At 51.0% G+C, this 230686-nt stretch carries 188 protein-coding genes and 1 other RNA gene (2 of these 189 cut by a window edge); 71 read left to right on the forward strand and 118 right to left on the reverse strand.

What is annotated here, in order from left to right; all coding sequences use genetic code 11:
- The 4 genes from ACO0LI_RS00990 to ACO0LI_RS01005 form a co-directional block, all read right to left on the reverse strand.
- On the reverse strand, positions 1–286 hold the 5' end (the start) of the coding sequence (locus tag ACO0LI_RS00990) for a chemotaxis protein CheW (protein WP_422949518.1). The gene continues 299 nt to the left of window position 1, outside the view; only the first 286 of its 585 coding nucleotides appear in the window; the start codon lies at positions 284–286; its stop codon lies beyond the left edge, outside the window.
- Positions 287–351: 65 nt separating this feature from the next.
- Positions 352–717, reverse strand: a complete 366-nt coding sequence (locus ACO0LI_RS00995; protein ID WP_162039914.1) for a response regulator transcription factor — start codon at positions 715–717, stop codon at positions 352–354.
- 39 nt (positions 718–756) lie between these two features.
- A complete protein-coding gene (locus tag ACO0LI_RS01000) occupies positions 757–1149 on the reverse strand; it encodes a response regulator (protein WP_110255216.1) in 393 nt (130 codons plus the stop codon).
- A 116-nt stretch (positions 1150–1265) separates the two neighbouring features.
- Complete coding sequence (locus ACO0LI_RS01005) at positions 1266–1418, reverse strand: rubredoxin (protein ID WP_110255217.1); 153 nt, start codon at positions 1416–1418, stop codon at positions 1266–1268.
- Positions 1419–1586: 168 nt separating this feature from the next.
- Between ACO0LI_RS01005 and thiD the strand changes: the two genes are divergently transcribed.
- Positions 1587–2426: a bifunctional hydroxymethylpyrimidine kinase/phosphomethylpyrimidine kinase gene (gene thiD, locus ACO0LI_RS01010; protein WP_423030180.1), complete on the forward strand. Its 840-nt coding sequence runs from the start codon at positions 1587–1589 to the stop codon at positions 2424–2426.
- A 136-nt stretch (positions 2427–2562) separates the two neighbouring features.
- On the forward strand, positions 2563–3843 hold the full coding sequence (gene hemL, locus ACO0LI_RS01015; RefSeq protein WP_423030182.1) for a glutamate-1-semialdehyde 2,1-aminomutase: 1281 nt from the start codon (positions 2563–2565) through the stop codon (positions 3841–3843).
- A gap of 211 nt (positions 3844–4054) precedes the next feature.
- Here hemL and ACO0LI_RS01020 read toward each other — a convergent pair whose 3' ends face one another.
- Entirely contained in the window at positions 4055–5332 is a 1278-nt protein-coding gene (locus ACO0LI_RS01020; RefSeq protein WP_422949521.1) for an amidohydrolase family protein, read from the reverse strand.
- A gap of 124 nt (positions 5333–5456) precedes the next feature.
- On the opposite strand from ACO0LI_RS01020, the gene ACO0LI_RS01025 reads away from it, so the two are divergent.
- On the forward strand, positions 5457–6467 hold the full coding sequence (locus ACO0LI_RS01025) for a LacI family DNA-binding transcriptional regulator (protein ID WP_422949522.1): 1011 nt from the start codon (positions 5457–5459) through the stop codon (positions 6465–6467).
- A gap of 158 nt (positions 6468–6625) precedes the next feature.
- Here ACO0LI_RS01025 and ACO0LI_RS01030 read toward each other — a convergent pair whose 3' ends face one another.
- Entirely contained in the window at positions 6626–7150 is a 525-nt protein-coding gene (locus tag ACO0LI_RS01030; RefSeq protein ID WP_422949523.1) for a YggT family protein, read from the reverse strand.
- A gap of 309 nt (positions 7151–7459) precedes the next feature.
- On the opposite strand from ACO0LI_RS01030, the gene ACO0LI_RS01035 reads away from it, so the two are divergent.
- Positions 7460–8275: a hypothetical protein gene (locus tag ACO0LI_RS01035; RefSeq protein WP_423030184.1), complete on the forward strand. Its 816-nt coding sequence runs from the start codon at positions 7460–7462 to the stop codon at positions 8273–8275.
- A gap of 533 nt (positions 8276–8808) precedes the next feature.
- On the opposite strand, the gene ACO0LI_RS01040 is transcribed toward ACO0LI_RS01035, so the two are convergent.
- Both ACO0LI_RS01040 and ACO0LI_RS01045 read right to left on the reverse strand, forming a co-directional pair.
- Entirely contained in the window at positions 8809–9978 is a 1170-nt protein-coding gene (locus ACO0LI_RS01040) for a ribonucleotide-diphosphate reductase subunit beta (RefSeq protein WP_422949525.1), read from the reverse strand.
- Positions 9979–10069: 91 nt separating this feature from the next.
- Positions 10070–12925 carry a ribonucleoside-diphosphate reductase subunit alpha gene (locus ACO0LI_RS01045; protein WP_422949684.1) on the reverse strand — a complete coding sequence of 952 codons (2856 nt, stop codon included), beginning with the start codon at positions 12923–12925 and terminating at the stop codon, positions 10070–10072.
- A gap of 166 nt (positions 12926–13091) precedes the next feature.
- Between ACO0LI_RS01045 and ACO0LI_RS01050 the strand changes: the two genes are divergently transcribed.
- Complete coding sequence (locus ACO0LI_RS01050) at positions 13092–13304, forward strand: hypothetical protein (RefSeq protein ID WP_422949526.1); 213 nt, start codon at positions 13092–13094, stop codon at positions 13302–13304.
- Between the two features lie 303 nt (positions 13305–13607).
- Here the strand turns inward: ACO0LI_RS01050 and ACO0LI_RS01055 are convergent, their stop codons facing one another.
- The 11 genes from ACO0LI_RS01055 to ACO0LI_RS01105 all read right to left on the reverse strand — a co-directional run bounded on the left by ACO0LI_RS01055 (position 13608) and on the right by ACO0LI_RS01105 (position 25780).
- Entirely contained in the window at positions 13608–15062 is a 1455-nt protein-coding gene (locus ACO0LI_RS01055; protein WP_423030186.1) for a sigma-54-dependent transcriptional regulator, read from the reverse strand.
- On the reverse strand, positions 15059–16849 hold the full coding sequence (locus tag ACO0LI_RS01060) for a sensor histidine kinase (protein ID WP_423030188.1): 1791 nt from the start codon (positions 16847–16849) through the stop codon (positions 15059–15061). Before ACO0LI_RS01060 ends, ACO0LI_RS01055 begins: the two co-directional genes overlap by 4 nt.
- Positions 16846–17097, reverse strand: a complete 252-nt coding sequence (locus tag ACO0LI_RS01065) for a PP0621 family protein (protein ID WP_423030190.1) — start codon at positions 17095–17097, stop codon at positions 16846–16848. The genes ACO0LI_RS01060 and ACO0LI_RS01065 overlap by 4 nt, the downstream gene beginning before the upstream one ends.
- The gene (locus ACO0LI_RS01070; RefSeq protein ID WP_423030192.1) at positions 17094–17903 is read right to left on the reverse strand and encodes a cytochrome C assembly family protein; all 810 of its coding nucleotides are present in this window, start codon (positions 17901–17903) and stop codon (positions 17094–17096) included. Before ACO0LI_RS01070 ends, ACO0LI_RS01065 begins: the two co-directional genes overlap by 4 nt.
- Before the next feature lie 69 nt (positions 17904–17972).
- Entirely contained in the window at positions 17973–19331 is a 1359-nt protein-coding gene (locus tag ACO0LI_RS01075) for a sigma-54-dependent transcriptional regulator (protein WP_423030194.1), read from the reverse strand.
- A 45-nt stretch (positions 19332–19376) separates the two neighbouring features.
- Positions 19377–21218: a sensor histidine kinase gene (locus ACO0LI_RS01080; protein ID WP_423030196.1), complete on the reverse strand. Its 1842-nt coding sequence runs from the start codon at positions 21216–21218 to the stop codon at positions 19377–19379.
- Positions 21219–21224: 6 nt separating this feature from the next.
- Positions 21225–21683, reverse strand: a complete 459-nt coding sequence (locus ACO0LI_RS01085) for a cache domain-containing protein (RefSeq protein WP_423030198.1) — start codon at positions 21681–21683, stop codon at positions 21225–21227.
- Positions 21684–21768: 85 nt separating this feature from the next.
- Entirely contained in the window at positions 21769–22566 is a 798-nt protein-coding gene (locus tag ACO0LI_RS01090; RefSeq protein ID WP_423030200.1) for an ABC transporter ATP-binding protein, read from the reverse strand.
- Position 22567: 1 nt separating this feature from the next.
- Entirely contained in the window at positions 22568–23386 is an 819-nt protein-coding gene (locus ACO0LI_RS01095; RefSeq protein WP_422949534.1) for an ABC transporter permease, read from the reverse strand.
- Positions 23387–23477: 91 nt separating this feature from the next.
- Positions 23478–24449, reverse strand: coding sequence for an ABC transporter substrate-binding protein (locus ACO0LI_RS01100; RefSeq protein ID WP_422949535.1), 972 nt, complete (start codon positions 24447–24449; stop codon positions 23478–23480).
- 182 nt (positions 24450–24631) lie between these two features.
- Entirely contained in the window at positions 24632–25780 is a 1149-nt protein-coding gene (locus ACO0LI_RS01105) for an ABC transporter substrate-binding protein (protein ID WP_423030202.1), read from the reverse strand.
- A gap of 423 nt (positions 25781–26203) precedes the next feature.
- Here ACO0LI_RS01105 and ffh point away from each other — a divergent pair, with 423 nt between their 5' ends.
- From ffh to ACO0LI_RS01120, 3 genes are all read left to right on the forward strand, one after another.
- Positions 26204–27571, forward strand: a complete 1368-nt coding sequence (ffh, locus tag ACO0LI_RS01110) for a signal recognition particle protein (protein WP_162057706.1) — start codon at positions 26204–26206, stop codon at positions 27569–27571.
- Between the two features lie 258 nt (positions 27572–27829).
- A complete protein-coding gene (locus ACO0LI_RS01115) occupies positions 27830–28249 on the forward strand; it encodes an SWIB/MDM2 domain-containing protein (protein WP_422949537.1) in 420 nt (139 codons plus the stop codon).
- 390 nt (positions 28250–28639) lie between these two features.
- Positions 28640–29431 (forward strand): PDZ domain-containing protein, encoded by a 792-nt coding sequence (locus ACO0LI_RS01120; RefSeq protein WP_423030204.1) that lies wholly within the window; start codon positions 28640–28642, stop codon positions 29429–29431.
- A gap of 114 nt (positions 29432–29545) precedes the next feature.
- Here the strand turns inward: ACO0LI_RS01120 and ACO0LI_RS01125 are convergent, their stop codons facing one another.
- From ACO0LI_RS01125 to ACO0LI_RS01140, 4 genes are all read right to left on the reverse strand, one after another.
- Positions 29546–30085 carry a hypothetical protein gene (locus tag ACO0LI_RS01125; protein WP_423030206.1) on the reverse strand — a complete coding sequence of 180 codons (540 nt, stop codon included), beginning with the start codon at positions 30083–30085 and terminating at the stop codon, positions 29546–29548.
- A gap of 144 nt (positions 30086–30229) precedes the next feature.
- Entirely contained in the window at positions 30230–30934 is a 705-nt protein-coding gene (locus ACO0LI_RS01130; RefSeq protein WP_423030208.1) for a hypothetical protein, read from the reverse strand.
- Positions 30935–31086: 152 nt separating this feature from the next.
- Positions 31087–31767 (reverse strand): lytic transglycosylase domain-containing protein, encoded by a 681-nt coding sequence (locus ACO0LI_RS01135; protein ID WP_423030210.1) that lies wholly within the window; start codon positions 31765–31767, stop codon positions 31087–31089.
- Between the two features lie 53 nt (positions 31768–31820).
- Positions 31821–33581, reverse strand: a complete 1761-nt coding sequence (locus ACO0LI_RS01140; RefSeq protein ID WP_423030212.1) for a proline--tRNA ligase — start codon at positions 33579–33581, stop codon at positions 31821–31823.
- A 224-nt stretch (positions 33582–33805) separates the two neighbouring features.
- On the opposite strand from ACO0LI_RS01140, the gene ACO0LI_RS01145 reads away from it, so the two are divergent.
- Both ACO0LI_RS01145 and ACO0LI_RS01150 read left to right on the forward strand, forming a co-directional pair.
- On the forward strand, positions 33806–34405 hold the full coding sequence (locus ACO0LI_RS01145; RefSeq protein WP_423030214.1) for an RNA pyrophosphohydrolase: 600 nt from the start codon (positions 33806–33808) through the stop codon (positions 34403–34405).
- Positions 34406–34408: 3 nt separating this feature from the next.
- Entirely contained in the window at positions 34409–34924 is a 516-nt protein-coding gene (locus tag ACO0LI_RS01150; RefSeq protein ID WP_423030216.1) for a CNP1-like family protein, read from the forward strand.
- Between the two features lie 91 nt (positions 34925–35015).
- Here the strand turns inward: ACO0LI_RS01150 and proB are convergent, their stop codons facing one another.
- From proB to rplU, 4 genes are all read right to left on the reverse strand, one after another.
- Positions 35016–36134 carry a glutamate 5-kinase gene (proB, locus tag ACO0LI_RS01155; RefSeq protein WP_422949545.1) on the reverse strand — a complete coding sequence of 373 codons (1119 nt, stop codon included), beginning with the start codon at positions 36132–36134 and terminating at the stop codon, positions 35016–35018.
- Positions 36135–36442: 308 nt separating this feature from the next.
- Positions 36443–37555 carry a GTPase ObgE gene (gene obgE, locus ACO0LI_RS01160; RefSeq protein WP_110255241.1) on the reverse strand — a complete coding sequence of 371 codons (1113 nt, stop codon included), beginning with the start codon at positions 37553–37555 and terminating at the stop codon, positions 36443–36445.
- Between the two features lie 410 nt (positions 37556–37965).
- Positions 37966–38232 (reverse strand): 50S ribosomal protein L27, encoded by a 267-nt coding sequence (gene rpmA, locus ACO0LI_RS01165; protein WP_422949546.1) that lies wholly within the window; start codon positions 38230–38232, stop codon positions 37966–37968.
- Positions 38233–38274: 42 nt separating this feature from the next.
- Entirely contained in the window at positions 38275–38586 is a 312-nt protein-coding gene (rplU, locus tag ACO0LI_RS01170; protein WP_110255243.1) for a 50S ribosomal protein L21, read from the reverse strand.
- A gap of 315 nt (positions 38587–38901) precedes the next feature.
- Here rplU and ispB point away from each other — a divergent pair, with 315 nt between their 5' ends.
- The 7 genes from ispB (at position 38902) to ACO0LI_RS01205 (ending at position 45753) form a co-directional block, all read left to right on the forward strand.
- Positions 38902–39831 carry an octaprenyl diphosphate synthase gene (gene ispB / locus ACO0LI_RS01175; RefSeq protein ID WP_423030488.1) on the forward strand — a complete coding sequence of 310 codons (930 nt, stop codon included), beginning with the start codon at positions 38902–38904 and terminating at the stop codon, positions 39829–39831.
- A 324-nt stretch (positions 39832–40155) separates the two neighbouring features.
- Positions 40156–41886, forward strand: a complete 1731-nt coding sequence (pilB, locus tag ACO0LI_RS01180; RefSeq protein WP_422949547.1) for a type IV-A pilus assembly ATPase PilB — start codon at positions 40156–40158, stop codon at positions 41884–41886.
- 15 nt (positions 41887–41901) lie between these two features.
- Positions 41902–43137 (forward strand): type II secretion system F family protein, encoded by a 1236-nt coding sequence (locus ACO0LI_RS01185; RefSeq protein WP_422949548.1) that lies wholly within the window; start codon positions 41902–41904, stop codon positions 43135–43137.
- Between the two features lie 35 nt (positions 43138–43172).
- Positions 43173–43997 carry a prepilin peptidase gene (locus ACO0LI_RS01190; RefSeq protein ID WP_423030218.1) on the forward strand — a complete coding sequence of 275 codons (825 nt, stop codon included), beginning with the start codon at positions 43173–43175 and terminating at the stop codon, positions 43995–43997.
- A 17-nt stretch (positions 43998–44014) separates the two neighbouring features.
- On the forward strand, positions 44015–44641 hold the full coding sequence (gene coaE / locus ACO0LI_RS01195) for a dephospho-CoA kinase (RefSeq protein WP_422949550.1): 627 nt from the start codon (positions 44015–44017) through the stop codon (positions 44639–44641).
- 174 nt (positions 44642–44815) lie between these two features.
- Positions 44816–45571 carry a cell division protein ZapD gene (gene zapD / locus ACO0LI_RS01200; RefSeq protein WP_423030220.1) on the forward strand — a complete coding sequence of 252 codons (756 nt, stop codon included), beginning with the start codon at positions 44816–44818 and terminating at the stop codon, positions 45569–45571.
- 2 nt (positions 45572–45573) lie between these two features.
- Positions 45574–45753 (forward strand): DNA gyrase inhibitor YacG, encoded by a 180-nt coding sequence (locus ACO0LI_RS01205; RefSeq protein ID WP_423030222.1) that lies wholly within the window; start codon positions 45574–45576, stop codon positions 45751–45753.
- A 63-nt stretch (positions 45754–45816) separates the two neighbouring features.
- On the opposite strand, the gene ACO0LI_RS01210 is transcribed toward ACO0LI_RS01205, so the two are convergent.
- The 4 genes from ACO0LI_RS01210 to alr all read right to left on the reverse strand — a co-directional run bounded on the left by ACO0LI_RS01210 (position 45817) and on the right by alr (position 50431).
- Positions 45817–47373, reverse strand: a complete 1557-nt coding sequence (locus tag ACO0LI_RS01210) for a sigma-54-dependent transcriptional regulator (RefSeq protein ID WP_422949552.1) — start codon at positions 47371–47373, stop codon at positions 45817–45819.
- 29 nt (positions 47374–47402) lie between these two features.
- Positions 47403–47966, reverse strand: coding sequence for a hypothetical protein (locus ACO0LI_RS01215; RefSeq protein ID WP_422949553.1), 564 nt, complete (start codon positions 47964–47966; stop codon positions 47403–47405).
- Positions 47963–49255 (reverse strand): D-amino acid dehydrogenase, encoded by a 1293-nt coding sequence (locus ACO0LI_RS01220; RefSeq protein ID WP_423030224.1) that lies wholly within the window; start codon positions 49253–49255, stop codon positions 47963–47965. The genes ACO0LI_RS01215 and ACO0LI_RS01220 overlap by 4 nt, the downstream gene beginning before the upstream one ends.
- A 72-nt stretch (positions 49256–49327) precedes the next feature.
- Positions 49328–50431 carry an alanine racemase gene (gene alr, locus ACO0LI_RS01225; protein ID WP_423030226.1) on the reverse strand — a complete coding sequence of 368 codons (1104 nt, stop codon included), beginning with the start codon at positions 50429–50431 and terminating at the stop codon, positions 49328–49330.
- 462 nt (positions 50432–50893) lie between these two features.
- Between alr and ACO0LI_RS01230 the strand changes: the two genes are divergently transcribed.
- From ACO0LI_RS01230 to ACO0LI_RS01245, 4 genes are read left to right on the forward strand one after another with little or no spacing between them, the layout of a single operon-like run.
- Entirely contained in the window at positions 50894–52000 is a 1107-nt protein-coding gene (locus ACO0LI_RS01230) for a hypothetical protein (protein ID WP_422949556.1), read from the forward strand.
- Between the two features lie 40 nt (positions 52001–52040).
- Complete coding sequence (locus ACO0LI_RS01235; RefSeq protein ID WP_422949557.1) at positions 52041–53249, forward strand: toxic anion resistance protein; 1209 nt, start codon at positions 52041–52043, stop codon at positions 53247–53249.
- 9 nt (positions 53250–53258) lie between these two features.
- A complete protein-coding gene (locus ACO0LI_RS01240; RefSeq protein ID WP_423030228.1) occupies positions 53259–54860 on the forward strand; it encodes a substrate-binding domain-containing protein in 1602 nt (533 codons plus the stop codon).
- Entirely contained in the window at positions 54860–55486 is a 627-nt protein-coding gene (locus ACO0LI_RS01245) for a hypothetical protein (protein ID WP_422949559.1), read from the forward strand. Before ACO0LI_RS01240 ends, ACO0LI_RS01245 begins: the two co-directional genes overlap by 1 nt.
- 51 nt (positions 55487–55537) lie before the next feature.
- Here the strand turns inward: ACO0LI_RS01245 and ACO0LI_RS01250 are convergent, their stop codons facing one another.
- The 6 genes from ACO0LI_RS01250 to ACO0LI_RS01275 form a co-directional block, all read right to left on the reverse strand.
- Entirely contained in the window at positions 55538–55954 is a 417-nt protein-coding gene (locus ACO0LI_RS01250) for an NUDIX domain-containing protein (RefSeq protein ID WP_423030230.1), read from the reverse strand.
- Position 55955: 1 nt separating this feature from the next.
- Positions 55956–56825 carry an ATP-binding protein gene (locus ACO0LI_RS01255; RefSeq protein ID WP_423030232.1) on the reverse strand — a complete coding sequence of 290 codons (870 nt, stop codon included), beginning with the start codon at positions 56823–56825 and terminating at the stop codon, positions 55956–55958.
- 12 nt (positions 56826–56837) lie between these two features.
- Positions 56838–58076 carry a bifunctional glutamate N-acetyltransferase/amino-acid acetyltransferase ArgJ gene (gene argJ / locus ACO0LI_RS01260; RefSeq protein ID WP_423030234.1) on the reverse strand — a complete coding sequence of 413 codons (1239 nt, stop codon included), beginning with the start codon at positions 58074–58076 and terminating at the stop codon, positions 56838–56840.
- Positions 58077–58178: 102 nt separating this feature from the next.
- Positions 58179–59360: an acyl-CoA dehydrogenase family protein gene (locus ACO0LI_RS01265; RefSeq protein WP_423030236.1), complete on the reverse strand. Its 1182-nt coding sequence runs from the start codon at positions 59358–59360 to the stop codon at positions 58179–58181.
- A 197-nt stretch (positions 59361–59557) separates the two neighbouring features.
- The gene (gene secA, locus ACO0LI_RS01270) at positions 59558–62317 is read right to left on the reverse strand and encodes a preprotein translocase subunit SecA (protein WP_422949565.1); all 2760 of its coding nucleotides are present in this window, start codon (positions 62315–62317) and stop codon (positions 59558–59560) included.
- 232 nt (positions 62318–62549) lie between these two features.
- The gene (locus ACO0LI_RS01275) at positions 62550–63503 is read right to left on the reverse strand and encodes a M23 family metallopeptidase (RefSeq protein ID WP_423030238.1); all 954 of its coding nucleotides are present in this window, start codon (positions 63501–63503) and stop codon (positions 62550–62552) included.
- 82 nt (positions 63504–63585) lie between these two features.
- Between ACO0LI_RS01275 and ACO0LI_RS01280 the strand changes: the two genes are divergently transcribed.
- Positions 63586–64089 (forward strand): DciA family protein, encoded by a 504-nt coding sequence (locus tag ACO0LI_RS01280; protein WP_423030240.1) that lies wholly within the window; start codon positions 63586–63588, stop codon positions 64087–64089.
- Between the two features lie 36 nt (positions 64090–64125).
- Here ACO0LI_RS01280 and lpxC read toward each other — a convergent pair whose 3' ends face one another.
- A complete protein-coding gene (gene lpxC / locus ACO0LI_RS01285) occupies positions 64126–65061 on the reverse strand; it encodes a UDP-3-O-acyl-N-acetylglucosamine deacetylase (RefSeq protein ID WP_422949568.1) in 936 nt (311 codons plus the stop codon).
- 71 nt (positions 65062–65132) lie between these two features.
- Between lpxC and ACO0LI_RS01290 the strand changes: the two genes are divergently transcribed.
- On the forward strand, positions 65133–65624 hold the full coding sequence (locus tag ACO0LI_RS01290; protein WP_423030242.1) for a GNAT family N-acetyltransferase: 492 nt from the start codon (positions 65133–65135) through the stop codon (positions 65622–65624).
- Between the two features lie 84 nt (positions 65625–65708).
- Here the strand turns inward: ACO0LI_RS01290 and ACO0LI_RS01295 are convergent, their stop codons facing one another.
- The 18 genes from ACO0LI_RS01295 to rnpB form a co-directional block, all read right to left on the reverse strand.
- Positions 65709–66215 (reverse strand): peroxiredoxin, encoded by a 507-nt coding sequence (locus ACO0LI_RS01295; RefSeq protein WP_110255260.1) that lies wholly within the window; start codon positions 66213–66215, stop codon positions 65709–65711.
- 554 nt (positions 66216–66769) lie between these two features.
- Entirely contained in the window at positions 66770–67969 is a 1200-nt protein-coding gene (gene ftsZ, locus ACO0LI_RS01300) for a cell division protein FtsZ (RefSeq protein WP_422949570.1), read from the reverse strand.
- 124 nt (positions 67970–68093) lie between these two features.
- Complete coding sequence (gene ftsA, locus ACO0LI_RS01305; RefSeq protein WP_110255262.1) at positions 68094–69326, reverse strand: cell division protein FtsA; 1233 nt, start codon at positions 69324–69326, stop codon at positions 68094–68096.
- A complete protein-coding gene (locus tag ACO0LI_RS01310; protein WP_422949571.1) occupies positions 69323–70114 on the reverse strand; it encodes a cell division protein FtsQ/DivIB in 792 nt (263 codons plus the stop codon). Before ACO0LI_RS01310 ends, ftsA begins: the two co-directional genes overlap by 4 nt.
- Positions 70115–70130: 16 nt before the next feature.
- Positions 70131–71093, reverse strand: a complete 963-nt coding sequence (locus ACO0LI_RS01315; protein WP_423030244.1) for a D-alanine--D-alanine ligase — start codon at positions 71091–71093, stop codon at positions 70131–70133.
- Positions 71094–71120: 27 nt separating this feature from the next.
- Positions 71121–72506 carry a UDP-N-acetylmuramate--L-alanine ligase gene (murC, locus tag ACO0LI_RS01320; RefSeq protein WP_423030246.1) on the reverse strand — a complete coding sequence of 462 codons (1386 nt, stop codon included), beginning with the start codon at positions 72504–72506 and terminating at the stop codon, positions 71121–71123.
- Positions 72503–73594: an undecaprenyldiphospho-muramoylpentapeptide beta-N-acetylglucosaminyltransferase gene (gene murG, locus ACO0LI_RS01325; protein WP_423030248.1), complete on the reverse strand. Its 1092-nt coding sequence runs from the start codon at positions 73592–73594 to the stop codon at positions 72503–72505. Before murG ends, murC begins: the two co-directional genes overlap by 4 nt.
- On the reverse strand, positions 73591–74724 hold the full coding sequence (gene ftsW / locus ACO0LI_RS01330) for a putative lipid II flippase FtsW (protein ID WP_422949686.1): 1134 nt from the start codon (positions 74722–74724) through the stop codon (positions 73591–73593). Before ftsW ends, murG begins: the two co-directional genes overlap by 4 nt.
- 83 nt (positions 74725–74807) lie before the next feature.
- Complete coding sequence (gene murD / locus ACO0LI_RS01335; RefSeq protein WP_423030250.1) at positions 74808–76313, reverse strand: UDP-N-acetylmuramoyl-L-alanine--D-glutamate ligase; 1506 nt, start codon at positions 76311–76313, stop codon at positions 74808–74810.
- A gap of 32 nt (positions 76314–76345) precedes the next feature.
- Positions 76346–77515, reverse strand: coding sequence for a phospho-N-acetylmuramoyl-pentapeptide-transferase (gene mraY, locus ACO0LI_RS01340; RefSeq protein WP_422949576.1), 1170 nt, complete (start codon positions 77513–77515; stop codon positions 76346–76348).
- A gap of 1 nt (position 77516) precedes the next feature.
- Positions 77517–78935 (reverse strand): UDP-N-acetylmuramoyl-tripeptide--D-alanyl-D-alanine ligase, encoded by a 1419-nt coding sequence (locus ACO0LI_RS01345; RefSeq protein ID WP_423030252.1) that lies wholly within the window; start codon positions 78933–78935, stop codon positions 77517–77519.
- Positions 78935–80461: a UDP-N-acetylmuramoyl-L-alanyl-D-glutamate--2,6-diaminopimelate ligase gene (locus tag ACO0LI_RS01350; RefSeq protein WP_423030254.1), complete on the reverse strand. Its 1527-nt coding sequence runs from the start codon at positions 80459–80461 to the stop codon at positions 78935–78937. Before ACO0LI_RS01350 ends, ACO0LI_RS01345 begins: the two co-directional genes overlap by 1 nt.
- A 17-nt stretch (positions 80462–80478) precedes the next feature.
- The gene (locus ACO0LI_RS01355) at positions 80479–82242 is read right to left on the reverse strand and encodes a peptidoglycan D,D-transpeptidase FtsI family protein (RefSeq protein WP_423030256.1); all 1764 of its coding nucleotides are present in this window, start codon (positions 82240–82242) and stop codon (positions 80479–80481) included.
- Entirely contained in the window at positions 82239–82514 is a 276-nt protein-coding gene (ftsL, locus tag ACO0LI_RS01360) for a cell division protein FtsL (RefSeq protein ID WP_422949580.1), read from the reverse strand. Before ftsL ends, ACO0LI_RS01355 begins: the two co-directional genes overlap by 4 nt.
- On the reverse strand, positions 82511–83470 hold the full coding sequence (gene rsmH / locus ACO0LI_RS01365; RefSeq protein ID WP_423030258.1) for a 16S rRNA (cytosine(1402)-N(4))-methyltransferase RsmH: 960 nt from the start codon (positions 83468–83470) through the stop codon (positions 82511–82513). The genes ftsL and rsmH overlap by 4 nt, the downstream gene beginning before the upstream one ends.
- 9 nt (positions 83471–83479) lie before the next feature.
- Complete coding sequence (gene mraZ / locus ACO0LI_RS01370; RefSeq protein ID WP_162039857.1) at positions 83480–83908, reverse strand: division/cell wall cluster transcriptional repressor MraZ; 429 nt, start codon at positions 83906–83908, stop codon at positions 83480–83482.
- Between the two features lie 537 nt (positions 83909–84445).
- Positions 84446–87613: a bifunctional diguanylate cyclase/phosphodiesterase gene (locus tag ACO0LI_RS01375; RefSeq protein WP_423030261.1), complete on the reverse strand. Its 3168-nt coding sequence runs from the start codon at positions 87611–87613 to the stop codon at positions 84446–84448.
- A 199-nt stretch (positions 87614–87812) separates the two neighbouring features.
- An RNA gene (gene rnpB, locus ACO0LI_RS01380) (RNase P RNA component class A) lies at positions 87813–88163 on the reverse strand.
- Positions 88164–88287: 124 nt separating this feature from the next.
- Here rnpB and ACO0LI_RS01385 point away from each other — a divergent pair.
- Entirely contained in the window at positions 88288–89985 is a 1698-nt protein-coding gene (locus tag ACO0LI_RS01385) for a thiamine pyrophosphate-binding protein (RefSeq protein WP_423030263.1), read from the forward strand.
- A 65-nt stretch (positions 89986–90050) separates the two neighbouring features.
- On the opposite strand, the gene ACO0LI_RS01390 is transcribed toward ACO0LI_RS01385, so the two are convergent.
- The 8 genes from ACO0LI_RS01390 to ACO0LI_RS01425 form a co-directional block, all read right to left on the reverse strand.
- Positions 90051–91178 (reverse strand): DUF1624 domain-containing protein, encoded by a 1128-nt coding sequence (locus ACO0LI_RS01390; RefSeq protein WP_423030265.1) that lies wholly within the window; start codon positions 91176–91178, stop codon positions 90051–90053.
- A 163-nt stretch (positions 91179–91341) separates the two neighbouring features.
- The gene (locus ACO0LI_RS01395; RefSeq protein WP_423008898.1) at positions 91342–91509 is read right to left on the reverse strand and encodes a hypothetical protein; all 168 of its coding nucleotides are present in this window, start codon (positions 91507–91509) and stop codon (positions 91342–91344) included.
- A 3-nt stretch (positions 91510–91512) separates the two neighbouring features.
- Entirely contained in the window at positions 91513–92721 is a 1209-nt protein-coding gene (locus tag ACO0LI_RS01400; protein WP_423030267.1) for an RtcB family protein, read from the reverse strand.
- A 747-nt stretch (positions 92722–93468) separates the two neighbouring features.
- Positions 93469–93921 (reverse strand): DIP1984 family protein, encoded by a 453-nt coding sequence (locus tag ACO0LI_RS01405; protein ID WP_422949587.1) that lies wholly within the window; start codon positions 93919–93921, stop codon positions 93469–93471.
- A 14-nt stretch (positions 93922–93935) separates the two neighbouring features.
- Positions 93936–94967: an RNA 3'-terminal phosphate cyclase gene (gene rtcA / locus ACO0LI_RS01410; protein ID WP_423030269.1), complete on the reverse strand. Its 1032-nt coding sequence runs from the start codon at positions 94965–94967 to the stop codon at positions 93936–93938.
- 185 nt (positions 94968–95152) lie between these two features.
- Positions 95153–96388, reverse strand: coding sequence for an RtcB family protein (locus tag ACO0LI_RS01415; RefSeq protein WP_423030271.1), 1236 nt, complete (start codon positions 96386–96388; stop codon positions 95153–95155).
- A 563-nt stretch (positions 96389–96951) separates the two neighbouring features.
- Entirely contained in the window at positions 96952–97326 is a 375-nt protein-coding gene (locus tag ACO0LI_RS01420) for a zinc-ribbon domain containing protein (protein WP_423030272.1), read from the reverse strand.
- A 685-nt stretch (positions 97327–98011) separates the two neighbouring features.
- Positions 98012–99592, reverse strand: coding sequence for a vWA domain-containing protein (locus ACO0LI_RS01425; RefSeq protein ID WP_423030274.1), 1581 nt, complete (start codon positions 99590–99592; stop codon positions 98012–98014).
- Between the two features lie 442 nt (positions 99593–100034).
- Between ACO0LI_RS01425 and rtcR the strand changes: the two genes are divergently transcribed.
- The gene (gene rtcR, locus ACO0LI_RS01430; RefSeq protein ID WP_422949592.1) at positions 100035–101645 is read left to right on the forward strand and encodes an RNA repair transcriptional activator RtcR; all 1611 of its coding nucleotides are present in this window, start codon (positions 100035–100037) and stop codon (positions 101643–101645) included.
- 12 nt (positions 101646–101657) lie between these two features.
- Here the strand turns inward: rtcR and ACO0LI_RS01435 are convergent, their stop codons facing one another.
- On the reverse strand, positions 101658–102578 hold the full coding sequence (locus ACO0LI_RS01435) for a GNAT family N-acetyltransferase (protein WP_422949593.1): 921 nt from the start codon (positions 102576–102578) through the stop codon (positions 101658–101660).
- 300 nt (positions 102579–102878) lie between these two features.
- Here ACO0LI_RS01435 and ACO0LI_RS01440 point away from each other — a divergent pair, with 300 nt between their 5' ends.
- From ACO0LI_RS01440 to ACO0LI_RS01450, 3 genes are all read left to right on the forward strand, one after another.
- Positions 102879–103679, forward strand: a complete 801-nt coding sequence (locus ACO0LI_RS01440) for a DNA/RNA non-specific endonuclease (protein WP_423030276.1) — start codon at positions 102879–102881, stop codon at positions 103677–103679.
- A 174-nt stretch (positions 103680–103853) separates the two neighbouring features.
- Entirely contained in the window at positions 103854–105101 is a 1248-nt protein-coding gene (locus ACO0LI_RS01445; protein WP_423030278.1) for a Yip1 family protein, read from the forward strand.
- 430 nt (positions 105102–105531) lie between these two features.
- Complete coding sequence (locus ACO0LI_RS01450) at positions 105532–106566, forward strand: OmpA family protein (protein ID WP_423030280.1); 1035 nt, start codon at positions 105532–105534, stop codon at positions 106564–106566.
- A gap of 164 nt (positions 106567–106730) precedes the next feature.
- Here the strand turns inward: ACO0LI_RS01450 and ACO0LI_RS01455 are convergent, their stop codons facing one another.
- Together ACO0LI_RS01455 and ACO0LI_RS01460 are read right to left on the reverse strand one after the other, a co-directional pair.
- A complete protein-coding gene (locus ACO0LI_RS01455) occupies positions 106731–107042 on the reverse strand; it encodes a BON domain-containing protein (RefSeq protein WP_422949597.1) in 312 nt (103 codons plus the stop codon).
- An 84-nt stretch (positions 107043–107126) separates the two neighbouring features.
- Positions 107127–107669: a hypothetical protein gene (locus ACO0LI_RS01460; protein ID WP_422949598.1), complete on the reverse strand. Its 543-nt coding sequence runs from the start codon at positions 107667–107669 to the stop codon at positions 107127–107129.
- Positions 107670–108008: 339 nt separating this feature from the next.
- Here ACO0LI_RS01460 and ACO0LI_RS01465 point away from each other — a divergent pair, with 339 nt between their 5' ends.
- The 4 genes from ACO0LI_RS01465 (at position 108009) to cls (ending at position 110591) form a co-directional block, all read left to right on the forward strand.
- Positions 108009–108368 carry a hypothetical protein gene (locus tag ACO0LI_RS01465; RefSeq protein WP_423030282.1) on the forward strand — a complete coding sequence of 120 codons (360 nt, stop codon included), beginning with the start codon at positions 108009–108011 and terminating at the stop codon, positions 108366–108368.
- A 104-nt stretch (positions 108369–108472) separates the two neighbouring features.
- The gene (locus ACO0LI_RS01470; protein ID WP_422949600.1) at positions 108473–108625 is read left to right on the forward strand and encodes a DUF3309 family protein; all 153 of its coding nucleotides are present in this window, start codon (positions 108473–108475) and stop codon (positions 108623–108625) included.
- 58 nt (positions 108626–108683) lie between these two features.
- Positions 108684–109010, forward strand: coding sequence for a hypothetical protein (locus tag ACO0LI_RS01475; RefSeq protein WP_422949601.1), 327 nt, complete (start codon positions 108684–108686; stop codon positions 109008–109010).
- Positions 109011–109172: 162 nt separating this feature from the next.
- Positions 109173–110591 (forward strand): cardiolipin synthase, encoded by a 1419-nt coding sequence (gene cls / locus ACO0LI_RS01480; RefSeq protein ID WP_422949602.1) that lies wholly within the window; start codon positions 109173–109175, stop codon positions 110589–110591.
- 161 nt (positions 110592–110752) lie between these two features.
- Here cls and ACO0LI_RS01485 read toward each other — a convergent pair whose 3' ends face one another.
- The 4 genes from ACO0LI_RS01485 to ACO0LI_RS01500 all read right to left on the reverse strand — a co-directional run bounded on the left by ACO0LI_RS01485 (position 110753) and on the right by ACO0LI_RS01500 (position 113115).
- Entirely contained in the window at positions 110753–110944 is a 192-nt protein-coding gene (locus ACO0LI_RS01485; protein ID WP_422949603.1) for a hypothetical protein, read from the reverse strand.
- 92 nt (positions 110945–111036) lie between these two features.
- Positions 111037–111627, reverse strand: a complete 591-nt coding sequence (locus ACO0LI_RS01490) for a BON domain-containing protein (protein WP_422949604.1) — start codon at positions 111625–111627, stop codon at positions 111037–111039.
- Positions 111628–111672: 45 nt separating this feature from the next.
- A complete protein-coding gene (locus ACO0LI_RS01495; RefSeq protein ID WP_423030284.1) occupies positions 111673–112605 on the reverse strand; it encodes an OmpA family protein in 933 nt (310 codons plus the stop codon).
- 123 nt (positions 112606–112728) lie between these two features.
- A complete protein-coding gene (locus ACO0LI_RS01500) occupies positions 112729–113115 on the reverse strand; it encodes a DUF4398 domain-containing protein (RefSeq protein WP_422949606.1) in 387 nt (128 codons plus the stop codon).
- A 407-nt stretch (positions 113116–113522) separates the two neighbouring features.
- Between ACO0LI_RS01500 and ACO0LI_RS01505 the strand changes: the two genes are divergently transcribed.
- Positions 113523–122309 (forward strand): GH36-type glycosyl hydrolase domain-containing protein, encoded by an 8787-nt coding sequence (locus tag ACO0LI_RS01505; RefSeq protein ID WP_423030286.1) that lies wholly within the window; start codon positions 113523–113525, stop codon positions 122307–122309.
- A 472-nt stretch (positions 122310–122781) separates the two neighbouring features.
- On the opposite strand, the gene ACO0LI_RS01510 is transcribed toward ACO0LI_RS01505, so the two are convergent.
- Complete coding sequence (locus ACO0LI_RS01510) at positions 122782–123585, reverse strand: beta/gamma crystallin-related protein (RefSeq protein ID WP_423030288.1); 804 nt, start codon at positions 123583–123585, stop codon at positions 122782–122784.
- 352 nt (positions 123586–123937) lie between these two features.
- Between ACO0LI_RS01510 and ACO0LI_RS01515 the strand changes: the two genes are divergently transcribed.
- On the forward strand, positions 123938–124279 hold the full coding sequence (locus ACO0LI_RS01515; protein WP_422949609.1) for a four-helix bundle copper-binding protein: 342 nt from the start codon (positions 123938–123940) through the stop codon (positions 124277–124279).
- Positions 124280–124559: 280 nt separating this feature from the next.
- Positions 124560–126131, forward strand: a complete 1572-nt coding sequence (locus tag ACO0LI_RS01520) for an oleate hydratase (RefSeq protein ID WP_423030290.1) — start codon at positions 124560–124562, stop codon at positions 126129–126131.
- A gap of 78 nt (positions 126132–126209) precedes the next feature.
- Here ACO0LI_RS01520 and ACO0LI_RS01525 read toward each other — a convergent pair whose 3' ends face one another.
- A complete protein-coding gene (locus ACO0LI_RS01525) occupies positions 126210–126578 on the reverse strand; it encodes a hypothetical protein (protein ID WP_423030292.1) in 369 nt (122 codons plus the stop codon).
- A gap of 497 nt (positions 126579–127075) precedes the next feature.
- On the opposite strand from ACO0LI_RS01525, the gene ACO0LI_RS01530 reads away from it, so the two are divergent.
- From ACO0LI_RS01530 to ACO0LI_RS01545, 4 genes are read left to right on the forward strand one after another with little or no spacing between them, the layout of a single operon-like run.
- Positions 127076–128422: an MdtA/MuxA family multidrug efflux RND transporter periplasmic adaptor subunit gene (locus ACO0LI_RS01530; protein WP_423030294.1), complete on the forward strand. Its 1347-nt coding sequence runs from the start codon at positions 127076–127078 to the stop codon at positions 128420–128422.
- A gap of 33 nt (positions 128423–128455) precedes the next feature.
- Positions 128456–131560 carry an MdtB/MuxB family multidrug efflux RND transporter permease subunit gene (locus ACO0LI_RS01535; protein WP_423030490.1) on the forward strand — a complete coding sequence of 1035 codons (3105 nt, stop codon included), beginning with the start codon at positions 128456–128458 and terminating at the stop codon, positions 131558–131560.
- Positions 131561–131564: 4 nt separating this feature from the next.
- Positions 131565–134678, forward strand: a complete 3114-nt coding sequence (locus ACO0LI_RS01540) for a multidrug efflux RND transporter permease subunit (protein ID WP_423030296.1) — start codon at positions 131565–131567, stop codon at positions 134676–134678.
- A gap of 8 nt (positions 134679–134686) precedes the next feature.
- A complete protein-coding gene (locus tag ACO0LI_RS01545) occupies positions 134687–136147 on the forward strand; it encodes an efflux transporter outer membrane subunit (protein ID WP_423030298.1) in 1461 nt (486 codons plus the stop codon).
- Positions 136148–136151: 4 nt separating this feature from the next.
- On the opposite strand, the gene ACO0LI_RS01550 is transcribed toward ACO0LI_RS01545, so the two are convergent.
- Positions 136152–137042, reverse strand: coding sequence for a dienelactone hydrolase family protein (locus tag ACO0LI_RS01550; protein ID WP_423030300.1), 891 nt, complete (start codon positions 137040–137042; stop codon positions 136152–136154).
- 481 nt (positions 137043–137523) lie between these two features.
- Here ACO0LI_RS01550 and ACO0LI_RS01555 point away from each other — a divergent pair, with 481 nt between their 5' ends.
- Positions 137524–138336, forward strand: coding sequence for a phosphate/phosphite/phosphonate ABC transporter substrate-binding protein (locus tag ACO0LI_RS01555; protein ID WP_423030302.1), 813 nt, complete (start codon positions 137524–137526; stop codon positions 138334–138336).
- Positions 138337–138406: 70 nt separating this feature from the next.
- On the opposite strand, the gene ACO0LI_RS01560 is transcribed toward ACO0LI_RS01555, so the two are convergent.
- The 3 genes from ACO0LI_RS01560 to ACO0LI_RS01570 form a co-directional block, all read right to left on the reverse strand.
- A complete protein-coding gene (locus ACO0LI_RS01560) occupies positions 138407–139933 on the reverse strand; it encodes an acyl--CoA ligase (RefSeq protein WP_423030304.1) in 1527 nt (508 codons plus the stop codon).
- Between the two features lie 94 nt (positions 139934–140027).
- Positions 140028–141026, reverse strand: a complete 999-nt coding sequence (locus tag ACO0LI_RS01565; protein ID WP_422949619.1) for a 2-dehydropantoate 2-reductase — start codon at positions 141024–141026, stop codon at positions 140028–140030.
- Entirely contained in the window at positions 141023–141811 is a 789-nt protein-coding gene (locus tag ACO0LI_RS01570; protein ID WP_422949620.1) for a fumarylacetoacetate hydrolase family protein, read from the reverse strand. The genes ACO0LI_RS01565 and ACO0LI_RS01570 overlap by 4 nt, the downstream gene beginning before the upstream one ends.
- Positions 141812–142038: 227 nt before the next feature.
- On the opposite strand from ACO0LI_RS01570, the gene oxlT reads away from it, so the two are divergent.
- A complete protein-coding gene (gene oxlT / locus ACO0LI_RS01575) occupies positions 142039–143319 on the forward strand; it encodes an oxalate/formate MFS antiporter (RefSeq protein WP_422949621.1) in 1281 nt (426 codons plus the stop codon).
- Between the two features lie 209 nt (positions 143320–143528).
- Complete coding sequence (locus ACO0LI_RS01580) at positions 143529–144338, forward strand: DUF72 domain-containing protein (RefSeq protein ID WP_423030306.1); 810 nt, start codon at positions 143529–143531, stop codon at positions 144336–144338.
- A 43-nt stretch (positions 144339–144381) separates the two neighbouring features.
- Here ACO0LI_RS01580 and ACO0LI_RS01585 read toward each other — a convergent pair whose 3' ends face one another.
- From ACO0LI_RS01585 to ACO0LI_RS01595, 3 genes are all read right to left on the reverse strand, one after another.
- Positions 144382–148191, reverse strand: coding sequence for an ATP-binding protein (locus tag ACO0LI_RS01585; protein ID WP_423030308.1), 3810 nt, complete (start codon positions 148189–148191; stop codon positions 144382–144384).
- 145 nt (positions 148192–148336) lie between these two features.
- Positions 148337–149290, reverse strand: a complete 954-nt coding sequence (locus ACO0LI_RS01590) for a sulfonate ABC transporter substrate-binding protein (protein ID WP_423030310.1) — start codon at positions 149288–149290, stop codon at positions 148337–148339.
- Between the two features lie 52 nt (positions 149291–149342).
- On the reverse strand, positions 149343–150386 hold the full coding sequence (locus tag ACO0LI_RS01595; RefSeq protein ID WP_423030312.1) for a LacI family DNA-binding transcriptional regulator: 1044 nt from the start codon (positions 150384–150386) through the stop codon (positions 149343–149345).
- A 209-nt stretch (positions 150387–150595) separates the two neighbouring features.
- Here ACO0LI_RS01595 and ACO0LI_RS01600 point away from each other — a divergent pair, with 209 nt between their 5' ends.
- From ACO0LI_RS01600 to ACO0LI_RS01610, 3 genes are read left to right on the forward strand one after another with little or no spacing between them, the layout of a single operon-like run.
- Complete coding sequence (locus tag ACO0LI_RS01600; RefSeq protein ID WP_423030314.1) at positions 150596–152851, forward strand: TonB-dependent receptor; 2256 nt, start codon at positions 150596–150598, stop codon at positions 152849–152851.
- A gap of 4 nt (positions 152852–152855) precedes the next feature.
- Positions 152856–154148 (forward strand): LLM class flavin-dependent oxidoreductase, encoded by a 1293-nt coding sequence (locus ACO0LI_RS01605; RefSeq protein WP_423030316.1) that lies wholly within the window; start codon positions 152856–152858, stop codon positions 154146–154148.
- Between the two features lie 41 nt (positions 154149–154189).
- Positions 154190–155524, forward strand: coding sequence for an alpha/beta hydrolase family protein (locus ACO0LI_RS01610; protein ID WP_423030318.1), 1335 nt, complete (start codon positions 154190–154192; stop codon positions 155522–155524).
- A 54-nt stretch (positions 155525–155578) separates the two neighbouring features.
- Here ACO0LI_RS01610 and ACO0LI_RS01615 read toward each other — a convergent pair whose 3' ends face one another.
- Positions 155579–156616 carry a zinc-dependent alcohol dehydrogenase family protein gene (locus ACO0LI_RS01615; protein ID WP_423030320.1) on the reverse strand — a complete coding sequence of 346 codons (1038 nt, stop codon included), beginning with the start codon at positions 156614–156616 and terminating at the stop codon, positions 155579–155581.
- 443 nt (positions 156617–157059) lie between these two features.
- Between ACO0LI_RS01615 and ACO0LI_RS01620 the strand changes: the two genes are divergently transcribed.
- On the forward strand, positions 157060–158007 hold the full coding sequence (locus ACO0LI_RS01620; protein WP_423030322.1) for a CHAD domain-containing protein: 948 nt from the start codon (positions 157060–157062) through the stop codon (positions 158005–158007).
- A gap of 66 nt (positions 158008–158073) precedes the next feature.
- Here the strand turns inward: ACO0LI_RS01620 and ACO0LI_RS01625 are convergent, their stop codons facing one another.
- The 10 genes from ACO0LI_RS01625 to ACO0LI_RS01670 form a co-directional block, all read right to left on the reverse strand.
- Positions 158074–158868, reverse strand: a complete 795-nt coding sequence (locus ACO0LI_RS01625; protein ID WP_423030324.1) for a substrate-binding periplasmic protein — start codon at positions 158866–158868, stop codon at positions 158074–158076.
- A gap of 107 nt (positions 158869–158975) precedes the next feature.
- Positions 158976–160364: a diguanylate cyclase domain-containing protein gene (locus ACO0LI_RS01630; protein ID WP_422949632.1), complete on the reverse strand. Its 1389-nt coding sequence runs from the start codon at positions 160362–160364 to the stop codon at positions 158976–158978.
- 70 nt (positions 160365–160434) lie between these two features.
- Complete coding sequence (locus ACO0LI_RS01635; RefSeq protein WP_423030326.1) at positions 160435–161586, reverse strand: sensor histidine kinase; 1152 nt, start codon at positions 161584–161586, stop codon at positions 160435–160437.
- A 283-nt stretch (positions 161587–161869) separates the two neighbouring features.
- Positions 161870–162646, reverse strand: a complete 777-nt coding sequence (locus tag ACO0LI_RS01640) for an enoyl-CoA hydratase (protein ID WP_423030328.1) — start codon at positions 162644–162646, stop codon at positions 161870–161872.
- Between the two features lie 29 nt (positions 162647–162675).
- A complete protein-coding gene (locus ACO0LI_RS01645) occupies positions 162676–163548 on the reverse strand; it encodes an alpha/beta fold hydrolase (RefSeq protein WP_422949635.1) in 873 nt (290 codons plus the stop codon).
- An 83-nt stretch (positions 163549–163631) separates the two neighbouring features.
- Positions 163632–164828, reverse strand: a complete 1197-nt coding sequence (locus ACO0LI_RS01650) for an acetyl-CoA C-acyltransferase (RefSeq protein ID WP_422979244.1) — start codon at positions 164826–164828, stop codon at positions 163632–163634.
- Positions 164829–165008: 180 nt separating this feature from the next.
- Entirely contained in the window at positions 165009–167408 is a 2400-nt protein-coding gene (locus ACO0LI_RS01655; RefSeq protein ID WP_423030330.1) for a 3-hydroxyacyl-CoA dehydrogenase/enoyl-CoA hydratase family protein, read from the reverse strand.
- Positions 167409–167465: 57 nt separating this feature from the next.
- A complete protein-coding gene (locus tag ACO0LI_RS01660; RefSeq protein WP_423030332.1) occupies positions 167466–169256 on the reverse strand; it encodes an acyl-CoA dehydrogenase C-terminal domain-containing protein in 1791 nt (596 codons plus the stop codon).
- Positions 169257–169322: 66 nt separating this feature from the next.
- Positions 169323–169925, reverse strand: coding sequence for a TetR/AcrR family transcriptional regulator (locus tag ACO0LI_RS01665; RefSeq protein ID WP_110255560.1), 603 nt, complete (start codon positions 169923–169925; stop codon positions 169323–169325).
- Between the two features lie 339 nt (positions 169926–170264).
- Complete coding sequence (locus tag ACO0LI_RS01670; protein ID WP_423030334.1) at positions 170265–170648, reverse strand: RNA-binding S4 domain-containing protein; 384 nt, start codon at positions 170646–170648, stop codon at positions 170265–170267.
- Between the two features lie 274 nt (positions 170649–170922).
- On the opposite strand from ACO0LI_RS01670, the gene ACO0LI_RS01675 reads away from it, so the two are divergent.
- The 4 genes from ACO0LI_RS01675 to ACO0LI_RS01690 all read left to right on the forward strand — a co-directional run bounded on the left by ACO0LI_RS01675 (position 170923) and on the right by ACO0LI_RS01690 (position 173683).
- The gene (locus ACO0LI_RS01675; RefSeq protein WP_423030336.1) at positions 170923–171561 is read left to right on the forward strand and encodes a TetR/AcrR family transcriptional regulator; all 639 of its coding nucleotides are present in this window, start codon (positions 170923–170925) and stop codon (positions 171559–171561) included.
- A 50-nt stretch (positions 171562–171611) separates the two neighbouring features.
- Positions 171612–172052: an AAA family ATPase gene (locus tag ACO0LI_RS01680; RefSeq protein WP_423030338.1), complete on the forward strand. Its 441-nt coding sequence runs from the start codon at positions 171612–171614 to the stop codon at positions 172050–172052.
- The gene (locus ACO0LI_RS01685; RefSeq protein WP_423030340.1) at positions 172049–172816 is read left to right on the forward strand and encodes a tRNA(His) guanylyltransferase Thg1 family protein; all 768 of its coding nucleotides are present in this window, start codon (positions 172049–172051) and stop codon (positions 172814–172816) included. Before ACO0LI_RS01680 ends, ACO0LI_RS01685 begins: the two co-directional genes overlap by 4 nt.
- Positions 172817–172951: 135 nt before the next feature.
- Complete coding sequence (locus tag ACO0LI_RS01690; protein WP_423030342.1) at positions 172952–173683, forward strand: hypothetical protein; 732 nt, start codon at positions 172952–172954, stop codon at positions 173681–173683.
- A gap of 54 nt (positions 173684–173737) precedes the next feature.
- On the opposite strand, the gene ACO0LI_RS01695 is transcribed toward ACO0LI_RS01690, so the two are convergent.
- The 13 genes from ACO0LI_RS01695 to ACO0LI_RS01755 form a co-directional block, all read right to left on the reverse strand.
- Positions 173738–175108 (reverse strand): hypothetical protein, encoded by a 1371-nt coding sequence (locus ACO0LI_RS01695; RefSeq protein WP_423030344.1) that lies wholly within the window; start codon positions 175106–175108, stop codon positions 173738–173740.
- Positions 175105–176814, reverse strand: a complete 1710-nt coding sequence (locus tag ACO0LI_RS01700; protein WP_422949644.1) for an Hsp70 family protein — start codon at positions 176812–176814, stop codon at positions 175105–175107. The genes ACO0LI_RS01695 and ACO0LI_RS01700 overlap by 4 nt, the downstream gene beginning before the upstream one ends.
- A 46-nt stretch (positions 176815–176860) precedes the next feature.
- Entirely contained in the window at positions 176861–178546 is a 1686-nt protein-coding gene (locus ACO0LI_RS01705) for a hypothetical protein (protein ID WP_423030346.1), read from the reverse strand.
- Between the two features lie 297 nt (positions 178547–178843).
- Positions 178844–179500: a DUF429 domain-containing protein gene (locus ACO0LI_RS01710; RefSeq protein ID WP_423030348.1), complete on the reverse strand. Its 657-nt coding sequence runs from the start codon at positions 179498–179500 to the stop codon at positions 178844–178846.
- Positions 179501–179645: 145 nt separating this feature from the next.
- Positions 179646–180809 carry a phospholipase D-like domain-containing protein gene (locus tag ACO0LI_RS01715; RefSeq protein WP_423030350.1) on the reverse strand — a complete coding sequence of 388 codons (1164 nt, stop codon included), beginning with the start codon at positions 180807–180809 and terminating at the stop codon, positions 179646–179648.
- Complete coding sequence (locus ACO0LI_RS01720; RefSeq protein WP_423030351.1) at positions 180806–181621, reverse strand: endonuclease/exonuclease/phosphatase family protein; 816 nt, start codon at positions 181619–181621, stop codon at positions 180806–180808. The genes ACO0LI_RS01715 and ACO0LI_RS01720 overlap by 4 nt, the downstream gene beginning before the upstream one ends.
- A 19-nt stretch (positions 181622–181640) precedes the next feature.
- Complete coding sequence (gene nudB, locus ACO0LI_RS01725; RefSeq protein WP_422949649.1) at positions 181641–182090, reverse strand: dihydroneopterin triphosphate diphosphatase; 450 nt, start codon at positions 182088–182090, stop codon at positions 181641–181643.
- A 196-nt stretch (positions 182091–182286) separates the two neighbouring features.
- Positions 182287–182766: a cache domain-containing protein gene (locus tag ACO0LI_RS01730; RefSeq protein WP_422949650.1), complete on the reverse strand. Its 480-nt coding sequence runs from the start codon at positions 182764–182766 to the stop codon at positions 182287–182289.
- A gap of 288 nt (positions 182767–183054) precedes the next feature.
- Complete coding sequence (locus ACO0LI_RS01735; protein ID WP_423030492.1) at positions 183055–183849, reverse strand: CsgG/HfaB family protein; 795 nt, start codon at positions 183847–183849, stop codon at positions 183055–183057.
- 54 nt (positions 183850–183903) lie between these two features.
- Positions 183904–185706: an aspartate--tRNA ligase gene (gene aspS / locus ACO0LI_RS01740; RefSeq protein ID WP_423030353.1), complete on the reverse strand. Its 1803-nt coding sequence runs from the start codon at positions 185704–185706 to the stop codon at positions 183904–183906.
- Between the two features lie 61 nt (positions 185707–185767).
- Positions 185768–186370: a DUF502 domain-containing protein gene (locus ACO0LI_RS01745; RefSeq protein WP_422949652.1), complete on the reverse strand. Its 603-nt coding sequence runs from the start codon at positions 186368–186370 to the stop codon at positions 185768–185770.
- A 53-nt stretch (positions 186371–186423) separates the two neighbouring features.
- Positions 186424–186747 carry an FmdB family zinc ribbon protein gene (locus tag ACO0LI_RS01750; RefSeq protein ID WP_423030355.1) on the reverse strand — a complete coding sequence of 108 codons (324 nt, stop codon included), beginning with the start codon at positions 186745–186747 and terminating at the stop codon, positions 186424–186426.
- Positions 186748–186839: 92 nt separating this feature from the next.
- Positions 186840–188264 carry a sodium:solute symporter family protein gene (locus ACO0LI_RS01755; protein WP_423030357.1) on the reverse strand — a complete coding sequence of 475 codons (1425 nt, stop codon included), beginning with the start codon at positions 188262–188264 and terminating at the stop codon, positions 186840–186842.
- A 440-nt stretch (positions 188265–188704) separates the two neighbouring features.
- On the opposite strand from ACO0LI_RS01755, the gene ACO0LI_RS01760 reads away from it, so the two are divergent.
- Positions 188705–189385, forward strand: a complete 681-nt coding sequence (locus ACO0LI_RS01760) for a Bax inhibitor-1/YccA family protein (protein ID WP_423030359.1) — start codon at positions 188705–188707, stop codon at positions 189383–189385.
- Between the two features lie 113 nt (positions 189386–189498).
- On the opposite strand, the gene ACO0LI_RS01765 is transcribed toward ACO0LI_RS01760, so the two are convergent.
- Positions 189499–190503 (reverse strand): M20/M25/M40 family metallo-hydrolase, encoded by a 1005-nt coding sequence (locus ACO0LI_RS01765; RefSeq protein WP_423030361.1) that lies wholly within the window; start codon positions 190501–190503, stop codon positions 189499–189501.
- Positions 190504–190799: 296 nt separating this feature from the next.
- Between ACO0LI_RS01765 and ACO0LI_RS01770 the strand changes: the two genes are divergently transcribed.
- From ACO0LI_RS01770 to ACO0LI_RS01790, 5 genes are all read left to right on the forward strand, one after another.
- The gene (locus ACO0LI_RS01770) at positions 190800–191915 is read left to right on the forward strand and encodes a GNAT family N-acetyltransferase (protein WP_423030363.1); all 1116 of its coding nucleotides are present in this window, start codon (positions 190800–190802) and stop codon (positions 191913–191915) included.
- Positions 191916–192005: 90 nt separating this feature from the next.
- Positions 192006–193253, forward strand: a complete 1248-nt coding sequence (locus ACO0LI_RS01775; RefSeq protein WP_423030365.1) for an exonuclease SbcCD subunit D C-terminal domain-containing protein — start codon at positions 192006–192008, stop codon at positions 193251–193253.
- Positions 193250–197059: an AAA family ATPase gene (locus tag ACO0LI_RS01780; RefSeq protein ID WP_423030367.1), complete on the forward strand. Its 3810-nt coding sequence runs from the start codon at positions 193250–193252 to the stop codon at positions 197057–197059. Before ACO0LI_RS01775 ends, ACO0LI_RS01780 begins: the two co-directional genes overlap by 4 nt.
- 200 nt (positions 197060–197259) lie before the next feature.
- Positions 197260–198765: a PPC domain-containing protein gene (locus ACO0LI_RS01785; protein ID WP_423030369.1), complete on the forward strand. Its 1506-nt coding sequence runs from the start codon at positions 197260–197262 to the stop codon at positions 198763–198765.
- 144 nt (positions 198766–198909) lie between these two features.
- Positions 198910–199218, forward strand: a complete 309-nt coding sequence (locus ACO0LI_RS01790; protein WP_423030371.1) for a single-stranded DNA-binding protein — start codon at positions 198910–198912, stop codon at positions 199216–199218.
- Between the two features lie 108 nt (positions 199219–199326).
- On the opposite strand, the gene ACO0LI_RS01795 is transcribed toward ACO0LI_RS01790, so the two are convergent.
- The gene (locus ACO0LI_RS01795) at positions 199327–199917 is read right to left on the reverse strand and encodes a DUF938 domain-containing protein (protein WP_423030373.1); all 591 of its coding nucleotides are present in this window, start codon (positions 199915–199917) and stop codon (positions 199327–199329) included.
- Positions 199918–200277: 360 nt separating this feature from the next.
- Between ACO0LI_RS01795 and ACO0LI_RS01800 the strand changes: the two genes are divergently transcribed.
- The 3 genes from ACO0LI_RS01800 (at position 200278) to ACO0LI_RS01810 (ending at position 204433) form a co-directional block, all read left to right on the forward strand.
- Positions 200278–201033, forward strand: a complete 756-nt coding sequence (locus ACO0LI_RS01800) for a substrate-binding periplasmic protein (RefSeq protein WP_423030375.1) — start codon at positions 200278–200280, stop codon at positions 201031–201033.
- Positions 201034–201307: 274 nt separating this feature from the next.
- Entirely contained in the window at positions 201308–202882 is a 1575-nt protein-coding gene (locus ACO0LI_RS01805; RefSeq protein WP_423030377.1) for a DUF4139 domain-containing protein, read from the forward strand.
- Between the two features lie 429 nt (positions 202883–203311).
- Positions 203312–204433: a hypothetical protein gene (locus ACO0LI_RS01810; RefSeq protein WP_423030379.1), complete on the forward strand. Its 1122-nt coding sequence runs from the start codon at positions 203312–203314 to the stop codon at positions 204431–204433.
- 97 nt (positions 204434–204530) lie between these two features.
- Here the strand turns inward: ACO0LI_RS01810 and ACO0LI_RS01815 are convergent, their stop codons facing one another.
- Positions 204531–205154, reverse strand: a complete 624-nt coding sequence (locus ACO0LI_RS01815; RefSeq protein ID WP_423030381.1) for a LysE family translocator — start codon at positions 205152–205154, stop codon at positions 204531–204533.
- Between the two features lie 131 nt (positions 205155–205285).
- On the opposite strand from ACO0LI_RS01815, the gene ACO0LI_RS01820 reads away from it, so the two are divergent.
- The gene (locus ACO0LI_RS01820) at positions 205286–205735 is read left to right on the forward strand and encodes an Lrp/AsnC family transcriptional regulator (RefSeq protein ID WP_423030383.1); all 450 of its coding nucleotides are present in this window, start codon (positions 205286–205288) and stop codon (positions 205733–205735) included.
- 572 nt (positions 205736–206307) lie between these two features.
- On the forward strand, positions 206308–207003 hold the full coding sequence (locus tag ACO0LI_RS01825) for a flavin reductase family protein (protein WP_423030385.1): 696 nt from the start codon (positions 206308–206310) through the stop codon (positions 207001–207003).
- On the opposite strand, the gene ACO0LI_RS01830 is transcribed toward ACO0LI_RS01825, so the two are convergent.
- A complete protein-coding gene (locus ACO0LI_RS01830; RefSeq protein ID WP_423030387.1) occupies positions 207000–208217 on the reverse strand; it encodes a hypothetical protein in 1218 nt (405 codons plus the stop codon). The two genes, ACO0LI_RS01825 and ACO0LI_RS01830, sit on opposite strands and share 4 nt — an antisense overlap.
- A 317-nt stretch (positions 208218–208534) precedes the next feature.
- On the opposite strand from ACO0LI_RS01830, the gene ACO0LI_RS01835 reads away from it, so the two are divergent.
- Positions 208535–210523 (forward strand): OPT family oligopeptide transporter, encoded by a 1989-nt coding sequence (locus tag ACO0LI_RS01835; RefSeq protein WP_423030389.1) that lies wholly within the window; start codon positions 208535–208537, stop codon positions 210521–210523.
- Between the two features lie 165 nt (positions 210524–210688).
- Here ACO0LI_RS01835 and ACO0LI_RS01840 read toward each other — a convergent pair whose 3' ends face one another.
- A complete protein-coding gene (locus ACO0LI_RS01840) occupies positions 210689–211336 on the reverse strand; it encodes a TetR/AcrR family transcriptional regulator (RefSeq protein WP_423030391.1) in 648 nt (215 codons plus the stop codon).
- A 99-nt stretch (positions 211337–211435) separates the two neighbouring features.
- On the opposite strand from ACO0LI_RS01840, the gene ACO0LI_RS01845 reads away from it, so the two are divergent.
- From ACO0LI_RS01845 to ACO0LI_RS01860, 4 genes are all read left to right on the forward strand, one after another.
- A complete protein-coding gene (locus ACO0LI_RS01845) occupies positions 211436–212416 on the forward strand; it encodes an alpha/beta fold hydrolase (protein ID WP_423030393.1) in 981 nt (326 codons plus the stop codon).
- 143 nt (positions 212417–212559) lie between these two features.
- Entirely contained in the window at positions 212560–214923 is a 2364-nt protein-coding gene (locus ACO0LI_RS01850) for a DUF6600 domain-containing protein (RefSeq protein WP_423030395.1), read from the forward strand.
- Between the two features lie 327 nt (positions 214924–215250).
- Positions 215251–216642: an MBL fold metallo-hydrolase gene (locus ACO0LI_RS01855; RefSeq protein ID WP_423030397.1), complete on the forward strand. Its 1392-nt coding sequence runs from the start codon at positions 215251–215253 to the stop codon at positions 216640–216642.
- A 194-nt stretch (positions 216643–216836) separates the two neighbouring features.
- The gene (locus ACO0LI_RS01860; protein WP_422949675.1) at positions 216837–217658 is read left to right on the forward strand and encodes a substrate-binding periplasmic protein; all 822 of its coding nucleotides are present in this window, start codon (positions 216837–216839) and stop codon (positions 217656–217658) included.
- 81 nt (positions 217659–217739) lie between these two features.
- On the opposite strand, the gene ACO0LI_RS01865 is transcribed toward ACO0LI_RS01860, so the two are convergent.
- The 4 genes from ACO0LI_RS01865 to ACO0LI_RS01880 all read right to left on the reverse strand — a co-directional run bounded on the left by ACO0LI_RS01865 (position 217740) and on the right by ACO0LI_RS01880 (position 220639).
- Complete coding sequence (locus tag ACO0LI_RS01865) at positions 217740–218357, reverse strand: hypothetical protein (RefSeq protein ID WP_423030399.1); 618 nt, start codon at positions 218355–218357, stop codon at positions 217740–217742.
- A gap of 212 nt (positions 218358–218569) precedes the next feature.
- Complete coding sequence (locus ACO0LI_RS01870; RefSeq protein WP_423030401.1) at positions 218570–219184, reverse strand: DUF4337 domain-containing protein; 615 nt, start codon at positions 219182–219184, stop codon at positions 218570–218572.
- Positions 219185–219305: 121 nt separating this feature from the next.
- Positions 219306–220280, reverse strand: coding sequence for a hypothetical protein (locus ACO0LI_RS01875; protein ID WP_423030403.1), 975 nt, complete (start codon positions 220278–220280; stop codon positions 219306–219308).
- Positions 220277–220639 (reverse strand): PadR family transcriptional regulator, encoded by a 363-nt coding sequence (locus ACO0LI_RS01880; protein ID WP_423030405.1) that lies wholly within the window; start codon positions 220637–220639, stop codon positions 220277–220279. Before ACO0LI_RS01880 ends, ACO0LI_RS01875 begins: the two co-directional genes overlap by 4 nt.
- 196 nt (positions 220640–220835) lie before the next feature.
- Here ACO0LI_RS01880 and ACO0LI_RS01885 point away from each other — a divergent pair, with 196 nt between their 5' ends.
- From ACO0LI_RS01885 to ACO0LI_RS01905, 5 genes are all read left to right on the forward strand, one after another.
- On the forward strand, positions 220836–222089 hold the full coding sequence (locus ACO0LI_RS01885) for a sensor histidine kinase (RefSeq protein WP_423030407.1): 1254 nt from the start codon (positions 220836–220838) through the stop codon (positions 222087–222089).
- Positions 222082–222852 (forward strand): LytR/AlgR family response regulator transcription factor, encoded by a 771-nt coding sequence (locus tag ACO0LI_RS01890; RefSeq protein WP_423030409.1) that lies wholly within the window; start codon positions 222082–222084, stop codon positions 222850–222852. The genes ACO0LI_RS01885 and ACO0LI_RS01890 overlap by 8 nt, the downstream gene beginning before the upstream one ends.
- Positions 222853–222854: 2 nt before the next feature.
- Positions 222855–224261: a DUF4407 domain-containing protein gene (locus tag ACO0LI_RS01895; RefSeq protein WP_423030411.1), complete on the forward strand. Its 1407-nt coding sequence runs from the start codon at positions 222855–222857 to the stop codon at positions 224259–224261.
- Positions 224262–224311: 50 nt separating this feature from the next.
- The gene (locus tag ACO0LI_RS01900) at positions 224312–225355 is read left to right on the forward strand and encodes a hypothetical protein (protein ID WP_423030413.1); all 1044 of its coding nucleotides are present in this window, start codon (positions 224312–224314) and stop codon (positions 225353–225355) included.
- A 219-nt stretch (positions 225356–225574) separates the two neighbouring features.
- Positions 225575–225898 (forward strand): hypothetical protein, encoded by a 324-nt coding sequence (locus tag ACO0LI_RS01905; protein ID WP_423030415.1) that lies wholly within the window; start codon positions 225575–225577, stop codon positions 225896–225898.
- 127 nt (positions 225899–226025) lie between these two features.
- On the opposite strand, the gene pcp is transcribed toward ACO0LI_RS01905, so the two are convergent.
- The 5 genes from pcp to ACO0LI_RS01930 all read right to left on the reverse strand — a co-directional run.
- Positions 226026–226679 carry a pyroglutamyl-peptidase I gene (gene pcp, locus ACO0LI_RS01910; protein WP_423030417.1) on the reverse strand — a complete coding sequence of 218 codons (654 nt, stop codon included), beginning with the start codon at positions 226677–226679 and terminating at the stop codon, positions 226026–226028.
- A 17-nt stretch (positions 226680–226696) separates the two neighbouring features.
- The gene (locus tag ACO0LI_RS01915) at positions 226697–227683 is read right to left on the reverse strand and encodes a DUF979 domain-containing protein (protein ID WP_423030419.1); all 987 of its coding nucleotides are present in this window, start codon (positions 227681–227683) and stop codon (positions 226697–226699) included.
- Entirely contained in the window at positions 227680–228423 is a 744-nt protein-coding gene (locus tag ACO0LI_RS01920; RefSeq protein WP_423030421.1) for a DUF969 domain-containing protein, read from the reverse strand. The genes ACO0LI_RS01915 and ACO0LI_RS01920 overlap by 4 nt, the downstream gene beginning before the upstream one ends.
- Before the next feature lie 217 nt (positions 228424–228640).
- Positions 228641–229990: a CDP-diacylglycerol--serine O-phosphatidyltransferase gene (pssA, locus tag ACO0LI_RS01925; RefSeq protein WP_423030423.1), complete on the reverse strand. Its 1350-nt coding sequence runs from the start codon at positions 229988–229990 to the stop codon at positions 228641–228643.
- A 103-nt stretch (positions 229991–230093) separates the two neighbouring features.
- Positions 230094–230686, reverse strand: partial view of a patatin-like phospholipase family protein gene (locus tag ACO0LI_RS01930; protein ID WP_423030425.1) — the 3' portion only. 430 nt of this gene lie beyond the right edge of the window; 593 of the gene's 1023 nt are visible here — the last part of the coding sequence; its start codon lies beyond the right edge, outside the window; it ends in the stop codon at positions 230094–230096.

Here is a 230686-nt window from a genome sequence, read left to right on the forward strand (position 1 = left end):
TACCACGGATATTGGATAGCCCTATATACCAGTCGCGTGTCAAAGGCACCCGCGTCAGAGTGCCAGCAGTGACGATCTCTCCGGATTCTCGCAAATCCAGGAGATAACGTCGCTGTCCTATCATAATGCCCAGCTGGCTGAGTTTCGTATAGCCGCCACGCTGGGCAGCTTGCATGCGTTCAACCAGCTGCGCCTGAAATTCACGCAAACGGGTACGTCGCACGCCCTTTTCAGGTTTGACAACGTCCAGATTTGCTGCAGCAGTTTCACGCACAGTCTGATTCATGAGGCAATCCGAAGATATCTTATTGTTGATGCAAGAATTAATACTTTAATACTTGTCTATGCGGATTAACCGAGGGCTGAAATTTTCGCCAGCAATTCTGCCGGGTCGATAGGCTTCACCAGGTAATCACGGGCACCTTGACGCAAGCCCCAGATACGGTCAGTTTCCTGATTTTTGCTGGTGCAAATAATCACAGGAACATCTTGCGTATCAGGATCCTTGGCGATCGCACGGGTAATCTGGAAACCATTTTGCCCAGGCATGACCACGTCCATCAAGATCAGCTGTGGTTTGTCTGCCTTGATTTTTGTCAGAGCCTCTTCGCCGTTTTCAGCTGTTGATACTGAAAAACCATTTTTCACCAATACATCGGTCAGGAAATAGCGTTCTGTTGGAGAATCGTCTACTACCAGAATTTTTTGAATGGCCATCTTGTTTTACCTCACATTAACTAACTTAACTATATAAATCTATGTCGCTGAAGTGTAATTCTTTACCGTTTTCAGCAGACTGTCCTTTGTAAAAGGCTTGGTCAGATACTCATCAGAGCCGACCATTGCGCCACGGGCACGGTCAAATAAACCGTCCTTAGAAGACAACATGATTACCGGTGTATCCCGGAATTTCGCGCTTTTTTTAATCAAAGCGCAAGTTTGATATCCATCCAGCCTGGGCATGAGGATATCGCAAAAAATCAGGTCTGGATGAGAATCGTTAATCTTGGCGAGTGCATCAAAGCCATCTTCTGCCAACACTATTTTGTATCCGGCCTGACCAAGGAAAATCTCGGCCGAACGGCGTATGGTGCTGCTATCGTCAATCACCATGATTTTCAAGTTCTCGTTGCCTGTCAACGTTGACATAAAATCATCTCTTCCCGGCAGTATTAAGGTTACATATCACTGTAACAAAAAATCGCACATTTGCGCTTTTTTTCCTTGAATAAACATATTAAGCAACATCAAAATCGATAAATCGATCAGATTGCCACCATTTCGAAGTCTTCTTTACGTGCGCCGCACTCGGGACAGGTCCAATTCATGGGTACGTCTTCCCATTTGGTACCAGCCGGAATTCCGTCTTCAGGGGAGCCTTGCTCTTCATCATATACCCAACCGCAAATCAAGCACATCCACGCCTTGAAAACTACCTTTTCCGTTACCGTATCAGTCACGACTAAAACCCTTCAATCAAGTAAAATATTGAAACTGCTGCAAATATTCTGTTTGCAATGTGTTACTAATGGCATTTGCGCGAGTAAATAAGTCCTCACGAAGTCAGCTATATTAATCTACCCAACGTGCAAAACCAAATTTCTCCACTAATACTTAGCTTTGGCGCCTCAGATCCTGTTGCCGCCACCGGTATCCATGCTGATTTAGCATCGTTTGCAGCCATGGGCTGTCATGGACTGCCAATCATCACCGCCATTTTAACTGGTGATACGTCGCAAATCGATGATTTACATCCACTTGATGGAGATTTAGTCGATGAACAGGCACGTACCGTGCTCGAAGACATGCCCGTACTGGCTTTTAAAGTCGGTCAGGCAGGCAGCGTCGAGAATGTCACTGTCATCGCCGAGATCGTTTCTGACTATCCTGAACTGCCGCTGGTACTCGACCCCTTCAATGCTGCCCTGACAGAACAAGGGCCGGAAGCAGAAGACCTGGTATTGGCAATCCGTGAATTATTAATTCCACAAGCCAGCCTACTGATGATCTCTGCCGTGGAGTTATCGCGCCTGGCAGAAACCTGGAAAGAAAACACCGAGGCCGAGGCCGACACTGAGGCAGAAACCGAAGACCTGGCAGCCGACACCATGACGCTGATCGAATCCGGCTGCGAGTATATATTAGTCACGGGCACAGCGGGTGAAACTGGTGAGGTGGTTAACACTTTATATAATGAATCCGGCGTTGTCAGGCGTGACACCTGGCAGCGCTTGCCGGGCTCACATGCAGGCGCAGGTTCTACCTTGTCTGCCGCGATTGCCGCCCTGTTGGCGAATGGACTGGAAATACCCGAGGCCGTACTGGAAGCCCAGGAATTTACTCATGCCGCGTTAAGTCACGCGCAAAGACTGGGCATGGGCAGGTTGATACCAGACCGTTATTTCTGGGCCAGGGAAGCCAGTTGATCTTCAGTTGGTGATCTTCAGCCAGCAATCATCAACCAATATTCGTCAGCCAATACTGCACCCACTAATATATACATCTATATACGTCTTTATTTACAGACATCCTCTTTGCATCATTACTTATTGAAGCTCCATCATGACCGATAAAAACGACATCCTGTTTGCCCGCGCCCAAAAGACCACGCCTGGTGGCGTGAATTCCCCCGTACGTGCCTTTCGCTCTGTCGGCGGCACGCCACGTTTTATCACGCGCGCAGCCGGCCCTTATTTTTGGGATGCAGAAGACAAGCGTTATATTGATTACATAGGCTCATGGGGCCCGGCCATCGTTGGCCATGCCCACCCTGAAGTCATCAGTGCAGTACAGGAAGCTGCCGCCCGCGGCCTGAGCTTTGGTGCGCCGACTGAAGGTGAAATCGAGATGGCAGAAGAAATCTGCAAACTCGTGCCCAGCATAGAACAAGTACGCCTGGTGTCCAGCGGCACCGAAGCCACCATGAGTGCCCTGCGCCTGGCACGTGGCGCCACCAAGCGCGACAAGATCATCAAATTTGAAGGCTGCTACCACGGCCATGCTGATTCTTTGCTGGTCAAGGCTGGCAGTGGCTTGCTGACATTTGGCAATCCAACATCTGCCGGTGTGCCGGAAGACTTCAGCAAACACACGCTGGTGCTTGACTATAATAACTGCGAACAACTGGAAGAAGTTTTTAAGTCCATCGGTGAGCAGATCGCCTGCGTGATCGTTGAACCAGTTGCTGGCAACATGAACCTGATACGCGCCACGCAAGAATTCATCGAGACCATGCGCAAGCTGTGTACTGCACACGGCAGCGTTTTGATTTTTGATGAAGTGATGTGCGGCTTCCGTGTAGGTCTGCATGGTGCGCAGGCATTGTATGGTGTGCAGGCTGACCTGACTTGCCTGGGCAAGGTCATCGGTGGTGGTTTGCCGGTCGCTGCCTTTGGTGGCCGTGCTGAGTTGATGGGTCACATGGCACCTTTGGGCGGCGTCTATCAGGCTGGCACTTTGTCAGGCAACCCGGTTGCAGTGGCGGCGGGCATGACTACCCTGAAAATTATCCAGCAGGCAGGCTTTTATGAAAACCTGACAGCGCAAACCCGCAAGCTGGTGGATGGCCTGAGTGTTGCTGCCAAGGCTGCTGGCGTCACCTTTTGCGCAGATGCCGTCGGTGGCATGTTTGGCCTGTATTTTGCCAATGAAGTACCGGGTTCTTATGCCGCCATGATGGCCAGCAACAAGGAAAGATTCAACCGCTTCTTCCACCTGATGCTGGACCAGGGCGTCTATCTGGCACCATCCGCATTTGAGGCTGGCTTCGTTTCTGCGCAACATGATGATGCTGTCATTGCCGATACGATTGCTGCGGCTGAAAAGGCTTTTGCACAACTCTGATCCCGGGATCATCTGCAACTATAAGGAGGCTTGCTAACGCAAGTCTCGCTTGGTAGGGTGCGCCATGCGCACCATTTTTTTGGCCTACGCATACGTTTCTGTGCGTGAAGTCCGACAAGAAAGACGGTGCGCACGGCGCACCCTACCCGCATTTTGCTTCAATGTGATCTGTGATATCAGTGCTTGCCTATATTGATTGCGCAACAGCCTTTCAATTTTTTGACCTAAAATCTATCTGTCCTGGCCGTCCTGGCAAATTCAAATTCGCATGCGGCACCGGCGTCTGGCTGATAACTTTGCCGCGGCGCAGCACATGGGTGCGGGTGGCGCGCAAGCGTATTGCTTCTACCGGGTCGCTGGCATCGAGTATTACCAGATCGGCATTGCAGCCGACTTCCAGACCATATCCTTCCAGGCCCAATATGCGTGCAGGTGCGGCCGTCACTGCCTGGAAGCACTGACGCATCGCATCCTGCCCTGTCATCTGCGCCACATGCAGACCCATTTGCGCGACTTCGAGCATATCGCCAGAACCCAGGCTATACCAGGGGTCCATCACGCAGTCGTGGCCGAAGGCGACTTCTATGCCTGCAGCCAGCATCTCGGGCACGCGGGTCATGCCACGGCGCTTGGGATAAGTATCGTGGCGACCTTGCAAGGTGATATTAATCAGGGGATTGGCGATGGCAGCCACGCCGGCTTCGCGTATCAATGGTAATAATTTACTGACATAGTAATTGTCCATCGAATGCATGGAGGTCAGATGAGAACCGGCCACCCTGCCCTGCATGCCCAGCCTGTGGGTGTGATAAGCCAGGGTTTCTATATGACGCGACAAGGGATCATCCGATTCATCGCAGTGCATATCAACCCGCAGGCCTTTGTCGGCGGCGAATTCACACAGCAGCCGTACCGACTCTGCACCGTCAGCCATGGTGCGTTCAAAATGTGGGATGCCACCGACCACATCGACACCCATGGCGATGGAACGCTTGAGATTATCCATGGCGGTGGCGCTACGCAAGATACCGTCTTGCGGAAAGGCCACCAGTTGCAAATCCAGATAAGGGGCAACGCGACGTTTCACTTCCAGCAAGGCTTCGACTGCCAGCAAACGGTCATCGCAGATATCAACATGCGAACGCACTGCCAGCAAACCCCGCCCCACCGCCCAGTCGCAATAACGCATGGCCCGCTCGACCAGCGCTTCTTGTGTCAGCATGGGCTTCAATTCACCCCACAAGGCTATACCTTCGAGTAGAGTGCCGGACTGGTTAACCCGTGGCAAACCGTAGCTGAGCACCGCGTCCATGTGGAAGTGCGCATCGACGAATGGCGGTGTCACCAGATTGCCATTGGCGTTGATTTCTTCAGCCGCGCTGACAGGCAAAGCCACATCAATCGCGATGATGCGGCCACCCTGGATAGCGATATCGATACCCTTGCGACCATCTGGCAAACTGGCATTGCGTATGACAAGATCGTTCATCAGAAATCTCTCTCTATTATTAGTACATCGATTAGCAAATAGATTAGTACATAGTTATTACAGAAAATATGCGCCACGAGCCTCATCCTGCGTCATAATCTTGGCACAGAAAGGCAGGAATCTTATGGCAACAATGAAGCAAGTCGCAGAGAAAGCCCGGGTTTCAACGACCACGGTTTCTCACGTCATCAATAATACCCGTGTCGTCAGTGAAGATGCACGTGAACGTGTGCTGGCCGTGATACAGGAATTGCGCTATATCCCCAGCGCGGTTGCCCGCAGCCTCAAGAACGACCGCACCCACACTCTGGGTATGATGATACCGAATAATTCAAATCCCTATTTTGCCGAAATCATACAGGGGATAGAAGACGCTTCATTCAAGCTGGGCTATAACATTATCCTGTGCAACTCCTACGATGATCCAAAGAAGCAGGCGGCCTATATCCGCGTGCTGATGGAAAAACGCATTGATGGTCTGATCCTGGTGTCCTCCGGTTCAGATGAAGAGCTGACGCAATTGCTGGCCGACGAAGGCATACCCAAGGTGCTGGTAGATCGCGAAGTGTCGGGCGTGGTAGCTGACTTTATCGAAGCTGACCATGAACAGGGTGGCTATGAAGCAACCCGTTATCTGATAGGACTTGGTCACAAGCGTATTGCCTGCGTTGCCGGACCTGACATCTTGCTACCCAGTGGTGACCGCGTCACTGGTTACCGCCGTGCCTTGCAAGAAGCAGGGCTGGAATTCAATAGCGCATATTTGCTACATGCAGACTTTACCAGCCAAGGTGGCTTTAACGCTTTCCAGCAATTGCTGGCGCTGCCACAGCGGCCCACAGCAATTTTTGCGAGTAATGACTTGATGGCGATAGGTGGCATCAGGGCAGCCAATGAGGCTGGCATCAAGATACCGGAAGCCTTGTCCGTCATCGGTTACGATGATATTGCCCTGGCCTCGTTCAGCACCCCGCCATTGACGACGATAGCCCAGCCCAAACAGGCCATAGGTAATCTGACGGCACAGATACTGGTCAACCGCATTGTTGATCCTGAGGCGCCGTTGAGGCGGGAAATGCTGAAGTCGCAACTGGTGATACGGCAATCAACTGCCAACGTATCCAGCGCTGAATGAGTATCTAAATAAGTATCCCAATAAGTATCTAAATAAGTGTCTGAAATCAGGCGTCTAAATAAGGTGCCTGAAATCAAGGTTCAGAAACCAGGTTTTTGGAACTTGGTTACTGGCAGCTGTTTTTTAGAACTTCATCCTTGGAATTTATTTTTCCAGGCTTAAGAGATAGAGTTAATCAAGACCTGCAACAAGATCAAAATAATCATCGGGGAAAAATCCAGGCCGCCGATGGCGGGGATGAGTTTCCTCACTGGCTTCAGAAAGGGCTCGTTCAAAGCCCGTACAAAAGGCGCGAAAGGCGCGCTTGGGTTGACCCAGCTAAACAATACCTCCAGCAGCAGCAAGGCCATGATCTCGTAAATGATCCATTGCGCCATCATGATGCCTGCCATGATGAAAACCTGCTCAACCATGAATACAGGTAGCACCAGCCAGACGATAAAACCCGCTGTCGCCAGGGCAACCAGCAAGGCACCTATCAGTGTCGCCCAGTCATAGCCAGCAAAACCGGGAATAACACGGCGGATAGGATGTACCAGCCAGTCAGTCAATTTAAAAATGGCTTGCGCCATTGATGCTGGCGGCCGTATGCGTTGTGCCTGCATCCAGAAACGCAGTAACAAAAAGCCGGCAAATACCCCCGTGACGGCTTTGATGACATAAATTAAATTATTCAGTAACACGGCACACCCTTAAAAAAAACCCACTGCATGACGAATCAGACAGTGGGTATTGTGCCTGAATAAAACCAGGCCACCAAGCATATCAAAGATTATGCTGGGCGATTACCAGTTGGGAAAGGCCATGCTGCATTTGGACTTACAACTGTTTTTGCATCAGGTGTCGCTGGTTTTGCTGGAGCGGCCTTTTTAGCGGCTGGCTTAGCCGCCGCTTTTTTTGCTGCTGGCTTCGCTGCTGCTGGTTTAGCTGCTGCTGGCTTAGCTGCTTTGGCTGGCTTGGCAGCAGCTTTTGCTGCTGGTTTAGCCGCTGCCTTGGCTGGCTTAGCTGCTGCCTTGGTAGCTTTAGCTGCTGGCTTGGCTGCTGCCTTAGTCGCTTTAGCTGCTGGCTTAGCTGCTGCCTTAGTCGCTTTTGCTGCTGGCTTAGCTGCTGCCTTAGTCGCTTTTGCTGCTGGCTTAGCTGCTGCTTTTTTCGCTGCTGGTTTAGCCGCTGCCTTAGTTGCTTTAGCTGCTGGCTTAGTGGCTTTTGCTGCTGGCTTAGCTGCTGCTTTTTTCGCTGCTGGTTTAGCCGCTGCCTTAGTCGCTTTAGCTGCTGGCTTAGCTGCTGCTTTAGTAGCTTTAGCTGCTGGCTTAGCTGCTGCTTTAGTAGCTTTAGCTGCTGGCTTGGCTGCTGCCTTAGTCGCTTTAGCTGCTGGCTTGGCTGCTGCCTTAGTAGCTTTAGCTGCTGGCTTGGCTGCTGCCTTAGTCGCTTTAGCTGCTGGCTTGGCTGCTGCCTTAGTCGCTTTAGCTGCTGGCTTGGCTGCTGCCTTAGTCGCTTTAGCTGCTGGCTTGGCTGCTGCCTTAGTCGCTTTAGCTGCTGGCTTAGCTGCTGCTTTAGTAGCTTTAGCTGCTGGTTTGGCTGCTGCTTTTTTAGCTGCTGCTGGTTTAGCTGCGGCCTTGGCTGCCGGTTTTGCTGCAGCTTTAGCTGCTGGCTTGGCGGCTACTTTTTTTGCAGCTGGTTTTGCTGTTTTAGCTGCGGCTTTTTTTGCAGCAGGCTTCTTTGCTGCTGCTGGTTCGTCCGGGGACGGTTGTGGTGCTGTTGCCATTTTGTTTCTCCTTCGATTGAGATGGAAAAAATCAGATAAAAATTAAATCCGCTCGATCCATTCAAGCGGATTATTCATCGGCACAAACATGATCGCTGTTTGCGCTAATGAATTCTGCACCGGCCGAACTGCTCCATCCCCTCTATTGATGGGGCGCTTCAGCCATCCTGGTTTGCTTAATGCTGCTTAATGCCGGCTCCTCGCCTGGCGGCAAACCCAAAAACGCCTGCATTAATTGCAGACGCCGGTATTCTTTTGCGAAATACAAAAACCAATAGCCACAATACCCAGTGTAGCCAGGTATTGCGGCACTAACAGTTCAAAACAATGTTGTCTATGACTGTCCATTCAGTTTGGTGAGGCCTCTCGCGTTTTACATCTTGTGCAAATCATGAGCAATCCCGGGGGATACTGACAGCTTGCGGCGTTTCCTGATTTGATGAATTCTTGTGGCTGCCTTTTCTATCTGGGGTCATGCATACCCAAATTCAACATCACATTCAAAACTTCAATCAACCTGCTCGCACTACTTGATCAGAAATCCCTGATCCGGATTTTGGCGTTCGCTGTTGTCAGCGCTTATTCCCAGTTGAGGGCTCCGCCAGTTTGATACTCAATTACACGTGTCTCAAAAAAGTTGCGCTCTTTTTTCAGGTCTATCATTTCACTCATCCAAGGGAAAGGATTTTCTTCCTGAGGGAACAGCGTTTCAAGACCGATTTGTTGTGCGCGGCGATTTGCGATGAAGCGTAAATAACCTTTAAACATAGGCGCATTCAAACCGAGCACTCCACGCGGCATTGTATCCTCTGCGTAACGATATTCCAACTCCACAGCACGCAAAAACAACGATTTAATTTCATCGCGAAATGCTGGCGTCCACAAATGTGGATTTTCCATCTTAATTGTATTGATTAAATCGATCCCGAAATTGCAATGCATCGATTCATCACGCAAGATGTATTGATATTGTTCAGCCGCGCCCATCATTTTATTTTGACGGCCAAGCGCCAGAATTTGTGTGAAGCCGACATAGAAAAACAGGCCTTCCATCAGGCAGGCAAATACGATCAGGGACTTCAGCAAAGTCTGATCTGCCTCAGTCGTGCCAGTCTTGAATGCAGGATCGGTCAACACGTCAATGAAAGGAATCAGGAACTGATCTTTGTCGCGGATAGAATCAACTTCATTGTAGGCATTGAAGATTTCTGCTTCGTCCAGACCCAGCGATTCAACGATGTATTGATAAGCGTGTGTATGGATAGCTTCTTCAAATGCCTGGCGCAACAAGTACTGGCGGCATTCTGGTGCCGTGATATGGCGGTAGGTGCCGAGTACTATATTGTTGGCAGCCAGAGAATCGGCGGTCACAAAGAAACCAAGATTACGTTTTACTAAACGGCGCTCATCTTCTGTCAGACCATTTGGGTCTTTCCAGAGTTCAATATCACGTTGCATATTGATCTCTTGTGGCATCCAGTGATTGGCGCAACCTGCCAGATATTTATCCCACGCCCATTTGTATTTGAAGGGAACCAGTTGATTGACGTCGGTAGTACCGTTGATGATGCGCTTGTCGGCAGCGTTCACGCGGCGGGCCACATCTTCTGCGGCGACCGGCACTGGCTTGCTGACCAGCGCAGGATTGAGGGCAACATCCTGAGTCTGCAGGCGAGGCTGCAAATCCTGGCCAGTGACCTGACGTGGTGCCGGAGCTGCCGGCTTGACTTCATCATCCCAAGATAACATTATTTATTTCCTTACTTTTGTAACAGCTTATTCTTCAGAGGGAAGAAGCAGCGCTTCTTCCCTCAGTTTTTTGACACTTACTTTTCGACACTTATTGGCAGGCTTCGCATTCTTCGAAACCGGCATCACCAGGACGCAACATGCAGGCCGGGCCATCAGTTTCCTGAGCAGCTGCGCTGATGCCGGCAGGTGCTGCGCCATAAGTACCACCATTACCATCGACACCTACCGCATTCAATGCACCGGTTTTGCTGGTGGATTTTTCAGTGTGCGTTGCACCTATGGTACGCAGGTAGTAAGTAGTTTTCAAACCACGCAACCAGGCCAGCTTGTAAGTCTCGTCCAGTTTCTTGCCGGATGCGCCTGCCATATAGATGTTCAGGGACTGCGCCTGATCTATCCATTTTTGACGACGCGCAGCTGCCTCAACCAGCCAGGATGGGCTGATTTCAAATGCTGTTGCATACAGGGCACGCAGATCTTCCGGGATGCGGTCGATACGGGCCAGGCTGCCGTCAAAGTATTTCAGGTCAGAGATCATGACTTCGTCCCACATGCCGCGCTCTTTCAGATCGCGCACCAGGTGTTCATTGATCTCGGTAAATTCACCGGACAGATTCGACTTCACATACAGGTTCTGGTAAGTCGGTTCTATACAAGCGGCCACACCAATAATGTTAGAAATTGTTGCAGTCGGCGCAATCGCCACGCAATTCGAATTGCGCATGCCAAATTTCTTGATGCGGTCACGCAGTGGGTACCAGTCCATGGTTTCCGAGAAGTCGGCTTCCAGATAACCGCCGCGTTCTTCGGCCAGCATCTTCAGGGAATCTTGCGGCAGGATGCCACGGTCCCACAAAGAGCCAGGGTAAGAACTGTAACGGCCGCGTTCTTCAGCCAGTTCTGTCGATGCCCAATAAGCGTAATAGCAGACGGCTTCCATGGAAGTATCAGCGAACTGTACGGCATCCATCGATGCATAAGGGATGCGCATCATGTGCAGGCAATCCTGGAAACCCATGATGCCCATACCGACAGGACGGTGACGCAGATTGGAATCGCGCGCCTTCTTCACTGCATAGTAGTTGATGTCGATGACGTTATCCAGCATACGCATCGCTGTACGCACAGTTTTTTGTAATTTAATGTGATCCAGCTTGCCGTCTTTCATGTGGGCAGGCATGTTGACCGAACCCAGATTACATACCGCGATCTCACTGTCATTGGTGTTCAGGGTGATTTCTGTACACAAATTGGAGCTGTGGACCACGCCTACGTGCTGTTGTGGCGAACGGATATTGCAAGGATCTTTGAAAGTGATCCATGGATGACCAGTTTCAAACAGCATGGACAACATCTTGCGCCACAAGTCCAGCGCCGGTATTTTTTTGGACAGAGTCAGTTCGCCCTTGGCTGCTTTTGCTTCATAAGCGACATAAGCCGTCTCGAAAGCCTTACCAAATTTGTCATGCAGGTCAGGCACATCAGATGGGGAGAACAAAGTCCAGTCGCCTTTTTCCATGACGCGCTTCATGAACAGGTCAGGAATCCAGTTCGAGGTATTCATGTCATGCGTACGGCGGCGGTCATCGCCGGTGTTTTTGCGCAGGTCGAGGAATTCTTCGATATCCATGTGCCATGTTTCCAGGTAGGCGCACACCGCGCCTTTGCGTTTACCACCCTGGTTAACAGCGACTGCCGTGTCGTTGACGACTTTGAGGAAAGGCACAACCCCCTGGGATTTGCCATTGGTGCCTTTAATATGCGCGCCGAGCGAGCGTACTGGTGTCCAGTCATTACCCAGGCCGCCGGCATATTTTGCCAGCAGAGCGTTTTCCTTGATGGCTTCGTAGATACCATCAAGATCGTCGGCAACCGTGGTCAGGTAGCAGGAAGACAGTTGTGAACGTTGTGTACCAGAATTGAACAGGGTAGGTGTCGAGCTCATGAAGTCAAAGCTGGACAGCAGATTGTAAAATTCTATGGCGCGGGTTTCGCGGTCGATTTCATTCAGGGACAAGCCCATCGCTACACGCATGTAGAAAGCCTGAGGCATTTCTATGCGGGTACCGCGTACGTGCAGGAAGTAGCGGTCATACAAAGTTTGCAGACCGATATAACCAAATTGCAGATCACGGTCAGCAACCAGTGCATTTGCCAGTTTCTTCAAATCAAACTGACCCAGTTTGGCATCCAGCAAATCGGCTTCGATACCCTTCTTGATAAATCTAGGGAAATAATCAAGGTATTCTGCTGCGGCATCCTGTTGTGCCACTTCTTTGCCAAACACTTCTTTACGGACTGTATGCAAAAGCAAACGTGCAGTGACCTGGCTATAAGCCGGTTCTTTTTCCATCAGCGCGCGGGCAGCCAGGATGGCGGATTTGTACAGCTCTTCTACCGGTACGCCGTCGTACAGGTTTTTCAAAGTCTCGGCCAGAATCGCATCCGGGTCAGCCAGCTTGTCGAGGCCCAGGCAGGCAGCAGCGATCATCTTGCGCACTTCTGCGACGTCCAGCGGACGGGACTGACCATCAACGATGACGTGCAATTGCGGCACGGCAGCTTCGACATGACCAGGCGCATCATTGACGCGACGGCGTTCTTCCATGCGTTTGGCACGATACAACACATAAGAGCGGGCAACGTCATGCTCGCCTGAGCGCATTAGCGCCAGTTCAACCTGGTCTTGCACATCTTCTATATGGAAAGTACCACCGGCAGGCTGACGGCGCAGCAAGGCTGCGACTACGCTGGCTGTCAGTTGCTCTACCAGTTCACGTACCCGGGCAGATTCTGCACCATGCCCACCATTCACAGCCAGAAACGCCTTGGTCATGGCGATGGCGATTTTGGATGGTTCGAAACCAACCACAGAACCGTTACGGCGAATGATGCGGTATTCGCTGTAACTGCTGTGATTGTTAGTGGCAGGTGTTGCTGCCATATTCAAAACCGATCCAAGTTCTGGCTTGGACGTAGTAGATGTTTCAATAGAAGAGTGCATTGATCCTCCGGATGCGGTGTTATTTTTTGCCAGCAAAGTTGAAGTGCGACGACTTTGCCGGACATGGGGTTAAACAGTGAAGCGACTAGGCGGTTAAGCAAGTAAGGTGCAGCAAGGCATACAGCCGGATGCGGCGAAATTCGCCAAATCCGGTTTATTTTGTTTACATCAGACACAAATTCAATTGCAAAACATGAGGGAAATTGAAGCAAGGCAAGAAAACAAACAAATCCTGAAAACCACTACATCTAGTGCGCTAATTTTTATTTGCCCTAATTCTAGTGCCGCCTCAGGCGATATGCAACCGCTTTTTATTTAATTAATTGAATTATTTTTTCTGTAAATATGTGTACGAGGTGTTGACTTTCGCAAAGCACAGAAATGCGTCAGTGCCGCCGAGAGCGGGCACTAACATTTAATTTCATGCTAGTAGCGGAGCCTGGTATTACCTGGCAAATGATTCCCAAAATGGGTGTGGCAATGGAATCAAGAAAGTGAGACTGATGGTGGTCTTGCAGCTATCACACTACAAGCAGGCAACTGGCCGGATGCATGCGGCCAGAATCGCCATCATCAACAGATGCAACGAAAAAGACACAACTAAAAGAGACAACTAAATAATTTACTCCTGGATCTTCAGTTTTTGTATCTGGTAACGCAGTTGACGAAAACTGACGCCCAGCAATTCTGCCGCCTGGGTGCGGTTGTTGCGGGTCTGCTGCAGGGCACGGCGTATCATTTCGCGCTCTACGCTTTCAAGATAGTCAGGCAGCGAGCAAGGCAAGCCCGGGGCGGTGAATACATCCTGCACGATAACAGGGGGGGCATCCACAACAGTCTGGCCTTGACTACTGATAACGGCGGTTGGTACCGGTTGCACTACCGGCAGCTCAGGCGACTTCCTGGTTCCGCGCAAGGCCAGGTCGCTGACCTCTATGCAGCCATCATTGGCAAAGGCAACTGCGCGCTCCAGTATGTTTTCCAGCTCACGCACATTGCCGGGAAAGTCGTAACTGATCAAGGCATCAATTGCCTCTACTGACATATCAACATCATTGCCAGTCAGTTTCTTGAGGATATTGCGCGACAGCTCGACAATATCTTCCAATCTTTCGCGCAGCGGTGGCAAGTGCAATTCAATGACATTCAGGCGGTAATACAAGTCTTGCCGGAAGCGCCCTTCTTCTACACAGATTGCCAGGTTCTGATGGGTCGCACTGATAATGCGCACATCGACTGCCTCTTCCACCGTGGCACCAACCTTGCGCACCCGTCGTTCCTGTATGGCACGCAGTAACTTGACTTGCATGGGCAAAGGCAGGTCGGCCACTTCATCAAGCATCAGCGTGCCGCCGTTGGCAGCCTGGAAAAAGCCTTCCCTGTCATCAGCCGCGCCGGTAAATGCACCTTTTCTGTAACCAAAGAATTCAGCTTCCATCAAGGTCTCGGGAATTGCCCCGCAATTGACGGCGATAAAAGGCTTGTCGGCCCTGGCACTGCTGGTATGTATTTCGCGCGCCGCCAGTTCCTTGCCGCTACCCGATTCGCCGGTAATAATAACCGGTGCCATGCTGCGTGCCAGACGGCTGATCTGCGCCCTGACCTCTTGCATGCCTTGTGACTGGCCTATCATGAAAGAACTAGCGGGGACGTTCAGTTTTTCCGGAGTCGCCAGTTGTACTTTTTGAACTTCATTGGTTTGCAGGGCCGACCTGACCAGTTTGCGTAACTGGTCAAGCGCCACCGGCTTGGAGACATAGTCGAAAGCACCGGCCTTCAAGGCAACTACGGCATTGTCGGCGCTACCAAAAGCGGTGATCACGGCGATAGGCGTATTTTTATATAGTGCACTGACTTCCTGAACCAGCTCCATACCCGAGCCGTCAGGCAGACGCATATCAGTCAGTACCAGCGCATAACTGCGCTTGCTCAGATGGGCGCGGGCCAGTGCCAGGGTTTCTGCGCTATCGACATCCAGCCCCATTTTGATGAGGGTAATCTCCAGCAGTTCGCGCAGATGCGCCTCATCATCCACTACCAGGATGCGGGGACAGGCCGCAGCTTCTATCATACTCATGCACTATATCCAGAGAAATTAATTACAAAACGCCCGCTGGGCTCGGTCTTGCCTTCTTCGGTTTCTTCAACCCTGTATTCATAATCGAGCAAGGCATGGTTATTCAAACACAACTCCCTTGCCATATACAAGCCCAGGCCAGTGCCCATACGTGAAGTAGTGTAAAACGGCTCAAACAAATGCGACCTGACTTCATACGGAATCGCTGGTCCATCATCTTGTATATGCAACTCTTGCCGCCCACTACTATTAATATAGGCAAACAGTTTGATACTGGCTTTTTGCCCACTGGCATAGCGTATGGCATTCGACAAAAGATTCAACACCACTTCGCGCAAATGACTGGGATCAAAGTTGACGAGGAAGTTTTCATTTTTCAATACTGCAATAAAATCAGTGGGCAAGTTACGTGTTTCTATAAAATCCCTGACCATTTCTTCTATCTGGTCCATCACCAGATACGGTTCCACATCCGATTGTGCCTTACGTGAGAGCTTCAGGATATCTTCTATGAGCTGGTTCAGGCGTGCCACATTGTCATCAACAATCTTCAACAAGCGTTGTGCCTGTTTATTTTCATGGCCAGGTTGACTCATGTCCTCATTCAATAAGGAGGCAGCATAAGAAATTGACGACAGCGGATTACGCACTTCGTGGGCAATGCTGGCCGTCAGGCGGCCCATGGATGCCAGTTTGAGTTGCTGCGCCTGGTTTTCTATATCCGACACATCTTGCATGAAGACGATGGTGTAGCTGCCATTGCGTTCTTTCAAGCCACCCGCATTGACACCCTTGATAGAAACAAAACGCAATTTCAAGTGCGTGATGAAATGCGGGCGTTCACGTTCATTACGTTCTCTGGTGGCAGTGTCGGCTGCCATTTCACCCAATTCAGGCTTGGGATCGTCGAGATAACAGCGTATCGACACGAAGGAAATTTCTTCTTCCTTGCGGCGGTCAGGCAAACTGGGACGCGCCTGCATATTGCTCAATACTTCAACAATCGGGCGCAAAGCAGCTATGCTCCCCAATTCTGTGCCTATCATTTCTTTGCTGAGATTGCCTCCCAGCATGCGCGCCGCTGCGGGATTGATTTCAAACATGCAACCATTCTGGTCCAGCACCAGGATGCCATCGCCCATGTCAGCAATCACCAGTTGATTGATGGCCTGTTGTATGGCGAGTGCGTTACCACGCTGTACTGCCAACTGTTCCTGATTAATCAGATTATGTGCCAGCCGGTTGACGACAGACACCACCGCAAAATAGGCCGCGCCATACAAACCTGATTGTGAAAAAGGAGCCCCATCTATCTGTTGCAGATAATGATAAACACTCTCTCCCAATAAAAACAGGACGACGATGGACGTAAAAAAGAAAGACCAGAGCAGCGGGCTCAGTATCGCTGCACCTGCCAGCGGGAACAAAAATAAAATACCCAGGCCGCTCTTGCTACCACCACTCGCCAGATACATGGTGGAGATGATGATGATGTCCAGCAGTATCTGCGTCGTCAGTTGCCACATGAAACGGCGAGAGTAAAGTTGCTTGAGCACCACAAAGCCAATAGCTACCGACAAATAAGCCAGGCCAATATCACGTCCAAACAAATGCTCACTGGTCCAGATGTCTTTACCACTGCGCAAGCTCAGCAAGATCAGCAAGCTCGCCGCCACCACGATACGCGAGGCATTCAGCGTTTGCAGTGAGCGCCAGAATGAGTGTGACGGTTCAGACACTTCCTGGTAGGTTTCAGACATGGGTGTCCTGTCGGCTGGCAGGCTCATGCAAGGTCAGCATGTTCTTGACTGCAGTAAACCTGACCGGCGCGCTGCACTGCCTCTGATGCGGGCAAATAAATCTGGCAATGTGCGCAGCAGACCATGTTTTCAGCAGATGCGACATTCTGTGAACCGGCATTTTCCGGGTCCAGGGGGCGCTCTGGATTGCCAGACCTGGTAACCGGAGGCTGCGCTTTCTTCTTCAAAGCCAGGATAACCAGGATCACCAAGCCCAGCCAGAACAGTAACCTCATGACAGGCTCCTGTGCAGCAAGACTTCCAGCACAAAACGGCTGCCTACATAAGCCAGCAACAAGGTAACGAATCCGGAAAGAGTGAAACTCAATACTGTTTTACCGCGCCAGCCACGCCAGTAACGCCCGGTCAGCAAAATCGCGAACAGTAACCATGACAGCAGTGACAGCAAGGTTTTGTGATCCCATTTAAAAGCAACACCCAGCACCTGCTCTGAAAATATCACGCCCGACAAGACTGTCAGTGTCAATAAAACAAAACCAAACAGGACAAAACGGAACAGAATTTTTTCCATGGTCAGCAAGGCAGGCAGCCTGTCTATCAGGGTATTGAGCCACTCCACCTTTTTTACCCTGCGCAATTGATGTAGATGCTTGTCTTGCACTGTCATGACGACAGCATGAAAAGCCGCGATCGTCAGCGTGCTATAGGCCAGCATGGCAACCACCACATGCCAGGGGAACATGGCAGTCTTGCCAGCCAGGGCAATCAGACTGCCTGGGAAAAAACTGGGCAAGACTGCCATCATGGCGGCATTAGGCATCAGTAACAGACGCAGGCCATCGAGGGAAGAGTTGCGGTTTTCCAGCCAGCAGACAAACACAGATACCCACAGAGCTGCAGATAACATCACAGCAAAGCCCGCCCTGAGTGCATGATCAGGAAAAATTGTCAGCCACAAAGCCATGCCATGTGTCAGCCAAGCCAGGGCACTGACGGCATTTGACAGCGTCAGCCAGCGTCCTGGCAAGACTATGCTCAATATATATAAAGCAGCGGCAAGGAATGATAGATAGATTTGCATGGGACAAGTTTACACCATGTCGCATGAAAAGTCGGATTATGCATGTTCAGCAGTTTCCACAAGTGCGCCCTAACCTGCCAGCGGATTGATTGATGACAAGGTTTTTTGATATTTTTTCATCTTGTCGTACAGGGTTTTCTTGGGTATGCCCAGCGCTTCGGCAGCGGCTGCCACATTATTGGCGCTCTTTTCCAGTGCAGCCTGTATCAGGCTGGCTTCATACACATCCAGCTTTTCAGGCAGGCTGTAAGCAGCCGTCGTCTGGACTTGTCCGGTGTGCGGAGCGGGTAGATCCGCAAATTCAGCCACTCCAAGTACCAGTTGATCAGCGAAATTGCGCAACTCACGTACATTGCCCTGCCAGTCAGCCTGCATCCATTGCTGCATGTGAATCGAAGATAACAGCGGCGCTTGTTTTTGATAACGCAACGCTGCCCGCTGTACAAAGTACGATAACAGCAAAGGAATATCTTCGCGCCTTTCATTCAGCCTGGGCAAATGCATGGTGACGACGCTGAGGCGGTAGTACAAGTCTTCGCGGAATTGTCCTTGTGCGCTGAGCTTGAGCAAATCCATTTTGGTGGCGGCTATGATGCGGCAATCCAATGCGATCAATTGATTGCCGCCCAGTCTTTCGAGACTGCGTTCTTGCAAAACCCTGAGCAATTTGATTTGCAGGTTCAGCGGCATACTTTCAATTTCATCAAGAAATACCGTACCACCTTGCGCGTACTCCAGTTTGCCTATACGTCGTTTTTGGGCACTGGTGAAGGCACCGGCTTCATGTCCAAAGATCTCGCTCTCGAAAACTGACTCTGGCAAGGCACCACAATTGATGGCAACAAACTCGCCTTTACAGCCACTGGCCAGATGCAATTGCCGCGCCACCACTTCCTTGCCGGAACCGGTGGCACCGTTGATCAATACATCAACCTGTGTCGGGCCTATGCTTTGTATGAATTTCCTGACTTTTTCTATTTGCGGGCTTTGGCCTATCAGGTCTGGTGTGTCCGCATGATTGAGCCAGGATAATTTGAGCTTGCGGTTTTCCATGACCAGTCGCCGCTTTTCCTGGGCGCGCAGGCAGGCATCGAGCAGGCGTTCAGCTGCAAAAGGCTTTTCCAGAAAATCATAAGCACCATGGCGCATGGATTCTACCGCCATGCTGACATCGCCATGACCAGTAATGATAATGACAGGCAGCTCAGCATCAATGCCACGCACTTTTTCCAGCACGTCGAGGCCAGACTTGCCGGGCAAGCGCACATCGGTGACGATAATGCCGGCATAGCCTTCCTTGATATAAGCATCTGCCAGTTCTGCACTGGCACAGGCCTGCACTTCAAAACCACCAAGCTCCAGCGTCTGGGTCGTTGCCAGGCGCACTGCCTGCTCATCCTCTATTAATATAGCGAGCATTTGAGTCATACTGTTTCCTTAACTATATATACAGTCATGCGCGATCAATCTGTACTAACTTGTACTCGCCTGATCAGCCAGCGGGATGCAGACTGTAAATTCAGCGCCACCTTCCGGGCGGTTATCTGCCACCAGGCTGCCATTCATGGCCTGCACGATGGAAGAAGAAATCGCCAGCCCCAGCCCCAGTCCCTGGCCAATTTCCTTTGTCGTAAAAAATGGCTCAAACAAATGGCCGGCCACATGTTCGGGTATGCCAGTACCTGTGTCGGCGATCGTGGTTCTTGCCATGCCCTGCCATTTACTTAGTCTGACATCGACTTCCCTGACCGGGTTGTTTTCTACCGCATCCAGAGCATTGCGTATCAGGTTGATCAAGACCTGTTCTATCCTGACGGTGTCACCAAGCACCTTGGCGGGTTCTTCAATATGTACGCTTAGTTTGACGCCACGCCTGTCAGTTTCGCTGCGCAACAAGCTGACCGCAGACTGGATTGCAGTCTGCACATTGACCTCGGCAATCGCGTTCGGGCTCTTCCTGGCAAAACCCTTGAGCTGGGCAATGATGCTGCCCATGCGTTCGCTGGCATGGCTGATATGCTCCAGATTGGCCAAAGCCTGCTCAGCCTTGCCGCGGTTCATGAAGGTAATGGCGTTATCGGCAAAGGCGCGTATTGCGGTCAGTGGCTGGTTCAATTCATGGGTGATGCCGGTAGCCATCTGGCCCAGCATGGCCAGTTTGCCAGCCTGCACCATTTCATTCTGGGTAGAGCGCAGCAGGTTTTCAGTCTGCTTGAGTGTCAGGTAACGGCTTTCAAGTTCGGCATTCGCCTGCGTCAATTGCCGGGTGCGTTCAGCGATATGCAGCTCCAGTTCATCTGCTGCTTTCTTCAAGGCACGCTGCGCCAGGCGGCCTTCTTCCAGCCTGCGGCGGCGCTGGTCAAACACGGCAGCAAAAGCCAGCGCTATACCGAGTATCAAAGCCACTACCAGCGCAGATTGCAAACCCGCGCGCGTGACTTTGCCTTGCTCCGGGAATAACATTAACTGCCAGTTCAAACGCCCTATCGGTCTTTGCAGATACTCGTCATAACCTTTCTTGTCTTTCAGCGGTAATTGGGCAATGGCTTCTATATGCTTGCCACCGTATTGCAAAGTGGCTTTCAAATCCTGCTGCACAGCGGGAGACAGGTTTTGCAGGCTGTGGTATTTCCAGGAAGCGCGATTACTTAAAAACACGACGCCATGCCTGTCGCTGAGTGCGATGGGTTCTTCACTACTACCCCAGGCTTGCTCAAATTCGTTGAGGATAATCTTGACGGCGATCACGCCTATCGGTGCCTGGCTGCCACGTTTGTTGCCACGTTTGCTGCCGGGTGGATAGACTGGCTGGGAAATAAAATAACCGGGAATATTGGTGGTATTGCCTATCGCATAAAAATGGCCAGGCTTGACCTGCTTCAAGGCTTCAGAAAAATACGGCCTGAAAGCAAAGTTCTGGCCCAGATAGGTTTGTGCAGTATTCCAGTTACTGGCGGCGATAGTATTACCCTGCACATCCATGAGGTAGATGGCGGCAACTTTGGCTTGCTCTGCCAGTTCTTGTAAACTCAGGTTCAGGGCCTGCGTCAGCTTGCCATCTTCCTTGTGCAACAAAGCCTCTGCCGTCATGGGCAGATAAGAAATCGCAAAAGGCAGAGTTTCGTAGCGCTCAAGTACAGACTCAATATCCAGCGCAATGATCTGCAACTGCCTGTCACCGGCCTGACGGCTATTGTCCCTGGCAATGCTGGCCGCCACAAAATAACTGGCGACCACCAGCGCAATACTTACCGCCGCCACACAAATAAAGATCAGGCGCCGCCTATGGGCACTGTCAGTACGCGGCGCCGTCACAAGCTCTTACTTATAAATACCGCAGTTGATAACAATGTCTTCATACTTTTCAAAGTACATGGATTTTTGCTCTATCTGTTTCGAGACAGGGTTGACGAACTTATAGTCTTGCCAGCCCTTACCCTTGGCCTTGGCGAGCTCCATACGTTCACGCACAAACAGCTTGCCATCGGCATCTTTTAAATCCATCAAGTCCTTGCCCTGCATTTTGGCATTTGCACCATGGGCCAGATTCTTGCCATTCATATCATTGATGGTGACATACAGGTCGCGGTCACGGAAAGGCCCCTGCAAATTATTGACGTCAGCAAAAGTCTTGTCCCTGCCGTTCGCCTTGATACTGGCAATCACTTTTTGCACCATGGCGACTGCCTCAGGAGCCGTGCCATGGGCATTTTGCGCATGACTGGACGCGCCCAACAAGAAAACCAATCCCGCTACTACCATTCGTACGAATTTCAGCATGATGTCTCTCCTTATGTTTTTATGGGCGCGCCCGCGTTTCTACTTCTAACTTCTTACTCCTTACTTCCTGCCTCCAGCTTGCTGCTTAATCTACTGCCGCCATCTTCAATTCATCATTGTGATGTCTTTGCTGCTCTTCCATGACCAACTGACCAAGTTCACGCTTCAAGGCATTGAAGCCAGGATCAGAAGGATCACGCGAACGTGGCAGTTCAACGATCAGGTCTTTTTTCACCGTACCTGGCCGGTAAGTCATGACAACGATACGGTCAGCCAGGTAAATTGCCTCTTCTATACTATGGGTCACGAAGATGATGGTTTTCTTCAGTTCTGACCAGATGCGCAGCAATTCATCCTGCAAGTTGCGGCGTGTCAAAGCATCCAGCGCACCGAAAGGTTCATCCATTAACATGATAGGCGAATCCAGCGCCAATACACGGGCAATTGCAACGCGCTGACGCATACCGCCAGACAAATCCTTGGGAAAGCGCGCTTTAAAGTCACTCAGACCCAGCATGCCAAGCAGGCTGGCGACACGCTGCTGTATCTCAGCCTTGGCCATACCCTTGATTTCCAGACCAAAGGCGATGTTCTGCTCTACAGTCATCCAGGGGAACAATGCATATTCCTGGAACACCATGCCACGGTCAGGACCAGGCGCTTTGACAACGGTATTATTGGCGGTAATCGTGCCTGAAGTTGGCAGTGCAAACCCGGCAACGGCATTAAGCAAAGTTGATTTACCGCAACCAGAAGGACCGAGCAGACAGACGAACTCTCCTTCAGATATCTCCAGATTAATATCACGCAAAGCCACGACTTCTTTGTCAGCCGTTTTGAAGATTTTATTTACGCCTTCAATTTTGATATGAGTCAGGTTCATTTCAGTTCTCCAATCCACGGTGCCAGCGCAGCAAATAGTTATTCAATTTATTCATCGCCAGATCAATTGCCAGACCCAGCAAACCTATGCTGATCATGCCTGCAATAATCTTGTCAGACCAAAAATACTCACGCGCCTCAAGTATGCGGAAACCCAGACCATTATTCACAGCAATCATTTCCGAAACGATGACCACGATAAAAGCTGTACCTATACCGATACGTACACCAGACAAGATATAAGGTACAGCTGCTGGCAACATGACGCGTACAAACATGGTGGTCTGGCTGGCACCCAGATTTCGTGCTGCCCTGATATAGATGCCATCAACATGGCGGACACCGGCGATGGTGTTCATCAATACCGGGAAAAATGCGCCGATCGCGATCAGGAAGATGGCTGGTGGATTACCCAGACCAAACCACAGTATCGACAACGGGATATAGGCAATCGGTGGTATTGGGCGCAAAACCTGAATCAGGGGATTCATCCATGCATACATCCTTTGGCTGGAACCCATCGCCAGGCCTAGCGGCAATGCCAGACCTGCACCAACCACAAAGCCAACCAGCACACGGTACATACTGCCCATGGTGTCGCGTATCAACTCACCCGAAAAAGCCCAGGCCAGCCAGCTCGTTGTTGCCGCATCTCTGGCTTCATAAGGAGATGCATACTCTATCCATTTTTTTACTACCGCCATCGGCGTAGGCAAGACCTGGGCATTGACCCAGCCCATGCTGGTCACTACATGCCAGATCGCAATCAGAATAACGGGCACAATCAGCCCCGCGCCAATTTCACGCCATTTGAATTTCATGATTTTTCCTTCAAGGATTGTGGAGCAGGGTGAGCTGACTGCTCAAGAGAACGTGCTCACCCTTTGCTCAAACTAAAGACATACTTGATGCCTATTTTATGTTCAGGCTCTTCTTAGCTTGTTCCAGAAGATCGGTTTTTACCCAATCCTTGGCGACTGGCGGTTTGGCCATTTTGCCCACGCCATATTTTTGCATCAGATCAGTGGTGATCTGTATGTGCTCTGCCGTCACATCATAAGAGTAAGGTGAGTTCTCTATGGCATTGACAAAATCTTCATGGCTGACCTGGCCCTTGAACATGTTTTCACGCACATATTTTTCAGCCAGTTCCTTATTGTCGATAAAGGTCTTGGTCGCTTCAACAAAGCAGCGCATGAATTTTTCTGCAACCGGGCGACGTTCTTTATAAAACTTCTCGGTCATAACCATGGTACGGACTGGTTCGCCTATCGGGGTATCGTAAGGCTTGATGATTTCATTGCCAAAGCCTTTGTTGATAGCCTGGGAAGAATAAGGTTCAGACTGCATGATAGCGTCGATATTCTTACCCAACAGAGCCTGGTTCAGGTCAGGGAAACCGAGGTAAATGATTTGTACATCCTTACCTGGCTGATCAGAATACGTCAGGCCATTTTGTGCCAGTTCGGCTGCCAGCAAGATGTCCTGGATACCGCCACGGGTGACGCCAACTTTCTTGCCTTTTAAATCCTTGACAGTCTTCATGCCCAGGTCTGCACGTCCAACCAGACGGGCACCACCCTTGGCGAAACCTGCCACCAGATAGATAGGTGTACCACTGGCACGGGCAGAAATCACTGCTTCTGAAGATACTGCACCGACATCCAGTTCGCCTGCAATGACGGCCTGCATGGCATCCAGGCCTTTGGCGAATACGCGCTCTTCTACCTTGATACCGCATTTGGGAGCGATTTCCTTGATATAGGAAACTGCGCCGTAATGAGCGAATTTCAGGTTACCCAGCCTGACAACCTCCTGAGCCTGGGCAGCACTGGCAAACAATCCGGAAGTAATAAGGCTGGCAAGCAAAATCTTTTTGAACATCTTTGTCTCCTGGGTTTGATTTGATTTTTCCTACGCGTACTGATTAGCAGATATTGTGCCAGCACGAGAATTTTAGTAAACAACTGATTTCATTCAAGTTTTCATATGAGTTTATGCAAACGCGATGCGAAAACCCGGATTATCACTGCTACGCATTCCGTGTTTTCGCACTGAGGCATACATTAGCGCAAGAACTTGCCATCCCGCCCTATCATCGTCAGATCAACAAACTCACTGCCGCTGTGGTCGTGGTCACTATAAGTGACTGTGACACCACCCAGATCAACCTTGTGCATGGATTCCAGCGCGCGTATCAGACCTTCCCGCGTCAGGCCCTTGCCTGCCCGCTTTAAACCTTCTACCAGTAACTTTGCAGAGACGAAGCCTTCCATCGCCGCATAAGATGGCGGCACGCCATTGTCCTTGGCGATGGTCTTGAATTCTTGCCCGAGAGTAGAAGATACCAGATGTGGAGCAGGCATAATCTGTGACACCATCACGCCAGTTGCTACCGGCCCGAGGGAATCAATGAAGGACTGTGAAGCATTATTCGACAAGGTCATGATCTGGACGGTGCTGCCTTTGGCACGCAAACCACGGATCAGTTCTGCCACGGTGGTGGCAGAACCAACGATGATGAGCGCCTTGGCTGGAGATTTGACGACCTCATCTACCGCCTTGGGCACGTCAGGTTTTGCCCTGTCATACTTGCTGACCAGAGAAGGCTTGAGTTTAAAGCTGTCCATCGCAGTGGTAAAACCGATCAGGCCGTCGCCACCAAAAGTATCATCGACATGCAGGATGGCGATATCTTTGAGGCCTATCGTAGAAAACTGCTCAACAGCCTTTTTCACCTCATCCTGATACCTGGCCCTGACATTGAATACATAGCGGTTAACCGGGTTATGAAACACTGCCGCACCAGTACTCGGTGCCACCAGCGGCACCTTGCTGGACGCCAGCACAGGCAGGATAGCCTGGGTATGCGGCGTGCCGCGCGACTGGAACAAGGCAAAGACATGGTCTTTTTTGATCAGTGTCTCGGCATTGGCAGCGGCAATCACGGGATCAAACTTGTCATCGACGATGTGCAGCTCTATCTTGCGGCCATGCACGCCGCCATTCTTGTTGATCTGGTTGAAATAAGCGGCAGCGCCTGCATTCATTTCTTTGACCGGCCCGGCAATCTGCCCGGTCAGGCCTACGGTCTGTCCTATCAATATGCTACTGTCAGTGACACCTTCCTCTGCCAGGCTGTAGCCAGACGTAGCAATCAGGGTGCACAGGGTAAGTATGCGTGGCAGGCGCCAGGCAAGATGAAGTCGTCTCATGATTGTCTCCAGATTATTGAGCGTCTATTTTTGAACTGGCGACAAAACCTGGCTGACATTGCAGAATGTGCAGCCATCTTGATTTTGTAACAAGCTCTGGGATAGCGCTCTTATTAGCAGACTTCATACCAAGCACGAATGAAAGCCCGCACCCCGCTTTTAACTGATTTTTTGAGTAAAATATATCAGTAGTATCCCTCATGCGTCTGAAAATCCGCACAGACATTTGAAATAATTCTGGATTTTCAGAATTTTGACCACATCTACTCTATACATCAGCTTGAAACAGGCGAAATGCCAGACTCTGTCACGGCTTCAGGTAAAATGCCTGCTGTTGTTGCCACTGAACTGCTGCTACCGCCTGTTGCAGGCAGCAGTGAGCACCGCCCTATTGAAATTTTCTTAATATCCCCCTAAGCCAACATGCTCGATAATCTAACCCAGCGCCTAGCCAAAGTCGTCAAGACCATGCGCGGCGAAGCCCGTCTGACCGAATCCAATACCGCCGACATGTTGCGTGAAGTGCGCATGGCCTTGCTGGAGGCAGACGTTGCCCTGCCCGCAGTACGTGAACTGATCGCCCGCGTCAAAGAAAAAGCCATGGGTGAAGAAGTCATTTCTTCCCTGACACCGGGTCAGGCTCTGGTTGGCGTGGTACAAAAAGAACTGGCCGCCCTGATGGGTGCCGACCTGGGTGAAGAAGCATCTCAACTGAGTTTTAACTGCCAGCCACCGGCAATCATCCTGATGGCAGGTTTGCAGGGTGCGGGTAAAACCACGACGGTCGGTAAGCTGGCCAAATATCTGAAAGAGCAAAAAAAGAAAAAGGTATTAACCGTTTCTGCCGACGTGTACCGTCCTGCCGCGATAGGCCAGTTGCAGACGGTGACAGCGCAGGTTGGCGCAGACTTTTTCCCATCCCTGCCGACGGACAAGCCAGTGGATATCGCCCTGGCTGCACTGGATTACGCCAAGAAGCATTATCACGATGTGCTGATCATCGATACTGCAGGTCGCCTGGGTATAGATGAAGCGATGATGCAAGAGATTGCTGCCGTCCACGCTGCCGTCAAACCGATAGAAACCCTGTTCGTGGTCGATGCCATGCTGGGTCAGGATGCCGTTAATACTGCCAAGGCCTTTAATGATGCCCTGCCTTTGACAGGTGTGGTACTGACCAAACTTGATGGCGACGCACGTGGCGGTGCTGCGCTGTCAGTACGTCATATCACAGGTAAACCGATCAAGTTTGTTGGTGTTGCTGAAAAACTCGATGGCCTGGAATCTTTCGATGCCACCCGCATGGCCAATCGTATCCTGGGCATGGGTGACATCCTGGCGCTGGTGGAATCTGCCCAAAAAGGTATGGACGTGGCAGCCGCACAGGATCTGGCGCACAAGATCAAGGATGGCGGCAAGTTCGACATGAACGACTTCAAGATGCAGATTTCGCAGATGAAGAACATGGGCGGCCTGGCCAACCTGATGGACAAGTTGCCAGCGCAAATGCAACAGGCAGCCAGCGGCGCGAATATGGATCAGGCGGAAAAGCAGGTACGCCGCATGGAAGGCATGATCAATTCCATGACACCGCAAGAAAGATCCAAGCCGGAATTGATCAAGGCTTCGCGCAAGCGTCGTATCGCCGCAGGTGCCGGTGTACAGATACAGGAAGTCAACCGCATGCTGGCCCAGTTTGAACAAATGCAGTCTATGATGAAGAAATTACGTGGTGGCGGCATGATGAAGATGTTGCGTGGCATGAAGGGAATGATGCCCGGAAAACGCTGAATTTTCTCAGTATTTCTGTTCATATTTCCCTCTATGAAAAAATGCCGGATAGCAGCCAAAATGGCGCTAATCCGGCATTTTTTTATGCGTAAATCCAACGACAGGCAAATTCCTGCACTTTTTCACTAAAAACCCGCAAAAAACACTTGCATCCCTGTAAAAACCGCACCACTATTAGCGATGCGTGAAGTGACGCAATGCAGGAGCTTTTCAAAACGATCAAAGCTCCGTCCACGAAATTTGTGAAGGAGGCTATTTATGGCAACAGCACCAAAAAAACCAGCAGCAAAACCGGCAGCCAAACCAGCGGCTAAACCAGCAGCCAAACCGGCAGCAAAGGCAGCAGCTCCAAAGGCAGCAGCAGCGAAACCTGCAGCAAAAGCAGCAGCTCCTAAAAAAGCCGCAGCCGCAAAGCCAGCAGCAGCACGCAAGCCAAATGCAGCGTTCATGAAACCTATGACGATCTCCCCAGTTCTGGCAGCAGTCATCGGTGCAGCAGCAATTCCTCGTACTGAAGTCACTAAAAAAGTATGGGAATACATCAAGAAACACAAACTGCAAGATGAAGCAAACAAACGCAACATCAACGCGGATGACAAGTTGAAAGCCGTTTTCGATGGCAAAAAACAAGTGTCCATGTTTGAAATGACTAAACTCATTTCCGGCCATCTGTCCTGATTTTCAGGAACAGGTTTCCGCAGTTGCTTTGGGAAACTTAAAGGGAAGCAGTTAGTCCCATCCCAAACAAAAATGCCCGCATAGCGCGGGCATTTTTGTTTTTGCAGATTCCTGGTGCGCACCTAGAATGAAAAATCCGTGGCATCTACATGCTATCCTTGACTGATCCTTGAAGTCTCACCTCTACATATCCATTGATGCCATATGGTCAGCGTAAAGATTAATTGATAAAATCTTTTACTCTGCGGTGCTTCTTGCGAACAAAAAAAGATAAACGCCCCCAGTCTGAAACACCAGACAAGCTCCTGGGCTGGTCTTACAGGCTGTTGTGCTCATTACCCGGCTCGCATGTTGTAGCGACAGATGTCCTCAATAATAATGGAGCTCCTTATGCAATGTCGCATCCTCATTCTCACCCTTGCTGTTATCCTGTCCGGCTGTGTCAGCGGTCACCAGAAATTCTATAAACCTTATGTAGACGCGAAAACACTGCCGGATGTACAAACCCTGGCACCAAATGATACGCCCAAAATTTTTGCATCAGACGATTTGGCAAGAGACGTAAGAATAGCCCGCTCAAAAGGCTATATCGTGGTTGGTGAGTCCTCTTTCAACGGACAAAAGGAATCTGAGCGCGGCATGATTCAACAAGCGCAAGAAAACGGCGCGATCATGGTGCTGTTCTCGTCCAAATTTGCTGGTACAAGAACGATTACGACCCCGCTTTTCTTGCCCAATAACAAAACCACCTATTCATCAGGTACGGTCAATGGCACCGGGGGCAGTGCCAATTACTCGGGTACCAGCACTACTTATGGCACGACTGTCGTCCCTTTGACGACGGAACAGCAACGCTATAACCAGGCCGCCGTTTATTTCGTCAAATCGACAAGAAAACCGCGTGTGGGCGTAGTCGCACTGGACTTGACACCTGAGCTCAGAAAAAACCTGGAGCGCAACACAGGGGCTATCGTTGACATCGTGCGGGAAGAATCGCCGGCTTTTATAGCGAATGTTTTACCTGGCGATGTCATCATCGAAATCAATGGCGCCACGGTCATCAACAGCAAACATGCCTATGAACTTTTGCAGGCAGCTTCCCCACCTCAGGGCAAGTTCACGCTGAAAATCATACGCAATGGAACTGAGCGTCTCATCGACATCAATTTGGTTCCAGCCTAGGCTCTTGCGGATACACGTCACAAATTGACTGCATACCTCAGATGTGCACGGACATCTGAGGTAATGTCATCTCACCAGGAATAGGAAACTATTCCCCACTACTCAACCCCTAGTTTACAAATTACCACAGGTCACAGGTATAGTAGCCAGCTCATTGCCAATAATCTCACCGGGTTTGCGGTGCAAAATGCAATAAGTCCCAAATGGCGTGATCACTTTTGAGACTGGCCGCCCATCACCAAGTATATGCACTTCGTGCTTATAGCTTTCACGCATGACGGTGGAAGATGACTGAACTGCGGCACCAAATTTTTCCATCGCCGCAGGCGCTGATTTGGCGCTGACCTGGTCACGGTATTGAAAATCTTTTTTGAGACCGTTGATAATCTCCCGCGTATCACGGTTAAGCGACTTGCCAACAACAGACCTGTCAGCTTCAAGACTTGCAGGCTCTTTTTCGACTGGCGGCATCGACAGCGGCTGGTCGCTGGCAGATTTTCCCTGATCATAGATAGTAGAACTTTGCCGTAGAGCTGGCATAGCCCTGCTGGGGCGGGATGACTCTGTTCCATCCTGCCTGGCTGGTGACGTATCGGGCAGTTTCACTTGCTCAGGCTGCTTCAAAAAAATCAGGCTGCCGCTATTTACTGGCATTAGCTCATCTTTATGCAGTGCGTTCAACTGCGGCCACAACAGATACAAGCCAGCGTGCAGCACAATTATGCCAAGCAGTATCTGCCACTCATTGCGTTGAACAGACGAATGATAAGGGACTGTCAGCATGAACCGGGCCTCTTCTCAGTAACTACCGCAACTGACAGTCCGTATGCCGGGTGACCTGGTGAAGTCTGCTCCCGGTTTTGCACCGATCACACAATACGTGCCGCCTGGTGTCGTCACTTTGGTCATGGCGGTGCCATCTGACATGATGATGTTCTGATAGCTGGTACCACGCGGACGCGCAGCGGCGGCGACATTAATACCAAATTGCACCATCGATGACTTTTCTGGCTTGATATCGGTCAGGATGCGGTTTGGCATTTCGCGCTCTACCTGTTTGATGACTTTGCTGATGTCGCGCTGGATCACGACAGGACTGTCACCACTTAATATCGGTGTGCTGGTTTCTGTATTCGCTGCAGGGACAGGTGCAACAGTGATACCCGTACCTGCATCATTGTTAACCGGCGTAACGGGGCTGGTTGACACCACCGGAGTGCGGTGTTTATTTGGAGCCTGCAATTGGCTGGGTGATATCGCTGGTTTGATCACAGGCACAGTCTGTTCTGGCTTGCGCTGTGCGGGTGCTTCCAGCATGCGCACTACAAAAGCCAGCGGCGTGCTGACTTCATTTTTATGCCTGACGATGCTGGGCCACAACAGGATTAACAAGAGATGAACCGACAATACAGCAAGCAGCAATTGCCAGCGAGAACGCAATAATTTGCGCCAGTCTGTACTGCCAAATTCTTCATGATAATCATGATAAAAGAGTGCCTGCATGTCGGGCCTTGGTGTAATCCTGAATATGACCGGGCATTCTGGAATGCCCGGTCATACTTGACCCGTCATTTATGCAAAGGACTATTTTACAAGACCAGAGGTAGCGCTAATTGCTACCTGAATAGCGAAGCTGATTTTACTCAGCAAATAAATCAGCTGGTGAATTCCCAGTTTTTCCAGTTGGATAGCACGGCCTTGGGATACTCAGGACGGCCACGGCTGCCGTTGTAGCGACCTAATGCCAGATAAAGATCACCTTTTTCCATATCGATGTACAGGCGCAAAATCGAACAGCCGTAACGCAGATTGGTTTGCATCTGGAACAGCTTTTTCGCATCGCCATCGCCAATCACGCGCGACCAGAAAGGCATGACCTGCATATAGCCACGCGCACCAACGACCGAAGTCGCGTACTTGCGAAAGGCGGATTCTACCTGTATCAACCCCATGACCATGGCGACATCCAGGCCAGCGCGCTTGGATTCATACCAGATGGCATCCAGCAATTCCTTGCGGGTCTGCAAATCGGGGATGCGGCGCTTCAGGCGGGTAGCCATCTCCCCCTGCCAGTTGAGGTATTTGATACGTTCGTCAATATTGGCAAACGTGGGCTTAGGTGGCGTGGAGTCAGACACAGCTTTGGCCAGAGCAAGACGCACAGAGTCTGCCATGGCTTCTTCTTTTTGATTACCGGCTTGCGCCGGTAACACAGAAAAAGCCAACAGGCAGATTGCCGTCTTAAGGATGGATTTTCTCCATCCTTCGCAAATAACCCGTGTGATAAGCCGTGTGACTTGCATGGCTTGCAGATCAAACTTGCTGCTACCGCTCACTCTTCCTTTGCACCAGACGCAAAAGCGCAAGAAAAAATACTTCATCCTGCGGCTTATTTATCTGCCATTTTGGCCTGAATGAAGGCCAGCATCTCGGCCACAGGCACATTGCTGGCTTCAGTATCGCGACGGCCCAGATATTCAAGTTTGCCTTCTTTGAGACCACGGTCACCGATGACAACACGGTGCGGTACGCCTATCAGTTCCCAGTCAGCAAACATGGCACCAGGGCGCTCGCCACGGTCATCCAGTATGACGTCGATGCCAGCTGCCAGCAAAGCCTCATACAGCGATTCAGCCTCAGCCTTGACGGCTTCACTGCGGTCCATGCCCATAGGGCAGATGACGACTTCAAACGGTGCAATCGCCGTTGGCCAGATGATGCCCTTGTCATCAAAATTCTGTTCTATCGCTGCACCCAGGATGCGGGTAACGCCTATGCCGTAACAACCCATTTGCAGCAATTGTGGCTTGCCATTCACATCAAGAAAGCTGGCTTTCATATCGTCGGAATAGCGGGTGCCAAGCTGGAATACGTGGCCTACTTCGATACCGCGCTGTATGGCGAGTACACCTTTGCCATCTGGTGAAGGATCACCAGCGACAACATTGCGCAAATCAGCAACTGCTGGCTCAGGCAAATCACGGCCCCAGTTGGCACCGGTGAAATGGAAGTCAGCTTCATTCGCGCCACAAACAAAGTCAGCCATGTTGGCGACGGTTCTGTCAGCGACGATATTGACTGGTTTTTTTGTACCTATAGGACCGAGGTAGCCTGGCTTGGTGCCGAAATATTCGACAATTTCAGCCTCAGTCGCAAAACGGTAATTCGCCATGCCGGCTATCTTGCCTGCCTTGACTTCATTGAGTTCATGATCGCCGCGCAACAGCAACAGCCAGATTTGTGCTGGTTTGCCACTGTCTTTTTCAGCATCAACTTCAGCATCAACTTCAGCATCAACTGCCAGCACGATGGACTTGACCGTAGCTTCCAGCGGAATATTGAGCAATTGCGCGACATCTTCACACTTGGCTTTACCAGGCGTGGCCGTCTTGGTCAGCGCACTAGCAGCGGCTGGGCGGCTGGTTTGCGTAGGCAAGGCCTCTGCCGCTTCCATATTGGCGGCGTAGTCAGAGGTAGGGCAATACACCAACGCGTCTTCACCAGTGTCGGCAATGACGTGGAATTCATGAGAGCCAGAGCCACCAATCGCACCGTTATCAGCAGCTACCGCGCGGAATTCCAGGCCAAAGCGCTGGAAAATACGGGTGTAGGCGTCGTACATGATTTCATAAGACTTTTGCATGCCTTCGACATCGCGGTCAAAGGAATAGGCATCTTTCATGGTGAATTCACGACCACGCATGAGGCCAAAACGTGGGCGGCGCTCGTCACGGAACTTGGTCTGGATGTGATAAAAGTTCACAGGCAGTTGGCGGTAAGAGCGGATTTCTGTGCGTATGACGTCCGTGATCGCTTCTTCAGAAGTCGGCTGGATGATGTAATCACGGCCATGGCGGTCTTTGACGCGCATGAGTTCTGGCCCCATCTTGTCCCAGCGGCCAGTTTCTTGCCAAAGTTCTGCAGGTTGCACGACCGGCATCAGCATCTCGATCGCACCGGCGCGATTCATTTCTTCACGAACAATATTCTCTACTTTGCGAATGATGCGCAAGCCCATGGGCATGTAGTTATAGATGCCGGAACCGAGGCGTTTAATCATGCCCGCACGCATCATCAGTTTATGGCTGACGATCTCGGCATCGGCAGGAGCTTCTTTCAGTGTGGAAATAAAAAATCGTGTAGCACGCATGACAGTGATTCTTTTTAAATGGAGGGTTATAATCAACTCAATTTTAAAGGATTAGCTGGCTAATGCGCCCACTCTTTGCACATTTGATGAAGGAAACTGCGATTTGTTCGCCTCCCAGGGGGCTGTCCGTCGAAAAACACGGTATTTTGCGACGAAACAAACGCTCTCTACGCTATCTATTGCAGGAGCAAGCCGTTTAGCCACAGAAAGTTTTGAGGTTGAACATGCTGGATCGTGAAGGCTTTCGCCCTAACGTTGGCATAATTTTGCTAAACGCCAACAATGAAGTCTGGTGGGGAAAACGGGTGCGCGAGCATTCCTGGCAATTCCCCCAGGGTGGTATTAAATATGGCGAGTCCCCGGAACAGGCAATGTACCGGGAACTCGAAGAAGAAACCGGCTTGCTGCCTGAGCACGTCAAAGTCATAGGGCGTACCCGTGACTGGCTACGCTATGAAGTGCCGGATCATTTTATCAAGCGTGAAATCCGCGGGCATTATCGCGGGCAAAAACAGATCTGGTTTTTGTTGCGTATGATAGGCCGTGATTGCGATGTCAATCTGCGGGCCAGCACCCATCCTGAATTTGATGCATGGCGCTGGCATGACTATTGGGTGCCACTGGATGTGGTGATTGAATTCAAGCGCGGCGTGTATCAACTGGCCCTGCAGGAATTGTCACGCTATGTGCACCGTACCGACCACCCCAATTCCAACCGCAACCGTTATTTGCGCAATCAGCAACAGTCGCAACAGTCACAACCAATGCAGCAGGCGCAAAAAAATCAGGATTGCAAGAAAACCGAGCCGGAAGAGTCTAAATAATTTATGTTGAATAAAAAACTACGCTATCTCCCCCATCTCGCCATCATCGCTCTGGCTTTGCTGCCTGTCAGCCAGGCTTTTGCTGCAGATGAAGAGGAAGAAGACAAGGAATGGCGCGAAGTCGCGCTGCAATTGCCAGAAGCACCGAAGGCTGAAAACCTCTTGAATTTCTACAAGAGCCCGAGCCAGTCTTTCGCGATTGATACCAAATCACTGACCGTCGCAGCAGATGGCACCATACGCTACAGCCTGGTTGCCACCAGTTCTGGCGGCGCAAAAAACATCAGTTATGAAGGCCTGCGTTGCCAGACGTATGAAGTCAAGCTGTATGCGTTTGGCCGCCCTGATGGCACATGGTCACGTTCCCGCCGCAATCAATGGGACACCATCACGAACACTGGTGCCAACAAACAGCACGCCACTTTGTTCTCAGAATATTTTTGCGAAGGTAAAACTATCGCAGGTAAAGCCAGTGTCTTGCTGGACAAGCTGCGTGGCAAGAGAACCTCGTATTACTAATAGCAAGAGATAAGCAAGGTGTACAAATGACATGGGCGCTGGATCAATTCAGATTCAGCGCCCATTTTTTATGCTCGGCGTTATATTCAATTTACAACAAAACCAGGTTGTCACGGTGTATCAGTTCGGACTCCTCGACAAAACCAAGTATGGATGCAATTTCAGAAGAAGCATGGCGTTTGATGCGGCGTGCATCCGCGCTTGAATAATTAATCAAACCCCTGGCCACTGAGGTACCCGCTTCATCGCAAAGAGTAACTACAGCACCACGACTGAATTCACCGCGCACATCCAGCACCCCTATCGGCAACAAGGACTTGCCTTCACGCGTCAGTTTTTGCACTGCACCGGCATCCAGTACGACCTGGCCCAGAGTCTGTAAATGATCCATCATCCATTGTTTGCGCGCTGCCACTGGTGCCATTTGCGAAATCAGTTGTGTACCTATGGCTTCACCTTGTGCCAGGCGCAGCAAGACATTGTCTTCGCGCCCCCAGGCGATGACCGTATGTGCACCAGAACGTGCGCCGCGCTTTGCTGCCAGTATCTTGGTCAGCATGCCACCACTACCCAGACTGGAACCGGCACCGCCCGCCATGGCTTCCAGCGCCAGGTCACCTGCCCTGGCTTCATGGACGAAGGTGGCATCCGGGTCTTTGCGCGGGTCAGCGGTATATAGGCCTTTCTGGTCAGTCAGGATGATCAGGGCATCAGCTTCAATCAAATTGGCAACCAGCGCACCCAGGGTGTCATTGTCACCAAACTTGATTTCATCCGTGACCACCGTGTCATTTTCATTGATGATGGGGACGATACCCAGACGCAGCAAGGTGAACAGGGTGGAACGCGCATTCAGGTAGCGTTCACGATCTGCCAGGTCGGCATGCGTCAATAAGATTTGTGCGGTACCTAGCTGGTGTTCACGAAAACTGCTTTCGTAAATTTGCGCCAGGCCCATCTGGCCTACCGCAGCACAAGCCTGCAATTCATGGATGGCGGTTGGCCGCTTTTCAAAACCCAGGCGTTGCCGGCCTTCGGCAATGGCACCGGAACTGACCAGCACCACTTCCTTGCCCATGGCACGCAGGCCTGCAATCTGGGCAGCCCACCTGGCGATGGCTTGCTTGTCCAGCCCCTTGCCATCATTGGTGACCAGAGAGGAACCTACTTTAATGATCAGGCGCTTTGCTTGTTGAATGACAGATTGCATAAATGAGTACGGATATAATTTGGCGAGGTTGCCGCATGAAAGTGGCAAACAAATCAAAATTATACTTTATATGGATACTGTCGTTGCAATCTAAATTTAATTCATATTTAAAAGCTATATTCTACTTTTTATGAGATTTTCATTATTAAAAAGAAATTATTTTAATATCAAATAATTATTCATATTCCATCCGCCAAGGGATGTAGCGCTTGATTAGCAGTTGAGTAGCAATTGAGTAGCCATTGAGGATCAATTAATGAGTAATTGATGGCAGATGTAAAAAAACCTGGCTTTCACCAGGTTTTCTTTTAGTCTTCTATTACTTTAAAACGCGGATCATCCGGATCAATGGACAAGATACCCTGCGCTTCTTCTTTCATCGTGGTTTCTTGCGAACGCTGTTCATGCGTACGCTTTTCTTCCAGATATTTATAGATCTCGGTCACCAGCTCTTCACAACCTTCGCGATTCAGGGCGGAGATTTCAAAGACCGGGCCTTTCCAGGCAAAGCGCTTGATAAAGTCTTTGACCTTTTTCTTGCGCTCATCTTCAGTCAGCACGTCGAGCTTATTGAGTACCAGCCAGCGTGGTTTCTCATACAGGCTTTCGTCGTATTTACGCAATTCCTTGATCAGGGCCTTGGCTTCTTTGACAGGATCGACGGCTTCATCAAACGGTGCCAGATCAACAATGTGCAAGAGCAAGCCTGTGCGTTGCAAATGCTTAAGGAACTGTATGCCCAGACCTGCACCATCAGCAGCGCCTTCAATCAGGCCAGGAATGTCGGCGATGACGAAGCTTTTTTCATGGCTGACGCGGACCATACCCAGATTAGGATGCAGGGTCGTGAAAGGATAATCAGCAATTTTTGGGCGTGCGTTCGATACCGCAGTAATGAAAGTCGATTTACCGGCATTTGGCAAACCCAACAGACCTACGTCAGCCAGTACTTTCAATTCAAGGCGCAATTCACGGCGTTCACCTTCTTTACCATCAGAGCGCTGACGCGGTGCACGGTTGGTGGAAGTTTTAAAGTGGATATTACCCCAGCCGCCCTCACCGCCTTTAACGAGTTCAACTTCCTGACCATGTTCAGTCAGATCAGCGATGACTTCATCGGTATTTCTGTCGCAAATTTGCGTGCCAACCGGCATGCGCAGACGGATATCGTCAGCGCCTTTGCCATAACAGTCTGCACCACGGCCATTTTCACCATCTTTGGCTTTATGCAATTTGGAATAGCGATAATCAACCAGGGTGTTGATATTACGGTCAGCTACAGCCCAGATGCTGCCGCCACGACCACCATCACCGCCGTCAGGGCCGCCAAATGGACGGAATTTTTCACGGCAAAAGGATGCCACACCATTGCCACCATCGCCGGCGATTACTTCGATACGGGCTTCATCAATAAATTTCATTTTTACCACCTAAAAAAGCTTGTATAAATTTTTGTAACCTGATGGAACAATAAATTTATACAGGATTTCTTCAAATTAAAAGGGCTAACATCAAACTGCCTGTGCAGGGTGGTGTACTTAGAACCTGTTTTCGATCTTACTGCGCGAGCGTGATCGGGGCTCATGTGCTGCTCAAAATGCTCATGTACTTAAGTACACTCCGCTTTTTGCGCTGCGCTTTATGTTACTCTGACTCCCGCTGACGCTCGCTCGCTACAGATCGCAAACAGGTTTTTACGGAGAGGTGAGCTTGCGGTAAAGGATTGCCGCAATGAGCTGGACCGGAGACTGATCCAACTAAAAAGGCCCTACCGATGGCAGAGCCTTTTTATCATACTGGCTTGCGCCCTGCTTTGAATTACTTCAAAGCATTACGCTGCTGCGTCTGCAACAACAATTGCGAACTGGTGACGTGCTGCACCTTTGATAGCGAATTGTACTTTGCCGTTAACCAGAGCGAACAAAGTGTGATCTTTGCCCATACCAACGTTTTCACCAGCGTGTACGCGTGTGCCGCGTTGACGAATGATGATGCCGCCAGCATTGATGGTTTGGCCGCCGTAAACTTTAACGCCAAGGCGTTTTGATTCTGAGTCACGACCGTTGCGCGTGGTGCCGCCGCCTTTTTTGTGTGCCATTTTTAATTAGCTCCTTATACAGATTGATTGCTGATCTACAGATTAGCCGTTGATAGAAACGATTTGCAATTCAGTGTAGTTTTGGCGATGGCCTTGACGTTTCTGATAGTGCTTACGACGACGCATTTTGAAAATGCGCACTTTGTCGTGACGACCGTGATCTATAACCTTAGCCAGCACCGTAGCACCTGCGACCAATGGAGCACCAAATTTAATGGTCTCGCCAGCGCCCAATGCGAGCACTTGATCAATGGTGATTTCGGAGCCAATGTCTGCAGGTATCTGTTCTACTTTAAGTTTTTCACCAGCGACAACTTTATATTGTTTGCCACCGGTTTTTATGACCGCGTACATGTGAAACCTCATCAAATAAAAATTAAGAATTTTCTCCCCCGCCAGACAAAAATGCATCCGGGAAGTCGGGAAAACCCCAAATTGTACATAATCCTGCTCAACGCGTCAAAGACTATTTGCATATTTTTTTCAGCACACCTATAGCAAACAGGCAATTGAATGGTGCTACCTGAGTGAAGTGCAAGAGAACTGGTGCAATTCAAGCAAATACCAGCACTGCATCGTATAATCGCGGTCATCCCGGATTCTTATGCAGGTTCTCCCTTGTCTGCCACAAATAACCAAAACCCCATCACTGAACTGATCGCCGTCGATATGGACGAAGTGAATCAGGCAATTCGCAACAAATTGCATTCTGAAGTTGCCCTGGTCAACCAGATCGCCGAATACATCATCAGCGCTGGTGGCAAACGCATACGCCCAGTACTGGTCTTGCTGGTAGCGAATGCCTTTCAATATAAAGGCAAGCATCATCATGAACTTGCCGCTATTGTTGAATTCATACACACAGCCACGCTGTTGCATGATGACGTGGTGGATGAGTCTTCCATGCGCCGTGGCCGCAAGACCGCCAATGCCCTGTTTGGCAATGCTGCCTCGGTATTGGTAGGTGACTTTTTGTATTCACGTGCCTTCCAGATGATGGTATCCATCAACAGCATGCAAATCATGCAAATATTGGCGGATGCGACGAATGTCATTGCTGAAGGCGAGGTTTTACAGTTATTGAATATGCATGACCCTGACGTGACTGAAGAACGCTACCTGCAGGTGATACGCTCAAAAACTGCCAAACTGTTTGAGGCAGCAGCAGAAATCGGTGCCCTCATTGCGGGTGCCAATCAAACGGAAATCGAAGCCGCAGGCGAATATGGCCGGTCTTTGGGAACCGCCTTCCAACTAATTGATGACGTTCTTGATTATTCTGGCAATGCAGAGGATATAGGCAAAAACGTCGGTGACGACTTGCGCGAAGGCAAACCCACTCTGCCCCTGATCTATCTGATGAAAAACGGCACATCAGAAGAGCGCGAACTGGTACGCGCTTGCATAGAAAATGGTGACGAATCCAAATTTGATGCGATACTGGCTGCTATTACGCAATCAGGTGCTCTCGCATATACGCAAAATGAAGCTGTAAAAGCTGCTGAGCGTGCCGCAAAAGCCATTTCGACCTGGCCAGACAATCAGTATAAACAGGCCATGATCAAGCTTTGCGCCTTCGCCGTCGGAAGGAATCATTAAATCGACAAATTCGTGGATTTAACAGATTGTTACAAAATTAAGCAGGATTGCATCCCTGCTTAAAATCCATGCGGCACTGCGGAAACAAAAGACTGGTAAATTCAGCGTGGCAATTTACCAGAAAACATTCTATACAGAGTAAAGAAGCTGTAGATCTTTGCCGTCATTAGCAAATAGATTTAAAACTCGATGCAGTTGTAACAGTGCTGCATTTTTTGCCCATTCCCCGGCCTGTACGCTGGGGAACGACTTTACAAATAACAGGCTTAGTTGCATTATCCTAAGGCAACTGATTGTATTGGCAAATTTTACTCAAAAGATCCTATGTCCGCAGTCTTACCAAATTCAGCATCCCAGATGCCAAGCTCTGGCTTGGCGAGAGCGTTGACGCAGGCCAATTTATTGACTGCCGCCCAGGTTGACACTGTCAGTAAAAAAGCACAGACAGACAAAACCGGCTTTATTGATGCTCTGACGCAGAGCGGCACGGTTAGCGCACGCGACCTTGCAACCTTCTGTTCAGATGCCTTTGGCTATCCCTTGCTGGATTTATCATTGATCAATGAGTCACAGATCCCGGAAAAGCTGGTTGATCAAAAACTCATGCAATCTCAGCGCCTGATTGCAATTGCCAAAAAAGGCAATAAAGTATCGCTGGCGATCTCCGACCCGACCAATAACTCTGCCTTGGACCAAGTCAAATTCCAGACTGGCCTGGGTATAGACATTATCATCGTGCAGCACGATGCCCTAGTCAAATTGCTGGATAAGCTGGGCAAGTCGTCAGAGCAAAGCCTCAATGAAATCGGTGGCGATGAATTTGAGCTGGAATTCAAGGAAGATGATCTTGGCGCAGGTGCAGCAGCTGAAGCACAGGCTACTGAAATTGATGATGCGCCTGTCGTTAAATTTCTGCAAAAAATGCTGATTGATGCGATTAATCTGGGCGCATCCGATTTGCATTTTGAACCCTTCGAAAAATTCTACCGCATACGCTTCCGGGTGGATGGTGAGCTCAGGGAAATTGCCCAGCCACCGCTGGCCATCAAAGACAAGTTGTCTTCCCGTATCAAGGTTATCTCCAAACTCGACATCTCGGAAAAGCGTGTTCCGCAAGATGGTCGTATGAAATTGCAATTGAATGCCAACAAGGCGATCGACTTCCGTGTGAGCACCTTGCCCACCCTGTTTGGCGAAAAGATCGTAATGCGTATCCTGGACGGTTCACAAGCGCAGATGGGTATTGATGCGCTGGGTTACGACCCAGACCACAAAGCTATCCTGATGGAAGCGATACAACGCCCGTACGGCATGGTGCTGGTGACCGGCCCTACCGGTTCTGGTAAAACCGTTTCTCTGTACACCTGTCTTAACGTCATTAACAAACCTGGCATCAATATCTCGACTGCCGAAGATCCGGCCGAGATTAACTTGCCTGGTGTAAATCAGGTCAATGTCAACGACAAAGCTGGCCTGACTTTTGCGGTGGCTCTGAAGTCTTTCCTGCGTCAGGATCCTGACGTCATCATGGTGGGTGAGATCCGTGATCTGGAAACCGCTGATATCGCCATCAAGGCTGCGCAAACGGGTCACATGGTGTTCTCTACCCTGCATACCAATGATGCGCCCGCAACCCTGACCCGTTTGATGAACATGGGTGTAGCACCGTTCAATATTGCCTCTTCTGTCATTCTAATCACGGCACAAAGGCTGGCACGTCGTCTTTGCACTTGCAAGAAACCGGTTGAGATTCTCGACGAAGTCTTGCTGGCAGCTGGCTTCAAGGATGATGATCTTGATGGCACCTGGAAACCTTATGGTCCGGTGGGCTGCGAACGCTGTAATGGCGGCGGCTATAAAGGCCGGGTCGGTATCTACCAGTTGATGCCTATTTCCGAACCCATAGAACGCTTGATTCTGGCCAGCGCCGGTGCGCTGGATATTGAAGAGCAGGCGCAGCGTGAAGGCATCAGAAATTTACGGCAATCCGGATTGATGAAAGTCAGACAAGGACTGACCAGCCTCGAGGAAGTCCTCGGATGTACCAACGAATAATAAGAGAAAATTAATATGGCAACCAATCTGGCAAAATCAGCAAAAGCAGGGCAACCCAAGGAGCAGTTGTACGCCTGGGAAGGCAAGGACAAATTTGGCAAGGTCGTCAGGGGTGAAACGCGCGCTGGCGGTGAAGCCATTGTGAATGCCACCCTGCGCAGGCAAGGCATTCTTGTTACCAAGTTAAAAAAGAAGAGTTATACCTCCGGCAAGGCGATTACTGACAAAGACATCACTCTGTTTACCCGCCAGCTGGCAACGATGATGAAGGCAGGCGTACCGCTGTTGCAGTCTTTTGATATTGTGTCCAAAGGCCATAGCAACCCTTCCGTCTCCAAATTATTGCAGGATATCCGTGGCGACGTAGAAACCGGGACCAGTCTGAACGCGGCTTTCCGCAAGTTCCCCCTGTATTTTGATCCCTTGTTTTGCAATCTGGTGGGTGCAGGTGAGCAAGCCGGTATTCTGGAAGACTTGCTGACACGCCTGGCGCTGTACAAAGAAAAGACCATGGCCATCAAGGGCAAGATCAAATCAGCTCTGACTTACCCTATCGCCATTCTGGGTATCGCTTTTATCGTTACCGCCGTTATCATGATCTGGGTGGTTCCGGCGTTTAAACAGGCCTTCAGCAGCTTTGGTGCAGAGTTGCCAGCGCCTACCCTGATCGTCATGAACATCTCGGACAATTTCGTCAAATACTGGTACATCATCTTTGGTGGCTTGTTTGGCGGCATTTACTTCTTCATGCAGACATGGCGTCGCTCATTGAAGATGCAACAATTCATGGACAGAGCGTTGTTGCAGGCACCGATTTTTGGTGATGTGATCAAAAAAGCAACCATCGCCCGCTGGACACGCACGCTGGCCACTATGTTTGCCGCTGGTGTGCCTTTGGTTGAGTCCCTGGATTCCGTTGGTGGAGCTGCCGGTAATGCCGTGTATCTGGATGCAACCATCAAGATCCAGACTGAAGTCAGTACTGGTACCAGCCTGACTGTCGCCATGCAGAATGCCAATGTCTTCCCTCCCATGGTCACGCAAATGGTGGCGATTGGTGAGGAATCTGGTGCACTAGACCAGATGCTGGGCAAGGTTGCCGATTTTTATGAAGATGAAGTCGATGAAGCCGTTGCCGCCCTGTCGAGTCTGATGGAACCTATCATCATGGTGATTCTGGGTGTGGTCATTGGTGGTCTGGTGGTTGCCATGTACTTGCCTATCTTCAAAATGGGTTCGGTCGCAGGATGATTGAGACGTTTTTATTTGCAGGTCCGCAGCATGGATTGTCCACAATAGCCTTCGGGCTATTGGGACTGCTGATAGGAAGTTTCCTGAACGTGGTGATTTATCGCCTGCCTAAAATGTATCTGCGTGAAGTGGATAATTTTGTCGCAGAGCAAAGGCAGGAGCCATTGCCGCACCAGGACAGGTTTGACCTGATGCTGCCTCGCTCTGCCTGCCCGCATTGCGGGCACAAGATCACGGAACTGGAAAATATACCCATCATCAGCTACCTCGTCATTGGTGGCAAATGCACGGGCTGCAAGGCCAAAATTTCCATACGCTATCCCCTGATAGAAGCCCTGACGGGCCTGCTCACTGCCGGCATGATCTGGCATTTTGGCAGCGGCGTGGTGGGCATGAGTGCGGTGGTCTTTGTCTGGTTTCTGATCGCCATGACCTTCATCGACATAGACCATAAATTGCTGCTGGATGACCTGACCCTGAGTCTGATGTGGCTGGGCCTGTTGTTGAATGCCTACGGCGGTTTTGCTAGCTTGAAAGACGCCGTACTGGGCGCCGCCATAGGTTATATGTCGCTATGGATAATCAACTGGATTTATGAAAAACTGCGTGGCAGACCCGGCTTTGGCTACGGCGATCTCAAGCTGCTGGCAGCCTTTGGTGCCTGGATGGGCTGGAGCATGTTGCCAGTTATTGTTTTATTATCGACCCTGGTAGGCTCGGTCATAGGCATAGGACAAATTATCTCCAAGAAATTTGGCTGGGAAACAGAAATACCGTTTGGCCCCTACCTGACCGGTGCAGGTTTGATAGCACTGATCTGGGGCCGGCAAATTGTCGATTTTTATCTGAGCACTTTGTGATGGCTGGGATGGCTGGCATGGCTGACAATTCCACGCCTGTTTTTTCACTAGGCCTGACAGGCGGTATAGGCAGCGGAAAAACCACGATTGCCAATATGCTGGGCGAGTTGGGCGCAGCACTGATTGATACCGACCTGATCGCCCATCAGCTGACGACGCCTGGCGGCCTGGCTATTCCTGCCATACGTGCGCAATTTGGTGATGCATTTATTACCGCAGATGGTGCGATGGACAGGGCTGGCATACGGCAACTGGTGTTTGCCGATACGGCGCAAAAACTAAAGCTCGAAGCCATATTGCATCCGCTTATACGTACAGAAACAGAACGTGCAGCAAACGAAGCCACAGGTGACTACCGTATTTTCGTGGTACCGCTGCTGGTAGAGTCAGGTAACTGGAAACAGCGCGTCGATCGCATCCTGGTCGTTGATTGTGATGAAGAGACGCAAATCAAACGCGTCATGTCACGCAACCAGTTAAGTCGTGAACAGGTAGAGGCCATCATGCGCAACCAGGCCAGCAGGCAAGCCAGGCTGGCTGCCGCTGATGATGTCATCGTCAACAATGGCGACCTTAAAAATATAAGCGAAGAAGTTTTGCGCTTGCATGAGCTGTATCTAAGACTGGCAAAAAACAAGCATTAGAGACTAAGCCTGTACGCAAACGCCAGTATCAGCGAGAGGATATTGAAAGCACATGCAACATTTTCCTACAAAAAAAATAATGGAAATCTGCACGCGGTGTTTGTAATTTCACACAGTATGGTTCAGAATCATGTGCAGCTTTGATGAGCACCAAATTTTGACAGGGAAACTATTTTGATTGTTTACGAATACCCTTTTAACGAGCGTATTCGCACGTTATTGCGGCTGGAAGACTTATACGAAAAATTCACGTTTTTCTTGCATCAGTCTGATCCCATGCAGCATCACGTTGCCCTTGCCACCATTTTTGAAATGTTGGAAGTCGCTGGTCGCGCCGACCTCAAATCTGATCTCTTGCAAGAACTCGAAAGACAAAGACACACACTCATCAGTTTCAAATCCAACCCCAATGTGCAGGCAGAAATGCTGGATAAAGTATTGGATGACGTCGATCGCGCCAGCAGTGCCCTGGTTGCCAGCACAGGCAAGACCGGCCAGAACATACGCGATAATGAATGGCTGATGAGCATACGCGGCCGCACCATCATCCCTGGCGGTGCCTGTGAATTTGACTTGCCCAGCTACCATGCCTGGCAAAAAAATTCGGCAGAAAAACGTTTTGCCGACATCAGCGCCTGGTTTGCCCCTATCGCCCCGCTGTTTGATGCCATCAATGTAGTCTTGCGCCTGTTGCGCGAATCTGGCTCGACTTCCAAAGTCATTGCCCAGGCTGGCAGTTACCAGCAGATGCTGCAAGGCAAGGTTTATCAGTTATTGCGCGTCAATGTCCTGCAGGAACTGGGTGCGATACCTGAAATCTCTGCGAATAAATATATGTTGTGGATACGTTTTATGTCCCAGGATGGCGACATGAAGCCCAAGGCCTACGAAAACGATATCCCGTTTGACCTGACTCTCTGTAATTTCTGAACATGGCTACTTTTGTTGATTGTCCCACCTGCAAAACCAAGGTGAAATGGAAAGAAGCGAACCGCTGGCGTCCTTTTTGCTCTGAACGCTGCAAGCAAATAGACCTGGGTGCCTGGGCTGAAGAGAAATACACGATACCTGCAGTCAATTTACCTGAAGATCCGGAAGAACTGGCTGAATAAGTTGCTTATTGAGCTGCATATTAAGCCGCTTATTCAATCGTTTATTAAGCCTGTTATCCAAAACTAGCGTTTTTGTGGAATGCCATATTTACGCAGCTTGGTGGCGATCATCGAATGTGAAGTCTCCAGGCGTGTCGCCAGCTTGCGGCTGGAGGGATATTGTGGATACAGGTTTTCCAGCAAGCTGCGCTCAAAAGCATTCACCGACAACTCCCAGCTCTCGGTGGCATCGCTCTTCACCACTTCAGCTGTGATACTACCCTCTGCCCAATCAAGGTCTGCGGCCTCCAGTACCCTCTGGTCTGACATGGTAATCGCGCGGAACACCACGTTCTGCAATTGCCTGACATTGCCTGGCCAGTGATTCGACACCAGGGCTGCACAGGCCGATGAATTCAAACGGCATACCGGTTTTTGCGCCTGAGTACAGGCACGCTCTATGAAATGCCTGGCCAATGGCAGGATATCGTCAGGGCGCTCGCGCAGGGCTGGCATTTCCAGATGCAAGACATTCAGGCGGTAAAACAGGTCTTCACGGAAGCTCCCCTCCTGCACCATCTTGCGTAAGTTCCTGTGGGTGGCACTGATGATGCGGACATTCACCTTGACCTCTTTATCACTGCCTATGCGGCGGAACTTGCCGTCATTCAAGAAGCGCAGCAGCTTGGCCTGCAAGTACAGCGACATCTCGCCTATTTCATCGAGAAAGACCGTGCCACCGTCAGCCATTTCAAACAGCCCGGGTTTGCCGCCACGCTGGGCACCGGTGAAGGCGCCGGACATATAGCCAAATAATTCGCTCTCGGCCAGGCTTTCTGGCAAGGCTGCGCAATTCAGTTCCAGGAAAGCCGCATTGTTGCGGCCACTGACACCATGGCAAGCCTGGGCCAGCAATTCTTTACCGGTACCGGTCTCGCCCGTAATCAGCAAAGGGGCATCAACCACGGCTACCCGTGCTGCCTTGGTTTTCAGGCTGCTTATCTGTTCAGATTCACCGATGATGAAATGAAAACCGCTGCCTTCCGAGTGCTGCAGGGCATGCAGGCGGCCACCTATGCGGGTAGGTGCGTGAAAGGTGAGTACGGCACCTACCGAGCGACCATGGGTAATATCAAGGCCCTGGGGCTCGGATACCGGTGTCACATCCATGAAATAAGGCTCGCCATTCAGGCTGACTTCACGGCTGGGCAGGCGGAAACCGCAATTGACCAGCTCTTCCTGTATGCCGGCATCGTCAAGCACCTGGTTCAGGCTGCGCTGGCACAGGCTGGACTCACTCAAGCGGGTAGCAGTGGCAGCGGCAACATTGGCAATCACGATATGGCCGCTGGCATCAATCGCCAGCACCGGGTCTTCCATGACGGCCATCATGGTGTCGAGATTGAGGCGTCGTCGTATGCCAGGCAAGACATCCAGCACCTTGATTTCACCTACCCCACGTACAGACTCGCAATCAGCCTGCAATGAGGGCAGCATGAATTCCAACAGCTCAGGGCTGTCGATATAGATGTTTGGTGGATCGACTTCAACCGCCACCACATTGAGCCCGCGACGCGCCAATACCGCCAGTATTTCGTGGGCAATACCTACTCTGTCCTTGAACTGGATATTGATGCGCATGCGTTACTAATATAATGAAACGATGATGATTAATATGGCTCAGGGATATAACCACGTGGGCGGGCATGCTGGCGGCGGAAGGCACTATTCGATGCCAGGCCACGCAAACGGCCCAGGTCAAATTGCTCCAGTTGCTGCAAGACTGCACGATTGAGCGTCATTTTAACTTGCATCATCAGCAGATCGACACTTTGCTGGCTGGAAGTACGGGTAGTGCGTCTTTCCTGTGGTACTTCTGTCTCTTCTTCCTGCACCGCTTTTTCGATTGCCTTGGCAGCAGCGCGTTCTTCTGCATTGACGAAGCTACGGTAGACATCTGCCAGGGTGATGATGCCATTGCAGTCACGACAATGCCAGGCATCTTTCTCCTTGCTGTCGCGGCTGACCAGAGCATCCTTGCTCAGCACGGCGAGTATCGAACGTATCAGGCGCGGGGTTTTGCCTGTTGCCTGTGCCAGCGCGGTGATATTCGCGGTACGCGGCATGACCATCATGATTTGTGCCAGTAACTCTATGGCGGTAAAAAACCGCGCATTCAGATTGGCATCAGAAAAGACCTGGGTTGATGACAGTAATTCTTCAATTGCATTCATGCCAACTCCTTGTGTATAAAAATTGGACTGTTTACGCTGCCGTAACGGTCCATGAATAAACCTTCAGTAGAAATAGCCGGGCGCTTGCCAGAAACCACGTCAGCAATGAACTGGCCAGAACCGCAAGCCATGGTCCAGCCCAGCGTGCCATGACCGGTGTTCAGGTACAGGTTGCGGTAAGGCGTAGGGCCAATGACAGGGGTGCCGTCCGGCGTCATGGGACGCAGGCCAGTCCAGAATTCAGCTTTGCTGACGTCGCCACCACCTGGGAACAAATCAGTCACTGAATGCTCCAGGGTGGCACGGCGGTCTGCACGCAGGTCGAGGTTATAGCCGGTGATTTCGGCAGTACCACCGACACGTATGCGGTCGCCCAGGCGGGTGATTGCGACTTTATAGGTCTCATCCATGACCGTCGATTCCGGCGCTTTTTGTGCGTCGGTAATCGGGACGGTAATTGAATAGCCCTTGATAGGGTAAACAGGAATCTTGATGCCCAATTCTTTCAAGAGAATCGGGGAATAACTGCCAAGTGCCAATACGAAACAGTCTGCCTTGATCTCACCTTCCGAGGTGATGACAGAAGTGATCGTATCGCCGCTCTTGACCAGTCTTTGTATGCTGACGCCGTATTTGAACTGGACACCCAGTTCTTGCGCGAATTTGGACAGGCTCTGGGTGAACTTGAAGCAGTCGCCGGTTTCATCACCTGGCAGGCGCAAGGCACCGACAAATTTATCCTGCACATTGACCAGTGCGGGTTCCACTTTCAGGCAACCGGCCTTGTCCAGTTTTTCATAGGGCACATCGTAACGTTTGAGGATGGCGATATCGGCCTCTGCACCGTCCAGTTGTTGCTGGTTGCGGAACAGTTGCAGTGTACCCTGGGTACGCTCGTCGTACCTGATGCCGGTATCGCTGCGCAATTGTTGCAAGACATCGCGGCTGTATTCAGCCATGCGCAACATGCGGCCTTTATTGATTTCATAGCGTTTGCTGGTGCAGTTCATCAGCATCTGCGTGACCCAGCGCCACATGGTCGGATCAAAGCTGGGGCGTATCGCCAGCGGGCTATGCTGCATCATCAGCCATTTGATCGCTTTCAGCGGCACGCCAGGGCCTGCCCATGGTGCTGAATAACCTGGAGAAACTTCGCCTGCATTGGCATAACTGGTTTCCAGACCTGCTGCTGGCTGGCGCTCTATGACAGTCACCTCATGGCCTGCTTTGGCCAGATAATAGGCTGACGCTGTACCGATAACACCCGCACCCAAGATCACTACTTTCATTTTGTTTCTCCCGCTTATATTTTAATTGTCGATTTATTCCGTTGGTCCGTGCCGCTGCGCTTCAGGTTTGCTTCAGTCGCTGTAACTGCGCTCATAGCGCGCACCCAGACTGGTCAGCACCTCATAGCCTATGGAACCCGCCCTGGCAGCGACCTGATCTACTGTGTTCTGAGCAGAAATAAGATCTACCAGAGCACCGGGCTGCAAATGCTCTGCAGGTACAGCACTCACATCCAGAGTAATGGTGTCCATGGACACATTACCAACCATGGGGACAGCGTATCCGGCGATATGGGCAATACCGCGGTTACTGAGGCTACGCAACCAGCCATCGGCATAACCGACCGCCACGGTGGCGATACGGCTGGTTTCCTTGCTGCGCCAGGTGGCACCATAACCAACACCAGTACCGGCAGGTATTTCACGTGTCTGAATAATCCGGCCCTGCAAATAAGCGACCGGCTTAAGGGGATTAGCCTGACCGGCAACAGGTGCCACGCCATACAAGGCAGCACCCGGGCGGGCCAGGTCAAAATGAAAGTCCTTTCCTAAAAAAATGCCTGAAGAATTGGCCAGGCTGGCCTTGCAACCTGGCATGCGCGCCCGCAGCGCATTGAAAGCAGCCAGTTGCTGCTGATTGGCGGAATTCGACCGGTCTTCGGCGCTGGCCAGGTGACTCATCAGATATTGCACCTGTATGCCGTCAAGCAACTCAGGCTGCGCGAACAATTGATTTGCTTCAGCCTCAGACAGCCCCATGCGTGCCATGCCTGTATCAAATTGCACGATGGCTGGCAGAGTACGTTGTATTTTCGCCGCAAGTTGCTGCCAGGATATTATCTGACTGATACTGTTTAATACTGGTATGCAATTATTTTCGAGAAATTCTGCTTCATAGCCTACCGGCGAACCATGCATGACATAGATTTCTGCCTCTGCCGGCAGGTGGGGCCGCAAGAAAATTGCCTCTTCCAGATGTGCCACAAAGAAATGCCTGCAAGACTCTTGCAGCAAGGCCCTGGCAACGGGTACCACACCCAGACCATAGGCATCGGCCTTCACCGCTGCTCCACATTGCCCAGAGCCCAGCATGCCTTGCAAAAGGCGATAGTTATCCCGTACTGCCCTCAGATCAATACGAAGTACTGCGCCTGCTTTTCCAGCTACTTGCATCATATTTCACCACTCCATCACGTAAGCTAACGTGATTTGTAGAAGCAATCCTTGTGCCAAAAAAATTTATTGAATAAATTCAATAGCTTACAAACGGCAATCGGTAAATATATTCAAAACTGTATTGAATTCAATACGCAATGAATTTCTGTTATCACTCAGTGTAGAGGTCAGCCTCGGTAATGTACATAAAACGACACATTGTATTGATTTGAATACAGTGTAAGGAATTAAATACACTAAATCATTTAAGAAATAGAAACGCATGATTCCCGCCTCCAGATCAGCAGGCAATTGTGGAAACTACGCAAAAGAAAACAGTTGAAATTCAAAAATAAGCTTATTGCTTTTTTCCCTGCTGTCACATAAACGTCACATCATCGTCACACGACTGTCACGAAACTGTCATAAATGCATGCGCATAATCATTCGTGTCATGAATTAACATGCCGGGAATATTGCCTAATGGAAATCAAACGAATACTTGGTCCCGCCCTTGCGGTGGTTTTGTTAATAGGAATAGGTGCTGCAACATATACGTCTTACCAGAAAAATCATGCACTCGAAGCTGCCAGACAGGTTTCCGCAGCGGTGGTTGAAGTCAAGGGCATGATAGGTTCAGAAAAGGAATCGTATTTTTCTGACCCCCGGGTCATTGCTGTTCTCGCCAGCAAAGGCTTGCGCGTCAAAGTCGAAAAGACCGGTTCGCGCGAAATCATCTCCCGTGACTTCACTACCTATGATTTTGCCTTCCCCGCCGGCGCACCCGCCGCCCTGGCACTGCAAAACAAAGCCAAGGCAAAACAGGTTTACCCCACCTTCTTCACACCGATGGCAATCGCCTCCTGGGTACAGTTGATACCGACGCTAGAGACAGAAGGCATAGTCAGGAAGATCAATGATGCCTACTACATCGTCGATATGAAAAAGCTGCTGAGTCTCAGCGAGAAAGGCACACGCTGGCGCGAACTCAAGGACAATACCGCGTATGCCACCGGCAAAAGTATTTTGATCAGTTCCACCGACGTCAGGAAATCCAATTCCGCCGCCATGTACCTGTCACTCGCGAGCTATGTCAGCAATGACAATAACGTCGTTGATGACAATGAACAGCTCAATAAAGTCCTGCCCTTCGTATCCTCACTGTTCCTGCGCCAGGGCTTGCAGGAAGCCAGCAGCGCCGGGCCTTTTGAGGATTACACCACCATGGGTATGGGAAAGGCGCCACTGGTGATGATTTATGAAAGCCAGTTCCTTGAATACCAGTCCAAACGGCCAAAACCGAATGCCGACATGGTCTTGCTCTACCCTCAGCCCACTATCTATACCAAGCACATCGTCGTGCCCTTCAATGAAAATGGCCGTCGCCTTGGTGAAGCCCTGGCCACCGATCCTGAATTGCAGAAACTGGCAGCTGAATACGGCTACCGTACGGCAACGCCCGAGCATTTTGCCGCGTTTCTGAAGAGTAAAAACCTGCAGGCACCGAACTCGCTGGTGGATGTCATTGATCCGCCCAGCTTCGAAATCCTGGAGCGCATGATCCAGAACATAGAAAAGAAATTTCAGTAATGCGCCTCTCTTGGCAAGCTACATTAAACAGGACATACAAATGACTGATACCACCACACAAGAAACTACCCTGATCCTGACACCGCCAGAAGTATTGACACCGGTGGCAGAAAAAAAAGCACCGGACATGGTGCCGCTGAAGGCTGAAGTACAAGAGAGGATAGACATACAGGTCAACGCCTATATAGACAGCATCCTGAAAGAAGATGTACAAAGCAGCGGCTTTCAAAGCAAACTGGATTCTGCCTTCCGCCTGGGCAGGGAAGAAATTTCGAATGCATCGGCACTGATGACAGGCCGCTTCATGGACCGCAATTTTGTTGGCATAGAAGATACTGCCGCCTTCAAATCCCTGCAAGACATGCGCGTCATGCTCGATGACTTAAATCCTGGCAAGCAAGGCGATTTGCTGACGCAAAACAAGATACTCGGCATCATCCCTTTCGGTAACAAGCTGCAAGCTTACTTCCGCAAGTTCCAGACCGCCGGTTCGCAATTGCAAACCCTGATGACACAGATTTATGCAGCGCGTGATGACATGCAGCGTGATGCCACGGAAATTGAACTCGTCAAAACCAAGCTCTGGGAAGCCATGCAAAAACTCAAGGGCGCGATCTATTTTGCCGAACAGCTCGACAAACACGTCGCCAACCATGTAGAGACAATCAAGGCGAGTGATCCCCTGCGGGCAAAGGCACTGGAACAGGAAGTACTGTTTTACGCGCGCCAGAACCTGCAGGATATGCAAACGCAGATGGCGGTCAACGTCAACGGCTACCTGTCCATGGATTTGCTGAAGAAAACAGCACGTGAAATGGTCAACGGCTGCAACCGCGTTGCCACAACTGGCATGTCCGCCATGGCAACAGCACAGACGGTAGCACGCGCCACCGGCAACCAGATGCAGGTCATGGAAATGCTGACTGGCGTCAGCGACACCATAGGCGATCTGGTCACCGAGACCTCAAGACAGTTGGGCAGGCATGTGGAAAAGACCGGCGAATTTGCCGCCAATCCTCTGATAGGCATACAGAAAATCCAGGAGATGTTCGACAACACCTTCAAGGCCATGGATGCGATGGATAATTTCCGTTCGCAGGCAATAGACAGCATGGGCAAGAATAACACCATGCTCAAAGAGCAGATCGCCCGCACTGAACAGTACATGGACAAGACCCGCGCGGAGCAGGCGCGTAGCGCCATGACGTCGGCAGCATTGGCAGCACCAGATGGCCCTGTCAAACTCTAGAGATCAGCGATGAAATCCATGTATAAACTCATCAGCATGTTGCTGGCCGTGACGCTGGGCCTGACAGCCTGCAAAGACGGCAAGAGTAATAAAACAGGGCCGGCACCGGCGGACAACAACTCCGCCAGCAGCCTGACTGTGATGGCAGGGTCCGAACTCAAGGACATAGAGCCGCTGCTGCCCGCCATCACCAAGGCAACAGGCATCAGCTTGCGTCTGCAATATACCGGTACGCTGGAAGCAGTTGAAAAATTACAGTCAGGTGAACAGGTGGATCTGGCCTGGCTGGCCAGCAACAAGTACGCGATGCTCTTGCCCGCTGCCAAGGCACGCATATTGGCGTCGGAAAGAACCATGCTGACGCCGGTCGTACTGGGTTTAAAAGACAGCAAGGCCACCGCACTGGGCTGGAAAGACAACCCCGCCGTCACGTGGAAAGACATTGCCGAAGCGGCAAAAAAAGGCAAGTTCACCTTTGGCATGACCAGCCCGTCTTCATCGAATACCGGTTTCTCAGGCTTGCTGGGCCTGGCAGCAGCCTTGTCTGGTCAGGGTGACGCACTCGAAGAAAAAGATATCAATGCCAAAAGCCTGACGGCTTTTTTTCAGGCACAGCGCTTGACTGCAGGCAGCTCGGGCTGGCTGGCCGATGCCTATGTGCGCGAGCAGGACAAGGTAGATGGCATTATCAATTATGCTTCTACATTACAGAGCATGAACCGCGATGCGGCGCTGAAAGAAAAGCTGGTGCTGGTTTATCCTCAGGATGGCATCGTTACGGCAGATTATCCCATCATGCTGATCAACCCTGCCAAACGCGAAGCCTATGACAAGGTGGTCGCCTACCTGCGTGGCCTAGAGTTTCAACAAGCCATGTACAGCACCACCCTGCGGCGGCCAGTCAACCCCGATGTGGTGGTCAGTGACCTTCCCAAACAGGCCCTGGTAGAACTTTCTTTCCCGGCCAAATTGAATGTCGTCGATGCGATATTGAGTGCATTCGACAATCACCTGCGCCTGCCAACTGACAGCACCTTTGTGCTCGATACCAGCGGCTCCATGCAGGGTGCACGCATCACGGATTTGAAAACTGCAATGCAGGGCCTCTCGGGTGCAGACGCCAGCATCAGCGGCCGCTTTGCCCGCTTCCGCAACCGTGAACGCATACTGATACTGCCCTTCAGCAATGAGGTAGGCAATGCAGAATTGTTCGAGATGGGTAACGCAGAAAAAGATAATCAGGCAACACTGTCCGCCCTGTCTTCACATGTGCAAAGCCTGCGCGCCAATGGTGGTACCGCCATTTTTTCTGCGACCAGAGAAGCCTATGCCAAGGCGGTGGAGCGCAAGCGTGCCGACCCTGCACGTTTTTATTCCATCATCGTCATGACGGATGGCATCAATAATAATGGCATCAACTACAATGAGTTTGAAGGCTGGTATAAGGCTCTGCCGGACAATGAAAAAGGCATCAAGATTTTCACCGTGCTGTTTGGTGAAGCAGCGCCAGATGAATTGAAAAAACTCTCGGACTTGTCTGGCGGCAGAATGTTTGACAGCCGCAAGGCGAGTTTGCAATCCATCTTCAAAGAAATACGCGGATACCAATAATGCAGCCCCTGACGTTCAAAATGCGCGCTCTGTTGTTCTTGTACAGTACACAGAATCTACTTGGCTGCTGCCTGGCCCTGCTAGGGCTGGGCATGTTTTTTACCGGCATCATCGCAGACTGGTGGTTCCCCATCGTCGCAGCCCTGTACACTGTCGCCTGGCTGGCCATACCGGCAGACAAGGAACTGGAATTGCAACTGCAGAGCGAAAGCTCGCAAAGCAGCCTGACAGACAGCGTCGATGCACTGATACGCGAATCAAAATCACGCCTGCCGCATGAGGCCGTCGATGGTCTGCACAGGATACAGAGTATCTTGCAAGACCTGGCACCCAAGATTTTTTCTGGTGAAGTAGCGATGAATTATGTGAGCCTGCTGATCAACGCAGTCAACCGCGATCTGCCACAAACCATCAAGAATTATTTGCACCTGCCGACCGCCTTTGCCACTATGCATGTCATAGAAAACGGCAAGACCTGCAAACAGCTGCTGCTGGAACAATTGCATCTGCTAGAAACCCAGCTCGGCAAAATCGCCACCGATATCTACAAGAATGATGCAGACTCCCTGGTCATCAATGGGGAGTTTTTAAAAGAAAAATTTCATACGGTGAGCTTTATACAATGAAGTTCACCGCAATGAAGTTCACCATAATGAAGTTCACCGTATATGGCTAGATCAGGCTGCCAGGCTCTGTTCTTCGTGCCGCAAGGCATCCAGCCATTCCAGCAGGGGTATGGTGGCTGGCAATAAAGGTGAAAGCCCTACACTGCCCTGCCAGGCAAAGGCTTGCCCTTCCAGGCTTTGCGGCTCGCCCTGCCATTCACGGCTGATATAGAAATGCAGCCTGACATGAGCATGTGGGTAGATGTGTTCCACGCCGCACCAGGGTTCAGCAGTCAACACCTTTATGCCCAGCTCTTCGACAAATTCGCGCTTGAGGGCATCGAATATGGATTCATCCGGCTCAACCTTACCACCGGGAAATTCCCAATAACCCTCATACGGTTTACCAGCGGGACGTTGCCCCAACAAGACATCGCCATTGGCTTTCATCAGGATGCCGACAGCGACATCTACAGGTTTTGCTGTCATCTCAAGACTCCGCCAGTTTGCCAGCGTAGTCGCGGGCAAATTGCCAGGCCACGCGGCCAGAACGCGAACCGCGTTGCAAAGCCCAGCGCAGGGCATCACCACGTGCTTCTTCTACCTGTGTAGCAGTACAACCCATACTGCCCAGCCAGTAGGCGACGATATCAAGGTAATCATCCTGTTTGAAAGGATAGAAAGATACCCAGAGGCCAAAGCGTTCGGACAAAGAGATTTTTTCTTCTACCGTTTCACCCGGATGCAGGTCGCCATCATCGCTATATTTATAGCTGGCATTGTCTGACATTTTCTCAGGCAAGAGATGGCGGCGGTTTGAAGTCGCATAGATCAGTACATTATCGGACTGAGCAGAAATACTGCCATCCAGTGCCACTTTCAAGGCTTTGTAACCAGCCTCACCTTCTTCAAAGGACAGGTCATCACAAAAAACGATGAAACGCTCGGGACGCTCGGCGATCAGGTCGACGATATCCGGCAAGTCAGCCAGGTCAGCCTTATCAACTTCGATGAGGCGCAAACCCTGGTCAGAAAACTGGTTCAGACAAGCCTTGATCAGCGATGATTTACCTGTGCCACGGGCACCGGTCAGCAAAACATTATTGGCTGGTTTGCCGTGGACGAATTGCCTGGTGTTTTGCTCTATCTGGGCTTTTTGTGCGGCGACATTGCGCAAGTCATCCAGCGCTATGGTTGATGCATGACGCACGACTTGCAAATAGCCCTGGCCACTACGCTTGCGCCAACGATAGGCAAAGCCCAGATTCCAGTCAGGTGCTGGCGTACTGGCAGGCAATATGTTTTCCAACCTGCTCAGCAAATGCTCGGCACGCAAGAGAAATTGATCAAGCTGCGTCATTGTCTGTCCAGATCAGGAACGGTAGTCGGCGTTGATGGAGACATAGTCATGCGACAAATCGCAAGTCCAAACTGTCGCTGCCGCATCGCCACGTGCGAGTTTGACACGTATCGTGATCTCACTCTGCTTCATGATGCGCTGACCATCCTCTTCACGGTAATCAGGATTGCGGCCACCATTTTTGGCGACCCAGACATCATCGAGGTACAAGTTCAGCTTGCCTACATCCAGGTCATTCACACCGGCATAACCTATGGCTGCCAGGATACGGCCCAGATTAGGATCAGAAGCAAAGAAAGCGGTTTTGACCAGGGGAGAATGGGCGATCGAGTAAGCGATTTTGCGGCACTCTTCTACATCACGGCCTTCTTCGACTGCAATCGTCATGAACTTGGTCGCGCCTTCGCCATCACGGATAATCATGTGGGCGAGTTTTTGCGACAGCGCAGTCACGGCTTCTGCCAGTGCTACATATTCTGGTGTCTCGACATCATTGACTTCAACTTCACCCGCGCCAGTAGCGATGAGCATGAAGGAATCATTGGTGGAAGTATCACCATCGATGGTGATGCAATTAAAGGATTTGTCAGCTGCCTGCTTGACCATATGATCGAGCACATTTTGCGCAACCTTGGCATCTATCGCCAGATAGCCCAGCATGGTCGCCATATTTGGCTTGATCATGCCCGCACCTTTGCTGATGCCTGTCATGGTCACGGTTTTGCCGTTGATTTCTACCGTCGCCGATGCCGCCTTGGGCTGGGTATCGGTAGTCATGATCGCGGTAGCGGCATTAAACCAGTTATCGGCTGTCAGGTTTGCTATGGCTGCCGGCAAACCAGCGACCAGCCTGTCGACCGGCAATTGCTCGAGGATCACGCCAGTAGAAAATGGCAGGATTTGAGAGGCTTCGCAACCCAACAATTCTGCCAGGGCAGCGCAAGTTGCATTTGCTGCCGCCAGGCCAGCATCGCCAGTACCGGCATTCGCATTACCAGTATTCACCACCAGCGCGCGGATAGGGCTGGATGCCATGTGCAGGCCTTCCAGATGGGCCTTGCAGACTTGCACGGGGGCTGCGCAAAAGCGGTTGGTCGTAAATACCCCGGAGACGGTTGCCGTAGAGGCCAGTTCCATGACCAGTACGTCTTTGCGGTTGGGCTTGCGTATGCCAGCCTCGGCATAACCGAGGCGTATGCCGGCTACCGGTTTCAAATCTGCAGCCACAGGGATGGGGGAATTAACGGCCATGGTTTTTCCTTGCGTTGAAATCAAGCCGACATTGTAGGGCATTTTGTTGCACTGCGAAGCATGTTTGCGCTGAGGAAATTTCACGCGCAACAGCAAAGCTCCTCAGAGCCCCATGATCATTTGGGCAATGATATTTTTTTGTATTTCATTTGAACCACCATAGATGGATAGCTTGCGCATGTTCAGGTAATTGATGGCGAGCGGGCTGGCCAGCTCACTGGTATCCTGACGATCACGCAGGGGCAAGGCCTGCTCTCCTACCGCCTGCACCAGCAATTCAGAGATAGTCTGCTGGATTTCTGTACCCTTGATCTTCAGTATCGATGCTTCCGGCCCTGGCGCATGACTTTGCTCTTCTGCCGACAAGACCCGCAGATTGGTCATTTCCAGCGCCATCAAGTCTATCTCTACCTGTGCTACGCGTGTAGCAAAAGCAGCATCTTCCATGAGCGGTTTGCCATTCTTGAATTCACGTGCGGCCACTCTTTTCAATCTGGCCAACTCGCGTTTGGCGATGCCTATGCCCGCAATATTGGTGCGCTCATGTCCCAGCAAAAACTTGGCATAAGTCCAGCCCTTGTTTTCATCACCGACCAGGTTAGCGGCTGAGACTTTGACGTCATCAAACCAGACTTCATTGACTTCATGTGCGCCGTCCATGGTGATAATTGGCCTGACAGTGACTCCAGGGGATTTCATATCGATGAGCAGGAATGAAATACCGCGCTGGGCCTTGGCTTCGCGGTCTGTACGGACCAGGCAAAATATCCAGTCGGCATAGTGCGCCAGTGTGGTCCAGGTCTTTTGACCATTGACCACATAGTATTCGCCTTCGCTGTCAAGCCTGCGTTCCGCCGTGGCCTTGACGGAAGCGAGGTCTGAGCCGGAGCCTGGCTCAGAATACCCTTGGCACCACCATTCATCGGCAGTCAGTATCTTCGGCAAAAATCTCTGCTGTTGCTCAGGCGAGCCAAATTCCATGATGACGGGTGCCACCATCTTGATGCCAAATGGCGGCAGCCGTGGCGCACCGGCAGCGGCGCATTCCTCTTCAAATATATAGCGCTGCACAGCAGACCAGCCAGTGCCACCATGAACAGCAGGCCAGGAGGAGGCGCCCCAGCCCTGAGCGTGCAATATCTTTTGCCATTGCTGGTAATCGCTTTTTTCGAGTGCTATGCCATGATGCACTTTATGGCTGATGGTTTGAGGTAATGAAGTGTGCAGAAAATGACGGACCAGTTGACGAAAACCCAGCTCTGCATCGTTAAAGTTCAAGTCCATAAGCCCCCTCAGGTCTGGTCATCATAAGTTGAGACTCCAGGATATAGAATGAATGCTCAAATAAGCACGCTCGTTCACTTTAACTCCGGGATTTGCTTGCGTCAAGTGAGGGGATCAGGATTCGCTAAATTGACACTGGACGACGAAAAAACAAAAGGCGACCAATGGTCGCCTTTTGTTTTTGTACTACTCAATAATCAGGCAAGCTTGCCATGACATTGTTTGAACTTCTTGCCACTGCCGCAAGGGCAAGGGTCATTACGGCCTACCTTCAGGGCGTAATTGATTTCTGGCTGATCCGTACCAAAATCAGCAACCGGCGCCAGCATTTCTTCAGGCGTTGCATCTGCATCAAAATCAGCGTGCTGATAATGGACGTTTTCAATCTGTGACTGTGCCAGTCTTTCTTCTGCTGCATCAATCTCTTCACGGGATTGTATACGTACAGTGACCACAGTCCTGACCACTTCGTTTTTGATCGCTTCGAGCATCTGACCAAACAGTTCAAATGCTTCGCGCTTGTATTCCTGTTTAGGATTTTTCTGTGCATAGCCGCGCAAATGGATACCCTGGCGCAAATGATCGAGTGCAGCCAGATGTTCACGCCAGTGCGTATCTATGCTTTGCAGCATGACATTGCGCTCGAAACCGGCAAAAGATTCTTTGCCGACGATGGATATCTTGGCTTCATAGACATCATTAGCAGCTTTTTGCACACGCTCCAGAATATCTTCATCCGTGATATTGGCATCGTCCTTGAGCATTTGCGACAGCGGCAGATCAAGTGCCCATTCATCACGCAATGCTGCTTCAAGACCTGGGATATTCCACTGTTCTTCGACGGATTCTGCCGGTACAAATTCACGTACGATATCTTCAAACATGCCATGACGCAGTGAAGAGATCAGCTCTGCCATGTCTTGCGCTTCCAGCAATTCATTACGTTGCTGGTAAATGACTTTACGCTGATCATTGGCGACGTCATCGTATTCCAGCAATTGTTTGCGGATATCAAAGTTACGTGCCTCAACCTTGCGCTGCGCGGATTCTATGGAACGGGAAACGATACCTGCTTCTATAGGCTCGCCTTCCGGCATTTTCAGCCTGTCCATGATCGCGCGGACGCGGTCACCGGCAAAAATACGCAGCAGCGTATCGTCAAGCGACAGATAGAAACGGGAAGAACCCGGATCGCCCTGACGGCCAGAACGACCGCGCAATTGATTATCCACGCGACGGGATTCGTGACGTTCAGTACCAACGATGTGCAAGCCGCCCGCATTGACCACAGTCTCATGCAGGGATTGCCATTCATCGCGCAGTTTTTGCGATTGCGTCTCTTTGTCTGCATCAGACAAAGTTGCATTCGCTTCTATCATTTGCACTTGCTTGGCGACATTACCACCGAGCACGATATCCGTACCACGACCCGCCATATTGGTAGCGATGGTGATGGCTTTTGGACGACCGGCCTGAGCAATGATTTCCGCTTCACGGGCATGCTGCTTGGCGTTCAGTACATTGTGTGGCAAGCCTGCTTTTTCCAGTATGCCAGACAGAAGTTCAGAATTTTCAATCGAGGTCGTACCTACCAGTACTGGCTGACCACGTTCATAGCAATCCTGGATATCAACCAGCATGGCGTTGTATTTTTCTTGTGCAGACTTATAGACCTGATCTTGCCTGTCCTTGCGTTGCGAAGGACGGTTGGGTGGAATAACCACGGTTTCGAGACCGTAGATTTCCTGGAATTCATAAGCCTCTGTATCTGCCGTACCTGTCATGCCTGACAGTTTGGTGTACATACGGAAGTAATTCTGGAAAGTGATCGATGCCAGTGTCTGGTTTTCGTTCTGGATGCGTACACCTTCTTTGGCTTCAACAGCCTGGTGCAAGCCATCAGACCAGCGGCGGCCCGTCATCATACGGCCAGTGAATTCATCGACGATGACGATTTCATCGTTCTGCACTACATAGTGCTGATCTTTGAAATACAGGGCGTGTGCGCGCAAAGCAGCATACAAATGATGGATCAGAGTGATGTTGGCGGCATCATATACAGATGCACCTTCAGGCAGCAAACCCATTTGCGTGAGGATGCGCTCTACCTTGTCATGACCAGCTTCAGTCAGCAAGACCTGATGGGCTTTTTCATCCTTGGTGTAGTCACCTGGTACTTCTATCTTGCCCTTGCCATCCGGTGTTTCTTCACCGACTTGCAGGGTCAGCAGCTTGGGTACTTCATTGATTTTGTAGTACAGCTCGGTATGATTTTCCGCCTGACCAGAAATGATCAATGGTGTACGGGCTTCATCGATAAGAATCGAGTCAACTTCATCGACGACGGCAAAATTCAGGCTGCGCTGTACACGGTCTTTGACATCATAGACCATGTTATCGCGCAGATAATCGAAGCCGTATTCGTTATTCGTGCCATAGGTAATGTCAGAGCCATAAGCTGCCTGTTTGGCATCGTGATCAAGTTGCGACAGGTTGATACCTGTACTCAGCCCCAGCCAGCCATACAATTGGCCCATCCATTCAGCATCGCGTTGCGCCAGGTAATCATTGACGGTCACAACGTGCACGCCCTTGCCTGACAAGGCATTCAGGTAGATTGGCAGGGTCGCCATCAAAGTTTTACCCTCACCGGTGCCCATTTCAGCGATTTTGCCGTAGTGCAAAACCATGCCGCCTATCATCTGCACGTCAAAGTGACGCATTTTCAGGACGCGTTTGCTGGCCTCGCGACAGACTGCGAAGGCTTCCGGGAGGATGGCATCAAGTGTCTCTCCGTTCGCAACACGTGCTTTGAACTCTGCAGTCTTGGCTTGCAAAGCCTCGTCTGACAAGGCTTCCAGCTTGGGTTCCAATGCGTTGATCTCACGCACCGTCTTTTGGTATTGCTTCAAAAGCCGCTGATTGCGGCTGCCGAATATCTTGGTCAGGAATGACATGCTATGAACGGAAAGTTAAATTCTTAAAAAAATTGTTGAAATAGTGCTTAATTTGACAACAACATTAGGATAGCCTGTGATTTTACCATGTGACACCCGATTCACCAGTAATTGCTCGATTTCACTGCCTTTCAGGCAACAAAATAGATTATTTAGCAACTAATGGGTGTGCATCCGGCAAACAATTCCCAGACATGGGATTGCAATTGGTGACTGAATCGGCAAACTCAAGTTATTTCTGGTTCACGGCAGCAAGATTGGCTTGATTAGCCCCTGCAGACAGGAATTTATGGGGATTTTGTGGCACGCCTTTGACATGTACCTCAAAATGCAAATGCGCACCGGTTGAGCGGCCAGTTGAACCAATGTCAGCGATGTGTTGCCCACGCTTGACGATATCACCCAGCTTGACATGAATTTTGGAAGAGTGGGCATAACGGGTCATGATCTCGCCACCATGATCAATTTCCACCATATTGCCAAATTGTGGATGATATTCTGCCGCCACCACGACACCGCCAGCTGCTGCAACGATGTGGGTACCGGTAGGGCCTGAGAAATCTATGCCCTCATGAAATGCGCTGCGACCAGAAAAAGGATCAAGCCTCCAGCCAAAACCAGATGCATTATAAGCAACGTTTACGGGCTGGATAGTGGGCAAGAGCTTGGATTGCACCTTGAAGCCCATGAGTTTGGTCTCCACCACATTCATATAATCTGAACGGTGCTCGATATCGACAGACATGGCTGCGAGAGCTGCCTGGAATTCAGCCAGGTTCAATTCCTGCGCGGGCTGGGTAGAGACTTCAGGGCCACCGCGACCTGGCAGCTCCTTGAAATTAAACTCTTCTGGCTTGACGCCCGCCAGACCCTGCACCCGCTCACCGAGTGCATCGAGACGTATCAGTTGCGCCTGCATTTCGCCAAGCTTGGCCGCCATCGCAGCGAGGTTTTCTTTCATGAACTTATCTTTATTACCAGTATCACCACTTGTTGCAGCCACTGGCACTAAATCACGCAAGAGTGGCAAGTCAGCGCTGGCCAGCTTCAGGGTCAGGGCCGCCATCAGGGCAGCGCAACAAGTGATAACCAACAGGAATGCAAAAGTAGCAAGGATGACGTGGCGAGAAGACAAAGTCACTGACTTTGCCTGGGTAAAACGGGAGTGCATCAAAATGATTTGCATCAATATGCTCCTCTGAAAACGAAAGGCGGCCTGGTGCTCCTTGTGAGAGCTGGCCTGCCCTGTTTGTGGTAAGGTAGTGCGCATGTCAACATTCTCACGCCCTACCTATCCGGTTAACATTAAACGCGGTCGCAAAGTGCCTGGTGCCAGCGAAGCCGGTGACTTTTTGCGCAGTAATGAGAGAATCTCCCAACTGCTACCCACAGTGCAGCGCAATCTGAAGCTGCAAAAAGACTGTGGACTTATACTGCCGCCGATATTTGCCTCTTGTGAGGTTATGCAAGTAACGGAAGGACAGTTGACGCTATCAGCGCCGAATGCCGCACTGGCGACCAAATTGAAACAGCAATGCCCGAAACTGCAAGCATTTTTGCAAGAACGGGGATGGCAGATTAACGCAATCCGCATTAAAGTACAAGTCAGGCGCGTCGTTGAGAAGCCTGTTGCCGTTAAGCAAATAGCATTTTCAGGCAAAGCTTTACAGGCATTTGGACAGTTGGAACATGCGCTCGAAGACACGCCGCAAAATGCAGATTTGCGGGCAGCGCTTAGCCGCCTGATACAACGCCACCGCTCTGGAAGCTGATTTCAGCAGGCTGCCAATGAGCTCAAAGCCGAAGCTTTAAGCGAGCGCCCACTCCCTATCTACTTGTGTGGCATAAGTTGGAGGTGCCGTGCCCAGATCATCAAAACTGACGATTTCATAGGCATCAGGCTGGGCCAGCAAGGCGCGCAATAACTGATTGTTCAAGCCATGACCAGATTTGTGGGCGGTATAACTGGCAAGGAAGGGATGGCCGATCAGGTATAAATCGCCAATCGCATCCAGTATCTTGTGACGGACAAATTCATCATCAAAACGCAGCCCATCTGAATTCAAAATACGGTATTCGTCCATGACGATGGCATTTTCCATGGAGCCGCCACGTGCCAGGCCTATGCCCCTGAGCATTTCCACATCCTGCATGAAACCGAAAGTCCGCGCCCTGGCAACATCCTGCACAAAGGTAGCGCTGGCAAAATCAACGACTGCCGTTTGTACCGTGCCATCGACTGCCGGGTGATTGAACTCAATAAAGAAATGCAGCTTGAAACCGTTGAAAGGTTCCAGCCTGGCCCATTTTTCAGACTTGCCCGTACCTTCGCGGATTTCTACTGGCTTCAAAACACGGATAAATTTCTTCGCTGCGTCTTGCTCCTGCATGCCAGCCTGCTGCAATAAATAGACGAAAGATGAAGCTGAACCATCCATGATGGGGATTTCTTCTGCGCTGACATCAATGTACAGATTATCAATGCCCAGGCCTGCGCAGGCAGACAGCAAATGTTCCACCGTCGATACCTTGCCATGCTCATTCGACAAGGTCGAAGCCATGCGGGTATCGCCCACGGCCAAAGCCTGGGCAGGCAAAACTACGGGTGGATTCAAATCTGTACGCGTGAAAATAATGCCGGTATCAACTGGTGCCGGGCGCATGACGAGTTCAACCTTGGTACCGGAATGCAGGCCGACACCAACGGTTTTCACGACTTGTTTGATGGTTCTTTGCTTTAACATCGCGCTATTATAGCGTTTCAGGCAATTTCCCATGCAGGAGCGAGGGAAATTAGCCGTTTCACATTTTAAAAATGAATACAAAAACAACAATTCAAATCCGCTGTGCTGCCGTCACCGATCTGGATGCCATGTGTGATCTCAGCGATCAGATCAACGCCCAGCACCACGCCGCTGCCCCTAAGGTCTTCGTACAAAAAACAAATCGCGAACTAGACCGCCAGTTCTGGCATAGCACGTTTGAAAACCCCGCTGGTTGTGCCTTACTGGCTTGCGACACTGATCACGTCCTGGGCTTCATTACCATGAGCTGGCATGAAAACACGACGATCCCCTTCTTGTACCGTCGCCGTATCTGCCGTGTAGGCACGATCGTGGTTTCTGATGCACATCAAAAATTGGGGATAGGAAAATTATTGATGGATGGCGCGACGAGTTGGGCGCGTGAACATGGTGCAGTGGAAATCAGGCTGGAGGTTTTTGACTTCAACCGCAATGCCATGGATTTTTATGCTGCCCAGGGTTATGGCGTTCAGTCGCACATCATGTGCAAGTCATTAGACTAAAGCAGACATGTATGCAATAAAAAAGGCGCTCAGTGCATTCAGTGAGCACTCAGCGCCTTTCTTGATGCGAAACAGAAAACCTGATTAGCCCAATTGTGCCAGCAGTGTTTCTGCGTTCGACACTTCAAACTTGCCGCCTTCTTCGATATTCAATTGCTTGACGACACCATCTACTGCCAGCAGGGAATAACGCTGGGAACGTGTGCCCATACCGAATTTGCTGAAATCTGCATCCAGGCCCAGCGCTTTGCTGAAATCTGCATTGCCGTCAGCCATCATGCGAACGATGCCTGTGGATTTTTGATCGCGACCCCATGCGCCCATGACGAATGCGTCATTGACGGAGATACACCAGATTTCATCAACGCCCTTGGCTTTCAAATCTGCTGCCAGTGCAACATAGCCAGGCACATGCTTGGCTGAGCAAGTTGGCGTATATGCGCCAGGCAGGCCAAAAATCGCAATGGTTTTACCTTTGGTCAGGTCCGCGACTTTGAAAGTATTTGGTCCGAGTGAACATCCTTCTGATTCCACTTCAATAAATTCTGCCAGGCTGCCTTCAGGCAGGGTATCGCCAATCTTGATTGTCATTTTATGCTCCCTAGATAAGTATTCGGATATTCACTGCCTTGCTGTATGCCGCCTCCGCCAAAAGCAGGAAGTTTGAGCCATATCAACACCGACAGTGAAGGACGCAAGTATGCCTGAGCTAGAATTTTCTTGCAGAAGTTAAAAGGATAAGGCTTAAGACCATTAGGATAACTAAAGGCAGCAGCCTAGCGATTTTTCCGCTTAGGAGTCTCAATTTCAAATTAAATATCTGCTTCAAAAATGTGTTTCAAGCTCCATCCCCTTCAAGGGGAGATTTGTGGGAATTCGCAAAGCGCGGCTTTGCGCCACGAATCTCTAAGCAGCTTGCAAGCTGCGCGGTGGAATGGCTGTGGGATGGTTTTCTGTAGCAAAATACATTGCTGTTAATTGCCTGAAACCCATCCCCACCCTAGCCCTCCCCTTGAAAGGGAGGGAACATGCAGGTCATATTCTGTCATGACTTATTCTGAAGACTCGCGTGTGACTTTTTGAGATTTAAAATAAAAAACGCCAGCCTCTTCCGAAGCTGGCGTTTTGCAGAAAAACCAGATAAATCAGTCAGCCTGTTTGCGCAGGAAAGCTGGGATATCGTAAGTTTCCATGCCATTTTTTTCCAGGGCACGTACTGTTTCTGACGCAGACTCACGGCGCCATACTGCAGGCTTGCTCAAGCCATCAAAGCCTGCGGAACCAGTTACAGAACCAGTGCTGATAGTGGCAGATGTCATGACAGGGCTGGCCATCACGGTTTCATTGTGAGTACCGGTACGCAGCATAGGTGTTTGCACCAGCTGGATATTTTTCTTGCCACGGCCAAGGCCAGTTGCAACTACCGTTACACGGATATCGTCACCCATGTTGTCATCGTAGGCGATACCCTGGGCGATCGATGCATCCGGTGCAGCAAAAGCGCGCACTGTAGACATGACTTCCTTGATCTCTTTACCTTTCAGACCACGGCTGGCTGTGACATTCACCAATACGCCGCGGGCACCAGACAAATCGATACCGTCCAGCAGTGGTGATGCGACTGCCTGTTCAGCGGCGATGCGCGCACGATCAACGCCGGAAGCGGTTGCCGTACCCATCATGGCCTTGCCTTGTTCGCCCATGATGGTTTTCACGTCATTGAAGTCGACGTTGATATGGCCAGGCACATTGATAATCTCGGCAATACCGGCAACGGCATTGTTCAAGACATCATCTGCATGTTGCAGCCATTCGATCATGCTGTCGTCTTCATAAATCTCTTCGAGTTTTTCGTTGAGAATGATGATCAGAGAATCGACGTGCTGTGACAGGGCTTCCAGGCCTTCATCGGCGATGTCCATGCATTTCTGACCTTCGTAAGAAAATGGTTTGGAAACCACGGCCACGGTCAGTGCACCCAATTCTTTGGCGACTTGCGCAACTACAGGAGCGGCACCAGTACCTGTACCGCCACCCATACCGGCAGCGATAAATACCATGTGCGCACCGCGCAATGCGTCTTCGATGCGGGCACGGGAATCTTCTGCCAGCTTGCGGCCGACTTCCGGTTTCATACCTGCGCCCAGACCAGTTTCGCCGATCTGTATCACATTGTTTGCTTTAGACTGCAACAGTGCTTGCGCATCTGTGTTTGCTGCTATGAACTCAACGCCGGACACGCCTTTGTTGATCATGTGCTGAACCGCATTGCCGCCTGCGCCACCTACGCCGACAACCTTGATTACGGTGCCTTGTGTGGCGTTATCAACCATATCGAACTCCATCATGACTCCTCCAGGTAGGCAGTTATCAGTCGCTAGGCATCACCGGGGTGTGACGACTAGCGACTAATAACTGTATATCGAACTATTATAAAATGACTACACTAATTTAGATACAAAATACAAGCTAAAAATTCCCTAAAAACCACTCTTTCATGCGTTGCCAGACCGCTTTGGCTGAACCTTCTTGCCGAGTGACCAGATGACCGCGCAAATACTGCTTCTTCGCTTCCAACAACAACCCCAAAACTGTGGCATAACGCAGGCTGCGCACGACATCTGCCAACTGCCCGCTGTAAGCCGGCATACCTAATCTGGTCGGCTTCAAAAAGATGTCTTCTGCCATCTCGACCATGCCCGGCATGGCGGCAGATCCACCTGTCAAAACGATGCCGGATGACAGTACATCTTCATAACCGGATTCACGCACCACCTGGTGCACCAGCGCAAACAATTCTTCTACACGCGGCTCTATCACTGCGGCTAAAGCCTGGCGTGATAAAGAACGCGGGCCACGGTCACCCAGGCCGGGCACTTCCAGCGTGTCGGACGGGTCAGCCAATACCTGCTTGGCGACACCAAAACGCACCTTGATTTCTTCTGCTTCCGAGGTCGGCGTACGCAAGGCCATGGCGATATCATTGGTGATCTGGTCGCCGGCAATCGGTATCACGGCAGTATGGCGTATCGCACCTTCGCTGAATACCGCCACGTCAGTCGTGCCACCACCGATATCGATGAGTACCACACCCAGCTCTTTTTCATCCTTGGTCAGCACTGCTTCTGCTGACGCCATCGGTTGCAGGATCAGGTCAGATACTTCGAGGCCGCAACGGCGCACACACTTGACGATGTTCTGCACCGCCGACACAGCACCGGTAACGATATGCACTTTGACTTCGAGACGTATGCCGCTCATGCCTATCGGTTCGCGCACATCGTCCTGGCTATCGACGATAAATTCTTGCGGCAAGGTATGCAGCAATTGCTGGTCAGTCGGAATATTGACAGCCTTGGCAGTTTCTATCACGCGCGAAACGTCAGCTGCGGTGACTTCTTTATCCTTGATCGCCACCATGCCGCTGGAATTAAAGCTGCGGATATGGCTACCGGCGATCCCGGTGTACACATTGCGTATCTTGCAGTCAGCCATCAACTCGGCTTCTTCCAAAGCGCGCTGTATGGATTCGACGGTCGCCTCGATATTGACGACAACGCCTTTTTTCAGCCCCTTGGATTCATGCTGGCCCAGGCCGATGACTTCATGCCTGCCGTCAGGCATGACTTCCGCCACGACCGCCACAATTTTTGAGGTGCCGATATCGAGACCAACTATCAGATTTTTAGCGTCTTTTGTCATGTCTTTCCACTTGCTTTTGTTTGCTTTTTTGATCCGAGATTACTGTGACTCGATTTGAGCGCCAGGCCATTCGGATAACGCATGTCCACACTTTCAATACTGTCCTGCAAACTGGCCAGCAGCTGTGGATAGACTGTCATCAGTTTATCCACCCTGCTCTTAAGCGTTGTCGCATCCTGCACCCTGCCCAACTGCACTTGCATGCCATTATTCAACTTCAGACTCCAGGCATAACGACTGGAGTAATTCACTTCATCCGGTGCCAGACTGATCCTGGCAAACCAGTTTTTAAATTCCATATACTGCGCCAGCACTTCTTTTTCACTACCCTCTGGCCCACTCAGGGCAACCAGATCTGCATCATCCTCGGCCTCGGCCAAATTGGCCGTGAACACATCCCCCTTGGCAGAAATCAACTGCCCATTTTCACCCCAGGTACCCAGCGCCACATGTTCTTCCAGAGTGACGATGAGTTTGTTCGGCCATTCTCTTTGTACGCTGGCCTTGCGTACCCATGGCACTGCTTCGAAAGATGTCCTTACTGCGTCCAGGTTTGCAGTGAAAAAATTACCCCTGATCTTTGGTAAAGCAGTGTTCCTGATCGTCAACGTATTCACATGCCGCAAATCAGTGTCGCCGCTGGCACTACTGGCTTCTACCCGTATCACACGCAAAGTAAAAAACGGTCTTTGTATTACCCACCAAACGCCTGACAACACCAGGATGAACAGCACCAGCCCAAACAGGGCATTCGCGGTATTGTTCATCAACTTGCTGTCATGCCACATTTTTTACTCTTACCGTTTACTTTTTTTGTTCAGATTTAATTTTCAAACTTGCCGTCTTCAAAATTTCCACACACAAATCTTCATAACTGATGCCTACTGCCTTGGCTGCCATCGGTACCAGCGAATGTCCGGTCATGCCTGGGGAAGTATTAATCTCCAGCAAAAACGGTTTGTTATCCGACTTGCGCAACAAGACATCAACCCTGGCCCAGCCTTCGCAATCCAGTGCGCGATAAGCATCGACAGCCATCTTGCGGATGGCATCCGTCAGATCATGCTCCAGCACTGCCGGGCAGATGTATTGCGTATCGTCAGTAAAATACTTGTTCTGGTAATCGTAGTTACCATCAGGTGCCACGATTTCTGTAATCGGCAAGGCATACGCCTGCTCGCCCTTACCAAGAATCGCCACTGTCAGTTCACGGCCTTCAACAAATTCTTCTGCCAGCACGACTTCATCAAACTGGGCGGCCAAAGCATAGGCTTCCTGCATGTCTGAATAACCAACTACCTTGGTAATACCTATTGTAGAACCCTCATGTGGCGGCTTGATGATCAATGGCAAACCCAGTTCATCCGGCACACGGCGTAATTCAGTCTGACCTGTCAACACAGCATAAGCAGGAGTGCTCAGGCCATAGGTTTGCCAGATGCGTTTGGTAAAAATCTTGTCCATGGCGATTGCGGATGCCATCACGCCGCTACCGGTGTAAGGAATATTCAATTGCTCCAGCACACCTTGCAAGCTGCCGTCTTCACCATAGCGACCATGCAGGGCAATGAAAACGCGGTCAAAATTTTCTGCGGCCAGTTCGGCAATGCTGCGTTCTGCCGTGTCAAAGCCATGGGCATCTATGCCTTTGCTTTTCAAGGCTTGCAGTACGCCAGTACCGGACATCAGAGAGATTTCACGTTCAGCCGAACGCCCGCCAAACAGCACGCCTACTTTGCCCAGAGATTTCAAATTCAATTCGCTCATGATGATCTGATCACTTGTTTTCTACATTTACACTGACTGCGCCAGTTTTGCCGGCACAGCATTGATGGAACCTGCCCCCATGACGATGACCACATCGCCGTCCTTCAATACCCGCAAAATACTGTCGGGCATTTCCAAAATATCTTCTACAAATACCGGCTCTACCTTGCCCATGACGCGCAGGGCGCGGGACAGGGAACGGCCATCTGCCGCCAGTATCGGTGCCTCACCTGCTGCATAGACTTCTGCCAGCACCACTGCATCTGCATCAGAAATCACACGGACGAAGTCTTCAAACAGATCACGGGTACGGGTATAACGGTGCGGCTGGAAAGCCAGCACCAGCCTGCGGCCTGGATAAGCACCACGTGCTGCCGCCAGAGTCGCTGCCATTTCCACCGGGTGATGACCATAGTCATCGACCAGTGCAAAAGTGCCACCATTGGCCAAAGCGATTTCGCCGTAGCGGGTAAAACGACGGCCTACGCCGTTGAATTCGCTCAGCGCTTTCTGCGTTGCTTCATCACTGACACCGACTTCACGCGCTATTGCTATCGCGGCGCAGGCGTTTTGTACATTGTGCATGCCAGGCTGGTTCAGGCTGACCTGCATATTCTCATAGCCATCTTGCACTACTGTGAAATGCATCTTGCCATTGGCCGCTGTGGCTTCAACTGCACGTACATCGGCATCTTCATGAAAACCGTAAGTGACGATGGGCTTGGATACAAAAGGCATGATTTCACGCACGTTCGCATCATCCAGGCACAAAACTGCCACGCCATAGAATGGCAGGCGCTGGGTAAATTCGATGAAAGCCTGTTTCAGACGCGCAAAGTCATGGCCATAGGTTTCCATATGGTCAGCATCGATATTGGTGATGACTTCGATGACCGGCAACAAATTGAGAAAAGAAGCATCTGATTCATCGGCTTCTGCGACGATGAAATCGCCACTACCCAGTTTGGCATTGGCACCGGCACTATTAAGCAAACCACCAATCACGAAAGTAGGATCAAGCCCACCCTGCGCCAACACGCTGGCCACCAGACTGGTGGTCGTAGTTTTGCCGTGGGTACCGGCAATCGCGATACCGCTTTTCAGACGCATGAGCTCGGCCAGCATCATCGCGCGTGGCACGATAGGGATATGTTTGGCACGCGCAGCGATGACTTCCGGGTTATCGCCTTTGACTGCAGTCGATGTCACGACGGCATCTGCACCTTCAATATTTTCAGCCGTATGACCCAGCATTACCTTGGCACCCAATTGCGCCAGGCGTTTTGATGCAGCATTGCTGCCCAGGTCAGAACCGGAAATGGTGTAACCAAGGTTCAGCAAGACTTCGGCGATACCACTCATGCCTGAGCCACCTATGCCGACAAAATGGATGTGTTTGACTTTGTGTTTCATGCTAATGCTTCCAGAATATGGGCGATATTGGCACTGGCTTCGCGCTGCCCCAGGGCGTAGGCTGTTTCAGCCATCGCCAGGCATTGCGCTCTGTCCAGTACTTTTAATTTCTCTGCCAGCAAGACTGGGCTTAATTCAGTTTGTGGCAAATGGATGGCGGCTTTTTGTCCTGCCATCCAGATGGCATTTTCTTTTTGGTGTGAAGTACTTGATGCCATGAAAGGCACGAGTATGCTGGCCACACCGGCAGCAGTTAATTCAGACACGGTAATCGCACCGGCACGGCAAATCACCAGATCAGCCTCGGCATAACGGCGCGGCATGTCGTCGATAAAATCCAGTACTTCTGCCTGCACACCTGCCAGCGCATAACTCTGGCGCAAAGCTTCTATATGTTGTTTGCCAGACTGATGTGTAATCAGCGGGCGCTGGGCTTCTGGCAACAAGGCCACCGCTTGAGGTACTGCGTCATTCAATACCTTGGCACCAAGACTGCCGCCAACTACGAGTATGCGCAAAGGGCCAGTGCGGTTTGCATAACGTGTCGCTGGCGCTGGCAATTCGCAAATTTCTTTGCGTATCGGGTTGCCGATAACACTGGTTTTGTTATCCGCAGTTACTGTTGCTGATGGCAGGCCAAACAATAATTTACTGGCGAAAGGACGCAATGCCTTGTTCGACAAGAGCAAGGCGGCATCGGCATTCATCAGCACGACAGGCTTGCCGCGCAAGGCTGCCATGATGCCGCCAGGCACGGTCACATAACCGCCCATGCCCAGTACCACATCTGGCTGACGGCGACCAATGATGCTAAAGCAGCTAAAGAAACTCTTGACCAGCTTGAAAGCACCGTTGACCGTATGCGATAAACCCTTGCCACGCAAGCCAGAGAAATCAATATTGTCCATGGCGATATTGTGTTTGGGGACTATCTGTCCTTCCATACCAATTTGCGTGCCCAGCCAGCTGACTTGCCAGCCGCGTTCGCGCATGATGTCGGCTATCGCCAGGCCAGGGAAGATATGTCCACCTGTGCCCGCTGCCATGATCAGCAATTTTTTTGGCATTTTTTGTATGGACTGGCTCATGCACGGCCTCCACGCATCAAGACGCGGTTTTCATAATCGACACGCAACAAAATCGCCAGACCTACACAATTAATCATGACACCAGAACCACCATAACTCATCAAAGGCAGGGTCAACCCCTTGGTAGGCAACAAGCCCAGGTTCACACCCATATTAATAAACGTCTGCACACCTATCCAGATACCGATACCCTTGGCCAGCAAACCAGCAAAAGTTTGATCCAGCGCTATCGCTTGCCTGCCGATTTCAAAAGCGCGTTTCAGCAACCAGTAAAATAAAAGTACCACCGCCATGACACCAACGAATCCCAGCTCTTCTCCGATGACAGCGAGTAAAAAATCTGTATGCGCTTCTGGCAGATAATGCAGTTTTTGCACACTGGCACCGAGGCCCACACCAAACAATTCCCCACGGCCAAAGGCGATCAGGGAATGTGTCAGTTGATAAGCCTTGCCAAGTGCATGATCTTCTTCAAACGGGCTAAGGTAAGCAAAAATACGTTCACGCCGCCATGGGGATGCCAGAATAACCGCGGTAAAGATACCAATCAGGGTAGCGGCAATGCCACCGAACCATACGCCGTTGATGCCACCCAAAAACAGGATACCCATGGCGATACAAACAATAACGCCAAAAGCGCCCAGATCAGGTTCCAACAGTAACAACAAACCAACGATACCAACCGCTGCCAGCATGGGCACAAAACCCTTGGTCAGTTTGTGCATGTATTCCTGTTTGCGCACGGTATAGTCGGCGGCATACAAGACCATGAACAACTTCATCAATTCAGATGGCTGCAAATTCAATACCTTGAAAGACAACCAGCGCTTGGCGCCGTTCACGCCTTTACCCAAACCAGGTATCAACACAGCCACCAGCAATACCAGGGTCGCTACAAATAAATAAGGCGCATATTTTTGCCAGGTCGCAATCGGGATACGGAACACCAGCGCACCCGCAATCAAAGATAGCGCGACAAACAATGCCTGGCGTACCAGAAAATGCGAATTCTTGTAATTGGCATACTTGGGTGAATCAGGCAAAGAGATCGAAGCCGAATACACCATGACCATGCCGAACAGCATCAGGATAATTGTCACCCACACCAAAGGCTGGTCATAGTCCATCATCTTGGACCTGCTGACCAGATTGGTACTCGCTGGCGGCGCGCCAAACGGAGACCACCTTTGCAACGGGAGCAAAAGCTGACGCATCAGCAAACCTCCCCGCGTGCCAGTGCGATTTCACGCACGGCATCGACAAACACTGCAGCGCGATGCGCATAATTGCGGAACATGTCCAGACTGGCGCAAGCTGGTGACAGCAAAACGATGTCGCCATCTGCAGCCAGTTCAGCCGCAGCCTGCACTGCCATTTCCAGCGTTGCGACGTCATGCACGGCCACCCCCGTCACTGCCAATACCTGTTGCAATTCTTCTTTGGCTTTGCCTATCAGGATGACGGCCTTGGTATAACGCTCGACCGGATCAGCCAGAGGAGAGAAATCCTGACCCTTGCCTTCGCCACCGGCAATCAAAATAATCCGTTTATGCAATGCGTCGGATTGTTGGCCCAGGCCTTTCAACGCAGCGACCGAGGCACCGACATTGGTGCCTTTGCTGTCGTCGATATAATCAACGCCGGCTACATTGGCAACCTGCTCTACCCTGTGCGGCTCACCTTTGTAATCACGCAAACCATGCAGTAATGGTGCAAATGACAAACCTATGCCACGGCACAAAGCCAGGGCAGCCAGGGCATTTGCCGCATTATGCTGACCACGGATTTGCAGAGCATCTGTCGGCATCAGGCGACTGACGATGATCGGCATTTCTTCCACTTCTTTTTTCTTGCGGCGGCTATTTGTCACGACCGGTGCATCTTCTGCCGGATTGGCCACTGCCAGCCAGCCCATGCCATGTTCATTCAGCAAGCCCATATCCGCCAGGTGCTTGGGTGCATCAATACCAAAGCTGACAGCATTACCAAGTGGCTTAGCCATGGACATGACGAGTGCATCATCACGGTTCAGGACTTGTAAAGTCTGCTCACCAAAAATCTTTGCCTTGTCAGCGCAATACGCCTGCAGGCTGCCATGCCAGTCGAGATGGTCCTGGGTAATATTCAAGACTGTCGCCACATCGGCTTGCAAGCTGTGCGTAGTATGCAACTGGAAGCTGGACAATTCCAGCACCCATACTTGTGGCAGACTGTCTTGCTCCAGGCACTCACGCAATACATCGAGTACAGCCGGGCTGATATTGCCTGCAACTTTAACTGTCAAACCGGCGCGTTCTACCAGTAAACCTACCAGGCTGGTGACGGTGGTTTTGCCATTGGTGCCAGTGATGGCGATGACTTTGGGCTGGTATTCGCGCTCAGCTCTCAAAGCGAGCAGAGCTTGTGCAAACAACTCTATCTCGCCCCAGACCGGGATATTTTTTTCAGCAGCTACTGGTAACAGTTCCTGCAATTCGCGCAGAGGTGACAAGCCAGGGCTGACTGCCATCAACTCAACATCGTCCAGCAAGGCTGGGGTGAAAGCACCGCCAATAAATTCCACCTGATCTGACAAAGCCTGCAATTGCGGCAATCTGTCCGGTGTTTCGCGAGTATCGGCAACACGCAGGCGCGCACCGGCGCGCAGCAGCCATTGCGCCATCGCCAGCCCGGTTTCACCCAGGCCCAGAACCAGTACATGTTTACCTGAAAAATCCATAAACTCTATATCTATCTTTTAACGTAACTTATTTAACGCAACTTCAGTGAAGACAAACCTATCAGCACCAACAACATGGTGATGATCCAGAAACGCACGACAACCTGGGTTTCTTTCCAACCCTTTTTCTCAAAATGGTGATGCAGGGGTGCCATCAACAACAGGCGGCGGCCCTCGCCATATTTTCTCTTGGTGTACTTGAAGTAACTGACTTGCAGCATGACGGACAAAGTCTCTGCCACAAAAATCCCCCCCATGATGAACAACACAATTTCTTGCCTGACGATGACAGCCACCGTACCCAGCGCGCCGCCCAAGGCCAGTGCACCTACGTCACCCATGAATACTTGCGCAGGGTGGGCATTGAACCAGAGGAAGGCCAGACCAGCTCCCGCCATCGCGCCACAGAAAATCAATAATTCACCAGCGCCAGGTATATGTGGTATCAACAGATATTTGGAGTAACCCACATTACCTGTCAGGTAAGCAAACAGCCCCAGGGCTGAGCCAACCATGATGGTAGGCATGATGGCCAGGCCATCCAGGCCATCCGTAAAATTCACCGCATTGCTGGTACCAACGATGACGCAGTAGGTTAACGCAATAAAACCCCAGACACCGAGGGGATAGCTGACAGTTTTAAAGAAAGGCACGATCAAATCTGCCTTCGGTGGCAAATCCATATTGAAGCCGGACTGTACCCAGGCGATAAACAATTCCAGTACTTTTGAGTTGCTTGGTGCCGATACCGAAAACGCCAGATAAAAAGCAGCGATCAAACCAATCAGCGATTGCCAGAAATATTTTTCCCTGGAGCGCATGCCTTCAGGATCTTTATGCACTACCTTGCGATAATCATCAACCCAACCGACTGCGCCATAACCCAGAGTGACTATCATCACGACCCAGATAAAACGGTTACTCAAATCGCCCCACAACAAAGTGGAGATACCAATCGAAATCAAGACCAGCACGCCACCCATGGTTGGTGTGCCGGATTTGACAAGATGTGTTTCCATGCCATAGCTGCGCACAGCCTGGCCTACCTTGAGCCTGGTCAGCATGCGGATAACCGCTGGACCAGCAAAAATACCGATGGAGATGGCCGTCATCGTGGCAAAGACTGCGCGGAAGGTAATAAACCCAAAGACACGCAGCCAGCCTATATCCTGCTTTAACAATTCAGCCAACCAGAGCAACATACTAGTGATTCCCTATTATTTTTTGTTGTAATGTATTTTTTTCTTTATCGTCTGCTGCCAGCAAATGGGCAACGACTCTTTCCATTTTCATGAAACGCGAACCTTTGACCAGCACTATCGTGTCAGCCACAGTTTGCGCATCAAGGTTCTGGCACAGGTCTTCTACACTGGCAAAATGCTGGGCACCCGCGCCATAGCCTTGTGCTGCATGGGCAACCAGTTCACCCAGCAAAAACAGTTTTTTGATGCCACGCTGCTGCGCATATTCGCCAATTTCATGATGAAATTGCGCGCCGTTTTCACCAACCTCACCCATGTCGCCAAGCACCAGCGCAGTGTCGCCACCAATTTGTGCCAGCACATCGATCGCAGCACGTACAGAATCAGGATTGGCGTTATAGCTGTCATCAATCACGGTTGCACCGCAATGTGCTTGCTTGCGTTGTAGGCGACCATTGACTGGTGCGAAATTTTCCAGACCCGCAACAATAGCTTCTTTGCTGACGCCTGTCGCATGACAGCAAGCCGCTGCAGCAAGCGCATTCAAGACATTGTGCTGGCCTGCTGCATTCAGGCGCACTGACAATACCTGGCCAGCCAGGTTGATTTGCAAATCACTGCCAAACACGCTGGGCAGATAAGTGGCATGCACATCAGCATCGGCTGTCAAACCAAAGGTCAGGGTTTTACGCTGACCACGTTCAGACGCAAAGGATTGCCATAAGTCTGAGTAAGTATCATTGGCAGGGAATACAGCCACGCCATCAACTGGCAGGCACTGTATCGCCACGCCGTTTTCGCGCGCCACGGCTTCCACGCTTTGCATGAATTCCTGGTGTTCGCGCTGGGCATTGTTGACCAGTGCCACGGTGGACATGGCGGCAGAAGCCAGCAAGGCGATTTCACCAGGATGGTTCATGCCCATTTCAATTACGGCTGCTTTATGTCCCGCATGCAATTGCATGATCGTCAGCGGCACGCCAATTTCATTGTTCAAATTACCTGCAGTTGCCAGACGGCCATCTGCGCCAAAAGCTGCCGCCAGGATAGAAGAAATCATTTCCTTGACGGTGGTCTTGCCATTGCTGCCGGTCACACCAATAACGGGCAGCTCAAATTTTTGACGCCAGAAGCGCCCTACTTTTACCAAGGCGAGTTTACTGTCTGTTACCTGCAATGCTGGCAGACCGAAATCTGTTGGCAGTTGTTCAGCGATTACTGCTGCTGCGCCGGCAGCCGCGACTTGCGGCAGAAAATCATGGGCATCAAAGTTTTCACCGCGCAAGGCGACGAATAAATCGCCAGCGCCAACTTTGCGGCTGTCTGTAGTCAGGCCAGTGATGCGGGTGATGACACCGGCATCACCTGTCAGTTTCGCCGCAGGCAAGGCGGCCTGCAATTCCTGAAGAGTAAATTCCATCAGCTACTCCTCTTCATATTACCGCTGGTTGCCACGGTAGCGAGTGAGAGGGCGGCATGCTCTTCATCAGAGAATGGCCATTTCTTGCCATTGATGTCCTGATAGGTTTCATGTCCTTTGCCCGCCAGCAAAACCACATCATGATGATCTGCATGCTTGATCGCATACAGGATCGCATTCGCGCGGTCTTCAATAACTTGCGGCGTACCGGACATGCCTTTGAGTATGTCTTCTATGATCTGCGATGGATTTTCACTGCGCGGATTATCGCTGGTGACAACGACATGTTGCGCCAGTTCAGCAATCTTGCCCATTTGCGGGCGCTTGCCCGGATCACGGTCACCGCCGCAACCAAACACGCACCATAAAGCCCCGGCTCTTTCTTGCGCAACCTGCTGCAAGGCTTCCAGGGTTTTTTCGAGGGCATCTGGCGTGTGCGCATAATCAATGACGACCATGACATGACCGGCAGTACCTAGCAATTGCATGCGGCCAGGAACAGGTGCCAGTTTTTCTATGATGCCTACGGCCTTGTTCAGAGCGATGCCCTTGCTCAGCAACACGGCGAGTACCGCCAGGATATTGCTGACATTGAACTTGCCGATGAGCTGGGTCTTGACTTGCGCCGCACCAAATGGTGACTCAAGATGGAAGCTGGTGCCTGCGTGGCTGGTTTTCAGATTGCTGGCGACCAGTGCATCTATACCTGATACCAGTTCTTTTTCCAGGCTGTAGCCGAGCAGTTTTGTAGCTGGCTGACTGGCTTGCAAATGCTTGACCAGTTCCAGGCCATAAGCATCGTCAAGGTTGATGACAGCGGTACCCAGGCCTTGCCAGTCAAACAGCTTTGTTTTGGCAGCGGCATAGCCTTGCATGTCGCCATGATAATCAAGATGATCACGCGTCAGATTGGTCAACACGGCGACATCAAAATGCAGGCCGTTCAAACGCCCCTGGTCCAGGCCTATGGAAGAAGCTTCAACCGCCAATGCCTGCGCACCGTCGCGCTGCAAGTCTGCGAGTTTTTGCTGCAAGCCTATGGCGTCAGGAGTGGTGTAACCAGTCTCTGCCAGCTGCCCCAGCATGCCATTGCGATATTGGCCTATGCCCAAGGTACCGATGACAGCCGCAGGTGTACCACTCAGTGAAAGCGCCTTGGCTATCCATTGTGTGCAGGAAGTCTTGCCATTGGTGCCGGTAACGGCGACATTGAACCAGCCATTATCTGGCTCGCCATACCAGGCATGTGCGACATGACCAGCTACGTCTTGCAAGTTATCTACCGGCAAATGCGGGACTTTGAGTGCACCAGGAGCATTGAGAGCATCATCCCAGCTAAATTCATTTGCTTCATACACCACTGCAACTGCGCCATTGGCGACCGCATGGGCGATGTGCGCACGGCCATCAGTAAGATGGGTGCGTAAGGCGAAGAAGACATCCCCTGTTTGTATGGAGCGGGAATCTGAACGCAGTTGCGCATTCGGCGCATGCTGCTTCAGCCAGTCCAGTATTGCTATTGTCATTGTATTTTTCTGTGTCATTACATGCTTTCCTGTACACCTTCTTCAGGAATAATGCTGGTGACGGAAGAGTCTGGCTGCACATTCAGTGAGCGCAAGACATTCGCCATAATCGCTGCAAACACCGGAGCGGCAACAGGGCCTGCAAAGTGTCCGCCAGCAGTTGGTTCATCTACCATCACCGCAACAATCACACGCGGATTTGAAACTGGCGCAAAACCAATAAAATCAAGCAAGTATTTATTCACGTAACGGCCACCCTCAAGCTTGTGGGCAGTACCTGTCTTGCCGGCGACACGGTAACCAGCAGTACGCGCTTGTGGGGCAGTACCACCAGGCTCGGTCACTGTTTCCATCATCTGGCGTACTTGTTTTGACGTCTTTTCAGAAATCACGCGTGAACCATGCGGCATTTCATCCGACTTTTGGAAAGTCAGCGGGATCATGTCGCCATTCCTGGCAAAAATCATATAGGAACGCGCCATCTGTATCAGTGATACGGAAATACCATGGCCATAGCTCATGGTGGCCTGTTCGATAGGACGCCAGTTTTTGTAATTACGCAAACGCCCGGCAACTGCGCCAGGGAAACCGAATTTGGGTTGCTGGCCAAAGCCCAGGGTGGTGAACATTTCCCACATCTCTTGCGGCCGCATCTGCAATGCCATTTTCGCCGTGCCGATATTGGAGGATTTTTGTATGACTTGCGCAACCGTCAGGGAACCCTGTTTATGCGCATCATGTATCAGTGCAGGGCCGATAGCCATGACTCCAGGTGCCGTCTGGAAGACAGTATCCGGTGTGACCCTGCCAGTTTCCAGCGCCAGGGCAACAGTCACCGGCTTCATGGTCGAGCCCGGCTCAAAGGTATCCGTCATGACACGGTTACGTAATTGCGCACCAGTCAACGCAGAACGATCATTCGGGTTGTAAGTAGGCAAGTTCACCAGTGCCAGCACTTCGCCAGTCTGCACATCAAGCACTACCGCACCGCCAGCCTTGGCCTTGTGTTTTTCCAGTGCTTCTTTCAGATGCGTAAACGCAATGTATTGAATCTTGCTGTCTATCGACAGCGTCAGATCCTTGCCATCATGCGGTTCGCGCACGGCCTGTATATCTTCAACGATATGACCCAGTCTGTCTTTGATGACACGGCGACTCCCGGTCTTACCCGCCAGGTTTTTTTCCGATGCCAGCTCTATACCTTCTTGTCCTATATCCTCAACATTGGTGAAGCCAACCACATGGGCCATGACTTCGCCTTCTGGATAAAAGCGTTTATATTCTTTGCGAGTTTCTATACCAGGTATGGCCAGAGCCACTATCTTGTCTGATATTGCAGGCTCAACCTGCCGCTTCAGATAGACAAACTGACGGTCAGAGTCTAGCTTCTTGCGCAATTCAGCCTCAGTCATATCGAGCAATTTAGCCAGTTGCTGTATTTTTTCTTTAGGCGCTTCCAGCACATCGTCAGGAATAGCCCAGATGGCTTTAACAGGTACGGACGAAGCCAGCACTTGCCCATTGCGGTCAGTGATTTTGCCGCGGGTCGCCGGTAATTCAAGCGTGCGGGCGTAGCGATTGGCACCTTGCTGCTTCAGAAAATCATTGGTAAACCCTTGCAGATACAGCGCTTTGGCGATCAGGGCAATAAAAGCTGCAAACAATAAAAACAGGATAAAGCGTGAACGCCAGGCAGGCAGCTTCACATCCAGCACGGGGCTGGAAGAAAAGGCGACGCCGCGTGCAGCGGCGGTACGGGCTGTACTTGCTGGTCTGCTCATTTTGCCTCCACTGCTTTAAGGTACTGCGTGCGTTCAGGTGTGACTGCCACCATATCTAATTCACGGACCGCCGTTGTTTCTATGCGGGCGTGTTTGCCAAAAGTGGATTGATCAAGTTTCAGTTGCGTCCATTGCAATTCATATTGCTTGCTTAAGCTTTGTTCGCGCTCCAGCTCGATAAACAGACGGCGTGCCTGATACTGGGAGTTAATCAGCGACAAGGCGGAGGCAATCAAGGCCACTGCCAGCACAATATTGAGGCGAGTGCTCATGCATCCCCCTCAGGCAAACGCTCTGCCACCCGCAAAATTGCCGAACGCGCACGCGGATTGGCGCTGACCTCGGCTTCGGTAGGCTTGATACGGTTCAACAGGCGCATTTGCGGCTTTGGCAAATCGATATGGCGTATCGGCAGACGACGGTCAGGCTGCTCTACCTTGACCTTGGAAGCAAAAAACTGCTTCACGATACGGTCTTCGAGGGAGTGAAAGCTGATGACCGACATACGGCCATACGGCGCCAATGCCTCATATGCTGCAGCCAGGCCTATTTCGAGATCTTCAAGCTCCTTATTGATGAAAATCCGTATAGCCTGAAAGGTGCGAGTTGCCGGGTCTTTACCCTTCTCGCGAGTTTTGACGGCGTGTGCGACGATTTCTGCGAGCTGTCGTGTTCCACGAATGGCGTCTGTCTTCCTGCGAGCAACAATCGCCTTTGCAATCTGAAAAGCAAACCGTTCTTCCCCATAATTTTTTATAACCTCCGTAATTTGTTGCTCTTCGGCAGTCGCCAGCCATTCGGCTGCGGAAATGCCACGTGTGGTATCCATGCGCATGTCAAGCGGACCATCTGACCTGAAGCTGAAACCCCGGCTGGCATCATCTACTTGCGGCGATGAGATGCCCAGGTCCATCAGAATGCCATCAACCTTGCTGACGCCAAGCTCAGGCAAAGCCTCAGCAATGGCTGCAAAACTGTCATGCACGATATGGAAACGCGGGTCCTGAATTTCTTTTGCACTGGCAATTGCCTGGGTATCTTTGTCAAAAGCAATCAGGCGGCCATTGCTGACCAGTTGCGACAAGAGCAGGCGGCTATGCCCGCCACGACCAAAGGTGCCATCGACATAAATACCACTGGTACGTTCACCTGCGATGCCGAGCGCATCTACAGCCTCATGCAACAGCACTGTCTGGTGCGTAAAATCTGCCGCTTGCTGAATACTCATTGCCCGCGATCAGAAAGAAAAATTGTTTAATACATCAGGAGCGCCGCCAGCGATGGCTTTCGCTTCGTTTTCTGCCAGCTTGGCAGCATCCCAAATCTCAAAATGGCTGCCCATGCCGAGCAACATGACATCACGCTGCATGCCTACGGCACTACGCAGTTCAGGTGCAACCAGGATGCGGCCAGCACCATCCATATCGACATCAAAGGCATTGCCAAGAAAAATACGTTTCCAGTCGCGTGCTTGTATGGGCCAGGCAGCGATTTGTTCACGATGGGATTCCCAGGTAGGACGCGGGAACAGCAAGAGACAACCATCCGGGTGACGGGTCAGGGTAATCCGGCCTTCGCATTGAACATTGAGCGCGTCACGGTGCCGGGCGGGGATAGACATCCTGCCTTTTGCATCGAGATTGAGTGAGGACGCCCCCTGAAACACGCTATTACCTTTTTTCCTGAAAATCTGTATGTCTGGCCACGGATGGAATGTAAGCGAAATTAGGAATTCTATGCCACAAAATTACACTTTTTCACACTATTGCCCACTTTAGAGGATGACTTGAGCGTGGTCAAGCGTATTTGGGGGGTAAATTGGGAAAATTTCTAATGAAGTCAATGACTTAGCGTCAACAGTTGAGGTGAAGCGCTGACGAATCCCTACAATTTATCCTGATAAATTAGATACTTACACTGCATAGTGAAAGTAGCGCCTTACATATAACCATGTGTTTATCCCTGACTGTTGCGTTTTGGGATGGAAGACTTAAGGAAAATGCCTGCAGGAAAGAGGAGATCGCCGCTTTTTAGCCGCTGAAGTGACAATTTATAAACGTTGATGAACCGGGGAAGATGAACAAGGAGGCAGATTATCGCTGAAAACTAGCCCGCATGGGCAGGCTTTCACGCCAAAAGCAGGCGAATTAGTGAGTTAATTCAGCCCTGCATGCCTGCTTGGTGGCATGACGATATATAGCTATTAAGTTTCCCTTCTTTGCCGCTGCAATAATTGCAAAAATTCCTTGTCCGGAACAGCCTTGCTGAAATAGAAACCTTGGAATTCATCACATTTGCAATCACGCAAGGTTTCCAGCTGTATGGCTGAATCTACGCCCTCGGCAATGACCTTGATGCCCAGGGTATGGGCCATGGCGACGATGGCCAGCACAATGGCGGTGTCATTCGGGTCGTCGGGGATATCCTTGATGAAGGAGCGATCGATCTTTACGCTGTCAACCGGGAAGCGCTTGAGGTAAGCAAGGGAAGAGTAACCTGTGCCAAAATCGTCTATGGACAGCGTAAACCCGGCTTCCTTGAGGCCATCCATGAGCAGGATGGCCTGCTCGCGGTTATGCATGACCATGCTTTCTGTAATTTCAAACTCAATGGAGTTGGAAGGCACGCGCCAGAAATCGACCACGCTTTTGACCTCTTCCAGCATGTGGGCATCGTTGAACTGTGCGCCAGACAGGTTGATGGCTACCCGGCCAAAGTCCTTGTCTACGTTGCGAAAACTTAAAATATCTCGGCAGGCAATATCCAGCACCAGCATGCCAAGGCGGGAGATCAGGCCAGCCTCTTCCGCCAGACTGATAAATTCGACAGGAGACAATATTCCACGCTCTGGATGGTTCCAGCGCACCAGCGCTTCGGCACCGACGATGCGCTCGGTTTTAACATCGAGCTTGGGCTGGTAATAGACGACAAACTCACGCCTTTCCAGCGCCTTGCGCAAGCGTGCCTCAAAGGCCAGCCTCTCCACGGTATGGGTATTCATTTCCGAGGCATAGAACTGGTAATTGTCCTTGCCCTTGTTTTTTGCCTTGTACATGGCAATGTCGGCATTTTTGAGCAGGGTCTGGGCATCTCTGCCGTCAGTTGGGAAGGTCGCTATGCCTATGCTGGCGCTGAGCTGGCATTCCTGCCCATCTATATCGAAAGGCTGGGCAGCAGCATACAAGAGCTTGTCAGCCACGTCACCAAGGTCACGCGCCTCGCTGAACTGGTCGATCAGCAGGATGAATTCATCCCCGCCTATGCGGGCAATGATGTCGGATTCGCGCAGGCACTGCCTGAAGCTATGTGCAATGGTGCGCAAGACATTGTCACCTTCATCATGACCGAAAGTGTCATTGATGTTTTTAAAACGGTCCAGGTCAAGGAATAAGACTGCCAGCTGGCTGCGATTACGCTCGGCAATTGCCAGTGAACGCGCCAGATGCTGGTTGTACAGGAAGCGGTTAGGCAAACCCGTCAGCTCATCATAATGGGCGAGCTGCATGATTTTCTTTTCTGAACGGCGGCCTTCTATGGCAATACCGGCAATGTCCACCGTCACCCTGACCAGGCCCAGGTCTTTTTCGCTCAGGGGTTCACGGCTATACGAGAACAGGCTGAAACTGCCGAGCAACTGACCATTCTTGCCAAAGATGGGCCAGGCAGCGCAAGAAGAAAATTCAACCAGGGTTTCCACACCATTGACGAACTGCATGGCAGGTGCCTGCAAAAATTCACGCAACCAGACAGCTTCGCTGGTCAATGCGCTTTCAGACCAGATCCCACTGCCATGGCTTAGTGTCATGCCAGGTATCTGTGCCAGCAAGACTTCTGGAAAACGGCTGCCAGTCGCATGGGCAAAACTGCGTCTGTCCTCGGCCAGCAGTTGTATGCCGCAACGCCAGTGGGGGCATAGTTTTTCAACAAACTGGCTAACGGCTTCGAGTATCGACATCAGCTCTTCTTCACCACCTATGAGCTTCAACAGGCGGTTTTGTCCGGCGATCAATAATTCGCTGTATTTGCGCGCATTGATATCGCGCTCCACGCAAAACAAGAGCATTTCGCCATCAACTTCAACCCGGCTCAATGAAATTTCTGTGTGCTGTATCTGGTCATTCCTGACGGTCACCCATTCAAAGCGCTGCGGCACGCCGTTAAAAGCCTGATCTATCAGGGTGGCGACCAGTACATCCTTGTCCTGGCTGACGTAACCAGCCACGGACTGTACGCTGGGTGAGAAACTGCCAACCTTGCGCCCTATGACCTCTTCCTGGGTATTGACGCCAAAGAAGGCAACGGCAGCCGGGTTGCAATCAACATAGATATAGTCACGGCTGATGAGCAGAATGGCATCCTGCGCCCCCTGATAAATCAGCCGGTAACGGCTCTCGCTGGCTTCCAGGCGGTTTTTGGAGTCACGCAGATGGCGTATCTGCCATAACAGCAGCAATGCCAGCATAAAAATGAAGCCAGCCGTTATCGCCGTGACCATGATCTTTTGCGTGACCCTGGTATTCCAGTCCGTCAGGATGACACCGCTTTCGCGCGCATACACCAGTATCAAAGGGAAATCGCTGATCTTTCTATAACTGATGAGCCAGGCCTTGCCTTCTTCATCAACATCCCGCAAGGCACCTTCCGGCGACTTGTCGCGGGTAAAATTATTCAGCACCGGCCTGGAATAATCACGGTCTTTGAGCCCGGCGGCGGCCAATTTTCTGCCAGACTCATCGTAGAGGACGATGCTGGCACCACTGCCCAGGGCAATGCGTTCATAAAAATCATAGAGATAGCGCAGCTGTATATCGGCCTGTATCAGGCCAGCACGCTTGCCGCTCTTGTCAAAGAAGTTCTTAATAAGAGGCAGGATCCACTGACCGCTCTGCGGCAACTGATAAGCATCGCCCAATACCACCTTGCTCTCTTCGGGATGTTCAAGCAAGAATTTTATATGGCGCTGCTCTTCGACTTTTTCAGGTACAGCAGCGCCCATCTGGCTGGATGCCAGCCATAGTCCTTGTGCATCAAATACGGAGAGTGCATGGATGGATTCAGATTCCTGCCTCTGCATGGCCAGGATTTGTTGCAGTTGCCGGGATTCGCTTGTCGATACCCTGGTTTCTGACAGGATTTCTTCACTGGCCACCGTCGTCACCCGCATAGCACCACGCATGACTTCGCTGACATGCTCTTCAAGTATGCGCACAGCCAGGAAATTATGCTCCTGCGCTGCATTGATGGTCAGCGCCTTATCCTGGGCTATAGACCACCAGCTCTGCCCTATGATTGCGACGGCAATCAGGCAGATGCAAATGGCGAATGCCAGTATGGGCACATCGCGTTCTTTCTTTAGACCGCCAGTCTCCATGCGTTTTGCAATTTTGTAGATACAGCGTCAGTAGAACTAGTAGAACTTATTGCACCAGTGTACCACTGCTATTTTGAGAACAAGGACTTGCTTGCAAGGAATGATGCTTGATGGCGACAATCTTGAACAGACTGCGCCGTATTGTGCGGTGGCGAGGTGGCGAGATACCTGTCCGATAGGAAATACAAGATAAACAATAAATTGAAGCAGGCCGATAGGCCGGATTTTGTTACGGCATAGGCATTGCTACCATCTGCTATGACAATCATTCCTCTAGGCGACGGATTGCTCCGCCGCTCAAGCTTTCTACCCGCACGCTCCGCGAGCAACATCAACGCGTGCCTATTTGAAATTGCTCCGGGTGGAGGTTACCGCGTTTCACCGTAACTTAATACGCTCGTCTCTGTGGCCCTATTCCTCGTCTTATACTAAGGCTGGCGCCCTGGCTTTCAACGTACGGCCGTTAGCCGTCACCCTGCTCTATGGAGTCCGGACCTTCCTCCCGTCACCTTGATTACTCAAGGCAACCAGCGATTGTCTGGCCTGCTTCGGGAGCTATTATACCTTACTCGTACCCCACTCAGCGATAATTCAGTCCCTAACCCTCAAATACGATGCAAATTAAGCAGGCTTTCTGGTAGCGTACTGCTTTTACTTTTTTATCATTATCTATCATGCTGAAATCACGTTCTGGCGGCCAGTTGATTGTGGATGCCCTGCAAGTCCACGGTGTCGATACCATCTTTGGTGTGCCTGGCGAGAGTTATTTGCCAGTGCTGGACGCCCTGCATGACAGCCCCATACGCTTCATCATCAACCGCCAGGAAGGCGGCGCAGCCTTCATGGCAGATGCCTATGGCAAGATGACCGGCAAACCCGGTATCTGCTTTGTCACCCGTGGGCCTGGTGCGACCAACGCCTCCGTCGGAGTGCATACGGCTTATCAGGATTCCACGCCAATGATTTTGTTCATCGGCCAGGTCGGCAATGATTTTGTCGAGCGTGAAGCTTTCCAGGAAATAGATTACCGCCGCATGTTTGGCCAGATGGCAAAATGGGTAGCTCAGATAGACCGCGCGGACCGCGTGCCTGAATACATCGCCCGCGCCTTCCAGGTCGCCACCAGCGGCCGCCCTGGCCCTGTCGTACTGGCATTGCCAGAAGACATGCTGGCCCAGGTCGCCGAAGTCGCAGATACCCGCCATTACACGCCGGTACAGGCATCCGCCTCACCACAACAACTGGCACAACTGCGCAATATGCTAACTGTGTCGCAACGCCCTGTGCTGTTGCTGGGTGGCAGTGGCTGGGACAAGGCGGCATGCCAGCACATCAGTGAATTTGCCACCAGCAATCACTTGCCTGTGGCTTGCGCCTTCCGTTTCCAGGATTTGATCGACAATGCCCACCCCAACTATATAGGCGATGTAGGCATAGGCATCAACCCCAAGCTGGCACAAAGACTGAAAGATGCCGACCTGATTATCGCCATAGGCCCGCGCCTGGGTGAAATGACCACCGGCGGGTATAGCGTGCTGGAAGCGCCAGTGCCAAAACAAAAACTGGTACATATTCATAGTGATGCGCTGGAACTGGGCCGCGTTTATCAAGCTGACCTGATGATCAACAGCGGCATGAAAGAAATTGCCGAAGCCCTGGCCGAGATGGCCGGCCTGGATGCCGCCACAAAGTGGAAGGCAACAGTCAGCGAAGCACGCGCAGACTTGCTGGCCTGGCAAACCGAGCCTGCAATTTTCGCCAAAGAAAATGCCACGCTAAATCTGTGGCAAGTAGTACAGGAGATCAAGCGCCTTGCGCCCAAAGACACCATCATCACCAATGGCGCTGGCAATTACGCGACCTGGGCGCACCGCTACTTCCCTTACGGTGGCATGCGCACGCAACTGGCGCCGACCTCTGGCGCCATGGGTTATAGCGTACCTTCTGGCGTTGCCGCCAAGATCATAGACCCGCAACGCACAGTCATCACCTTTGCTGGTGATGGCGAATACCTGATGAATGGTCAGGAACTGGCAACTGCGGTGCAATACAAGGCCGGCGTGGTCATCATCGTCTTCAATAACGGCATGTACGGCACGATACGCATGCACCAGGAAAAAGAATTCCCGGCACGCGTCTCCGGCACGGAATTGCATAACCCTGACTTTGCCGCCCTGGCCCGTGCCTTTGGTGGCAGTGGTGAAGTCGTCAATACCACGGCAGAATTTGCCCCGGCATTGGAAAGAGCACTCGAGCATAGCCGTCAGAACAATCTGCCAGCCTTGATAGAACTGCGCTATGACGGTAACCTGATCACGCCGGGTGCGACGCTGGAAACTCTGCGAAAGGCGGCGCAGGATTCAGGTAAATAAATATAGCCATTCAGTTAAACAAACGCCGCTATCCCCTGCGAGGGATAGCGGTGAAATCAGACAAGCTAAGCGGTCGCCTGCAATCTGCCTGCAGCCCGGCGTGTCAGCCATAACTTCGTCAGCCCCCACATCACAGCCAAGGCAAACAGCCAAGCCAGGTAACAAACCAAGAGTGAAGCTTCATATTCCGGTGTCGCCTCCGGTTTGCGAAAATCAACGATCTGCCCATAACGCAGCTGCATATAAATCCAGCCCAGCGCATGGATGAGTGCAATGTGCACCAGATAAAAGAACATCGGTGTTTTGCCAAACAGCATCAGCAATGGCAGAGGTTTTTTCACATACTTATCCATCAAGGCCAGCGCACCCAGGCCTATGCTGAGCGTGATACACAGGTACAGCAAAGAAGGTGGGTATTTACATACCTTCACAAAAGACATGAAGTCATAGAACCAGCCCTTGCCTTGTGCCGACCAGAGATCAGGGTCGCCATAATAATTACCACTGCGCAAAATCACAAAACTCACAAGCAGGATAGCCGCTGCTGAGAATAGGAAACGCTGGCGTTTGATAGGTTCCCACAACATCACTGGCCCCAGCGCATAACCGGCAGCCATCAAGCCTATCCATGGCATGAGTGGGTAGGCAAAGACGATACCTAGTTTGTCAGTCAGGGGATAAAAGCCACCCTGGTGCCAGGCCATGAACAAGACGTGGCTGCCTTTGGCATGCATGCCATCGAGCAGATTATGCGGCAGTATCAGAGCAGCAGCGACCAGAGCAATCACCCAGCGCGGCAACCAGATCAGCAAGCCCAGCGCCATCATCGCCATGCCTATTGCCCAGATCACCTGCAAGATGAACACATTAAAACCAAATTGCCAGCTGAAGCTGACCCAGGTGCATTCCAGCAAAACCAGCAAGGCGCCACGGCTCAGCAAATAGCGCGTCATATCTTTTTTATCACGCTGCTGCGCCCGCAAGAAAGCCGACATCCCCGCCAGAGTCACAAAGATAGGCGCACATAAATGGGTAATCCAACGCGTCCAGAACCAGCCTGGCGAACCTTGTTGCAAATCCAGTGGATCAAATGGGGTAACCGCAAAAAAGTCGCGGGTATGATCCAGTGCCATCAGCACGATGACCAGACCGCGCAAGAGGTCTATGGCTTGTAGCCGGTTTTGCCGCATCATGGTGTATCCCCGTCTGCGACCAGGCGCAGTTTTATTTTAATGCAGCAATTCTATCCAGCACCCGCTGCTGGCAGCAAAGCATTTCAAGCCTGGGAAATAAAAAAGCGCCCATTTGTTGCCAAATGAGCGCCATGATTAAAACCAGTTAACACAAATAAGATGCTTACTCTTCATCCTTGAGTCGTCCGCCCTTGAGTTGTTGCAAGCGCTGCTTCTCTTGCCTGCGCTCAGTGCGCTTGGGATTGAGCGCACCATGGACACCGGCATTACGTTGTTTTGCCACTACTGCCAGTGGATTGCGTGGCTTGGGCAATTTGATTGTGAGTTTCATCTCTTATCCTTTCACGCAAACGACCTGGCGCAAGGTATGCACAACTTCAACCAGATCACGCTGATGCGCCATGACTGCGTCGATATCCTTATAGGCTGCCGGAATTTCATCGACCACTCCCTTGTCCTTGCGACATTCTATACCCTGAGTCTGGGTTGCCAGGTCATCAGCATCATACGTCTCCCTCGCTTCACCCCGGCTCATCCTGCGCCCTGCCCCGTGAGAACAAGAGCAGAATGATTCAGGATTGCCCTTACCCCTGACGATATAACTACGCGCCCCCATGCTGCCAGGAATAATACCCATCTCACCCATACGGGCAGAAATTGCTCCCTTGCGGGTAATGAACAGGTTTTCATTATTATGCGTTTCTTGCGACACATAATTGTGATGGCAATTAATGGCTTCACCATCAAGCTTGAAACTGGTGACTTCTTTTTCCAGCACAGCTAGTGCCCTGCGCATCATCTCGCTACGGTTGGCCAGCGCATAATCCTGCGCCCACTGCACCGCTTCAATATAGTCATCAAACAATTCCGAGCCTTCGGTAAAATAAGACAAGTCCTTGTCAGGCAAATGTATCTGGTGACGCCACATTTCTTTCCGTGCCGCCCAGATAAAGTGCTTGCCTATGACATTGCCCACGCCGCGTGAACCGGAATGCAGCATGATCCATACGCGTTGCTCCTCATCGATACACACTTCAATGAAGTGATTGCCACCACCCAGCGTGCCCAACTGGCATATCCAGGTCTGATAAAACTTCGGCAGCATGCGCATGATGCTCTTGTGCTTGGCAACGATCTTGTCGAGCCTGTCATTCAAGGGCTTGCCCACCCTGACCAGGGCAGACCCGCGCATCCGGTTCCACGCATGCTGGCGAAAACCGACAGGTATCTCGGCTTCCAGGGCACTGCGCAGTTTTGCCAGGTTGTCAGGCAACTGGCTGGCCGTCAAAGTCGTGCGCACGGCATTCATGCCGCAACCTATATCGACCCCAACCGCACCAGGGATGATGGCAGCACGGGTAGGTATCACACTTCCTACCGTGGCACCTACACCCGCATGTACATCAGGCATGGCGGCCACATGAGGATGGACGATGTTTAAACTGGCGATATTGAGCAACTGCTGTATCGCAGTATGATCAACATCATCGGTAAATATATGCACAGGCACTCTGGCCTTGTGCAAACTCTTAGCTATAGGCATACAATTTTCCTTCTTGTAATGCCGGTGTTTTTTCAGCGAGCCGTTTCAACCATTGCAGCAAATCCTGCTGCTGGCATAAGAAATATCTGGCTGCTTTTCTTCGTCAATAGCGCTCTGCATTTTTTTGGCGAACACCATCCCTGCCTGCATGGCACAAGGCTATGCAAGTTCTGGCGTTCCAACAAAAATCAGCGTTTTGAAAAGTAAAAAACCCCGACGAGTTTCCTCACCGGGGTTTTCAAAAAAACGACCGGCTCGGGTTGGCGATTTGCCTTAACCCCGAGCGTCGCGCACGGGGCTAAAAGTATTGATTGTTCTTACTAGCCGTATTCCGTGGCATGGCCGTTCCTTTCTTGAATTGGGTGTTGATGAAAAAGTCGGAAAAATCGAATTGCTGCGAATTTTAAAAATGCTGCATATCGAAGGAACTCGATTCTGCACGAGAATAAATTACTGTGTCAACAAAAATTATTTTTATCGACGAAAAATCCACAAAAAACATCGCGCAAAAAACGCGAATGACTGAGTGAATTTTTTAAACGGGTTGGAACATAGTCAGCGTGTGGTAGTCAAGTTTGCAGTATGCAATTTCAACAGTGCGATGTGATGGGCTGAGTTGTCATTTGTTGGCGCTGCCCATCGCGCTCGGTCAGCGATCCCAGTATATTTTCCACCCCCTGTCATCGGGCCGGGGTTCCACGCTCGCCCTATGTTCCGAAAACTTTACAAGCTGATTTACAAGCTTAGTTACAATACCACCTGCCAGTTACTTTCCTGGATTTTTGCATTCAATTCACGCAATTTTTTGGCCAGGTCTTCGGACTGCTTCTGCAATTTTTTTACATCAAATACGGACACCCATTTTATTTCGCGTGCGCTATAGCGATCAGGTTCTTTATTTGTCGATCCTATGGCTGCCTGCAGCAAGGCATGACGCTGTATCAAGCTATCGCGTTCGGCAATAGCGGCTGTCAGGCTACGGCCATCTGGCAATTTGTTCGTCATGTTCGCCGCATTAATCGCCAGTACGAGTTTTTCCAGCTCTGTGGTTACGCCATAGGCTTCCAGCAATAAGGCTTCAGGATCTTCCTGCGGCGTATTGCCTTCCTGTACCAGGCCATTGCGCACTATGCGTTCACGCATGGATGCCAGTTTTTTCTGTAAATCACCTCGTAATAACAAGGCTTCTGCAAGTTTCATCTCGCTCTCCTTTTTTAATTGCGCTTCATCGTGCCGATAAAGCGCTTATCCTGTGGCTTGAATTCTGTGCTGACTGGCAAAAACCTGGCGATCACATCAGCATTGGTTTTGGCATGCTGCGATATCACGCTGGAGGTAAAACTGCCACCACCCGCCAGCGCAAAGGGCAACATGACCTGATCTGCAAGGTGTTCGCCCAATGCTGCACCGGATGCGACATACTCACGCAACTCCTGCACAGTGCGTTTTGCGACATTTTCTGCCTTGACCGCTTTCTCACCAAACCCGCAAAATACTTCGGTAATCTGTTCATGTTCCAGCGTAATCAGCAGCACATTGCCGGGCCCCTGGTCATTGCTAAGGCCACGCACCAGCAATTGATCGGCAGTCCAGCCCATGCCAGCGCCTACGCATTCAAGCTCGCGTTTGGCGACATCGACAGGCACACCAGCGACAAAGCTTTCGGCATAGCCTTTGGTTCTTTCGCCGCGTTCCAGCAGGTCGATTTTCTTCAACTGCTTGCATGGTTGTACCTGGGCGATGATTTCACCACCACCGGCAGGGACAAAACCATAGCGCTTTAATTCAAAGCTGACATCTGCGCCCATTTGCTGCAATACCCGGCCATAAGCCTTTTGCAAAAACTGTGCAGGTGGCGCCATGTCGTTGTGCGTGCCACCAGTGATCTTGATGGTCGATGGTTTATCGGCATACAGCAAGGCTGGTATCAGTGTTTGCAACACCAGGGTACAACTACCTGCACTGCCTATAGAGAACTGGTAAGTGCCGCCATAGATACCCGAGGGAATAAATTCCAGCGTAGTCGAACCCAATTCTGCACCAGTCACCTGCGCACCGCTTACGGCAGAAGCCGATTGCACGGCAACCAGATGCTGGCGCAACAAGCCAGGCTTGGCACGGCCAGCACGGATATTGATAATGCGAAACGGTTGACTGGTAATCATGGACAGGCTCAAAGACGTACGCAATATCTGCCCACCACCCTCACCCAAAGAGCCATCCAGCTCTATCATTTTCTTATTCATTATTTTTATTTTCAATTCAAATCAAGTTCAAGACCATTAACCACAGAGGCACAGAGACACAGAGAAATTCAAGAGAGCGTCATTGCCTGAAAACTGTACGCAGAAATAAAATGAATGGATCTTGTTCTGTTTTTCTCTGTGACTCTGTGTCCCTGTGTTGAGAGGTCTTAGGCTTGCAAACCAAATCAACCCTTAACGCAAACAACCTGCTTCAATACGTGCACCACATCCACCAGGGCAGATTGAGCCAGCATCACAGCGTCGATATCTTTATATGCCATAGGGATTTCATCAATCACATCGGCATCTTTACGGCATTCCACACCTTCGGTTGCGGCTATCTGATCAGCGACGGTGTAGAGCTTCTTGGCTGCGGTACGGCTCATGGTACGGCCTGCGCCGTGGCTGCAGCTATGGAAACTTTCTTCATTTCCTTTACCACGCACGATGAAGCTTTTCGCCCCCATGGAACCAGGGATAATCCCCAACTCACCGGCACGCGCAGATACTGCACCTTTACGGGTTACCAATACATCTTTCCCGAAGTGATGTTCTTTCTGCACATAGTTATGGTGGCAGTTAACCGCTTCTACATGGGTCTCAAACGGTTTGCTGATCACGGTACGTACAGCAGCAATCAAATTCTGCATCATCACTTCACGGTTCAAACGCGCAAATTTCTGCGCCCAACCTACTGCCTCGATGTAGTCCTTATAATGCTGGGTACCTTCTGGCAGATATGACAAGTCCTGATCAGGCAAGTTAATAAAATGGGTACGCATATCCTGTTTGGCCAATTCAATGAAATGGCTACCAATCGCATTGCCTACACCACGTGAACCGGAATGCAACATGAACCATACCGCATTGGCTTCATCCAGGCACACTTCAACGAAGTGGTTACCACTACCCAAAGTTCCCAAATGAAGGTAGTTATTGGTGTTTTTCAAGCGGCGAGTTTTCAAACAGATTTCATCAAAACCATCTTTCAATTGCGCCCAGGCAGCATCTACGGCTGGCGGCGGATTTTCCCATGATCCCTTATCACGGCCTTTGAAGCTACGGGTCTTAGGCGACATACCATGCGGTATGGCTTTTTCTATGGCAGTACGCAAAGGGCCCAGGTTATCTGGCAAATCATGGGCGAACAAAGTGGTCTTGGCAGCCATCATCCCGCAACCGATATCCACACCAACAGCCGCCGGGATCACCGCACCCAGGGTAGGTATAACGCTACCGATGGTAGAACCTTTACCCAGATGCACGTCTGGCATCACGGCAATATGTTTGTAGATGAAAGGCAAACGGGAGATATTCGCCAATTGCTGCTTGGCTTCTTCTTCAACAGGAACACCTTTGGTCCACATTTTGATAGGACGTCCATCTTTGTACTGCACTACATCATAATCTTCGTGTTTCATATTTTTCTCTTTATTATTAAATTCTTTGGTGGCGACAAGGGAGTGATGAAACAAGCGCTCTACCACTGAGCTACACGGCGCCAGATTACGCCATGGCGGGAATCGAACCCACGACCTCCTCGTTCGTAGCGATGTAGTTTCATCAGCATTCGCCTAAACTTTTTTACTGCTACAACTATTAACCGTTGCCTCACTTCTCTTACTTTACAAGCTGCCATTTTGGGGTGGCGACAATATTCGGTGAAATGTATGTGGTCACCCACAGGTGCTCTACCAACTGAGCTACACGAAACCGAGATTTCGTGACGGGCCTCGAACCCGCGACAGCCTCATTAAAAGTGATGTAATTTCACCAGCATTCGCCTAAACTCTTACTTACTGCCTCACCACACAAACTATTTCATTTCCAAATTTTCATATGCAAATACTGCGGCGACAAGGGTTTGTGAAACCTACGGCCGGGAGACTCAATGAAGAGTCAGTACCCAGGCTACACCAGACCATACTGAATCTGTTAACCACCTTAGGACCGTTGCACGTTCACTGGCATTCGCCTGGAAACTTTATTGTTTGTGCTTTGCTGCCAGACCACTCAAATGTGAGTCCCTGACCAGCTTCTTTCTTTGCTGCTCTTTCTTGCGACAAGGGCGACATCGAATCGCTACGCTATTGATATTCCCTTGCATGATTTCATACCACCATTTCTGCTGCTTGCCAGTCCATATCTGTGCGCATCCACAATCACGACAGTTGAAGGCATAGTCCATATAAAACAAGGGCAGCAAACCGTAAGTGTTATTGCTTCTTAGCACCTCGCGATCCGCTGGAATCGCACCAACCGGCACTGGTAAGGCATAGACATCAAAACTTTCTTTCACAGGTATGCGGGCGTGCCGCTTTTCCATGATTTCTGCCCGTCTTTGTTTTCCACTTTTCATCACGTCCATACTTTAAAAATAAAACCCCGACAAGTGTTACCAGGATTTCTGCTTCACTCTTGCGGAATGAAACAGATTGGAGTCGCACCAATATAGTCTATGTAATCCTGATGGCATTCGGGTAAAATCAGATTGAACAAGCCAGGACAAAAATTTGAAGTGAAGTCTCATTTTCGCAAAATGTAATCACCTCAGCATTCCTGACTCATTCAAAACTTTTACAAATCCATTTCCTGAACCACCCTATGACAAGAATTGCTGTGAACATTGCAAATGTAGTCACATGAGCATTCACAAGGTATTCAAGAAACTGCAACAATGATATTTATTGAATATGGCATGACAAGAACAGAGGGTGATATTACGTTACAAGTGTAATCACATCAGCATTCATGCCATATTCAAAACCTGTACTGCTGCATCTGATTGCGGTATTGAGAAACACGGTACGACAAGGATTGCTTGCGATTTTTTTGGATGTAATCGCCCGCGCATTCGTACTACATTTCAAACTCAAGACCACACTCACATGGTCTTTGAATCACAGCATGACAAGGCTTAAAGGTGATTTTACAGTTTTCAGATGTAATCACATTTACATTCACGCTGCGTTCAAAAACTTTTACTACCTGGACTGGCGAAGCATTTACTACACATCTACTGCATTTGCCCCGCCAGCGGTTCTCTAAATATCAATTGCCTTTACTTCACCTACCCAATGCTCTGCACTTAGCTGACCCGCAGCAAACGCAGCGATGATTTTAAATACGGCATCAGAAAAACCACCTACATTCAAAATATCATCTCTTTCTGCCGCCTGTGTCGTGCCATAAGGCGCAATGTCTATGCACACCAGCTTGGCTTGTGGATTGCGTTGCTTAAACACACTCCATTCCGCCATGGTGGCAGTAGAACGGCCACGGCTTGCATCCATCCATGATTCATTGTCAGAGACAAAGATCACCAGGTCAGCTTGCGCCTTGTTCTTGTTCAACTGCACCAGTGGTGCACTGCAGTTGGTGCCACCGCCACCTATCGCTGCCAGCTTTTGCGCATTGGTCATCACGCTGTCACGTGGGTTCAAATCACATTTCACGACCTGTTCTTCAAACGGCAAGACCAGGGTCGATGGATTCTTGCGCAGCATTGCTGCAGCGACCAAAGCCGCGATGTCTATGCAACGTACTGCTGTCGTTGCAGAGCCACGGTAACCTGTGACTGCAGATGACATGGAACCAGACACGTCAGCACATACCACGACCTTGCCAAATATTTCTGGCACATTGCTCAAGGCGATTTCCATCGCATCTTGCAGCGCATTCTTGATCGGCAACGGTACTTCTTCATTGGCTGCCTTGTAAGCCGCCATCAACTGATAAGGAAACACTTTGGCTTTGGCAATTGCCTCTGCATTACTCAATTTAGCGGCAATCAAATCGACCATGCCTGGCAAGGCATATACACCATGACGTCCAAAGGTATTCAAGTTCATACGCAACATCTGCCAGCCAGCCTGACGAGCGATCTGCGCCCAGTCTTCTGTCGTCAAGTCCATCGCTGTCAGCATCTGGAAAGGCACGTCCGGCAAAGCCAGGCTACGGTCTTTCTTGAAGGCTTCAAACGCTGCAACGACTGGTGGTAAAGCTTCTGCCTTGTATGGCTTGCCTATCAACCAGGCAAAGAAGGCTTCACGCCATGCTTCGACAGGTTTTGGATGCACCATTTTTACAACGTCTGCCAGTGATGGCGTAGTACCCACCGCTGCTGCCAGTAATTCTTTTTCGCTGGCAGTATTCAACCATGCCTGTACCAGTTTTTTAGGACGTGAACCCAGAGACTTACGGCCTATCGCACCTGAACGCAGTATCTGCACAAAGTTACGCAACATCTTGCCGTTGTTCATTACACGCTTGAACGTACGTGGTAACTCGACTGCATTACGCATCGTCAGTGCTGCTACCAGCAAAGCTGGCATGTCTTTCATGTAGCCACGCTCACGGCAGTAGATCGCAGTTTGCGCTACAAACAATGGCGTTACCTCTTTAGTCAAATCCAGCACTGTTGCCAGTTGTGCTTCTGCACTGGCGTAGTAAGTCGCGTTCAGACAACCAGTGGCTGCGTATTGTGCCAGCTTGTGTTCGGCGGTGAACTTGTAGGCTGCAGCGCCGGAAAAATTTGCTGTATCTGTTGCATCAGTTGCTGTAACTGGCAAAAATTTATTTGTCAGTGAGTTTTTTAAACTCTGGAACAATTGTGTGTTAACCATTTCATTTCCTTTTTTCTTTTTATTAAACTCTTTCAGATTTTTCTGATCTGGTGGACACGACGGGATTCGAACCCGCAAAATACAGCAACCAAGGCATTACTCCTGGCTATTGCCATGATTGGAAACGCGCGCCAGTTGACACCCTTACGGGGAGCGGCAACCTGCATCTGCAACCTTGCTCATGACAATACTTAGACTGCATCTGGTTTTATCCAGCCCACCCTTCATCAATCGTTTTCGGTGGTGGCACTCCCTTCATGCCTGCATGCCCTACACTCCATCTATTGCAATGGGCGTGCCAGGTCTGTGTCATAGTGCCAAATATCTGCTTAAGCTATTGATTTAAATAGAAAAATAAAGAAATAAGCGGAAATTCACAAGATCAACTCCCTGAGTACATTTCCTATATAATTATCCAAATAGATAAATATTTATCCAAATAATGAAGAAGAAAAAAGTCGTCATCGGTTTTATAGGCACACAACTCGATAGTGGCCGTGGCAGTGGTCGCTGGGAAAAATGGCGTCCTACGGTTGCGCTGACCCAGCATGAAGACATCGTCATTGACCGTATTGATTTGCTGCATAGCGGCCACCATGAGCCCTTGCTCGCGCAACTGGAAAAGGACATCGCTGATACTTCGCCAGAGACCAAAGTACGTTCACATCAGCTGGAAATAAAAGATCCCTGGGATTTTGAAGACGTGTATGGCTGCCTGTTTGACTTTGCCAGGTCCTACCCTTTCGATACCGACAAAGAAGAATACTGGGTGCACATCACCACAGGCACCCACGTCGCACAGATTTGCCTGTTCCTGATGACAGAAGCCAATTACCTGCCCGGCAAGCTCTTGCAGACTTCACCGCCACGGCGGCAGACCAAGGCCAATTTTGGTGAGATGACCATCATTGACCTGGATCTGTCGCGCTATGACCAGATTGCACAGCGCTTTAGCCGTGAGCAGGAAGAAGGTGTAGCATTTCTGAAATCTGGCATTGCCACTCGCAATGCGCGCTTTAATACCATGATCGATGAGATAGAACGGGTCGCCATCAAGTCCAAGGCAGCCATCCTGTTGATGGGGCCGACTGGTGCGGGCAAGTCTTTCCTGGCAAGGCGTATATTTGAATTGAAAAAAGCCAGGCACAGGCTGGAGGGCAAGTTTGTCGAAGTTAACTGCGCTACCCTGCGTGGTGATGGAGCAGGCTCTACCCTGTTTGGCCATATCAAGGGTTCGTTCACTGGTGCCATGTCTGACCGTCCCGGTTTGCTGAGGACAGCACACAAGGGCTTGCTGTTTCTTGATGAAATTGGTGAGCTGGGCCTGGATGAGCAAGCCATGCTACTCAAGGCGGTGGAAGAAAAACGTTTCTTCCCGGTGGGTGGCGACCATGAAGTGCAAAGCGATTTCCAGCTGGTGGCGGGTACCAACCGCGATCTGGGCAAAGAAGTGGCGGCAGGCCGCTTTCGCGAAGACTTGTATGCGCGTATCAATCTATGGTCATATGAATTGCCTGGCCTGAGTGGCCGGGTTGAAGACATTGCGCCAAATATCGATTACCTGCTGTCGCAATACAGTGCCGAGAACGGGCAGATGGTGCGCTTCAATAAAGAAGCGAAAGACAGCTATATGGAATTTGCCACATCTGCCCAAGCGGTGTGGGCTGGCAATTTTCGTGATTTGTCAGCGTCAGTCACACGCATGGCAACGCTGGCCGATGCCGGGCGCATCAATGACCAGAATGCAGGTGAAGAAATCAAGCGCCTGCAACGCCTGTGGTCACATGCACATGAAGGCGATAGTTGGAGTCATGAGCTGGATTTGCATGACTACCTGGATGCAGAACAGGTCGCGCAGCTGGATTTATTCGATGCGGTGCAATTGCAGGCCGTGCTGGCAATCTGTGTGCGCTCTAAAAACATGTCGGAAGCTGGCCGTAAATTGTTTGCCGCTTCACGCAGCAATAAAGCCAACCCGAATGATGCAGACAGGCTCAAAAAATATCTCAACAAGTTTGGCTTGCAGTGGGATGCCCTGCATAAGAATGGATGACCGAAGCAAGTTTCAGTTATGCCGCTCTATGATGACGTAACCGTTTTCTGCCGCACAAAACTGGCTGAAGCCCCTGCGGCTCAGCATCTTCATCATGTTTGACCCTGTCTTGCAGGCGGCGAACAGGCGACGGTTTTTAAAATGCATGCAAAAGAAATCGGTCATGGCACCACCTATGCCCAGGCCACGGTATTCATCTGCGACCACCATGGCATGCAACTCACGCTCTGACCCTTGCTGGCCATCGACACCGTACAGCATGAAGAAACCAGCCATGCGGCCATTGATGATGGACACCCAAAATTCAACCGGCACTTTTTGCTGGCCGCCAGCCCAGATATGTCTGACGGTCTGGCCCTCAACGATGCCTTGGCGGAAGGCAGTAGCCAAGGTGCGTTGCAAGACTGCATTCGAAATATCTTCGGACAAATCACCGTTCTGCGCCCCATTCACGGCCAGGTGTACGATGCCATCAGCATCATCTGGTAAAGCGCGGCGTATGCTGGCTCTGTGACGTCTTTGCTGACGCATGAGCCTGATGTTTGCACGCAAGTATTGGGCATATTTCAGCAAGCGCTGATGCATGCTATTGACGGTAATCACCAGCACCGCAATCAAACCATACAGCAAAATACTCTGGGCAATATCGAATGCCAGCAGCATCAGGCTACCGGACTGAAACACCTGGCTAAAAACCTGGGCTCTTGCCAGGCTGGACAATACCACCAAAAAAACCGTCATACGCCGCGATAACAAAGCAGCACTCATCGCTACCGGAAAAATATAAAACGGCGCATAAAAACTATACGGCCCGGTGAACTCGTCAAGGCAATACAGCAGTGACTCAAGCAAAAGCAGGCCGCAAAAGACCCAGCGTGCATCAAGCTTGAGCAGTCTATTTCTGGCGGTAGTGAATAATACGGGGGAAAACATCGGTGCTATATCCAATTTTCAACCAGCGCGATAGTCTGCCAAACGTCTCAAATAAGCAAGTATTTTATTGTCAAAGTAGTCTCAATTTGTTACCAGTTATTTCTACTCAAAAATACAAGTATTTTTCTTCCCGCAAGATACCCTGACGAAAATCAGATAGAATCCTGCCCTTTCCCATAATGCTGTATTTCCATGCAGTATTTCATTGTGTCAACCGCTCCAGGCCTGGAGCGCTTAGTATGAAGTAATTGATTTGGCTCACCTCAGGATAGTCCGCATCCGGCATCAGCTTGCATATACATGTTAAAAAAACTCGCCAAACTTAGTCCTTTGCTCTTCTTTGCACTGGTCAGCCTTTCCTTTGTTGATCTTTCTTTTTTTGACCATCCTTTTTTCAACTCTCTCCATTTTCCAACGCAGAGTACGGGTGATTTCTCCGCTTGCCGCCAGTTTTTTGCCAAAGGGCATATCCCGGCCATAAACGCTACTACCGACATGCGGCCGCGCGCCCTGTGTTTCTCGGCATTTGCAGTCATGCATTCTGGCAAGAGCCATACTCCCATCTATGTAGCAGAAAGATTGAATCGCCAGATCATCTACAAAGCCAGGGAAAACGAGCGCAGTGACCAGTTCTATGCCGATGCCAGACTACCCCGCGCAGAAAGGGCTGAACTGGATGACTACAAGGGTTCTGGCTATGACCGTGGACATATGGCACCGGCTGCCGACATGGCAGACAGCACCGCGATGGCGCAAAGCTTTTCGCTGGCGAATATGGTGCCGCAAGCGCCAGTGAACAACCGCAAGACCTGGGCCGCCATAGAAAAAACCACGCGCCAGTATGTGTTGCGGGCATCAGGTGACGTATATGTGATTACTGGGCCGGTTTACGACGCGCGACCAGCGACAATTGGAAACAATAAGATTTGGGTGCCCAGATATCTGTTCAAACTTGTTTATGACCCCGCAACTGGTCGCGCCTGGGCCTATTGGGTAGAAAATACAGACGAGGCACATGCCAGCAAACCCATAAGCTATAAGGAGTTGGTCAATAAAACGGGGATACAGTTCCTGTCCATGCCGGAAAGTGATGACAGCTAGCAAGTCCTGAGATTCATTGTATGGAAAACAGCAGAAAAGCGCTTTATTTTGTCCTACTTGCAAAAAACTGTAATAAACTTTGTCGCTTAATGAAAAGATAAGTAGCCTGTTTTCTTCAGTTTTCCTGTTTTGGGTCGCAGATACCGGCCCTGCCCTTTATTAAAGGAAAAACCCATGAATCTCGTAGAACGCGCGAAAAACATCACCCTGACGCCAAAAACAGAATGGCCCGTCATCGCTGCTGAAACCACCAGCACGGCAGATCTTTTCAAGAACTATGTGGCGCCACTTGCGGCTATACCGGCAGTTGCGACCTTCATAGGCATGAGCATAGTTGGCGTTACTCTTCCCATCATTGGTACAACTGTACGTATGTCGCCCTTATCAGGCATCAGTGCAATGATCATGCAATTTCTTCAGGCCTTGATTGGCATTTACCTGTTTTCTCTAATCATCAATGCCCTGGCCCCACAGTTTGGTGCTGAAAAAAATCCTGAACAGGCCTTGAAGCTTTCAGCCTACGCGTTTACGCCCTCCTTGCTGGTCGGTGCGCTGATGATGCTGCCATTTTTGGGCTCGCTGCTCTGGCTGGTATTCCTGGCGGTAGCGGCCTACTCAGTTTATATACTGTTCCTGGGCATGCCGGTATTAATGAAGGTACCGCAAGAGAAAGTTGTACCTTATACTGCAGTCTCCATGATTTGTTCGTTCGTTGCCATAGTGATAATCCACTCTGTCGTGAATATGGTTATCGGCAATCCTTATGCCAGCAGTATCTCCAGCATAAGCACTTCCAGCAAATCTGCTGAAGTTAGCGGTGCACTGGGTGAGCTCGAAAAAATGGGCCAGAAAATGGAAGAGGCCAACAAGAAGATGGAAGCCGCTAAAAAATCTGGCGACCCTCAGGCTGAAATGAAAGCCGCAACTGAGGCCATAGGCGTCGCACTGGGTGCAGGCAGCCAGGCAGAAGTCGTCGATAAGGACAAACTCAAAGCCCTGTTCCCTGAAACCATAGGCAATTTGAAGCGCAATAGCCTGGAAGGTGAAAAGTCTGCCATGGGCGAATTTAAAGTCTCCAAGGCAGAAGCACGCTACGGCGATGAAAACAATCATCAGATCAGAATGACGATCACTGATACTGGCGGTAGTAAAATGTTTGGCACCATGTTTGCCTGGGGCATGATAGAGCAGGACAAGGAAACCGATACTGGCTATGAAAAGATGGGCAAGGTCAATGGCCGCCCTACCCATGAGAGATTCCAGAAGGACGGCCCATCGGGCGAATACAGCCTGCTGATCGCTGGTCGCTTCATGGTAGAAGCCCATGGCGACAATGTCGATATGGCGACCATCAAGACTGCTTCGGCAGCGGTAGGTTACGACAAGCTGGAAGCGATGAAGAATGAGGGTGTGAAACAGTAAGAACAATGGATGGCCCCCGTTCTGTCCTTCGTCATTCACCTTTCGTCGTTTCACAGAATCTCTATACCACCAGTCATCATCATTGATAGCCGTCACGCATAAAGTACGGCTATCACTCCCCCCGGTATCACTCCCCTGTTTTACTTCCCAGTTTTACTCCCCGTCCTCAATTCCGCTGAATAGACCTGTTGCATGCATCTCCCTGATGCATAACAGGCGACAACGCGTCAGCTCTATTTCTTCATAAGTCAAAAAAACGACATTTGTGCGGCACCGCACCGATGTAAAAGCGACAGCACCTTAGTCTGGCATGCAGGATTTATTCACGTGATATGTGCTTCATATGTGCTTCATATGCATGAAAAATCATTGTGACATCCCGGCTTAACAAACAAATTTTCGTTTTCACCCAACTTTGAAAGAAATATTTATGAATAATCTGAAAGCTATCCCTGCCGCCCTGGCCTGCCTGTTTTGCGCAAACATCGCCATGGCTGAAGACTACAATCCATCCTGGTATATAGGTGGCAGCATCCATGCAGCAGAAACAGATGAAACCTTTGGCGCTGGCAACCGCAGCTATGGCGTTGGTGTGCGCCTTGGTAAGCCACTTTCAGAAAACTGGGATGCGCAAATCAATACCAACTACACGCGCGCAACTGACACTGGCAAACGCTATCAACAAAATGCCCTGGGCGTTGATGTGCTGTATCTGTTTTCCCGTCAAGCATTCCGCCCTTACCTGGTCGTCGGTATCGCTGCAAACCGCGACAGAAGCAATGGTGGCCTGAAGGCAGGCGACAGCACAGCCCCGGCAGCCAGCGCAGGTCTTGGCGCCCAATTTTCGCTGAATGACCAATGGTCTGCGCAGGTAGAATGGCGCAAAGTGCATGGCTACCTGCACAATAATGATTTTGGATTCAGCCAGGCCAGCAATTCCCATCTCTCATTTGGCCTCAACTATGCCTTTGACAAACCTAAGGCCGCAGTAAGAACTGCCAGCTATACACCGCCACCAGCGCCAGCACCTGAGCCAGTAGTTGTACAAGCTCCACCAGCACCAGTTCCTCCGCCCGCACCGGTCTATCAAAAGTTCACCTTGTCTGCGACAGAATTATTTGCCTTTGATAGTGCCACTCTGAACTTGCCGCAACCTAAACTGGATGACATCGCCTCTGCGCTGAATGCCAATCCGCAAATCAACCAGGTTGTCATTACCGGTTATGCAGACCGTATAGGTTCAGCAAAATATAATTTGAACCTGTCCGAGAAACGTGCGAATTCCGTGAAGACGTATTTGAACGACAAAGGCGTTGCGCCACAAAGGCTGAATGCTGTAGGCAAAGGTGAAAGCAACCCCGTCGTTGTTTGCAATAACAAAAAACGTACAGACCTGATCGCTTGTCTGGAACCGAACCGCCGCGTAGAGATTGAGCAATTTACGGTTGAACAGCGCGTCAAATAAAACCGCAAGTAGCAAGCAAGTAACAAGCAAAAAACAAACAAGTAGCAAGCAAGTAACAAGCAGGTAATAAACCGGGAGCCATGGCTCCCGGTTTAATTTTATCCTGGCGAAAAAAAACGCCGTCAATTTTCATTGACAGCGTTTTTTCATGCGGAAGAAGAAACTTATTTCAAGCGCATGTCATTTTTCACAGAACGCACGCCTTTCACATTACGCGCTATGGATACGGCTTTCTCAATATTGGCAGTCGAAGTCACGAAGCCGCTGAGCTGCACAGTGCCTTTGAATGTTTCTACATTGATTTCCATGGATTTCAATGTAGGCTCATTGAAAATTTCTGCCTTGACCTTGGTTGTAATGACAGAGTCATCAACATATTCTCCAGTCCCCTCTTTCGTGGATGTGGAAGCGCAGCCAGCGATTACCAACAAGGAGCCGACAAATACCATAGTCATCATGCGTTGAGCGATTTTCATTTTCTACTTTCAGGGTTTACATCAAATGAGCACAAAGCCGGCTGGTACGCGGCGCGCACCAGCCGGCTTTGTGTTGAAACGGACTTACTTACCGTATTTCGATTTTGCTGCAGCAACGCAGTTGTCTTTGCCTTGACCAGACAAAGCGTCGCATTTTTCTGCGGCGACTTTGTATTCAGCATTGACTTTGTCTTCATTTGCATCGACGCGGGCATCGACGACTTTTTTGTCAGCCTTGGCATTTGACACGGCGGCTACTTTATTCGACTTGGCTTGTTTGATACAAACGTCCTTGTCATTACCAGTCATGCTACCGCATTTGGCTTTTTCTACATCGTAGTCAGCATCAGCGATATCTTTTCTGGCGCTGGTTTGCGCAGCTACCGTATTTTTATATTCTGCCTTGGCATTTGCTTCGGTGTGAACACGGGCTGCCTTTGCCTCGGCCAGGCAAACATCTTTAGGATTGCCGGTTATGGCATCACATTTAGCTTTCGCCACTTTGTACTCGGTACTGGCAGCTTCTTTGGCCGCTGTGTAGTTTGCGGATTTTTGGTCTGCAGCAAAACAGGCAGCGCTAGTCAGGGTGGCGGTACAAGCCAGCATCAGGGCAAATTTCTTATTCATAATATTTTCCTTTTAAGTGTGAATTTCAAATATGCAGCAGATGAGCTATCTGCCATCAACAATTGCAACGTCGGAAAAGTCCGATGCCTGATTGTGATATCAACAGGTTCACATTTCTGTTCGGTATCGAACATTACTAAAGAAATATTTATTTCTCATGAAGATGCATTTCTGCAGGAATTTTTTTCAGAGTGTGCCAGCGCACAGAAGTCATAAGAAGGTAGGTGTACATTGATCATGCCACACAGATGAAACCTTTCTTGTGACTCTTAACATGAGCTGCCAATTACCAGGGAAACAGACATCATGATCACGATCAATGACACTCAAGCACTGAATATGAAAAACACTGGAGGTCAATTCACGCCTCCACTGCCAGAACACCTGTATGCAAGACGTAGTGACTTCAAAAAGAAAACAGGGGAAGCGCGTATTAGCACTGGCACCAGTATAGGTATCGCAGTCGGCTTTGTACTGGGCATGATCAATGCAGCACTTGCTGTCATGATTTCTCCGTTTTTTGTTCCTGGCCTGCATGTTCTGGTCACTGATCCTGCGACAGCAGCGCTTGCGGGTGGCGCACTGGGCTCGGCGGTGGGCGCGGTCATGGGGTTTTTGCTGGAATGGTGCATTAGCAGCACAAAATTCGAACAACTGGAAACCGATCTTGTGTCCACATCACACATGGATCAGTCCTGATTACTGCAGATGGTGCTGTAAATATTTTTTTTAGGTCGCGGATGCGGACTTGGTTCTACTAATAATTACAAACAATAACTTTACTAACAATAAGAGGCTGCCAAATGATCACCATACTATTAGTCATACTTATCCTCGCCCTGGTTGGCGCGCTTCCTACCTGGCCCCATAGCCGTTCCTGGGGTTATTGGCCCAGTGGTACTACCGGGCTTATCGTGCTTATTCTCGTTATATTGCTTCTGACTGGCCGTTTGTAAATTGCTTGTAAATTATTTATAAATTTATAAAACTTATTTTCATTTCAAAGGAGTCATCATGAAAACCAATAAACAACAGCTGATGAAAGGCATACTTTTTGCACTGATCAGTGGTGCAATGCTGAGTCCAGCACTTGCTGCCGATACTGATGCAACAGCGATCTCCCAACGTGGTGATCCTGAGCGCTGGTTCCAGGAAGAAATGACGCCTATAGCTTATTTCAAAACTCTGAAAAAAGAAGCAGAGGCCGTCTATCAATTGTCAGTCGCTGAATGCAGGCGCGCAGAACGCAGCCAGCAAAGTGCTTGCGTGCGTGAAGCCAAGGCGACCATGCAACAAGATATGGCCGATGCTTACAGGAAATCGGGCATACGTGCCCGCTAACAGCAGCGAGCTCATGCGCACTCAAAAGCAATCATAGATAGCCGGGGAAGGAAAAGCAAAACCTCTCCGGCTACGCTCATTTGAGAATCTGAGCGTCTGAGCATTTGCACTTCAGCAAACCCATATCATGCTTCAATCTTGCCAGAGCAGTAAGGACCGCATATGAAAGTCAAGCGTAAGGCCAGACGCGTTCTGGCAACAAGTACTGCAAGCATTGCCACCGTTCTCATGTTCAATGCCTGCAGTACACTGCCAGAGATCAATTATCTGGAGCCTGCGCTTGACCAGCCACAAAAAACTGCCTCAGCCAAACCGACGATCAACAATGCCAAAGGTGAGTTAAGCACCTCCAGGGCCCAGGCACTGATGCGGCAACGCTGGAAAAATTCTGGTACCGGGCTGGCGAACATGCAGGCTTTGGCCGCATTGGAAGAAGCCGTCACCGGTAGCCCGCTGATTGCTGGCAACCAGGTTACTTTGTTATTTGACGGCCCGCAAACCATGGCAGCCATGATGGCAGCGATACGGCAAGCGAAAGACCACATCAATCTGGAAACCTATATCTTTGACCAGGATGAGCTTGGCCTGGAATTTGCCAAACTGCTGATAGAAAAGCAGCAGGCCGGTGTGCAGGTGAATATTATCTATGACAGCGTAGGCACTATAGGTACGCCGCAAAAATTCTTCGATGACATGAAAGCCGCTGGCATACAACTGCTGGCGTTCAACCCCATCAACCCCACCAAGTTGCAAGGCCCATGGTCACCGAACCGGCGCGATCACAGGAAAATCCTGATCGTCGATGGCGAAGTCGCTTTCACAGGCGGTGTCAACATCAGTGCCACTTATGCGAATAGCTCGCTATTTCGCTCCAAATCGCAAAACCCTGATAAAGTGGGCTGGCGTGACACCCATATCCAGGTGACCGGCCCAGCGGTTGCGGCCTTGCAGTGGATATTTCTTGATACCTGGCTCAGTGTCGATGATAAATCACCGGCAGACAAATTGTATTTCCCTGCCTTGAAAAACCAGGGCAACAAGATGGTGCGTGTACTTGCCAGTGAACCTGACAGCAACCCGGCTATCTACAAGGCCTATTTGCTGGCGATACAGGAAGCAAAGGACAGTATCCACATCACGTCCGCCTATTTCGTGCCAGACGCACAGATATTAAAAGCATTGATTGCCGCCGCCAAGCGCGGTGTCGATGTCAAGATCATCATGCCTGGCGTGACTGACAGCGGCCTGGTGTTCCATGCGGGTCAGTCCTTCTACAATGACATGCTGGCAGGCGGGATCAAAGTGTATCAATTGAATGTCTCGGTGCTGCATGCCAAAACCGCTGTGATCGACCAGGTCTGGTCAACAGTAGGCTCCACCAATATAGATACGCGTAGTTTTTTGCATAATAAAGAAGTGAATGTCGTCGTCATCGATACTGAATTTGCAATAGCGATGGAAAATGCCTTCAAGGAAGACTTGCGTTTATCAACTGAGGTCACCCTGGAAACCTGGCAACAGCGCCCACAAATGAACAAACTAAAGGAATGGCTGGCCAGGCGGTTTGAATACTGGCTGTAATTGCGCAGAGTGTTGATTCTTGATATCGGTTCCCTGACAGCTGACTCATTGCAACGATAGAAATAAAACAGGTGTGCGCTTGATAAAAGCGCACACCTGTTTTTTATGGTGCAGGAGAAATTCAGAAAATTAATTTACATCTTGCCACACAGCGAAAAACATTATTTTTTCTTGTCAGATTCAGGTATCTTTGCCACTTTCTGCGGGGTGATTGAAACTGCCACTGGGTCACTGGCTGGGAAACTTTCATCCAGCGCTTCATCCAGATCATCTTCCTTCTTGTTGATGTCTTTCTTATTCTCTTCTGGTTCAGGTTTAACGGGTACAGGCTTTTCGTTCAATTCATTTGTCATGATATTTTTCTCACATGGATAAAGTAAAACTTCCCCACACCGATGAAGAATGCGGGGAAGTGTGAAGCGATAAAAACATGTCAAAGGACTGACTAGTTTTTAACTTTCAGGTTGTTGATCACGCTTTGCACACCAGAGACGCTTTTTGCCACTTCAATGGCATGCGTTGCCTGCAATTCACTATCGACGAAACCACTCAGTTGCACTTCACCTTTGCGGGTAACTACGGCGACGTCCATACTTTTCATCTGTGCATCCTGCAGCATGGCTGTTTTGATACCTGCAGTAATAACGCTGTCATCTATCTTGTTGCCAACGGTTTGCGTGCCCTGCTTCAAAACGAGTTTGTTATCGACCTTTTTGACGCCCTGCACGGCTAAAGCCACAGCAACACTGTGGTCAATCTGTGCCTGATTATCAGCAAAGCCACTCAGTAAAACTTCGCCCTTGCGAGTTTCAATTTTTACGTCGGCGCCTTTGACGATATCATCAGACATCAGCGCCGTTTTGACTTTGGTGGTAATGACAGAATCATCAATCTCGACACCTATGGTAGTAGAGGCATTTGATCCGGCAGTATCAGGGCCTTTATTGCAACCCGCCAGTACCAGCAAAGAGGCAGATAAAACCGGCAGGATAAATTTTTTGTATCGAGGATGTAATCGATTAGATAAATAGCTCATCATTATTCCTTTCTCTTTTTAGACTCTATATTGAGCCTCGGGTAATTAGCGTTGACCAATATTGCCGTTGGCATCAGACAAAACGATTTCAACGCGGCGGTTCAATTGACGGTTTTGTGCAGTGTCATTTTCTACTGCTGGATAGCTTTCGCCATAACCTTTGGTCAGCACGCGGTCACGGGATACACCCATCAACACCAATGCGCTACGCACAGCAGCAGCACGGCGTTCAGACAAATCCTGATTGTGAGCCTGGCTACCGGTATTGTCGGTAAAACCTTCAATCAGTACAGTTCTTTGCGGATTGTTTTGCAAGACTGTGGCGAGTTTTTGCACAGTACGCATACCATCAGGGGTCAATTTAGCTTGGTCTACACCAAACAATACGTCACCCAGCGTGATGATGATGCCGCGCACAGTCACTTTGGTTTGCAATTCAGCGAGTTGTGATTCCAGGGCGGCATTGCGGTTTTGCATTTCCAGTGCCTTGGCCTGTTCTTCCTGCGCCTTGCGCTGTGCTTCGCTGGCTTCACCCTGGGCTATTTGCGCAGCCAGACGGGCCTGGTCAGCTTGTGCCTTGGCCTGGTCAGCCTGCATTTTTGCTCTGTCAGCCTCGTTGGTACGTTGCTCCAGACGGATCTGGTCACGCGCTTTGGCAGCATCAGCAACGGCAGCCTCTGCCTGTTTCTGTTTGGTCAGTTCCTGGGCCACGCCTATTTTTTGTTTGGCGATATAGGCCAGGCGATCAATTTTATCTGTGCTTTCATTTTCTTTCGCGGCCTTGTTAGCTTCGTTCATGGCGATGTCAGCCTGGCGCATTTCCAGAGGTGCCAGGGTCAGCACATTGGGATTATTCTGCGCGGCCTGATAATCCATGCGCGCCTGATCCAGCATGCTGGTGGTTTTTGGTGCGGTGCTGCAAGCGGAGAGCAGCATGGCGGTCATCAAAATGATGGGGGCGAATATTTTCTTGTTCATGATGTGTCCTTAAAAATGTAATGGCAAGTTCCAGGAATCTTGGAAAGCATTGCTGATAATTTGTATTTGCTTATTTTTTGCTTATTTTTTGCTGATTTTTATTGCTTGTTTTATTGCGTGTTTTTATTGCTTATTGTTTGCGCGTTGCAGCTCTTCGCGCAAGACGCGGATATCGTCTTGCAGCGCGTTGGCAGCTTTCTCTGCTTTTGCAGAGTTAGCCTTGGCTTGTGCCAGCTTGGCATCGGCCTGCGCCTGAGTTGCCAGGTCACTGGCGAGCTTATAGTCTTTGTCTTGCATGGCTTTATTTGCCAATGCCATTTTTTGGCGGGCAGAAGTCATCTCTGCCGGTGCGAATTCACTGGCGCCTGCACTTGCAGCGTTATCAACGGCTTCTTTAGACACGGCTACTTCTGCCGTCGCCGGTGTTTTCATGCTGCTAGCGCAACCCATCATCACGACCATGCTTGCGCTGCATACTGCCAAAAGACCAGTTTTCAAGTTTTTGTTCATTTTTATTCTCCAGTAGATAAGTATCCGTGCTCTTGCAAACCCCATTTAAGTCACATTTATTGTGATCTTCGCCGTCTTTATACCGCCCGCGGCCAAACGGGGTCTGTTCGCTGCCGCACACTGTCAAATCTTTGCCAAATCGCATCTGAGGAAGGATAGAGAATCGATAGATAAACGATAGATAAACCTTAGCTTGGTGTGTATGTACGCTAGCGAACTTACATAGTGCGGCGCTTGTTTTAGTATCAAGTTATCGCCGCCCTCGCTCATCTGAATTATTTGGATCATCTGAATCCGTTTTTGCGTTCTGGCGCAGTTCATATGCGAAAGCTGACCAGGGGTGTGGCAAAGGATGACCAATCACTACGGTCACTGGCAAATCCCAATAAAAGAAAGAAGTGTGCGATTTGAAATCAGCTAAAGATATGCTGTCGTCCAGCCTCCATCAGCTTAAAAATGTCTGGAAACATGGTCAGTTGCGCTTGCAGACTTATGTCTCCCAGTCCGGGGCCGAATTACCCTTGCGTGCCGATTTGTACAGTGCCCTGCAAATGGAACAGCATGGCCGCATACTGGCAAACAGCCATAAGCTCAGCACTGTTTTTGGGCAAGATCAACTCCTGGCCCGTCTGGCTGATAATCAGGACGTGATCATGAATGCCTGTACCTTGCTGACAGAAGCCATCAAGGAAGGCAGACCCGTCACCCCCGCCGCTGCGTGGCTGCTTGATAATTACTATCTGATTGAAGAACAGATACGCACGGCAAAACGCCATTTACCCAAAAATTACAGCAAGGAATTGCCACGTCTGTTGCGCGGCAATTCAGCCGGGCGCCCTCGCGTGTATGACATTGCGCTGGAAACCATTTCGCATGGCGACGGCAGGGTAGACCCTGAAAACCTGAGTCGTTTCATCAGCGCCTATCAATTGGTATCGGTATTAAAACTCGGTGAGCTGTGGGCCATTCCCATCATGCTGCGTCTGGCATTGATAGAAAATTTGCGCCGGGTGGCAACCAATCTGACAACCACCCACAATAACCGCAACCTCGCCGCCAAATGGGCAGAGGAAATGACTGAGACTGCCGAGAAAGACCCCAGCAATCTGATCTTGCTGGTGGCCGACATGTCACGTTCAAAACCGCCTTTGGACAGCTCTTTCGTTGCCGAAATGATGCGCAGGCTGCAAGGTCAGGGTCCAGCTCTTGCCCTGCCTTTGAACTGGTTGTCGCAACGCCTGGCAGAAACCGGCGACACCATAGAACATCTGGTACACCTGGATTCGCAACATCAGGCGGCTGACCAGATTTCCATCAGCAACAGCATAGGCAGCTTGCGTTTGTTGACGTCCATGGACTGGCGTGATTTTGTCGAAAGCATGAGCGTGGTAGATCGTTGCCTGCGTGAAGACCCCGCAGCCATCTATACTCGCATGGATTTTTCCACACGCGATCTGTACCGCCATGCGGTAGAGAAAATTGCTAAAGGCAGCGGTTTTTCAGAAGCCGATGTCGCCCACAATGCCCTGCGTTTCGCCCGGGAGGCAGCCAACAAATATGGTCAGGATGCACGCAGTGCCCATATAGGTTATTTCCTGATCGGTAAAGGCCGGGTTGAACTTGAGCGCTCTACAGCAATGCAACATGCCTTACCGGAATCGATCAAACACGCTATCCGTGATTCTGCCCTGAGTATTTATCTGGGCAGCATAGTCATCATCAGCCTTGCAACCACCGGCTTGCTGCTGAAACAGGTCAGGTATGCTGATGTCAATCCCTACTTGCTGGCTGGCTTCATCGCTGCCAGCCTGATTGCCAGCAGCCAGTTTGCGCTGTCCATGGTTAATTGGCTGGCTACCTTTGTTGCTCTGCCACGGCCTTTGCCACGCATGGATTTTTCCAAAGGCATACCACTGGAAGCAAGTACCCTGGTAGTAGTGCCAACCATGCTGTTCAATGTGCAGAATATTGATGCTTTGTCAGAAGCCATGGAAGTGCGCTTTCTAGCCAATAGCGATGCCAATCTGCGTTTTTGCCTGTTGACTGATTTTCCTGATGCAGCGACTGAGACCCTGGAAACAGATGAAGGGCTGCTGGACCATATCAGCAATATCACAGAGGCACTTAACACTAAATATCCGCGTCCCGATGGCGACCACTTCATCATCATGCACAGGCCACGGGTCTGGAACGCGCAAGAGAAAATTTGGATGGCGTATGAGCGCAAGAGAGGCAAACTGGCCGCCCTGAACAGCTACTTGCGCGGCACGGGTGCTGATGCTTTCATGCGTATCATTGGCAATACCGCTGGTCTGGAGAACATGAAGTATGTAATTACCCTGGACACCGATACGGAATTACCACGCGATGCGGCGCGTAAATTCGTGGCAACCATGGCCCACCCTCTGAACCGTGCCTATTATGATGACAAGCTGCACAGGGTTACAGACGGTTATGGAATTCTACAACCGCGTGTCGCAGTCAGCCTGCCCGCCAGTGACGCTTCTTATTATGAATTGCTGTGTGGTGGTGAAGCTGGTATTGACCCTTATACACGCAGCGTGTCAGATGTGTATCAAGATGTCTTTGATGAAGGCTCATTCATAGGCAAGGGCATCTACGATATCGATGTATTTGAGCATGCCCTCAAAGATCGCATGCCAGAAAACCGCATCCTCAGCCATGATTTGCTGGAAGGCTGCTATGCCCGTGCAGGTCTGCTGAGTGATGTGCAGTTGTATGAAGAATATCCATCAAGCTATCTGGCTGATATACGTCGTCGCCATCGCTGGATACGGGGTGACTGGCAGATCGCGTCCTGGTTATTACCCAAAGTACCAGGCCCCAAGGATGAAGTTACTGGCAAACCCATCAAGCGCGCCAATTCCTTGTCTTCACTATCGCACTGGAAGCTGTTCGACAACCTACGGCGCAGCTTGGTGCCGCTGGCACTTGTCGCCTTCCTCGTTATCGCCTGGAGCGGTTTGCCACATGCCTGGTTATGGTCGGCGGCAGCCCTTGGTTTTTTACTGATACCTGCTGCCAGTGGATTTTTATTTAACCTGACCCAAAAACCTGACGATGTTTTCTTCCGTCAGCATCTGCTGTCATTGCTGCGTTCCAGTACCCAGCATTTTATTCATGCCTCACTGAGTCTGGTATTTCTGCCCTACGAAGCCTGGATCAATCTCGATGCCATTTTGCGCACGCAATGGCGTGTATTGATTTCGCATAGGCGTTTGCTGGAATGGAACCCTTCTACCATCAGCAATCATCAGTTCAAGAATACTGTATGGAATAATTTCCGCAGCATGTGGATTGCGCCGGTATTTTCTGTTGCCGTATTTTTCTTCCTGGACTATGTCAATCCAGTTGCTTTGCGTGCAGCAGCACCGATCTTGTTGCTGTGGCTTATCTCGCCCGTCATTGCTTATCTGATGAGCCGTGAAAAGCAGCAGCGCGTGTCTCAATTAAGCACGGAACAAACAGAGTTTTTGCAGGCGACCGCACGCAAAACCTGGCTGTTTTTTGAAACCTATGTCGGGCCCGAAGACAACTGGCTGCCACCTGACAATGTACAGTTCCAGCCTGTCAGCGTAACGGCTCACCGCACTTCACCGACCAATATAGGTTTGTCGCTGCTGGCCAATTTGGTGGCCTATGATTTTGGCTACATCCCTGTAGGTCAGCTATTGCAGCGTACGCAAGATACGTTTGCCAGCCTGAGCAAGATGGAACGTCACCAGGATCATTTCTATAATTGGTACGACACCAAGACGCTACAACCGCTGCAACCCCTGTATATTTCAACAGTAGATAGCGGCAACCTGGCCGGTCATTTGCTGACCCTGCGCCCTGGCCTGGCAGGTTTGACAGATGCGCCAATCTGCCAGCCGCGTTTGTTTGGCGGCTTGCACGATACTTACCTTATATTGCGCAACACCGTTGGTGAGCACGCCGCAGGCAGGCTGGCAGAGTTTAAAACTGATCTTGATGTGCTGTGCCTGAGCGCACCAACTTCACTGATCGTCATTTATGACTGCCTGAAACGCCTGACATATCATGCTGACAGTTATCTGGCCAGTCAGACCGTGGTGGCTGATAATCAATCGCATGTGTGGGCAAGTGCGCTAAGCAGACAAACCCATGCACAACTCGATGAGCTGGTCTATCTGGCACCTTGGCTGACACTTCCAGAGCCAGGTAGTTGGCTGCAAGCTTTTCCACAGCTTGATGCGATTCCAACTTTAAAAATATTGGCGCAATTGGGTTATTCACATAACTCACCAAGGGACGACAGCTTGTCGCTCGATCAGCCCAATCTGGCGGGAAGTAAAAATCCTACTTTGGCAGCAATGCTGACAACGGCCAGCAAACGCGCCACAGACCGTATACAGCAAATCGGGCAACTGGTGCAGCAGACTGGCGAATTTGCCAGGATGGAATATGAGTTCCTGTACGATGCCAATACCCACTTGCTGACCATAGGCTATAACGTCAATGAACGCAGGCGCGATGTTGCCTGCTATGATTTGCTGGCATCTGAAGCACGCCTGGCCACCTTTGTGGCTATTGCGCAAGGCCAGATTCCACAAGAGAGCTGGTTTGCACTGGGTCGCCAACTGACGATTGCAGGTGGAGAACCTATCCTGCTGTCCTGGAGCGGCTCGATGTTTGAGTATCTGATGCCTCTGCTGGTCATGCCGAATTTCCAGAATACCTTGCTGGAGCAGACTTACCGTTCGGTCGTGCAGCGCCAGATAGAATATGGTGAACAACGTAATGTGCCCTGGGGTATTTCAGAATCAGGCTATAACACTTTTGATGCGCAATTGAATTATCAATACCGCGCCTTTGGTGTACCGGGCCTGGGTTTTAAACGCGGGCTGGGTGATGATCTCGTCATTGCACCATATGCGTCGATGATGGCATTGATGGTAGAACCCGAGAAAGCCTGCAGCAATCTCGAACAGCTGGCTTCACTGGGCTTTGAAGGCGTCTATGGCTTCTTTGAAGCCATAGACTATACGCCTTCACGCCTGCCTCGTGGACAGACACATGCCTTGATACGCTCATTCATGGTGCATCACCAGGGGATGGGTTTCTTGTCACTGGCTTACCTGTTGCTCGACAAGCCTTTGCAAAAACGTTTTGAATCCGACCCCCTGTTCCAGGCCACCATGTCGCTGCTGCATGAGCGCGTGCCCAAGGCCACCGCCGTGTATTCCAACACGACCGAGCTGGCCGACATACGCAGCGCCAGCGCCGGACAGGAAACACCTTTGCGCGTACTGCACCATGTCAATACCCGTACGCCGGAAGTGCAGTTGCTGTCGAATGGCCGTTACCATGTCATGATCAGCAGTGTTGGCGGCAGTTATAGCCGCTGGAACGATCTTGCCATCACCCGCTGGAACGAAGACAGCACCCGCGACCACTGGGGTACTTTCTGTTATGTGCGCGACACCAGCAACGGCAAATATTGGTCCACTGCATTTCAGCCTTGCCTGGTGCCTTCTGCCAGCTATGAAGTGATTTTCTCTGAGGGCCGGGCAGAATTCCGCCGCAGTGACAATAATCTCGATATGCATACCGAAATCGTCGTTTCGCCTGAAGATGATATCGAATTGCGCCGTACCCGCATTACCAACCGTTCGCGCCATCGCCGCACAATAGACTTCACCAGCTATGCAGAAGTCGTGCTCGCGCCTGCAGCGGCAGATGCCATGCACCCGGCCTTCAGCAAACTGTTTGTACAGACTGAAATCCTGCATGACCAGCATGCGATAGTCTGTACCCGCCGCCCTCGTTCCATGGACGAGAAAATACCAAGCATGTTCCATCTGATATCCCTGCATGGTGCTACGGCAGATAATGTCTCTTATGAAACTGACAGGGCGCAATTCATAGGCCGAGGCAATACGCTGGAAGCACCTGCAGCCATGCGCGTAGAGCGTCTGTCAGACAGCCAAGGCTCGGTACTTGATCCAGTAGTTGCCATACGCTATCAAATTACGCTAGAACCAGAACAGATTGCCACCTTTGATGTTGTCACTGGCGTCGCAGAAAACCGTGACCTGTGCGTGGCGCTGATCGATAAATATCAGGATCAGCATCTGGCAGACCGCGTCATAGGCCTGTCATGGACACATAGCCAGATTGTCTTGCGTCAGTTGAATATCAGCGAAGCCGATGCACAGCTGTATGGCCGCATGGCAAACTCCGTCATCTACATGAACCCTTTGCTGCGTGCCGATGCGAGTGTGTTGAGCCGCAACCACCGCGGTCAGTCGGGCTTATGGGGCTATGCCATTTCTGGTGATTTGCCTATCGTGCTGTTGCAGATCAACCAGCAAGAGCATATAGAGCTGGTGCGCCAACTGGTGCAGGCCCACGCCTACTGGCGTTCCAAAGGGCTGGCTGTGGATCTGGTAATCTGGAATGAAGACCATGCCACTTACCGCCAGGCCTTGCAGGAACAGATCATGGGCATGATTTCGTCTGTCATTGGTACCCACGCCATAGAAAGGCCGGGTGGTATCTTTGTCCGCATGGCGGAACAGATCTCAGTCGAAGACAAAATCCTGTTCCAGGCAGTTGCGCGCGTCATACTGAATGACCACCGCGGCAGCCTGATGGAGCAACTGAGCCGGCGTGATGTACTGGATTTGCGCGTGCCCAAGCTCTTGCCTTCGCGCCAGGTGTATTCACAATCCGGATATCAGCCTCTGACCAACAAGTCAGGCGATAACAGGAATAACGGAAACCTGCCAGAAAAACTGCAAAGCTTTAATGGCATAGGTGGTTTTTCTGAGGATGGCCGTGAATACGTCATCACCACGCGGGAGGGTCAAGTCACACCTGCACCATGGGTCAACGTACTGGCGAATCCACAATTTGGCACTGTCATTTCTGAAAGCGGGCAAGCTTATACATGGGGTGAAAATGCCCACGAGTTCCGCCTGACGCCCTGGAATAATGATCCTGTCAGCGACAGTAGTGGCGAAGCTTTCTACATCCGCGATGAAGATACCGGTGCCTACTGGTCACCTACTGCCCTGCCTTGCCGCGGCAGTGGTGACTATGTCACCCGCCATGGTTTTGGCTATAGCGTATTCACTCATGAGGAACAGGGCATACGTAGCGAATTGACAGTCTTTGTCTCCATGGACACGGCGGCCAAATATTCCATACTGCGCGTCACCAATGTTTCTGAAGAACAAAGGAAATTGTCCGCCACAGGTTATGTGGAATGGGTGTTAGGTGATCTGCGTCCTAAATCCCTGATGCATATCGCAACAGAAATTGATCCGGCCAGTGGCTGTGTACTGGCACGCAACCCCTACAATACCGAGTTCCCGGGACGCAGGGCATTTTTTGACCTGGATGGCGGCAACCGCAGTGTAACTGGTGACCGTAATGAATTTATAGGCCGCAATGGCAGCCTGCAAAAACCGGCGGCGCTGGAAAGACAAAGATTGTCTGGCAAAACCGGGGCCGGTCTTGACCCATGTGCAGCAATCCAGCAGGAATTTGAATTAAGCCCCGGGCAGGAAAAACGACTGGTATTTGTGCTGGGTACGGTCATGACCGATCACACCAATGTCACGCAATTCATACAGCAACACCGTGGTATTGCGGCGGCAGAACAGGCACTCAATAAAGTGCATGATTACTGGCGCGATACTCTGGGTGTAGTACAGGTGAATACGCCTGACCAGGAATTGAACCTGCTTGCCAACGGCTGGTTGCTGTATCAAACCATCGCCTGCCGTCTGTGGGCACGTAGCGGTTACTATCAATCTGGCGGTGCATTTGGCTTCCGTGATCAGTTGCAGGACAGTATGGCACTGGTACACACCCGGCAAACGCTGGCACGCGAACAATTGCTGTTGTCGGCTGCCCATCAATTCGTCGAGGGTGATGTACAGCACTGGTGGCATCCACCGATAGGCCGTGGTGTGCGTACGCATTGTTCTGATGACTATCTGTGGCTGCCTCTGGCAGTGGCGCGTTATGTCAACAGCAGCGGTGACATTGGGATTCTGGATGAAGAGTTGCACTATCTGGAAGGCCGTCTCGTCAACCAGGAAGAAGATTCCTATTACGACTTGCCTGGCAGGTCACCACACACTGGCAGTCTGTATCAGCATTGCGTCAAGGCCATAGAAAATGGCTTGCGCTTTGGCAGTCATGGCTTGCCTCTGATTGGTTCCTGTGACTGGAATGATGGCATGGATAAAGTCGGTCATCTGGGCAAGGGGGAAAGCGTCTGGCTGGCTTTCTTCCTGCATCAGGTGCTGACAAAATTCTCTGCGATTGCACTGGCTCGCAATGACAATGAATTCTCCAGCCGCTGTCTTGAGCAGGCACGTCAGCTAGCAAAAAACATTGACGACAATGCCTGGGATGGCGCCTGGTACAGACGCGCCTATTTTGATGATGGCGGTGCACTGGGTTCGGCACAAAATGCAGAATGCCAGATAGACTCGATCTCGCAAAGCTGGGCAATATTATCCGGTGCAACAAATCCGCAAAGGGCACACCAGGCTATGCAGTCTCTGGATAAACGCCTGATGCGGCGCGACAAGCAGATCATACAGTTGCTGGACCCTGCCTTTGATTGCTCGGGACAAAACCCCGGCTATATCCGTGGTTATGTGCCTGGTGTACGTGAAAACGGCGGGCAATATACCCATGCAGCAATCTGGACCGGCATGGCATTTGCAAAAATGGGAGATGCAGCCCGTGCTTGGGAAGCATTTGACATGATCAATCCTATCCACCATGGCAATTCGCCAGAGTCGGTTGCCCGCTACAAGGTGGAACCTTATGTCATCTGTGCCGACGTGTATGCAGTAGCACCGCATACTGGCCGTGGTGGCTGGAGCTGGTACACAGGATCAGCTGGCTGGATGTATACTTTCATGATGGAATCTTTGCTGGGATTAAAACGTGAAGGCAAGCACCTGAGCCTGACACCTTGCGTACCGGAAGGGTGGACCAACTTCAGCGTACGTTATCAACATCTGAGCAGCACCTACCTGATCACGGTCAAACTCAGGGATGTCGCTTACGGACAAAGCCTGCTGTTTGTCGATGAGGTCGCCATGGGAGATTTGTTGATACCTCTGCTGGATGATCAGCGTGAACATACTGTCGAGCTTAATTATGTAAAGCCGGTTCAGCAATGATCTGATAACGTCTTGAGAAGAATTACTAAATCAGTAATTTGCTTATTCCAGAGCTGATCATCAAATTGAAAACCCGCCATCGCAACAGCAATGGCGGTTTTTTTATGAGTACTGTGCATGATCCCCATAAAAATCCTGTGGCCTTGCTAATTGAATGTTGACAGTCATTTCAAAACTTGCCCGACTCCGTAGCAGCGGCTTTAACCGCGAACATCTGGGCAGCATTGAGGATTCGCGGCTGAAGCCGCTCCTACAGAGCAAGGGCCTACGACCATTGAAGCAGTGATCGAACAGCAATCGAGGAAATGACAGTCGCTGATTCAGAGCAATGATTTTTAAGCGCTAATGTACTAATGAATGCAGATAGAGCTACTTATGGAATTCATCATCGCAGACAAGAAAAAAGCCAGATACTTTACAGTATCTGGCTTTCCTTAATTAAAATTACTTAATTAATCTACTGCAAAACTACTTATTGCCTTGGTTCGCCATTGCGGTTTACTGCAATGGTAGGACCTGGAGCATAGCTCATTTGCACATGATGATCTACACCACGGTAGTTATAAGTCACATCCCAGTATTGTGGTGTTGTGTTGGCTGTTGTCTGGCAACGGCGAACGTCGCGTTCGTAAGTGCCGCCGTTACTACGGCCTGCATTGGCACCCAGTGCACCACCAGCCACAGCACCACCTGCAGTCGCTAGGTCACGGCCAGTACCACCACCGACCTGATGACCCAGGATACCGCCGATCAGTGCGCCAGCAATCGCACCACCAACATTTGGTTCGCTACGTTCTGACTGCACCTGCTGACGTTCTACCCAGCAGCGCTCATTTGGCGGGCCTACCACTGCACGTACAGACGTCACTGGTGCGTCATACACACCTTCATTTGGACGACGGCGGTAATCATAATTTGGTGAGCTCAACGGTGCCTGCATCTCATTATCATAACGCCCCCTGCCACTGACAGGGCGAACGGAAGATATGCGGTTGTTCATGCCCATGCCTGACAGGGTGTCGTAACTACCTTTACTCAGGATCATGCAACGGCCACCAAAGTTGGCATCGTCACAAACTTCCCAACGACCACCATTGACAACCACAGACGATGCCAGGTCATTAAAGCCACTATTGCGGAAATTATTTTGCTGACCGTTGACGCTAAAGGTACGGCCACGGAAGCCCTCGCCTTCATAGAACACGATTTGTGCACTCGCATGAGCGACCAGTAACAAGCTTGACACACCGATGATGAATTTTAATTGTTGTTTCATTTATTTCTCCAAGGTTGAAATCTGAACAAAGCTGTGGCGGATGGTTCTATCCCGCCACTCAGACTTAGCAAGAGAGCCAGCATGAACGACATATCCATACCGGGGCACCATGAATCATAGCATCCCATTTTTTATAAACCAGTTCTGTACGCTGCCACACATACACTTTGCAGTTTCTTTTAAGCAGTTTCCGTGAAGGATTTCTTAGGGGAGTTATTCTATAAAGCACGGTCACGTCTCGCCATGTACGTCAGCGCACATTCATTTTTGGCAATGCGGCGTATAAATTCTCATGTCCCTGGCTTCGTGCCTTTGTTAACTTGACCTCACTCAGTCATTCAGGAGAATCAACATGAAACTCGCGCCCCTCAATGAGAAAATGGAACAATGCCTGGCCAACTGTCTGGCATGCCATCGCGTCTGTACCACCGCTGCCGCCCATGTCATGCATGGCGACAGCAATCATAGTGAAGTATTACACCTGGTCAGCCTGCTGGACTGCGCCCAGATTTGCCTGGTCCATGCAGATTTCATGGCACGCCGCTCTCCACACCACATGCACCTGGCCCGTGAATGCGCAGAAATTTGCCTGTCTTGCGCCACATTTTGCGAAGCCCATAGCGATGCCGACGGCATGATGAGTGAGTGTGCAAAAGCCTGCCGCACTTGCGCGGATAGCTGCACATCGATGTAGGTCTGGCTGCGAAGCGATCTGACAGATCACTGTCTGGAAATGTGGAGACAAGCTTAAAACTTGTTCCCACACATCTGTTGTCTTAGTGGGCAGACTTGTACTTGCCCTTTCATTACATTTTCCCAATACATTTGTCTACGTTGTTTGTCATAGCGCAAAACATGCAACTGCTTACGTGTCAGCATGGCAATACATCGCCATACATCAACATATATCAACATGCATCGACATGCATCCAAATAAGTCAAAGCGAAACACATCAATACAGTTTAAGGAAATTATGACTATCAACACAAAAGCATATCTGATCGGTGGCGGCATCGGTTCCCTGGCGGCGGCCGCATTCATGATACGTGACGGAAAAATCAAGGGTGACAATATCTCCATCCTTGAAGCCACGTCCCTGCTCGGCGGCAGCCTTGACGGTGCTGGCAGCCCAGATCAAGGTTATTCACTACGCGGTGGCCGCATGCTGACGACCGACAATTATGAATGCACCTGGGATTTGTTCAAATCCATCCCCTCGCTGCATAATCCGGGAAGATCGGTATTTGAAGAAACGGTCGAATTCAATGAGCATTACAAGTCCAACTCCAAGGCCAGGCTGGTAGATAAGCGCCGCGCCAAGGTACCAGTATCGTCCATGGGCTTCTCCATGCAAGACCGTATGGAGTTGCTCAAACTGAGCCAGGCAGATGAGGCAGAAATGGGCAACAGCACCATTACTGACTGGCTGTCGCCCTCTTTCTTTGAAACTGAATTCTGGTTCATGTGGGCGACTACATTTGCATTCCAGCCATGGCACAGCGCTGTTGAGTTCAAACGCTATCTGCACAGATTCATGATGGAATTTTCGCGCATAGAGACACTGGCAGGCGTCAAACGTACCATCTACAACCAATATGATTCGCTGGTATTGCCACTGCAAACCTGGTTGAAACAAAATGGTGTGCAGTTCATCACGAATTGCGAGGTGCAAAAACTGACGCACACTGTGATCAATGAGCAGTTCCAGGTTACTGGCCTCGAATGCCTGCGTGACGGCGTGACAGAAAGCATCACGGTTGCTGATGGTGACCTGGTTTTCCTGCAAAACGGTTCCATGACGGATGCGTCCAGCCTGGGCTCAATGAGCAGTGCGCCGGAAAGGCGCAGCAAGATCGATAGTTGCGGCTGGCGCCTGTGGGAACAGCTCGCGGCTGAAAGGCCAGGCATGGGCAACCCGGCAGCCTTTAATACCTGCATCGCCCAGTCCTGGTGGGAATCCTTCACGGTCACGCTCAAGGATCCGCGTTTCTTTGACCTGATGCAAAAATTCAGTGGTAATGAAGCCGGCACTGGCGGGCTGGTGACGTTCAAGGATTCCAACTGGCTGATGTCCATCGTGCTGGCGCATCAGCCGCATTTCATCAACCAGCCCGCTGGTATCCAGGTATTCTGGGGTTATGCACTCTACCCTGACCGCATCGGCGACTTTGTGGCGAAACCCATGAGCGAATGCAGCGGCGCAGAAATTCTTGAGGAATTGCTGGGTCACCTGCGCTTTGATGCCGAAGTGTTTGACAATGCCAATTGCATCCCTTGCCGCATGCCTTACATCACCAGTATGTTCATGCCGCGCTCTGTTGGCGACCGGCCTTTGCCTGTGCCGCCCGGTACAAAAAACTTTGCTTTCATCAGCCAGTTTGTCGAAGTGCCGGATGATGTGGTCTTTACGGTGGAATATTCAGTGCGTGCTGCCCAGATGGCGGTATATCAGTTGCTGGGTGTAAATCGCGAAGTACCGCCGATTACGGCCCATGACAAATCGCTGGGAACGAAGTTTGAGGCGCTGGTCAAAGCGTTTAAATAAGCACCGCGTTCAACTGCAATGCAACCCTTCATGGAGGGGCTTGCATTGCAAATTGATGCCCTTCAACAGTCACAAAGCTCATGAATCAGGATGTTCTTTTTTAAATCGCTGGTTCGCTTCATCCAGATGTTTGATCAGCACATGTGAAATGATATTGACCCCGATGCCACCGAACATGGCAGGCACGAGATACAGGGCCAATGAAATCTCCGAGACAAATATCGTGTCGTCTGCAAGTGAGGGCGACAGTTTTGCTGCCGCTGAGAGTACCTTCAGAAAATAAACGTCCATACCAGCAATGGCAACCAGGGCAAAACCAAATATCAGGGTGGTTTTTTTGGAGATGGCTTTTTTCAATATCAGGTAGCTGTAGATGCCAAAAGGCATGACCACCGAAGCTATCATCATGAGCCAAAACTTCAATTCTGAAAATATAGTGTTTTCCAAGCATGCATCCTTAAAACTGATAATAAGCAAACGATTATCTCGTGTATGAAAATATTATTAACCTAATGCATGCCCTTGCAAGTAACGTATTCTCTCACTTTCGTAACGAATTGAATTCCACCTTGAATTGAATCCCTGTTTTCCGATAGTATAGTTTCAACTAGAACTTGTTTCTTGAGAGAATGATCAAGATTTGCGGGTGACGCGCTGTTCAGTTTCTTGTGGGATTGTATGTGACTTTGTATAAATCCCCCGGGCCAGACTATCGTTGACATTGCTGTACGTATAGGCAATTATTGAGATGGCCTCACCGTTCCTGCAATATTGCTAATGCTGCAAGCGCTTGTTCTGCACTATCACTCTCATGGAATAAACTGCGCAGCTCAGGCTATCACTTTTTTCATCGGTAACAAAGCGCGTAAAGTTCTCTGCAAGATACACCTGGATACCAATTAATTTGCTATTCGTTTCAGTACCGACAGTGTAAAGGCATGAAGATGACATCAAGAATCGTCAATTGGAAATCGGCAGCTGCCGTATTGGTCGTAATCGCTGTCGCAGCAGGTGGCTGGTGGTATTACCACCGCACTGATGCCAGCGCACCAGCAGATGCAGGCAATGGCCCTTCAGGGAATTCAGGGAAGCGAGGCGGTGGACGTGATGCAGGCAACAGAGTGCAACCAGTATCCGTGGTGCCTGCGCAAAAGCGCGACATCCGCCTCATCGTCACGGCGATAGGCAATATTGCTGCCGCCAACACTGCTGTTGTGCGCACCAAGGCAGATGGCGAACTCAAGGCGATTTATTTCAAGGAAGGCCAGGCTGTACAGGCCGGGCAGTTGCTGGCACAGATAGACCCCAAGCCTTTTCAGATTGCCCTGTCACTGGCACAGGGTACCCTGGCGCGTGACCAGGCGCAGTTAAAAAATGCCGAGCTTGATTACCAGCGCTACAAAGACCTGGTCGAAAAACAGGCAGCCCCAAAACAGCAGATGGATACGCAAGAAGCACTGGTGCAGCAACTGCACGGCACCATTCTGTCTGACCAGGCCTCAGTAGATAATGCAAAACTGCAGTTGAGTTATACCCGCGTAACCGCTCCTATTTCTGGCCTGGCTGGCTTGAAGCAGGCTGACCTGGGTAATATCGTGCATAGCTCGGACACCAATGGCCTGGTATCAATCACGCAAACCCAGCCGGTTGCCATCGTATTTGCCATCCCCGATGTACGCCTCGATAAATTGCGCCAGCAAATGAAGAATGATGTGCCTTTGCGGGTAGAGGCATGGGACAGGGAGCAAAAAAATATCCTGGCAGAAGGCAGTGTCGCCAACACCGATAACAGCATAGATTTGACGACAGGCACAATCAAGGTCAAGGCCCTGTTCCCGAACAAGGACAATGGTCTGTTCCCCAACCAATTCGTCAATGTGCGCTTGCAACTCGATACCATGAAAGACGCGCTGGCAGTGCCAGTGGCATCGGTACAGCGCGGCACCGTAGGTAATTTTGTTTATGTCGTCGGTGAAGGCGGTGTAGTTACGCTAAAGCCTGTCACTACACTGGCCACCGATGGTGACTGGGTGGCCGTCAAGGCAGAACTCAGGCCAGGCGACCAGTTGGTGACCGATGGCGCTGACCGTTTGCGTGATGGTGGCAAGGTTGAAGTCATCGCGGCATCAGCCAGACCTGGTGGCGGTGATGAACCTCGCGGTGGCAGTGGCAAACGACGCAAGGGAGGCGGCGCTTCTGCTTCAGGATCTGCGTCGGCACCAGTGCCTGCTTCAGCTCCAGCAGCGGCATCAGCTCCCGTCCCTGCCTCCGCAGCAGAAACCAGGAAATAAGGGCGCTCAGCTCATCATTACATCATGGCTACCCTGAACCCCTCACGTCTGTTTATTGAAAGACCGGTCGCAACTTCGCTGATGATGCTGGCGATTCTGCTGGCAGGTTTGCTGGCTTACCGCCTGTTACCTATCGCAGCCTTGCCGGAAGTCGATTACCCCACCATACAGGTGACCACGCTTTATCCCGGTGCCAGCCCGGATGTGATGACCTCGTCAGTCACCGCGCCGCTGGAACGCCAGTTTGGACAAATGCCGGGCCTGGCACAAATGTCGTCGACCAGTTCTGGTGGTGCCTCTGTGATCACCCTGCGGTTCGAGTTGAGCCTTTCACTGGATGTAGCCGAGCAAGAAGTGCAGGCTGCCATCAATGCGGGCAGCAATCTGCTGCCCAGTGATTTGCCTATGCCACCGGTATATAGCAAGGTCAATCCTGCGGACGCACCGGTATTGACGATCGCGGTCTCATCGACCACCCTGCCAGTGATACGCATACATGATCTGGTCGAGAGCCGTCTGGCGCAAAAAATCTCGCAGGTACGTGGCGTCGGCCTGGTCAGTATTGCCGGTGGGCGCAGGCCAGCTGTCAGGATACAGGCCAACCCAACGGCGCTGGCCAATCTTGGTCTCTCGCTGGATGATTTACGCACTGCCATAGGCAGCGCCAACGTCAATCAGGCCAAGGGCAGTTTTGATGGCCCCCTGCGCGCCTCGACGATTGATGCAAATGACCAGATGAAAAGCGCGGCAGAATATGCCAACCTGATCTTCGCCTACAAAAACGGTAATCCGATACGCCTGCGTGATGTTGCCACGATGGTCGATGATGCCGAGAACATGCGTCTGGCAGCATGGGCAGATAAGGCCCCGGCTGTTATTCTCAATGTACAGCGCCAGCCTGGCGCGAATGTGATACAGACGGTAGACCGCGTGAAGGCTCTGCTGCCTAGCTTGCAAGCCGCCATGCCAGGGTCTGTCGATGTGCGGGTACTGAGCGACAGGACAACCACCATACGCGCCTCTGTTGATGATGTGCAAATAGAACTGCTGCTGGCCATAGGCCTGGTGGTATTCGTGATCTTTGTGTTCTTGCGCAGTGTGCCAGCCACCATCATCCCCAGTGTTGCCGTTCCCTTGTCACTGATAGGCACCTTTGGCGTCATGTACATGATAGGTTTTTCACTCAACAACCTGACCCTGATGGCGCTGGTGATCTCGACGGGCTTTGTGGTTGATGATGCGATTGTCATGATAGAAAACATCGCCCGTTATGTCGAAGAAGGCGAGTCGCCAATGGCAGCCGCACTAAAGGGATCGCAGCAAATAGGCTTCACCATCATTTCCCTCACCGTTTCCCTGATTGCGGTATTGATACCGCTGCTGTTCATGGGCGATGTGGTGGGCCGTCTGTTCCATGAATTTGCGATTACGCTGGCTGTCTCGATATTGATTTCTGCCTTCGTGTCCCTGACCTTGACACCAATGATGTGCGCCCGTCTTTTACATCATGAAAAAGAAGAAGACTTTGGCCCGGTCAAGCGTGCCGTGGGCCGCATGTTTGACCAGACCATTGCAGGCTATGGCCGCATGCTGACCTGGGTATTGGACAGGCAAAAAACCACCATGCTGGTGTTTGTGGCGACACTGGCTCTGACTGGTTTGCTGTACATCTTTGTCCCCAAGGGTTTCTTTCCTGTCCAGGATACCGGCCAGATACAGGCCATTACCGAAGCAGCGCAATCCACTTCGTTTGCCGCCATGGCAGAACACCAGCAAGCGCTGGCCAGCATGATTTTGACTGATCCGGCGGTGGAAAGCGTATCTTCTTTCATCGGCGTGGATGGTGCAAACGCCACCCTGAATGCAGGCCGCATGCTGATCGTGCTGAAGCCGCTGAATGTACGCGTGATCTCTGCTACCCAGATCGCAAGACGCCTGGCTGAGCTGACGCGCAAGGTACCAGGCATCGCCATCTATATGCAGGCAGTGCAGGATCTGACCATAGAAGACAGGATAGCCAAGACGCAGTACCAGTTCATGCTGAGCTCGCCCGATATTGCTGAACTGTCGCGCTCGACATCCGCCCTGCTCGAACGTTTGCGCAAGCTCCCACAACTGGCCGATGTCGCCAGTGACCAGCAAGAGCTGGGCCTGCAAGCCTATGTGGATATAGACAGAGATGCCGCAGGCCGCTTTGGCGTCAGTGTCGCAGCGATAGATAACTCGCTGTACAACGCCTTTGGCCAGCGCCTGATCTCGACGATTTTCACCCAAAGTAACCAGTACCGCGTGGTGCTGGAAGTGGCACCGCAATATAAAGTTGGGATGGATGCGCTGAATAACCTGTATGTACCGGGTACGAACGGCGTACAGGTGCCACTGTCTTCCGTCGCCAGAGTGGTGGAGAGGATAGCGCCACTGGCAGTCAACCATGCAGCGCAATTCCCTGCAGCGACTATTTCATTCAACCTCGCCCAGGGTGCGGCATTGGGTGATGCAGTCAATGCGATAAAAGCAGAAGAAGCCGCCTTGCATTTGCCAGTCAGTGTAGAAACCAGCTTCCAGGGTGCGGCGCTGGCTTTCCAGGCATCGCTATCCAGCACCCTGTTGCTGATACTGGCAGCGATAGTCACCATGTATATCGTGCTGGGTGTCTTGTATGAAAGCTATATACATCCGCTGACCATACTTTCTACCTTGCCGTCGGCAGGTCTGGGAGCCTTGCTGGCCTTGCTGGCATTCAGGCTGGACCTGGGTATCATCGCCATCATCGGTATCGTGCTGCTGATCGGTATCGTCAAGAAGAATGCCATCATGATGATCGATTTTGCCTTGTATGCGCAGCGTGAAGAAGGCCTGAATCCGCGTGAAGCCATCCACAAGGCTTGCCTGCTGCGCTTCCGCCCCATCCTGATGACCACCATGGCAGCCTTGCTGGGTGCTTTGCCACTGATGCTGGGTTCGGGCGTGGGCAGTGAATTGCGTCATCCTCTGGGTGTGGTCATGGTCGGTGGCCTGATCGTCAGCCAGTTGCTGACCCTGTTCACGACGCCGGTGATTTATCTTGGCTTCACGGCGCTGGCCAGCAGGTTTGCCCGCAAGCCAGGTTCAGAAACTGCAACAGAAACTGCGGCGTGAGCAGATGAATCTTTCCCGCCCCTTCATAGAACGTCCGGTTGGCACTGCACTCATTACCCTGGGTGTGGCGCTGGCGGGTATCATCGCGTACTTTTTGCTGCCTATCGCGCCCTTGCCGCAGGTTGAGTTTCCTACCATCTCGGTCAATGCCTCATTGCCGGGTGCCAGCCCGGATACCATGGCAGCCACCGTTGCCACACCGCTGGAACGTGCGCTGGGCAGCATTGCCGGTGTCAATGAAATCACTTCATCATCGTCACTGGGAAGTTCGCGCATTACCCTGCAGTTCGACATGAGCCGGGATATTGATGGCGCAGCACGGGATGTACAGGCCGGTATCAATGCGGCGCGCGCCATGCTGCCGTCAGGCATGCCCAGCAACCCGACTTACCGTAAAGTCAATCCTGCTGATGCGCCGGTGATGATTATCGCGTTGACATCCAAGACACTGACACGCGGCCAGATGTATGATGCCGCCTCTACCGTGCTGGCACAACGCCTGTCCCAGGTCGATGGCATAGGCCAGGTCAGCATAGGTGGTGGTGCATTGCCTGCGGTGCGCATAGAGGTGGATCCCAACAAGCTGGCAGCGAATGGTATTTCTCTGGAAAATGTACGCGCTACGGTGGTGGCCAGCAATGCCAACCGCCCCAAGGGTTCAGTCGAAGACCAGCAGCATTACTGGCAGCTCAGTGCCAATGATCAGTCTTATAAAGCAGAGCAATATGCACCGCTGATCATCAGCTATGCCAATGGTGCCGCACTGCGCCTGCGTGACGTCGCTGAAGTGGTCGATAGCGTACAGGACGTGCGCAATTACGGCATGGCGAATGGTACACCCGCGATTTTGCTGATACTGAACAAGGCACCCGGTGCCAACATCATCAAGACTGTCGATACCATACGCGGCCTGTTGCCACAATTGCGCGCTTCCATCGCACCAGCTATTGATGTGAATGTGGTCATGGACAGGACGCCAACCATACGCGCATCCATCACTGAAGTGCAGCGTACACTGGCGATTGCCTTTGGCCTGGTTATCGTGGTGGTGTTCGCGTTCTTGCGTAATTTTCGCGCGGCCCTGTTACCCGCAGTGGCAGTGCCGGTTTCACTGGCTGGCACTTTCGGCGTCATGTATTTGCTCGGTTACAGTATAGATAATCTCTCGCTCATGGCGATGACAGTGGCTACCGGTTTTGTGGTGGATGATGCGATCGTCGTGCTGGAAAATATTTCGCGGCATATAGAACGTGGCAAGACGCCGATGGAGGCAGCATTGCAGGGTGCGCGCGAAATTGGCTTTACAGTCGTCTCCATCAGCCTGTCATTGATTGCGGCCTTCATCCCCATCCTGGCGATGGGTGGCATAGTCGGGCGCTTGTTCCGTGAGTTTGCGGTGGTGTTGTCAGTGTCTATCCTGGTGTCCATGCTGGTATCGCTGACCACCACGCCCATGATGGCAGCGGCATTGTTGCGGCCTGTGGAAAAAGCCAAGGCACCGGGTAGATTCTCACGCGCACTTTCCCGCTTCCAGCGCGGCCTGATGCGTGGTTACCGCCGTAGCCTGCGCTGGACCTTGCGGCATCAGCCATTGACGCTGCTGGTACTGGCAGGCGTGATTGCGCTGAATGTGTCGCTGTACATCACGATCTCCAAAGGCTTTTTTCCGCAACAGGATACTGGCTTGATGATGGGGGGCGTACAGGCGGACCAGGCCAGCTCTTTCACCTCCATGCAGGAAAAACTGAATGCTTTCAGCAAGATAGTGCTGGCCGACCCTGCAGTCGCCAATGCCACCGGCTTTACCGGTGGCGGCCAGCGCAATAGCGCGAACATGTTTATATCACTTAAGCCCAGGACTGAGCGTGAAGAGAGTGTAGATCAGGTCATCAACCGCCTGCGTGGCAAGCTCGCCCATTTGCCGGGGGCCAATCTGTTTTTGTCGCCGGTACAGGATATCCGTATCGGTGGCCGGCAAAGTAACGCTGCATGGCAATATGCCTTGCAGGCAGATGACCTGACCGACCTGCGCACCTGGGAACCACGCATACGCAAGGCCTTGTCGCAATTGCCTGAACTGGCTGACCTGAATAGCGACCAGCAGGACAAGGGCATACAGACTTCGCTGGTGATAGACCGTGATGCCGTGGCCAGACTGGGTTTGACCGTCAGCGCCATCGACAGCACACTCAATGATGCCTTTGGGCAGCGCCAGATCGGTGTCATCTATAACCCGCTGAATCAATATCGCGTAGTAATGGAACTGGCACCTGCCTATCTGCAAAGCCCCGAGAGTTTGAAGAGCCTGTATGTCACTACCTCCAAGGGTGTGCGCATACCCCTGGCCAGCGTGGCAAAGGTGGAGACCACCAATACGCCTCTGGCTGTGAATCACCAGAGTGGCTCGCCAGCCAGCACCATCAGCTTCAACCTGGCACCGGATGTCGCCTTGTCACAGGCGGTTGATGCGATTAATGACACCATTGCCAAACTCGGTGTGCCGATATCCGTGCATGGTAGTTTCCAAGGAACGGCGCAGGCTTTCCAGTCCTCCCTGAGCAGCCAGCCGCTGCTGGTGCTGGCCGCCATTATCACCATCTACCTGGTGCTGGGCATGCTGTATGAAAGCCTCATCCATCCACTGACCATACTCTCAACTCTTCCCTCGGCAGGCATCGGTGCCTTGCTGGCACTGATGTTGTTCAAGACTGATTTTTCCATCATCGCCCTGATCGGTGTGGTACTGCTGATAGGCATCGTCAAGAAAAATGCCATCATGATGATCGATTTTGCGATTTCTGCGCAACATGAAGCCAACAGTCGCGGCAGCAGCGTAACTGCCGGTGCGGCAATTTACCGCGCCAGCCTGCTGCGCCTGCGCCCTATCCTGATGACTACCCTGGCAGCAATCTTTGGTGCCGTGCCACTGGCACTGGGCACAGGTGATGGTGCTGAATTACGCCAGCCGCTGGGCATAGCCATCGTCGGCGGCCTGTTGTTGAGCCAGTTGCTGACCCTGTACACCACGCCTGTCGTGTTTGTCTGCATGGACAGATTACGTCGCAAGAAAAAACCAGTCAAAGCAGTCGAGAGCGCAGGCGCTTTGGATATTGCATGAGAGCGATTATGAAAAAAAATATTGACTTACGTCCTGCATCTTTTACAAGTTTCTCTTTGCCACGCCTGTCCTTTACTCGTCTGAGTGCATTGACTCTGGTCTTGCTGCTATCTGCCTGCGCACAGACCAAAGCACCGCCATCGGCCACTGTCCCACTGACCGCAGAATTCAAGGAAGCCAGTTACTGGAAATCAGCGCAGGCGACACGCGCCGGTTCTGAAGCTGCAGTGCCAGAATCGTGGTGGGAAATGTTCAATGACCCTGTCCTCAATGATCTGCAACAAAAGCTATTGCTGGGCAATGAAAACCTGAAATCAGCCGCCGCCCAGATCGCCAATGCCAAGGCGGTGCTGAAAGCCAGCCAGTCTGCATTGTGGCCTACCGTGTCACTGAATGCGGGCGGCACGCGCAGCGGCAATCCTGGTTCAGGCCAGAATGGCCGCACTACCAGCAATAGTTATTCGCTCGCTGTCGATACATCGTGGGAAATTGATTTATGGGGCAGGTTGTCCAAAGCCACTGATGTAGCCAACGCCAACCTGCAAGCCAGCCGTGATGACTATGACGCGGCGCGCCTGTCCGCCCATGCAACGCTGGCACAAACCTATTTCGCCATGCGCGTTGCCGAGGCCCAGCAAGCCATATTGCAAAGAACTACCGCCTCAAATCAGCGCAGCCTGGAATTGACCGAAGCCAGGTATCAGTCCGGCGTCGCTGGGCAAAGCGACGTCTTGCAAGCCAAAATACAAGTAACAACCGGTCAGGTGCAATTGAAAGATGCCCTAGCACAAAGAGCCCAACTCGAACATGCGATTGCCGTGCTGCTGGGCGTAACACCAGCAGCACTGAATATCAACAATACCGCCACCTTGCCAGCAGCGCCAGCCGTGCCAGTGCTGATACCGGCAACCTTGCTGGAGCGCAGGCCCGATGTCGCAGCGGCTGAACGCAAGCTGGTGGCTGCCTATGCCCAGATAGGCATCAAGGATGCAGCTTTCTTCCCTGACATCAGCTTGTCGGCCAACGCGGGTTACCGCAGTTCTTCCCTGAGTAAATTAATCGATGCGCCTAACCTGGTCTGGTCGCTGGGCCCTTCGCTATTGCTGTCTATTTTTGATGGTGGAGCACGCCAGTTGGCCAGTGACCAGGCACGTGCAGCGGCAGATATCGCCGCCTCCACTTATCGCCAGACAGTACTGACCTCATTGCAGGAAGTGGAAGACAATCTGGTCGTGCTGGAACAGCTGGATGCAGAACTGCAATTACAGACAGAAGCCTTACAGGCAGCCCAGCGCAACCTTGAAATCACGCAGGAACAATACAAGGCAGGCACAGTCAGTTACCTGAATGTAGTCACATCGCAGAATGCTGCCTTGTCCAGTGAATCCAATTTGCTGTCAATACGCAACCGCCAGCTTGCGGCTACTAATATCTTGTTGAAAAATATCGGTGGTCGCTGGCAAAAATAATACGTCAGGCTCTTAAATTGGTTTTAAGAAAATCAAGAGTGCGCTGCCATGCCAGTGTTGCTGCGGCCTGGTCATAACGAGGCGTCGTATCATTATTAAAGCCATGTTGGGCACCGGCATAAACAAAAGCCTGGTATTTGACGCCAGCCTTGTTCAGTGCGGCCTCATACTTTGGCCATCCGGCGTTGACACGTTCATCGACTCCGGCGTAATGGATGAGTAGAGGGGCTTTGATTTTAGCGGCATCCTCCTCTGTTGGTTGTCCGCCATAGAAAGGGACAGCAGCAGCAAGATCGGAAATTCTGGTCGCGAGGAAATTGGAAATACTACCGCCATAGCAAAAACCAACGACACCAACCTTGCTATTCCCTTCTGGCAGTTTTTTCAAGATCGCTGCTGCTTCCAGGAAGTCAGCGCGGGTCTTGGTCTGATCAAGTTTGGGGAAGAGTTCGCGGGCTTTTTCTTCATCACCGGGGTAACCACCCAATGGTGCCAAAGCATCTGGCGCAAAGGCGATAAAGCCTTCCAGTGCAAGACGGCGAGCGATGTCTTCTATGTGCGGGTTCAAGCCGCGGTTTTCATGCACGACCAGCACTGTAGGCAATTTGCCTTTCGCATCTGCTGGCGTGACCAGATAACCGCGCAAAGTGCCATAACCCTGTGGCGATGGATATTCAACATAGCGCGCCTGTATGCGCGCATCCGTCTTGGGCACTTGTTGTGCTTGGGCAAAATTAGGACTTAACTGCTGCAACAATACTTCTGCCGTTACCGCACCGACGGCAAACTTACTGGCCGACTGCAAAAACCCACGCCTGTCGATTTGTCCATGAACATACTGGTCAAACAGTTGTAATACTTCTGGCTTGAAATCATCTGAGCTTTGATGGGGCATCTTATTCTCCTGAGTGATATTAATTTTGTCGGGTTTATTTGCAAGGCAGCAACTGACTTGGCAGACACAAGCTGGCGTGACTATGCTGACATTCGATAAAGCCCTTGCATCATATTACCCATTTCACAACGACACACTGGCATCTTTTTCATTGCAGGATACCGTATCGCCACCTCAAGCTGCCTGACAGCAATATGCAGGATGAATTCAGGCAAGACCAATCACACAAGACCAATATCAACCTGTAAGCCGCTGATTAATACCTGTAAGCGAAATAATACCTGTAACCGAAAACCTGAGAGCAGCATCGAGAACATCACTCCGTCTTGTCCACACTCAAATACTCGCCAATTCATATGTTTGAAAGCATATCGGTAGTCTTCAATCTTCTGGTGAAATTTCAGAAAAAGTTGCGAGTTTAGTAAAATCCATTAAAATACTTACAATTTCTTTCTTCTAATCATTATTTTGGATATCCTCCATGCTTTCCCTACGCGCTCTTATCTTTGCATCACTCACGCTCGCAGCACAGGCCAGCAGTGCCCAGGAGTGGGTATTTGCAGTCAATGAAGGTGTCACCTACCAAGATGGCAGCCCTATCGCTGAACGCTACAAACCCCTGGTAGATTTACTGGAAAAAGAACTCAAGCATCCCGTCAAGGTACAGGCGGTAGACAGATACAGTAACTTCGAAGCAGGGCTTGATGCCGAGCGCTATGACCTGGTCTTTATCCATCCTGCTCACATAGGCTTGCGTGCAGTCAAGAGTGGCAAATATGTGGGGCTGGCCAGTGCCAAGGACTATACCGACTACCGTGCCCGCGTATTCGTCAAAAAGGATTCTGCGGTAAAAACCATAGCTGACCTGCGCGACAAAAAAATTGGGGTTCCATCGCTGGAATCCATTACGACTGTCATGTTCACCGCCAACCTGACTGAACTGGGCTTTCGTGACCCGGCCTCACGTTTTAGCGCTACGCGTTTCCAGGATGCTGTGCCCTTCATGGTGGAGAATGGCTTTGTTGAAGCTGGCGTAACAGCCTCTGGTACAGTCATCAAAGACTGGGTTGCCAAAGGTGGCCGTGTGGTAGGTGAAACAAAGCCTGTCCCTATCAAGCAATTTCTGGTATCCCGCAAGCTCAGTACCGAACAGCGTGACAAGGTACAGAATCTCTTGCTCAAACTTAGTGAAACTGAAGCTGGCAAAACTGCACTTAAAGGTATCAACATGAAGGGCTTTGTACCCTGGGATAATGCAGTCATGACAGAAGCGACCAAGCGGCTGAGTCTGTAAAATCTGCAGGTAAAAAAAGGGGCACAGATAAAATCTGTGCCCCTTTTGCATGTCGCGGATATGAACTGCTTTACAGACCCAGCTTGGCCGCCAGACCTATGCGCTGTAATTTTCCTGTCGCACCTTTGGGTATTTCTTCCAGAAATAAAATCTTGCGCGGTATCTTGAAATCCGCCAGGCGCACAGCTGCGAATTCGCGCAATTCTTTTTCTGTGGCGCTTGTGCCTTCACGCAGCACCACGGCAGCACCAACTTCTTCACCCAGTTTTTCATGGGGGATGCCAAAGGTGACGACCTGTTGTACCGCAGGATGATCCATGAGGATTTCATCCACTTCACGCGGAGAAATTTTCTCACCGCCGCGGCTAATGATTTCTTTAAGGCGGCCAGTGATGCTGAGATAGCCATCCACATCCATGATGCCCTGATCACCAGTACGGAACCAGCCATTGGTATAGGCTTCTGCATTGGCTTTGGGATTATTTTCATAGCCTGCCGTCACATTCGGGCCACGGATAACGATTTCACCTGTCAGGCCACGTTCCAGCAAATTACCTTCTGTATCCATGATGGCGACTTCGGGGCCGGCGGCAATGCCGACTGAACCGGGTATGCGCCTGGCAGGTGGCAACGGGTTACTGGCCATCTGATGCGCTGCCTCTGTCATGCCATAGGCTTCAATCAAGGGCGTCTTGAAAGCAGCTTCAAGCTCGCTGATGACTTGTGGTGGCATCGACGATGATGATGAACGTATGAAGCGCAAGGGATTGGCCGCAATCACCTCATGATTTTGTGCTGCCCGCGCAACGATGGTCTGGTGCATGGTCGGTACGGCGGTGTACCAGGTGGGCTTGGCCTCTGTCATCCAGCCAAAGAATTTCAGGGCATTAAAACCTGGTGTGCAAAAGATACTGCTGCCAGCGGACAAGGGTGCCAGCAAACCCGCGATCAGGCCGTGGATATGGAACAGTGGCATGATATTGAGACCACGGTCAGCCGCAGTTAATTGCAGGTTGTCGCGCACATTACCGCCAGAGGCGCAGATGTTGATGTTCGACAGTGGCACGATCTTGGGACGCGAGGTGGTGCCTGATGTATGCAATATCAGGCCTATATCTTCAGGCGCAGCTGGGCCAGGGGTAAAAGATGCACCGGTGACAGCTGGCGGATTGACTTGCGTCAGCGTAAATGCACCTATGCCCTCGTCACTGGGTGTCAGTTCCAGTACTTGTATCTTGAGTTTGTCGGCGATGGCCAGTGCAGGTGAAGTACTGCCCTTCTCCACCACCAGCGCTTTGGCGTGCAGGTCAGACAGATAAAATTCAAATTCATCCGCACGATAGACAGGATTCAGCGGAGCGGCAGTAGCAGCCGCCGCGATGCTGACAAAGGCACTGGCCATTTCAGGGCCATTTGGCAGGACAATGGCAACCCTGTCCTGGCGGCCTATGCCAAAGCTGTTCAGGGCAGCCAGGGTCTTTTGCTGGTTGGCGCGCAGGCCATGGTAAGTCAGGGGTTTGGCACCTGGTGCCTGCAATGCGATGGCATCGTCAGCGCCGACGGCAAGCAATTCGACGAGTGTAGAAAATCTTTGCATGATTGCTTTCTATGATAAAAAGTAAATCCTGTGATGCAGTACAGTTCAGTCGCTTACTTCTTCTGTTTACTGCGTAATTACTACTGCTCAATTACTACTGAATACGCAGTTTGCCATTTTGTTCTTGCACCGTACGTGCCAGCAGTGCAGTCAATGCATACACTGCTTCTATATTCGGCGTAGGCGTATCAGTGATCCTGCCCATTTCTATGACAGTACCCACCAACGCCTCAAGTTCTATGGGGCGGCCAGCTTCAATATCCTGCAACATGGAAGTCTTGTGTTTGCCGACAGCAGCAGCACCGGCGATACGCTTGTCTATGCTGACTTTGAAATTCACGCCCAGCTTTTCGCCTATCGCCTGGCCTTCCCGCATCATGCGGGCGACCAGTTCACGTACAGGTGCAAATTCGCAGATATCTACCAGTGTCGCATGCGTCAATGCACTGATAGGGTTGAAGCTCAGGTTACCCCAGAGCTTGAGCCAGATTTCTGAACGGATGTCAGACGAGATCGGCGTCTTGAAACCCGCCTGGCGCAAAGCATCCGCCAACTCGCGTATGCGTGGCGTATCGCTGCCATCAATCTCACCGAGTGAAAAACGGTTACCTTCTATGTGCTTGATGACACCCGGCGCAATGATTTCACAAGCGGGGTAAATGATGCAGCCTATGACTTTGTTGATGTCTATGTGAGCAGTAACCACACCACCAGGATCAACCGCTTCTACCCTGCGCCCTTCATAGTCACCGCCATGTTTTTGGAAATACCACCAGGGCACACCATTCTGCGCTGTCACGACGATGGATTCTGGCCCCAGCAAGGCAGGTATGTCGGCAGCCACTGCCGCAACCTGATGCGCCTTCATGCCAAGGATGACGACATCCTGTACCGGCAAATCAGCAATACGGTCAGAAGCGAAGATGTTTGCCACATGTTCGCTGCCATCATCCATGATCAGTTTCATGCCGTTTTCACGCACGGCCTGCAAGTTGGCACCGCGTATCACGACGCTGACTTCATGCCCGGCCTGCGCAAGTTTTACTGCCAGGTAGCCGCCAATTGCACCTGCACCCACTACCGCTATCTTCATATATTTTTATCCTCAAGACTGTCAAAACTGTTCCGCAAACTGCCTATGCCATCTATCACAATTTCTACCACCTGGCCGCTACGCATGGGGCCTGCGCCTGTCGAAGTACCGCAGGCAATGACATCGCCCGCAAACAATGTCATCTCGCGTGAAATCATGCTGACGATCTGTGCCGGATTAAAGATCATATCGCGGCAGGAATAATTTTGCCGCTCCTTGCCGTTTAACAATGTCTTGACCGTCAAAGTTTGTGCGTCCAGCCCGGTAGCGATCACAGGCCCGAACACGCCAAAGCTGTCGCAGCTCTTTGCCCTGCACCATTGAGCGAAGCTGGCATCACGTTGCAATAATTCTAACGCTGTCACATCGTTGACACAGGTGTAGCCGAAAATGCTGGCAGCAGCCTCGTCTTCGCTGACATTGCTACAGGTCTTGCCGATGACGATGCCCAGCTCGCCTTCGTACAGGATTTTGCCTTCATATGCGGGTGGACGTTTGATGATGCCATCGTGCGGCAGGTAGGAATTGGAAGTCTTGATGAAGTATAAAGGTTCAGCAGGAATGGCCTGGCCCAGCTTGCCTGCCAGCTCGTGGTAATTATTCCACAGGCCTATCATTTTTGAAGCCTGACTGGGCGTGAGCAGGCGCACTTCACTCAGTGCCAGTGTCTGTCCTGTGGGTATGGGGTTCGTGAATAAATCTCCTTCGCAAACAGTGATGATGCCAGCTTCAAGGCTACCAAAGCCAGACTGATTTTCATGTTCAAAGCGTAACCAATGTGTCATATCGATAAAGATAGTTTGAATATCTAAGGATGTTGCAGCAGATTTAACTTCTTAACAAATAAGCATATGCTAAAGGTATTTTTGTTAAATAGCTTTAAATGCCTTATGATAGTCTAGTCGAATCGGCTAGCAAATTCGACAAAATTTTTTGCATATGATTCTGTACCTCCAGTATGACCCAGCATTGCTTCTATTCACCTCTCAGATTTTGATTAAAGGACAGGCGCATGACTCCGGAAATATCCCTCAAGCCAGAACTTCCTCTGGTAGCAACCGCCTCGCAGTACCGCTGGCTGCAATTATTGCTAGGCATCATATGCATGGCGATGATCGCCAATCTGCAATACGGCTGGACCTTGTTTGTCGATCCCCTTGATCAAAAATACCATTGGGGCCGCAAAGCCATACAGGTTGCCTTCTTCATCTTTGTTCTGACCGAAACCTGGCTGGTGCCGGTAGAAGGCTATCTGGTTGATAAATTCGGTCCCCGCCCTGTCGTGATGGTCGGTGGTTTGCTGATAGGCGTGGCCTGGATCATGAACTCCTATGCGGATTCCCTGACGATACTGTATCTCGCTGCAGCAATCGGCGGTATTGGCGCAGGTGCGGTATATGGCACCTGCGTGGGCAATGCGCTCAAATGGTTCCCTGACCGCCGCGGGCTGGCAGCAGGCCTGACCGCCGCCGGATTTGGCATGGGATCGGCGCTGACCATCATCCCAATTTCAGCCATGATCAAAAACACCGGCTATGAATCAGCCTTCCTGTATTTTGGCCTGGGCCAGGGCCTGGTGGTATTCTTGCTGTCCTTCTTGTTGAGCACACCAAAGACTGCTCCGACTACCGCAGCACCAGCAGCACGTGTCAGCCAGACCAAAGTAGATTTCACCTGGAAGCAAATGATCAAGACACCGGTGTTCTGGGTCATGTATCTGATGTTTGTCATGATGGCTGCTGGCGGCCTGGTCGCCACTGCGCAACTGGCCCCTATTGCCAAGGATTTCAAAATTGCTGAAATTCCGGTATCGCTGATAGGCTTCACCTTGCCTGCCCTGACCTTTGCTCTTTCACTGGACCGTATTTTCAACGGCATCACCCGCCCTTTCTTTGGCTGGGTATCTGACAATATCGGTCGTGAAAACACCATGTTTATCGCTTTTGCGATGGAAGCAGTAGGTATCTTCGCATTGAGCATCTTTGGTAAGGACCCTGTCCTTTTCGTCTTGCTGACTGGTCTGGTATTTTTTGGCTGGGGTGAAATCTATAGCCTCTTCCCGTCCACTTGTGGTGACACCTTTGGCAGTAAATTCGCTGCAACCAATGCCGGTCTGCTATACACCGCCAAGGGTACGGCATCCTTGCTGGTGCCACTGTCTGTGTATGTTGTAGAGGCCTATAAAGGCTGGCACGAAGTGTTTTATATAGCCGCAGGCTTAAATGCCCTGGCCGCCATCATGGCGCTGGCCGTACTCAAACCCATGCGTGCACGCATGCGTAATTTGCAGTAAGCATTAATAATTTACTGAGAGTTTGAAGAAGCCGTGGTGATAGTGGTAAAGCAGGAACCACTATCACTGCGGTTTTTTTACGTCTGTATGCGGGCAGATCTCAGGGTTACCACGCACCTCATTTTCTCTTACATCATTTTCAGATAAAGCTGGTATGTAAAGTGGGAGCAACATATTAAGATTTAATTTTAGCTCTCTTGCTTACCCCCATGAAACAGGCAATTGCATCCCGGCTTATTTGTGCCTGTGCAGGCTGGAATGTGCCTGGGCAGATCAATGCAGAATTAGTGGCACAATTCCCGTCATTGCTCCATCTGGAGGATGAGTTGAGTGCATCAAAGACTAAAGGGCCTGCGCTAACTCATTTGCAACGCTATGCACAATCCCTGGGTGGTGTTGAGATCAACTCTTCTTTTTACCGCCCGCATCAAGCTGCTACCTATGCGCGCTGGCGCGCCAGTGTTCCTGATGAATTTCGCTTTTCAGTCAAGCTACCAAAAGCCGTCACGCATATTCTGCGTTTAAAAAATTGCGATGTGGAATTGCGGAAATTTGTGATGGAAGCTGAACACCTCAAAGAGAAATTGGGATGCCTGTTAATACAACTCCCTCCCAGCCTGTCTTTTGATTACCAGGTCGCGCAAAGATTTTTTGGCTTGCTGAAGCAACTCAGTCATGCCCCGCTTGCGCTGGAACCACGTCATGCCACCTGGTTCCAGGCTGCCGCATTTGATCTGTTGTTTGAAAATGATATCTGCCTGGTGGCAGCCGATCCCGGGATTGCAGGATATCAAGTGCTGCAGGAAGATTTCCCTCTGACTTCATCCATTGCGTATTTGAGGCTGCATGGCAGCCCACATATGTACCGTTCCAGTTATGAACCAGAATATCTGGACAAGCTGTCGCTACGCGTTGCCGCATTATCGGCACATTGCAAACATATCTGGTGCGTGTTCGATAATACGGCAGAGGGGGCGGCGTTCCCAAATGCTATTACTTTGCAGCGGCAGCAAACTTAATGACAACTTAGTTGCAAGTTAGCTTAAAACCACATCACTGAGGCTATAACAAGGCATTAAGCTTGGCAATATCCAGCGGCTTGACAAAGTGCTCGTCAAAACCATGCTCAGCCGCACGGCGGCGGTCTTCGCTTTGGCCATAGCCAGTTACCGCAAACAGGCGCAATGATGGGCCGCCGGGTAATTGGCGCAGGCGTTGAGCAAGTTCATAACCATCCATGCCAGGAAGGCCGATATCAAGCAAACACACTTCTGGCTGAAATACGGGCGCGAGTTGCAAGGCAGCCGGGCCGTTCAGCACGACCTTCACCCTGTGCCCCTGCATTTCCAGTACATCCTGCAATACGCGCGCGGCATCTTCGTTATCGTCGACTATCAGGATACTCAAGCCCTTGTGATTGACGATTTCTGTCTCAACGCCCGGGCCTGATATCACCTCGGTCGCGCTTGATTCCAATTGCTCATAAGCCGGCAAACGCAGTGTGAACGTGCTGCCCATACCCAGGCCATCGCTATGCGCCTCGACACTGCCACCATGGAGTGCCATCATGCTGCGCGCAATCGCCAGCCCCAGCCCCAATCCGCCTTGCGACCGGCTCAGGGCCTGACGTTCCTGCACAAATAAATCAAAAATAGTCGGCAAGGTGCTGGCGTTGATACCTATGCCATTATCGCTGACCGTCAACAGTACCTGATTATCCTGACGCCGTGCAGCAATATGCAACTGGCCTCCCTGCTCGGTATATTTGGCCGCATTGCTGAGCAAATTGGCGATGACCTGCCTCAATCTTACCGGATCTGCCTGCACCGGCAGGCCACTGGCGGCGACCTCGACGCTGAGATGATGGAGCTTGCCTTCGATCAGGGGGCTGATGGTTTCTATGGCATTGGCCACCACCTCGCCCAGTTCTATCACTTTCTTGCGTAGTTCAATCTTGCCCTGGGTGACGCGCGAAACATCCAGCAAATCATCGACCAGTGCAACCAGATGTTGAACTTGCCGCTCTATCACGGCGCGTTCTTTTTGGGCTGCTTCTACACCACGCAAGCGCATCAATTGCAAGGCGGTGACGATGGGGGCCAGAGGGTTGCGCAATTCATGACCCAGCATGGCCAGGAACTCATCCTTGGCAAGATTGGCAGTTTCTGCCGCCCGCTTGGCGCTGGTCAGCTCAGTGACCTCGAATACCACTACCGCCACACCTTCGATACTGCCATTTTCAGCGCATAGCGGTTGATAGACAAAATCAAAATAACATTCAACTTGCTGCGGCGGGCTGCCGCGCACCAGATCGACCCGTACTGAGCGCCCCATATAGGGCACGCCAGTGGAATAGACTTCATCCAGCAAGCCGAATATTAGCTGCCCTTCCAGTTCGGGAAATGCCTGCCGTATCGACAGACCCGTCAATTTGCGGTGACCCACCAGTTCCAGATAGCGTTCATTCGCGAGTTCAAACACATGCAACGGCCCTCTCAAAATAGCGATGGCGACAGGTGCCTGGCTGAAAATAGTCTGCATGCGCCGCGTTGCGCTTTTCTCTATGGTGCGCACGCGCTGGCGCAATAACAGTGCATCTATCCTTGCCAGCAATTCACGGCCGGAAAATGGCTTGACCAGATAATCATTGGCACCAGCCTGCAAACCTTCCAGACGTGCCTCTTCGCCCGCACGGGCAGACAGCAGCAGCACCGGCAATTCACGTGTCACCGGGTCAGAACGCAAAGCTGCCAGCAAACCAAAACCATCCAGTTGGGGCATCATGACGTCAGAGACAATCAGGTCAGGCATCTGTTGCTTTATTGCGGCCAGTGCTTCTACGCCGTTGGCAACAACCTCAATTTGCCAGCGCGGCTTCAACAAACGGCTCAGATAGTCGCGCATGTCAGTATTGTCATCGACAATTAATACGCGCTCGGACGATGCCGGAACTGGCAATGCCTCTGGCTCAGGCAATACTGGCTGCAAGGGCACGCCTATCCAGCCGGCAGCCTCAGCTACATAAGCCCTGGTAGTTGCATGGTTGGCGCTGCCCTGCCGCGACTGGCGTATCTGTGAGGCATCAAGATGAGAGCTGCCCATAGGCAGGCTGATATGGAAGCGGCTGCCGCGACCAGGCTCACTCTCAACCCAAATCGCACCACCCTGTAGTGCCACCAGGTCATGCACCAGTGCCAGGCCTATGCCCGAACCTTCATGCGTGCGCGAACGGGCGCTTTCTATCCGGTGAAAGCGTTCAAACAAGCGGGGCAATTGTTCAGCCGCGATGCCTATGCCAGTGTCGGCGATGGTCACGATAACTGCGCCCTGATCCGGCGCTGCACGCATGCTCACCGTGATCTGACCTTCAAAAGTGAATTTGAAAGCATTCGAGAGCAAATTGAGGATAATCTTTTCCCACATGGCGACATCGACATAGACCGGGGCTGGCAATGGGGCGCAGTCTACGGTCAGTTGCATGCCGGTACTTTCCACCGTCGAACGAAAGCTGCTGGCAAGGTCGGTCGTGAGTGCTGCCAGATCAGTAGGCTCGAAAGCGGCCTGTGCACGGCCTGCCTGCACCCGTGAAAATTCAAGCAGGGTATTCACCAGCTTTTGCAGCCTGACCGCATTACGCTGCATCAGTTCAAGTCGCTGGCGCTGGGCTGCTGGCAGGGTATCTGCCTCTTCCAGCGCCTCCTCCAGCGGTGCCAGCATTAAGGTCAGTGGCGTACGGAATTCATGGCTGACGTTGCTGAAAAACTGTGTCTTGGCCTGATCAATCTCTGCCAGCATATCCAGTCGCAAGCGTTCTTCCTCGGCAGCCCTGGCGTTCTGAAGTGCATTACCACACTGCGTGGCAACCAGATCAAAGAAACTGCGGTAATCATGATCCAGTTTGCGCACGGGGCTGATACCAAGTACCAGTACACCGACTGTCGCACCTGAAGCAAGCAGCGGCAATATCAATGCCTGACGTACTGGCTGTCCTGCAAGGCCAGTTGGTAGAGCCTGCCCTACTGGCAACTCAAGTATATGCGATCCAGCTTCGACCATGCTGGCCGAAACAGCGCGTTCAAGCATGAGCGAAAGGGAGACTTTGCCTACGGCAGCATCGTCACCTTCCTCTGAATCAGGAGCAATAATGGCAGGAACATCTTCAACAGCGATCCCGGTTGCCTGCCAGAGTTGCAGCCCCTTCGCTACTGCTTGCTGCCCTGCCGCTTGATGATTCAGGTATAACAGTGCAAACGGGATATCGTCTGGATTACCCGCCAGGACCGCGATAACGCTGTCCGCAGCAGCACGCACGGTTTTTTCCAGCAAGGACCTAGCGGCCATTTCTGACAACGTCCGCAAACGGCGCGCATTCAAGTGCTTTGCGGTGACATCAAGATTAGGGCAAAAAAGGCCAGCGACATTGCCTGATTCATCGCGGATAGGGCTGTATGAAAAAGAGAAAAAAGTTTCTTCCAGAAAATCGCCACGGTTCATGAACAAGCGCACGCTATCTGCATTGGTGGCTTCACCCAAAGCAAACACACGATTGGCCAACGGGCCGCAAATATCCCATATTTCTGACCAAATCTCGGCCGCCGGCAGACCCAATGCCTGTGGATGCTTGGCCAGGCTAAGTACATCGATATAGGCATCATTGTAGAGAAAGGCGATATCTTCCCCCCAACCTATCCACATAGGCTGGGGCGAACTCAGTATCAGGCTGACAGCCGTCTTAAGGCTCTGCGGCCAGCCAGAAATTGGGCCCAGTGATGTTTTTGACCAGTCACGCGAGGCAATCAGGCTACCTAACTGACCTGGGGCACTGAGAAATTTATGCTCTTTAAGAACGGCTGCAATTTGATCGCTGTGCATGGCGAAGACCTGCATAAATGGTAACTTGCACAGGATATCATTTTTTAAGATTTCTTCACCTGATGCATCTCCGATTTGCCAAAGGCAAACTGAATATGCAAGAACTGAGATGCGACGGTCACTTCAAGTACCCGTGAGTTACCCGTCAGTTACCCGCCCTGGGCACCCAGAGCCAGGCTTTATCATTGATCCTGACAGCCTTTGGTATCAGTTTATTTTGATAAAACAGGTCAGCAATTTCCTGCTGGCGGCTGACCACGGTGGCGTTCAATGGCATCACGCCATAGCGGCTACGCTGCTGCCAGGTGGTGATTACTTCCAGTGGCATGCCTAACTGACCAGCGATAGTGCTGGCCAATTGTTGTGGATGCTGATTGGCCCACACGGCAGTAGCGGCAAGTTCTGCAAGAATGGTATTCAATGCCTGCGGATTTTTTTCCACCAGGCGGCGCGATGCCTCATAAAAACTATTCGCAGGCAGCAGCCCCTGATGATCTGCCAGCACCCTGACAGGCAGACTATGCTGCACCGACGCCAGATAAGGGTCCCAGACTATCCAAGCATCGATATTGCCACTGACAAAAGCAGCGCGTGCATCTGCCGGTGATAAATAGATAGGCTGTATGTCTTGCATACCCAGGCCCGCCTTGCGCAAGGCTGCCAGTATCAATAAGTTAGAACTGGAACCTTTTTGAAAAGCCACCTTCTTGCCCTTGAGTTCAGCAACTGTCTTGATGGGTGACTCTTTAGGCACCAGGATAGCCTCACATGCTGGCGAAGACGGTTCTGCACCGACATACAACAAATCCACCCCGGCAGCCTGGGCAAATATCGGTGGTGGCGCACCGGTCAAACCAAAATCGACATTCCCTGCATTCAAGGCTTCCAGCAATTGCGGGCCTGCCGGAAACTCTATCCACTTAACCTGCAACTTCTGCGCAGCAAGTGTCTTTTCCAGCGTGCCCTGGGCTTTCAGGATGGATAGCAAGCCACTACCTTTTTGAAAACCTATGGCGATCAGTTTGTCGTCTGCTGCCATTGAGGGGAGGCTGATTAGTAAAATAATTTTGAACAAAATAAAAAGAGACAGTTTTTTCATACATCACTTTCGAATTCACGACTTGATAAATTTAAATACATTTGAATACAGGCTAAGCGCTCTCGCGCTCCAGCATTTCACATTGCAAGAGATTCAGCCTTTGCACCTTGTCACTGGCCTCTATTTCACCCAGGCTTTGCAAAATGCGAAGAGCAGCGATTTCACCTATCTCTTTTGCAGGCGGACGGATGGTGGTCAGGCTGGGCAAGAGCATGGATGACATCGCATAGTCACCAAAACCCACAATCGCACATTGTTCAGGCATGCGTATGCCTGCTCTTTGTCCGGCCAGTATGGCCGAGGCTGCCAGATTGTCATTGGCAAAAATGATGGCTTCGGCAGCATTGCGTTTGCGCGTAGCCAATGCTTCCATCGCTTGCTTGCCTGCGTCAAAAGGTGTGGCAGCAGTAGGCAAAAAGAACCATGGCTCCAGCCCCGCTTCGCGCATGATGCTGGCATAGCCATCGCGTCTGTCTATCGCGCTCTCATCACCGGCAACGCTGTTTTGTACAAAGGCGATGCGCTTGTAGCCCTTCTTGAGCAGGTAACGTGCGGCCTGCTTGCCTACCTCTTCATGTGAAAAACCTACCTGCATGTATTTGCGGCGCGGCTGGTAATCCCAGGTTTCTACCACCGGGATATTCGCGGCATTGAGTAACTGCACAGTGCCCTTGGTATGGTATTGCCCCGTCACCACCAATGCAGCGGGTGACCAGCCCAGGAAAGTACGCACTGCGGCTTCTTCCTGCTCAACAGAAAAATAACTCGACGCCAGCAACAACTGATAGCCATGCGCAGTCAGTACATCGCTAAAGCTCTGTATGGTATGCGCAAAAATTGGCCCCGAGATATTGGGAATAACCATGCCAACAATGCGCGCATGCGCAGACTTGAGCCCGCCTGCAGCCAGGTTGGGAAGGTAATTCAGGCTTTTCACTGCCACCGCAATGCGCTCGCTGAGCGCAGCCGACACCAGCGCGGGCTGCTTGAAATAGCGTGACACCGTAATGGAACCCACCCCGGCAACCCGCGCCACATCATGAATAGTCGCCCGGCCAGAGCCGCGACTCTGACGTACTTTATTTTCTTTATTCATCTCTGCATATTTTTAAAAGACATATCGATGATTGTTTTAATTCTTTGACGAGATGCACAGGCATCACAGAAACTAAATAAGTGGTATCGATACCATCGGATTCTAGCAGCGGCAGCAGTGCGGACGAAGTCGCATTTAGTTTGATGCTTATTACCAATTCGACTAAGCCAACGAAGTGACCAAAAAAAGTTTTAATCAAAGGAAAGCGTATGAAAGTCAATGCAAAAAACAAATTATCGCAACAGCGACGCTATCAGCAATTGGGCATAGTGCTGGCAGGTGCGGCTCTGAGCATAGGTACGGTTGCTGCGGAAGAAAGCAGCCCGCGTCCTTCGGCTGAAGAGCAGGCCACACTGCCATCTGTCACCGTCACCGCAACCAGGCGAGAAGCTTCTTTACGTTCAGTGCCAGTAGCCATTTCTGTCTTGAATGGTGACTTGCTGGAGCAAGCCAACCGCAACAGCATAGACAGCATTGTTGCTGAATTGCCGAGTGTGAATTTTCGCCAGCAGGGTGGCAACAAGGACTCAACAATCTTCGTGCGTGGCATAGGCACCATCTCCACTTCTCCGGGCGTTGAACCTACGGTTTCTACCGTGGTGGATGGCGTGGTATATGCACGCCCCGGCCAGGCGACGCTGGACCTCCTTGATATAGACCGCATAGAAGTGTTACGCGGCCCGCAAGGTACGCTGTTTGGTAAAAATGCATCTTCAGGTGTGTTCAATATCCTCAGCCGCAAACCTTCTATAGAAACCACAGGCTTCATTGATGCCTCTTATTTTGAAGGCAATGAAAAACGCCTGCGCGCAGGCGTCTCGGGCACACTGGCCCCCAATTTATTGAGTGCATCATTCACTGTGCTGGACAGCTCCTATGAAGGCAATGTCGATAACCTGAGTACGCAAAAGAAGGTGAATGGCTATGACCGCAAGGGTGCGCGCGCCAAGTTTCTGCTGACACCGAACAATGACCTGGACATCAGCGTGATTGCTGATTACCTGCGTTCAAACAGCTCACCCACCTATGTCGTGCTGCAATCCACCAATGCCCCGCTGCTACAGGCAATTTCACCGGTTAGGCCGGGCCTGGACAATCGCCAGGTTGTCTATGATTTGCCAAATGCGATTACTGATTTCAATAAAGGTTTATCGGCACAGGTGGATTGGCGCAATCAGGGCTATACCTGGACATCAATTACAGCGGCAAGACAATGGGACAATGAACAACGCACCACGACGTCTGCGATAGGCAATAGTGCAGATGTCACACGCATCAATGCGGCCTTCCCGGCCACGCGCGATATAGGCACTTTGCACTACAGCCAGTTCTCACAGGAATTGCGGCTGGCCTCACCTAAAGATGCCGCCTTTGAATATGTGGCTGGTGCCTACTACCTGCACGGCAAGGATGAAGAAACTTATCAGCGCATCGTGACTACCTCGCCAAGCGCCATCAATTACGGCTATGCGCCCTACAGCGTAAAGACGGATAGCTATTCCCTGTTTGGCGAAGGTAATTATAAATTCAGCCCGGACTGGAAACTCCTGGCTGGCCTGCGCTGGACGCGCGATGAAGTGGCCTATGAACATGCGCGCATATCTACCCAGACTGTTGCCTTCCCGGGCGTGCAACCAGCGACTGCAAATGCTGGTTCCACCACAGAAAGTGCATTCTCAGGGCGCATAGGCTTGCAATTTGATATCAGCAAAAGCATCAGCAGTTATGCCACCTTATCGCGCGGCTACAAGGGCCCTGCGTACAACGTATTTTTCAATATGCTCAACCGTGACACCCTGGCTTTGAAGCCAGAGCTGTCAGATTCATTTGAAGTAGGCATCAAAGCCTTGCTGCTGGACCGCAAACTCAGCTTTAATGTTGCAGCTTTCCAGACTAACTATTCCAATTACCAGGCCAACTTTTATGACACTGTCGCCGGTGCCGTTGTCACCCGCCTCATCAATGCAGGTGAAGTATCTACCCGTGGCGTGGAACTGGAAGTGGAAGCCAGGCCAATACCCCGCCTGAACCTGAGCGCATCGCTGGCCTATATCGATGCACGCATAGACCAGTTCAATTGCCCTGCCGCTGCAGCAGCGTCCTGCAACTTGAATGGCCAGACCTTGCCGTTTTCACCAAAGTGGAAATCTTTTGCCCGCGCCAGTTATGCCATACCGCTCAACAATGGTTTGCAAGTGGATGTGGCCACCGACTTTAGCTGGCAAAGCAAGGTGCAGTATGACTTGTTCCAATCCACGACCACCATACAGGGAAGCGTAGGTTTATGGAATGCCAGCGTGGCATTGTCGGCCCCAGACAATGGCTGGCGCCTGGCCTTGATCGCTAAAAACCTGGGCGACAAATCTTATGCGACCAATCTGGTGAATGGCACCAATACCGTGACGCGCGCGGTACCACGTGATGACCAACGCTATTTTGGCGTCAATCTCAGGAAGGACTTCTGAGCTCATGGCGACACGTCAATTAAAACTGGGCGCATTCCTGCTGCATAACGGCCATCATGTGGCGGCCTGGCGGCATCCGCAGGCCGACAATGGCAGCAAGCCATTTGCGCTGTACAAAAAACTGGCGCAGACTGCCGAACGTGCCTGCTTCGACGCAGTATTTTTTGCCGACAGTGTTGCCCTGAGCAGTGGAGTCGGTGGCCTGGAACCATTGACACTGCTGTCAGCACTTGCCGCTGTGACTGAACATATCGGCCTCATAGGCACGGCCACCACGACCTATAACGAGCCATATCACGTCGCCCGCAAATTTGCCTCGCTGGACCGCATCTCTGGAGGTCGTGCAGGCTGGAACCTGGTGACCTCGGACAATGCCAGCGAAGCCGCCAATTTTGGGCGCAGTGAGCATGTTGCACATGGTGAGCGCTATGCCAGGGCCAGAGAATTTCATCAGGTAGTGCAAGGCTTGTGGAATAGCTGGGAAGACGACGCCATTCTGAGTGATAAAGAAAATGGCATACAGTTCAACAAGGAAAAACTGCATGCACTGAATCACCGGGGCGATTATTTCTCGGTGGCTGGCCCCTTGAATGTCAGCCGCAGCCCGCAAGGCCACCCCATCGTCGTGCAGGCAGGTGGCTCGGAAGCGGGTAAAAACCTGGCGGCAGAAACTGCGGATGTGGTGTTTACCGCCCACCCCAATCTGGCATCTGCCCAGGCTTTTTACCGTGATTTGAAAAGCCGGGTAGTCCAGGCAGGCCGCGACGCCGATAGCTTGAAGATCATGCCCGGCCTGTTCCCCGTGGTGGGGGAAACCCTGGAAGAGGCACAGGAAAAATTCCAGACATTGCAAGACCTGGTAGTACCCAACGACGGTCTGGCGCTACTGGGCCGCATGATAGGCAATTTTGATTTGTCAGCCTACCCGCTGGATGAACCTTTGCCAGAATTGCCCTTGACGGACAATGGTCAGCAAAGCCGGCAAAAATTACTGACCCAACTGGCACAGGGCGAAAACCTCAGCATACGTGAACTGTATTTGCGCATCGCAGGTGGCCGTGGTCACTTTACGCTGATAGGTACGCCTGAGACGATTGCCGATCAAATCCAGCTATGGTTTGAAAATGAAGCTGCCGATGGCTTCAATATCATGCCGCCTTATTTACCAGGTGGTTTCGATGATTTTGCTGAACTGGTGGTACCTGAATTGCAAAAGCGCGGTTTATTCAGATGCAGCTATGAGGGTATTACCCTGCGCGAAAATCTGGGTCTGGCTTTTCCAAAGCATAGGCAATGACACTAAACTCCTTCATCAAAAATTACTTATGAAAGCTGGTGATGCCTACAAAAACACTGCGCCTGTTCTTCACTGTCTGCACGCTGTTTTCTCCATTATGGGTAAATGCGCAAGACAACCGCATTGACCTGATACGGCCAGATGCACCAGAGCTGGCAGCCTACGGCCAGCATAAAGTGGGCATCACCAGCCTGAACCTGAGTAACCCCAGGCAACTGGATATCATCAATAGCAAGGCGGGCGCTGAGCCTGTGTATTACGATAGGCCATTGACAGTAGAAGTCTGGTATCCAGCCACATTGAAAGCGCAACAAGCGGCTGGTGGCAAGTACCAGACTTACCTGCGCGATGGCAAGACTGAGATCAGCCTCAGTGGCCAGGCAGTGCGCGATGCAGTACCGGATGCGCAACATGGCCCCTACCCGCTGCTGATCGTCTCGCACGGTTACCCCGGCAACCGCTTCCTGCTCAGTCATCTGACAGAAAACCTGGCCAGCAAAGGCTATGTCGTGGTGGCGATTGATCATACTGATAGCACTTACAGTGACCTCAAGGCTTTTTCCAGCACCTTGTTGAACCGTTCACTGGACCAGTTGTTTGTACTGAACCAAATGGCAGCCTTGAGCAAACGCAACGCGACAGGCAGGTTCACCGGTCTCATCAACGCCGACACTACCGGCCTGATTGGCTATTCCATGGGTGGCTATGGCGTCGTCAATACCATAGGTGGTGGCCTGAACGAAGCCAGCGTCAACGCCGCCTTCGTGCCAACCAAGGCGCTGGCGATACGCCAGGCAGGCGATGCCAGCTATCTTGCCTCACAGGACAAACGTATCAAGGCAGCAGTTGCATTTGCGCCCTGGGGCTGGAATGCAGGCTTGTGGGACGCCGCTGCTTTATCTGCCATACGCACACCGATATTCTTTATCGCAGGCAGTGCTGACGATGTCTCAGGCTATGCGCCAGGCGTGCGTAATATCTATGAAAACAGCGTCAATACCCAGCGCTATTTACTAAGCTTTGAAAATGCCAACCACAACGCAGGAGCGCCGATACCAGCACCAAAAGAATCATGGTCAGCCATCGCTGGGCTAAAGAAAATACCTGCAGAAAGCTATATAGATGCCGTCTGGGACAACACCAGGATGAACAATATCTCTCAACATTTTCTGACTGCCTTCCTCGCCAGATATCTCAAAAACGACAGTAGCATGGATGCCTATTTGAACCTGACAGAAAATGCCCGTGACGGTAAATGGAGTACCCAAGAAAGTGGTGAGCCAAAACCAGACCACACTTACTGGAAGGGCTTTCTTGCGCGCAGTGCGATAGGCTTAAGACTTGAACAAAAATCTGCTACATCAACAGCCAGATAAAGCTGGTATGTTGGCAGATTTATTGATGTCCGGACTACATTTTGAATTTAAAACCTAAACTTCAATAATCACTTTCAGTGCGTGGGTATCTGCAGCATGTGAAAATGTGTCATAGGCGTCCAGGATATGATCGAGACTGAAGCGATGTGTGATCAATAGCTGTGGGTCGATTTTTTTGGATGCCACTGATTTAAGCAACATTGGCGTGCTGACTGCATCGACCAGGCGGGTGGTAATCGTAATATTGCGATCCCACAGGTTTTCCAGATGTAAATCAACTTTTGTCCCATGTACACCGATATTGGCAATCGTTCCACCCGCGCCGATAATCTGCTCGCACAGCTCAAAGGTCGCAGGAATACCCACGGCTTCAATAGCAGTATCCACTCCCCGACCATGGGTCAGTGTCATGACGGCTTCTGCTGCCTTGCCGTCGGCGCTATTGAAAGTGCTTGTCGCACCAAATTTGCGGGCGACTGCAAGACGATTATCGTCCAGATCAAGTACTATGATTTCAGCAGGAGAATAAAACTGCGCCGTCAGCAATGCAGCAAGGCCAATCGGCCCGGCACCGACTATGGCTATGGTGCTACCGGGTTGTACTTTGCCATTCAAGACCCCGCATTCAAATCCAGTAGGCAGGATATCGCTGAGCATGACCAGTGCTTCTTCATCTGCTCCCGCTGGGATAGGATAAAGGCTGGTATCGGCGTATGGAATGCGGACAAATTCAGCCTGCGTACCGTCTATCGTGTTTCCAAGTATCCAGCCGCCCGTAGTACAGTGCGAGAACATCTGTTTCCGGCAAAATTCACATTTCCCGCAGGCGCTGATACAGGATATCAGCACATGGTCGCCAACTTTAAAATTGCTGACAGCCGCGCCTGTTGATTCAATAACTCCTACGCCTTCATGACCGAGGATGCGTCCAGGTTGGCAACTGGCGACATCGCCTTTTAATATATGCAAATCAGTACCACAGATCGTTGTTTTGCTTAGTCTTACTATCGCATCTGTCGGTGCGATGATTTCTGGCTTTGTCCGGTTTTCAAGGGATTTTTTTCCCGGGCCCTGATAAACAAAAGCTTTCATGAGCTATCTTTCAATGGTGAATGCAGTGGATGAGTGAATGACTTGATGACTACTGGAAAGCAGATCACGCAGCAGCGAGATAAAGGGACCTGAGCTTTAATAAGCACCTCATGATTACAAGAGCGTAAACATTTAACTGTTCGGTACAGCGCATAGATGCAAATGAGTTAGGTTCGCTGCCACACAGACCACGCGACATGATAAGCGCACTGTGACCAGAAGTATGGCTCTATCTGGCAATCATGCACGCACCATACTTATACATGCGCAAGCCAAAGACATTGATATACATCAAGCAAGCAATGATTGAATACAGTTTTAATCGGTTAGGAGTTGTCGCGCAGTTGTTAAAAGATTTTTGAACGATTTTTGAACTTCAGACATTAGTGTCTGGCGTGACTGAAATAAACTGTCCTGGTCAGTCCAGGAATTGAGAGGATAAGATGTCATCACCAAGACCGCAAACAGTTGCAGTTAAGGCGTACAAATTGAAACTGCGTCGTCAAATGAAACTGGAGCCTGCCGCTCGTGCAATACTGGAAAACTGTCTTGAACAAATCCGGGACAACTATGCAGCAATCAAAACTGGGGCAGATCCTGATTGTATTCGCCAAATGCATGTAGGCCTGCGTCGTCTACACTCAGCATTAAAAATCTTTGATCATTCAGTTAGCGTTCCTGAGAAATTACAAGCAGAGCTGGATTATCTCTCGAAGAAATTAGGCGAGGCGCGCGATTGGCAGGTATTTTCTGGCTTTACCCTCGTCGCAATCGAAGTCATCGCTCCGACAGAGGCACAGCTATCGCGCTTGCAACAGGCCGCTTTGCGTATCGCAGAAAAAAAGCAAAAAGGAATTTACACCACACTGAAGAGCAGTCGTTCAGAGCGACTGATGTCTGCGTTATCTGCGTGGCTTGAGAAGTCGGCATTAATTGAAACAGATAAGTCTTTGAAGAATAAGCATTCCACTGAAAAATTAGTTTCATTTGCGCAGGAAGTTTTATTTCATCAGCATAAGAAGTTACTCAAGCGTGGCAAGAAATTATTTAAAGCAGAAGCTGGCGCAGATCCGCGGACAAATCATCAATGTAGAATTGACATCAAAAATGCTCGTTATACATGCAAGTTTTTGGAGAATTTATTTAATCAAAAAGATATCAATGTATATATCAATTCTTTAAGCACCCTGCAAGATATTTTGGGCAATATCAATGACGGCGTAGTTGCGGGCAGATTACTTCAGGATATGGATCAAGGTATAGCTAAGCGTCAGGATAATCATACAGCGGCCATCAATTTTTCCATGGGTTACCTGCTGTCTCAAGATCAATTACAACAGCAGAAACTGCGCTCAAACTGGAAGAAATTTAAGGATATCCATTTGCCTTAACCTAAATAAACACAACTGCAAAGCGGATAAAGGTATATCAATCTGCAAAGTTTCTGCTACAGCACTTTAGTCGCCCCGCTGCAGTTCCACCATGACTGCGTTCTGGATATTTTCCATAGTTTTGTCTTTCTGCATTTTTTGCAGAACAGCCGTCAACCCCGGCACTAACGCCTCATGCTTCTTGTTGAGATAATGAAAGACCGGAAAGGTAGCCAAAGGCGGCGTCAATATCGTTACATCCGTTTGTTTCATTTCAGCCAAGGCCGCGAGGCCAGATATGCGGTTTGCTACAACTATGTCTGAACGGCCCAGCAACATTTTTTGAAATGCCTGACGTACAGTAGGTGCTGCCTCCAGCTTCATTCCTACCGTGTTTTGTTCGATAATTTTAATGCCCCGGACAAAACCTATCGTATAGGGCCGCAAGCTCTCCCAGCTATTGACAAGAAAATGCGTGCCGTTGGTAAAAATAACAATTTCATAAGTCAACAATGGGACCGGTACGATAACCAGATTAGGATAATCTCTTTCCATCCCCAGCTTACGGTACAACTCGCCGTCCATTTCTCCGTTGTTTGCACTGCGCAAGGAACGCTCGCCTGGTAAATAATGGACATTCAAATGCCAGCCCAGTTTGCGATAAGCGGTGTCAATAATTTTTTCAACGATGAGCGTAGCAGGATCTTTTTCGATAAGGGTAGAAATTTGCAGCGTCTTGCTTTCTTGCGCCATGACATTAAACGACATAAGCCCTGGCAAAGATACAAGTTGCAATAATGTTCGCCGCCGCATATCCACTCCTGTTATTCCAAGGATCTTCTGTCCCTTTGTACAGCATAGATTAATTTTGATCAAAGGCATACAGATTTCATGCATAGGCAATGACAATGGATGCCATCAAGAACTGAGTTCAATTATCTCTGGTGAACCATGCCGCGGGTTCCTTTTGATAAAACGCTAATAACTTTCTAGTTTGAATCTAGCTTCATATCATTGCGGAAAAATTCGTAATTATTCCTGCCTGCAGTTTTCGCACGGTACATAGCAGTGTCCGCGTTTTTTATCAAGGTTTCTGCATCCTCGCCGTCTCCCGGATAAAGGCTGATACCGATGCTTGCCTGTGCATATAAATTCTTTTGCTCATGCTGAATTGGGAGAAGTAATGCTGTCCGTATTTTTTCTGCAATCAGCGCGGCATCTTCTGCATACTTGCCCCCGACTAAAAGAATGACGAACTCATCACCACCATACCTGCTAACAGTGTCAGAACTACGGACACAATCACCGAGACGCCGGGCCACAGATTGCAATAATACGTCACCGCTGGCATGTCCCATTGAATCGTTGATATGCTTGAAATTATCGAGATCCAGAAACAATACAGCAAGTCGTGTATCGTTTCTCTTGGCCAGATGAATTGCCTGCGCTATACGGTCACTGAGCAGAGTGCGATTAGGTAAATTAGTGAGGGCATCATGTTGCGCCAGGTGGGTCATTTTGACAGTCACAGCCTGGGCGACACTGACATCATGGAACACAATGACCGCGCCAGCAAGTTTGCCATCATAGTCATGAATAGGTGAAGCAGAATCTTCGATGTGGACTTCACTGCCGTCTTTCCGTATCAGTAGAGTATTTGCAGGCAGATCTACAATTTCATTTTTCTTCAAAACAAGTTCCACAGTATTGATTTCTACTTGCCGGGTTTTGCCATTAATTGTTTTAAAAATTTTTTCTATCTGGTGTCCATGTGCATCTGCCTTATCCCATCCGGTGAGCTCTTCCGCGGCGCCATTGAGAAAATCAATTTGCCCATTGATATCTGTGCATATGATCGCGTCACCGATTGAATTCAATACGATTTCAGCCCGTGCCTGTTCCTGGTAAAGCTGTTTTTCTACATTCTTGCGGAGAATAATATTTTGTAATGATTGAGGAACCAGGCTGTTGACAAAATAACCCTTTGACAAATATCCTTGCGCGCCAAGTTGCACAGCTTCAATGGCAGCGGCTTCTTCTTCCTGTGCACTCAGGGTCATGATTGGTATAGTGGGGAAAGCTGAAAATAAATCTTTAAAAGTATTGATTCCCTGGCTATCAGCCAGTGACAAGTCCACCAAAATCAAATCGATGTCAGCTTTTTGCAGTCGTAACAAGCCCGCATCAAGCCTGCTCAGGCATTCTGTAAGAAAAGGACCATCTCTTGAGTGCCTGAGTGCATCCTCCAATATCTTTGCATCGCCAGAATTATTGGTAAGGATAAGAATACGATATTCCATAGAACCTACTTTTCTAACGATAAAATGGATGCTCTCAAGAAGGACATGAGCAACTAACCTGGCTTTGTATTGGCTCACTATTGGCTCAATATTGGCTCGATATTGCTTTATAGCGGGCTTGCCATTCCCTCATATAAAAAAACCGACTTTAAGATATATATTCACCAGACTGAATTGAACGGCGCGGCAAATCTATGATGAACAGGCAACCATGACCTGGCGCACTCTCGACTGTGAGCAAGCCTCCGTTTGCTTCTACACTACGTCTGGCAATGGATAGCCCTAAACCCAGCCCGCTCTTGTTCGCGCCACTTTGGGTGAATGGCAGGAAAATTTCGCGCGCAGCCTCTTCGCTCATACCAGGGCCGCTGTCCTGAACCTTGATCTGTATGCGTTCAGCAGTTGCATCAACACTGAGCGTGACAAGCCCATCTTTGCCACTGAATTTAAAAGCATTCTGCAACAAATTGCCAAGCGCCGAAAACAGCAAGTCCTTGTCAACATCCACCATCAGTATTGAAGAAGCTTGCTCAACGTGAAATCTGCAATGCAACATTTCGGCTTCCAGCGAAGCCGAATACTTCACCTCACCGATAAAATTGGCAAGACCAAAAACAGCGCGGTGCAAAGTCATGCCAGGTCCGATACGGACCTCTGCAAGTGAGCGGTCAATCAGCCTGCGAAGCCCAACCAGGCTGCGGTCCAGAACGCCTCCGGTAGAACCCATCAGACCAACATGACCAGTCTTGATAGCAGCCAGCGCGAGCATTGCCGTGTTCAGATGATTACGCAACTCATGTGCGAAGAAACCGAGGCGTTCATTTGTCTGCAACGCTTGTTCATCAGCGATGACCAGGTCGCGATGCTCACTGAATGAAGTCACCGCATCAGCAATGCCATTATCCAGACAACGATTGAGTGTACGGAATTCGCTGATTTCAAATTTCTGTCCAAGATCCATAGAGAGATCAGATACCGCCTGGCAGACATCGCCATAATTATGGACAACTTCATTAATCGTATAACCAAGCGTCAAGAGATCTACGCCATGAATTGCCGCAGATACACCAATTTCGGCATGACGATCAGGATCGCCAGAGGCAGGGCCAGACACAGCCATGGCTATCGCTGCCTCCCCTTTGCTTTCGGCTTGCAGGGTTCGTATCAGCTGGTTGAGGAACATGGGGACACCTTGTTCCATTTGCTGCGTGTTTGGTGGTGTTCTGTTCGGGCGGCTTGCAACTTTTTCGCGGCATCGTCGCTCAAGTTCGGCCCGGTTGGCGATTAAAAAATCGTGCATCATGGAAGACCTCATAGGTTTCCCATGCCTGTCAATTGAAGGCCTGCGACAAGTGCTGCCGTTTTGGGGATTTACGTCAATACATATTGACGCATCTTATAATATTAGATGGTCAATCTCGCAAGGTCTGTGCGCTATCGCACTTATATAACAATTTTTTGAGGCAAAACTTGAGCCAGGTCGGCTTACTAGCCGACCTTCGTCGCTACGTCATCTCAACTCAGGTTTCAGTCAATCCCGGTTCTAAAACAAGAATTAGTTCGCCCGGCGCTCAACGGCAAGCTTAATTAAACTGGCTGAAATCAGGTTTCCGCTTTTGAAAGAAGGCCGTGAATGCCTCTTTCGCTTCTGGTGCATTCAGCATGGCTGAGAAGTACTTGTTTTCTTCTGTCATCTTGGCACTGATGGCTGCAGGTTGGTTGCCTTTCATCAGGCGCTTGGTGGCGCGTATGGATGCAGCTGGCAGGGCCACCAGTTTCGCAGCCTGTTGCTGGGCGTAAGGCAGCAGAGCTTCCAGTGGCAAGACTTTATTGACGAAGCCGATTTCAAATGCTTCAGCGGCGGTGAAGGCTTCACCCAGCATGAGTTTTTCTGCGGCGCGTTGGTAGCCGACGATTTGCTGGAATATCATGCTGGAGGCAAATTCGGGGCAGAGGCCAAGCTGGGTGAAGGGCATGGAGAGTTTGGCATTTTCTGCCAGGTAAATCATGTCGCAATGCATGAGCAGCGTGGTGCCTATGCCGACTGCGGCACCGGAGACGGCGGCAATCACAGGTTTGCCAGACTCATTCAGGGCTTGCATGAATTGATAGACGGGTGGTACAGCGCCTGGCTCGGCCAGGCTGCGGGCATTTTTCATGAAGTCTTCAAGATCATTACCGGCGGTAAAAATTTCTGGCTTGCCGGTGATGAGGATGGCGCGTACTGTCACATCTGTTTCTGCATCGCGCAGTGCATCTGCCATGGCCTGATACATGGCCTGGGTGATGGCGTTTTTCTTTTCTGGACGATTGAAGTTGATCGTCAAAATACCATTTTCTTTGTGGGTCAGGATATCCATTATTGTTGTCTCTTAATGTCAGGTATTGATCAGGTGGATTGTGGTGCAGTAGTCAGCCATTGTAAGGCTTGCTGCCAAAGTGTATTGCGGAACTGTGGGCGGAAAAAGCCAAAATGTCCTATGCGTCTTGCATCGACGTCTTTAGGATTGATATAACGGCGTTCAACCTTAGCATTGCTGTAGTAATCATGCATGCTGTCTATGCTGCGGCGGCTCATCATTTCATCGTCGGTAAAGCTCATGCAGAGTATGGGCTTGTGGATTTTATGGTGGCCGGTTTGCATGGGGCTGCCATCTTTCTCCACGAAATATTCTGGGCTACGACACCAGCGTGACCATTGATAAATCACACCTTTGGGCAGGTCACCGACCTTGCGCATTTTTTTACCAGGGAAGTAACCCCAGATGCGGGTATATAAAGGCACGAGGAAATACCACATGAGCCAGACAAAGCGTTTCAGTTGAGGTGAGTTATCGCGCCAGTAGCCGCTGCCGCAACCTACGGTCAGCATGCCGTCAATGAGATGGTTGTCAGGTACCAGGCCAGGCAGTTGTCCGCCGAGCGAGTGGCCGACGATGAGCAGGGGTACATCCGGTTGCCATTCCTTGGCAGTTTTCAGGGCGGCATTGTAGTCACGCTCTGCCCAGACCAGGATGTCGGCATCGAAGCCGCGTAATGAATTTCGGTATTGCTCGGGTATCGATTCACCCATGCCGCGGTAATCAAAACTCAGTACGGCAATACCATTCTCTGCCAAAAATTCGGCAAAGGGTTCGTAGAAATTTTGCTTCACGCCCATGGCCGCTGGCATGACGACGACTGATTTTATTGTGCTTGCGGGTGTGAATTTTTTTGCTGTCAGCGCCGTGCCGTCAGCAGTGATAATTTGTACCGTCTCCATCATGACTCCTTCAAACTCAGCTCATTAAAAAAAACCGCGCAGAAAATACAGTCTGCGCGGTTTTTTTTGTTCAGGCAAGCAGCTTACATGCGTTCAAAAATACCTGCTGCGCCCATACCTGTACCTACGCACATGGTGACCATGCCGTATTTGAGGTTGTTGCGATGCAGGGCATGGATAGTCGTTGCAGAACGGATCGCGCCAGTTGCACCCAGTGGGTGGCCCAGGGCAATCGCGCCGCCCATAGGGTTGACCTTGGATGGGTCCAGACCCAGGTCTTGTACCACGGCCAGGGATTGTGCAGCAAAGGCTTCATTCAATTCAAACCAGTCGATCTGGTCTTGTGTGATGCCAGCGGCACGGCATGCTGCCGGGATGGCTTCTTTAGGACCGATACCCATGATTTCTGGTGGCACGCCGCGTACTGCAAATGAGGCGAAACGTGCCAGTGGTGTCAGGTTGAATTCTTTCAGAATTTTTTCGCTGACCAGGATCAGGGCACCAGCGCCGTCGGAAGTTTGCGAGCTGTTACCTGCAGTGACGCTGCCTTTGGCGGCGAATACAGGTTTCAGTTTTGCCAAGCCTTCGATGGAAGTATCTGGACGTGCGCCTTCATCACGGCTGACGGTGCGGGTTTTCAGTTCGATTTCGCCAGTTGCCAGGTTAGGCACGCGGTCGATGATGTCGACAGAAGTTGTCTCAGCATCAAAGTAGCCAGCGTTTTGCGCAGCGATAGCACGTTGGTGCGATTGCAGGGCAAATGCATCTTGCGCTTCACGGGATACTTTCCATTGCTGGGCCACTTTTTCTGCTGTCAGACCCATGCCGTAGGCCATGCCTACGTTTTCGTCTTTCAGGATATCCATGTTCATGGATGGATTATTACCCATCATAGGGACCATGGACATGGATTCGACACCACCGGCGATCATCACATCAGCCTGGCCGACGCGGATGCGGTCTGCTGCCATGGCAACGGCAGTAATACCGGATGCGCAATAACGGTTGATGGTGACGCCACCGATAGTGTTAGGCAAACCTGCCAGCAAGATACCCATGCGTGCCAGGTTCAGGCCTTGCGGGCCCTCAGGGAAAGAGCAACCGATGATTGCGTCTTCAGCCAGCTTGGGATCAAGATTGGGTACCTGTGCAAAAGCAGATTGCAGTACGCGCACCAGCAAGTCATCAGGGCGGGTGTTACGGAACATGCCACGACCAGATTTACCGATCGGGGTACGGGTAGCAGAGACGATGTAGGCGTCTTGGAGTTGTTTAGTCATTTTTGATTACCTCAATTCGTTAAGGTCAGCTCAGGCTTACTCTTCAAAAACCTCTCACCACAGAGACACAGAGACACAGAGGAAAAACGGAGAAATTCAAAACAACAGGGTGATCTCTGTGCCATCTCTGTGTCTCCGTGTCTCTGTGTCCAAAGGTTTTTGGTCTGTAAGCTTTTCTATTTAGTTACGGACTGGCTTGCCAGTTTGCATCATGCCCATAATGCGCTCTTGTGTTTTTGGATGATTCAGCAATTCCATAAACGCCTTGCGCTCCATGTCGAGCAACCATTGTTCGCTGACCAGGCTGCCATTATCGATGTCGCCACCGCAAACCACTTCAGCAATCATTTTGCCCAGTTTGAAATCATGTGCAGAGATGAAGCCGCCATCACGCATATTGATCAGTTGTGCAGCTATCGTGGCGATGCCATGACGACCAGTAACTGGTACCAGTTTGCGCATAGGTGCGCGGTAACCAGCATCAAACATGGCGCGAGCTTCTACCTTGGCAACGTGCAGCAATTCGTAAGGGTTGAAGACGATGACATCATCTGCAGACAAATAGCCCATCTTCTGTGCTTCCAGCGCCGATTTGGAAACGGCGGCTGTGGCTGCATTGGTGAAGTAGTTTTTCAGGAATTGCAGCAAATCCGTGCCTTTGGCATCCGCCGCTGCACGTACCGCTGCTTCTTTCAAACCACCACCGCCAGGAACCAGACCTACGCCCACTTCAACCAGACCAATATAAGACTCTATGGATGCCACGCGTTTGGCTGTGTGCATCATCAATTCGCAACCACCACCGAGTGCCAGGCCAGATACGGCAGCAACCACAGGGATATTCGCGTATTTCAAAGCCTGATGCGCATTTTGCAGGCGGGAGATCGCTGGCTCGATTGCTTTCACACCACCGGACATGAACAAAGGCAGCATGGCTTGCAAGTCAGCACCGGCAGAGAAGGCACCGCCGTCAGCCGCGTCTGCGCTCCAGATGACCAGACCCTTGAAATTTTTCTCAGCTTCGGCGATGGCTTTTTCCATACCTTCGATAACGCCCGGGCCAATCACGTGCATCTTGGTTTTCAGTGACAGGACCAGTACGTCGTCATTCTGATGCCAGATACGGACGGATTCATCCTCAAAGAAAGTCGTGCCGGCAGTTGCGCCAGTTGCCACGCCTGAGCCCAGTACTGGCGCACGGAAGGCTTGACGGTCATACACAGCCAGTGTGGAACGTGGCACGAATTTGCCACTTGCTGGTGACCAGGAGCCTTCGGCTGTGTGGACGCCCGCATTTTCTGCAACCTGACCATCAAATACCCAGGCTGGCAGCGGTGCATTGCACAGTGCCTTGCCAGCATCGATATCTTCCTTGACCCAGCCAGCCACTTCTTGCCAGCCAGATGCCTGCCATGTTTCGAACGGGCCTACATTCCAGCCAAAGCCCCAGCGCATCGCGAAGTCGATGTCGCGTGCATTGTCCGCTATCGTTGCGCCATGCACAGCGATGTAATGGAAGGCATCACGGAAAATCGCCCACAGGAACTGCGCCTGTACATTGGTCGATTCACGCAGGGTCTTCATTTTCTTGACCGGATCTTTTTCTTTCAGCATGCGGGCGACAACGTCGTCAGCCTTGGCGCCGCCAGTCACATATTGTGCCGTAGCGAAGTCCAGACGCTGGATATCCTTGCCAACTTTTTTGTAGAAACCGGCACCGGATTTTTGTCCTAAAGCACCTGCAGCGACCAGTTTGGCCAGCACTTCAGGTGTTTTGTAGACAGCGAAGAAAGGATCATCAGACAGATTGTCTTGCATGGTCTTGATGACATGGCCCATGGTATCGAGACCAACCACGTCAGCAGTACGGAAAGTACCGGAAGAAGCACGACCCAGTTTTTTGCCTGTCAGGTCATCGACGACATCGACAGTCAGACCAAATTTTTCTGCTTCATAAATCGTTGCCAGCATGCCGAAGATACCGACACGGTTGGCGATGAAGTTAGGTGTATCTTTGGCGCGGACAACGCCTTTACCCAGTGTCGTTGTCAGGAAGCCTTCGAGCTGGTCGATGATTTCTGGACGGGTAGCAACAGTAGGGATCAGTTCCACCAGGTGCATATAGCGCGGTGGGTTGAAGAAATGTACGCCACAGAAACGGGCTTTCAGTTCTGCATCAAAGCCGTCAGACAAGGCAGTGATGGACAGGCCGGAAGTATTGGATGCGAAGATAGCATTTGGTGCAATATGCGGTGAAACCTTCTTGTACAGGTCATGCTTCCAGTCCATGCGTTCTGCAATGGCTTCAATGATCAGGTCGCAACCTGCCAGCACGTCGAGGTTGTCTTCGTAGTTGGCGACTTCAATCAGGGCTGCGTCATCCTTGTTGCCCAGTGGCGCAGGATTTAACTTTTTCAGGTTCTCGATAGCGCGCAGGACGATGCCGTTCTTAGGGCCTTCCTTGGCTGGCAGATCAAACAGGACTACAGGCACTTTTGCATTGATGCAGTGGGCGGCGATTTGCGCACCCATCACGCCAGCGCCCAGAACGGCGACTTTTTTTACGATGAAATTGGTCATTTTTAACCTCAAGAGTTTCGCGCCAGCCCATCCACATGGGATGGCGCGAATGTTTGATTAGAACAAGTCAGCTTCGAGTGACAACAGGTTGGCAGAGCCAGAACGTGCCTGACGGATCAGCATCGCTGTTTCCGGGTACAGACGGGCAAAATAGAAACGTGCTGTTGCCAGTTTGGAGACATAGAACTTGTCGCCAGAATCTTGTTTTTCAAGAGCGATTTTTGCCATTTGTGCAAAGAAATAGCTGTACACCAGATGACCGACTACACGAAGGTAAGGTACGGCAGCAGCGCCGACTTCATCCGGATTCTGGAAGGCTTTCATGCCGATTTCCATGGTCAGCTTGGTGACTTTATCGCCCAGCTCAGCCAGCGGTGTGATGAATTCTGCCAGTGCTTCGTTGGTGCCATTGGCTTCAACAAAAGCCTGTACCTTGGCACCGAACTTGCGCAGTTTTGCACCATTGTCCATGAGGATTTTACGACCCAGCAAATCCAGCGACTGGATCGTGTTAGTGCCTTCATAAATCATGTTGATGCGGGCATCGCGTACATATTGCTCCATGCCCCATTCAGCGATAAAGCCATGGCCGCCGTAGACTTGCAGACATTCAGAAGTCGCTGTCCATGCATTGTCAGTGATGAAGGCTTTAATGACTGGTGTCAGCAAGGCGACTTCGTCAGCGCAATCCTTACGCACTTGTTCGTCAGGATGGTTGAATTCTTTATCCAGTTGCAGAGCAACATAAGAACAGAATGCACGTGCACCTTCAGCATAGGCTTTTGCTGTCAACAGCATGCGGCGTACGTCAGCATGAACGATGATAGGGTCAGCTGGTTTGTCCGGTGCTTTAGGGCCAGACAGGCTGCGCATCTGGATACGGTCTTTAGCGTAGACCAGGGCATTTTGATAAGCCACTTCTGTCAAGCCCAGGCCTTGCATGCCGACGCCCAGACGTGCAGCATTCATGAACACGAACATCGCATTCAAACCTTTGTTCGGGCCGCCGATGAGCCAGCCAGTTGCACCGTCCAGGTTCATCTGGCAAGTGGAATTGCCGTGGATGCCCATTTTTTCTTCGATCGCACCGCAGAAAATAGGATTGCGGTCACCAATGCTGCCATCTGCATTCGACAGGAATTTAGGAACGATGAAGAGGGAAATACCTTTCGAGCCTTCTGGTGCACCTGGCAGACGTGCCAGTACCAGATGGATGATGTTTTCAGCCATATCATGTTCACCGGCAGAGATGAAAATCTTTGCGCCTGTGATTTTGTAGCTGCCGTCAGCCTGTGGTTCTGCTTTGGAACGCAGCATGCCCAGGTCAGTACCGCAATGTGGCTCAGTCAGGCACATGGTGCCAGTCCAGTCGCCAGAGATCAGTTTGGGCAGGTACAGGGATTTTTGTTCTGGTGTGCCATGCTCATGGATACATTCATAGGCACCATGAGACAAACCTGGGTACATGGACCAGGCCTGGTTCGATGAATTCAACATTTCATAGAAAGAATTGTTGACCACCAGTGGCAAGCCCTGGCCGCCGAATTCCGGGTCGCAAGACAATGCAGGCCAGCCAGCTTCCACATATTGCTTGTAGGCTTCTTTAAAGCCTTTTGGTGTCGTGACAGTGTGGTTGGTCTTGTCGTGGTGACAGCCTTCGCGGTCACCGGAGTGGTTCAACGGGAACAATACATTGGCAGTGAACTTGCCGCCTTCTTCCAAAATCTGGTTGATGATGTCGCCATCAACATCAGCGTGCTTGGGCAGCTGTTTCAATTCTTCTTCTACATTCAACAGCTCATGCAACACGAACTGCATATCACGCAATGGAGCGATATATTGACCCATGATTTTCTCCTGACGGCAAAGTTAAAACGGTAAATGTGGATACTAAATTTTTGCGGCGGTAACTAATCAGGCTGTGACCTGCACCGGCGCGTAATACTCGATCATTCGTTCAAATCCGATCTCGGCACGGCCTACACTGCCCGGCTTGCGCAAGAAACGCGCATCATGGTGCAGGGCTAATATCAGGCCATACATTTCATACACAATCTGTTCAGGTTCGACATCATCACGCAAGTGGCCCAGTTGTATCGCCTGTGCTGCGGCGCGGTGCAAGGCACCCTGCCACGCGTGGACCATACCAACCAGTTCATCCCTGATAGGCCCTGCCCTGTCATCGTATTCGGCCGCACCGCTGATATAGATACAACCAGATGCAATCTCTACCGTGACGCGCTTGACCCATAAGGCAAACATGGACTGCAAACGCGGCAGGCCACGTTCTTCTTTCATGCTTGGATAAAACACCTCTTGTTCGAAATGATGGTGGTACAGCTTCAGCACTTCGATCTGTAAATCTTCACGCGAACCGAAATGGGCGAACACGCCAGACTTGCTCATGTTCATCTTGTCGGCCAGCAAACCTATGGTCAGCCCCTCGATACCATCACGGCTGGCAGCGTCCAGGGCTACATCCAGAATGGCGGCGCGGGTCAGTTCCCCCTTGCGCATGAATTTTGATGTCATATTCATATTACATTGATTGTGTTGAAAAGATTCATGTCTGCCCGTTGTGACCATTAAGTGAAGCAAAAAGTGATGCAAACAAATGAATTTATCGAACGCTCGTACTATTATGCACAGCGCATGAAAAGTCAAACCAGATTCCGTCTTTAGAGGAGAGTATCTATTATAAGGACCTAAGCAAAACCGCCCCAGCTGCGTTGCAGCGTCTCGCCGTACTAAACTGTGCCTTGCTGGGACAATTTTGCGTAAGTCCTGATTGTTTTGCCTCCTGCCATCACACTTTTTGTTTTCTGCCTAATCCAAGCCCGTCCAACCAATCCCGACCTAATCTTGATTATGGGTCTGGTCCAGTTGTCGCCTGTCACGCTTGGTGGGTCTGCTTGCCATGGTTGCGGTTGGTTCACGGAAATACTTCCTGTCTTCTGCCACTTTGGCGCGTTTTGCAGCGCTCTCTGCGGTTTCTTCATACATGGTCTGGGCGATGGTGGATGAGCCACGGGTTTCCAGTATGCGCAAGACTCTGACTTGCCATACCTGCTCGGCCTGTTGTACCTCGATCAGGTCACCGACTTTGACATTATGCGCAGGTTTGACGCGCTGCTCGTTTTGCAGGGCGCGGCCCAGCTCTATGGCATTGGTTGCCAGGCTGCGGGTTTTAAAGAATCTGGCTGCCCATAGCCATTTGTCGATACGGGTGGTTTCACTCATGAAGGATGTCGCTTTTCTTTATGGGATGTCCGGGCCGATTACCAAGCAGTATGGCCCTAAAAAATACGTTCATTCTATTTTGATGCAATGTATGGCAGCTGTCAGGCAAATACAAGGCATTTTTGCCCAATGTTTGTGCATACAACACAGCGCGTCATTTAGTTGAGCTATGTTGCAGTGCGCATAGACAATAAACTGAACGACCGTACAATTCGGCAAAGTTTGTATTAATTTATTTACATTCGCATGCTTGCCAATTTGGTCGGATCAGCTCATGAGCTCTGTTGAAGAACTAAGTGGAAAAAAGCGCGCAATTCTCATTGCCGCAGAGAAATGCTTTGCTGCCCAAAGTTATGAAGGTGTATCGATACGCGACATTGCCCACGAGGCTGGCGTACCCATCGCCCTGATCGGTTATTATTTTGGCGCAAAGAATGAGTTGTATCACGCCATCTACGAACACCACAGCGGCTATATCGCCGAACGCCTGAACGGCCTGCGCCATGCACGCACCCATAGTGCGCCCGGCACTACGCTCGAAGCCATCATCGCAGCCTTTGTGCTGCCAGTATTAAAACTCAATGAGAAAGCCGAAGGCGCAAACTTTTCGCGCATGGTCATGCGTGGCGTCATCGACCAGCACGAAGCTAGCGACCGCATCACGCGAGAATTCTACGACCCCATGGCACGCGAATTCATCGCCGCCCTGCACGATGCCCTGCCCCATGCCAATGCTGAGAGTGTTTACTGGAGTTATCAGTTCGCTCTCGGTGCCCTGTTGCACCATGTTGTTGATACCCGCATAGAACGCCTGTCTGATGGCTTGTGCCCGGCCCGGCAAGCTGACCTGGCGGCACCTTATCTGCTGCGCTTTATCACTGATGGCATCAAGGCAGCCACGCGTGTGGGCTGAAGCACTGGCCTGTGTCACAATGCAGGCCAAATAGACTCGCATGCACACAAATGGAAGCCATCATATTCATAGGATTACAGGCCAGTGGTAAATCCTCCTTTTACAAAGAACATTTCTTCAACAGCCACCTGCGTATCAGCAATGATTTGCTGAAAACTAAAAACCGCCAGCAACGTCTGCTGGATTTTTGTTTTGACACCAGCATGCCCTTTGTCGTCGATAACACCAATCCAACAAAAGAAATTCGGGCTAGCTATCTGGAACAGATCAAGGCCAGGCAATGGCCAGTGACTGCGTATTACTTCAAGACTGATCTCGATAGAGCGCTGGCATGGAATAGCCAGCGACAAGGCAAGGACCTCGTTCCCAAGGTAGGAATACTGGATACCCATAGAAAACTGGAAATCCCTGATTATGATGAGGGCTTTGATCGCTTGTATTACGTCGATTTTATAGATGGCAAATTGACTGCCACTGATTGGAAAAAATGAAGTTTGATGAACTGGAAAAACTCATGCGCGGCTATGAAACTGCGCATGATGATTACGTCCCCACCGGAACGTATATGATTGCCCGCATTGATGGCCGGGGCTTTACCCGCCTGACCAAAGAAACCTGTGCATTTGAAGCGCCGTTTGACATCAGGTTTCGTGACCTGATGTTGGAAACCTGCAAGCATCTGATGAATTGTGGCTTCAAGGTCATTTACGCCTATAACCAGAGCGATGAGATTTCCTTATTGTTTGACCTGCATATCAATGCCTTTGGCCGCAAATTAAGAAAATACAATTCCCTGCTGGCAGGCGAAGCATCTGCTAAATTCAGTCTCATGCTGGGCCAGGTCGCCGCCTTTGATTGCCGGATCTGCCAGTTACCAACACAAAATCTGGTCGTCGATTATTTTCGCTGGCGCAATGAAGATGCCAACAGAAATGCCCTGAACGCGCATTGCTACTGGCAGCTCAGAAAAGAGGGAAAGTCACAAAATGAAACCACCAGCTACATAGAAGGCAAGTCATTGGCCGACAAAGCAGCTTTACTGCAAAGCAGGGATATCAATTTCAGCACTCTGCCGCTATGGCAAAAACGCGGCACTGGCCTGTACATGGTCGAAGAAGAAAAAATTGGCTTTAATCCAAAAGAAAACAGAGAAGTTGTCAGTACAAGAAAAGTCTTGAAGACAGACTATGAATTGCCACAAGGGGATGCATATAGTGAATTCTTGTGGCAATTATTAAAAAGCGATGCCGACTGATCACTACGATAGCAGCGCACAGCGCATCCCCTTTCAGGCATTCGTGCTGCCCCCCCTGTTTGCACCGCTTACCTGGTTGCTTGCGGCTGTGGCGACAAATCTTTATGGCCGGGGGCTGAGTCTGGGGCATTTGCCATGCAGTTCCTGTTCATGCTGTTCTTGCTGTTGGGTTCCTATGCATTGTGCACACCTTTGCTGCATATCTGGGCGGGGCTGGTGCGCAAGCCACAAAAAAGCAAATACGCAGGATTTATAGTTGCCGCAATCGCTGCTCTGATACTAGGCATGCTGTATGCACAGCCCTGGTTTCAGGATGCTCGGCATTCAACGCAAAACTTCGTATATCTGGTATTCATGCTGCTCACCAGCCTGGGCATGTTTGTGAGCCTGAAAAACCTGTTCTCGCCCGCAGATAGTAACAACTACCCCGTCGGTCTCGCATGGATAAGCAGGCAGCCCAGCGCCTGGGGTTTATTTTCACTATTCAAAGGTATTTTAGCCCTGCTCATCATTTGTCCGGCAAGTTATTTGAATTCACTGCCGCCCCTGAGTTTTAATTTCTCCAGTTTGTTTAACTTTTTATATAAACAGGGAAATTTTGCCGAAGAAGCATTTGCAGCATCTGTCTTTGACATCAATCCAGGACATTTTCTGGACTGGTGTTTTTACAGCGCTATCATACTGTCTGTAGCAGCGATGGCATCCGCGCTGCAGGCAAAAATACGCGGAGAGGATTCCTTGTATCGTGCAACCGGGAGTATCTGTGGTGTGCTTGCTTTGGCTGTTTTTGACCCCAAGCTGGGCTTTATCGCAGGCCTTGCTTACAGCCTGGCTTCATATAGTTTGGCATTAACAAAGAGGGAATAGAAATTTATTCAAGCACAGCCATCTCCTTTCCCAGCTCATATCTTGAAACCAGTCTCAAAGACCAAGAAAATCAAGCAGCTTGTCCAAGGTGTCGGAAAAGAGCCCGGTCATGATGCAGGTCAGTAAATACATGCCAACTATGGACCTGAGTACATATTTCTGCAGCCGAGCCGGGGTCCATTTTTCCTCTGCTTTTTGAGGCGTTTTTTTTGCGACTTTCTTTTGCGGTGGCTTTTTTGAATTCTGGTCCGGCTGCAAGGTAAGACGCATATCTACATAGTTCTGCCACCAACTGACAGACTCACGATTAACTTCATATTGCAAGGCATCTTTCTTGTCTGAACCTAACTCCCGTAACAATTTGTGCATAGCCAGGAGCTGTTCATGAATTTCTGCAAAGACCTTGAACTTTTCTTCGTTTGGAATAGCCATCAATAATTGAAAAGCGGCTGCTGTCGGTGTGCCATAGGGCAGGCTCTCCATGTCACGACGCCACTCGCGCGCATTAGCACGCCTGACCAGGTTGATGACTGCTGCCGAATGCTGGCGGCGCTTGGGCAATAAGTTTTTCCAGTCATAATACGCAGTCAAAAATTTGACCAATGGGTAGCGCTCGTCGAAGGATTCATTGATCACCTGCACAAAAGCCTGTTCCAGCCTGACCTTGAAATCCAGATTTCCCCAGGCTGGCTGCTCCAGTAATTGCCTGAGCTTTGCTTCTTGCTGACGGGCATCAGTCCTCAGCAATATGTTACAAACTTGCAGGGCCGCAGTTGCTGCGTCAGGTGGGCGATTACCAGTGGCAGCATTGCTGCTGCCTTGCCCGGGCATTTCAGAATCTGACTGCGCAATATTTTTAAGATTTGCCTTGTTCGAGAAATAAGCAATTTGAGGACGTGGGCCCGGTTTCCATTTTTGTCTCAGTTGCTGTTCCAGGGTATTGTCAGATTCCAGATTTAAATCCAGATTGACGGACCAGTCCAAAGGCTGATCCAGCACATGTCCAGGAAAACCGCCAGGTATCTCTGTCTTTTGCTGAGTTTGTTCAACAGCTTGAGGCACAGGGCGCGGCCCTGGCGGTACCGTTTGGGTTTGGGGCTGAGTTTGACCACCCCAGGATAAAATTTGTGCATCCAGGTCCGTCGTACTGGGCAGGGATGGGTCTTCCTCCGGCCTGGTGTCTGGCTGGAGTATCGCTGCCATGTCCAGCTCAGGCAGATCTGGCTGCTCTTCAGTGAAATTGGGGCCCGGCGCCTTGTCAGTATCGTTTGCTGTGGAAAGCGCCAATTCATAGGCCTGCCGCAAGGCCTTGAAACCTTCAGGATCATCTTCAGGGTTGACCTGCTTCAGACGCGCGGCATAGGCGAGTTTGATTTGCCGCTTGTCATCTGTGGCGGCAATACCAAGGTGGACGAAGGGATTCATAACAAGGGCGCGCCCTCAAATCGGGTCAGCACTTCCGTGAACGCCTCATTGGCCTTGGCGATTTCCCTTGGGTTTTGTCGTGCCAGTATTTGCTCATACTGGCTGAGGCGTGCAGCAACCCATTCACGGCGGTTACCAAGATTTTGTTCATACAGCCGTTTCAGGCGTTCCAGCATGGCCTGATTTTCAAGTTGATCACGCGGATGTATTTTTAATGCACGCATCGCCACCAGGCTGCGTTCAAGCTGCTCTGCCGACATCGCGCCGGGATTTTGTTCTATGACCAGGTTTTGCTTTGCCCCTGTGGCTTTAATGGTAGCTTCCACTTCCAGCAAGCCATTGATGTCATAGGTGAAACGAATGTCTACACTGCGGTCCGTATTCGGCGTAAAAGGCATGGGAAGAGTGAAGGCTCCCAGCGCGATATTGTCTTTGGTTTCGCGACTTTCACCCTGGTAGACCCTGATATCGATCTGTTCCTGCTTGTCACTGATGGGTTGAAATTCCTTGGAGCGGCTGACTGGTACCACCGTGTTACGTTCAATCAAAGGACTGAACAAACCCGTGCGATACTCGCCGTCACCGTACTCTTCTGATACGGCGATACCGAGCGAATAAGGGCAGACATCCGTCATGACAACTTCATTGAGTGCCTCATCCCTGGCTTTCAGGCCAGCCTGGACGGCAGCGCCGATGACGATGGCCTCATCGGGATTGATATCACGGCTGGGGAAGCGGCCAAACAAACGGGTCAACAGACGATGGACGATAGTCATGCGGGTAGAGCCGCCTACCATTACAACGCGGTCAAGCTCATTCGGCCTGATATTGGAATCACGCAGTGCGCGCTCTATAGGCTGGCTCAGGCGTTGCAGCAAGTCTGCGCACAGTTTCTCATAGGCAGTGAGACTGACCTCCCAGAGCAGCTCAGATTCATTGTGACGGTAAGAAAAGGTGGCATGATCGCCACCTGACAGGGCGCGCTTGACCCGTTCTGCTTCTGTGCGCAAATGGGTACGCTGGGCGGCGCTCAAATCGGTCTCAATAATACCGGCAGTCTTGCCGGTATTTTCAATGAAGCCCTTGACCAGCACCCCGGTAAAATCTTCGCCACCAAGGAAATTGTCACCTGCAGTTGCACGGACTTCCATGATGCCTGCAAACAATTCCAGAATGGACACATCAAAGGTGCCGCCACCAAGATCAAACACCAGGAATTGTGATTCTTTAGGCGCTAAGTGCAGACCATAGGCCAGTGCGGCAGCCGTTGGTTCGTTCAACAAACGTTCTACCTTCAGGCCTGCCAATTCACCGGCAATGCGGGTGGCCTTGCGCTGGGTGTCGTTAAAATAGGCTGGTACGGTAATGACGGCTTCAGTCACTTTTTCACCAAGAAAAGCCTCGGCATCGGCAACCAGTGACTTCAGCACCAGCGCAGATAACTCTTCTGGCCGGTAGTTTTTACCCGCAAGCCGCATGCTCTTTTCCGTACCCATGTAGCGTTTGAAAAGAGCTGCAGAACGGTCAGGATTGGTCAGCAAGCGGTCACGTGCAGGCAAGCCTACCAGCACTTCGCCATTGTCGTTGATACTGACACAGGAGGGTGTCAGCACATGACCCAGCGCGTTGGCAATCAATTGCGCCTGACCATCTTTCCAGACAGCGATCAAGCTATTGGTTGTACCCAGATCTATGCCGACTATCATTTCAAAAGCCTTTATTATAAATTCCGACTAAAATTGTTTTGTACCACTAGTGGACTGGCCAGCCATAGGCCGCACATTGACGGGCAATCGCAGGTGTCCAGAATTTGCTTGGTAAGAACAAGGCCACACCTGGAAATGCATCATGTATCAACACCGGCAAATAATTGGAGATCAGGCGATTAACCGGCAAATGCTTGCGTATCAACAAAATTGCGGAAGTACACACATCGTCACTCGATATTCTATAGGGCAGCTCTGCGCCTAGCGTCATCGGTATTTCGTCTGTCATGAAGTCCGCCATGAAACCCAGGCGCGCATCAAACGGCCTGCATCCTTTGTAGGAGTTCAGTTTTTTGGCGATAACTTCAAGCTGAGGCGGTGTCAGCAAACCCTGGGGATCAAAAACGATTTGCGCGAAGCGATCTACATTCTCATCTGTATAGGCTTGATTATGTGCCTGTACTATGCAAGCCCAGACTACCCTTCCTCCGCGATAAAGGGAGAAGTAAGTCTGAAACCACAGATTGAAATACTTGTCCTTGAACCAGTCAATTCTCTTGGTCGTCAGATAATCACGCTGATGCATGGGCCAGTTGTCTATCAATTGCTGTACGGCGGGCATTTCATCATTGATGCTGGCAGCCCGCTGCGTAAAGGCAGCCTTTCCCCATTGCTTGAAAGCAGAACGCAGTTGTTGCGAGGTTTCTTTAGCAAACAGCCGTCGTAATATAGCCTGTAAAGGGAAGAAAGGCATCCCCATCTCGCCACCTGCTGCATTGAAGACCGCAACCAAAGACCTGGCCGGGCTGGCAGTGATGCTTTTTTTCTCAGGAAAACGCTGCCCGAATTGCACAATGCTGTACCAGTCAACATGGCAGCCGGCTGCTTTGGCGATGACCTTGCTACAATAAAATGCAACACAATACAAAAAATTCATATTCGCAGTGCGGGCTGTGAACTCATCTTCAGTCATGCTCAGGCTGTTTTGCAATTCGCCCAGCAGATAATCTACCCTTAACAGGCTGGGCAAGGAAAAATCTAGCTTTAGCTGATACAAGGCTCTTTGAAAGCAAATGCCATCATCAAACGGGTAACGTGCAATCAGTGCATCGAGGTAGCGTGAGCCTATTTCATTGCTATTCCAGCCAGGTTCAGACAAGGATAAAAATGAAGGGCAGCGTGCCGCAATGACTGGCGACTCTGACTCATAGCTGGCTTGCGAAGGCTTGAGCTTGCGATCATATTCCATAGGTTTGCGCCAATGGGTAGCACAACGACTGGACAACAAAGCGGTAAACTCAGGCAGTATTTCATCAAGCATGGGGAAGATTGCCTCGGGATAGCGATACACTTGCACCATGCCGGCAAGCAGACCCGGGCCTTGTTCTGAGCGTGAATATGGCAAGGCCAGTACCAGACCATGCAAAACCTCAGGCACAACGGAAAATTCGATCAACAGGGTAAGAGCGCAGGCAGAATCGGGCATGAACGTTGCGCGGCTCTCAGCCATCAGCTTGACGACAGTGCCCGCCATATTGGTTTGCAACCACACCTGTTTTCTTTGCTCGAAATCATCTGCACTGCTATCCAGTTTTTCTTCCCAGCGCCTGCCACTTTCATGCAATTCATAAAGCGTCGGTGGCCAATCACTTTTAGGCAACACCTGAAATGCCGCTGCGGCGACATCTGCTGCCATGGCAATGGCAGTGCGCAGGGGCGATGTGAGCAGCATGAGACGGTATCCTAAAACTGGTATGAATAATGATGATTGCCTGATGTTACCTGTTTGCAACTTTCCCTCTTGAACTCATCTGATCTGGCCTGATTATCCCTGACGAAAATGCCTAAGAAAAAAGTTCTTAGTGCAAAATAGAAAACCCCATAGTTTAACATCCTGTATATGATCAGGAGTGAATTCTGCGCGCCAGACAATTAAATTCAGAGCTAAAAGCGGGACAGCACTACGAGCCAAAAATTGGTAATGAAAATCTGCTATCCAAAGCTGGGGGGCAAGATAAGACCGAAAATTTCAAGAACCCACTATCCAGCCTTCAAGCGGATCAAATTCCGGCAAGTCAAAATTCTGGCCGCGTCTGTCATAAGCCCAGGCGGCCAATACCATGCATAGCACGGCATCCAGCAAATCGGCGCTACCGTCGCTCAATAATGCATCGCCAAAATTACCTGCATGAAGTTTGATTTTCCATGGTGTAGAGCCAGCTTTCAGCGCCTGCAGGATTTGCTCGCGGGCCTGCCTGCGCTCTGGTGTTTGCTTGCTCTTGTCATCGCTTTTATACGAAGCTTTGGTGATACTGCGTGCCACCATGCCGGGATAAGCTTCGAGGGCGATGCGTTGTGGGTCGCCTTCATACATGCCGGGGATGCTGACACGGGCATCCAGCAAGCGCGGGGCACCTGCGTGCAGCATGTAGGCTACCGGGGGATTCACCCATTTCATCGAAGGCGAAGAACCAGCGGGGATGTCGGTTGCTCTGTGGGCGAATTTATTACCGACGGCACGGGCATCACAAAATGCCTTGAATTGCAGGCGTAGTTCTGCGCGCGTTTGTGTTTGCAGATGGCGCATCAAATCTGGCCAATTAGCTGGCCAGTGCAAATGTTCCACCAGTTCGCGCGGCAGCGAAAATGGCAAGTCGAAACCCGCCAGCCAGGGGCCGTCCTGCATGAGCCAGTTATCAAAAGCAGTGAAGTCACTCAGTGTTTGCAGGGACTCCAGGTACAGTACAGCACATCGCCTTGCATCTGGCCGCTGGCAATCGTGATGCCTTTGCGGCGCGATGGTGCCGAAGTGAAATCCACGCCGTGCAATTTCATCCGTAATGCCCGAAGGTGACGACGCGCATGAGGCCGCGGTAAATCAGATAAGCAGCGCCATACCAGGCGCGCTTGTACCAGGCTTTCTTGTGCACGTCTTCGGCAAAGATTTCTGTGCCATCGGCAATGCCCAGCTCCAGCTCATGCGCGAGGCTGGCGGCAAAGGTTTTGTCGCGGATGACTATATTCGCTTCATGGTTGACGAACAGGCTTAGGCCGTCAAAATTACTGGAGCCTACCGTCGCCCAGTCTTCATCAATAACGGCGACTTTGGCGTGCAGTTGCGTCTTGCCATATTCGACGATGCGCACGCCCGCTGTCAGCAATTTGGGGTAAAAAGATTGAGATACTGCGTCCTGCAAGGCAAACTGACCGACGCCTAGCAGGAGCACAACATCGACGCCACGGGTAGCAGCAGAAACCAGGGCACGGCGGAATTTTCTGCCAGGGGCAAAGTAAGGCGTCACTAGGATAGCACGTGACCTTGCCATGCCCAGTGCCTGCAGGTAAGCGCGTTGTATGGTGGCGCGGTTACGTAAGTTGTCGCGTACCACCAGCGCCGCCGAAGTGACCTGCTTGCCGGCGGTCTTGGCATCGGCATGCAAATGTTTCATCAGCGCGAAGCGGGTACGCAAACCTAGTTTGCCCAGTTTGCGCCATTGTGATTCGACTTCCAGATGGATGTTAGCGACGAGGGGGCCAGTGACGGTAACAGCAAAGTCCCAGCGTGGAAAAGGTAAAGCCAGGCCAGAACCATCGTCAGCAATACAGTCGTCAATGATATTCAAACCACCGACGATGGCGACTTGTCTGTCAACCACGCAGATTTTTCTATGGGTACGTGCCAGACCGCGCTTGAACCATGGGTTAAAGCAGCGACAAGCTACGCCCTGCTCATTAAAATGCCTTGTCAAATCAATCGCATGACTTCTGTCACTGCCTATCCAGTCTATGACCACCCTGACCTGCACGCCACGCGCTGCTGCCTGCACCAGTGCCGCCTGCACAGACTGCGCAGTCTGGTCAGCCGCAAAGATATAGGACTCCAGATACACTTCATGCTGTGCCTGGTCGATGGATGCAATCAAGGCGGGAAAAAACTGGGCGCCGCTGCGCAAAAGCTCTACATCATTGCCTTCAATGAAATGCAGTTTGCTCATGGGCTTTTTGTTGTGTCCAGTAATTCAAGGCTGACGGTGATCGGTACATGATCGGACAAAGTAGTCCAGGGCGCGCCTTTCATGACACGCGCATCATCCACCTTGAAGCCTCGCAAATACACACGGTCCAGGCATAACCAGGGCAAGCCGGCAGGAAATGTGCGGGCATGGCCACTAGTATCCTTGTTCAATATTTTACGCATGCCCTTGAGCGAAAACCGTGATGCTGGTCCTTGTGCCTCGACATCAAAGGCTTCGATGACAGCCAGTTCCTGGTACAGGGTCTGGCTCAGGCGCTGGCTCCAGTCATTGAAGTCACCGGCAATCACCAGCGGTGCATCGGCAGGTAAATCTTGTTTGATGGTTTTTATCAATGCCTGTATCTGGCGACGGCGGCTACCTGCAAACAAGCCCAGATGAATGACGAAGCAATGTACCTGGACTTTATCTATCTGCACGATGGCATGCAGGATGCCACGCTGTTCATAGGCATGGTCTGATACGTCATGATTGGTGAAAGAAGCAATCGGATAGCGGCTCAGCAAGGCATTGCCGTGGTGACCGTGTTCATACACTGCATTCATGCCATACACTGCCTGATGGGATTGTCCGGCCAGGAAATCATGCTGGCTCTCTTGCGGCCACAGTGTGTGGTTTTCTGCATGCAGGTCATGTTGACCCTGTACTTCCTGTAAAAATACCAGGTCGGCGTCGAGCAAATCTATCGCTTCCTTGATGCCATGGATGCGGGCCTTGCGGCCAAATGCACTGACGCCCTTGTGGATATTGTAGGTGGCAATGCGAAGCTTCATGGTGATTCCCTTTAGCTTGTTAAACCTTGATCAGCTTTGGCAGTTGCAGTATGGCTTCGGCATTCGATGCGGAAAAACATTTATCCGCTGCATCACGCCATGGCAACCACAGATATTGCAGATGTTCACGCGGTGCCAGTCTGATGGTGACGTCAGGGCTGACACACAGGCCGAACACATGCTCGGTATTTTGCGTTACACCCGGCGCATAGCGATGACGCCACACCGGGTAGATTTCATATATATTGGTCAGACCCCAATCTTGCAAGTCATATTGCAAGGCATCTATGCCGGTTTCTTCCGCCACTTCGCGGATGGCGGTGGTCTGCCAGGCCTCGTCCACGGTATCTTTCGACCCAGTGACAGATTGCCAGAATCCCGCCTTGTCAGCGCGTTCCAGCAAGAGAACATCAAGTGCAGCGGTGTAAATAACGACCAGGACAGATTCAGGGATTTTATGCGTTGACATGCCAGGCCGAAATGATGATCCGGTGTTTTCAAAACCACCATTCTAACGCCTTTGGCTCATCCATATTTGATACCGCAATGTAAAACGGCACTCCTTGAGCAATATGCTCAATAGAATGCCGCTTAAACCAGAACAACGTACCTTAATACAGACCAACGCTGCCTAGAAATATTTTCGCCTGCCTGGTCAGTGATATTTATTTTTTCTCGAAGTAAGTACCCACGCAAACCATGCTGTCACCAGCGCCGCGCTCGCAATATGAACGTTTCAGGTCATAACTCTGCGTCGCAGGATTGTTGAACTTATAAGGGCCATACCAGCCTTTGGACGAGGTTTTCACCAGGTCTATCATGCCCTTGATAAAGGCGTTACCATCTACATCCTTCATGGACATCAGGTTTTTGCCTACCATTTTTGCATTCGCCCCCTGCGCCAGGCAATTGCCTTCAAAGTCATACACGAAGACATATAAGTCTTTTTCCTTGAATGCACCATCAGGATGATCAGTGAAGACTTTGTAGGCTTTTTCTGCGCCAGCTGACTTGACGAGGGCAACGGCTTTTTTGACCATGTCCTGCGCTTCAGCCTCTGAACCATGTTCACCTGCGGCAAGAACCGGTGCCGCGCATGCAGCAATTATTAAACCCAGCGGCAATATTTTTTTAAACTGATGCATCGTCATTTCCCCTCAAAAGTGAACACTTACCTATATGGCAAGTAGGCCAGCACTAGCAATTTATTTCTTTATAGCAGTTTTTTTGGCGCAGCTTCATTCTTGCAACAAGAGTTGACATTAAGGGATACTTGCTGCGCTGCCATAGATATAGAACAAACTAATCTGAGATGGGCGACTGTCAGCAAGCAAAGCTGTGCAGTCTGAACCTTTTATGCAACGCAGCAAATATAAAAAAAGGCCTGCGGAGCAGGCCTTTTAGGTCTAGCAAATAACAACGCAAATGAAGACTTACTTCTTCACCGGCACTGCAGGCGGCATTTCTTTTTCCTGTAACTGCCTGACTTGTGGCACCAGTTTATTGTGCGCATCCAGGAAGGCAGCAACGATGACCTTGGCTTCATTGGTATTACTCCAGCCTGCGCCAAAGCCACCGCCGGCAGCACCAAAGCTGAGGCCGCCCATGCCCAGATCTGTCGTCTTGGCAGAACCGGTTGCCGCTGCCAGTTGCTCTGTGGTTTCATTATCGGTCAACAATAAAACTACCTGAGCTTCCTTGAAGCTGACCTTCTCGGCATAGCCAGTAAAATTCCTGAGGATAGGGATCATGCCCATGATGGCACCAATACCACCACCAGCCTTGCTTTCAGAAAAAGTCAGGCTGGGGGTAATCGTGTATTGCGCTTCGTAGCCTTTGCCCTTGGACACCGTAGAATTTTTACGGATAATGCCCTGGTCCTTGAGTTCCTGTTCTTGTATCACGGCCTTCAGGCCAGACGCACGATCTACCACGCGGAAGCAGCCGCTCTGCTGTGCCAGCAAGCGTATCAAAGGTACAGGTGAAGACGGCAGATTGTACTGGCTGCTCATGGTGTAGCCATTCGGATTCTCGACCAGAGACAGGGTCGCCACAGGCGCATCACACTTGACCAGGGTCTTGCTGGCACCTTTGGCACCAGCAGGACCGGCAGCGCCTGTCACTTCAGAAGTACCTTCACCAAGCTCGGTTTTCTTTTCTCCGCAAGCGGCGAGAAACAAACTACTGCTCAACAATAAAAATAAGGCTGTCTTGTTATTCACTTGCATACTCTTTTCATTGTTGTCAGTTTCATTCATTAATACGTCCTTGCGGATGAAGAATTAAGCGAGTTTTGGTTCTGCTGCACGCAAACGGATATGCAGTTCACGCAATTGCTTTTCATCGACTTCAGACGGTGCTTGTGTCAACAGACATTGGGCACGCTGGGTTTTCGGGAAAGCGATCACGTCACGGATGGATTCTGCACCGGTCATCATGGTGACGATACGGTCCAGACCGAAAGCCAGACCACCATGTGGAGGCGCGCCGTATTGCAGAGCATCCAGCAAGAAGCCGAACTTCAATTGGGCTTCTGCATCATCGATCTTCAAAGCACGGAACACTTTGCTTTGTACTTCAGCACGATGGATACGCACAGAACCGCCGCCCAGTTCCCAACCATTCAAGACCATGTCGTAGGCCTTGGCGATACACTTGCCTGGGTCTGTTTCCATCAAATCTTCATGGCCATCTTTTGGTGCCGTGAACGGATGATGAGTTGCTGTCCAGCGGTCGTTTTCTTCATCATGTTCAAACATAGGGAAGTCAACTACCCACAATGGTTTCCATACGTCTTCAAACAAGCCATTTGCTTTGCCGAATTCACTGTGGCCGATTTTCACGCGCAATGCGCCGATGGCATCGTTCACCACTTTAGCCCTGTCAGCACCGAAGAAAATCAGGTCGCCATCTTGCGCGCCTGTCAGCTCCAGTACTTTTGTCAAAGCTGCGTCATGGATGTTCTTGACGATAGGTGATTGCAAGCCATCACGGCCTTGTGCCTTGTCGTTGACCTTGATGTAAGCCAGACCCTTGGCGCCATAGATGGCAACAAATTGGGTGTATGCATCAATTTCAGAACGTGGCATGTTGGAGCCGCCAGGTACACGCAAACCGACGACACGGCCATTGGCCATATTGGCTGCACCGGAGAATACTTTGAAGTCAACGTCTTTCATCACGTCTGTCAAATCTGTGAATTGCAGTTTGACGCGCATGTCTGGCTTGTCGGAACCATACAGGCCCATGGCTTCAGCAAAGTCCATGACAGGGAAAGGATTTGGCAGATCGATGTCCAGCGTGTTTTTGAAGACCAGACGTATCATGCCTTCAAACATGTCACGAATCTCTTGCTCATTCATGAAAGAAGTTTCGCAATCGATCTGGGTAAATTCTGGCTGGCGGTCAGCACGCAAATCTTCATCACGGAAGCACTTTGTGATCTGGTAGTAACGGTCAAAGTTAGCCACCATCAGCAATTGTTTGAACAATTGCGGAGATTGTGGCAACGCAAAGAAGTTACCAGCGTTAACACGGGATGGCACCAGATAGTCACGTGCGCCTTCTGGCGTGGACTTGGTCAGCATCGGTGTTTCGATATCGATAAAGCCGTTCGCATCGAGGAACTTGCGCACTTCCATCGTTACCTTGTAACGCAGGCGCAGGTTGTTTTGCATTTGCGGACGACGCAAATCCAGTACGCGGTGGGTCAGGCGCGTGGTTTCAGACAGGTTGTCATCATCGAGCTGGAATGGAGGCGTGACGGAAGGATTCAAGACTTCCACTTCATGCGCCAGCACTTCGATCTTGCCGGATTTCAGATTGCTGTTGCCAGTACCGTCTGGACGGTTGCGTACCAGGCCAGTAATGCGCAGGCAGAATTCATTACGTACGGATTCTGCAGCTTTGAACACATCAGCACGGTCAGGATCACAAACCACCTGCACCAGACCTTCGCGGTCACGCAAGTCAATGAAGATCACGCCGCCGTGATCGCGACGACGGTGCACCCAGCCACACAGGCTGACGGTTTGGCCGAGTAATTCCTCAGTAGTGAGGCCACAGTATTGGGTACGCATGGACATATTTCTTACCTGTCTGTATTCAAAATTAAAAATGATTTGATGCAGTGGATAACCACATCATTTATTTGGTGGGGAGATGCTCGGGAGCCACCACGCCCATGGAAACAATATACTTGAGTGCGGCATCGACACTCATGTCAAGTTCTATGGCTTGATCCTTGGGCAACATAAGGAAAAAGCCGGAAGTCGGATTCGGTGTAGTTGGCACATATACGCTGACAAAATCACCTTTAAGGTGATTAACCACGTCGCCACCCGGTACACCGGTCAGAAAACCTATGGTCCAGCAATCGCGGCGCGGATATTCAATCAGCACGGCTTTGCGGAAGGCATTGCCGGACGATGAGAACAGCGTATCAGATACCTGTTTCACGCTGGAATAGATGGAGCTGACAATAGGAATGCGCTGCAACAGGCTTTCCCAGGCTTTGATGACGTAATTGCCAATAAAGTTCTGTGCCAGCAAACCAGTCACAAAGACGATCAACAATGTCAAAATCGTCCCTATGCCCAGCACCTTGAAACCCACCAGTTTTTCTGGACGCCATTCAACTGGCAACAGCAACAGGGACTGGTCCATGGTACTGATAATGGCATGCAGCACCCATAGCGTGATCGCCAGAGGTACTAAAATCAGCAAGCCAGTAATAAAGTATTTACGCATGGTAATCGTCTGCTTTGTGAATGGAACGGCAATAATAAGGGATAAAAGACAATTCAGGCAGCCTTGCCAGCATCGCTGGCAGGCGCAGGCGCACTTGACTCAGCCGCTGGCGTTGTTGCCGGAGCAGGACTTGTCGAAGTTGCAGCACCACCTTCAGCGGCTGGTGCTGTTGGTGCAGCGGCGCCACCGCCAGAGCCATTACGGAAGTCAGTCACATACCAGCCCGAGCCCTTGAGCTGGAAGCCGGCAGCAGTCACTTGCTTGCGAAAGGAAGACTTGCCGCAAGTCGGACAAACACTGAGCGGCTCTTCAGACATCTTTTGCAAAACATCCTTGGCAAAGCCGCATTCTTCACAGCGGTAAGCATAAATCGGCATGGCGTAGCCCTAAAAAAACTGATAAAACCCTGAATTATAAAGGTTTTTGATCAGAATTTGCGCATTGCATCATGCCGTAACCAAAGCCAGTATCAAACTGCCAGCTTCTTGTGTACAAATTGCGGCAGCAAAGACCCGGCTATCATTCCTGTCACACTCATGAGCACACCCACCAGTTGTGGTGGCCACAAGCCTTCCGGAGCAAAAATTTCCATACTGACCCAGCTGACGATGCCAAGAATGATGGACGCCAGGCCACCCTGAGTCGTAGCACGCTTCCAGTACAGACCAAAGGACAGCGGTACAAAAGCAGCAACCAGAGTCACTTTGTAGGCATTCTCCACCATTTTATAAATGCTGGACTGGGTATTCATGGCAAAAATAGTAATAATTGCTGTAAATACCAGCACTACCACGCGCATCATGAACAGGAATTGCTTGTCGCTTTGCTTGGGGAAGAAAGGTTTCAGGATATTTTCAGAGAAGGTCACTGACGGTGCCAGCAAGGTAGCACTGGCGCAGCTCTTGATCGCTGACAGCAAGGCACCAAAGAACATCACCTGGGCCAGCATGGGTACCTTGGTCATGATCAGGGTAGGCAAAATCAATTGCGGGTCTTTATCAATCAGGCCCTCGACCATCTTTGGGTCAATCAGCGTCGCTGAATAAGCGAGGAACATGGGGATGAAGGCGAAGCAGAAATACAATACGCCGCCCAATACAGATGCATTACCGGCAATTTTTTCATTCTTGGATGAAGCCACGCGCTGGAACACGTCTTGTTGCGGTATCGAGCCCAGCATCATGGTGATCCAGGCGGCAAAGAACCACAGCGACTCCTTGGCCGTAGGCTGGGGCCAGAATTCCAGTTTGCCTGCATTTGCGGCATGTTCAATGACGACTTTGGCACCGCCAACCATGCCTGAGACTTCCCAGCCTATATACAACATGCCAATCACGATGATGATCATTTGCAAAAAGTCAGTAATCGCCACCGACCACATGCCGCCCATCAATGTATAGATCAGTACGCTGCCTGCACCGATGATCATGCCCCACTCATTAGTAATATAACCGCCAGATACCACGCTGAACACCAGGCCCAGAGCCTTGATCTGGGCAGCCACCCAGCCGAGGTAAGAAACGACGATACACAGGGTTACCAGCACTTCGGCGGTACGGCCAAATTTATTGCGGTAGTAATCACCTATGGTCAGCAAATTCATGCGGTAAAGCGGGCGCGCGAAGAACAAACCAACAAAGATCAAGCACAGCGAAGAGCCAAATGGGTCAGCCACTACACCTTTCAAACCCTCCTTGACGAAGGTGGATGAAATACCGAGTACCGTTTCCGAGCCAAACCAGGTGGCAAAGACGGTAGCAGTCACCACATACATGGGCAGGGAGCGGCCAGCTACTGCATAGTCCTTGGAGTTATTGACATAACGGGCGGCATACAAACCGATGCCAACAGAGATGACCCAGTACAGGATGACAAACCAGATGAGTGTATTCATGGGGGGAAACGTGCAATGATGTCAATAAAAAACCCGCTTTTTAGCTGCGGGCATTATAGACGTAATAATAGACGCAAATTACACGAAGTTTGATGGGGGACAAGCTGCTTCTGTGAAGTTTTGCGCTTATTTGCTTAAAAAACACGCGAATTTGGCTTATGTATCAGAATGTACCTGTAAATGACATATCCGCCATGAACAAGCGGAGAATTTCGTTCTCTATAAGTAACCATATCGAAAACGATACCGGAAACCAAATACTTATTACATAAGCAACAACTTGAAACACTTTGAAACATGAATTTCTTCATTTCTGTGTATTCAGATAAAATCAGCTGAAACTTGCAAACTTTGCAGTTTTTTTGAACAAGTTGTTAATCCGGCTTGCTCTGTAAAATCTTACTCAGGCAATACTCATCACATTTACGATAGGAACATCCATGGAACTGGCAAGCACCCAGCAAGGTTACGGACCAGCGCGTGAGCGTTTTATCAGCAAGACTTTCAATCATCTCGGCGGCGCGATTCTGGCGTTCACTGCGCTTGAAGTCATTTTATTCAAATCCGGCATTGCCGAAGTCATGGCACAAGCCATGCGCCCCCTGCCATGGTTCCTGATCCTTGGCGCATTCATGCTGATAGGCTGGCTGGCATCGCGCGCAGCACACACGGTAGAAAGCCTGCCACTGCAATATGCAGCGCTGGGCGTTTATATTGTGGCTGAGGCAATTATCTTTATTCCCATCCTGTCCATCGCCAACAAGGTAGCACCTGGTGCCATTGCCAATGCTGGCCTGGTGACCATACTGGCAACCGTAGGCCTGGTCGGTGTTGCCTATGTGTCGCGCAAGGACTTTTCCTTCCTTGGCAGCGTCTTGAAATGGGGTGGCCTGGTTGCCCTGATCCTGATCGCTTGTGGCATGATCTTTGGCTTCCAGCTTGGCCTGTTTTTCAGCGTAGCGATGGTCGCCTTTGCCGGTGCAGCCATTCTGTATGATGCATCCAATGTCATCAACCACTATCCTGAAGACCGTTATGTCGGTGCGGCGCTGGAGTTGTTTGCTTCTGTTGCCCTGATGTTCTGGTATGTATTGCGCATCGTCATGAGCCTGCGTGACTAAGCAGGGATCAGGTATTTATTCAGCACTAAGTAGTTTTAGTATTCAGTAGTTTCATCCATACCAGCCTGCATCTCTGCAGGCTGGTATGCAGTCCTCCCCCTTCCCTTGCCTGCTTACTTCCCGCCTTTATTTGCGTCTGCCACGCCCGCAGCCTGCAAGTCTTTGCTCTTGTTCCTGAAATCTGTGGTCAGCATGGCCTGATCCAACAAGTAACTGGCTTTGGTCAGCAAATCCACCGCACCAAGATAGAACTGTGGATTGATCTTGTCTGCCGTATCTGTGGGCTGGTGGTAATCGGCATGGTCTTCGACGCCAAAATAGATATGTGGCACTCCTGCCAGGAAGAAAGGTAGATGATCTGACTGCTTGGTCCAGTCATCCTGACCCTGTTCTGGCCTGTCATGGCCAAATTTGAGCTTCACGCCTTGCGTACCGTCGAGGCTGTTCAGTAAATTCTTTAGTACAGGTGTATGGTAGGCCCCGCTTGCATACAGCTCCCCCTTGTCGCCACGGGCTATCATGTCAAAATTCATGTTCATGCCTATGCGTGCCATATCCATGACAGGCTTGGCCGCAAAAGCACGTGAACCACTGAGCCCCATCTCTTCAGCATCAAACAGGATGACCATGAGGTCATGCTGAGACGGATTTTCTTTCATGGCAGCAGCAATCGCCAGCACCGCAGCCACGCCAGAGGCATTATCGTCAGCACCGTGGTAAATCTTACCGCCTTTCTCACCAAGATGATCATAATGCGCTGTAATCGCCAGCACAGGCGCGCTCGCATGCCCATTCATACTGCCCGGGCTGCAGGCAATGATGTTCTTACCTTTGCGGCTGGTACCCTGGCGAGTCTGAAATTCAAACTCATGCACAAAATCGTCCTTGCATGGTGCCAGGCCCAATTGCTGCAGGCGGCTGATGATATAGTCACGTGCCAACGCGCTACCCTTGCTGTCTGTCGCACGGCCTGCCATTTCTTCGCTGGCGAGCTTATTGACGTCGATCATGGCCTGCGTCGTGAGAGCTGCGGATTCAGCTGCCTGCACAGGCAAATGTGCTAGGCCGATGGCAAATACTGGCAACAAACTTCTAAGCGCTTGACGAATTCTTGACATGGATCATTAACCTGATGTGTGATGAGAGTGATATTGGTGGATGCTTAATCGTTGCAGCTAACGTTGCAGCTAAATCTTTTACTAAGACAGGCGGTCATCAATATAAGTTCTGCTTACACAAAACACCATAAATTCCTGACATTGATGCTCCAAAATCACGCCAAAAATGGTCGCAAGCTTGCAATTACTGGCATTACATGGCATAAACCCCCACCTGAGTTTATCGCGACAAAGTTTTTAACAATTCCCTGATATCATTTTACAGCCAGCATACGAAGCACAAGATTTATTCATCGATGTCGAACCTCACAAAACTTGTTGTCAACACAGATGCAGAATTTGAAGCCCTGGCGGCTTCATGGCGGCGGCTGGAAACACAAGTGCCGCAGTTGCTGCCTTTCCAGACCTATGACTGGAACCACGCCTGGTGGCAGGTTTTTTCGGATTCATCCTGGTATCACAAAGATGAGCTGGCGATCTGCACCCTGCATGAACAAGGGCAACTGGTTGCAGTAATGCCGCTGACAAATACCCATGTCGGCCTGCACAGCCTGTTCATCTACCGTTATGTGCGCCCCTTTGGCTCAGATCCCAACCTGACAGAAATACGTATACCGCTGGCCTTACCTGTTTACACTGAAACCATCTTGCAGCAATGGGAAGACCTGTCACGCCATGAAACCTTTGGCCTGACCGAATTCCAGGTTATCCACACCAGACAGCACGCGGCGCATTTTTTGGCCAGCAATGCGGCAGTGCATCCGCTGGAAGCGCGGGATATTCCCAACTACATCCTGCATCTGAACGAGAACTGGGCGAGTTTTAAATCCGGGCTCAAACGCAATATCAAGGAATCCCTGCGCCACTGCTATAACTCACTGGCGCGTGACAACCTGAGCCTGAAGCTGCAAGTCTGGCAAGGCAGCGATGAAATCAAGCCCAGGATGGGTGAGTTTTATGCCTTGCACGCGGCCCGCGCAGGTGCCAGCAATACGGTGGAGCATCCAGATTATTTTGCTGATCCCAAACATCGCGCCTTCATGACAAGTTTGCTGTCCAATGATTTTGGCCAGCGCATGCGCCTGTTCAGCCTCGAACTCGATGGCCGCGTGGTTGCCATGCGCCTGGCATTTGCCATGGGAGAAGAGCTGTATCTCTACTATTCAGGCTATGACCTGAAGTTTGCCCGCTACAGCGTCATGACGACTTTGCTGGCAGAAATCATACAATGGTCATTTACACAGAACTTCAAGCGCGTCAATTTATCGGTAGGCGAAGATGTATCAAAAACCCGCTGGAGCCCAGCCGTCACGGAATATGTTGAATACCAGTGCGTGAAAAACCAGACCTGGCGCAAGACAATGGGTAGCACCATCCTGAAGATGCGCAAATCACGTCGGACAAAACCCTGATCCCCTCTTACATCACTAGATAAAAAACGGCTACACTTGCCTGTGTCGGCATACCCTGCCATCTGTATTTGCATAGGCTAAGGAAAACTCTTGCGCTTCATCCACACCTCAGACTGGCACCTGGGCCAAACCCTGCACAGCGCCGAACGCGGCCTGGAACACCAGCATTTCCTGGACTGGCTCATCACTACGCTGGAACAGCAACAGGCAGATGCATTGCTGATCGCCGGTGATGTGTTCGACAATGCTAACCCGTCTGCCAGTTCACAAAAACAGTTTTACCGCTTCTTGCAGCAAGCCAAGGCACGCCAGCCCAAACTGAATATCGTCATCATCGCAGGCAACCATGACTCACCCGGCAGGCTGGAAGCGCCCGGCCCGCTATTGGATGGCATGGATATCAGTGTCATAGGCATGGTGCCTCGTCTGGTAGATGGCAGCATCGATATAGCCGCCATGGTCTTGCCATTGCGGCAGAATGATGAAATTACCGCCTGGTGCCTGGCGGTGCCTTTTCTGCGCCCTGGCGACGTACCACGGGTAGAAAATGCCAGCGATCCCTACATGGCGGGCATCGCCCAGTTATACAAGGATGTGGTGGCACATGCACTCTGCCTGCGCCAGCCTGGCCAGGCCATCATCGCCATGGGGCATTGTCATATGGTAGGTGGTGAAATATCGGAAGACTCTGAACGCCGCATCGTCATCGGCGGTACCGAAGCTTTATCGGCCAGCATGTTTGACAATGAAATTACTTATGCGGCACTGGGCCATTTGCATCTGGCGCAAAGAGTCGGCAAGCAAGAACACCTGCGCTATTGCGGCAGCCCCTTGCCCCTGTCTTTTTCTGAAGTCGATTACCAGCATCAGGTCTTGTGTGTGGATATTGAGGGAGACAAACTCACTCAGGTAACACCACTGCACGTACCAAGGACGGTTCAACTTTTGCGCATCCCCAAACAGGCTACAGCTCTTGCCACTGTGCTGGACGCACTCGATAGTCTTGATCTCGCCAGTATTACTGATGCGAGCAAAGGCAGGCACTATGACCCATATCTTGAAGTCCGGGTAAAGCTGGAAGCACCAGAGCCCGGCCTGCGTGCCCGTATAGAAAGCTATATCGAGGGCAAGCCCTTGCGCTTGCTGAAAATAGATACGCATTACCCAGGCAAGGAACAGGATGACAATAGCAATGAACAGGCAACGCAGGATACGCTGGACCGCCTGCAGCCAGAAGACATCTTCCGCCGCCTGTATCAGGGTAAATACCAGCAAGATGCACCGGGCGACATGCTGCAGGCTTTTGGCGAACTCCTGCATGGTGAGGACGTGCAATGAAGATACTCGCCATACGCGGTAAAAACCTGGCTTCACTCGCAGGTGAATTTGCGGTCGACTTCACGCAAGAACCCTTGCAGTCTGCTGGCCTGTTCGCCATCAGCGGCCCCACTGGTGCGGGCAAAAGTACCTTGCTGGACGCGCTGTGCATGGCCTTGTATGAAAACACGCCAAGACTGATCAAGGCAGGCACGACAAAATTACCGGATGGTGCAGATGCGGTGACCCAGCAAGATACCGGCAACCTGTTAAGACGCGGCACTGGCGAAGGTTATGCTGAAGTGGATTTCGTCGGCACTGATGGCAATGCCTATCGCTCACGCTGGAGCGTGCGCCGCTCTCGCAATAAAGCCACCGGCATCTTGCAGCCGACAGCCATGTCGCTGCATCAGTTACCGCAACTGCAGCCCATAGGCGGCAAAAAAACTGAAGTCAAGGATGAAATAATCAAACGCCTTGGTCTTAAATTTGAACAATTCACCCGCGCCGTTTTGTTGGCACAAAACGAGTTTTCCAGCTTCTTAAAAGCTGATGACAATGACCGTGGCGAACTGCTGGAAACCCTGACTGGCAGCGACATCTACGGCCAGATTTCACAACGCGCCTTTGTCCGCGCTAAGCTGGAACGCGAAGCGCTGGAACGCTTTCACGTACGCCTGGCAGACAACAAACCATTGAGCGCAGAAGAACGCACGCAACTGGATACAGACCTGGGCATCAGCAAAACCCGGTTGGAACAACTGGACGCACAACTCGCAGAGCTGCAAACACATCTGCGCTGGCATGCCGATGACAGCAGGCTGCTACAGGGCGAACAGCAAGCGCAGCAGCAATTGCAAATACATGAACAGGAAAAAACAGCAGCCGCAGCAAGAACCGCTTATCTGCAACAAGTAGAAAGCATACAAACTGCGCGCCCACTGCTGACAGAACTCGAACGCCTGCAACAGGCAATCAGCACAGGACAGGCAGAAATCGCTACGGCCCACAGCAACATACAGACGGGCACACTCAGCGCACAAGAAAAACATCTGGCCTTGACACAAGCACAGCAAGCATTGCAGCAAGCCGAACAGACACTGCAAGAAGCAGCGCCTTTGCTGGATGCCGCCAAGGCCCTCGACAGCAGCCTGAACATCTTGCGTAGTAACTGGCTGGCCGCACAACAAACAAAAGTGCAGGCAGAACAGACACTGACAACTGCAAGGCAACAACTTAAGAGCAAACAGGCGGACCTGGCACAACTACAGAAAAAGCAGCAAGACCTGCAAATATGGCTGACCCAACATGCTGGCTTGCAAAGCCTGGCCAATAACTGGACAGCATGGGAATTATTATTGAAGCAGGCAGCAACTGCCAAAAAAGATGCGAGCTACCAGCAACAGAACATACTTGATCTACAAAAACAAAAAGACAGGCAAGAACAATTATTGGCAGAACGCGCTCTACAACTCCACGCAAGCGAACAAAGCTGGATAACTACTGAAAAATTACGCGAACAAGCGGCAGCAAAACTGGCACAGTTTGACCTGCCGGGCATGCAAGCACAAAGACTGGCACTTGATCAAAGGCGCGAACTGTTAAGTAATGCTATTGACTTGCACAAGCAAATGCATGAACAGACGCAACGCAAACAGGTTTTGGAAACCCAGCAACAAGCCAGTCATTTGAACATGCTGGCTACAGACAAAATCATTACCCAGATCCAGACTCAATTACCCAGCCTGATTGCTGCAAAAGAACAGGCAAATAAAAGCCTGCAACTGACCCAGGCCGCCTGCAACGCCAATGTAGAAAGCCTGCGTGATGCCCTGCAAGATGAGCAAGCCTGCCCAGTCTGCGGAGCGACTGAACATCCCTACAAAACCGGCAACCTGCAATTGCATGCCTTACTGGTGCAATTGGAAAATGAACTCAAGCATTGCCAGCAAGCAGAACAAGACCAACGCCAGTTACTGGCAACCGCAACGGCTGAACACAAGCAATATCAACAACAGCAAAAACAATTACAGCAAGAACTGACGGTATTGCAGCAGCAGGAACAAATCGTAGCAAGTACATGGCAAGCGCACAGCATCGTCACTGAATTGCGGATAGCGAAAATTGATAATGAAAAAACCAGCACCTGGTTAAGTCAGCAACAAACTGACTTGCAAAAACAAGTTCAGCAATTGCTTAAGACCGAGCAAACCTATCAGCAAGCAACAAAGGCCAGGGACGAGGCATTTTCCAATACAGAAAAAGTACGGCGCACCCTGCAAGAACATAGAGACAGTCACACAGCATTAGTTCATGCCCTTGAAAAGTTCACTGTCGCATTGGCGCAGGCAACAGAAAAAGAACAGGATGCCAGTCAAAAACTGGATGACGCCCTGGCCCAGTTAGCAGCGGCATTTGCAGCGCAATCAGATGAAGGTAGCAGTTGGCAAGACAACTGGCATACATCCCCATTGGAATTTCAGAATCAATGCGCAATCCATGTACAACAATGGCAGAGCCATCAACTTGCATTCAGCCAGAGTACCGAACAAATGGCAAAGCTGCAACTGGAAATCGACAAACTGCAAGCACAATCCCAGCAACTGGAAGAGCAATTTTCCGGCGACAATAAACGTTATCTGGATGCAGATGCTGCATTAAAACAGCAGCAAGCCAAACGACAGGAATTATTCCAGGGGCGTGCCGTCAGTGAGGCAGAAGCGCAGTTCACACTGGCCATCAATCAGGCAAAAGCAGTACTGCAAACCCAACTGCAAGCGCATGATGAGATACGCCATCAACTGGCACGCCTGCATGAAGCACAAGAACAAATCAATAAGCGCATCGCCCAGCAAAGCCATGAACTGCACGTCGCAAGTGAAAAACTGCAGGACTGGATAACTCAGCAGCAAGCCGCTGTAGAAAACCTGGACGTAGCACACTTGCGCGAATTGCTGACACATCCACATGCGTGGATCAATGCAGAACGCCAGGCCATGCACGCCATCAATAATGCGGTTCAGCAAGCAGCAACCGTGCTGCGAGAACGCAGCCAGCAAAGGCAACAGCACTTGCTACAACGCCCCGCTCCATTTAGCTTTGCTGAAACAGGATCCATGCAGAATGAGACTGAGCAAGAACGTGAGATCGCGCCAACTGAAATAGGCGAGAGCGAGCATCTGCAATCCGTGTTCAGCAAGACCAGTGAGAAACGCCAACAGGCACAGCAAGAATACAGTCGCCATCAACTCGCGATGGCACAGGATGAGGCACGCCACCAGCAAGCCAAGAGCCTGATCGCCACCATGCAGGAGCAAGAAAGCCAGACCCGCCTGTGGGCACAGATGAATGAATTGATAGGCGCAGCAGACGGTAAAAAGTTCCGCAACTATGCCCAGCAAATCACACTCGACGTCTTGCTCGCCTATGCCAACCAGCACCTGCACCAGCTATCACGTCGCTACCGCCTGCAACGCGTGGCAGACACGCTGGCACTGATGGTCATAGACCAGGACATGGGCGATGAACAGCGCTCAGTGCATTCACTGTCTGGCGGCGAATCTTTCCTGGTATCGCTGGCCTTGGCGCTAGGCCTGGCATCATTATCAAGCAACCGCATCAAGGTCGAATCCCTGTTCATCGACGAAGGCTTTGGCAGCCTCGATGCAGATACCCTGCGCATCGCCATGGATGCTCTGGACAGCCTGCAAGCCCAGGGCCGCAAAGTGGGTGTGATTTCGCATGTGCAGGAAATGACCGAACGGATTGCGACCAGAGTGGTCGTGCAGCGGGTGTCTGGGGGGAGTAGTTTAGTGGGAGTGGGTTGAGTGGAGTAAGTTGGTCAAGTGAATTACTGATGAATAGCAAACTAAACAAAGCAAATATAAAGTATCGATTGCATAAAAAACATTTTTAATGCTAATGTAATAATATTTTATTATCATCAATTTACTCTGCACAACAAATCATCAAACCATCAGCTTGCATGTATCTGACTCATTCCACTTCAAAACCACGAAAGACCCGCATGAAATTCAAAAATTTGGCCTCGCTCCTTTGCGTTGCTGGCGCTGCACTGCTATCACAAACAGCTCAAGCTGAAGCGGTTGGAGATGCCATTATTGTCAATACCTATTTGCCCGGCAATCAATTGATGGTAAGTGTTACGGCAAATCCTACCGGTGAAAAAGTGGTGTTATGGCGGGATGAAACACAAAGCACCTACTATGTACAACGCGTTGATACGGCAGGCATACTCTCGCCAAACAAGATACTGCTGCAGCTAGAACGGGCTTATGGCATCAAGACAACCCGCTCCGGGAATTTTGCAGTCATGTCCCAATCGCAAAGTGTTCCCCAACCCGGCTATTTTGTTAACCTGTATGACCGCAACGGCAGCCTGGTTACCTCGCCTATACGCTTCAGCTCCTTTGCAAATGCGGGTGGTGCTGTTGGCATGGCATCCAATGGCAGTTTCGCCGTACTGTACTCTGAATATGCGGGCTCTAATTCCACATTATTTTTAAAACGCTACACGGCAACCGGCGCGCAGATTGGTAATGCCATTACTGTTGCCCAATCCACCAATGGAGCATATTTAGGCGGAAGTGATTTAGCCATTGACGAAAGCGGTAACATCACCGTCACCTGGATGAATATACTTTCTTCTGTGCCCGATGTATGGATACGCCGGTTTAACGCTTCCGGTTCGCCCATTACAGCACCCGCGACTGTGCACTTGAATACATTGGGTACGCAAACAGGTGGGCAAATTGCGATGAACAGTTCAGGAAGTTTTATCGTTACCTGGAACGACAACCAGCCAAATACCAGCATCTGGAATTCTTATATACAAAGATATAATGAATACGGCAATCCAGTGAATGACGCAATTCGGGTCAACACGACCGCCTTGCCAAGAGAACCGTCGTTCTCTGCAGCAATGATGGATGATGGCAGCTTCGTTGCAGCCTGGAATACCGACGATGAACTCGCAGTACCGGCTTCCAAGGCAGCCATCAAAGCCAAGCAATTCAAGAGTGACGGCACACCAGTTGCCGATGAATTTTTTGTCAGCACACCGAATGGTGATGGTTCAGCAGCAAGTAAAGTAGCAATGGACCTGGCTGGTAATTTTTTGGTTGGCTGGCATAGCGCCAATGCAAGTACTGGCTATGATGCGAAAATACGCGCTTTTAAAATGGATACCCTGCCACCTACGCAGGTATTGATCAATGGCCAAACCGTGCAAGGCATTTCTGGTGCAACGGGTAGCTGGAAATATTTCAAAATCACTGTTCCAGCTGGCAAAAGTAATCTCAGTGTAAATATGAATAGCACGCAAACTGGCGATGGCGATGTGTATTTTCGCCGGGGTGGCTATCCGACACTAAACAAATGGGACATTCGCCCAAATCTGAATGGCAATAATGAATCTTTCACCGTTGGCACGCCGCCAGCTGGAGATTTTTATATTGCTATTTATGGATATGCTGCATATACGTCGAACAATCTGACCGTCAGTTACTGGTAACAAGCGCAAGGTAAGGCAGGTATTAAATTTCATTATCACTGGATTGCCAGACCAAGTGCAATCCAGTGACTTGTATAGCCGGTCAAACGCGTGTATGTTCGCGGGAAAAGCATAAACTCGCCAACATACACGAAAGAAACATTCATGATAGACGCACTCATCGCCGGACGCATTTACGGACAGGTTGAAGAACGCTCAGGACAAAATGGCTCTGTCTATGTAACCTGCAAGGTACGTGCCGCGACGGATGATGGTGAGTTCATCATCTGCAATGTGATTGCCTTCAACGACGCAACACGCAATACTTTGCTTGGCCTGGGTGATGGTGACAGCCTGTCATTGTCGGGGGCGTTGACACCCAAGGTGTGGACAGACAAACAAGGCAAGGCCAGACCAGCGCTGGATTTGATTGCGCATGCTGTGATCACGGCGCATTTGAATACGGCCGAATAATCATTGCCACGCAGTAGGGTGCGCCATGCGCACCGATACAGCAAAGTTTAATTTCGAAAGATGGTGCGCACGGCGCAACCTGCTGCCGATTTTTCTATAAACCCGCAGCTACTTCATCAACACCAGCAAACGATTATTGGCTGGCATGGCAATGTCTTGCTGCAGTTGCATGTCATGCTGATTCGCCAGTGCAATGATCTTTTCAATGTCGCGTATGCCCATGTGCGTAGCCTGTTGCCTCAGGGAGGCATCAAACTGCTGGTTGCTTTCGCTGGTAAATTCACCTGCATAATTAAAGGGGCCGTAGATAAGAAACAGGCCTCCGCTATTCAGCAAAGCTGATACACCTGCAAACATGAGTTCAACTTCTTCCCATGCCATGATGTGGCAGGTATTGGCGGTATAAACGGCATCAAACTGGTTTTGTGGCCAGGGGCTGATACCGATATTCAATTCGAGTGGCGGCAAGAGGTTGGGCAAAGCGGCTTCTGCCATCCAGGCGATGATGCTGGGATGGTATTCCTGCCTGTCGCTGGTTTGCCATTGCAGATGGGTCAGTTGCCGGGCGAAGCTCACCGCATGCTGGCCAGTGCCGCTACCTATCTCCAGCAGGGTGTGGCTGCCACGCAGAAGCGGTTCTATGGTTTGCAGGATAGGTGCGCTGTTTCTTTCGCAGGCAGCGGAAAACAATTTACTCATAAGGCTACTTTCATGTGGCGATGGCTTATTGTGATGTTTGTTGTGACGCTTACTGCGACACTTATTGCAAGCCCAACAGTATAGGGCGTGTGCTTGAAAAATGTATCAGGATATTTTTTAGACAACATTAAGCATGTTGCCATCGCTTGCAAATTCCTCAAAGTGTATTTTTCCATTCCATTTTTTCAAAGCTTGACATTTCAAAAGCATCATTTTTTCAGACAAGTGGTATGCTGAAAACCCACTGGAACAGCCTTGCAGTCCACTGTGTTTGCCAGTGTTGACAGGTATTTTCGATGGTGACAAATGTTGAATCGCTACCTCCCTGCTTGCCTGCTGCCATTTTGCCTTGTTTGCGATATGGTGACAGCTGCTCCCAAATGCCCGTCACAGCCAGTTAAACTGGATTTTATAGAACTGGGCATTTATTTCAAATCCGAGCGCGGCATCGCTGCGGGCAATGGTATAGACCGCGATCTGGTAGATGAACTCAGCAGGCGCAGCGGTTGTGTTTTCGATGCCAAAGTGCAGCCGCGTGCACGCACCTGGATAGAATTAAAAGCTGGCCGCATCGACATGATGACAGCTACACTGAGTGCTCCTGAACGTGAAGAGCAGCTATGGTTATTCCCTTACGTGCGCAGCCACCATATCATTTTGCTGGGGCCATCAGCACCAACTACCTTGCATACCCTGGAGCAGTTCCAGGCAGCCCGTTCACTTAAATTTGGTGTTATCAGGGGCTTCGTACACAGTCCCTTTTATGATCCCCTGATCGCTGCCTGGACACAGGAAAACAGGGTCAGGGTATATGCCGATGAGGCGCATCTGATCAATGCCTTGATGCAGGGTGAAGTTGCGGCAGTCACTACTTATCCTGGTGTATTCCAGTTTTACATCAATGCCAGGGTCAATCCCAATTCTGTGCGCATGGCAGACTGGGACAAGAGCAATCTGCAAGCTGTGGGTAATTTGGGTATCAGCAAAGCGCGCTTTAGCCATGCCGAAGCACATGAATGGGGAATGCTGATCAAGGCGATACAGCAGGATGGCACTTTACTCAAAATCTATCGCAAATATGTGGGCGCGCATGAGGCGCAGAATATGTTGCCTTGAAACGCTCTCCCGCACAAACGGGCTTGATCCGCTTTCATCATATCTCGCCGTTCCCCAGAATATCCACGCAAGCCTGCACGGGCCAGGGTTCCTATGAGCTGATGCAACTCTGATCATCATTTGAAACTGACCGATAGTGATATAGCAAAACATGAGGCAAGCGGCTTGAAGCAGACTAAGCCGCAATCAGTCGATTTTGCCAATTGCATAATTAATGCGATACTTGCACAAACCATCATCAATGAAGATCGATCGCATCTCATCAGGAATATCCATGCAAAAGAAAATGCTCATCCTCGCCGCCTTGTTGCCACAACTTGCACTGGCACAAAACCCTGCAAATTCAAAGATCAGCAACGTCCTGGTCTATCCTGGCGGTGCCAACGTCGAAAGAGTGGCCAGGGTGGCGGCTGGCGCCAGGGAGTTGAAGCTCAATTGTCTGTCCGCCCGCTTTGATGTCGATTCCCTCAAGGTGCAGGCAGATGCTGGCATACAGGTAGGTGACGTCAGCGTGCAAACTGTAGACAGGGCGCGTGCGCCGGAATGTGCCAACACTGGCCTGGATTTGCGCATACGTGAGCTGCAGGAACAAAAAGCCAGCATCAGTGCAGAGGGTGAAGCGCAAGAACTGGTGATAGGCTATCTGAAAAGCTTTGGCAATGAAAAGTCGGGCAGCAATACGGCGCTGGTCACTACCGCAGAACAATTACGCCGCACCGGGCAAGATGCCTTGCAACGCCGCCTGAGTGCACAAAAACGCTTGAATGATCTCGACTTGCAATTGACACCCCTGCTGGCAGAACAACGCAGGCAATTCCAGGCCAACCCACAAGTACGCAGCGTGCAAATTCGCCTGGCTGCACAAAACGAAGGTGAAGTGAAACTCTCTTATCGTTTAAGCCAGGCGGGCTGGACGCCGGTATATCGCGCCTATCTGGACACCGTCAAATCACAGGTGAGGCTGGAGCGCCATGCCCAGGTTGCCCAGAATAGTGGTGAAGACTGGAACGGTATCAACCTCAAGCTATCGACCTCACAGCCTGATCAGGCCAGCCAGCTGTACCCACCTTCACCATGGACGCTGAGCATCATCCCGCCTTTGCCTAAAGAAACGCACCGCGTGCAGCCTATGATGATGGCACCGCCTGCTCCTGCTGTTATGGCTGTTGCCGCTCCGGGTGATTATAGAGGAGCCGAGATGCCCAGTTTTGATGTCAGCGTATTCCAGAGTGAATATGCAGCAGAATTCCAGGTGCCAGGCAAAATCAGCCTGAACAGCGATGGCCAGAAAACCGGTTTTGTGTTGGGCAGCCAGATCATTGATGCGCAAGTGCTGGTGCGCGTGCAACCCAAACAGGAAGCCCAGGCTTACCTGCTGGCGAATGCTGCCCGCCCTGCTGGCTCATGGCCAAGCGGTAATCTGCAGTTATACCGCGACAATGATTTTATCGGCCAAAGCCAACTGGCTTTTGGCAGCCAGGAAAAACTGGAACTCTTATTTGGCCGCGACAATATGGTCAGGGTAGAAGTGGAACCAGAGCTGCGTGATGATGCGAACAAGGGTTTCATCAACAGCCGCATAGAAAAGAAATATACCAACTCCTATATCATAGAAAACAATCACAAGACTGCGGTCACACTGCAGGTACTGGAAGGCTCACCAGTGGCGCGCCATGAAGACATCAAGGTCGAGACGAAGTTTACGCCTGAGGCAACGCAAAGCGTCTGGAACAAACAACCCGGCATCATCGCCTGGCAATTGCCGCTAGATGCTGGCAAGAAATTGAAACTCAGGGCCGATTATACGATCAACTATCCCAAGGATGCGATGGTGAATGGTTTGCGTTGAAGCCTCGTGACATCGACATTGAGTTGATCCAGCTATCGTTCAAATAATTTGCATATTCGCATGACTATATCAAATCGCCTCAGCCAGTTTTTCATGCCAAAGAGTCCTGTAGTATTGACGCCCGCACTCCGGTCAAGTATCGCTGCTGGCACCGATTATTACTCTTTGGAAAATCCGGAATTTTATGAAATTTTCCTCGACTGGCGCACCGGTGTATCTGTTAGCGACGAAAAGATATCAAGCCTTTCTGTCCTGACTGCAGAACGTCATCTGCATCACAGAAATGGTTATGTGCGTGAATTCTGCTTGCGTGTACTGATCGTACATGAACGATTTTCTGCCTTCAGGATCATTATTGCCCGGCTAAATGACTATGCTACGGAGGTACGTGACCTGGCAGAAGCTACCGTACACGACTGGATAAACATTTTGCCTGCAGAAGACATAATTGCAGCCTTGCCGGATATCTATGCACTACAAAAGCAAAGCAGAAGCAATGCTCAACAAGTGATGGAGCAGGTATTGGTAAGATTGGCAGCGCCACAATGTCATGCGCTCATTCTGGAGGGAATCAGTTCACGGGATCACAAAATTCGCGCTCTGTGCTGGCAACTGGCACTGAATGTATTTCACTGGGGCCCGATGGAAAAGATCGTACGGGCAATCGACAGCATGGATGCCCTGTTGGGACAATTTGTAAGTGCCGATGTCATAAACCTGACGGATTCCGAGGTTTTAGAATTGTATGCCCGCTGGACAAACATTAAAGTCATGCAATTAAGACGTGCCATCTTATTAGTAGTAAAACTGCGTCAACTACGCCCCGACGATGAATTGTTCGTTCTGGCGCTATGGGATAACAGCTATACCATACGTAATCTGGCACGCGGCTGGGCTGGTGCACAAGCAAAAAAACTGACTGCTGAATATCAGCACATGCTGGCCAATACCAGCTCCATACGCAAGAAACTATTCTCTCTGGAAGGTATACGCCTGCAAAAATCCGCTGCAATGCTGGATGTTTGTTTAGGTCTTTTACGTGATGAAAATGCGGGAATACGCAAATCTGCCTTGCTTACCTTATGCAAAATAAATCCAGAAAAACTGCCTGAGTATGTACACGATTGCATTTATGATCCATCAATAATCGTGGTCAAGGAATGCATGAAAATTTGCATAACTACGGGAGATTTACTGCAATTTTCTGCCTTGGAACAAGTTGCAAAAAACAGAAAAACTGAACTGATTTTTTTCAGGCAGATAATTGAATATGCTACACATACGATACCGTGGCATGGTTTACATATTGTGTCATTGACTGAACTGGCAGACCATGAGGTGCAGTCAACTATTCGGCAAAGCCTGCGTTCTTTCCTGGCACATTGGTCCAGACGTGTTATTTATGGAAATCCCACGCCCTTGCAATTTAAAACAATTTCGTCCTGGCTCAGCAACGAAAAACTTGATGCCATGGGTCGTTCAGGCAGCGAATTACGCTTCATTTTTGATGCCGAAGTAAATAGGCAGACAAAACTCGCCAAGGATATTTAAAATCTGATATCTGTAGAAAAAATTCTTATGCCAGAGTTAAGTGACGATTTTCATTTAAGCAGGTAGTTTGAGCTGAAATCGGGTCGCCAGAAACATGTCATACTCCGGCACGCAAACCCCAAATTTGCCATGCCGCGAACCCCAGCAATAAACACCCGCCATTGCGGTTAATCCGCATCATTGTCGTGGTGCTGATTTTCTTGCGTATCAATGCGACTCCACCGCTCAAGATCAGCCACCACAAGGCTGATCCCAAGAATACGCCTGCGACCATGAAAGCGGCGGCAGAAGGATGCACGGCAACCGGGCCAGCGATGCTGGCAAACACCGCAATGAAAGACACGATGGTCATGGGGTTGGTGATGGTCAGCATGAAGATGGATAAAAATGTGTTGATAGCAGTTTGCTTGTTTGCGACATCCTGATCCACAAGCTGCGCTTTGCTCAATAGCAGTTTGCCACCCATCCATGCAAGGAACACGGCTCCCGCTATTGCCAATGGTGTACTCAGCGCCACAAAATAATCGGTGATGGCTACCATGCCGAATGCCCCTATCGCACCATACACCGCATCAGCACAGGCTGCACCCATGCCACTGACAAAACCGGTACGCATGCCATATGCCAGCGTACGCTGTATGCACAGCAAGCCTATGGGGCCGACTGGCGCGGCAATCGACAGGCCTATCAGCACCGCCTTGAAAAATAAATCCCATTCCATGTCTGCACCCGAATCAAAAAGAAGATAGCTCCAGTATGAAGATTTGAATGAGTGATTAACATGGAATAATTCAGGTAAAACTGCTACATTGCCTTCATAATTCTTGCGCATCCTCATCTGGACTTAAAATCATGGATATCGACGCCAAAGCCTGGAAAATCCTGGCTGCCCTGCAACGCGACGCCCGCATTTCATTGAAGGCACTCGCTGATGAAACCGGTTTATCTCTGCCCGCCACGTCAGAGAGAGTCAAGCGCCTGGAAGAAGCGGGTGTCATCAAAGGCTATCGCGCTGAAGTGCATGCCGAAGCAATCGGCCTGCAAGTGCAGGCTGTTATTGGCATCACCGTCCCCCAACCACAAAAAGCCAGCCTCATTGCTCATCTCAAGTCTTTGCCTGAAGTGCTGGAGTGCCTGCATGTGACGGGGCAGGATTCTTTTTTGTTGCGGGTTGCTACCAGGGACTTGCGGCATCTGGAAAACTTTGTCGGAAATATTAATCATTATGGTGAGACGCGTACGTCCATCATCATGTCGGCGCCTATACCTTTGCGGGCTTTGATGCCGGTGGAGAGTAAATAACCCCATTTGGCTGTAAGAGAAATGCGCGTCGTATTGACGTTGCTGTTGGGGTTGACTTTGCTTTTGACTTTCCGCAGTTCCCCATGTGTCGACGCCGTTTGTGCAGTACAGAAAATGGAAAAAGAAGGACCGCTGTTTGAGCCGAAGGCGAGTTTCGGGCCTTCCCATTTTTTGTACTGCACAAACGGGAACCCCCTTCAGGGGGCGACGACGCCTGGGTCGCCTTTTTGGCCCACCTTTTTTGGCGAGACAAAAAGGTGGGTAGCTGCCGGTCTACCACCGGCCGGCAATCTTAAAACACGTGTGATGGCATTTCAAAATCCAGCTCGCAAAACTATACTATTCTGGCATTAATAAACTTCGCAGCATGCAAAGAACGCCACTGTATTCCAGCTAACCTCACGCTGGAATGACGTTAAGTAAATTGCCGATGATTCACAAGCTATTCACCCAGGACAGGCCTGCCATTCAAATCAAAATCCCCCGTCCGTTTCCAGCCAGCCCAAACAATTAACACCCCGCATACTCCCTCCATCGAATCAAACATCGAACAACCCACATGCGAGGACACCATGCACATCAGCAGCGAATCCGCCATACTCTATTTCGGCACCCCTGTCATCCTGGTCAGCACCGTCAATGAAGATGGCAGTTTTAATCTGGCCCCTATCTCATCCATTTTTTGGCTGGGCTGGCGTGCCGTCATCGGTGTAGGGTCAAGCTCACAAACTGCCCGCAACCTGAAAAGAAACGGCCATTGCGTACTCAATCTCGCCTCCGTCAATGAAGTAGCCGCTGTCAACAAACTCGCACTGACGACAGGCTCGGATGCGATGTCGCCCTGGAAGGCAGCGCGCGGTTACCGGCTGGAGAGAAATAAATTTGAGCTGGCGGGCCTGACGCCGCAAACATCAGAAACAGTGACAGCGGCGCGGGTACAGGAATGCCTGGTGCAGCAAGAATGTACAGTCGCAGCCATGCATGGCATTGCGGAAGACGAAGCCATGCTCAAGGGTGGCATACTGACTTTCGAATTGCGCATACAACGCCTGCATGTCGACGCATCGCTACTGCTGGATGGCAATCCTGACCGCATAGACCCGGACAAATGGAAACCGCTGATCATGAGCTTCCAGAAATTCTATGGGCTCAATGATCAGCAAGTACATGCATCGACCCTGGCTACGATACCGGAAAAAGCTTACCGCAGTCCGGATGTCGATAAGGCCCGTCAGATAAGCAAGATAACTGCGCTGTCAGAGAGTTAGACTTTCATCATCGATGCGGTGCGGGGCTTGGACAAGAGCTCGGCAAAGACTTGCCAGCGGCTTTGTTCATCGCCCGGCATGGCGAGTTTTTCTACATAGGCCTTGGTCATATCCTGGCCAAGGTTGTAGTTGATGACGTAAGACCTGTGCTTTTCCATGAAGCGCAGGCGTTGCCGCGATCTGGCTTCGTCTGACATGGCGTATTTCATCAGCATGGCGACGGCGGCTTCGGTGTCTATATCACCATCAAGATACAGCTTGGCGACCATATTGCCAGCGTAAGTCAGCTTTTGCAGGACTGCCTGCACCTGGTAATAATGTTCAACTTTGGCCGGGTCTATGCCAGCCAGCGGGAACAGGACGTCTTTTTCAAAGGCCATGCGCTCTGCATGCGGGAAGGCGACTTCTATGCCGTAGTTGGCACTACCCTCGGCCAGGAAGGACATCGGTGAGTAGAGGGGATAGATGCTGTACTCCACCCAGGCATTGTCATTGACCAGGTGTTTTTCTATGAGCAGATTAAAGACATGGTGACCGGGGTATCCCTCATGGCTGGCCAGGTCTATCGCGCGGCTGATGAACATGGGGAAGTCGGTATTGACCTGTATCAGGCTATAGCTATTGCCCTTGTACCAGTTGTAGGCACTCCAGACCTGGTCCTTGACATATTCAATCTCGAAATTTTCTTCTTCCGGCAGGCTGATGTATTTCCTGGTGCGGGCGCGGGATTCATTGATGGCAGCTTTGAACACGACATCAAGCTTGTCTTGCGGGATTTCAAATTGCTTGGCGTACGCAGAGAGGCGCGTATTCAAATCAGCTTCGCCCGGCAATAACTGGCTCAGTTCAGCCAGGATGGGGTCGAAATCTGCCGGGCTCAGTTCAGGTGAGCGGGCATCGTACAAGGCTTGCGATTCATCATCGAAAGACAGCTTATGGCCTGCCAGATGAGCGATGTAGGTGCGCACGGCGGCGACATGCAGGCGTAAAAAGTCCTGACGCAGTTCTTGCCCTGCCTCTGCAGGTGGCAAGGCTTGTGCCTGTGCTGTCAGTTCATCTGCCTGCTGCAGCAAGTCTGCCAGCGGTAGTTTTTGCGAGGCTGCCTGCCATTCTGCCGGGCCGTAATAGGCATCGACATAGCCGGGATCATGCTGGCCTGCGGCCAGGACGAGTTTTACATAGGCTTCTGCCACCTGGTTCAGTGTCAAAGTCATAAAGCAATCTCCGCATGTATTTATAGAAATATTGTTGCCAGCATTTTACTGCTGTTGGACACCTCTGACTTGCTCAAGTTCAGGCTGATTTCATCAGCGCAGTGCACAAAAATTGACATGATCTTCAGCTAACACTATATTGCGCTACCGCCTGAGCTCATCCTTACAAAAATTGAGCCATGGCGTGACACTGAGGATAGGTATGCGGCCCACGAGGCAGCAGATCATAATCAGGGCTTACGCAAAATTGTTATTGCCAGTCTTTGCTGTGCAGTCGGGGTGGTTTTGCGTAAGTCCTCAATAAAAATGGAGGATACATGGCTCTGCAACAGCTGGATGATGAACAGATACGCACCTGGACACGACGACAGAAGGATCAGTGGTGGTTTGACAATATCTACCGCAAGGACATGGCGCAGCTCACCCTGCGCTCTGCCCTGACAGGTTTCTTGCTAGGTGGCATACTGGCCGCCACGGCGCTGTATATCGGTGCCAAGACAGGTATAGGCATAGGTGTTGGCCTGACTTCAGTGATTTTGTCGTTTGCCATTTTCAAGATCTTGCATAGCATGGGCATCACTGCCGACTACAGCATACTGGAAAACAACCTCACGCAATCGGTCGCCACTGCTGCTGGCTACATGGTCAACCCCATGATTTCCAGTCTGGCGGCGTATATGCTGATCACCGGCAAGATCATCCCCTGGTGGCAGATGCTGATCTGGGTCGTGGTGGTCGCGCTGATCGGTGTGCTGGTCGCCTTCCCGCTGAAGCGCCGCTTTGTCAATGAAGATCAATTGCCTTTCCCGGAAGGCCGCGCCTGTGGCGTGGTACTTGACTCGCTCTACACCGACGGCGCAGGCGGTGGCATCTACAAGGCCAAGCTGCTCGGTTATACCAGCCTGTTTGCCGGTTTGTACCAGATCATCGTCAGCGATGGCTGGATGCGTCTGATCCAGTTCAAGATTTTGCGCATGGACAAATGGGCGGGCATGACAGAAGCCTGGAGCCTGCCTGAGCGCCTGGATGCATATTACTACACGGCAGCCACGAAGTTCCAGTGGTGGATACCCAAGATCATGGGCACGGACATACGCCAACTGGGCCTGCGCCTGAACCTGGACGTTGCGATGTTCGGCGTTGGTGGCCTGATGGGTATACGGGTTGCCAGCAGCGTCATGCTGGGAGCTTTCATCAACTTTGTGATCCTGGCACCTTGGATGATACAAAACGGCGATATCGCTGCGCGCACTTTGCCAAATGGAACGGTAGTGGCTATTTCCCGTACCGAAATCGTCAACCAGTGGGGTTTGTGGTGGGCAGTGACGATGATGGTGGTGGGTTCCATGGTTGGTTTGCTGGCCAAACCTGAGCTGTTCAAGGCGGCCTTCAAATCCATGACTGGCGGCGGCAAGAAAGAAAAAGAGTCCGGCCCCGATCCTTTGAAGGATATCGAAGTACCGCTATGGATTTCTTATGTGGGTGTGCCTATCCTGTGTGCACTGGCTGCGTGGCTGGTGAATACCCTGTTTGGTGTGCCTTACATCATGGCACTCATCGCCTTCCCGCTGATCTTTGTATTGACCATCATCTGTATCAATGCAATGGCGCTGACTTCCTGGGCACCTATCGGTGCGCTGGCCAAGATCACGCAATTCAGCATGGGCGCGATAGACCGCAGCAATCCGGCCAATAACCTGTTGCCAGCCGGTATGACTGCTGACATCGCCTTCAATGCGTCGTCACTGCTGTCTGATATCAAGCCTGGCTATATGCTGGGTGGCAAACCGCGTCACCAGGTGATAGGCCATATTATCGGTATCGTCTCTGGTGCACTGGCTTGCGTGCCGCTGTTCTTTTTGCTGTTCTTGCCACCAGATGCGAATGGCTTGCGCAGTACGGCGACTATCGTCAGTGAGCAATTTGCCTTCCCGTCTGCCTTGCAATGGAAGGGCGTGGCCGAGATCATTGCCAAGGGTGTAAGTGGCTTGCCTATGTCTGCCATCATCGCCATGGCGGTCGCCGGTTTGTGCGCCGTATTCATCGAGGTGACTAATGTCATCACCCGTGGCCGCTTGCCGCTGTCTTCCGTATCCATAGGCCTGGGCGTAGTCTTGCCGCCAGAATCCTGCTTCGCCATGTGGCTGGGCGCCTTGATATTCTGGTACATGGGCAAGCGGAATACAGAAAAAGGCACGAAAGGCCATACTTTCTGGGTAGAGGGTTGTGAGGCTATCAGTGCGGGGTTGATCTCGGGTGCGGCTATCCTGGGGATAGGTAATGCCATTATTAATGTGATGATGTAGTTGCACGGATGAATTTGTAGGTTGGGCGCGTTTGTAGGTTGGGCTACGGTTTACCAGCCCAACACTCGGCGTTTAAATAACGTATACGTTTGCAGAGGCCCAGTGTTGGGCTGATGAAACGTAGCCCAACCTACGAAGCCTCGCCGACCTACGCCCGGTTAAGGTCTATGCCTGCAAATACCTTTGCAACATACCCACCAATTCACTCTTCCCCTGCAACTGAAACTCCACCGGTGCCTGGTCTATCACCAGCCTGTGCGTGAAATGCTCAATCGCATGCACGACAAAATAAGCCTGCATTTGGCGGTCAGCAACAACGACGACATCCGCACGCAAACTCAGGCAGCGAGCCACTTCTTCTATCAAAAACTGTTCAGCCTGCTTCGCAGTCTGCCGCAATTGTGCGGGCAACAAGCCTTCTTCATACAGCAATCTGTGCAAACCCGGATTGTGCTCATGCAGGGCAATCATATGGCCGACGATGTCATGCAATACCGGCTCCAGCGCTTGTGTGGTCGTGCGCAGGGTCTCAAGCAGGCGCATGCTGAGAGCCAGTCCCTCGGCCATGTGCTGCTCGGCCAATGCCGTCAATATCGAATCCTTGTTGGGAAAGTATTGGTAAAGTGAACCTATTGAGACCCCGGCGCGGCTGGCGATACGTGAAGTCGTGCCTGCGGCATAGCCAAATTCATCGAAAATATGAATAGCTGCTTCCAGTATGGCCTGCACGGTGACCTTGGAACGCTGCTGGGAAGGCTGTTTTAATGGATGGGTTATAGGCCGGGTGAGAGGCTGACCACGTGATTTACTCATGGCAATAAGCAGCTTCCGAATGCGAATAGACAATATGAATGATTATTCATATTATAGTCCGACAAACATTGACCGGACTATCGCAGCATGAATATGAATATGAATATGAATCAGGCACGCTCCAGCCAGACTTACTGGCACTGCTATCACGACCCAGCTCTGCTGGCGCGCGTGCTGGCCGTGGCGAAAACCCGCCATCTGCAATCTACGGGAGTGGAGTTGCATATAGACCTGTACCAGCAGGCAGACAACACTGCCCCTGTGCTGATATTGAATCACGGTGGCGGTGGCTATGGCGGCTTGTTTGTTGGCCTGGCCTTGGCTTTTTATGAGCAGGGCTATACCGTCATCGTGCCTGACCAGAAAGGTCAGGGCCGCTCTGGCGGCGCGATGGGTGACTTTACCGTGGCAGAGGCCGTGCAAAACATTGTCGATGTGGCGGCCTGGGCCAGGGCAGAGTTTGCTGGCCCGCTCTACCTCTGCGGTGGCAGCATAGGTGGTGGCCTGACATATGCGGCTACCGCCGCGCTGACACAACAGGGTAAGCCCCCGGTAGCAGCTGTTTGCCTGAACCTGTATGACTTTGGTAACCCAGTCACTGGTCTGGCATTTACCCGCTTTGCGGCCCTGGCAAACATCCCCGGTCTGGCCAAAGCATGCAGAGCCATGAGCGGTCTGCTGGCAAAACTGGCACCACGCATGTGCCTGCCCTACCGCCCGCTGGCGCGCTTTGAAAACATGATGGATGAACGCGACCTGGCAACTGGCTTTTACGCCAAATGGCAGGCTGACCCGTTGACCCTGCGTACAGTGACCGCAAGTTACTTCGCCAGCATGCTCGATACCGCATTTGCGATACCGCTGGAAGCAAATACACAAGTACCGATACTGGTCATCAACCAAAAGCGGGACAAGATGGTCAACCCGCAACTGACACGCGATTGTTACCAGCGCCTGTCAGGTCAAAAAACGTATGCAGAAATTGACTGGGGGCATTTTTCTTTGCAGCCAGAATTTAATGCTGAATTGGTCGCCATGGGTCAGCAGTGGCTGGGCAAGATCAATAATATGGGGATTTAGTCGAACAAAATCAATCACTTGTGCAATGCACAGCAGAAATTTCAAATAATGTGAAATACCTGACATCCAAAACCTCTGCTCGTGCGTTAAGGTAATTATGGAGCGAATTTGCTCACCCACATTACTCGCGCAGGAAGAAATTCATGTCAGCACATACTCAATCGCGTAGCAAACCCTTATTGAAAATAGCCGCCCTGGCTGTAGCGAGCCTGTTTTACTTAGGCGCGGCCCAAGCCCAGGATGAGCCGCCGGGACGTGTTGCCAGGGTCAGTTATTCCTACGGCAATGTCAGTTTTGCAGATGCGGGTAGCAATAGCTGGAGCTCTCTGGTGCAAAATCGCCCCATCTCTACCGGCGACAGCCTGCAAGTACCCTATGCTGGCAGGGCGGAAATGCATGTGGGGCCAAATGCCCTGCGCCTGGCAGAAAACACACGCATGAGTTTCAGCCTGCTCGATGATGACAATACGCAAATCGATCTTAACCAGGGCAGCATGGTGATACGCGTGCGTGAGCTCAACAATAGAGAAAATTTTGACATACGCACCCCCAATCTGGTGTTCTCATTGCAGGAACCTGGCGAATACCGTATCAACGTCAATGACGACAATACCACCACCGTACTGGTGCGGCGTGGTACTGCGATTGCCCGTGGCGAGCGTGATACTGTCACAATAAGACAGGGCGAGCAGTCGCGCTTTTCTGGAGCGAATCTGCAACATACGATGATAGGCTATGTACCGCCGTTGGATACTTTTGACATGTGGGCAGCCGACCGCGACCGTGCAGAAGAAAGTGTAGAAACCGTGCGCTATGTCTCGCGTGAAGTCATAGGCTATGAACAGCTTGACCAATATGGTTCGTGGGAAACCACCAGCGATTATGGCGCAGTCTGGTACCCGCGTCAGGTCAGCGCGACCTGGGCACCTTATCGCGATGGTAGCTGGGTTTGGGTTGCGCCGTGGGGCTGGACCTGGGTAGATCGTGCCCCATGGGGATTTGCGCCTTACCATTATGGCCGCTGGGCCTATGTAGGCACACGCTGGGCCTGGGTGCCAGGACCGCGCCAGCAACATATCCGTCCGGTATATGCACCGGCGCTGGTGGCTTTTGTCGGCGGCAACACTTACATCAATAATTATTATGGTTCCAAACCGGGTTCGCATCCTTCGGTTGCCTGGTTCCCGCTGGGGCCTGGGGAAGTCTATAAACCAGGATATGCCCATAGCAACCAGTATATACAACGCCTGAATCAAAACATGGCGGTCAACAGCACGATCACGAATGCTCGCTTTGTGAACCAGGGCGTGCGTAATGCCGTCACCATCGTCCCCACCAACACCTTTGTACGAGGTGAGCATGTATTGCCAGTATCGAGGAATCCTGTCGCAGCAGTACAAAACCGCCAGGCCCCGGCAGTAGTCACCGAGGCACCGAATATCACACCAGTCAGCAATAACCGCTTTGGTGAAGCACGTCAGGGTAATTTGCGTAACGGTGAACAATTCAGGCAAAGAAATCTGGACATGCCACCGGCACGCAATGCTGGCACCATCACCAACCTGAACCCGAATGAAGCCAGGCCAGTGAACCGCCCGGCAGAAATCAATGGCAACCCACGCGGGCAGAATAATGCAGTCGCAACACCGAATGCACAGCCCAATACGGTGTCGGGCATTATTTCAAATGCAGTCAATACGCCACCTGCCAATGGCAATGGCAATAGCCTTGCACCTGCAAATAACCCGTCTAATCAGGGCATGGGCAATATGAACCGCAGCCCGGAGATACAGGGAAATGCGCCACGCATCTATGGCAATGGTGCACCTAACAATATCAATCAGGGCAATAATGTTTATCAGCGTCCGCAGCTGAATAATCCATCAGCTAATCCACCAGCGGCAACAGTGAATGTGCAGCCCAGTAATAATATCGCACCGAATGTCGCGCCCCCGGTCAATGTTATCAGCAATCCACCTGTGCGCTCGCCTGCCGCGAACGCCCCGGTCAATAATGCGATCATGGGCACGCCCAATCCCGTGAATCAAAACAGGCCAGCTGAAAACAATGACAGGTCATTAAGATATGGCAATGGCATCAACAATAATCCAGCACAGGAAATACGTGTGGAACGCCAGCCGGAGCGTATAGACCGTGGCAATGAAAGACCGGTTGAACGCATGAGGGAAAGACCAGTACCAGTCGCGCCGGTAGAGCGGCCTGTGGAAAGGCCGGTAGAAAGACAGGCTCCGCAACCCATGATACAGCCAGCACCACATCCAGCACCACAACAGGCCCCACGCATGGAACAGAGGATGGAGCCAAGAATGGAACAGAGACAGGCACCGGCACCAGCGATAGTGCATACGCCTGCTCCCGCTCCAGTAGCAGCTCCGGCTCCACGGGCTGCCCCGGCACCAGCGCCTGCTCCAGCACCAAGGGCTGAACCGGCAAAAGAAAAGGATGATGCCCGCAATGCGAAGATGCGTGGTTTGAGTGAACGCTAGAACCTAATACCTCGCAAAAAACCAGCCTGCCCTGTCACAGGGATGACAGGCTGGTTTTTTTCTTCCATCGCTTTTTCTAAAGTTGCTTGAACTGACACGTATGTCTCGCGGCGGACGTGGCAATCGAGATCCTTCCCCTCCTTATTTTCATTCCCATCTTCATTCCTGCATTTCCTTCCTTGTCGTCTCACACTTTACTGTGATGTGACGAAAGCATGCTGCCGAGGTTTGGATTTTTTGAACCAGGCTTGCCGTCTCTTGCCCAAAGCTGTGTGCCACATCAAGGCTGACAGTTTCACTACCTTCACCCAATAAAGAGAGACGACCATGCATGCATCACATAGCTTGCGGCTGATACTGGCTGCTACCGGTATCTGTATTTTGTTTTCTGCCAGCCGCATCATGGCGCAAGACATGCCCTCTGCTTTTGCAATCACGCTGGAGATGCAGGGCGTGCGTTTTGCATCGCACCAGGCCGCAACGCCACAAAATGCGCAGCAAGAAATCAAACTCAAGCAGCAAGTCATATTACAAAAAGATGGACAGTTTCGCACCATCAGTGAATCTGTGTGGCCAGGCAATATACGCTTTCATTTCCTGACGACTGGCAACAAAGACGGTGCGGCAGCGGTGGATTTGCTGCAATGGCGGCAAGGCATAGAGATAGAGCGCGAGACTGCCGCTGAGGCACGCAATGAATATGCCGACCTGCTATTCCTGAGCCCGACACTCTTGCTGGAACTTGGCAGCATGCACATGCCCATCGATTTACCCGGTGCTGAAAATAAAAATTACCAGCAAGTGAATTTCAATGATGCCGCTGGCAGCCCTGCCAGCATGATCATAGAGCGCAGCAGCGGCCAGGTATTGAGTGCAAAAACCGCGGCCTCCACTTATGAATACGCCGATTATGGCAGCACGAAAAATTTCAGGCAGCCCCGCCAGATCACAGTAAAAGACGGTGGGCGACTGGTACTGCAATGGAAGATCAGTGCGGCAGTGGCAGAGCATGTTGATGCCCACAGCTTTGCGCTGCCCGCAACATATATAGAAAAACAGGACAAGGGAGCACTGCGTGCCACCATGATAGCTCCCGGCACTTACCGGGTTGATGGTAGTGAATCTGGCTATCACACGGCTTTCTCGGTCGGTACGCATAGCGTGGCAATCTATGATGCGCCTGTCAGCGCAGCAGAAGCAGCCAAAGTCAGGGCATTGATAGAACAGACAGCTCCTGGCCGCAAGCTGGCCTACCTGGTACTGTCACATAGCCATCGCGACCACATAGCCGGTGCGCCGTCTTATATACAGGATGGCCTGCATATCCTCGCAGGCAAGGATGGCCGCCTGGCCATCGAAAGGCAACTGGGTAAGGCAGTCGCCAGCAAGGTGCAGGAAGTCACCAGCGTGTTTGATATCGACCTCGGTGGCCGCAGCATACGCATTTATCCCATCGCCAGCAGCCATGCATCTGACATGCTGGTAGCTTATGACAAAAGCACCCAGACCCTGTTTCAGGGTGACCTGTTTTACCTGCCTGAAATCGGCCCCATCCCGCCCGTGTTTGACGTAGGTCTGGAACTGGACAGCCTGATCACACAACATCAGTTGCAAGTACAGCAGCTGGTTGGCGTACATGGCCGTAGCGGTAGTTTCACAGAATTTAAAAAGGCACTGGAATTGAGGATGACAGAAAAACCATCTGCGGAAAAAAACTGACGAGCCGCCAGAAATTCAAATTCCATTTGTAGAAAACTGTGTCGGCATGCGTCATAAGCGACACAGTTTTTGCGTACAGCTATCTTCAGGGCAGCAATTGTTGTAAATTCCGGTAATGCAATATACACGCAAGACACTATCATCGCAGTCCGCAAATGCTACTTACATTTTGCACAACAAGATAATGGTTCAAGATGCGCCCGGAAAATCTCTCCACCTTCAAGACTTATTCCCGTCTGCTTAACATCCTGCTGCTTGGCATATTGGTATTGCCCGGTCTTATGATGCCGGCAATGGCGCAAGACCTGCAGATTTTCACCGAAGACTGGCCCCCCATCAGCTTTGGCAGTGGCAATAAGGCAGAGGGCATGGCCGTCGAAGTCGTGCAAGCCATGCAGGCACACATAGGCAGCAGCCAGCCCATACAAGTCGTACCCTGGGCACGCGGCTACAAGGCGCTGCTAGAAGAACCGAACACCCTGTTGTTTACGGTTGGGCGTTCTGAAGAACGCGAAAAACTCATGGTCTTGCTAGGCCCGATTGCGGTCTCAACCACATCTTTGTATACCCGCAAAGGCAATGCCGCACGCCTGCACAGCATGGGCGATGAAATACAAAAACTCAAGGTCGGTGCCTATCGTTCCAGCATCTTTGCAGATACCGCACGCAAGAAGGGTTTTCAAAATATAGAACAGGCGCCGACACCACAAATCATTGCGAATATGCTGCTGGCCAAACGTTTTGATTTATGGGTGGAAGGCAGCCTGGTAGTTTCGTCGGTACTCAAGGAAATTGGCCACACTGCAGATGATGTGGAGAAGGTTAAAGTTCTCGACAGCCTGGAACTGTACCTGGCATTCTCCACCTCCACTTCGCCAGCCACGATCAAGGTCTGGGAAGATGCCTTGCGCTGGCTGAAGAAAGAAGGCCACTTTGCCCGCATCCATCAGAAGTGGCTGCCGAATGAACCACCACCGATGGCGGTGATACGGCTTGATCCGCCCGGCAAACCCTGAGCTAAACCTGACCCAAAGCTAAACTAAAGCTGAACTAAAGCTGAGTGCATCAGGATGCTGTCAGGTTTGTCCAGCATGGTTTCAGGCATAGCGTATATTTTCAAAATGAAAAGCAAAAGGTGTGGAATTGGCACCAGGGCCGCCGCCTGTCATGATGATATCGGCCTCGGCAATGCCAAGCAAAGACAGTTCGGTATTGAAGTTGGAGATAATCGCAGAATTCATGACCTGCCCCTGTACCACCTGTGAGGCAACACCTATCCAGATGACAGGTTTGAACTCGAAAGCGGCACTTTGCGCTGGTGCGATGGATGTGCGAGTCGCCAGCAAAGAACCGCCCTTGTAAATCGAGGCATTGATAGCTCCTTTGGTCAATTCGTTCGCGACATGTACTTGCGCCGGATTGCTCGCATCGCCCGCCAACGACAATTGTGTGCCAGAATTGCTCAAAGTCACATGGAACAGGTTCCCATTTTGCGCAGCGATCTGGGGAGTGTAATTCCCCCATGAATCATTGATACTTACATGAGAATTCAATGGATACGTGAAAGGGTGATTAGCACCAACGCCGCAATTTTCTATGACCTTCCATGCTACGGCAGTTTCATCAAAATTGGTCACAAGGTTTTTTTGAAAAATCACGACACTGGAATTATTCGTGTCATTCGACCGGTTGATGAAGTTCAGTTTGATATCCATATAAAACCTTTGTGCTGGGTTAGAGGTCGGTGGGGTAAAGAAAAATTTAACAGAAAATTTGATAGCGAGTTTGACAGCGAGTTTATCAAATCTTTCGCTCAAAAGAATTTTCGCCCAACCCGGCAACCGTCAAATACGATAGCATAAATTAAATTATCCATACATGGATTTATGTCTTCATTGCTACCGTATTTTTGTAATTACCTATTCCATCAAGACAACAAGGCCACCAGCGCCGTTGGATGTATATGCCAGCCCATCAAACCTGCCAGACCCATCAGTACGCCAAAACCGGTAGGCACCAGCGTGACGAAATACAACCAGCGCTGTTTGGTCAGTGCAGTGACTGCCAGCAAGGAAATCGCAATCGCCAGCAAGGCATCTGACAAGTCGAACTGGTCGTCCTTGTAATTGGCGTTGTCATAATCGACCTGGTCTTGCTCTGCCTGTTTTTTCAACTCTTCTTTTTTGTCGTGCTGTTCTTTCGCCAGTTTTGTGTAGCTATCGATGGCGGCCTGATATTCTGCCCTTTGGTCAGCAGGTACATTTTTGGAAGCCAGGCGCAGTTGCAGCTCCGTTGATTTGGCCAGTTCTTCCCGCATATTGCGCGCCTGGTAAAACGCCCAGTGATCTATTTTGTTGGCCTGCGATTGTTGCATGGCCTGGACGATATTATCGTCCTTGACCTTGCATATACCCATGAAAGTCGCCAGCAAGGCGACAGTGATGGCAACCCAGATATTCAATTGGTTGCTGGCCTTGTTTTGTTTGGCTTCTTCCTGTTGCTCTGTCAATTGCTCTACGGTTTCCAGGGGATCAATATCCATATATTGCTTTCTAATTTACTGTCAAAAAATATCCAGAAGCGGAAAATTTACTACGCTTATTTACCCAACTTCTTTACCCAACTTATTTGCCAAACTTATTTACCAAACTTATTTACCAAACTCAATCGGTCAGTCGAGTACCAACATGCACACTGCCGAGTTGCTGCAAACGACGTCCATCCCGCACGCATTCATACAGCAAGTACAAGACATAAGCAAAACAAGCCAGGCGTATGCCACGGTCCAGCCTTTGCAAGTCCAATATGGCTGGCAGACCTATGTTATGTATCAATGCATCAAGCTGGCTAAAAAAAAAGAACAGCGCTGCATACATGGTATTTTGCACGATATTCAATTGTAATTTCAATTTACTCCACACGGGCTGGATTGCACACCAGATATAAAATGCGACAGAGCACAGCAGCAGTGCTCTCATCCAGGGCAGATAACTGGCAATGGCCGGCGAAAAATCTACACGCAACTGCTGCAGGCTGGCATCTGACATCCAGAACTTGTGCCAGATCAACAGCAACATAAACCCACAAGAAGATAAGTCCGTGAGAATGTCGCTGCCGCGTATCTTTTGCCAGTCATACTCCTGTTCAGACAAGTCTTGCGCCCGCCAGTTCCTGTTATTCCCCCAGGTGGATAACATTCCACTTTTTGCTGCCAGATAAAACGCAATCGTCACCGAGGTGAAAATCATCGTCGCCTGGTCAATAAAACCGTAAATTAACTGCATCAATGCCTGCGAGATCTTGTAATGCTCTGCCTGTAAAAATACCATCGCGCTTTTCAAGGTATGCAAAAGCAATGCAAGACCCAGCACATAGTTGATGACCAGCTTGTAGGCAGGCATCAGCTCACTGCTGACCAAAGGTGTGACAGGGCTATAACGTGCGGCAACCTGCGCCGGATGACCGAGTTTTTCCAATACGCCGGCGACTTCCTGCTCGGTCGCCTCTCTGCCGGTTTGCTCCTGGATGGCATCGAGTTGATCAAGAATGTTGGCCTGCAATTCACGGCCTATGTCTTCTTTTTGCGCCTGCGGTAATTCCTGTTTCACCGCATGTATGTATTTTTGCAGCAGAGTCATCGTCCAGTCTCCAAAATAGTCGTCAGCGTGCCATTCAAGGCCTGCCATTCCTGCGTGAGTTTTCCCAGTAATTCCATGCCAGCTGGCGACAGGATGTAATAGCGCCTCTCGCGGCCCTCTCCCTGTTGCCATTCACTGTCAAGCAAACCCTGGTCAGCCAGCCGCCTGACCAGGGGATATAAAGTGCCCTCGTCTATATCGAGGCCATGGTCGAGCAAGGCTTTGCGCAGGGAATAACCATACTGCGCCTGCCGCAATGAACCCAGCACGGCCAGCACCAGGGCCCCGCGCCGTAATTCCAGACGCATTTTGTCCAGCCTGTCTTCTGACATGTCTTTCATTTCCTTGTTTTTAGTCATACTGTGTCGTACACAGCATAATACTATGCGCCACACAGTAAAAATACAAGCCCTATTTCATGTTCATGGCAAAGCTGGCTTTGTGCCTTCATTTCCCGTATTCATCAGATTTTTTTTGCTTTCGTCGGAAAATGCGAGACGAAAGCCGCGCAGGCAATTATTCTTGGCAGCAATCGCAAATAAGAAGGAAATAACAATGTTCACGACTATCTGGTTTATCTTACGCTCCAGTTTTGGCTGGGGACTGCTGATCCTGTTCACGACGATATTCATCGTGAATGGTATTTTCAGGAACCATATGCCAGGTGAGTTTATTCTCATCCCTTTCAGTCTCGTGGCCTTGGTCATGGGCATCAGCTTCTCGCATGTGCGCCGGGTGCGCCTGATTGCCAGCAAGGTCGATACCAATACGCTGGCCAACCGCCAGCGCCGCCAGATAGAAATCCCGCTGGAAGCCAGTGAAGCTTTTGAGCTCGTCGATGCTGCCATCCGCGAGTTGCCGGGTGCAGAAGATACAGAGAGCGCCAGAGACAGCCTGCAAATACGTGCCAAGATCAAGCGCATAGACCCTTACCAGGCCAACTTCATTGACGAGTTGAAAGTACTGGATTTTCTGACGACCAAGCGCAACCAGATTCTCGCCACCATCACACCCGGCGATGGCATAGGCAGCCTGACCCTGATTTGTGAACCTGAGCGCCCGGCGTGGACAGATTTCTTCCTTGTCGACAATGGAACAAACCTGGAAAACGCAGAAGCCATCACCCGCGCCATCACCCGGCGCATTGCAGAACGCAGGCGCAAGGAAAAAGCCAGTGCAGCGCAATCTGTGACGGAAAAAGAACTGACGGTCGCCAAACTCAACTTGCTGCATGCCCAGGTAGAGCCGCACTTCCTGTACAACACCCTGGCCAGCGCGCAATTATTGACACGCGCTGACCCCGCAGCGGCTGACCAGATGCTGGGCAACCTGATCACTTACTTGCGCCATTCCTTACCACGCACTGAAGATACTGCCTCGACCATAGGTGAAGAACTGGAACGCTCCATCGCCTATCTCGACATCATGAAGATACGCATGGGCACACGCCTGAATATACAAATCCAGGTACCGCCAGAATTGAAAGCCTTGCCCTTCCCCATGATGATGTTGCAAACCCTGGTGGAAAACGCCATCAAGCATGGCCTGGAACCCAAGACCGGCGGCGGCACGATATGGATCATCGCCAGGCAGCATGAAGGCAATGTCGCCGTCACGGTAGCTGATGACGGCAATGGTCTGGGCACAGAAATTGGCGGTACTGGCATAGGCTTGAAGAATGTGCGTGAGCGCCTGCGCCTCGCGCATGGCAATGCGGCGAGTTTTGTACTGGTAGGTAATTTCCCCAGCGGGGTTGCTGCGACCATCACCGTACCTGTTGTAACTGCCAAGGGAGAACAACATGCCTAAGTGCGTTGTCGCAGAAGATGAAAGTCTGTTGCGTGAGGCCTTGTTACAGCAACTGAGCCTGGCCTGGCCGGATCTTGAGATTGCTGCTGCCTGCGATGATGGCGGCAGCGCGCTGGAAGCCATCGCCATGCATCAGCCAGATGTGGTGTTCCTTGATATACGCATGCCAGGTTTGAGCGGACTGGACGTGGCCGCGGCCATGACAGAAGTCAGCCCGCAAAGCCAGATCGTGTTTGTCACAGCCTATAACCAGTATGCGATCGATGCCTTTGAAAAAGGTGCGGTCGATTATCTGTTGAAGCCAATTACCCAGGACAGGCTGCTCGCCACCGTCAAACGCCTGCAGATGCGTGCGCTGACCGGCACGGCTGATTTGCAGGCCATCAGCACACTGGTACGCCAGCTCAGCGGTGGACCGGCAGACATGCCCAAACCTGCACCGCTGGTGTGGATCACCGCCAGCGTGGGCAATGAAACCCGGCTCATCATGGTCGATGATATTGCCTACTTCCAGGCGGACAGCAAATACACGGTGGTCATGACCGCCGAAGGTGAATCGCTGCTGCGCAAACCCATACGCGATTTGCTGCAGGCACTGGACAACAGTATGTTCAAACAGATACACCGCTCCACCATCGTCAACCTGCGGGCGATTGCCTCGATCAGCCGTGACGATAGTGGCAAGGGTCTGGTCAAACTCAGGACCAGGCCAGAGACGCTAAGCGTCAGCCAGCCCTTCATGGTCTTGTTCAGGAATATGTAGTCATGTCTTACTTCCATCCCCTCAGTCTGGTACAGGCAGGCAAAGCCCTGCTGGCCTTGTCAGCAGCAGTCAGTCTCAAAGTGCTGGATGCGCAGGACAGCAATGGCAATTACCTGTATGCACGTGGCCGCCACAAGTATTTTGGCATAGGTGCGCTGGTGATTTTCTTTGCCCTGTTTGCCGGTTATGGCATGGCGCATATGCTGGCCAGCATGGTGAATGTCAGCAGCTCAGGTGCCATCATTGCCGGTTGTTTGTGGGCGGTATTCCAGTGGTGTCTGGAGCGGCAGATGATCATGTCGATACAATCAGATGCCGGTTGGCGGGCAAAGAGCATGGGCTTGTTCTGGCGCAGCCTGCTGGCACTGTTATCCGCAATTACCATGGTCTATCCTTTTTTTGTCGATAGCAACCGTGCCGAGATCACGGTAAAAACCGGCGAACTGGAACGCACCCGCCTGATACAAAACCTGCAAAGCGCGCAACTGGCAACTGGCTTGCCCACGCTTCAACAGGATGTGGCAGCGCTGGATGACAAGCTGCAAAAGGCAGAAGACAAACTGCACAGCGAACCACCGCAAATGGCAGAGATGCGCCAGCAATTACAGACCATGCGTGAGCAGGCAAAAACCGAGGAACGCCGTGCTAATGCACAGATCGCCAACTGGCGCAAAGCCCTGACTGTCGCTTTACCTGAGCAGGCTGTCTTGCTCGAACAAAAAATCAGCGCAGCACAAAACCGCATCAACACTGCCAAAGCCAGATGCCTGCGACAAGAGCAAGACATCAACACGACCCTGCTCGCCTGGCGTAAAGAGAAACTGGCTGAGAAAGCGCAAGTCGCAGAAGAACGTCATGAGGCCAATACCATCGCCAGTAAAGCCAGGGCCGATGCGCAAGTGCTGGAAAAAACCCAGACCGAGCATATACAGGCAGCATCCCATGCAGGTTTTGCCGCCGACTTTGCCGCCACCTGGGACATGCTGCAAAACGACATGCACAGGCGCTTGCAATTCATCTGGTGGCTGCTATGGTTTTTGACGATAGAACTGGTCGCCATCATCGTCAAGTTCACCAGCCATACCGATGTCGATGCACGATTGAATGCCGATGAACACTTGCTCAAGTTCGATATCAGCAGCAATTTCACTTTGCGCCGGGAGCAAATTGAAGTCGGGCAATTGCGCGAGATGACGGCACTCAAGGGTGAACGTGCCGCCCTGCAGGCAGACGATGGCATCAGTGCGGCTGCACTGGCGACCATCAGGCAGATGCGGCAACTGGAGCAACAGGCCGAGCTTAGCTCCAGCATCAGTTCCAGCAATGTCCCGTCAGGCTTGCGGTCTTTGTTGCAAGAAACCCTGAACACCATGAATGCGAATTTTTTACGCTTGCTGACGAATAAATAAGGAATGCAAGGATTACAATAGCATCACGATTACTCCTGGTTCATATACTCATGAAACTTGCTCGTATTAGCTGCGTGATCCTGTTCAGTGTATTCAATACCGCTAATGTTGCCTGTGCTGCCGATGCATGGGTTGCACAGACCAGTGGTACTGAAGTCGAATTGCGTGGCCTGTCTGTCGTCAGCCCCAAGGTTGCCTGGGCCAGCGGTGCCAAGGCCACGGTGTTGCGCACTACCGATGGTGAACGCTGGCAAGTAATGGAGGTAGCCGGCGCAGAAGGCCTGGATTTTCGTGACATCCATGCTTTTGATGCCAAATATGCGATTATCATGAGTGCCGGGCCGGGTGCCCTGTCGCGCCTGTATGAAACCAGAGATGGTGGCAGCAGTTGGCAATTGCTGAAAACCAATGAAGCCAAGACCGGATTCTGGGATGCCATCTCCTTTTCTGACGCCAAACAGGGCATCTTGTTTGGCGACCCGGTCGATGGCCAATTCCAGATACTGATAACGACAGACGGCGGCCTGAACTGGCAAGAAAACAAACACCCCGGTCTAACCGCCCTGCCCAATGAAGGCGCATTTGCCGCCAGCGGCACCTGTGTGGCCACTTATGGTAGCCAGCATGCATGGATAGTCACTGGTGGAGCCAGCCAAGCGCGGGCTTATGCCAGTGCAGATGGTGGCATCAGCTGGTCAGCCGCCACCCTGCCCCTGCCTGCCGCAGCAGCCAGCAAAGGTGCGTTCTCGGTAGCGTTTCTGGATGAAAAAAATGGTATGGCAGTAGGCGGTGATTACAAACTCCCGCAACTCAACAGCCTCAATGGTGCACGTACCGAGGACGGCGGCCAAACCTGGCAGCCAGCCCAGGTATTGCCACAGGGCTTTATGTCTGTCATTGCCACCGTACCCGGCGCAGCAAAGACCTATGTCGCAGCAGGTCTGGCAGGTTCAGGCATCTCACATGATGCAGGCAAGACCTGGAAGGTGCTGGATAAGACACCAGTCAATACCGTAGCTTTTGCCAATTCCAAAAGTGGCTGGGCAGTGGGTCCAAAAGGTTTGCTCATGAAGTTCAATGATGGTCTAAAATGATCCATCACAGGCCTGCCTGCAAAGCCTGAGGAAAGTGTCCGAGGTGTCCGAAATGTCCGCCCATCTGTGCGCAAGCGGACACTTTGCTGCCTGATTTGCAACACATATCGCCCCTGAAATTTGAATTCTTACTTGTTTTAGGTGCTGGCATGTTCTTTGCACTGAGTCTTGCCAGACTGTCACTCTGAAACAGCTGCGCCGTCGTAAAAAGGGATAAAAATGAAAACGAGATTGAATTTACTGGTCAAACTGGGCATCGCCAGTTGCATGCTGGGCGTAATGCTGGTCGCCAGCGCCGCACCTTTGGCAGTATCCAACCTGGATGCCCAATTGATTTCCTACTTCCGCCCGTACGCACCTGCAGCTGAAGTGCTGGTCAAAAAGGTAGAGAAAAACTTGCCCACAGATAAGAGTGACTCTACGGCCAAGTCCAAAAACAAAACAGTCAATGACACGCAAGTGTGCGTTGATAGTGAGGCAGACAAGAATCTGGAAGCAGATGGCTTGCGGGGCAAGCAGTCTGATATGCCGAAGCTGCGTTAAGCTATGGCTGTCGGTATCAGCATTGGCACCACCATCAGTATCACCGCAGCATCTCCATCTTAAATTAGTATCAGGCTATCAAGCGCGAAGCTGCAACGCAGTTGTAACTTCGCTTGAGCCCTCCCGCCTAATGTGTCGCCCCACCAGCGATACATAAATCCTTGTCGGTCTTCAATACACTCTCCAGCACTTTCAAGATCGCTGTCTTTAGCATTTCCAGCGGCATGCTGGCGGCTCCTGCATGCGCCACTGCCTGTTCAGGCAAATAGGGGATGTGGATGAAGCCAGCTCTTTGTATGCCACTGTCTGCCTTGCTTGCCAGATGCATGAGACCGTAAAACACATGGTTGCAGACAAAGGTGCCAGCGGTCTGTGATACCGATGCGGGTATCCCGCTCAAATGCAGTTCCTGCGCTATTGCCTTGATCGGCAGGCTCGTGAAATAGGCAGCGGGGCCGCCCTCTACCACAGATACATCTACAGGTTGTACGCCAACATTGTCGGGTATGCGGGCATCATCAATATTGATGGCGATACGCTCCAGGCTGATGTCGGCACGGCCACCGGCCTGGCCCAGGCCAATCACAATCGCGGGATGATGTTGCCTGAGGGCGGCTTCCAGTATCTGCAGGGAATTCGTGAATTCGCAGGGCAGACGGGCGCTGACGATCTGGTGATTGTCACCGATGAGCAAGCCATCCAGCCTGCGCACTACTTCCCACGAGGGGTTGCTTTGCTCGCCGCCAAAGGGATCAAATCCCGTCAGTAAAATGCGTTTCATGCCAGCCTCCAGGCCAATCAGGGAAAGACAAAGAAATGTATCAACAGGATATTGCAGGTCAGCACCAGCAGCGCTGTCGGTATCTGCACTTTAATCACTTGATACTTATCTTGCAACTCCAGTAAGGCGGCTGGCACGATATTGAAGTTGGCGGCCATGGGTGTCATCAGGGTGCCGCAATAACCAGAGAACATGCCTATCGCCACCAGCGCGGCAGGGTTGGCATGGTGCTGGTTGATCAGGAATGGCAAGGCGATACCAGCTGTCATGACAGGGAAAGCCGCAAAAGCATTGCCCATGATCATAGTGAACAAGGCCATGCCTGCGCAATACATGATGATCAAAGTCATGCGGCTGTCAGGGTTGATGAAGAGTTTGACGATATCCTGTATCGATTGCCCCGTCTTGGCGGCAACAAACACGCCACCCAGCATGGCCAGCATTTGCGGCAAGATCAGCGCCCAGCCTATAGCGTCCACCAGGCGCCGCGACTCACGTACGGCTTGCATAGGCGTGCCACGGGTGTACAGGCAAGCCAAGCCCAGCGCGCAAATACAGGCTATGCATAGCGCAGTCAGGGTCAGATTCTTTTGGTCCAGCAAAAACCAGCTACCAATCTGAAAATCTTTCACCACCACTGTCAATATGACAGTAACGATGGGTATCGTCAGCGCCGGGATAAAGATGCGGTTACCCAGCTTGCCGGCGATTTGCAAACGCGCTGGCCTGTCATGATCGGGATGTTTGCCCATGCCCAGTAAATTCGCTCCTGCCAGCGCAGCCATCAACAAGACTGTGATGCCAACAATGCGGTAAGTCAGCGGCTTGCCCAGCGTGGCCAGCATGAGATCACCAAACAAAAAACTGAAGCCGAACAGGAACCAGAACAAGGCCGTTGTGATACGACGCGGGTTACTGGTATCGCGCAAGGTCATGAAAGCCAGCAGCATGACGATGGTGCCTATGAGATAAAGAACCAGATTAAGACTGACCAGGCTGTTCATGCGTTCACCACCGCATTTGTCTGGTCTGCCAGCTCTAGCTGATTAGACTTCTGCCAGGCTGCAATGTCTTTGGCAATACTGGCATCCAGCCGTGACAGGCGGAACAGGTGTATTAGCAAGGCACACAGCGCCGTTGGGATACCCCAGATACCGATTGCCAGTGGTTCAACGCCATTGATACCATTTTCCTTGAGAAAAGCAGTCATCAGCAGCACTGCACCAAAGGCGATGAAAATATCTTCCCCAAAGAATAGCGCGACATTGTCGCAAGCTGCGGCGTGAGCAGCAATGCGGTCGCGTATCACAGGTGGCAAGTCGCCATGCAAATTGCTGGCGGCACCTTCTGCCATCGGTGACAGCAAAGGCCGCACAGTTTGCGCCTGCCCGCCCAGGCTTAGCAAACCCATGGCGGCACTGGCTTCACGTACGACAAAATACAGCATCAGGATACGGCCCGTGGTCGCACTGCGTATGCTCGCCACCCACTGCTGGGCGCGTTCACGCAAGCCATAGTGTTCCAGCAAACCGATGATGGGTAGTATCAATAATGAGCTGGTGAGCTGCCTGCTATTGAGGAATTTTTCACCAAAGGTTTCCAACAGGCTCATGAAATCCATGCCGACGGCGAAGCCTGTGCCGAGACCGGCGACGGTGACAACTAACAAGGGGTTGAAGCGCAGGGCAAAGCCGATGACGACGAGGGGTATGCCTATCAGTGGCAGTAGTAATGCCAGGTTCATGCGGTCTCCTGTCTTGTTTTTTTATTTTTTAAATCCCCTCCCCTTCAAGGGGAGGGTTAGGGTGGGGATGGGTTTCGGTTAATCAACATAAAATCAAATTGCGCTAGAGCCACATCCCAACCTATCCACTGCGCCGCTTGCAAGCGGCTTAGATTTCATCGGCGCAAAGCTCGCTTTGCAAAACCCCGACTACATCCCCTTGAAGGGGAAGACGTAACTACAAAACCCTGTACGCCAACCTGTCCAGCCGCGTACCACTAAGCCGCCCCAGCAACTTGCGCACGGGATCAGGATAATCCGTATTCTTTTCCAGCTCACGGTAATGTGAAATGACCGTCGTCTTCTCCATGATGCTATTCAACTCATCCTGTCTTTGCTGTTGCAATTCATGTTGCGGATCATGGATCAGCAAGGCATTTTCCAGGTCAAGGCGGAAGGCGCGCGGGTTGAGGTTATTGCCTGTCATGAGGGCATAATCCTGGTCTATCCACATGCCCTTCAGGTGATAGGTATTGTCGTCGTCCTTCCACAAGCGCAATTGCAATTGCCCGCTGGTGATTTCTGCATGGTGGGATTTGGCAAAGCGGCGCAGATTGACTTCATACAGATAGGGCAAGGCAGCGATGACCTTGAAAGGTTCTGCTGGCGGGATGAAGAAATCATTGGCAGTCTTGTCGCCAACGATGATGCAGATACGCACGCCGCGCTTCAGGGCGCGATTGATCTCTCGCGTGACGGCAAGCGGGAAATTAAAATAAGGCGTGCAGATGGTGATCTGTGTCTTGCTGGCAGCCAGCAACTGGCAGATGACTTTATTCAAAGGATTGTTTTTGCCCACGCCCACCAGCGGTGTCACGCTCAGGCCATGCCTGTCATGTTCTTGCTCGACCACATTGTAGTCATAGCGGGCACTTTTCAGCCGACTTCTGAATTGCTTGATTTCGCGGCGTATGCTGCGGGTTGCTGGTATCTGAGGCATGTCCAGCCTGTGCACGGCAGCGGCTGATAACAAATGCTCACGGATGAATTGCACCATGCTGTTGGCCAGCACTTTATTGTGGATCAGCAGGTAGCGGTCATGGCGGTATTTGTCCTGCTTGTGCAGATAAACATTGTTCAGGCTGGCACCGCTGTAGATCACCTCATCATCAATGACAAAGCCTTTCAGGTGCAGCACGCCAAAGAGTTCACGCGTCTGCACTGGTATGCCATACAGGGGCACGGTATAGGCATGAGCCTTGCTGATTTCTTGATACCAGGCTGCATTGCCGCCACTTTTTGCTGCGCCGATCAAGCCTCTTTGTGCCCGGTGCCAATCCACCAACACAGCGATATCAAGCTCAGGCCTGGCCTTCTTGGCATCATAGAGAGCCTGTAATATCTCAGCCCCGGCTTCATCGTTTTGCAGATACAGACTGCATAAATAAATCCTGTGTTTTGCCTGGGCAATTCTGGTCAGCAAGGTAGTACGGTAATCTGCTGCGGTATGCAGCGTATAGACGTCATCTGCCTGCAGGGGAATGCCATTTAGATGCGTAAGGTCGGAAGCGGACTTGAATAGGCGCATGTCTGTCTAATGAATACCAGTGAAAACCTGATGATGGTAACACTAGTCCATAGCCAGATACAAAAAACCCGCTAAGGAAATACAAGCCAGGTACTCACAGAAGTTAACGAAACAGATGCGCCATCCTGAAGCTGGATTGTTGCCCCAGTTGCTCAAAATGCTGATCCAGCCAGACTTGCGCTCTTGCCCGCCCTTCTGCATGCAGGCTATGTAAAAATGTTGCCTGTGCATTCAGTTTGCTATGGCTGCTCAACTGGCTCATGAGTTCAGGTGCGGCAATCACATGCAGGTTCAGCTTGCGTAGCCGGCGTTCCAGCCGGCCCCAGGTCAGCCAGCCACGGTCGGCTTCACGCTTGGCCAGTAGCAAGCCCTGCAATTCAGTATGGAAGGTAGAACTGAAACCCATCTCGGTCAGGCGTTGCCAGATTTCATTGGAGGATGTAGGCACTTGCGCCCTGGGCTGGGCATGCAACAGGATGGCAATGATGTCGCGGGCATTGCATTTATGTACCAAGGGGAATAAAGGCGGGTTGGCAGTCAGGCCGCCATCCCAGTATGCCTCTCCCTCTATCTCTACCGCCCTGTGTACCATAGGCAAACAGGCAGACGCCAGCAAGACATCCAGGCTCATCTGGCGGTTGCGGAACAGTTTCAATGTACCGGTACTGACTTGCGTAGTGGCAATAAAAAGTTCTA

The organism is Undibacterium sp. Tian12W (assembly GCF_049339405.1).
Classification (GTDB): Bacteria; Pseudomonadota; Gammaproteobacteria; order Burkholderiales; family Burkholderiaceae_D; genus Undibacterium.

Coding starts and splice junctions, on each gene's coding strand:
- ACO0LI_RS00995 (WP_162039914.1), bottom strand. CDS start 717: ATGGCCATTCAAAAAATTCTGGTAGTAGACGATTCTCCAACAGAACGC.
- ACO0LI_RS01000 (WP_110255216.1), bottom strand. CDS start 1,149: ATGTCAACGTTGACAGGCAACGAGAACTTGAAAATCATGGTGATTGAC.
- ACO0LI_RS01005 (WP_110255217.1), bottom strand. CDS start 1,418: ATGTGCTTGATTTGCGGTTGGGTATATGATGAAGAGCAAGGCTCCCCT.
- hemL (WP_423030182.1), top strand. CDS start 2,563: ATGACCGATAAAAACGACATCCTGTTTGCCCGCGCCCAAAAGACCACG.
- ACO0LI_RS01020 (WP_422949521.1), bottom strand. CDS start 5,332: ATGAACGATCTTGTCATACGCAATGCCAGTTTGCCAGATGGTCGCAAG.
- ACO0LI_RS01025 (WP_422949522.1), top strand. CDS start 5,457: ATGGCAACAATGAAGCAAGTCGCAGAGAAAGCCCGGGTTTCAACGACC.
- ACO0LI_RS01040 (WP_422949525.1), bottom strand. CDS start 9,978: ATGTTATCTTGGGATGATGAAGTCAAGCCGGCAGCTCCGGCACCACGT.
- ACO0LI_RS01045 (WP_422949684.1), bottom strand. CDS start 12,925: ATGGCAGCAACACCTGCCACTAACAATCACAGCAGTTACAGCGAATAC.
- ACO0LI_RS01055 (WP_423030186.1), bottom strand. CDS start 15,062: ATGAGTATGATAGAAGCTGCGGCCTGTCCCCGCATCCTGGTAGTGGAT.
- ACO0LI_RS01060 (WP_423030188.1), bottom strand. CDS start 16,849: ATGAGCCTGCCAGCCGACAGGACACCCATGTCTGAAACCTACCAGGAA.
- ACO0LI_RS01065 (WP_423030190.1), bottom strand. CDS start 17,097: ATGAGGTTACTGTTCTGGCTGGGCTTGGTGATCCTGGTTATCCTGGCT.
- ACO0LI_RS01070 (WP_423030192.1), bottom strand. CDS start 17,903: ATGCAAATCTATCTATCATTCCTTGCCGCTGCTTTATATATATTGAGC.
- ACO0LI_RS01075 (WP_423030194.1), bottom strand. CDS start 19,331: ATGACTCAAATGCTCGCTATATTAATAGAGGATGAGCAGGCAGTGCGC.
- ACO0LI_RS01085 (WP_423030198.1), bottom strand. CDS start 21,683: ATGCTGAAATTCGTACGAATGGTAGTAGCGGGATTGGTTTTCTTGTTG.
- ACO0LI_RS01090 (WP_423030200.1), bottom strand. CDS start 22,566: ATGAACCTGACTCATATCAAAATTGAAGGCGTAAATAAAATCTTCAAA.
- ACO0LI_RS01095 (WP_422949534.1), bottom strand. CDS start 23,386: ATGAAATTCAAATGGCGTGAAATTGGCGCGGGGCTGATTGTGCCCGTT.
- ACO0LI_RS01100 (WP_422949535.1), bottom strand. CDS start 24,449: ATGTTCAAAAAGATTTTGCTTGCCAGCCTTATTACTTCCGGATTGTTT.
- ACO0LI_RS01105 (WP_423030202.1), bottom strand. CDS start 25,780: ATGAGACGACTTCATCTTGCCTGGCGCCTGCCACGCATACTTACCCTG.
- ffh (WP_162057706.1), top strand. CDS start 26,204: ATGCTCGATAATCTAACCCAGCGCCTAGCCAAAGTCGTCAAGACCATG.
- ACO0LI_RS01115 (WP_422949537.1), top strand. CDS start 27,830: ATGGCAACAGCACCAAAAAAACCAGCAGCAAAACCGGCAGCCAAACCA.
- ACO0LI_RS01120 (WP_423030204.1), top strand. CDS start 28,640: ATGCAATGTCGCATCCTCATTCTCACCCTTGCTGTTATCCTGTCCGGC.
- ACO0LI_RS01125 (WP_423030206.1), bottom strand. CDS start 30,085: ATGCCAGTAAATAGCGGCAGCCTGATTTTTTTGAAGCAGCCTGAGCAA.
- ACO0LI_RS01130 (WP_423030208.1), bottom strand. CDS start 30,934: ATGCAGGCACTCTTTTATCATGATTATCATGAAGAATTTGGCAGTACA.
- ACO0LI_RS01140 (WP_423030212.1), bottom strand. CDS start 33,581: ATGCGTGCTACACGATTTTTTATTTCCACACTGAAAGAAGCTCCTGCC.
- ACO0LI_RS01145 (WP_423030214.1), top strand. CDS start 33,806: ATGCTGGATCGTGAAGGCTTTCGCCCTAACGTTGGCATAATTTTGCTA.
- ACO0LI_RS01150 (WP_423030216.1), top strand. CDS start 34,409: ATGTTGAATAAAAAACTACGCTATCTCCCCCATCTCGCCATCATCGCT.
- proB (WP_422949545.1), bottom strand. CDS start 36,134: ATGCAATCTGTCATTCAACAAGCAAAGCGCCTGATCATTAAAGTAGGT.
- obgE (WP_110255241.1), bottom strand. CDS start 37,555: ATGAAATTTATTGATGAAGCCCGTATCGAAGTAATCGCCGGCGATGGT.
- rpmA (WP_422949546.1), bottom strand. CDS start 38,232: ATGGCACACAAAAAAGGCGGCGGCACCACGCGCAACGGTCGTGACTCA.
- rplU (WP_110255243.1), bottom strand. CDS start 38,586: ATGTACGCGGTCATAAAAACCGGTGGCAAACAATATAAAGTTGTCGCT.
- ispB (WP_423030488.1), top strand. CDS start 38,902: ATGGACGAAGTGAATCAGGCAATTCGCAACAAATTGCATTCTGAAGTT.
- pilB (WP_422949547.1), top strand. CDS start 40,156: ATGTCCGCAGTCTTACCAAATTCAGCATCCCAGATGCCAAGCTCTGGC.
- ACO0LI_RS01185 (WP_422949548.1), top strand. CDS start 41,902: ATGGCAACCAATCTGGCAAAATCAGCAAAAGCAGGGCAACCCAAGGAG.
- coaE (WP_422949550.1), top strand. CDS start 44,015: ATGGCTGACAATTCCACGCCTGTTTTTTCACTAGGCCTGACAGGCGGT.
- ACO0LI_RS01205 (WP_423030222.1), top strand. CDS start 45,574: ATGGCTACTTTTGTTGATTGTCCCACCTGCAAAACCAAGGTGAAATGG.
- ACO0LI_RS01210 (WP_422949552.1), bottom strand. CDS start 47,373: ATGCGCATCAATATCCAGTTCAAGGACAGAGTAGGTATTGCCCACGAA.
- ACO0LI_RS01215 (WP_422949553.1), bottom strand. CDS start 47,966: ATGAATGCAATTGAAGAATTACTGTCATCAACCCAGGTCTTTTCTGAT.
- ACO0LI_RS01220 (WP_423030224.1), bottom strand. CDS start 49,255: ATGAAAGTAGTGATCTTGGGTGCGGGTGTTATCGGTACAGCGTCAGCC.
- alr (WP_423030226.1), bottom strand. CDS start 50,431: ATGATGCAAGTAGCTGGAAAAGCAGGCGCAGTACTTCGTATTGATCTG.
- ACO0LI_RS01230 (WP_422949556.1), top strand. CDS start 50,894: ATGGAAATCAAACGAATACTTGGTCCCGCCCTTGCGGTGGTTTTGTTA.
- ACO0LI_RS01235 (WP_422949557.1), top strand. CDS start 52,041: ATGACTGATACCACCACACAAGAAACTACCCTGATCCTGACACCGCCA.
- ACO0LI_RS01240 (WP_423030228.1), top strand. CDS start 53,259: ATGAAATCCATGTATAAACTCATCAGCATGTTGCTGGCCGTGACGCTG.
- ACO0LI_RS01245 (WP_422949559.1), top strand. CDS start 54,860: ATGCAGCCCCTGACGTTCAAAATGCGCGCTCTGTTGTTCTTGTACAGT.
- ACO0LI_RS01250 (WP_423030230.1), bottom strand. CDS start 55,954: ATGACAGCAAAACCTGTAGATGTCGCTGTCGGCATCCTGATGAAAGCC.
- ACO0LI_RS01255 (WP_423030232.1), bottom strand. CDS start 56,825: ATGACGCAGCTTGATCAATTTCTCTTGCGTGCCGAGCATTTGCTGAGC.
- argJ (WP_423030234.1), bottom strand. CDS start 58,076: ATGGCCGTTAATTCCCCCATCCCTGTGGCTGCAGATTTGAAACCGGTA.
- ACO0LI_RS01265 (WP_423030236.1), bottom strand. CDS start 59,360: ATGGACTTGAACTTTAACGATGCAGAGCTGGGTTTTCGTCAACTGGTC.
- secA (WP_422949565.1), bottom strand. CDS start 62,317: ATGTCATTCCTGACCAAGATATTCGGCAGCCGCAATCAGCGGCTTTTG.
- ACO0LI_RS01275 (WP_423030238.1), bottom strand. CDS start 63,503: ATGCAAATCATTTTGATGCACTCCCGTTTTACCCAGGCAAAGTCAGTG.
- ACO0LI_RS01280 (WP_423030240.1), top strand. CDS start 63,586: ATGTCAACATTCTCACGCCCTACCTATCCGGTTAACATTAAACGCGGT.
- lpxC (WP_422949568.1), bottom strand. CDS start 65,061: ATGTTAAAGCAAAGAACCATCAAACAAGTCGTGAAAACCGTTGGTGTC.
- ACO0LI_RS01290 (WP_423030242.1), top strand. CDS start 65,133: ATGAATACAAAAACAACAATTCAAATCCGCTGTGCTGCCGTCACCGAT.
- ACO0LI_RS01295 (WP_110255260.1), bottom strand. CDS start 66,215: ATGACAATCAAGATTGGCGATACCCTGCCTGAAGGCAGCCTGGCAGAA.
- ftsZ (WP_422949570.1), bottom strand. CDS start 67,969: ATGGAGTTCGATATGGTTGATAACGCCACACAAGGCACCGTAATCAAG.
- ftsA (WP_110255262.1), bottom strand. CDS start 69,326: ATGACAAAAGACGCTAAAAATCTGATAGTTGGTCTCGATATCGGCACC.
- ACO0LI_RS01310 (WP_422949571.1), bottom strand. CDS start 70,114: ATGTGGCATGACAGCAAGTTGATGAACAATACCGCGAATGCCCTGTTT.
- ACO0LI_RS01315 (WP_423030244.1), bottom strand. CDS start 71,093: ATGAGCGAATTGAATTTGAAATCTCTGGGCAAAGTAGGCGTGCTGTTT.
- murC (WP_423030246.1), bottom strand. CDS start 72,506: ATGAAACACAAAGTCAAACACATCCATTTTGTCGGCATAGGTGGCTCA.
- murG (WP_423030248.1), bottom strand. CDS start 73,594: ATGAGCCAGTCCATACAAAAAATGCCAAAAAAATTGCTGATCATGGCA.
- ftsW (WP_422949686.1), bottom strand. CDS start 74,724: ATGATGGACTATGACCAGCCTTTGGTGTGGGTGACAATTATCCTGATG.
- murD (WP_423030250.1), bottom strand. CDS start 76,313: ATGGATTTTTCAGGTAAACATGTACTGGTTCTGGGCCTGGGTGAAACC.
- mraY (WP_422949576.1), bottom strand. CDS start 77,515: ATGTTGCTCTGGTTGGCTGAATTGTTAAAGCAGGATATAGGCTGGCTG.
- ACO0LI_RS01345 (WP_423030252.1), bottom strand. CDS start 78,935: ATGGAATTTACTCTTCAGGAATTGCAGGCCGCCTTGCCTGCGGCGAAA.
- ACO0LI_RS01350 (WP_423030254.1), bottom strand. CDS start 80,461: ATGACAATAGCAATACTGGACTGGCTGAAGCAGCATGCGCCGAATGCG.
- ACO0LI_RS01355 (WP_423030256.1), bottom strand. CDS start 82,242: ATGAGCAGACCAGCAAGTACAGCCCGTACCGCCGCTGCACGCGGCGTC.
- ftsL (WP_422949580.1), bottom strand. CDS start 82,514: ATGAGCACTCGCCTCAATATTGTGCTGGCAGTGGCCTTGATTGCCTCC.
- rsmH (WP_423030258.1), bottom strand. CDS start 83,470: ATGAGTATTCAGCAAGCGGCAGATTTTACGCACCAGACAGTGCTGTTG.
- ACO0LI_RS01375 (WP_423030261.1), bottom strand. CDS start 87,613: ATGGAGACTGGCGGTCTAAAGAAAGAACGCGATGTGCCCATACTGGCA.
- ACO0LI_RS01385 (WP_423030263.1), top strand. CDS start 88,288: ATGCTGAAATCACGTTCTGGCGGCCAGTTGATTGTGGATGCCCTGCAA.
- ACO0LI_RS01390 (WP_423030265.1), bottom strand. CDS start 91,178: ATGATGCGGCAAAACCGGCTACAAGCCATAGACCTCTTGCGCGGTCTG.
- ACO0LI_RS01395 (WP_423008898.1), bottom strand. CDS start 91,509: ATGAAACTCACAATCAAATTGCCCAAGCCACGCAATCCACTGGCAGTA.
- ACO0LI_RS01400 (WP_423030267.1), bottom strand. CDS start 92,721: ATGCCTATAGCTAAGAGTTTGCACAAGGCCAGAGTGCCTGTGCATATA.
- ACO0LI_RS01405 (WP_422949587.1), bottom strand. CDS start 93,921: ATGAAACTTGCAGAAGCCTTGTTATTACGAGGTGATTTACAGAAAAAA.
- rtcA (WP_423030269.1), bottom strand. CDS start 94,967: ATGAATAAGAAAATGATAGAGCTGGATGGCTCTTTGGGTGAGGGTGGT.
- ACO0LI_RS01415 (WP_423030271.1), bottom strand. CDS start 96,388: ATGAAACACGAAGATTATGATGTAGTGCAGTACAAAGATGGACGTCCT.
- ACO0LI_RS01420 (WP_423030272.1), bottom strand. CDS start 97,326: ATGAAAAGTGGAAAACAAAGACGGGCAGAAATCATGGAAAAGCGGCAC.
- ACO0LI_RS01425 (WP_423030274.1), bottom strand. CDS start 99,592: ATGGTTAACACACAATTGTTCCAGAGTTTAAAAAACTCACTGACAAAT.
- rtcR (WP_422949592.1), top strand. CDS start 100,035: ATGAAGAAGAAAAAAGTCGTCATCGGTTTTATAGGCACACAACTCGAT.
- ACO0LI_RS01435 (WP_422949593.1), bottom strand. CDS start 102,578: ATGTTTTCCCCCGTATTATTCACTACCGCCAGAAATAGACTGCTCAAG.
- ACO0LI_RS01440 (WP_423030276.1), top strand. CDS start 102,879: ATGTTAAAAAAACTCGCCAAACTTAGTCCTTTGCTCTTCTTTGCACTG.
- ACO0LI_RS01445 (WP_423030278.1), top strand. CDS start 103,854: ATGAATCTCGTAGAACGCGCGAAAAACATCACCCTGACGCCAAAAACA.
- ACO0LI_RS01450 (WP_423030280.1), top strand. CDS start 105,532: ATGAATAATCTGAAAGCTATCCCTGCCGCCCTGGCCTGCCTGTTTTGC.
- ACO0LI_RS01455 (WP_422949597.1), bottom strand. CDS start 107,042: ATGAAAATCGCTCAACGCATGATGACTATGGTATTTGTCGGCTCCTTG.
- ACO0LI_RS01460 (WP_422949598.1), bottom strand. CDS start 107,669: ATGAATAAGAAATTTGCCCTGATGCTGGCTTGTACCGCCACCCTGACT.
- ACO0LI_RS01465 (WP_423030282.1), top strand. CDS start 108,009: ATGAAAAACACTGGAGGTCAATTCACGCCTCCACTGCCAGAACACCTG.
- ACO0LI_RS01470 (WP_422949600.1), top strand. CDS start 108,473: ATGATCACCATACTATTAGTCATACTTATCCTCGCCCTGGTTGGCGCG.
- ACO0LI_RS01475 (WP_422949601.1), top strand. CDS start 108,684: ATGAAAACCAATAAACAACAGCTGATGAAAGGCATACTTTTTGCACTG.
- cls (WP_422949602.1), top strand. CDS start 109,173: ATGAAAGTCAAGCGTAAGGCCAGACGCGTTCTGGCAACAAGTACTGCA.
- ACO0LI_RS01485 (WP_422949603.1), bottom strand. CDS start 110,944: ATGACAAATGAATTGAACGAAAAGCCTGTACCCGTTAAACCTGAACCA.
- ACO0LI_RS01490 (WP_422949604.1), bottom strand. CDS start 111,627: ATGAGCTATTTATCTAATCGATTACATCCTCGATACAAAAAATTTATC.
- ACO0LI_RS01495 (WP_423030284.1), bottom strand. CDS start 112,605: ATGAACAAGAAAATATTCGCCCCCATCATTTTGATGACCGCCATGCTG.
- ACO0LI_RS01500 (WP_422949606.1), bottom strand. CDS start 113,115: ATGAACAAAAACTTGAAAACTGGTCTTTTGGCAGTATGCAGCGCAAGC.
- ACO0LI_RS01510 (WP_423030288.1), bottom strand. CDS start 123,585: ATGAAACAACAATTAAAATTCATCATCGGTGTGTCAAGCTTGTTACTG.
- ACO0LI_RS01515 (WP_422949609.1), top strand. CDS start 123,938: ATGAAACTCGCGCCCCTCAATGAGAAAATGGAACAATGCCTGGCCAAC.
- ACO0LI_RS01520 (WP_423030290.1), top strand. CDS start 124,560: ATGACTATCAACACAAAAGCATATCTGATCGGTGGCGGCATCGGTTCC.
- ACO0LI_RS01530 (WP_423030294.1), top strand. CDS start 127,076: ATGACATCAAGAATCGTCAATTGGAAATCGGCAGCTGCCGTATTGGTC.
- ACO0LI_RS01540 (WP_423030296.1), top strand. CDS start 131,565: ATGAATCTTTCCCGCCCCTTCATAGAACGTCCGGTTGGCACTGCACTC.
- ACO0LI_RS01545 (WP_423030298.1), top strand. CDS start 134,687: ATGAAAAAAAATATTGACTTACGTCCTGCATCTTTTACAAGTTTCTCT.
- ACO0LI_RS01550 (WP_423030300.1), bottom strand. CDS start 137,042: ATGCCCCATCAAAGCTCAGATGATTTCAAGCCAGAAGTATTACAACTG.
- ACO0LI_RS01555 (WP_423030302.1), top strand. CDS start 137,524: ATGCTTTCCCTACGCGCTCTTATCTTTGCATCACTCACGCTCGCAGCA.
- ACO0LI_RS01560 (WP_423030304.1), bottom strand. CDS start 139,933: ATGCAAAGATTTTCTACACTCGTCGAATTGCTTGCCGTCGGCGCTGAC.
- ACO0LI_RS01565 (WP_422949619.1), bottom strand. CDS start 141,026: ATGAAGATAGCGGTAGTGGGTGCAGGTGCAATTGGCGGCTACCTGGCA.
- ACO0LI_RS01570 (WP_422949620.1), bottom strand. CDS start 141,811: ATGACACATTGGTTACGCTTTGAACATGAAAATCAGTCTGGCTTTGGT.
- oxlT (WP_422949621.1), top strand. CDS start 142,039: ATGACTCCGGAAATATCCCTCAAGCCAGAACTTCCTCTGGTAGCAACC.
- ACO0LI_RS01580 (WP_423030306.1), top strand. CDS start 143,529: ATGAAACAGGCAATTGCATCCCGGCTTATTTGTGCCTGTGCAGGCTGG.
- ACO0LI_RS01585 (WP_423030308.1), bottom strand. CDS start 148,191: ATGCACAGCGATCAAATTGCAGCCGTTCTTAAAGAGCATAAATTTCTC.
- ACO0LI_RS01590 (WP_423030310.1), bottom strand. CDS start 149,290: ATGAAAAAACTGTCTCTTTTTATTTTGTTCAAAATTATTTTACTAATC.
- ACO0LI_RS01595 (WP_423030312.1), bottom strand. CDS start 150,386: ATGAATAAAGAAAATAAAGTACGTCAGAGTCGCGGCTCTGGCCGGGCG.
- ACO0LI_RS01600 (WP_423030314.1), top strand. CDS start 150,596: ATGAAAGTCAATGCAAAAAACAAATTATCGCAACAGCGACGCTATCAG.
- ACO0LI_RS01605 (WP_423030316.1), top strand. CDS start 152,856: ATGGCGACACGTCAATTAAAACTGGGCGCATTCCTGCTGCATAACGGC.
- ACO0LI_RS01610 (WP_423030318.1), top strand. CDS start 154,190: ATGCCTACAAAAACACTGCGCCTGTTCTTCACTGTCTGCACGCTGTTT.
- ACO0LI_RS01615 (WP_423030320.1), bottom strand. CDS start 156,616: ATGAAAGCTTTTGTTTATCAGGGCCCGGGAAAAAAATCCCTTGAAAAC.
- ACO0LI_RS01620 (WP_423030322.1), top strand. CDS start 157,060: ATGTCATCACCAAGACCGCAAACAGTTGCAGTTAAGGCGTACAAATTG.
- ACO0LI_RS01625 (WP_423030324.1), bottom strand. CDS start 158,868: ATGCCTTTGATCAAAATTAATCTATGCTGTACAAAGGGACAGAAGATC.
- ACO0LI_RS01635 (WP_423030326.1), bottom strand. CDS start 161,586: ATGCACGATTTTTTAATCGCCAACCGGGCCGAACTTGAGCGACGATGC.
- ACO0LI_RS01640 (WP_423030328.1), bottom strand. CDS start 162,646: ATGGATATCCTGACCCACAAAGAAAATGGTATTTTGACGATCAACTTC.
- ACO0LI_RS01645 (WP_422949635.1), bottom strand. CDS start 163,548: ATGGAGACGGTACAAATTATCACTGCTGACGGCACGGCGCTGACAGCA.
- ACO0LI_RS01650 (WP_422979244.1), bottom strand. CDS start 164,828: ATGACTAAACAACTCCAAGACGCCTACATCGTCTCTGCTACCCGTACC.
- ACO0LI_RS01655 (WP_423030330.1), bottom strand. CDS start 167,408: ATGACCAATTTCATCGTAAAAAAAGTCGCCGTTCTGGGCGCTGGCGTG.
- ACO0LI_RS01660 (WP_423030332.1), bottom strand. CDS start 169,256: ATGGGTCAATATATCGCTCCATTGCGTGATATGCAGTTCGTGTTGCAT.
- ACO0LI_RS01665 (WP_110255560.1), bottom strand. CDS start 169,925: ATGCGCAAGGGGGAACTGACCCGCGCCGCCATTCTGGATGTAGCCCTG.
- ACO0LI_RS01670 (WP_423030334.1), bottom strand. CDS start 170,648: ATGAGTGAAACCACCCGTATCGACAAATGGCTATGGGCAGCCAGATTC.
- ACO0LI_RS01675 (WP_423030336.1), top strand. CDS start 170,923: ATGAGCTCTGTTGAAGAACTAAGTGGAAAAAAGCGCGCAATTCTCATT.
- ACO0LI_RS01680 (WP_423030338.1), top strand. CDS start 171,612: ATGGAAGCCATCATATTCATAGGATTACAGGCCAGTGGTAAATCCTCC.
- ACO0LI_RS01685 (WP_423030340.1), top strand. CDS start 172,049: ATGAAGTTTGATGAACTGGAAAAACTCATGCGCGGCTATGAAACTGCG.
- ACO0LI_RS01690 (WP_423030342.1), top strand. CDS start 172,952: ATGCAGTTCCTGTTCATGCTGTTCTTGCTGTTGGGTTCCTATGCATTG.
- ACO0LI_RS01695 (WP_423030344.1), bottom strand. CDS start 175,108: ATGAATCCCTTCGTCCACCTTGGTATTGCCGCCACAGATGACAAGCGG.
- ACO0LI_RS01700 (WP_422949644.1), bottom strand. CDS start 176,814: ATGATAGTCGGCATAGATCTGGGTACAACCAATAGCTTGATCGCTGTC.
- ACO0LI_RS01705 (WP_423030346.1), bottom strand. CDS start 178,546: ATGCTGCTCACATCGCCCCTGCGCACTGCCATTGCCATGGCAGCAGAT.
- ACO0LI_RS01710 (WP_423030348.1), bottom strand. CDS start 179,500: ATGCAGGACGGCCCCTGGCTGGCGGGTTTCGACTTGCCATTTTCGCTG.
- ACO0LI_RS01715 (WP_423030350.1), bottom strand. CDS start 180,809: ATGAGCAAACTGCATTTCATTGAAGGCAATGATGTAGAGCTTTTGCGC.
- ACO0LI_RS01720 (WP_423030351.1), bottom strand. CDS start 181,621: ATGAAGCTTCGCATTGCCACCTACAATATCCACAAGGGCGTCAGTGCA.
- nudB (WP_422949649.1), bottom strand. CDS start 182,090: ATGTCAACGCATAAAATCCCTGAATCTGTCCTGGTCGTTATTTACACC.
- ACO0LI_RS01730 (WP_422949650.1), bottom strand. CDS start 182,766: ATGCATCAGTTTAAAAAAATATTGCCGCTGGGTTTAATAATTGCTGCA.
- ACO0LI_RS01735 (WP_423030492.1), bottom strand. CDS start 183,849: ATGCAAGTGAATAACAAGACAGCCTTATTTTTATTGTTGAGCAGTAGT.
- aspS (WP_423030353.1), bottom strand. CDS start 185,706: ATGTCCATGCGTACCCAATACTGTGGCCTCACTACTGAGGAATTACTC.
- ACO0LI_RS01745 (WP_422949652.1), bottom strand. CDS start 186,370: ATGCGTAAATACTTTATTACTGGCTTGCTGATTTTAGTACCTCTGGCG.
- ACO0LI_RS01750 (WP_423030355.1), bottom strand. CDS start 186,747: ATGCCGATTTATGCTTACCGCTGTGAAGAATGCGGCTTTGCCAAGGAT.
- ACO0LI_RS01755 (WP_423030357.1), bottom strand. CDS start 188,264: ATGAATACACTCATCTGGTTTGTCATCCTGTACTGGGTCATCTCTGTT.
- ACO0LI_RS01760 (WP_423030359.1), top strand. CDS start 188,705: ATGGAACTGGCAAGCACCCAGCAAGGTTACGGACCAGCGCGTGAGCGT.
- ACO0LI_RS01765 (WP_423030361.1), bottom strand. CDS start 190,503: ATGTCAAGAATTCGTCAAGCGCTTAGAAGTTTGTTGCCAGTATTTGCC.
- ACO0LI_RS01770 (WP_423030363.1), top strand. CDS start 190,800: ATGTCGAACCTCACAAAACTTGTTGTCAACACAGATGCAGAATTTGAA.
- ACO0LI_RS01780 (WP_423030367.1), top strand. CDS start 193,250: ATGAAGATACTCGCCATACGCGGTAAAAACCTGGCTTCACTCGCAGGT.
- ACO0LI_RS01785 (WP_423030369.1), top strand. CDS start 197,260: ATGAAATTCAAAAATTTGGCCTCGCTCCTTTGCGTTGCTGGCGCTGCA.
- ACO0LI_RS01790 (WP_423030371.1), top strand. CDS start 198,910: ATGATAGACGCACTCATCGCCGGACGCATTTACGGACAGGTTGAAGAA.
- ACO0LI_RS01795 (WP_423030373.1), bottom strand. CDS start 199,917: ATGAGTAAATTGTTTTCCGCTGCCTGCGAAAGAAACAGCGCACCTATC.
- ACO0LI_RS01800 (WP_423030375.1), top strand. CDS start 200,278: ATGGTGACAGCTGCTCCCAAATGCCCGTCACAGCCAGTTAAACTGGAT.
- ACO0LI_RS01805 (WP_423030377.1), top strand. CDS start 201,308: ATGCAAAAGAAAATGCTCATCCTCGCCGCCTTGTTGCCACAACTTGCA.
- ACO0LI_RS01815 (WP_423030381.1), bottom strand. CDS start 205,154: ATGGAATGGGATTTATTTTTCAAGGCGGTGCTGATAGGCCTGTCGATT.
- ACO0LI_RS01820 (WP_423030383.1), top strand. CDS start 205,286: ATGGATATCGACGCCAAAGCCTGGAAAATCCTGGCTGCCCTGCAACGC.
- ACO0LI_RS01825 (WP_423030385.1), top strand. CDS start 206,308: ATGCACATCAGCAGCGAATCCGCCATACTCTATTTCGGCACCCCTGTC.
- ACO0LI_RS01830 (WP_423030387.1), bottom strand. CDS start 208,217: ATGACTTTGACACTGAACCAGGTGGCAGAAGCCTATGTAAAACTCGTC.
- ACO0LI_RS01835 (WP_423030389.1), top strand. CDS start 208,535: ATGGCTCTGCAACAGCTGGATGATGAACAGATACGCACCTGGACACGA.
- ACO0LI_RS01840 (WP_423030391.1), bottom strand. CDS start 211,336: ATGAGTAAATCACGTGGTCAGCCTCTCACCCGGCCTATAACCCATCCA.
- ACO0LI_RS01845 (WP_423030393.1), top strand. CDS start 211,436: ATGAATATGAATCAGGCACGCTCCAGCCAGACTTACTGGCACTGCTAT.
- ACO0LI_RS01850 (WP_423030395.1), top strand. CDS start 212,560: ATGTCAGCACATACTCAATCGCGTAGCAAACCCTTATTGAAAATAGCC.
- ACO0LI_RS01855 (WP_423030397.1), top strand. CDS start 215,251: ATGCATGCATCACATAGCTTGCGGCTGATACTGGCTGCTACCGGTATC.
- ACO0LI_RS01860 (WP_422949675.1), top strand. CDS start 216,837: ATGCGCCCGGAAAATCTCTCCACCTTCAAGACTTATTCCCGTCTGCTT.
- ACO0LI_RS01865 (WP_423030399.1), bottom strand. CDS start 218,357: ATGGATATCAAACTGAACTTCATCAACCGGTCGAATGACACGAATAAT.
- ACO0LI_RS01870 (WP_423030401.1), bottom strand. CDS start 219,184: ATGGATATTGATCCCCTGGAAACCGTAGAGCAATTGACAGAGCAACAG.
- ACO0LI_RS01875 (WP_423030403.1), bottom strand. CDS start 220,280: ATGACTCTGCTGCAAAAATACATACATGCGGTGAAACAGGAATTACCG.
- ACO0LI_RS01880 (WP_423030405.1), bottom strand. CDS start 220,639: ATGACTAAAAACAAGGAAATGAAAGACATGTCAGAAGACAGGCTGGAC.
- ACO0LI_RS01885 (WP_423030407.1), top strand. CDS start 220,836: ATGTTCACGACTATCTGGTTTATCTTACGCTCCAGTTTTGGCTGGGGA.
- ACO0LI_RS01890 (WP_423030409.1), top strand. CDS start 222,082: ATGCCTAAGTGCGTTGTCGCAGAAGATGAAAGTCTGTTGCGTGAGGCC.
- ACO0LI_RS01895 (WP_423030411.1), top strand. CDS start 222,855: ATGTCTTACTTCCATCCCCTCAGTCTGGTACAGGCAGGCAAAGCCCTG.
- ACO0LI_RS01900 (WP_423030413.1), top strand. CDS start 224,312: ATGAAACTTGCTCGTATTAGCTGCGTGATCCTGTTCAGTGTATTCAAT.
- ACO0LI_RS01905 (WP_423030415.1), top strand. CDS start 225,575: ATGAAAACGAGATTGAATTTACTGGTCAAACTGGGCATCGCCAGTTGC.
- pcp (WP_423030417.1), bottom strand. CDS start 226,679: ATGAAACGCATTTTACTGACGGGATTTGATCCCTTTGGCGGCGAGCAA.
- ACO0LI_RS01915 (WP_423030419.1), bottom strand. CDS start 227,683: ATGAACAGCCTGGTCAGTCTTAATCTGGTTCTTTATCTCATAGGCACC.
- ACO0LI_RS01920 (WP_423030421.1), bottom strand. CDS start 228,423: ATGAACCTGGCATTACTACTGCCACTGATAGGCATACCCCTCGTCGTC.
- pssA (WP_423030423.1), bottom strand. CDS start 229,990: ATGCGCCTATTCAAGTCCGCTTCCGACCTTACGCATCTAAATGGCATT.